We start from the raw sequence: 230,686 nt of genomic DNA, 5'->3' as shown, positions 1-230,686 counted from the left end.
AGAAGCAAACAGGATGAAACCTATAATTTATTTCTGAAGCACAAATTGCTACAACAGGGTAAGGCATTGCCAATTAGTGCTACTGCTTTCGTACAAGGTGCCTGGGTAACCAGGGAGGATAATAATAATGAATTTAAAAATACAGGGGACAGAAGCTCCTTCTTTTTCCAGGCATTAATTGCCAGGAAATTCTCTAATTTTCTATCCCTTCAACTTTCTCCTGGTTATCTTGTTCGGTCTGTCATAACTGATCCTGCAGATGAAAAAGGACTGTTTGTTGCAGGTATTGCCGGAAGACTAAAGCTTAACAAAAGGTTCTCGCTCATTGCCGATTATCAATGGTCGAATTTGTCGCGGTCAGATAAATTAACGAACACTTATTACAATCCCTTAGGCGTGGGTATAGAGATCGAGACAGGAGGACATGTCTTTGCTTTAAACTTCATGAATTCTCCTTTTATCCTTGAAAACAATTTCCTCGCTAACACTCAAAAATCATGGACCGACGGAGGGGTACGCTTTGGCTTTACAATGTCCAGAAACTTCGGCTTGCATAAATCAAAAAACCCAGACATAAACTCTAAAATCTATTAAACGACAAACTATGGAAAGAGACGAATTTTTAAAATCATTGGGGATCGGTCTTGCATTGGTATGTACAGGATCATGCTTTACTGCTTGTAAAAAGGGGGGAGCAGGTGAAGAAGAAGAGAGTAACAACGGCATTGGAAGCACTGCTTCAGTTGATATAAATACACTTACTTCTGTTGGTAGCTCCCGAGAAGTCAATGGTGTCCTTTTCTTTAGGATTGCAGCATCAAATGAAGAAAGTTCCTTTATTGCCACACAACCTACTTGCCCCCACCAAAACCTGAAGCAACTAATCTGGAATCAGAGCCAAAGCCGTGTTGTATGTACAGCGCATGGATCTTCCTTTAGCTCCACAGGAGCTCTGATTAATGGCCCTGCTACTTCCTCTTTGAAGATCTACGGTACAACACTTAGCGGCACAACGCTAACTGCAATTAAAAGTTAAATAAAGAAGGCTTAGTCCTTCTTTATTTTTATCTCGAATAGCTTATCCCATTTCTTGCCTGTAACGAAAAGTCTCCGACCTTTAGCATCCCAGGCGATGCCATTAAGAACAGCATCAGGGTTGATGTCATCAGCCTCCGGATATAAATTAGACATATCTAATTCCCCCTCAACAGCACCATTAGCAGGATTAATGATCACGATCCTATTCGTTGTCCAAACATTTGCGTAGATCATTCCATCAATAAATTCAAGCTCATTCAGATTGTTTACCCCACCTTTATTATCGTACACCTCAATAGTCTTTTCCTTTTGGTAAGTATCTTTATTCAGGAAATAAATGTTATTTGTACCATCAGTGTTAAGGATCTGTTTACCATCAAACGCTAGTCCCCAACCTTCTCTTCCAGCCTGGTAAGGGAACTCTCCGACCTTCTGCAAGGTATTTTTATCATATATAAATCCAACTCCCTCTCTATAGGTAATTTGAATTACCTTGTCTCCAATTACCGTAAGCCCTTCCCCGAAAAATTTAGGGTCCAAGTCTACTTTATTAATGACCTTTCCTGTTTTTAGGTCCGCGGTTCTAATGCTTGACTGGCCGTACTCTCCGTCGCTTTCAAAAATCTTCCCATCTATGTATTCCAGTCCTTCAGTAAACGACGCCGTATCGTGAGGAAAGGTATTAACAACCGTATAACTATATTTAGCAGGCGCTGTAGCGGGGAGTAGAACTATATTTGTTGTGATCTCTTCAGCCGTACCTCCCTTAAAAACTTTTGCTGTAATTAGATGAGTACCTAAAGTACTGTTGCCGGTAGCAAAGCTAGCAGCCGTGGTATCTTTCTTTGTTCCAGCACTGGTTGTATCAACAAAATATTGAATCGAGTCAAAGGCTCCCTCCTTGATATCAAGTTTCAGAGTTATTGTTTTCCCGAGCGAAACATTGCTTCCCTCCTCAGGAGATAAAAAGTAAACTGACTTGTTTTCTTTCTTTGAACAAGCTGTAAGAATTACAGCGCAAAGAAAAGCGATATATATATTTCTCATATTAATGTTCTTTACCAGAAAGCGTCCTCAATGTGACGAATTGTGTAGCCACCTTGTTTGTTAAAAACTATTGCAATAATATCGAAACGGATCTCTCCGTTAAAATTCCTCCAAAATATATATTGTTCAGCAGCTCGTTTCAAGTTTCGCTGCTTCGCATCACCAACAAATTCTTCCGGCTGTCCGTATCCTACCGATGTTCTCGCCTTAACTTCGACAAAAATGATCCTTTTGTCATAGTAAGCTATTAAGTCAACTTCTGCTCTCGCATACACCCAATTTTTCTCCAGGATTCGATACCCCTTATCTTCTAGATAAGTTCTGGCGAGTGCTTCGCCTTTAGTTCCTAGTTCGTTATGGGCAGCCATTTATTTCACCACTACAGAACCTAAAAAAGTTGAGATGCCTTTTTCTATCTCCTTCACTCTCACATACCGCTGCATTAGTATAATCTGGTTATCTTCATCCGTTTCTTTCTGTATCTCCTCTCTGATATTCTTCAATATCTTATCCACCTTCTTCTTTTTCAAATGAAAGATACCGCCCAGGATCGTGCTCCTCATGTTTTCCGACTCGTGCTTCACATAGATCTTTCTGCTATTTTTCCAGTTTTCACTGAGGGCATACGGAGATGAAACCAGGGAAATGGTCAGATCAGAGATTTCCTGATCGCTATGGTGAATGAAGTCCTGATCAGTAGGTAATTCACCTCTCTCCATGTAATTATTATACTCCTGGATTATTTTAGCACAAACAGGACTATCAAATGTAACGTCGGCAAGATTAGATATTACATAAGGAGCAATATAAGTATCAGTGATATCGTCCCACTTTACCAGTTCATGACCATAATTCAATAACAGCCTGATTATCTCTTTCTCTTGCCTTTCCTCCGTCTCTACTGCCTTCTCCGTGGCATACAGTATTTCATCAGGAGGAGGTAGTTCATCTGGAGGGGACTGATCAGAAGGAAACTGATCAGAAGGGTACTGAACTGGAGAATAAGCACCAGGAGAATATTGATTGGAGGGTGGGAAGCCCTGAGAAGGATTGCCATCTCTCTTCAGTTTGCCTAACCGCAACTTGTTAAGTTCAGCAATTAATACCCGCTCCTCTATCTGAAGTAAGAAGCTACATTCTCTTATAAAGACAGAGGCTTTAATATCATCTGGTATTTTCGCGATGCTTTCCACCACATCGTGAATTACTGCAGCTTTTTTTATAGGGTCATTAGCCGCATCTTTAAGCAGGATATTAGTCTTATAAAGAATAAAATCTTTTTGATTCTTCTCTATATACGACTTAAACTGAGAGCTCCCTACTTGGTGTACATACGAATCAGGGTCATGACCGTCGGGGAACAAAACCACTTTAACATCCAGACCTTCTTCAAGGATCATATCTAAACCCCGCAAAGAAGCTTTTATACCAGCAGCGTCCCCATCATAAAGAATCGTGACATTCTTTGTAAACCTGGAAATAAGGCGGATCTGTTCTGTGGTCAGAGAAGTACCAGAAGAAGCCACCACATTTTCTATTCCAGCCTGATGCACAGAAAGCACGTCTGCATATCCTTCTACAAGGTAACAGTTGTCAAGATCACGAATAGCCTTCTTTGCATGAAATAAGCCATAAAGAACATTCGACTTATGATAAATTTCGCTTTCAGGAGAGTTGACGTACTTCGGAACCTTTTTGTCGGTTACTAGGGTACGGCCCCCGAAACCAATGATCCTTCCGCTGATATTGTGGATCGGGAACATCACCCGGCCCCTGAAGCGGTCGTACAGTTTACCCTTATCATTCCTAATCGCTAAGCCGGTCGTTTCCAGGAACTCTTCATTAAAGCCCTCTCTTTTTGATTTCTCAATTAAAGCGTCCCAGCTATCAGGGGAAAACCCTAGTTCAAATTTCCGGATGATATCATCCCTGAATCCTCTTTCTTTAAAATAACCAAGACCTATCGTTTGACCTTCCGTAGTCTCCCACATAGTTTCAGCGAAAAACTTAGAAGCATATGAAGAAATGATGTATAAGCTTTCCCGGCGATTATCTGCTGCCTGCTGCTCAGGAGATGCTTCGATCTCCTCTATCTCGATATTGTATTTATTGGCAAGGAACTTTAACGCCTCCGGATAGGAGTACTTCTCGTGTTCCATGATGAAGCGAACAGAATCGCCCCCTTTTCCACACCCAAAGCACTTATAAATCCCTTTATTGACAGAGACATTAAAAGAAGGAGTTTTCTCATTATGGAACGGACAGTTGCCAATAAGACTTGTACCGCGTTTCTTCAGGTGTACAAACTCCCCAACCACATCTTCAATACGTACAGCCTGCAATATTTTATCAACGGTCTCCTTCGCAATCATTTAATCATTTTATATTTGGCGAGAATAAATCTCTTAGTAAACTTCCAAATGGCAAAAATACTGATAACCTTATTACTTAGTCTAAATTTTTTAATAGCCTTCGGTCAGAAGAAACAAAACTATTACGCACAGATCTATAATCCAAAATCAAAAGAATCACGCGGAGTTATCCTTGGGGTAACAGATAGTACGATAACCAGCAGGTGGAAAGGGAAAGAAAAAATCTGGAAAATATCCGAGATAAAAAGCATTAGGATTTATCGCCTTAAAAAGCATCCTTTTTTCTATTTTCCATCTTATCTGGGACTAGCATGTATAGCCGCAAGCCCATTTAGATCTAATCTCAGAGATGGTCTTGGTACAGCTGCTGCCGGGGTAGCCATACTTTTTGTTTCAGCATCGGCTGAAGTTGCTTTCAGAAAAACTTATGAAAGAATTACGGTAGCAAAAGAAAGCGATCTGAAAAAGAGATTGGAAAAATATATCTGGTCTGGTCCGGAGACAGTAGGAGCGCAATAAGCGTTTCCTACTTTTCCTTTTTGTATCCCTTATGCAAGATCAGGAAACTAGCCCGTTCCTGCTTTTTAAAAGCGATGTCCCAATTACCCTGGTAAGTGATCTTTGTAGGAAGAAGTGTCTCGCCATCCTCAAACGGCGCCATTTCAATATTCATTTGGACATCAAAGTCGAAAGCCAGGTTATCCCATTTCATATCAATGTAACGGCCTAAGATCCTTAAGTCCCTCTTATCAAAGATCGTCACCATCTCTTTGATCATGAGGTCGTCTTTCGTCCAGCCAGAGAGATCCGGTTTAACGCTAACCTTAAAGCGATAAACGGGAATAGTATCTAAATACATTGCACTTGAAAACGCGTAATCGTAATACTGACGCATATTAGGCGTAAATATGGCTGTCTTATTCCCAATAAACGGAATCCCTTTGATAGGATGTCCGGGACGGAAGATCAGCGTTTTTAATTTATCCTTATAAGATTCATTTGAACCTTTCCCCTTAACTGCAGGTGCCTCCATAGAAGCGATAAAATCGCTATTATAGGCATTCATAAAGATGTAATCAAACATCTCTACCGTATATAGCTGGTATTTACCGTTCTTCTTGAAGACTTTTCCACTATCCTGCTTTGTGAGGAATTGCATTTTGTAGGGGCCTTTATTGTTATGATAGATCTTGCGATAGATCTTTCCCTCTACCTTATTTTTCTTGTTGTAGGTAAAAATGCGATTTTCAGCAGTAAAGCTGTAATGCATCATATCGCGAAAAGCCTGGTAAAAACTTGTATCGTTTAGGATCTTATTGATGAAAGTCTGAGTGCTTAACCGAGCCGAGCGAATCACCACAGGGGAATCAAGAGTGATGGTAATAACTGTATCGGGATTAAATCGCTTGATCTGCTGAGCAGAGCCAGAAAACGCACAGATACAAAGTAAAAAGACAACAACTACAAATCTTACCATATCAAGGCTTCCAATTTAAGGTTTTGATCCCAGAACGATCAGAATCAAATTTTTGCGACAAGCCATTATTCGATTATTAAATCAGGGCCATGAAGCAGCCATTGCAGAGAATGCGGTAGCGTAAATATTATTAATTACCCAGCCGCTTAAGCGCAATGTATGCCATTAAGCCAGTACTGGTTGCCAGAGCTGACTCATCAATATCAAATGTAGGAGTATGAACAGAAGAGGTTATTCCCCTTGCTTCGTTCCTGATACCTAAACGGTAAAAGCAGGCATCAGCAGCCTGAGAATAATAAGCGAAGTCTTCTGCTGCCATCCAGATATCCAGATCTTCCACATTCTCTTTGCCCAGGTAATTTTCTGCAAAACCACGGACCTGAGCGGTTAAGGCCTCCTCGTTTACAAGAAATGGATACCCGTTAACAATCTTGAATTCACAGTTTGCACCCATACTTTCAGCAATTCCCTCTGCCATCTTCTTCATCTTTTTGTGGGCTTCAGCACGCCACTCTTCATTTAACGTGCGGAATGTTCCCTCAAGATAAACTTCATTAGGAATTACATTTGTTGCTCCATTGGCTATTATTTTCCCAAATGAAAGAACAGTAGGCAACTTAGGATCAGCAAAGCGGCTAACGATCTGCTGTAGAGCAATAATAATATGTGCGGTTATTACTACAGGGTCTATATTCTGCTGCGGCTGCGCGCCGTGACCACCTTTACCTGTTACAGTAACATAGAGCTCGTCTGTCGAGGCCATATATTTCCCCGAACGAATACCTATCTTTCCGGCATCTATTAAAGGCATTACATGTTGACCGATCACAGCCTGAGGCTTTGGATTTTCAAGAACCCCTTCCTTAATCATCAAACTTGCACCACCCGGAAGCTTTTCTTCTGCCGGTTGAAAGATTAGTTTGATAGTTCCTGCAAAGTCAGATTTCAGGTGTTGAAGGATCTTTGCTGTACCCAAAAGAGATGAGGTATGAACGTCATGTCCACAAGCGTGCATAACTCCTTCATTATTGGAACGATAAGGGACATCGTTTGCCTCTTTTATAGGCAGAGCGTCCATATCAGCACGTAAAGCAACCACCGCTTCCGAAGGGATGTCCCCTCTAATAACTCCAACTACCCCAGTGTTGGCCATCGCTGTCCATTCTATCCCCAACTCGTCAAGTGCAGATTTGACGTAGGCAGATGTTTGATATTCTTCAAAAGAAAGCTCTGGATTAGCATGGAGATGACGGCGATGTCTTACCACATCGCCGTGTATATCTTTGGCAAGTGCCTGGATTTTGTCTTTAAGCATCAATTCTTAAACTAAACCAGCACCATGACAATTCTTATATTTCTTACCACTACCGCATGGGCATGGATCATTACGACCGATCTTCTGCTCTACTCTTACAGGAGTTTGTTTCTCTAATTCTCTTGTATCTTCGAACTCATTCGAGAAATTGCCTGGCGCGTCTACGGCAGCAAGTTCGGGTTTGGAAACCTTCAACTTTGACAAGTCTTGCTGAAGTTCAGGTTGGGCTTCATGCACTTCTTCTGATTCCTGTACAGGAATTCCACCTCTGAACAAGAAGCTAACCACATCCTTGTTTACAGACACCAGCATTTGACGGAATAAATTAAACGCTTCCACCTTATAGATCACAAGGGGATCTTTTTGTTCGTAAACAGCGTTCTGAACTGACTGCTTTAACTCATCCATATCACGTAAATGCTCTTTCCAAGCATCATCGATTAAAGCAAGAACCACAGTTTTTTCGAACGCAGTAGTAATTTCCCTACCGCCATTTTCTACTGCCTTTCTTAGATTAGCCGCCACCTGTACTCCTCTTATCCCGTCTGTAAACGGAATAATGATATTCTCGATGTATTGGCCTCGCTCTTCATAAACCTGCGTAAGTACCGGCATTGCTTGCTGCCCGATTGCCTGATTTTTACGCTCGTAGAAATCAGCAACTTTAGTGAAAACAAGATCAGTAAGCTTTGCGATATTATTATCAGCGAAATCCCTATCAGAAATCTCAGCATCGAAAGAAAATACTCTTAGCATTTCCAACTGGAAGCCTTCGAAGTTATTCGTCTCTTTATATTCAGTTACAACGTCTTCTACAGTATCGTAAATAGTGTTATTAATATCAACAGAAAGTCGTTCACCAAATAACGCATTCTTACGTTTTGCATAAACAACTGTACGCTGAGAGTTCATAACGTCGTCGTATTCAAGCAAGCGTTTACGAATACCAAAGTTATTCTCTTCCACTTTCCTCTGCGCCCGCTCTATCGACTTCGTGATCATTGAATGCTGGATTACTTCACCTTCTTCAATGCCCATACGTAGCATGATGTTGGAAATCCTCTCTGAACCAAACAGACGCATTAAGTTATCCTCAAGCGATACGAAGAACTGAGAAGATCCAGGGTCACCCTGGCGACCGGCACGACCACGAAGCTGCCTGTCGACCCGACGAGACTCGTGACGTTCAGTACCTACGATTGCCAAACCTCCCGCTTCTTTAACTCCAGGACCTAATTTGATATCGGTACCACGACCAGCCATGTTGGTTGCAATAGTAACCGTACCCGCCTGACCCGCTTCAGCAACAATATCGGCTTCACGCTGGTGTAGTTTCGCATTCAATACATTGTGCTTGATCCCGCGGAGTTTCAGCATCCGGCTCAACAACTCTGAAATTTCAACAGAAGTTGTACCTACGAGCACCGGTCTTCCAGCCTGAGTTAAAGCTGTAATTTCTTCTACAACCGCGTTGTACTTCTCGCGCATGGTACGATAAACCTTATCCTCCATGTCCTTCCTTCTCTTCTCAACGTTAGTTGGAATCTCTACAACGTCTAATTTATAGATCTGCCATAACTCGCCGGCTTCAGTAGTAGCTGTACCGGTCATACCCGCAAGCTTGTGATACATCCTGAAGTAATTCTGAAGAGTGATGGTGGCGTAAGTTTGAGTAGCATCCTCAACCTTAACATTCTCTTTAGCCTCAATCGCCTGGTGCAAACCATCAGAGTAACGGCGGCCATCCATAATACGGCCCGTTTGCTCGTCTACGATTTTAACTTTACCCTCATCAATGATATATTCTACATCACGTTCAAATAAAGTGTAGGCCTTCAACAACTGGTTTACTGAGTGAATACGTTCAGATTTGATTGAAAAATCACGCATTAACTCATCTTTCCTTGCAATCTTTTCTTCGCCGGGAAGACTTGATTTCTCAATCTCGGCAATTTCAGAACCAACATCAGGCATTACAAAGAAATGTGGATCTTCTCCTGATGCTGTAATTAACTCGATACCTTTTTCTGTAAGTTCAACAGAGTTATGTTTCTCATCGATCACGAAGAAAAGCTCGGCATCAGCCTTTGGCATTTCTCTTCCATGATCCTGAATGTAATAATTTTCAGTCTTTGTAAGGATCTGTTTAACTCCCGGTTCACTTAAGAACTTTATTAAAGCCTTATTCTTTGGCAAACCACGAAATGCGCGGAATAAAGCTAAACCACCATCAGTTGGTGAAGTTTTCCCCTCGTTAATTTGCTTCTTTGCCTCGTTTAACACAGAGGTTATATAGTTCTTCTGAGCATTAACCAAACGCTCGATCCTCGGCTTTAAAAGATAAAATTCATGTTCGTCTCCACGTGGAACAGGACCGGAAATGATCAAAGGAGTACGGGCATCATCGATCAAAACCGAATCCACCTCATCCACCATGGCATAATGCAACTTACGCTGAACTAAACTTTCAGGCGTATTTGTCATATTATCGCGTAGATAATCGAAACCAAACTCGTTATTTGTACCGAAGGTGATATCCGCCAGATAAGCTTTACGACGCTGCTCCGAATTCGGTTGATGTTTGTCGATACAATCTACCGTCATACCGTGAAACTCAAATAATGGGCCGTTCCATTCCGAGTCACGACGAGCCAAATAGTCGTTCACTGTTACTATGTGTACTCCCTGTCCAGCAAGGGCATTAAGGTAAGCTGGAAGTGTTCCCACTAAAGTCTTACCTTCACCAGTAGCCATTTCAGAGATCTTACCCTGGTGCAACACGATACCACCAATCAACTGAACATCATAGTGGATCATATTCCAGGTAACTTCGTTACCTGCAGCCATCCAGGTATTATGATGAATAGCTTTGTCTCCTTCTATTTTAACGTTAGGTTTTCTTGCAGCAAGTTCACGATCAAAGTCTGTAGCAGTAACCTGGATAGTTTTATTTTCAGTAAAGCGACGAGCAGTTTCCTTTACAACAGCAAAAGCCTGAGGAAGTATTTCCATGAGGACCTTTTCAAGCTCCTTATCCCTTTCCTTTCCAAGACGGTCTACTTCGTCATATATTTCGGTTTTCTCATGAATATCTGCCGTTTCTTCAGCTTTAGCTTTTAGCTCTTCAACTTCTTTGTCTATTGAAGCTAAAGCACCGGCAATCCGTGCTTTAAATTCAACCGTTCTATTTCTCAGGTCATCATCGCTAATATTGGTGAGCTTTGCATATTCAGCTTTAATCTGTTCAACAATAGGTTGTATCTGCTTTATATCGCGTTCAGATTTACTTCCGAATATTTTATTTAAAAATCCTAACATGATTATTTTTGTAAAAATCCTTATTCTGCAACAACTAAGCCATCAGCACTTTTTAAGCCATTATGGCATGGTCTACAAAATTAGATTAATAAATGAATTATATGTATTTGGAGCCTAAAAATTAATTGCGCCAAATTATGTACTTTAACGTTAAAAAGTTATAAGAATTTTGCTTCTAAAAGAATAAGTTTCAGCGCTACATGCCTGGCAGCTTGATCTCCGCAGCCTTGATCTTATCGATCAGTTTTTCCTGTATTTTAAGTTTCATGTCGGTGAAACCGTGAGCAGGCACCCACACATTTAATAATACTTTATACCCATCTCCTTCTAAGGTCCCCACCCCTATTCGTGGTGCAGGAGAGGGCATAATATTTCCAAATTCCTTAATTGTGTCCTCAATCACGGGGTAGATCATCTTAAAGTCGGTACCATAGCCAACCTTTATTTCAACATCAAGTCTCCGTTTACCTTCGCGACTAGTATTTATAATGATCTCATTGGATAATTTACTATTAGGGATAATTACAGTCTTGTTATCAAAAGTGGTTACTACAGTATAGAATATCTCAATGGAATGAACTATTCCTTCCTGTCCCTGGGCAATAATATTATCTCCAACCCTGAAGGGCTTAAGAATAAGGATTAAAACACCACTAGCGAAATTTTGAAGAGTTCCGGATAAAGCCAAACCGGCTGCAACACCAAAAGCACCGATCACTGTAGTAAAGATCGTTAATTGCAAACCGGCGATCTGCATTACTCCAATTATTAACAGGACCTGGAACGAAATAATAATAATACTTTTTAAAAATGGCTGCAAAGAGGGATCCAGCTCGCGTTTGTCCATTGCTGTAGAGAGTAATCTGCGCGCTATTTTGATCAGCCACAAACCAACGACCAGTACTACTAATGCACTAAGGAAATCAGGGCCATGGTTGGTTATAAAATCTATTGCTTTCTGTTCTAAGGATCTATTATCTACAGGTACTTGTGCCATTAAGGATCTAATCTTTGTTCCGGAGGTATGAAATGACAAATTAACGAAAACAATGTTTGAATTCTGAAAACGAAAACCAAATGAAATGGCGGAAGCACGAAAAATACTGGTATTGCAAGGGTACCGCAGCTTCTAAGAGTCTATAGTGAGTCCATAATAAGTCTATAGTGACACCATAAATTTCGATGAAAGGATGGACTTACTATAGACTTATTACTAACTCAGTTTACTCCGAAAAAAGGAAAGGTACTGCTCTAACCGAAAATTTTTCCAATAAAAAAGCCCCGGAGCGTAGGCCGGGGCTTCATATATTATAAGCTTTATGATCTTACATCATGCCGCCCATGCCACCACCCATTGGAGGCATACCAGCACCACCTTTTTCTTCTTCAGGATCGTCAGCTAAAACGCACTCAGTTGTTAACAACATGGCAGCGATTGAAGCAGCGTTCTCTAAAGCAACACGTGATACCTTAGTTGGGTCGATAACACCTGCACCGATTAAGTTCTCGTAAACATCTGTACGAGCATTGTAACCGTAATCAGCTGTTCCTTCTTTAACTTTCTGAACTACGATAGAACCTTCGATACCTGCATTCTCACAGATTTGACGAAGAGGCTCTTCGATAGCACGACGGATGATCTGGATACCAGTGTTTTCATCTTCGTTAACTCCTTTAAGGTCTGCTAAAGCAGCAACTGCACGGATGAAAGCAACACCACCACCAGCAACGATACCTTCTTCAACTGCTGCGCGAGTTGCATGTAAAGCATCATCTACACGGTCTTTTTTCTCTTTCATCTCAACTTCAGTAGCAGCACCTACATAAAGAACTGCAACACCACCCGCGATCTTAGCTAAACGCTCTTGTAATTTCTCGCGATCGTAATCAGAAGTAGTAGTTTCGATCTGAGATTTAATTTGGTTAACGCGAGCTTTGATATCATCTGCATTACCAGCACCGTTGATGATAGTAGTATTATCTTTATCTACAACGATCTTCTCAGCCTGACCTAAGTAAGAAAGATCAGCATTTTCTAATTTATAACCTCTTTCTTCAGAAATAACAGTACCACCAGTTAAGATAGCGATGTCTTCTAACATTGCTTTACGACGGTCACCGAAACCTGGAGCTTTAACAGCAGCAACTTTCAGAGAACCACGGATCTTGTTAACTACTAATGTAGCTAAAGCTTCACCGTCTAAATCTTCAGCAATAATCAATAGAGGTTTACCAGTTTGAACTTGTTTCTCTAATACAGGAAGCAATTCTTTCATGCTGCTAATCTTCTTGTCGTAGATCAGGATGTAAGGATTGTCTAACTCTGCTTCCATTTTATCAGCGTTAGTTACGAAGTAAGGAGAAAGGTAACCACGGTCAAACTGCATACCTTCTACAGTTTTAACTTCAGTTTCAGTACCTTTTGCTTCTTCTACAGTAATAACACCATCTTTACCAACTTTGCCCATTGCTTCAGCAATTAACGAACCGATCACTTCGTCGTTATTTGCAGAAATAGATGCAACTTGTTTGATCTTATTGTTGTCTTCGCCAACAGTTTGTGATTGAGATTTTAGGTTCTCAACAACTTTTGCTACGGCTTTGTCAATACCACGCTTCAAATCCATTGGATTTGCACCCGCAGCAACGTTTTTAATACCAGCAGTTACGATAGCCTGTGCTAAAACAGTAGCAGTTGTAGTTCCATCACCTGCGATATCTGCAGTTTTAGAAGCTACTTCTTTCACCATTTGAGCGCCCATATTCTCGATAGAATCTTTTAATTCGATCTCTTTAGCTACTGTAACACCATCTTTAGTTACTGCCGGAGAACCGAATTTCTTATCGATAATTACATTACGACCTTTTGGTCCTAAAGTAACCTTAACTGCATTTGCTAAGGTATCAACACCTCTTTTCAGGGCGTCACGTGCGTCAACGTTGTATTTTACTTGCTTTGCCATTTTTTTGGATGAATGAATTAATGATTGATAAAATGATTGAACTTTAGGATTGCGAGAGATTTTATCATCCTCTCCTTCAATCCTTCTCTCATTAGATTAAAGAACCGCGTAAATATCAGCTTCACGCATGATTAAGTACTCTTTACCATCATAGGTAATTTCAGTACCGGCATACTTGCCATATAAAACCTGGTCACCAACTTTAACAGTTAAAGGCTCATCCTTTTTGCCATCACCAACGGCAACTACAGTTCCTCTTTGAGGTTTCTCTTTAGCTGTGTCAGGGATATAGATACCTGATGCTGTTTTTTCTTCTGCAGGAGCAGCTTCAACTACTACTCTGTCTGCGATTGGTTTAATATTTAATGCCATAGTTTAAATATGTATATTTTATTTTCTGATCGCTACCCGTCACTTATTATGCCAAAGGCACATTACTGCAATTTTTGCCGTGAACCTTGTCAATTTTTCATTTGGTTTAATAGTTGTTTAACCAGCGCTTAACCTCGAAGTGCCACGTTGTCAGTGGAATGTCAGACAACAAAAAAGGGCCTTCTTTTCAGAAGACCCTTCTATATACGGTAATTAGAATATCTAATATTAATTCCTGGTTGTATCCGTAGCTTTTGGTAACGCTGGAGCAATTGGCGCTGTAGTAGCAGGAGCTTTGATCTGGTTTTGTAATTCCTCAGATTCTGATCCGGCACCAGCTTTCGGAATAACTACATTAATCATTAAAACTACTACCATCAGAGAAATAACCAATATCCAGGTACCTTTTTCAAGGATATCAGAGGTCCGCTGAACCCCCATAATATTGTTTGAACCAGCAAACCCAGAAGATAAGCCTCCACCCTTTGGTTCCTGGATAAGAATAAACAGGCCCAGAATAACACAAATAACTATTGCTATAACGATAAGTACGTAAAACATATCTTCTGTATTTAATTGATTTTCTTTTCTAACTCAGAAATTTGAGCGGCAAAGTAAGTGCTTTTTTCTGGAAATTTCAAACTTAATTTTTTGTAAGTGTCTATAGCTTTGTGAAAAAGCATTTGATCGATATAGATTTTAGCTAAAGTTTCGGATACCAGATCCAGGTTATCTTCGGAACTTTTCTTTGCCTTATTTTCTGTGTCTAACTTATTAGCTGCGGGAGGTTTGATATGAGGTTCTTCGGTGATGAATCGCTCAATAAGTGCATCCTCCCTCTTTTTGTTCGATAGAGTGTAACTGATCTGCGGCTGTTCAGGGAATGTATTCAATTCGGGCTGAGCATGAAAAATACTTTCTATAATCTGCTGATTAAGCGCCACCTCGACGGGAGCGACAGTATTCATTTTTGGAGAAGATATATACGGCTGATAATTTGCATCATATTCTTTCCGTGTTTTGTGAAGCCACCAACGGAATGTGAACGGTAAAGTATCGTCATCATACTTTGAAACATCATCCTGCTCCTTCTCCGGCTCCACCAATTTATAATCACTCTGAGTAGCTACCGGGGGTATAACTTCAGCTACAGGCTCAGTGGGAACTGGTTCCTTAGGTTCCCGGCCTTCCTGTTTCAGGGGATCAGCAACCGAGCGGTCAAAAACGAAATAATCTTTAGCTGCTATACTGTCTACAATAAGCCTTTCCTGAGGAATTTCTTCGCTTGGAACACTTACTTCTTCCACAAGGGGTTGCTCCTCTTCATGTTCTACATGGAACGCCTTCTCCTCACTCTCGATTATAGGCTCATCTTTGTAGTCAGAAAAACCGGGAAGATCAAGGTCAGGGATGACGGTCTCAATGTCGGTTATGATGCCTGGCGAAATAAAAGGGGCAATAACAACCGGGGAAATTTCCAAAGAGATTGAAGTTGAACTATCATCTGGGTTTGATTGCTGCTCCCCTTCCTCTACTGGTGCATAAACCGTAAGTGGCTCTGGCTCCTGTTGAACTGTAAGGGTATCAAGTAAACTCACTTCTGAAATCTCTTCAAAGACCTCCTCATCCTGATCATCAGAATTCTGATCCTCGGCAAGAGAACTAACTTCTGCTGTATTATCTTCGGACGAACCGTTCAAACTGGTGAAAGCTTCGATTTGCTCAGGTTCCTCCAGCCTTAATTCTTCCGATTCTGGTCCGGCCTGAACCTTCTCCTCAAGAGGCGAATCATTCTCATCCAAGCCTTCCTCTTTGGTAGGCTCCTCATCTGCAATCTTCGTATCTTCTGTATCGAGCTCAAATGGTGAACCTTCTGAAAGTTCATTATCAGGAGGTATAGATTCAGACAATAGAGACAAGGTCCCTTCATCTGCAACAAATTCCTCGGACCCTGTCTGTTCATGGTCAGCGTCTAGTGGAGCGTGGCCAACATCTTCAATGCGGTCTTCAGAATCAGACTCACTTGAAGAACTATAAGCTGCCAATTCAGGGATAGAGGCCGGTTCTGACTCCTCAATAATTTCTTCCGGTAAGGGATTATAAAATAACCGTTGAAGCTCGTCAGATTTTTCTACGAATCTGAATAGTAGCTCTCTGTCACCGCTATAGGCTGAGGAAAGTTGCAAGCTTGCGTCGAGCTCCCCGGACCTTAACCTTTTTAAACCAGCAGCCTTAACATAGTGAAAGGCCTGGCAATAGGGATATCTGGCAATTAATCTTTCAATAGTCTGCAAATCAAGTGCGGAAAAACTATCCTGAGTGCTGATTAGTCTCGCAAATTCTTGTTCTCCGATAATACCAGGTTGTGCCACTATGTTCTAATTTAAATCGATGAATTGTTATTACCAGTTCGCAAATGCCCTGTTAAAAATATCTTCCGTAAGCTGACGGTTAATATCAGCAATTAATGCCTGTTCCACCGGCGCCAGATTACTCCCCTGAAAATCTTTGAAGCGACTAAAGGATTGCTCGAAGCTTTGTTCAACTACCAGCTTATTGGTATACTTTACGCTTACCGTAATGGTTAAACGGGTAGCTTCTGACCGGTCATTTCCCGTAATCGCCACAGGCTTAATATTATAATCGGTGATACGGCCTTCAAAAGTACCGTCCGCATCATTTCTGACTACTGTTAAATTTGATTGATTACGTATACGTGTCTTTAAAGCCTCGGTAAAAAGAGTACTAAGGTTGGGAACCACAATTGGCGCGTTATTTTCGAAAAAGACCACATTCACAGTTTTCATATTTAGCGGGATAGAAGCCCCTGAAAAACTGTAAATCCAGCAGCCTGAAAGGATGAGAGTTAGCGGCGCTATTACTAACAAAAGTTTCTTAAGATTTTTCATTCAGCTTACTAACTCAAGTTTAGTTCTTTTATTTTGCGATAAAGGGTCCTTTCGGAGATCCCAAGTTCCTGTGCAGCTAATTTACGTTTCCCTTTGTGCTTTTTAAGTGCTTTTTTGATAAGATCGGATTCTTTTTCAATCAAGGATAAAGACTCTTCAGCTTCTTCAGTATGATGAGCGATATCAAAATCACTTTTAGGAGCCTGATCCGGGTGGTGAATAGTTATAGTAGGTGCAGCCTGTTGCTGAACTTCAGGCATCACTAATTCCACATCACCGTAGAGCTGTTTAACCAAATTAGGATTGGCAGACAAGGCCGCTGTATTTCCTCCATTCTGGATGATATCCGCTACAAGCTTCTTTAACTCAACCATATCCCTTTTCATGTCAAACAGCACCTTATAAAGAATATCGCGTTCAGAGAAATCTTCTTTCTTGTCCTGGTTCACTCTCATCGGCAGATTCGATTGAGGGTTCTCATGAGGAATATAGTTAAGGATATTTTGAGCAGTAAGATTTCGATCTTTCTCCAAAACAGCAATTTGCTCAGCAATATTCTTTAGCTGCCTGACATTTCCTGGCCAGCTGTAATTCACGATCATTTGCTGGGCTTCTGAATCTAACTGGACAGAAGGGCTTCTATATTTATTAGTAAAGTCGGATATGAACTTTCTGAACAGAAGATAGATATCCTCTTTGCGCTCACGTAAAGCAGGAATTTTCAGCGGAACAGTATTCAAACGGTAATAAAGATCTTCCCTGAACTTTCCATTTTTCACAGCGTCGTAAACATCAACGTTCGTTGCTGCAATTACCCTGACATCTGTTTTCTGAACTTTAGAGGATCCGACACGAAGATACTCGCCGGTTTCAAGCACACGTAGAAGACGGGCTTGAGTACCAAGTGGAAGCTCTGCTACTTCATCAAGGAAGATCGTTCCACCATTTACTACTTCAAAATATCCCTTACGTGCCTCGTGAGCACCGGTAAAGGAACCTTTTTCGTGACCAAAAAGCTCTGAATCGATAGTTCCTTCGGGGATAGCCCCACAATTCACCGCTATAAAAGCGCCGTGTTTCCTTGCACTTAAGTGATGAATAATATGGGAAAAAACTTCTTTACCACTCCCGCTTTCTCCGGTAATTAGAACAGAAATATCTGTAGGAGCAACCTGCCGGGCAATATCTATGGCCCTGTTAAGCAGAGGTGAATTACCAATAATGCCGAAGCGGTTTTTAATATCTTGAATGTCCATTGTTAGATGCTAATACTTTTAACTATCGCTCCACCACCTAAACCAAAAATTTACTCTGCTATTCTTCCTATAAGAGTAGCGGTCGTACACCTTTCCACCAACACGTTAACGTATTGGCCTGGTTTGAATCGTTCATCGACGGGAAAAATAACAGTTGCATTTAAATCGTTTCTCCCTGCGTAGTCATTTTTGGATTTTTTGGAGAAGCCATCAATCAGCACCTTTTGAACTTTTCCTACCTGGGCAAGCATGTTCCGGTGTGAATGCTGTTGCTGCTTACCAACGATCTCGGTTAAGCGACGCTTCTTCACTTCCTCCGGGATGTCGTCTTCAAAGCGCTTCGCTGCAAGAGTTCCAGGACGTTCGGAGTACATGAACATGTAGGCATAATCGTAAACAACGTAGTCCATCATGCTCAACGTATCCTGATGTTCTTCCTCTGTCTCGGTACAGAACCCGGCAATTATGTCGGTAGAAATAGCACAACCTGGAAGTATCCGCCGGATAGCGTCGACCCTTCCTTTGTACCATTCCCTGTCGTAAGTCCGGTTCATAAGGTCCAGGATACGGGAGTTGCCGGATTGTACAGGCAGGTGAATGTATTTACAGATATTCTCGTACTTGCCCATAGTGTACAACACCTCATCTGTAATATCTTTTGGATGGGAGGTAGAAAAACGTACACGTAATTCAGGACTAACCAATGCTACCCTTTCAAGCAATTGGGCAAAGTTCACGGAATCAGAACCATCCTCGCTGCTCCATTTGTAGGAGTCAACATTCTGGCCCAATAAAGTTACTTCGCGGTAACCCTGATTGTACAGATCCTGTGCTTCTTTGACAATTGAATAAGCATCGCGGCTCCGCTCTCTTCCTCTGGTAAATGGCACCACGCAGAAAGAGCACATGTTGTCGCAACCTCTCATAATTGAAATGAAAGCACTTATTCCGTTTGAATTTAAACGAACAGGACTGACATCTGCGTAAGTTTCCTCGCGGGATAATAAAACGTTAACAGCCTTGCTTCCGTCGTCAACCTTATCAATCAAATTAGGAAGATCACGATAAGCATCGGGACCCACAACTACATCTACCAGCTTTTCCTCTTCAAGGAACTTTGCTTTTAGACGTTCTGCCATACATCCCAGCACACCTACAATAAGGCCTGGATTTTTGGCCTTTACACTTGTAAATTCTCTCAGACGATTCCGAACACGCTGTTCAGCATTTTCACGGATAGAACAGGTATTTATGAAAACAACATCTGCCTCTTTATAATCAGAAGTAGTTTGAAATCCCATATCCATCATGATAGAAGCAACGATCTCGCTATCAGAAAAATTCATGGCGCAACCATAGCTCTCGATATACAGCCTCCGTCCGTCATTCTTCTCTGTTTTATTCTCAAGCATCAACGCTTCACCCTGTCTAGCTTCATCGTGCTCTTTTTCACTTACCTGCGTATTGAACATCTTTAAAAAATTTTAGGATCCAAAAGTACGAAACATTTCATTAAATGACAGGTTGGCAGATTATGTATTTTTTGCAATAAAACGGGGTATTGCTTGTTCATTAAAAAGCTTCTTATATTGATCCGCAAATAAAAACTCTCAATAAAAAACGTATGTTTAGACGATCACAAGTGTGATTAAGAATGATAAGTACAGAAAAGAGGCAATTTAAATTTTCAAAACGTTTAAAAGCTGCACTGGGATTTGCCCTCGTATTCCTTTTCCTGGTGTTCTCTGCCTTACTTTACCTATCCTTTAAGCTCGAGCCTGTTGTAGCTATGCGATTAAAGGAAACTGTAAGAACTTCTACGAACGATTTGTATCGCATAAGCTTCTCTGACATTCACTTAAACCCTTTTGCGGGAAGTATTAGATTTGACAATATTGAATTTACACCTAACGATTCTACTTATCAGAATTTATTAAAACGAAATCTGCATCCAACCCATCTTTATTCCATCAGTATTGCAAGTCTTACTTTAAAAAAAGCGCACCCTATAAAAGTCTATTTTGACAAAGAACTTCATCTGAGGTCCTTACATATTGAACGACCTGTTGTAAAGGTGTATTATCAAAACCCCCGCAATGACAGCAACGAACCGGAAGATAAAAGAAGTACCTGGCAACGTCTCGCAAAGTATTTGAAGGTAATAAAGATTGAAGAGATATTTTTTGACAACATCGACTTTAAATACATTGATAGAAGTTCGGGTAAGCCCGAAATAGACGGAGTTAAAAATCTCTCGATAAACATAAAAGATCTCCTTATAGATTCATTAAGTGAACAAGATAAGTCGCGGTTTTATTTCACCAAAGAGATATTTGTTAAAGTTAAAAATCATGAGTATGTGAGCCGCGACAAACTCTACAACATAACTTTTGAGAATCTTTCCATTTCCTCATCAAACAAATTTGCCCTGGTGAAGGGTTTGAAAGTGATTCCAAGATATCCCGACATGGAGTTCTATAAATTTGTTAAAGAACGTAAAGCAAGGATGCATTTAAACCTTAATGGGGCGCGATTGCTAAATATTGACTTTAAGCGACTGGTAACTAAACGACAGCTTAGAGCGTCATCACTAACCTTGTTCAATGCCGACCTAAATGTCTTTCTTGATCTGCGAAATAAAAGGCCTGAATATGACCGAGGTCGGAATTTCCCTCAGATCGCCTTGGGGAGACTGGGGCTGAATACCACTATTGACACTGTGAGTATATTAAACTCGGCCTTAGACTATTCTGAGTATACACCAATAACTGCCCGTCGCGGTCGTGTTTTCTTCAATAAAATAAATGCATCTATTTATAATCTCAGCAATGACTCCATTAGCTTAAGAAAACATGCATGGACTAGAAGCAAGTTTACCATGCTTTTCTACGGAAAGAGCAAGCTTAATTTAAACCTCAACTTCAACTTACTTTCTCCCTCCCACCGCTACAATTATTCGGGTCATCTTTCTACGATGAATGCAAAAAACTTCAATCTATTAAGCCGCCCCTTGGCACTTCTACGGATTAATTCTGGTAAAATCAGTGAGGCCAGCTTCTCAGTGAACGCTGATTACAGGCAATCAAGAGGTAGGCTAATATTGAAATATAAAGATTTGAACATTGGTCTATTGAGGATTGACAGTAATAAAGTATTACATAAACAAATGCTGAGATCACTGGTAGCTAACAATGTCCTGCTAAAAGAGTCTAATCCTTCCTCTGATGGTGTGACGAGAATCGGGAAAATTTCATATTCCCGACCCGACTCAATAGCCTTCTTTGGCTATTTATGGCAAAGCATTTATACAGGTTTGAGAGAGACGATAGGGCTTAGTCAGGAAAGAGAGCAGGAATTGGTTGATCAATTCAGAAGCTTTAATCAGAAGACGGCAGATGAAAGAGATAGAATAAGAGATAAAAGGAAAGTTAGAAGAAAGGTTAGACGTACAACAAAAATGGCCCGATAAACAGGCCATTTTCTTATATTTTATAGTTCCAACCAAAGTCGTCAGGCACTAAGCCGTACCGCATATCTGTTAATGATTTAAGTGCCTTTGTCGAAAATTCAGCTTTAGCTGGATCTGGAAGATCGTACAGTTCTCCTTCATAACCGATTGTGGCAATAGATGTGACTGTAGCAGCAGTTCCTACTCCAAATGCTTCAGTTAACGAACCACTTTTCAACCCTTCAACCACTTCTTCTACAGAAACTCTTCTCTCTTCAACAGGGATTCCCCATTTGTTAGCGAGTTGAAGCACCGTATCGCGAGTAACACCCTTTAAGATAGTGTCGCGAGTTAAAGGAGTTACCAGTGTTCCATTAATCATAAACATTACATTGGCTGCCCCCAATTCTTCTATAAATGCATGATCTTTGGCATCAGTCCAGATCAACTGGTCAAAACCTTCTTTTAAAGCTTCCATAGCCGGATACAAAGAACCTGCATAATTACCAGCAGCTTTAGCGTAACCGAAGCCACCCTCGCTTGAACGTGAATATTTAGTCTCGATCTTGACTTTTAATGGTTTGGAAAAGTAAGCTCCTACCGGACAGGTAAGAACCATATATTTATATGTTTTAGATGGAGCTACACCCAGATAAGGATCGGTAGCAAACATAAATGGACGAATGTAAAGGGAAGTTTGTGGCGCGGTTGGTACCCACTCGCGATCTACATCAACAAGAGCAGCAATACTTTTAACAAAAATATCTTCTGGTAAAGCTGGCATGCACATCCGCTCGGCCGACCTATTAAAGCGTTCCGCATTTTTATAAGGCCTAAAAGTAACCACACTTCCATCTGCTTGCTTAAAAGCCTTTAACCCTTCAAAGAAAGCCTGACCATAATGCAAGCTGGAAATTGCAGGACTAAAACTTAAGTCTCCAAAAGGGACAATTTGAAAGTTCTTCCATTCTCCATCTTCATAGTCGGCTACAAACATATGGTCAGAGAATATTTTCCCGAAAGGCAAATCACTGAAATCAGTTTGTGATAAACGGGAAGCTGTAGTTTTGGTAATCTTTATATCAAGTGTATCAGTCACAACGATTTTTTGCTATTTGAGACAACAATCTGCAAATTAACGTTTTTTTCTTGAAAGTCTCATTGTTTTTTTAAAGCCAAGAAGAACCTTCAAGCTGCATTCATCCTCCGATTTTAAGTTTCTACTGAAGGAGTTTTTTGTGGCAATGTTGCTTCCCCAGCCATTTCTACAATTAAAAAGATAAACTTAATTCTGTCTTCCGCGAAGTATGGATTTGTGACTGGTATCATTTTTCAACGTCACCTAAGCATTCAATTTTGCAGTTGATATGCTATTATATAAAACATTCACATTCGACTCTGCTCACTACTTGCCGAGGGTACCAGCTGGCCATAAATGTGCCAATCTCCATGGTCATACATACACATTGAAAGTTTTCGTAGAGGGAAAACCTGATCCTCTGCTAGGATGGGTGATTGATTTCAATGATCTAAAAAAGGCTGTATGCCCTGTTATCGATGAGCTTGACCATAATTTGTTGAATCAAATTGAAGGATTGAATAACCCTACAAGTGAAATGCTGGCGATCTGGTTGTGGAACAAGATAATTACTAACCTTCCTGGATTGAAAAGGATTGAGCTAAATGAAACACCGGGTTCAGGAGTTATATATGAGGGTGACTAGTTCCGGCCTAAGTCATTAAGTCGTTTCCGCTTGTGTATCCCCCAAATCATGTGCTTTGGAGAACCGATAAGTTGAGATGAATAAATGCCGGTATGGCCAGAGAAAAGATATGCAACGAGGCAAGCTACAGCGAGGAATACAGCATGCTCACTGCCGAATAGTTCTATACCCATTAAAACACAAGCCAAGGGAGTGTTGGCTGCTGCTGCAAAAACGGCTACAAAACCCATTGCGGCTAAAAGGTCAACGGGTAAAGGAATAAAAAGGGCCATAGCACTGCCCAAAGTTGCTCCAACAAAGAATAATGGTGTTACTTCACCTCCCTTAAATCCAGAAGCCAGTGTTAAGGACGTTAGCAGAATCTTCAGAAGGAAAAAATAAAGTGGTTGCTGACGACTGAAGCTTTCTACAATTGTGCCTAGCCCCAAACCGGCGAAACGCGTTTCGTCGACGACTGTAAAAAGAAGTAACAGAACAATTCCACCAATTAAAGGTCGCATTGGAGGATAAGGAACTTTATTGAAGTAGTTTTTAAAAAAGGATATTGCAGTAGTAAACAGCCGGCCACCAAAAGCAAAAACAAGCCCCGCAGCTACGGCATACAAAAGGGGTAATGCATTAAGTTCAGTTGATGTGCCTATGTGATAATAAGTATGGTGAGCTCCCCAAAATCTGCAAATCAAATCACCAGCTAAAGCTGCAAATAAAGCAGGAATTAGAGCCTCGTATCTCATCCGTCCGATAATGTATACTTCAAGAGCGAAAACTGTACCAGCCAGTGGTGTACCAAAAACTGAAGCAAAACCAGCACTAACTCCACATATAAGCAAAGTTCTTCGATCGTCAGCACTAAAGGGAAAAAAATGAGTTAATTGATCGGTCAGGGAGCCACCCATTTGAACAGCCGTACCTTCCCTTCCCGCTGACCCACCTGCAAGATGTGTCAATAAGGTTCCTATGAGAACAAAAGGAGCCATTCGCCAGGAGATTTTTTCCCGCGGCTCAATAACTTCGTCGATAATCTGATTATTGCCTTTTTCCACCTCCTTACCAAAATGATGGTAGAGTAATCCAATCAGGAAACCGGCGACAGGAAGACAATAAAAAAGCCAGGGATTATCCTGGCGTATGTTTGTAACTTTTGCTAACGAAATTAAAAAAAGAGCAGAAGCGCTCCCTGCAAGTATCCCAGTTAATGTTGCCAGACCTAACCACTTTAAAGTAAAAAGTAATAAATCAGGCAGACCTTTGGGCAGCATAGGCTTCAATTAATACAGTACTCTAAACTTTATCGTGTGATCAATTTCCTTGAGTTCTTTTAAAACCTGGCTATCATATTGTGCGCTCACATCAGTGATGACATATCCAATCTGAGAATTGGTTCTCAGGAACTGACCAAGTATATTGATATTATGACGAGCATAAACCTGATTGATCTGCGCCATAATTCCGGGAACATTGCTGTGAATATGGATCAACCGGTGCGCATCTTTCACTTTCGGTAATTGCAAATTTGGAAAGTTCGCGCTTAAGTGAGTATCTCCATTGTTGATAAAATCAGCCATTCGCTTTGGAATGAACTTCACGTTTCTAGGGTTATTCTTATAGTCATCAAAGACAACAATGCCCATTTCTGTTGCAATATCATGCGATAATTGAGGACGACTATTTCCCAGATAACCCAAAGTTTTAAGCTTAACAGCTCTTTCTAAGACAGAATCGGGTACTGTTTCACCATCACCCAAAAGTAGCATCCCTACGTCAGCTACATATTTTTCTTCGAAGGTTTCTTTATGCCTGATTGAGAATCCATCCTTTTTAAGAACATTAATTGCTTCTTCAGGCACGCTTCCTACAATTAGGCAAAGGATACGGTTCTTAGGATAAGAAATAGCACTTGGCAATTTATTTAGGTACAGAAACTCGTCAAAGCTCGGAGTGATGTGGTCAGCCTTTTCTGTTACGCTTTTCCGTGATATGTTTTCGGTGTAGGCATAAAACTTCTGGATAAGACCTGATTCCTTCAACTGAAAATCCGAGTATCCATCACCAATTCCGTAAATATTTCCCTGGAGATTTAATTCACGCAACAGCTTAACCTTACCACCTTCCATGGAAAGAGGGTTTTCTTCATCATAACCAATGATATTTCCTTCTTCGTCGAACTGGAATGTATTAGCATAGATATTCTCCTGTTTAATTCCATAGGGAAGAACAACAGGAGTGATAAATTCCTTGAAGCCTCCTGATACGATCAGAACATCATCAGCATGTTTCTTAAAGAAGGCCCGGTTACGTGAGAAGGAAGCAGAAACTTTCTTCTTCAAACGACTAACCAGCAATTTTAAATGCTCTTGATTAGCATGAAGTAGCTTCACCCTTCCTGACAGGCTTTCGCGGAAAGACAAGCGTCCTTCCATTGCAGCATTCGTTAAATCTTCAATTTCTTTATAAATTTTTTCGCTTTCAGGGTGGTCCTTTAAGGAAATACGCACTAACTCATCCAACGCTTCAACCTGCGTAAAAGTGCTGTCGAAGTCTATGATGTAAAAATTTTTCATTATTTATATGGGACGGTTTGGTACCGAAATAAAATTTGCTGCAAATGTAACAATAGAATATTATCTATTTAATTTACTGGCAATTTCTTCCAAAGTTTTATTTAACGTTTTGTAAGTAAAGTCAGGAAAAGCTTTTAAGAGCTTTTGATTAGAATATTTTCTGAACTTGGTAGAACTCCGGGCACTTTCACGAGTAAGCGAGTAATTCTTACCCGTAAATAGAGAAAGAAGACTTGCACCCCTCCAGGCTAGTTCGAGCATCCATGGCCTTGCCTCTATAGTTGGCGCCTTCACAGACATACTTTTAGCAGCTTCTGTAAAAAGCTCCTGCGATGAGACATTTTGTGCATTAAGTATAAACCTCTCTCCTAAGATGTCACTATCCATCAGCCTGATCATGGCTTCAACAACATCCTCAACATCTACAATCCCCATCAGATTATTTGTATAGAACTTCATGCCTCGTTTGATCATCTGAAACAGTTGCCCGGTTCCCTTTGTGCCAGCGTTTGCTCCAACGATAAGCGAAGGGTTAACTATAACAGCATTTAAGCCCTCAGAAATAGCCCGCCAGACCTCCATTTCGCTTTCATATTTAGAAATAGAGTAACCATTTTGTGTACCGTCAAATTCCCATTGTGTACTTTCTGATATCAATTCTTCTTTTTTAGGATCTCCTAAAGCTGCAACAGAACTCACATGCACTAGCTTCTCTACTCCATAATCAAGCGCAAGATTTACTATATGAGCTGTACCCTCCTTATTAATTTTAAGAAGCTGTTTTTTATAAGCAGGATCAAAAGAAACAAGAGCGGCGCAATGATATACCTTACTTATACCCTGAAAGGCCTCTTCTAGGGAGAAATAATCTACGATATCAGCGTTGACCCACTCGATATTGGAATAGGGTTGTAATATCTCGGGAACCTGAGAGGAGTTACGTTTTATGGCACGAACAGCTTTACCACTATTAACAAGTTGTTTAACTAATTCTGAACCCAGGAAACCTGTTGCGCCCGTTACCAGTATCATCCGGCGTAAAATTTGAAAATGCTTTCAAAAGTATTTAATAAAGTTGATATTTGAGCTATTAAGGGAGATGCTTGTTAGAGCCTGTGAAGATTCCCCATTAAACTTAAAGTACTAATCCCTAAAAAAACAGATGTCTTTAGCAGATTTCTTTTCACCTGTTGACGTGAATAAATTTAATCCTGAAAACTTTTTTTCAGGTCAGTTGGGCAGTAAGGTGGAGATTTTCTCGAATGAATTCCCGGATCTAGAGGTAGAAAAATTTGACATCGCCATCATCGGTGTATTAGAAGACAGGAATGCTGTAAATAATCAGGGTACGTCCCTGTCTCCTGATTATATACGCGAGAAGCTTTACAGCCTGTATGAAGGTCCTTATTCTACACGTATAGTTGACCTTGGTAATATAAAAGCAGGCCACAGTATTACAGATACCTACATCGCTTTGAAAACATCTGTTTCAGAGTTGATAAAAAAAGATGTTCTTCCAGTAATAATTGGTGGTGGGCAGGATTTAACTTATGCCCAATATCTTGCCTACGAAGACCTGGAGCAGAAAGTAGACCTCGTTGTAGTAGATCCGAAGTTTGATCTGGATGACTCGCTGGAAAGCGAAAGCATTGAAACCAAATCAACTTCTTACCTCAACAAGATTTTCCTTCATCAACCCAATTACCTGTTTAACTTCAGTAATATAGGCTATCAAACCTATTTTGTGAATCAAGAGAGCTTAAGGGTGATGGAGAAACTTCTGTTTGACGTTCATCGCCTTGGAGAGTTCATGGGGAATATGCCCTTAGCAGAACCGATCATTAGAAATGCCAGCCTCATTAGTTTTGATATTTCAGCTATTCGGGCCTCAGATGCACCAGCAAATGCCAATGCTACTCCAAATGGTTTTTATGGGGAGGAAGCGTGCCAAATTTGCCGCTATGCAGGCATGAGTGACAAGCTAAGTTCCATCGGATTTTACGAGTTTAACCCCGCATATGATAAAAACGGGCAAACGGCTATGCTTGTAGCCCAAATGTTATGGTATTTTATCGACGGCTTCTATCACCGCAAAAAAGACTTCCCACTCCAGCCAAAATCCCAGTACCTTATATACAGGGCTTCTCTTAAAGATAACACACATGAGCTGGTATTCGTAAAAAGTAAAAAATCTGATCGCTGGTGGATGCAAGTACCATATCCTACTGGCGCTTCGGGCAACGAACGGTACCATTTGGTACCATGCCAGTACGAAGATTACCAAATGGCCGTTTCAGGAGAGATGCCTGACTTATGGTGGCGAACCTATCAGAAGCTGGTATAAACTTTTAATATTATTTCGAGATGAAGAAACTCATTTTTACCCTCTTGCTTAGTCCGCTATTGTTGCATGCTCAGCAGAACTTTAAAATACAGGGAAAGGTCGGCAACATCGGTTCTCCGGCAAAGATATTTCTAACTTATAGCAAAGAGGGAGCGCAAGTAGCTGACTCTGCTCTATTAAGGGACGGAGCATTTTCATTTTCAGGTACAACAGACCTCATCACCTATGCAACCCTCGTTCTTGATTACAAGGGGGTTGGGATTAGCAATCTTAACCGGAAAACAAAAATTGATGTACTGCCAATTTACCTGGTTGAGGGTACCACAATAATAAAGAGTGCAGATTCTTTATCAAACGCAGTGACTACTGGTACTAAAACAAATGAAGACGGTCAGCGCTATTCAAAGTTACTAAAGGGTATAAACGAAAAGATCGTTGCATTAAACCACGAGTACGAAACAGCTCCTCCCGAGAAAAAGACTTCTCAGGATTTTTTGCAGGGATTACAGTCGCGATACGACGTGTTTCAACAAGAGCGAAGTGAAATAAACAGAAAGTTTATCAAAGAGAACCCAGATAGTTTTATAAGCTTTATGGCGTTATATACAATCGCTGGCCAAAGTCCCGAAGGACCCGAAGTAGAAGCGATCTTTAATTCACTTTCATCATCGATTAGAGAAAGTCGTGAAGCTGCTGCGTTTAAAAAAGCTTTGGATAATAGCAAACGTACTTCCGTTGGTGCAATTGCTATGGACTTTACGCAGGCAGATCCTACAGGTAAGCTCGTTAAACTCTCAAACTTTAGAGGGAAATATGTGCTACTGGATTTTTGGGCCTCCTGGTGTGGCCCATGCCGTCAGGAAAATCCTAATGTAGTAAAGGCATTTAATAGTTATAAGGATAGGAATTTTACTATTTTAAGTGTCTCATTAGACAGAGAAAACGGAAAAGAAGCCTGGTTAAAGGCTATTGATAATGATAAGTTAACCTGGACTCATGTGTCTGATCTAAAGTTCTGGAATAATGAAGCAGCGGTTAAATATGGCATACGCTCTATACCTCAGAATTTCCTGATCGACCCTAATGGTAAAATAATAGCTAAAAATCTGCGGGGAGAAGAACTGCAAAGCTATTTGTCCGATCTTTTCAAGTCGAACTAAGTAGTAGTTAATTTATAAATAATAAAGGGGCAACCGTTTTTCGATTGCCCCTTTATTATTTATATCCGGTTTGTCTTATAATAGATCAAATCCTATATCCGTCCTGAAATAGCGTCCATCCCAATAAATCCTTCCAGCATCAGTAACGGCCTGCTGAACGGCACCAAACATTGTATCGCTCAAAGCTGTAACTGCAAGCACACGTCCTCCTGCTGTTTTTACCATACCGTCCTCCTGGATGGTACCAGCATGAAATACAGTAGAACCTCTTACGTTCTCTGTTCCGGTAATCACTTTTCCTTTTAAATATTCTCCAGGGTAGCCACTGGCAACCAGCATTACTGTTGCAGCAGTCTTAGCTGAAACTTTAAGTTCCTTCTCTTCCAGATTCCCGTTAGCCACACCTAATAGCAGATCAACGAAGTCACTTTCAATTCTTGGCATTACACTCTCAGTCTCCGGATCTCCCATCCTTACATTGTATTCAATTACGAAAGGATCTCCACCACAATTCATTAAACCGATAAAAATGAAACCCTGATAAGGAATAAGGTCCATTTTTAATCCGTGAACAGTAGGCTTGATGATCTGGTCCTCCACCTTTTTCATGAACTCAGCATCAGCAAAAGGCACAGGGGAAATAGATCCCATTCCGCCCGTATTTAACCCGGTATCACCTTCGCCAATCCTTTTATAATCTTTTGCCTCCGGTAAGATTTTATATGACTTACCGTCTGTTAAAACAAATACAGATAGTTCAATTCCTGAAAGGAACTGCTCAATAACAACGCTACTGCTGGCTTCACCAAATTTGGCGTCCTGCAACATGGCTACCAATTCCGTTTGAGCCTCCTCTACCGTCTGACATATCAAAACACCTTTACCTGCAGCGAGGCCGTCGGCTTTCAATACTACAGGCAATGGATGCGTTTCGAGATAAGACAAGCCTTCTGACAGGCTAGCTTTAGTAAACGTTGCAGATGCTGCGGTTGGAATATTATGACGACGCATAAAGGCCTTCGAGAAGTTTTTACTTCCTTCTAACCTTGCTCCTTCCTCGCGAGGACCAATAACCGGAATTGATTTCAATTCATCGTCGGCAAGAAAGAAATCGTGAATGCCTTTTACTAAGGGCTCTTCTGGTCCAACAAGTACTAGCTGAATGGAGTTTTTCAGCACAAAGTCTTTGACAGCATTAAAATCAGTAACCTTGATATTTACGTTCTTTCCGTAAACTCCAGTTCCTGCATTTCCTGGCGCTATATACAGTTGACTGAGTAAAGGACTTTGAGAAATCTTCCAGGCAAAAGCACTTTCTCTTCCGCCAGAACCGAGTAAAAGAATATTCATGACAGCAAAGATAGAATTATGTTCTTGCTGTTCAATGCTTATAATGAATAGTTAAACAGGAGCAGATGATTATATAGTTTGGCGATGATAGATGATTTCAGGATTGGGGGGCCGCTTTCTTAAAGAAACAGAAGATATATCGAAGCTAAAAATAATTCAGAAAAATGAGCCAGTATGGCTTGGGATTTCGATGATGAGGACTAAATTTGGATAAGATTCATTTCAAACAAATCGGCAATCTTATCTTTTAAAACAACCTTCACCTCTTCAATGTCAACTTTCCTGCCTAGCTCTCTTTCCATTGATGTTACATCCTTATCATCTATTCCGCAAGGAACTATATTTTGAAAGTATGACAAGTCAGCATTAACATTGAATGCAAAGCCGTGCATAGTTACCCACCGACTGCATCTAACGCCCATCGCACAAATTTTCCTTGCTTTTTCATTATCTGCATCCAGCCAAACCCCAGTATACCCCTCGTACCTCCCAGCCACGATACTATAGTGTGCCAATGTTTGAATAATAGCTTCTTCGAGGGTTCGCAGATAAAGATGGATATCAGTGAAGAAGTTCTCCAGGTCAAGTATAGGATAACCGACAATTTGTCCGGGACCATGATAGGTAATATCACCACCCCTGTTGATTTTATAGTAAGTAGCCTGCCTCTCTTCCAATCCTATCTCATCGAGCAATAAATTCTCTGGCTTACCGCTCTTTCCCAGGGTATACACATGAGGATGCTCTACAAAGAACAGATAATTATTTGTAGGGATCTCAGTACTGTTTACGCGATTCTCTGTTTTTTGCTTAACAATTGAGCTAAGTATCTCTTCCTGCTTTTCCCACGCATCCTTATAGTCTACGACATCCCAATCCTGAAAGAAAACGTTCCTATTTTGTTCCACTTATTCTAATTATGTTAATAAACCAGTTCTTTGCAACCCGTAACGTAGCCGATCATGTAATCCTTAAAGGCCTCGTAATGCACATCAAAACTTGTACACTCCTGATCTGCTTCTAAAATAGCAGTTAAACTGCCTTCCTCTTGACAGGCAAATTGCTGAAGGCGGATATTATCTCTGAAAGAAACTGTTTTCTTACCCTGCAGTTTATATACTGCTTCTTTTGCACACCAGCAGATGTAAAGATGCTCTATCTTTTTTTCCGGATTGATAAAATTAAGCTCTTCATCAACTAGGAACTTACCCGCTACCCGTTCAATTTTGGTTTTGACTAACTCAATATCGATACCAACAGGCTTATCTTCGCTGATAATTACTGCCGCATAATCGAAGGAATGACTCAAAGATATATGATGAGGAAAGTTAACAAGGTATGGCTTTCCATGTTCATCCACCTGGCAGTCAATGTATTTGTGCGTATTGAGCATTTTACGAAGCAATACCCGTGTGCTTAACCAATGGAGGTTCCTCTTACCGTTATTTAACGTTTCAATGTAAGCTTTCTCGTCTTCTTTGAGCTGAAGTTGAGAATAGAGCTCCTCGGCACTTTCTTCTATCTTCCACACCCCAAATGCCGAAGTGCCGTCTAAATGCTTGTAGTAAGCAAGGGCCATGATTTAATAATTTTTAATATTAAAGGCTTCAGAATAAACCAGCTAATTCCCTTTTCTGTTTCCTGGGAAAACTTTTTGCGAAAATACGGTTTTAAGCTGGAAATTCCCTCCTCATCCTATCCCTACATTCCTTCTAAAAAAAATACGTAGTTTTATCCCAAACATTCAATTGTTATGATTCTTTCAGATAAGCTTATTTTAGAAGAAATAGAAAAGGGGAATATTATTATTGAGCCATTTAAAAGGGAATGTTTAGGAACAAATTCTTATGATGTTCATCTGGGAAAATATCTTGCAACCTATAAAAACAGGGTTTTAGATGCAAAGCAACATAATGAAATAGATCATTTCGAAATTCCAAAAAGCGGATTCGTTCTTCAACCGGGGACGCTCTACCTTGGAGTGACAATGGAATATACCGAAACACATAAACATGTCCCCTTTCTTGAAGGGAAATCCAGCACAGGACGTTTAGGGATTGATATTCATGCCACTGCAGGTAAGGGGGACGTGGGCTTTTGTAATACATGGACGCTGGAGATTTCGGTAGCTCAACCGGTAAGGATATATGCAGGGATGCCCATCGGACAACTTATTTACTTTGATGTAGCAGGCGAAATAGAGATCCTTTACAACTCTAAGGGAAACGCGAAATACAACAACAAGACAACCCGGCCCGTGGAAAGTATGATGTGGAAAAACTCTTTTTAATATAGTAAGTTTAATTCAATAAGAGCCTCAATTTTAGTAAATTGAGGCTCTTGTAATTTATAAGCCACATGAACCGTCGAAATATATGGTTGCTGATGAGTCTTCTTGTCAGCACTTGTCTTTGCTTTAGCTTTATCCGGACGGAGGACGATCCTCTCAAAAACCTCATTACTAAACTTACTAAATATACATCTGAAAATGTTGTAGAAAAAGTCCACTTGCATATGGACCGTCCTTACTACACAGTAGGCGACACGATCTGGTTCAAAGCGTACGTGGTGATCGGCGAAAAAAACCAGCTATCTGCCTTGAGCAGATTCCTGTATGTGGACCTGATTAATGAAAAGGATTCTATTAAAAAGTCCCTTAGATTACTCCTTAGGAACGGAATGAGCAGCGGGGATTTCATTTTGGGAGATTCTTTGACTGAGGGTAATTACAGACTACGTGCCTACACAACATGGATGAGAAATCAGGGAGAGGACTTCTTCTTCGATAAAACATTTGCAGTAGGCAATGTTCTTACAAACCAGGTTGTAAGCACAGTAAAATATAGCTTCTCAAAAGTAGGGGTACGCGAAAATGTAGTAGCAGACATACAATATAAGGACATTAATGGGAAGCCTTTTGCGAATAAAGAGGTGAACTTCTCTGTTCAGCTTGACTTTAGGAATATAGCCACCGGAAAAGGCATAACAGATGCAGAGGGAAACCTGCAGGTAAAGTTCACCAATAATCAACCTTTTGTCCTTAAAGCAGGAAGGATAAATACTACTGTTAAACTTGACAGTAAAACCGCCGTTAATAAATCCTTCCCCGTAAAAAGCACATCAGCTGAGAGTGACGTCCAGTTTTTCCCTGAGGGAGGAACTATGGTTAATGGTATTAGAACGCGTATTGGGTTTAAAGCGGTTGGATCTGACGGACTTAGCCGTGAAGTTAGTGGTTATATAAGCGATAATAGCAACAACCGGATAACGGATTTTAAATCGGAGTACGGAGGTATGGGCTCGTTCTTATTTTTACCTGTCAGGGGCTCGTCATACAAAGCCTTCATAAAGTTTGCCGATGGATCAGAAAAACAAGTGGATTTGCCTAAAGCAGCAAATGAAGGGTATATTCTTTCGGCCAATAACAGTAATCCTGACAACCTTTATGTTAAAGTTACGGCAAGCGAGAATTTCATAAACAAGGGCGATCTAACTCTAATAGCTACAAGTAATGGTGTAGTTCAGTATGTCTCAAAAAACAAAATAGAGAATTCGGTTTTTTCAGGAACCATTCCAAAGAAACGATTTCAAAGGGGGATCCTGCAGCTTACACTATTTTCTGCCGACCATCAGCCGGTGGCCGAACGCCTGGTCTTTATTAATAAAAACGATCTTGACTTAAGTATCAAGGTTGATAAGGCCACCTATGGAAAAAGACAAAAAGTAACGATGGACCTCGCAGCGCTAGATTCAGGTAAAGCAACCAGAGCTGCATTATCAGTAGCAGTTACCAATGAAAGTGTTGTTCCTTTCGACGAAATAAATGAGACAACTATTCTTTCCAACCTACTTCTGACCTCGGACCTGAAAGGTTACATCGAAAAGCCCAACTATTACTTTAGCGAGCCCCGTACTCCTGAAAAAGAGGCTCATCTTGATAACCTCATGCTAACTCAGGGTTGGCGCAGATACTCCTGGAAAAGTATTATAAACAATTCCTACCCAAACATCACCTATAACGCAGAAAGAAATATAACACTAAGCGGCAGGGTAGTAAATGCTAATGGGAGTCCCGTAGTTGGCGGGAGTGTGATCCTACTTCCTGCAAAAGGAAATGTTGCTATTACGGATACTGTAACGAACAAAGAGGGACGCTTCTCATTCCCGGGATTGAGTTTTAACGACAGCACTACTTTTGTTCTTCAAGCCAGAAATCCTAAAGGCAAAAGGAATGTTTACATAGAAATTGATGAGTTACCGAGAGAATTGGTTACGAAAAACAAAAATGCTGCAAGTTTAGAAGTTAATGTAAACCAAAGCTTGATCGCCTACTTGAAGAAGAGAAAAGACGATTTTGATGAAATGAGAAGGAATGGATTACTGCGAAAAAGTATAATGTTGGCTGAAGTTAAAGTAGCGGAAAAAAAACCGGTGCTTACTAATTCGAGTAATCTTAATGGAGCAGGGAACGCAGATGCAATAATCAAGGCTGATAGGTTAATGAACTGCCTTAACCTTGCTCAATGCCTTCAGGGAATGGTAGCCGGAATAATTGTACAAAATGGTATTGCATACTCTGCCCGAAGTATGTACAGCTCATTCTCGGGGTTAGTTCCAATGCAATTGATAATTGATGGAATGTATGTAGACCCAACTTATCTTTCTATAATCCCTCCACAAGATGTAGAGAGCATAGAGGTCTTGAAAAGTGCAGGTAATGTAGCTATATATGGAATTCGTGGTGGAGGAGGCGTATTAATTATAAATACAAAACGAGGGGAACGGAACCTATCTTACAGAAGATTGTCTCCGGGAATTGCCTCTTTCAAACCTCAGGGGATATTCTCAGCACGTGAGTTTTACTCCCCGATTTATCCGGAGCCGAATACGGATCCAGTTATAGATCGTAGAAATACTATTTACTGGAACCCGGATATTATTACTGATGAGAAGGGCAAAGCATCGTTCAGTTTCTATACTGCAGACGAACCCGGAACCTATAAAGTAGTCGTAGAAGGATTGGACTCTAAAGGCACTCTGGTACGGAGGGTATTAAGATTTTCAGTGATGTGAGAATTATTAGCGGCAAAGCAGTCCTAAAAAGAAGATTTACTCTCCATTCTTTTTGCTAATTTTGCGCCTTATGAATATTCGTTTGGCTGATACTGATACACAGGTAGAAACTTTTACTCTTGAAGAAGTTTTAGCAGGATTAAAAGTTAATCATCGTCTTATTCTTTGGAATGATGAGATTAATACCTTCGATCATGTCATTTATTGCCTTACTAAATATCTTGATTATTCCGACCATCAGGCTGAAAAAATAGCGTGGACAGTGCATACAAAAGGAAAGTGCGAGGTACTTGAAGGCTCCTTTACAGAGCTCGAAGTTTATCGGAAAATACTCCAACAAGAAGGCTTGACGGTAAGTATCGACTAAAACCATAGTATTTAATCACATTCCCTAAATTCACCATTCATTCTACACCTCCTTCTCAAAAGGACTTAGTGTTTTAGCTTGCGGGAATCCATTACATTTACCGTTTCGAGTGGTGAAACTATAAGCGCAGGCATAATATCCCGCTTCATCAGTTTGATTAAACCGCCTTGTGAATTATAACGATTTTGCGACGAGGAAAACAACTCGGGGATTTGAAGATTTGATAATTTTGCTTTCAGCTCAAATCTTAATGACTATTGTAGTTTATTTAAATTCAACCATAAATAATTCAAACACGATGAACAACAATCACACTCGTTTGAAGATTACAACTCTTGGCCTTGCCCTGATCTGTAGCATAACAAAGGCTCAAACACCTAAGAGCGCAGGCCAATTCAAATTACCTCAGGGCTTTAGTATCTCTGTTGCGGCAGATGATGTTGGTAGAGCACGTCATATCGCAACTACAAAGGATGGCGCAATTTATATAAAGCTTGCTCGGCCCATAGATGGTAAAGGAATTATTCTTCTTGAAGACAAGGACGGAGACGGTAAGTTTAATCAGAGCGCAGGATTTGGAGATTTTGGAGGCACAGGGTTATACTTAAAGGATGACTATCTCTATGCTTCATCCAACAGCGAAGTTTTCAGATACAAACTGGATAAAAATCAACGGGTTATTGACCCCTCAAAGCCCGATAAAATTGTTACTGGTTTGATCAACCGTCGTCAGCATGAGACAAAGTCGATTACGCTGGACAATAATGGAAACCTTTATGTGAATATAGGAGCTTACTCAAACTCCTGCCAGGAGGTGGACAGAAAAGCTGGCTCCCCGGGCCGGCCCGATTGCCCAATCCTCGATTCTGCGGGCGGAATTTGGAGATTTAAAGCCGATCAATTGAATCAGAGCTATCAAAACGGGGTGCGTTACGCAACTGGTTTACGTAATGTGGTAGGGCTGGATTGGAACCAACAAGATAATGCCTTATATGTAATGCAACATGGGAGAGATCAACTCGATATGTTCCCACAGTTCTTTAATAGCAAGCAATCGGCCCAGTTGCCAGCAGAGTGCATGTACAAGTTGAAAGAAGGCGACAACGCGGGCTGGCCATACATGTATTATGATCCGTTTAAGAAGAAGAAGATGCTGTCTCCGGAATATGGGGGAGACGGAAATAAGGAGGCGGATAAAAAGTTTATAGACCCTGTTGTTGCTTTCCCTGCTCATCTGGCTCCTAATGGTCTTCTATTTTATACAGGTGGTCAATTCCCTGAAAAATATAAGAATGGGGCATTTATTGCATTTCATGGCTCATGGAATCGTACACCCGAGCCTCAGGAGGGATACTTTGTGGCTTTCGTTCCCTTTGCAAACGGAAAGCCCTCTGGAGAATGGGAGATCTTTGCCAACGGCTTTTCTGGCGTAGATGTTGTTAACAGTCCAAGGCAAGCCGAACACCGCCCTTGCGGTTTAGCTTTAGGAAATGATGGATCTCTTTATGTAACCGACGATACCAAGGGGACTATTTTCAAAATTACATACAATAAAAACTCAAAATAATACGGTGAAAAAAACAGTTTACTCAGGCCTGCTGCTACTAACCATGATAATTGCAATTACTGTAGGCGCCCAAACAAAAAAGCCTCAAACTAAACCCACGGCAACTACAAGCCTTAACGCATCTATACAAAGGGGTAAAGCGGTTTATGCAACTCTTTGTGTTGCTTGCCATCAGGCTGACGGAGGTGGAGTGCCTAATTTGAACCCGCCGTTGATAAAGACATCCTATGTGTTAGGCGACAAGAAACGCTTAATCAATATTCTCCTTAATGGAATGCAGGGAGAGGACATAGATGGAGAAAGCTATTCCAACGTGATGCCACCGGTTTCGCAATTCTCAAATCAGCAAATCGCCGACGTGTTAACTTATGTTAGAAATAGTTTCGGGAATAAAGCAAGTGCAGTTACTTTAGCCGATGTTAACGCATTAAGACCTAAAAAATAGTTATGAAATATAGAAAATTCAGAGAAATTGAGGTATCAGAAATTGGTCTGGGAACCTGGCAGCTCGGAAGCGCTGACTGGGGAGAAATTTCGGATGAAGATGCTTTTAAAATATTAAACAGCTTTGTCAATGCTGGTGGTAATTTCATAGACACAGCCGATGTTTATGGAATGGGAATCAGCGAAAGCATTATTGGACGTTTTTTAAAAACTACTGATAAAACCCTCTATGTAGCGACAAAGCTGGGACGCCGTGGAGACGAAGGAAATGGCTGGCCTCAAAACTTCAGCTACGATGTTATGAAAAAACATGTCGAATCTTCACTGAAAAACCTCGATGTCCCATCTCTTTTTCTTGAGCAACTACACTGTATTCCGCAGGAAGAGCTGGCCTCCGGAAAAGTATTCGATCATTTGCGCAGGCTAAAGGAAGAAAAACTAATTCAAAATTGGGGAGTAAGTGTTGAGACTGCTGAAGAAGCTTTATTATGCCTTGAACAAGAAGGCCTAGCTTCACTTCAAATTATTTTCAACATCTTCCGCCAACATTACGCCGAGGAGTTTTTTGCAAAAGCCAAAGAAAAAAATGTTGCTTTGATTGTAAGGGTACCACTGGCAAGCGGACTGCTATCAGGAAAATATAACGAGAGCAGCAAATTCGAGGCTAATGATCATAGAAGTTACAACGCTAATGGCGAGGCATTTAATGTAGGTGAAACTTTTTCAGGGATAGAATTTCAAACGGGGGTACAACTTGCTCAGAAAATAGCAGCAATGCTTCCCGATGAAAGAACTGCACAGTGGGCACTAAGATGGATTTTAGATCATCCGGAAGTAACAACAGTAATACCCGGAGCCACAAAGATCTCTCAGGTAGAAAATAATGTTGCATCCTCAGAACTGCCTTCTTTATCACCCGAGATACACGATTCGTTGAAAGATCTATATCAGAAGGATATTCTCAACTTAATCAGAGGCAGATTTTAGAATGTAATACTATATTCGCTCCAAGTGAATGAAAGGGTGTATAAACGCTACCCTTTCATTCACTTATCTACATTTATTTTCAACATTAATATATTCCTTACCGCACCTTAACTTTCTGCTAATCATTCTTATGTAGCTTAGCTTCCAGAATGGCAAACCACGATTTAATTTGTTATGGCATCTTACTATTGCTATTGATCTTACTCATCATTGTGCTAAACCATTTTGAATTAATCTTTACAGATGACGAAGATTAACGGCTTCCGCAATTGATTTTAAATGGCTAAGAGAGAAATAGAGGTAGTAGTAATATCAGATGTGCATCTGGGCACATATGGCTGTCATGCGAAGGAATTGTTAAAATACCTAAAAAGCATCAACCCTAAAACAGTAATCCTGAACGGAGATATAATTGACATATGGCAGTTCAGCAAAAACTACTGGCCTGAGGCTCATATGAAGGTAGTTCGGAAAATAATGAAATTCATTGCTGACGGAACTCCGGTATATTATCTAACAGGAAACCATGATGAGATGCTAAGAAAATTCACCGATATTTCTTTTGGAAGCTTCCATCTTGCGAACAAGCTTGTTCTAAACCTGGACAACCAAAAGGCATGGATCTTCCATGGAGATGTTTTCGATGTGACCATGCAGCACTCTAAATGGCTGGCGAAACTTGGTGCGATAGGTTATGATACCTTGATTCACATAAACAGTTTTGTCAATTGGATATTAACGCGCCTTGGCAAAGAGAAGATGAGTTTTTCTAAGAAAGTTAAAGCAAAATTCAAGGACGCAGTTAAATTTATTAATGATTTTGAAAACACTGCCGCCGACCTTGCCATTGATAAAGGATACAATTATGTAATTTGCGGTCATATTCATCAGGCAGAAATCCGGGAAATAGCTACTGAAAATGGAAAAACATTGTACCTTAACTCCGGGGATTGGGTGGAAAGTTTAACAGCACTGGAATATCAGAATGGTGGTTGGTCCATCTACAAATATTCCTCGCAGCATTTTTCAGAAGACAGGAACGAGGATGAAGCTCCCTTAGAGAACGATGAATTGCATGATAAATTGAACGTTAAGCGCTTACTTGAACAATTAAAAACGGAAACCTTTTAGTATAATACCTCCTGATTCTATATTTTCGCTAAATAGCGTTCAAACAACAGGAACCAATTAAATGTAAGGAATAAGAATGCGGATATTATTTGCAGTGCAAGGTACTGGCAATGGTCACATTAGCAGGGCCAGGGAAATTATCCCTGTATTGAAGACCTTTGGCCAGGTAGACATCCTGATAAGCGGAACACAGGCAGAAGTACTGCCTAATGCTCCCCTGCAATTCCGTTTTCACGGCTTCAGCTTTATTTTTGGAAAAAAAGGTGGTGTTGACTATTGGAGGACCTACAGGGCCATGAATTTACCGCGGCTATGGAAAGATATTCGTTCTCTTCCTCTGAAAAACTATGATCTGATCATTAATGATTTCGAGCCGGTGACAGCATGGGCCTGCAAGGTACAGGGACGACCCAGTGTTGCCTTAAGTCACCAGGCGGCATTCCTTTCAAAAAAAACACCCCGTCCATCAGATGGCTTCCATTGGGCAGAAACTCTATTTAAACATTATGCTCCCACGACACACAAAATAGGTTTTCACTTTGACAAGTATGACGATTTTATCCATACTCCAGTAATCAGGAGTGAGATAAGGAATCAGGAAATCCGAAATTTCGGACATGTTACGGTATACCTTCCTGCTTATCATGACAAATTTTTGGTGGATTACCTGAAGAAGATACCTGAAGTAAGATGGGAGATCTTTTCAAAGCATTCCAAGCAGATCTATACCGATAAGAATGTTTTTGTTCAACCTATCAATAACCAAAACTACAACCGTAGTCTAGCATGTTCAGCCGGACTACTTACAGGAGGGGGGTTTGAAAGCCCTTCAGAAGCTTTGTTCCTTGGAAAAAAAGTAATGGTGATTCCTATGAAAAACCAATATGAACAGCTTTGTAATGCTGCTGCAGCAAAACACCTTGGTGTTCCGGTAATCTATCAACTCCGGGAAAATAATATTCCTACTTTGAAACAGTGGTTAGCGACTGATAATTCTATTATGGTTAGTTATCCTGACGAGACAAGCAGCATTGTAGAAAAAGTCATAAAAGATTACAGTTCTAAATCCTGATCAATATTTTGCTTGTTTTGAGTAATATTGCACAGCAATAGAAGCAGCAAAAGGATGATCGATTTTTTCAGAAGACTTAACCCCATCAGCCTCCTAATAATCATTACTATCGCTGCCTTTCTGAGGATTGGCGTACTTTTGCAGTTGCCTGATCGGCTGGAATTTACTCTATTCGAAACCTATGCCGGAACTCTGTTCGCTATTCCATCAGATCAACTATTTAGTCCATCAGCAAATCTTTTTTTCGCAACGATTATTACCGTCAGCCAGGCAGTAATCTTTAACCGGATTATAAACAATTATAATTTATTGGGGAAACCGTCTTTTCTTCCTGCCCTGATGTACATAAGCGTTTCGAGCTTATTGGTTCCTTTTGTTGTCCTTAGTCCCGCTTTATTATGTAATTTCCTCATGCTTTGGCTATTCAGCAAGTTTCTTGCTATCTACCGTAAAGAAGAGGCACGGTCAGTTATGTACGATTCGGGTATGATAATAGGCATAGGAACGTTGATTTACTTTCCATTTATTGGTATGATGCCAATGCTTTGGATTGCACTTATTATTTTCCGCCCTTTTGAATGGCGGGAATGGATTTCTGGTATCCTTGGCTTTTTAACTATCTATTTCTTTTTAGCCGCTGCCTATTATTTGAATGACTCATTTCAACAATTTGCGCAACTCAAGGTTCCACTGGCAGCTGCTTTCCCTTCCCTGTTTAAGCTGAACTTATATGACTACATAGTACTTGCCCCTGTTTTAGTAGTACTGGTATTAAGTATATACACCCTCCAAACTAAGCTTAACAGAAGTAGCGTTCATATTAGAAAGTCTTTTCTAATTGTTTTTATTACAGCTATTTTCAGTATTCTCTCTTTTTACATAAAATCTGAGTACCATGCCTATCATTTTGTATTAACAGTTGCTCCGGTATCACTATTTATGGCTCATTATTTTATGTATGCAGGCAAAAAATGGATTTATGAAAGCCTATATCTTATTTTACTGGGCTTTATTGTTTACTTTCAACTGGTATAAAGCTTTTAAGCACCCGGCGTTTTACCCAAGCGCTTAACCTTTTTTAACAAATTAAAAGCTTCGCACCAACTACTTTTTAATAGTTTTGTAAGGCTTAGCTGTATTACCCATACTTCAAAAGTAAATACTTAATTCGCTGGCATTAATAAAATCTAAATGCATAACCTGGTAATTGATATAGGTAACTCCTTTGCAAAACTCGCGCTTTTTTATGGTTCGAGCATTGTAAAAACCTATTCATTCCGGGAGTTAGGACCACAACAAATCGAAGAGTTTTTAGAAGGTGAAAAAATAAGTCACTCCATTCTTTCTACAGTAAGATCAGAAGTTGAAGCAATCGAGGCTTACCTGTCATACATATCAACCTATCTAAGATTCTCTATAAATTTAAAACTGCCTGTAAAGGTGCATTATAAAACGCCAAGCACTTTGGGCCTGGACCGTCTTGCTGCAGTTATAGGGGCCAGCTGTGTCTTTAAGAACACGAATTGCCTGGTAATTGATTCGGGTACTTGCATAACTTATGATTTTGTTGACAAAGACAGAAATTATTATGGAGGAAGCATATCCCCAGGTATTAATATGCGTTATAGAGCAATGCACTCATTTACCGGAAAGTTACCTTTAGTCGAGTTCAAACCGGCTTTCAACGAAAAAAATGGATTCGACACCCAGTCTTCGATGATGAGCGGTGTACAAAACGGAGTTATTTACGAAGCTATTGGTTTTATAGAGGCGATTTCACGAGAATATACTGATCTAACAATAGCACTATGTGGCGGGGATTTCAATTTCTTTGATACGCAGCTGAAAAATAGCATCTTTGCCCAAAATATAAGAACCGTTCCGGATTTAGTTCTGATTGGTTTGAATGAAGTTATAAAACTGAGAAATGATTAAATTATATAAAAATATATTCCTGGCTGTTGGTCTGCTTGCAAGTATTAAAACTTTTGCACAATCCTCAACCAATTCACCTTATTCACAATATAACCTTGGGCAGTTAAGCGAATCTTTACTTCCTCAGAACCGTTCTTTAGGTGGCATCGCTGCCGGTTTACGTAAACCAGGCACTTATAATAATGTTAATCTTGCCAACCCTGCCTCTTACTCAGCAGTGCGCATAACAACGTTTGATATCGGTTTATATGCAAACGTGACATCTTTATCTAAAGGAGGGGCTACCGAGAATAGCTTTACAGGCGAATTAAATCACCTTGTATTTGCCGTCCCGGTTACAAAAACTTCTGCTTTAAGTTTCGGCCTTCTTCCATATAGTACAATGGGTTTTAAATCACGGGTATCTGGAAAGATACTAGATACGGTTGATATAGACAAAGTTCATAATGGTAAAGGCGGAATCTCAAAAGCTTATTTAGGTTACGCAGTTCAGATAGGAAAGCATTTCAGTATTGGAGCCAATGGTTCTTACCTATTCGGAAAGCTGGAGAGAAACAGGGATACTGAGTTTCCCAATGACCCAACTTTTATAAACTCCAGGAATCAGGTTAAACAGAGTATTGGAGGTTTAAGCTTTGATTACGGAATGCAATACTTTACCAATATCTCGAAAAAGCATAAATTGACCCTAGGCTACTCGGGTACTGCAGGTTCAAGCGTTAATTTGAATACTACCCTTGTTAGCGCAAGGTATACTATAGATGCAAGCGGGAACGAGAATATAGCTTTAGATTCTACTTATTTCAGCGAGAGAGCGAGTCAAAAATTAAAGCTTCCAACTACTCATCGTTTCGGATTTGTATTGGAAGAGACGAACAAGTGGCTGGTGGGTGCTGATCTAACAATGGGAAAATGGTCTGAATACCGTGAAGGCACAAGCAATCCAAACTTGCCGAACACTATAGGAGTAGCGGTGGGTGCGCAAATTACCCCAGACATTACCTCTGTAGGTAGCTATTTTAAATTAGTTGACTACAGGTTCGGTGTTAAGTACGACAAATTATATATCAATAACGAGATCAACAATAAAGATATAAATCAGTACGCTCTTTCATTAGGGTTAGGATTACCTCTCCCATCTAACCGTTCGACCTTCTATAAAATCAATTTAGGTGTGGAACTTGGACAGAGAGGTACAACTGAGAATAATCTTGTGAGAGACAGGTTCGCAAATATTTATCTTGGATTCACTCTTAATGATAGATGGTTCCAGCGTTATAAATTTGATTAAGCTTGAAATACTTTTCATTCATAGCGTGTATATTTTCATTGCTACTTTTTTCGGCGTGCGAGAATGACCTGAAAGATGTGGAAAGAATAGCAGGTAATAAGGCATCCACCCCCGTGGATAAATCAACTGGTGTGACCATTCTTTATAGCGACTCTGCTATTGTAAAAGGGAAACTAGTAACACCTGAGCTTAACCATTACACCGAGCAAAACAGGTATGAAATGCCCAAGGGCTTAACCATAATCTTTTACGACGAAAGGCAGGAAGAATCAAGCCGGGTGGTGGCCGACTATGGAATCCGTTATGAAAATGAGAAGCGGGTGGAGTTAAGGAAAAATGTAGTGGTTACAAATGTAAAAGGAGATGTATTTAAATCCGAAGAGCTTATTTGGGACGAAAGTAAAAGAATGTTCTACTCCAATCAGTTAGTAAATATTATAAAGCAAGACGGCACCAACATTTATGGTTCTGGCTTTAGAAGTGATGAGAATTTTGACAACCCCATTATTGACAAAGCTTACGGGAACCTAATGACGGGGGACAAGCTTAATTACTAGAAACTGCCATTACGTCGGGCAATTCATGCCTATTTAAATCACCAGATCTAACAAATTAACCAATAGTCGTTTAAGAAGAATTAATAAACAAACAAGCTTCCTATTTTGTATTAGGATTTTTTTGTAAAAATTGTATCTTGCGCCTCTTTTTTAAAGCATAGAATAAAGTTTATACTATATGGGAATAATGAGTTTTTTGCGAAACCGTGCTGGTATTATCCTGGTAGCGGTAATCGGTTTAGCAATTGTAGCTTTCTTGATCGGTGATGCTGTGCGCCTTGGTACGCCTTTCTGGCAGGCAAGCCAGAATGAAGTGGGAGAAGTTGCAGGCAAAACAATCAGTGCAGAAGAGTTCAGAGCGAAAGTAGAGCAGAATGAAGCTAATTTCAGGCAACAAATGGGGGGCAATCTAAACCCTCAGATGACATCGTATATCGTTGAGAATACATGGAACCAAACAGTATCTGAAATTTTATTAGAAAAAGAAGTTAAGCGTCTTGGTATTGAGGTGGGTAAGAATGAGCTAAATGATATGCTATTTGGAAAAAACCCTCACCCTCAGGTTGTACAAACTTTCGGAAATCCTCAGACAGGTGCGTTTGACAAAAGCCAGTTGACTACATTTCTGAGTAATCTTAATTCTCAACCTGGAAATACTGCTATTAAGCAACAATGGGAGAATTTCCTTCAAGGGCTTAAACGCGATCGTTTATACTCAAAATACAATAATCTTGTAAAGAACAGTATTTATGTGACATCATTAGAAGCTAGAGACGACTATAACAACCGTAATAAGCTTGCTAACTTTACTTATGTTACACTTCCTTATTCTTCAATAGCTGATAACAAAGTAACTCTTACTGACGGAGACTATCAGGAATACTACGAAGAAAACAAGAACCTGTTCAAAAACAGAGAAGAGACAAGAAACTTTGAATACATCACTTTTGATGCAAGACCTTCAAAGGCAGACTCGACAGCTATTCGTACTGGTATAACTAAATTAGCAGGCGACTTCAGAAGTACTACTAACGATTCATTGTTTGTTAGCGTTAATTCAGACTCAAAAGCTCCAATAAGCTATGCTAAAAAAGGCCAGTTAGATCCGGCACTAGACTCTATTGTATTCAAATCTCCAGTAGGTACTGTTGTAGGCCCTGTATTTAGCAACGGCGCTTTCAAAATTGCTAAAGTTATAGATGTTAAAACAAGTCCGGACTCTGTAAAAGCAAGCCATATTTTGCTTAACCCTGCTACTGAGGGTGGTGCTGATAAAGCTCGTGCTAAAGCAGATTCTCTTCTTGCTCTCATCAACAAAGGCACAAGCTTTGCTGAACTTGCAACTAAGTTCGGTACAGATGCAACAAAAGAAAAAGGTGGAGATTTAGGTACTTTTGGCAGGGGAGCTATGATACCAGCTTTTGAAGAAGCGGTGTTCAATGGAAAGCCTGGTGACCTTAAAATTGTGACCACTCAATTTGGAGTTCACGTTATCAGGATCGAAAAACAAGTTGGTTCCTCTTTGGTAGCTAAAGTCGCTATAGTTGATAAAAACGTGGCAGCAAGTAACCAAACTCAACAAGCAGCCTATGCAAAAGCTTCGTCTTTCCTTGGATCTGTTAACAATGCAAAGGCTTTCGACAAAGAAGCTACAAGCCAGAAACTAAACAAACAAGCAGCTGAGAATGTAACTGCTTCTCAGTCAGCAATTCCTGGCTTGGAGAATGCTCGTGACCTTATTAGATGGGCATATGAAGCAGAGGAAGGAGATGTAACAGAAAAAGTTTACGAACTTGGAAATAATTTTGTGGTGGCAAAACTTTCAGACGTACGTGAAAAAGGAATTTTACCACTTGATAAAGTTAAAAAGCAAATAGAGCCAGCGGTACGTAACCGGGTTAAAGGACGCATGCTTTCAGAGCAGTTAGCTAAAGCAGGAACATCGATCAACCAGGTATCGCAAAAAGTAGGTAAACCTGCAACTCCGGCACAAAATGTTGTTTTCGCCAATCCTATCATTCCAGGTATTGCACAGGAAAACAAAGTAGTTGGAACAGTATTTGGCTTACAACCAAACAAATTATCTAAACCAATTATTGGAGAACAAGGAGTATACGTGGTAGTGGTAAACAGCTTCTCAAATCCTGCTCCATTAACCAATACAGTTAATCAAAAACAACAAATTGCTCAATCGGTTAAACAAAGAGCTCAAGGACAAGTATTTGAAGTTCTTCGCGATAAAGCAGAGATTAAAGATAACCGCATCCGCTTCTACTAGGATCGGCAGATAAAAGATTGAAACCGGAAGGATACCTTCCGGTTTTTTTATTTATATAGATAATACAAGAAGTAGAATTTTACAAAAGCTTAACTCCTTCTAAGTCATTTGGTAATACCTTTGTAGTGACTTTACGAGATATGGAAATTCAGGAAAATATAATAAATAAAGTAGCTCAAAGTGGATTGATCAGCTTTGATCTTGCAGAAATTTATCCTTCGGGGGAAAGAATTGTTTATGACATAAAGGATAATCTTTTCCATGGTTTGATATTAAAGGAGAAAGACTTTAGGGAATTTATTAAGCAACATGACTGGACTCAGTATCAGGGTAAGCACGTGGCTATAACATGCTCTTCTGATGCGATCGTGCCAACATGGGCCTATATGCTTTTGGCTAACAGAATGTCATCATATGCTTCCACAATAGTATTTGGTTCATTGGAGACCTTAGAGACGGTTATTTTGGAAAAAGCTATAAATACTATTGATATCGAGAAGTATAAGGATGAACGCGTAGTTATAAAAGGCTGCGGAGAAATAAATATCCCGGTATCGGCGTATGTAGAACTGACTGCACGGTTAACTAAAGTTGCAAAAAGTATTATGTATGGTGAACCTTGCTCAACTGTCCCCATCTATAAAAGAAAAGATTAGGGGGATGCAACTTTAAACCAACCTCCTTTCGTCTTGTCAGTATAAAGATGGGACGGAGAATTAAAATATGAAGAGATTATTCGCACTAATAATATTTGGACTAGCAACTCAGTTTGTTTTTGCCCAAACTCTTGATAGCAAAAATGAGCCTGTTTTTAAACCAGGTGAAACGCTGAAATATCGCCTTAGATATGGGTTCATTACTGCAGCAGAAGCAACCTTGAAAGTGGAGGATTCTGATTTAAAGCTAAGTAATAGGCCTGTTTTTAATCTGATTGCTCAGGGAAAGACTTCCGGCACCTTTGATATTTTTTACAAAGTGAGGAACCGCTACGATTCGTTCATTGACAAGGAGACATTCCTTCCTCATCTGTACACAGAGAACATTCATGAGTCGAATTACAGAAGGAAAGATAAGGCACGTTTCTATCAGGAGCAACATAAAGTGGTTGCCAATAAAGGAACATTTAAAGCCAAAGACCAGACCTTTGATGTGGTTTCAGCTTATTACTTTGCCAGAAATTTGGATATGAAAGATGTGAAAGCAGGTGCACCTTTAAAAATGTATTATTTTCTTGATGATACTGTTGCATCGCTTGACATAACCTATATAGGCAAAGAAAGGGTGAAAACAGCCTTAGGGTATTTTAACTGCTTAAAGTTTAGTCCGACCATTCAACCTGGCAGGATCTTTAAAAAAGACAGTAAACTTTATTTATGGATCACAGACGATGGCAACAGGATTCCAGTTAAAGCTCAGGTAGACATTCTGGTCGGTTCAGTTACTATGGAACTTACCTCAGCAAATAATCTAAAATATCCCCTTAACGTAAGTAAATAATCATTATAGTAATTATTGAGCATGATAGAGATACAGCACACTTTAGTGCATGAGGATGTCTTCAGTGAGAATTTTGTGTGCAACTTGGAAAAATGCAAAGGAGCATGTTGTGTTGAGGGAGATTCAGGGGCGCCCTTAACTAAGCCGGAACTTAAAGTTTTGGAGGAGATATACCCACTTGTAAAGCCTTACATGACCGAAGAAGGAATTAAGACGGTTGAAGAGTACGGTACCTGGGTAGAGGATTTTGAAGGAGATTACACAACACCCTGTGTTGATGGCAATAAGGAATGTGCTTATGTAATGTGGGAGAATGGAATAAGCAAATGTGCAATTGAAAAAGCTTATCTAGAAGGAAAAATACATTGGAAAAAACCTGTTTCTTGTCATTTGTACCCTATCCGGATAACGTCTTATCCCGAATTTGAGGTTTTGAACTATGACCGCTGGCATATATGCAGTCCTGCTTGTTCATTTGGAAACTCCTTAAAAGTTCCGGTTTACAAGTTTTTAAAAGAGCCTCTGATTAGAAATTACGGAGAAGACTGGTATAACGAGGTAGAGGCAGCTGCTGAACTTCTAAAAGAACAGTAGCCTTATAAATGAAGAAGGTGGATTCGCTTTTAAATGCAAATCCACCTTCTTCATTATATATTGAACAGAAATAATTAGCTGGCAAGACTCTCTGTTTTTCGGCTAACAGCCATGTTTCTCACGGAGGCTGCGATTCCATTTGCATCAAATCCACACTCTGCCCATAGCTCGGCTTGTTCACCGTGCTCAATAATTGAATCTGGGATCCCGAGACGAGTTACTTTCGCTGTATATCCTTTATCCGCCATAAACTCAACCACAGCACTCCCAAACCCTCCAGGCAGGCATCCATCTTCAACCGTAATAACCTTATCAAATTTTCTAAACACTTCGTGTAGTAAATCTTCGTCCAGAGGCTTTACAAACCTCAAGTCATAATGAGCAGGATAAATTCCTTCCTCGTTGAGGCTAAGCGTAGCTTTTACTGCTTCGTTACCAATGTGCCCAACGGTTAGAATTGCGACATCCTCCCCATCACAAACCTTGCGTCCCTTACCCACAGGAATGGCATTCAGGGGTCTCCTCCAATCAGTTAATACGCCCTGTCCTCTCGGATAACGAATAGAAAACGGACCCATATTATCCAATTGAGCAGTGTACATGAGGTTTCGCAGCTCTTCTTCGTTCATAGGTGCAGAAACGATCATATTAGGAATACTACGCATATAAGCAAGGTCATATGCGCCATGATGGGTAGCTCCGTCCGCTCCTGCAAACCCGCCCCGGTCAAGGCAGAACACTACATTGAGCTTTTGCAGTGCAACATCATGGATCACCTGATCGTAGGCGCGCTGCATGAAGCTGGAGTAGATATTACAGAATGGCACTAGGCCTTGAGTTGCAAGCCCGGCCGAAAAAGTGACCGCGTGCTGCTCTGCGATACCAACATCAAATGCTCTCTTTGGCATTGCCTTCATCATAATATTCAAGGAACTACCTGAAGGCATAGCGGGAGTTATCCCCATGATCTTTGGATTTGCTTCTGCAAGTTCGACTATGGTATGACCGAACACATCCTGATATTTCGGTGGCTGCGGTTTCTCAGAAACAGTCTTTTTGATTTCTCCGGTGATCTTATCGAAAAGACCGGGAGCGTGCCATTTCGTTTGATCTTTTTCCGCAAGAGCAAAGCCCTTTCCTTTTACAGTAACACAGTGGAGTAGCTTGGGCCCCGGAATTTCGCGTAAATCCCGCAAAACCTTCACAAGATGCTTCACGTCGTGCCCGTCAATAGGACCAAAATAACGAAATTTAAGTGCTTCAAAGAAGTTACTCTTTTTGAGCAAGGTTCCCTTAATGCTTTTTTCTATTTTCTTAACGACAGTGTGTGCGTTAGGACCAAGCTCCGAAAGCTTGCCAAGAACGTGTGAAATATCGTCTCTAAACTTATTGTACTGTCTGGAGGTTGTAATGTCTGTTAAATACTCCTTTAGAGCACCTACATTAGGGTCGATAGACATACAGTTATCATTCAGGATCACCAGAAGGTTCGAGTTTTCTATACCTGCGTGATTAAGTGCTTCGAAAGCCATTCCTGCTGTCATCGCTCCGTCACCAATTACAGCAACATGTTGACGGTCCTTCTCTCCTTTATATTGGGAAGCTACAGCCATACCGAGGGCTGCCGAAATAGAAGTAGAAGAGTGTCCTACTCCAAATGTATCGTACTCACTCTCGGATCTTTTTGGAAAGCCGCTTATGCCTTTATAAATGCGATTTGTATGAAAAACAGAACGGCGTCCTGTCAATATTTTGTGCCCGTAGGCCTGGTGGCCGACATCCCAGACAAGTTGGTCATAGGGCGTATTAAGAATATAATGTAAAGCAACGGAAAGCTCGACAACCCCTAAACTTGCGCCAAAATGACCACCATTGACAGAAACTACATCAATAATATATTGACGCAACTCCTGACAAACTTTTTCTAAGTCATTGTCGCTAAATTTCTTTAGATCAGAAGGAAAGTTTATTTGCTCTAAAAGTTCTCCCGCCTTTACTTCCATGCTGGTAGGTTGTTAAAAATCAAACCACAAATTAACTCAATAAAATTGACAAAATGTGATTAGATTGCGTTTATTTACAAAAGCAAGAAGTCTCAATTAGGTCAACAGAGTGTTCTATTTAAACGTTTACGGGCAGTAATTGTTCTGAATTAACATTAGTCATTATTATTACAAAGTGGTTCAAAACCACCATCAATAAATCTTTTCGTCCACAATAAGAATATAACCCTCAATTTTTTTATTTTTGCCTCGCGGTGATACAGCAAGAAACTTTCGCAATAAAGCTGCCCCAGTTTGAAGGCCCCTTTGATCTTCTTTTGTTCTTCATTGAACGAGACGAACTGGATATTCACGACATTCCCATTGCAAAAATTACGGACGATTTTCTTGGCTATATTCAGCAGCTAAACGCCCTTAACATTGAAATTGCAAGTGAATTTATTTTCATTGCAGCTACCTTAATGCGAATTAAAGCAAAAATGCTTTTACCCAGGCCGGAGCTGGACGAGGTGGGGAACGAGATTGATCTGAAGAAAGACCTCGTTCAGAAACTTATTGAGTACAAGAAATTCAAACAAGTTGCTGAGGAATTGAGGGTGTACGAGGCTGAGAGGTTCAAGCAAGAGAAACGAGGAAATATTGCAGAAGATCTCAAACTGGCTGCTGAAACCTCTGAGGCTGGTGAGGAGCTATCGACGTTAGGCTTATATCGACTACTGCTTGTTTACGAAAGGATAATGAGCAGATACAGGAGTCGTAGCGTAGATGCCACCCACACTGTTGTTCAATATCCCTATACTATTGAGCAGCAAAAAAAGGTGATAGGCGAGTTGTTAAGCCTTAATGAGAAAATAGATTTCCAGCAGATGCTCAGGAATTCCGAGAATAAAGTTCACTTTGTATACAACTTTTTGGCGGTGTTAGAAATGTTGCAGCAGCAATTGATATCAATTCAAACAGGTCTGGGATTTAATGACTTCTCCGTTTGGAACAAAAGAACAGAATTAGAGTAGTTTATAAATAATTAAACATAAGTAATGAAGAAAGATAAAGTTATCTTTAAGCTGATTGAAGAAGAACTAGAGCGCCAGGAAAGCGGTCTGGAACTTATTGCTTCTGAAAACTTTGTAAGCAAACAGGTAATGGAAGCGGCAGGATCTGTTCTTACAAACAAATATGCAGAAGGACTTCCGGGAAAGCGTTATTACGGTGGCTGTGAAGTTGTAGATCAAATCGAGTCAATCGCAATTGAGCGCGCGAAGGAGCTTTTCAATGCAGCGTGGGTAAACGTACAGCCTCACTCAGGGGCACAAGCAAATGCCGCAGTAATGCTTGCTTTGCTTCAACCTGGTGATAAAATCTTAGGATTTGATCTTTCTCATGGAGGACACTTAACTCATGGTTCTCCTGTTAACTTCTCAGGTAAGCTTTACCAGCCATTCTTCTATGGAGTTGAAAAAGAAACAGGAAGAATCAACTACAAACAACTGGAAGAAACAGCGCTAAGGGAAAAACCAAAATTGATAGTTTGTGGAGCTTCCGCTTATTCTCGTGAGTGGGATTATAAATTTATCCGGGAAGTTGCCGATCAAATTGGAGCTCTAGTTTTAGCAGATATTTCTCACCCTGCTGGATTGATTGCTAAAGGACTTCTGGACAATCCACTACCTCATTGCCATGTTGTTACTACTACAACGCATAAAACCCTTAGAGGTCCCCGTGGTGGTATGATCATGTTAGGAAAAGACTTTGAAAATCCTTTTGGTTTAAAAACCCCTAAAGGTGAAATCAGGCCTATGTCTTCATTACTCGATATGGCTGTATTCCCTGGAACTCAAGGTGGTCCTTTAGAGCATGTTATCGCTGCTAAAGCAATTGCTTTTGGTGAAGCCTTAACAGACGACTACCTAAAATACGTAACACAAGTTAAGAAAAATGCAACTGCAATGGCGGATGCCTTTGTAAACCGTGGTTATGAGATTATTTCTGGGGGTACAGACAACCATTTAATGCTGATCGATCTTAGAAATAAGAACATTACTGGTAAAGTAGCTGAAGCGGCTTTACAGCAAGCTCATATTACCGTTAACAAAAACATGGTTCCATTTGATGACAAATCACCATTTGTTACTTCAGGAATTCGTGTAGGTTCAGCAGCAATCTCAAGCCGTGGCTTAAAAGAGAAGCACATGGATAAAATTGTTGATCTGATCGATACTGTTATTCAAAATTCTGATGACCAGGCTGCTCTTAAGAAAGTTCGTAAAAAAGTTGAAGAGTTAATGGAGGATTTCCCATTATACAAATAAGGATACCTGATCAGCATAGATTGAACTATATTAAATGAAAAAAGAGCGGCATCGCTCTTTTTTCATTTAATATAGTTTCTTTCGCAGTAGTAAGTTTGATAAATACATCTTATATAGCTTTTAAAAGAAAAGCCCGGAGGACATCCGGGCTTTTCTTTTATTGATAAAGGGCTACTTATCTTTTTGACAATGACTTAGCTGCTTTTGAAGGCGGCTGACGGAACTGAGGCTTTCCTTTTGGATTAATCTCCGCAGTACCAACCATATTCATTGCACACCTGAACCCTACTTCTGCACTTGATTCGTCTTGTTGCATAAATCTTCTTGTTGCCGGATTTAACCAATATGCCCGGTCGTTCCAGGATCCACCCTTATATACCTTTGATTGATCGTTGACCAAAGTAGTTGTGCCGTACAATTTTGCATCCACTGTATCTCTAAAACCGCGCATGTCAGGGTTAAATGGCTTACCCGCAATCGCTTCGTTCCTGCTGGAATCAACAGCACCATTAAGTTCTTTCCACGATTGTTTCTTCCTTGAAGGAGCCGCATCTTTAATTGGTTTACCGTATTTGTCTTTGGCATAAACCCCTGTATTTCTATCAGCAAGACGCTTATTCACATACTGGTTTCCGCGGAAAGGATTGAAATCTTCGAAATCCTCAAACGAGAGCTTTCTGTAAGTATCTCTCACCCATTCGTTAACGTTACCGGCCATATTGTATAAACCGAAATCGTTTGGAATGTAGCTCTTTACTGGTGCTGTAATATCTGCTTTATCATTCAAATATCCACCAGTACCCATGTTATCCCCCTGCCCTCTCTTAAAGTTGGCCATAATTAAGCCCCTTGTACTTTGCTTAGCTGAGCGAACCCCTAAACCATTCCAGGGATAGATCTTGCCGTCGTTGATATTCTCATACTCAGTATTTCCTGCTAAAGCTAAGGCTGCATATTCCCATTCAGCTTCACTTGGAAGCCTGTAAGGAGGAGTTAAAATACCGTCTTCCAGTCTCGCCGGACGCGTTGGAGCTCCCTTCTTTGCACCAGTTCCTGAAGCCTGTGCATTAGGGCTTAGATCCTTGATCATCCTTTTTCCATCAATGCCCTCACCTCTGATCTGACCATTTAAGTAAATATCCGTATTGAAAGGCTCTGCTGAAGCAGTTGATGCTCCTGCTGCCTGCCCATTACCTTTACCAGTTTTAGTTTTAAAGTCAGCTAGAATACCTCTTTCACGAAGGATACCCTCATTTACGTGATCGGTACGCCACTCAGAGTATGCCACAGCTTGCTCCCAAGTGACACCTACAACTGGATAGTCCTGATAAGCAGGGTGCCGTAGGTAGTTATCGACGTATGGTTCGTTATATGATAATGGGCGTCTCCAAACAAGAGTATCAGGAAGTGCATTATAATACAGCTCTCTGTCGTTTGGAAACTTTTGACGTAAGTCATAAAGATACTCCAGCCAGTCTACGTTTGAAACCTCAGTCTCATCCATATAGAACGATGCCACGGAAACTCTTCTTCTAACGTTATCAAATTCGTAGGATAGATCCTGATCAAGACTACCACCCATAACGAAAGTTCCTCCTTCGATAGCTATCAAACCTGGCCCTGCCCCCGGTTTAACTTTCTTTGCTACCTGGAAACCGCCGTTATATTTGTCATTGTATTTCCAGCCCGTTTTTGAAGAAGCTCCTCCACTTTTGCTTTTACATGCAGTCCCAAACAATCCCAGCACAAGCAACCCCGTTGTAAAAACTATAGATATTCTTTTCATTTTTTATTATGAGCATTAATTGCTAAAAGTAGCTATAAATCATTAACATAAAAAAATGATTTAAGCAGATGTGTTCTCTATTATTAAGCTCCTGATACGAAAACTTTATTTGATAGTTACGAATTTTATAAGAAAGGATCCTAGAAATAAGGACATTAAACAAACCTTTGTTTTTCGCCTTTAATACCCAAATAATTGTTGTTATAAACGTTTTTTTAATACTTTTAAAGCATGAAAGGTTATAACAAGATAATTAAGGCGTTGTCTTTATTTATCCTGACATCTACTTCACTTGATTCTATAGCTCAAAGTACGGTTGATGAAACTACGACAGACGGACGATCTGGAAGCAGATTAATACAAACAGGGGTGCCCTTTTTATTGATTGGTCCTGACTCCAGAGCTGGAGCTATGGGGGAAGCGGGAGTTGCGGTATCTTCAGATGCGAACTCAGTTCACTGGAATCCTTCTAAACTTGCTTTCACTCAGGGTAATGGATCGGTATCCTTATCTTATAGCCCATGGCTGCAACGACTAGTTCCGGATATAAATCTGGCATATCTTAGTGGCTATTACAGACTCGACGACAGGAATGTTGTTGGAGGAAGCCTACGTTACTTTTCACTCGGAGACATAGCCCTAACCAATGAATCTGGTCAGTCTACTGGAAGCTATAGCCCTAATGAATTCGCCATAGACGGAACCTTTGCCAGGAAATTTGGTGAAAACTTTTCACTTGGAACTGCCCTTAGATTTATTCGTTCCAGTTTGGGGTCGAACATGGTGACCGGAAATGGACAAGCAAAACCAGGTACAGCTCTGGCAGCGGATGTTTCAGCCTATCTTAAAAAAGAAACTGTATTCTTAGGTTACGATTCACGATTAGCCGCAGGATTACACATATCAAATATTGGAAACAAGATCGAATATGTTGAAGGAAGCAACAACAAAGTTTTCCTACCGACTAATTTTCGACTAGGCGGGGCAGCTACGTTTTTCCCCGACGCATTAAGTGAATTTACGTTTGCACTTGACATTAATAAGTTGTTAGTGCCCTCTCCTCCTATAACGAGAACAGAAGATAATGAAACAGTTATTGTATCTGGTCGTGATCCATCCACTCTATCTGTGCCATCAGCTATTTTTGGTTCATTTACGGATGCACCTGGAGGTTTTAAAGAGGAAATGCAGGAAATCAGCTTTTCAACAGGCCTAGAATATGTTTATAACAAGCAGTTTGCGTTAAGGGCCGGATATATTTACGAGAACCCTAATAAGGGCAACAGGAATTATTTAACCCTTGGTGCCGGACTTCAATACAATTATTTCAATCTTGACTTCGCTTATATTTTAGCTAATCAGCAAAAATCCCCACTTGCCAATACACTAAGATTTTCATTAGCGTTTACCTTTGCTGAAAAAAAATGAAAATAAGAGTAGGCTTTGGATTTGACGTTCATGAATTAAGAGAGGGACATCCCTTTGTTATGGGCGGAGTAGAATTAGAACATCATAGTGGCGCTTATGGTCATAGTGATGCAGATGTATTACTTCACGCGATTTGCGATGCTTTGCTTGGGGCGGCCAACTTAAGAGACATTGGCTATCATTTCTCAAATAAAGACGATCGCTGGAAAGGAATTAGCAGTTTAATATTGCTGAAGGAATGCATTAGGCTTATCGGAGAGAAAGGTTGGACGGTGGGGAATATAGACGCCATGATCTGTTTGGAAGCACCAAAAATAAACCCGCACGTGCCTGAGATGAAGAATCGCATTGCAGAGGCAATAGGAATTTCTGAGGAGGACATATCTATCAAAGCTACTACGAATGAGAAAATGGGCTTCATTGGCAGAGAAGAAGGCGTTGTTGCTTACGCTGTTTGTCTCATTGAAAAAAGTTTAGCCTGATAAAAGGGCCCTTACTTTATTTCTTCTCTATATTAGAAAAATCTATCCCACACTTGCAACTAGTCCCACAACCGCCTTGGGGCTTAGCATTTCTGTAAATAATTCTTCCTATATAGAATAAAGCAATAAGAAATAAAGCGACAACCAATAGTTCCTGAACTCCCATATTGCAAAGTTAAACTTTTGTTAATGCCTGATTGTCATTAGTTTTCAAGTTTACAATTACAAGGAAATACAAAATTAAAACGCTACCTTTGCGCAAATTTTGAGAAGCATTTTTCATGCAGAATATTAGAAACATTGCGATTATCGCACACGTTGACCACGGTAAAACTACTCTGGTTGATAAGATTTTACACTCATGTGCAATTTTTAGGGACAATCAGGAGACTGGCGAATTGATCCTTGACAATAATGATTTGGAGCGCGAACGTGGTATTACCATCGTTTCAAAGAACGTGTCTGTAAAATATAAAGACGTTAAAATTAACATCATAGATACTCCGGGTCACGCGGACTTTGGTGGCGAGGTAGAGCGTGTATTGAAAATGGCGGACGGTGTATTGTTGCTTTGCGACGCATTTGAAGGTGCAATGCCTCAAACGCGATTCGTAACGCAGAAAGCCTTATCTCTTGGTTTGAAGCCTATCGTGGTGGTGAACAAAGTAGATAAAGAAAACTGTCGTCCGGAAGAAGTTTACGAGCAAATCTTTGAACTGTTCTTTAACCTGGATGCAACGGAAGAGCAATTGGACTTCCCGGTGGTTTACGGATCATCAAAGCAAGGTTGGATGAACACAGATTGGAAAACTCCAACTGATAATATCTTCCCTCTGATGGATGCAATCCTGGCAAATATTCCGCCAGCTCCGGTCTTTGAAGGAACACTTCAAATGCAGATAACCTCTTTGGACTATTCTTCATTTGTGGGTCGTATTGCCATCGGTCGTGTTGCACGGGGAGTGGTCAAAGAAAATCAACCAGTTTCTTTGGTCAAAAGAGACGGAAAGATTGTAAAAAGCCGTATCAAAGAACTTTATACATTCGAAGGATTAGGAAAAGTAAGAGTTCAGGAAGTTGGTTCGGGGGATATTTGTGCTGTTGTAGGAATTGAAGGATTTGACATCGGTGATACAATTGCTGATTTCGAAAATCCAGAGCAATTAGAAGTTATCAAAATCGATGAGCCAACAATGAACATGTTGTTCACGATCAATAACTCGCCATTCTTTGGTAAAGAGGGTAAATTTGTTACTTCACAACGTTTACGTGAGCGTTTGTACAAAGAAACTGAGAAGAACCTTGCATTGAAGGTGGTTGAAACAGAATCTCCGGATGCATATCTGGTATACGGAAGAGGTATCCTGCATTTATCAGTTCTTATTGAAACTATGCGTCGTGAAGGATATGAGTTACAAGTAGGACAGCCACAGGTAATCGTTAAAGAAATTGACGGGGTAAAATGTGAGCCTGTTGAGACTTTAATTGTTGACGTACCGGGAGATGTTGCAGGTAAGGTAATTGAGCTTGTTACTCAACGTAAAGGTGAATTACTGATCATGGAACCAAAAGGAGATCTTCAGCATCTTGAATTTGAGATTCCATCACGTGGTATTATCGGACTAAGAAATAATGTTCTTACAGCAACTGCTGGAGAGGCTATTATGGCTCACCGTTTTAAGGCTTACGAACCATGGAAAGGTCCAATTCCGGGAAGATTGAACGGAGTACTTGTATCGATGGAAAAAGGTTCTTCTACCGCTTACTCGATTGATAAATTACAAGACCGCGGTCGTTTCTTTGTTGATCCGGGAGCGGAGGTTTACGAAGGACAGATTCTTGGAGAGCATATCCGTGACAACGACCTAGTAATTAACATCGTAAAGGGCAAACAGTTAACAAACATGCGTGCCTCAGGAACGGATGATAACACTCGTATTGCACCAGCGATCAAATTCTCTTTAGAGGAAGCAATGGAGTATATCCAAGCTGACGAGTATATCGAGGTTACACCTCAAAGCATGCGACTACGTAAGATCTATTTAACAGAGAACGAGCGTAAGATCAATGCTAAGAGATTTGCTCAGTAAGAATCCACAAAATACTTTTTAGAAGATAGGTCAAGCTGCAAAGTTTGACCTATTTTTTTTGCATGTAACGAAGAACCTTTGCTATTAGACTATCTGCAATGCTATTTATATCTTCAGATACGCGGGCAAAATAAACCCCAACAGCATACAAGAGGGATACCGCAGCTGTTTTAAGCATGGAATCAAAGTAAGGATTAGCTAGGTCTGGAATTAACAGGCAAATACTATATACTACTGCTCCTATGAAAAAAATTAAAGGAAAAACCTTTGTGTAAGGTTGCATCCCGAAGGCTTTATAAATAAATATCAGCCGGAATAAATTAAAAACGAAATAGGTACCCGCTACAGCCATTGCCGCACCGGTAATGCCAAAAGGAGGTATTAAAAGTAAGTTAAGTAGTATAGTAACTCCCACAAGTACCAGATAAAATAGCGAGTCGTACTTGAAATATTTCGAAGTGGCTAGAATCACTCCATTTATTCCAGTGGCCGAATCAATAACACTAGCCAGACCTATAAAAAACACTACGTATTTTCCGGCCCCATATTCGCTTGGAAGGACTTTGAAAATATTATCAACGTTGATCCAAATGAGGGTGAAAATAAAAACAGCAGCGATAGTTTGATTCGAACAGCTTTTCCTGTAAATCATCCGAATATTAGTCAAATCATTACTCTTCCAGGACTCTGATACAACTGTATAGGCTATGCTGTATAAGGAACGGGCAGGCAAGGTGATAACTGTACCAAAATATAATGCGATAGAATATATTCCGGTACTATCTAATCCGAACTTACCGTTGATCATGAACTTATCAATGTTCTCAACTATTAGTGGCGCGGACCCTGTCAGGATAGCGAAAAGGCTTATCGAAACTAGCTTGTTTCTCAGGTCACGGTCAATAAACTGGAAATCAGGCTTTAAAACTAACTGATTCCTTTTATATAGTTTTAGAGCTAGTAAAGCCGTTGGTATAAGGTTAGCAAGTAACCAAAGGGGCATAAAAACATGAAACTCAACAAACTTAAATGCCATGAATAATACAGCAAAAAGGATAAAAACCCTTTTAGCAAATTCTCTTAATACTCTTCCAGACACCGTATCGTACAATCGCTGAGCGTAAAGGTCAAAGACGTTAAAATATAAGGTAAAGAGAGTTAAGGGAATAAGATACCAATAATACTCCTTAAAGATGCCCGAATCCTGCGCCTCCTGATTTATGATCTCATCCTTAAGTATGATAGCAACGAATGTAAATATCAGAAAACCAATAAAACCAACCAGACAAAATAAGAAAAGATACCCATGATGATTACTTTTCTCATCTCTGAAATGAGGAAAATAACGAGTTGTTCCATTGAAGCCGAGAATTGCAAATTGAGCAAACATAAGCGACGTTGAAGTCAAGATACTTGTGAGTCCTACTTCTTCTGGCGATAAAACCCAGGGCTGCAGTATACTTGTTGTGAAAAAACCTATGAAAATGCCCAGATACGAATAAAACGTACCCTTAACAGTTTGCTGTTGAATAATACCCATTCAATAATTGAAAATCCTCGCCTTCAAAGTTTTATTTTATTTTTGGCGAAACATGGCAAAGATAGAATATAAAGTTTGCGTGGTGACTGTAACTTATGGTGACAGATGGAAATTTCTCAAACAAGTTCTGAAGAGGGTTTTAGAATTTAAGGTAGTTTCCGACATTATTGTAGTGGACAACGCCTCTTTATATCCAGTTGCCGAACAAATTAAAGAACTAGGGTCGGATAGAATAGTTACCATAACGCAGAAAGAGAATTTGGGATCGGCAGGGGGGTATAAAACAGGGCTCGAGTACGCCAGCTCTCTCGATTGTGATTTTGTTTTCCTCCTTGATGACGATAATTTGCCTGGGGATACTTGTCTGGAGAACCTGCTGGAGAAAAGACAATCGAACGAAAATATCGATAAGAATGATGCAGTATACTGCTTGCGTGAAGACCGCCAGAACCATGTAGCAATAGCTAAGGGAGAAGATCCATATCGCTTTTATTTAACCTCAGACAATTTTCTTGGCTTCAACGTCTTTAGGATCCCTTACAACCAGTACAAAAAGTTTTGCGATAGGAAGAAGAAGAAATTAAAAGGATCAGAAATGCCGCAGGAGGCTGTTAAAATTCCTTATGTTCCTTACGGGGGGCTTCTACTTCCAAAATCACTGTTGCTAAAGATTGGACTGCCAGACGAACGATATCACTTGTACGTTGATGATACTGAGTATACCTACAGGATTACGAGGAAGAGTAGTTCCATATGGCTGATTCCGTCTTGCAAAATTACAGATATTGATAGATCAGTTGGGATTGGCTATAAAGGAGCTTGGTACCGGTCTCCGTTGTTAGACCTTTATTCTTTTAGGACCTACTACCATGTTAGAAATATGATTTATTTTAATAAGCGATTCGCATTGAAAAATAAAATCGTCTATAGTATTAACAAGCAATTATATTTGAGCGCACTAGCGTTTTCGAGTATTCTGACGGGGAAAAGGGATGAATATAAGAGTATATTAGTAGCAGTTAGAGATGGGAGTACTGGACAATTAGGAAAAAAAATTTAAAATGAGCGATATAAAGAGATATGATATAATCCAAGCCTTTCTGGATAAGATTAAACAAAAAAAAGGTAAAGTTAACTATGTAGAAATAGGCGTCCAGACTGGCTTTTGCTTCTTTAAAATTAAAGCTGATAAAAAGGTAGCCGTTGATCCTAACTTTATTATCAAACCAACTAAAAAGATCAAAGCCTATCTAAATAACTTCTCGAATTTCAATAACGTTTTCTTTGAGTTAACCAGTGATGACTTCTTTGAAAAGAAAGCAGATTATCTAAGGCAAATTGGTGGCATTGATGTAATATTTGTCGACGGCTTGCATATGCACGAGCAAGTAGTAGTTGACGTAGAAAATTCACTGAAATTTTTGAACGACGGTGGGGTAATATTGATGCACGATTGCAATCCAGCATCTTTTGCCGCTTCAGTTCGGGGTTATTCCCCAATGGAAATCAGAAAGAACCCTCCTCCGGGCTGGACCGGCGAATGGAATGGTGATACCTGGAAAGCTTTGGTAGAGTTAAGATCGAGGAGAAAGGATTTGGAGATAGCTGTATTTGATTGTGACTATGGAATTGGGTACGTAGTCCCAGGTAAACCTGAGAATGCTTTGAACTTTACCATGGATGAAGTGAAAGCCTTGACCTATGAGAATTTAGAACAAAACCGTCAGCAATACCTTAACCTCAAAGAAGCTAAGAAGTACAAAGATTACGTCTCTGCTTTATAAGTTAAACCCTGATGATGTCTTTTGCCCCGATAGCCCTTTTCGTCTATAACAGACCTGATCATACCAGAAGGACGATTAAATTCCTTCAGCAGAATTTCCTGTCTGATGAGTCAAGACTTTTCGTGTTTTCGGATGCTGCAAAGCCAGGAGATGAGTTTAAGGTAACTGAAGTAAGGGAAATGCTAAGAGGAATTCAGGGTTTCAAATCTATCGAGATCATTGAGCGAGAAAGGAACTTCGGCCTTGCTGATTCAATTATTGACGGGGTAACAAGGCTAACCGAAGAATATGGAAGAGTAATTGTCTTTGAAGATGACCTCTTATCTTCTCCCTATACTTTGCAGTACTTCAACGAGGCTTTGCAAAAGTATGAACATGAAGAAAAGGTTATGCATGTTTGCGCCTATATGTATCCCTTAAAGAACGCCTCAATACTGCAGGAAACTTTTTTTTATCGCGCTGCCGGCAGTTGGGGTTGGGCAACATGGAAAAGAGCCTGGAAACATTTCGAACCCGACATTGATAAGATTATCAAGCAGTTTGATGAAAAGAAGATCAATGATTTCTCTATTGACCGCAGCATGAACTTCTGGAAACAAGTAAACGAGTTTAAACATGGCAAAAATAACTCCTGGGCAATCCGCTGGTATGCGTCCATCTTTCTTAATAATGGTCTTTGTTTGAACCCCGCCCATTCACTTATTGATAACATAGGGCACGATGGGACTGGAGTGCACTCCGGAAGGAACTCAATGTATGCTGTAAATATTAGCACTAAGCCTGTTAAGTACTTTCCTGAGAAGGTTGAAGAAAATCGGGAAGCTTACTTAGAAATACGAGAGTTTCTTAAACATCGCAAGGGAAATCTGTGGCAAAGGTTAGTTAGATTTGCCAGGGAAAAGTTTTAATCCTTCCAGTTGATGAAAATAGTTCACCTTAATACTTACGATGGAAATGGTGGAGCCGGAAGGGCTTGTTTAAGGTTAAATAAAGCACTAAACGAGCAGCAGGAAGTATCCTCAGAGGTTTGGGTTGGGTTTAAATTTGGGAGAGACCCTGATATTCAGGCATTCAGACATGGATCCATGGCAAAGGCCTTTGCTGCATTTGGTATCCTGCTTGAACGATTTGTTTCCTCTGCTTATACAAAAAAACTAAAAATCCCATTTTCCATTCCCATTTGGGGTACTGATCTTACAACACATCCGGCTTTGCTAAATGCTGACGTAATCCACCTTCACTGGGTTAATCATGCGTTCTTACGCCCGAAGGACTTGGAAAGGCTTGGGAAATTGAATAAACCTATTGTTTGGACATTTCACGATAGTAATGCTTTTACCGGAGGCTGCCATGTTCGGTATTCATGCGATCACTTTGAAAATGAATGCGGCAATTGTCCAATTTTAAAAACTTCAGCTACTAACGATCAATCTCATAAGATCTGGAAAGCAAAGGAGAAGGCTTATTCCACTTTGAATTTTGCAATAATAGCTCCGAGCTTATGGATGCAAGCATCTGTAAAACGAAGCAAACTTTTGCAAAGCCGACAAATACAAGTTATTCCAAATACCTTAGAAACAGAGGTATTTAAGGCTTATGATAAAGCCCATGCTAGAAAGCATCTTAATTTACCATCTGGCAAGTTTATTATGCTTAGCGGATTTATGCCGTCTCGTAAGGATCTTCATAAAGGAACACCTTATTTGCTAGAAGCGCTGGAAATTCTTATAAAGAACAAAACCTGTGGGCCCGAAGATGTGGAATTGATCGTATTTGGTAATCGTGACGAGAAGAACGTTCCTGCATTTCCGGTAAATACCACTTTTCTTGGCACTATCTCTAATGATGACAAGCTGGCTATTTGCTATAGTGCAGCAGACGTCTTCTTAACTCCATCCTTAGAGGATAATCTGCCAAATACGGTGATGGAAAGCCTTTCTTGCGGAACGCCCGTTGTCGCATTTACCACTGGTGGGATCCCTGATATGGTTAAACATCAATTGAATGGGTACCTGGCTGAGTATAAGTCGTCTGAAGATTTTGCTAAAGGTATTGAATGGGTCTATCAGCACCATAATAAAGAGAGTCTGAACGAGAGGGCCCGATTAACGGTGGAGGAAAACTTTTCAGAAGGAGTTATCGCAAAAAGCCATTTAAAGTTATATAAACAAATCCTGGGATTAGACATACCCTTCAAACCTATACTTTCGGTGATTACCGTTGTTTATAACAATGTGAGAGACATTGAGCGGACTATCCTTTCAGTTATTAGTCAGAGCTATTCTAACATAGAGTATATTATTGTTGACGGGGGCTCGACCGATGGAACCATTAATATTATTAATAGATACAGAGATAAAATAACAACTTTTATCTCAGAAAGCGATAATGGCATTTATGATGCCATGAATAAAGGGCTAAGTGTGGCGACAGGTGACTATGTCTTATTCATGAACTCCGGAGATGAACTATATGATGTTAATACGGTAGAGGAAGTGTTCTCCTCATCGCCTAACGCAGATATCTACTACGGGGAAACTGAAATGTTTGATGAATCATGGACAAGTTTGGGACAACGCCGGCACCAGACCCCTAACTATTTAACACTTAAAAGTTTTAAATACGGGATGAGTGTAAGCCATCAGGCTATTTATATCAAACGTTCCATTGCTTCAAGGTATGATACCTCCTATCAGCTTAGTTCAGATATAGATTGGATTTTAAACGCCCTTAGTAAAGCAAAGAAAGTAATAAACACAAAGAGATATGTTGCGAAGTACCTTGTAGGCGGTATGTCGAAGAAAAAACACAGACAGAGCCTTTTGGAAAGATTTCATATTTTCTCCAGGTATTACGGCCTTTTTCCAAATCTGCTTAACCATCTTGTTATTGCAAAAAATCTCCTGGTTTACTTTGTTAAAAACAAGAGGACAAACGATTGACCTACTACAATCAACAAAAAAGGGTAACCGAATGATTACCCTTATGCTAATAACTTTAAGCTAAACTAAGCTACCTCTTTCTTTTTTCTACCTTCTTTAAATCCTACCGCCCCTAAGCCAACTATCAGTAATATAGAAGCAGCTAACGATATGTTTTCCCCCGTATAATAGGAGGCCGGTTCAAACTTGAATTCAAGTTTATGATTACCTCCGGGTAGCTGGGCACCTCTTAGTATATAATTGGCTCTAAAGTAAGGGATCTTTGTACCATCGACATAAGCATTCCAGCCCTTTGTATACCATATTTCAGCGAAAACAGCAATAACATCATTAGGGGCAGTATATTCGTAAGTGAGATGATCAGGATGGTAGCTGGTTAACGAAATTGAAGCATTAGTAGTAGTGCCCAATTTCTTTTCATTTATCAAAGGCTTAAACTCCTCGCTAACGATAGCTTCCTTCCTCGGATCAAAGCTATTAATGGCAGTCATTTCCTGATCGGCATCTTTCACGTAAAGAACATTAGTGATAAACCAAGCGTTTCCGCAAGCACTGGCCCGATTAACCATTTTCTGAGACTGACCATCAGGACCAGTTGTGATCACATACTTAGTATTGAGCATATCCAGTACATCTTCATTAATTGCGTTATTAAACTGCTTTAAGATGACCTCCTGGTAGCGTTTTAATTTTGCAGCATGGTAACCTCCAACTGATTTATGAAAATAGGAAGTGTACGCGCTTGAGAATGGATCTGGTGTTGTTAGATCGAGAACTCGGTAATCCAATGTCTGATCCCTTGCTATCAGTTGATCCACTTCCCTCGGCTGAAATACCATATCCTGTTTTTCCACGAACTTATCGTTATTAAGATATCTCTTATCTACAGCCCAAAGGTCTACAAGAACGAGTGCTGACAATAAAATAAACGAAAGCTCGACCTTGATTTTCCTCTGAATTAATGCCCAAACTAGTCCAGCGGCAATAGCAACAAATACTAGCGATCTGATAGCATCCATTCTCGCCAGGCTTTCTCTATCAGAGATCAAAGCATTAGCAACGATATTTGCTATACCCTGGTCTCCAAACGCCTGCGTAAGTTGATCAACAAACGACTGATGAGTAGAGGTTTTGAAGCTTAGGAGTAAGCTCGGTATAACGATAATTATCAGTAAAACTCCTCCCGTGATGTATGAAGCAATCTTAAGATTCTTAAGTAAGTCTTTGGAATCGATTTTCCCCTCACTTAGATCACGAACTGCCAAAACAGCTAATATTGGAAATAATAAACCTGTAACAGCTAAGATAGATTCAACCGCTCTAAACTTATTGTAAAGCGGGAAATAGTGGAAAAACAGGTCTGAGACAAGTGGGAAGTTTTTGCCAAAAGACAAGAAAAGAGTTAACACCACTGCTCCTAAAACCCACCATTTTATTCTGTCCCTAACTATTAACAGCCCCAGTATAAATAAAAAACATATGGTTGCGCCGAAATAAAAGGGACCGGCAGTATAGCTTTTTTCTCCCCAATAAGTAGGCATCTGTTTCGCAATTCCAGCAGCTTGGTCAACTGGAACTCCTTTCCCTATAAGGGCCTTTGCAACCTCTGAATTTTCATCCAGGTTCCCTACTGAAGAACCTCCGTAGGCGTTAGGAACCAAAAATGTAATATTCTCCCCCACTCCCTGACTCCAGGCATAAGCATAATCCTTGTCTAATCCGTTGGATGGTTTATCACCTTCTGTTTTCAGGTTAGATTTACCTCTTATTGATTCTTGTCCATATTCGTAGGTTGTCCAAAGAAGGCTTGTATTTACAGCCACACCAATAATCACAGCGATTGCCAGAGACCCGACAGATTTGGCAAAAAGTGGGAGCGTTTTACTTTTAAAGGCGTGGTAAATCTCGATTCCAACAAGGATAAGCAACGCAATAAACAGATAATAAGACATCTGAATATGGTTACTTCTAATCTCCATGGCCATAAAAAACGAAGTTAAGGACCCGCCAAGAAGATAATGGCCCCTCAATGTTAAAATGATACTTGCAACAAGAGGTGCGAAAAATGCGATAGCCAACGCCTGGTTGGCATGTCCGGCTTCAATGATTGCAAAATTGTAAGAAGAGAAAGCGAAAGCAATTGCTCCAGCTGCAGCCAGCCAGGGCTTAGCCCTTAACACGCAGAATAGAAAATACGCGCCTACGAGATAGAGAAGAACTGTATCTATAGGACTAGGAAAAATAGCTTTGAGAGAGGAAATAACATAAGTAGTTACGTTCTTCGGAAACCTCATCCAAATTTGGTAGGCTGGCATTCCCCCAAACATAGAATTAGTCCAGAGAGGTGCTGTACCGTCTTTCTCACGAAAATCCATAATTTCCTTCTGCATCCCTTTTGCCTGAAGTACGTCGTGCTGATTAAGCACTTTACCTTGTATAGCAGGAAGGAAATAAACGAAACAAATTAATATAAACAGTCCGATAATGGCCAGATGAATACCATTTCTTTTAAACCAGGTCGTCATTATTCAAAAATTGTTGGATACCAAAAATAGAAAAAAGGATAGATGTACAATGGAATATTTTAGTAGCAAAGCAAATAAACGAAAGTCATTAACGAATTAGCTTAGGGTTATCTACTAGTTTATTGAATACTATTTAAAAATCAACAAAGGTAAATGCAATAAAAAAGGCCCTTAACTTAATTAAGAGCCCTCTTAAAATAACTTTATTTTATCTCCTCGAAATCAATAAAGTCTCCGGCTTTATCTGCAGCCCTGGCTTCCTTATCTTTCGGAGGGACATAATCAACTGATATCTTCCCTATCGGTTTTTGTTGCTGGTAATTCTGTTGTCTATGGTATTGAGACTGGACATTTTCCTGCGCTTTGTTTACCACTTTTTGAAATAGTATCGGTAAAAGCAGTTTGATAATCTGCTTTATAAGCCACATTACCAAGATGGATATAAATAAAAACTTAATTACTGCCATTTTTTAACGTATGCAAGTTTGACTATAAAATAGCTCAGAAGTTTCTGAAGTTATTTTAACGTTGCAATTCTATGATAATTATTTTTTATCAGCAAGATCGAGGCCAATCTCTTTACTCCTCTTCGACAATTTCTGCCACCCTGCCCACTTGCCCATCCTCTAATCTTACTTTGATGCCCCTTGAATGAAATGCAGAGCTAGTTAGTAAATCCTTTACAATTCCCCGGGTTAATTTCCCGCTCCTTTGGTCCTTCTTTAGTATAATATCGACTTCCAAACCCGGATAGATATCTTTTCTATTTTGTCCGTTCATTATTATTTATGATTACACCAATTATTGATGATTACACTGATTGAAATATGATTACACCGATTATTGATGATTACACTGATAAATTGTTAAAGTGCTTTTTTGGAAAACTTCTCCTCCATCATCTTTTCCAGAGCAAACATTTCGTCCCTTAACTTTGCGGCCAAAAGGAAATCCATATCTTTTGCCGCAGCCATCATCTCCTTCTTCGTCTTGTCGATCGCTTTCTGCAACTCAGGCTTGCTCATGTACTGAATTATAGGATCGGCTGCTATAGATTCCATGGTATCTGCACTATCGACATAAGCCTTTTGCACTCCACCCTTAAAATCGACGACCGATGTTTGTTCGATTATAGCCTCACGAGATTTACCAACGGTTCGAGGTGTTATTCCGTGTTCCTCATTATATTTCATCTGTTTCTCGCGCCTTCGGTTTGTTTCCTCGATTGTAATTCGCATACTTTCAGTGATAGAATCAGCGTACATAATTACCCGGCCCCGGTCATTACGGGCTGCACGGCCTATAGTTTGAATCAAAGAACGTTCAGAACGTAGGAAGCCCTCCTTATCTGCATCAAGAATTGCGACCAGTGATACTTCCGGTAAATCCAAGCCTTCTCGCAATAGGTTAATCCCAACCAGAACATCAAATTCCCCTAAACGTAAGCCCCTAAGTATCTCCACCCTTTCAAGTGTTTTAACTTCAGAGTGGATATACCTAACGCGAATACCCAGGCGATCCATATACTTTGTTAGCTCCTCAGCCATTCGTTTGGTGAGCGTTGTTACTAAAATTCGATCTCCTTGCTTAACTGTTAGCTCAACTTCCTCCAGCAAGTCATCTACCTGATTAATTACAGGCCTTACCTCAATTGGAGGATCTAGCAGTCCGGTGGGTCGAATTACCTGCTCTACCACGACCCCTCCTGTTTGTTGCAGTTCGTAGTCCCCGGGAGTTGCGCTTACATAAATAGTTTGAGGTGCAAGTCTTTCAAACTCCTCGAAATTAAGAGGCCTGTTATCTAAAGCCGCAGGCAACCTGAATCCATAATCCACAAGAGACATCTTCCGTGATCTGTCGCCCCCGTACATAGCCCGGATCTGAGGAACTGTAACATGGCTTTCATCTATAACCATCAAATAATCTTCCGGGAAATAATCCAGTAAGCAGAATGGCCGCATTCCGGGTTGCCTACCATCAAAAAATCTCGAATAATTTTCAATACCACTGCAATAACCCAATTCGCGTATCATTTCAAGATCGTAATTAACCCTCTCTTCCAATCGCTTAGCTTCCAAAAAGCGCTGCTCCTGCACGAATTGTTGCTTTCGAACTTCTAATTCTTCCTGAATAGCCCAGACCGACTGATTGAAGCGATCTTTCGGCGTCACGAAAAGGTTAGCTGGATAAATGGCCATATGCGACATCTTCTCCAGAGTCTTGCCTGTGGAAGGATCAATAGTCATCATCTCTTCTATGTCATCACCGAAGAAACAAACCCTGTAAGCAAAATCCATGTAAGGTGGATAAATATCCACCGTGTCTCCTTTTACTCTGAACGTACCCCTTCGAAAGTCTGCTGAAGTTCGAGAATATAAAATCTCTACAAGACGATGTAGGAACGCGTTCCTACTGATCCTGGTGCCAACTGCTATCTTGAACACAGAATTTGAGAAATCCTCCGGATTTCCCATACCATATATACAAGAGATGGACGATACAACAATGATATCGCGCCTGCCTGACATCAGCGAAGATGTTGTTCTTAATCGCAGCTTCTCGATCTCTTCATTGATCTGAAGATCCTTCTCTATATAGGTGTTTGTAGTGGATATATAGGCTTCGGGTTGGTAGTAATCATAGTAGGAAACAAAATAATTGACTGAATTCTCCGGAAAGAACTGCTTAAACTCGCCATATAACTGCGCGGCCAGCGTTTTATTATGACTTAAAATCAAAGTTGGTTTTTGAGTCTGCTGAATTACATTAGCCACGGTAAATGTTTTTCCTGACCCCGTTACTCCTAAAAGCGTTTGATAGTGCTCTTCGCTTTTCACTCCCTCAACCAGTTGCCTTATTGCCTCTGGCTGGTCTCCGGTTGGTTTGTAATCAGATATAAGTTTGAAATCCATGCAATATCAAAGATAAGCATTATAAGAAATTTGAAAGGTAATTAAAAAGGGACCAACTTGTGGCCCCCCGATAAACCTTATTTAACAATCATGAAAGCCTAGCTTTCGTGGTATGAACGTCAGGCATTAATAATAAGTTTCTGAAAAAAAATAATTGCTTAACTTCATAATTATTTCACCCTAAGCTCTCACTTTTGGAAAAGATATCTGTTCCTACAACAGGAAGTCCCTAATTTATATATCATGTTTGTACTAAGTAACACCTCTTCGATAGGAAATAATTTTATTGCCGAGCTACGGGATGCCAGTATTCAGGTTGACAGTATGAGATTTCGACGAAACCTGGAACGTATCGGTGAGATCTTTGCATATGAGATAAGCAAAACCCTTAGTTATATTGATACCGAATTTGAAACACCATTAGGAACAGCTATGGTATCTATTATTCAGGAGCAACCGGTCCTGGCAACTATCTTAAGAGCGGGCTTACCCTTGCATCAGGGACTACTGAATTTTTTTGATAAAGCCGACTCTGCCTTTATCGCAGCTTATCGCCAGGAAACGAAGGCAGGAGACTTTACAATTAACAAAGAATACGTTTCAAGCCCCGATTTGAGTGAAAGAGTCCTGATTATATCAGATCCTATGCTTGCGACTGGCCAGAGTATGGTACTAAGCTGTAAGGAATTATTACAACAATATGCTATTAAAGAGCTCCATATTGTTTCAGTTATTGCAAGTACAGAAGGAGTAACTCATGTACGGGCAAACTTACCTCAGGCAAGACTATGGCTTGGGGCGATTGATGATGAGATGACAACGAAAGCATATATAGTTCCTGGATTAGGAGACGCGGGCGACCTGGCCTACGGACAGAAAGACGGATAACATATTTTTTGCCCTTTTGCGTTGTAAATCTTTCAGATATTTGGACCAATGTATAAGCATATATTTTTCGACCTGGATCACACTATCTGGGATTTTGACCGGAATGCAGAAGAAACATTAACAGAATTATTTGAGGTTTATTCCCTTCAAAAGCTGGGTATTTCCTGCTCCAAAACTTTTATAAGCGTTTACACAAGGAATAATCATGCCCTTTGGGCCTCTTATCATCTTGGAAAGATAAGCAAACAGGAACTCCGGGAAACAAGGTTTAAAAAAACTTTTCTTGATTTAGGTCTTGTACCTGAAAGTATACCGACAGCTTTTGAAGACGATTATGTGCGGATCTGCCCAACCAAAACTAACTTATTCCCCGAAGCTCGTAAGACACTTGAATATTTAAGTTCGAAGTACAGTTTACATCTGATATCAAATGGATTTAAAGAATCCACAGAGATGAAAATTGAATTGAGTGATTTGGGAAGGTATTTTAAAAATATTATCATTTCTGAGGTCGTAGGCGCGAATAAGCCAGACAAAGCGATTTTTGAATTCGCTTTAAATAAAGCCATGGCTAAAAAGGAAGAAAGCCTTATGATAGGAGATAGTATTGAGGCAGATATTCGTGGTGCAATGAATTTTGGGATAGATGCTATTTACTTTAATCCAACAGGAAAGGAAACTCCCCTGGAAGTAAAAAGAGAAATATCACATTTAAATGAACTAATGGCACTTTTATAAAAACTACTTAACTTGAGACAAATTACCAGACTAGGAAATTTTTATAAACTGGATTATCAATAATCCTTTAATAGAAATAATTAAAACCCATTTATAGCTCTATGTTAAAATTAACCCGTTATCTTCTTGTAATGCTTTTTCTTTCGACTGCTTTTTCATCCTTTGCTACAGAGAAAGAGAGATATGACTTTGTGGTAGCAAAGGATGGAAGCGGAAACTTCAAAACAGTTCAGGAAGCCATAAACGCTGTTCCTGATATGAGAAAAAAGATCACAACTATTTTTATTAAAAAAGGGATCTATAAGGAAAAACTCGTATTAGCCGGTTCAAAACAGATGGTAAGGTTTATAGGAGAAGACGTTAATAAAACAATTCTAACCTATGATGATTGGGCTCAGAGAAAAAATCGTTTTGGTGAGGAAATAGGCACTTCCGGCTCGTCAAGTTTTTTCATGTACGGGGACAACTTTTCTGCTGAAAATATAACTTTTCAAAACTCTGCCGGTCCCGTTGGTCAAGCGGTGGCCGCTTGGGTTGCTGGAGATAGAATGTCTTTCAAAAACTGCCGTTTCCTCGGATTTCAGGACACTCTGTATACGTTTGGAAGAGGCAGCCGCCAATACTACAAGGATTGCTATATCGAAGGAACTGTAGATTATATTTTCGGATCTTCAACTGCCGTGTTTGAGGACTGTGAGCTTTTTTGTAAAAAATCTGGTTATGTAACAGCGGCATCAACACCCGACACTACGAAATATGGCTATGTGTTTCTGAACTGCAAAATAAGAGGAGATGCACCTGAAGGCTCTTTTTTTCTTGGCCGGCCATGGAGACCTTACGCAAAAGTTGTTTTTATTAATACTGATATGAGCAATATTATCAATGAGAAGGGCTGGAACAACTGGGGCAAGGAATCAAATGAGAAAACTGCTTATTATGCCGAGTACAAAAACAGGGGGGCGGGATTTAAACCTGACCAACGCGTTCAGTGGTCTCATCAGTTAACGGCAAACGAGCTTGAGGAATATACTCTAGAAAAGATCTTCAGAGACTGGATTCCTTTTCAGACAAAGAAATGAAATAGTATAAAGAAAAAAGGGCGCTCTATACCAGAACGCCCCTTTGTCTTTAGCACCTTTATAAATTTTAGCTTTGCACGATCTTTAAAACCATTCCCGGTTTAACAGAATAATGCTTTAGCTTGTTCAAGATCTTTATTTCTTCTTCAGTAGAATTAAATCTTTCTACGATAGACTCAAGGGTATCTCCCTCTTTCACTCTGTACATAACATAGATGTTGACGGCTTTGTATCTTAAACCAGCTGGTTTGCCAGATACGCTAGCTGCTACAGCCCTTGATTCTACCGGCACAGTATAATTGAGTTTAAGTTCGTACTGCAACTTCCCAGGCTTCTTACACTCATCAACTAATGCTGAGTAGATGTAGTCCTTGATAACAGGAATAACTAATTTTTTAGGGGTGGAAGTACAACCGTTCACAATTTGATTTTTGTAAGCGGCATTTAATACGCACAGGTCTGATAAACTCACATTAATTGCCTTGGCTACACTTTGCAAACTCAGAGGCCTGTTCACCGTCAATTCTTTAGTAAACACTCCAAAATTGGGCTCTGATGAATAAATACCGTGCTTCTTTGCATTATTCATCAAATATACTGTTGCAATAAAAGCAGGTACATAATTCTGAGTTTCAACTGGAAGATATTGACGAAGGGACCAATAGTCATTCAAGCCAGGATTATTTTCCATAGCCCAGCGAATATTATTTCTGCCGCAATTATAGGATGCTATTGCCAACAGCCAGTCTTTATACATTCCGTATGACTCAAGCAAATAATCCGCAGCAGCATTACATGCCAGCGCAGGATCTCTACGCTCGTCAATAGTATCATTTATTGCTAATCCGTACTTTTTTCCCACAGGCTCGAGGAACTGCCAAAGGCCGCCCGCCTGTGCTGTAGATGTAGCAAATGGATTTAGTGATGATTCTACAACAGAAAGGAACTTAATTTCTTCAGGGACCCCCTTAGCAGTAAAAACCTTTTCGTATATAGGGAAATAATACTGAGATAGACCCAGCATTCTTGAAAACCGGTCACGATGATTATTCAAATAATAATTGATCATCTTTCTAACAGGTTCATTATAGCTGAGAGGCACAGTCTTGCTGATGCTCTCCAAAGCTCTTCTGTATTCAGAAGGATCAATAGTCCTCCTTTCTGAATTACTAGATTTTACGGATACTACCTTCTCTTTCCCCGAGGCAGCCAGGGACAACAAAGTAAAACTTAATGCATAAAAAATTACTTTAATACTTCCTCTTCTCATCATTTTTCAAGTAAATGCTTTATAGCCAGATATATGACTACCTTTTACCCATTTAATGAGCTTTTGTTACATCTAAAAGATATTTAGAAAAAGCCAGTAATTCTGCTTCACCAAACCGTTTCCCGATAAACTGGACACCCAAAGGTAAATTATTATTTGTTTTTCCCAAAGGAAGTGAAATTGCAGGTATGCCTGCTAAGGAAGCCTGCACCGTAAATATATCTGCTAGATACATCGTAACAGGATCATCAGTTTTTTCCCCTATTCCAAAAGCCGGGCCTGGGGTAGTTGGAAGAAGGATGAAATCGTGATTCTCAAGGATTTCGTCGGTTTTTTCCCTTATCAATCTTCTTACTCGCTGTGCTTTTCCATAAAATGCATCGTAATGTCCAGCGCTTAATACAAAAGAACCCAGTAATATGCGACGCTTAACCTCGGCACCAAAAGCCTCCGACCGGGACTTCTTGTATGTAGTTTCTAAATCCACCGCATTAGGACTTCTATATCCATAATGAACTCCATCATACCTCGCAAGATTAGATGAAGCTTCGGCCATGGTTAAGATATAATAAGTTGGAACTACATAGTCAAGATATGGAAAAGATATCGGTTCAACTGAGTGGCCTTCATCCAGTAACCTCTGAATGGTTTGCTCTGTTAGAGCCTTAACTTCAGGGTCTAATCCCTCTGAAGAAAGTGTTTCAGGAAGATAGGCGATTCTTTTCTTTTCTGATAACGTCAGGCATTGAGAATATTCTGGAACAGGAAGCTGAGAAGCCGTACTATCGTAGTCATCAGGGCCAGCTATGACCTCCATCAACAAAGCTGCGTCTTCCACTGTGTGAGTAATCGGACCAACCTGATCAAAAGAAGAAGCATAGGCTATAATACCATGACGTGAAACACGACCGTAGGTTGGTTTTAGCCCTACCACCCCACAAAAGGCAGCTGGTTGTCTTACAGACCCGCCTGTATCAGTTCCTAGAGAGGCCAAACATAGTCCGGCTTGTACTGCCACAGCGGAGCCGCCCGAAGATCCTCCGGGAACTTTTGAATTATCCGCATCGTTCTTTACCGCACCGTAGTAAGAGTTTTCATTTGAACCGCCCATTGCAAACTCATCACAATTTTGGCGGCCTATGATAATAGCATCTTCAGCAAGAAGGCGCTCAACGACTGTTGAAGAAAAAATTGAAGTATAGTTTTCAATAATTTTAGATCCTGCTGAAACCTTATGTCCCTGGTAGCAGATAAGATCTTTTATTCCTACCACCATTCCCGCAAGCTTTCCACCGGAACCACTAAGTATTTTTTCATTTACAGTAACGGCTTGCTGTCTTGCTTCGGCAGCATAAACTTCCACAAAAGCATTCAAGTGCTTTTTATCTTCAATACGCTCTAAATATTTATTTACAAGCTCCACCAACTGAAGCTTGCCACTTTTAATATCTTTTTGTACGCTGCTTAACGAAGTGTACTGTTCCATGCCGTGAAGGTAAGAATTTCTACGCAATCATGCTAAACTGAGGCAGGATAGAGGTTTAAATTGGCATTAATTATCAAAAATCTGGGAGGTTAGAGCTGAAGGAAATAAAAAAACCTCATTTGCAATTGCAAATGAGGTTGAACCTTTATCTATCAGAGTTAGTATGATTTTCCGCTATCGTTAGCGTCGCCATCTTTAGCATCTTTAAATTCTTTAACTCCTTTTCCTAAACCTCTCATAAGTTCTGGAATTTTCTTACCGCCAAATAACAGCAGAATAGCTAGTATAATAAGGATAATCTCGGGAGCTCCTAATCCTACCAATAAAATTGAGTTTATCATAATTATGAATTTTTATTTGCCTCATCGGCAGGTTTACTTTTATTTACGTTATTATCCATATCCACATTAAGATCGTCATTAACAGCATTTATGTTCCTATGGATCTCTCTCTTAACACCTTCCGAAGCATCTTTGAACTCTCTAATCCCCTTTCCTAATCCCCTAGCAAGCTCGGGCATTTTCTTACCTCCAAATAGCAACAGAACAACTCCCAAAATCAGGATCAATTCGGGTGTTCCTATATTCAGGAACAATAAAACTGAATTCAACATCTTATCTTAGTTTTTACAAATATACGGATTAAATGACGCCGTGGATTTATTAATTTGCCAGCCAACTTTCAGGATTTAAAGGAGTTGAACCTTTCCATATTTTAAATTGCATTTCAGTCGTACCATCCTCTGAATCGGTAGCAACAACACCTAAAGTTTGTTTCAATGATACTTTTTGTCCACGCGAGACGCTAACAGACCTAAGACCGGAATAAACGGAAAAGTATTCTCCATGTCTAACCAGCACAAATTGAACATTGGTAGCTGGAATAGTTCCCACCTGAGCAACAGTTCCATCAAAAACTGCGCGAACCGCGGCTCCTTGAGGTGTCCTTATAGTAATACCATCATTATCAATCGTAACTCCCTCTCCTACCGTATGCCGTCCGAATTGCTCCGTTGTTGTTCCGGCAGCTACAGGCCAAGGCAAACGGCCCCGGTTACTTAAAAAATCAGAAGATAGTTTTGCAGCTTCGGGAGTTGCTGCAAGAACACTTGATCCTGAAGATGAACGGGTAGTAGTAGGAACTTCCCTATTTTCTGCACGTGCTTTAGCGGCGGCAGCTCTTGCAGCTTCCTCTTCTCTCCGCCTGGCTTCTGCGATTTCTCTAGCAATTGCAGCATTTAAAGCCCTCGTTAAGCTAGCCGCCTCTCTCTGTTTTCGTCTAAGCTCCTGCTTCAACTGGCTCTCCTGCTTGCTCAACTTACTCAATTGCTGAGCTTTATTACTTTTTTCTTTGCCGAGAGTTACCTTCTCATTCTCCTGATCATGAAGCAAATTATTTTTGCTACGCTTGTTCCTATCAAGCTCGACAATTTTTATTCCTAATTCGTGTGCGGTCTGTTCAATGTATTTTGCCTGCTTTTTCCGATAATCTCCAAACTGCTGCAGATACTTAAGTCGCTTATAACCCTGATTGAAATCACGTGAAGCAAAAATAAACATCAGCTTACTATAAGCGCTTTGATTCCTAAATGCAAAAAGCACCATCCCTGCATATTCTCGTTTAAGCTTATTCAGCTGCGCCTGTAAAGACCTTACCGTACTGGTATTCTCAGAAATCTCATTATCCAGGAGTCTTATTTCAGAATTGATAGTACCAATTTTCTCTTCCCGCAGGCGTATCTGAGCATTTAATGCATTTATTTGCTTCAATGACAACCTTTTATTACTTGATACTTCGCTTTGGGAGCGCCGCAACATTTCAATTTCCCGGGACAGTGCTTCTTTTCTACGCTTTAACTCTGCGCTGCTCTGAGCGAAAGAAGTTGCAGACAGCAGTATAAATCCCAAAAAAAGAAACAGCCTTTTAAAACTCATGAGGCAAATCTATCTATTTAATCTTTTACAGTAAACCTTTTAGGAACATTGAACGGAAAATCTACAGACTCGTCTATCGAAATGCTGTTATATCTTAATGCAATACTTATATTTTTATTATTTGCTACCGAATTAATATTTACGGTTTGAGGGAGTTCCTGATCCTTGATTGTTCCAAAATTATCGTAAGTCACATTCAAATTCTGGCTATTGGCATTATCGCTTAGCTGATTTTGAATCAGGTTTCTTCTACTATTAAAAAGCATTTTATACAACAAGCCTGATAATTCACCTTTAACCTGAAGCTGGCTGCCCTCATGTTCAAGGGTTGCAGATTCTGCTAGAGTACCAGAAATTACATTGGCAGTAAAAAGTCCTTGAATTGCGTTAAAATTGATCTGCCTGGATGTGAACTGATATATATAGCTGAAAGGCTTTCTGGTGTACTCATTCTGCAATCTGTTCATAATTTTTATACTATCAGGAGTAATTAACGCTCTCGCTACTTCTAATCCCGCGATTGCTGTTATCGATAGCCAGATAGTTTCATTATTTTTAATACGAATAGACATGCTCACGTCGTTGCTGCTATTATTTATCTTTAAATCAGCCTTCGCCTTTATCGAAAGAGTATTAAATGAAGGTTGCTTTGCCTTCAAACTGTCAATGAGACCAGAATTCCTTGCTGCAGGTTTGGATTCAATTGACGGAACTGAAGTAGCTGGAGGCAATACTGTTTTTCTCGCCTTACAAGAAGTAAAAGCAATGAACGCTAATAAAATTGCTGTTTTATTCAAAATATTTCTTTTCATTAATTTTCTTTTCAAGAAGATTATTTTTGACGCCTAATTCCTTCGCTTTCTGCCACTTCTCAAAAGCTATATCTTTTTGGCCTAAATTGTATAAGATATCTCCCCAATGTTCCTGAAGAACACCGCTTTTAGAGTTGTTACCGACTGCTTTTTCGACCCAAACCAGAGCCTGATCATACTTTTTTTGCTTGAACAACACCCATGCGTAAGTATCTTCAAAAGATGAATTATTAGGCTTTAATTCATTTGCTTTAAAGGCCATGTCTGCCGCTATCTGCAACTTTTCACCTCTTAACGACAAATAATAGGCATAATTATTTAGGACATATATATTTTCGGGATTGGCAGTGAGCGCTTTATTATAAGCTTCGTCTGATTCTTTGTATTGCTTTAAAGCGTTGAAGCCATCGCCAAGTGAAGCGTAAACCTGAGATAGAAACTCCTTATCCTCTATTTGTAACTGAACCGCATTCTTCAAATAGGATACCGCTTTGTCGATCTGACCAGTCTGTTGATATCCCAAGGCCGTCAGGTAATATAAAGGCGCCTGATTGGGGAACAAGGTAAGAGCTTCTTCCCCATCTTTAATCACAGCCTTATAGTCTGATCGCCCTATTTCTATTTTAATCAAATCCTCCCAAACCGAATACACCTGATTATTCAACTCGACCGATTTTCTAAGGTTCTGCTCAGCCTCTTTAAGTTTGTTAGACCTACTTAACAAATCAGCAAATACGGCAAAGGCCCTAGCTTCACCAGCATGGGTTTCCGTCAAAATTTTACCCAGCTCCAACGTCTGAATTTGAATTTCAGGTTGATCAAGTTTCGAAAACAGCGAAAGTAAAATTCCCATCTTAGGCTCAGCTTGTAACGAAGGGTTTGTGAACGCTGCTTTCAGCTCCGTAAAAGCTTCGTCTGATTTACCTTGTTTATTATACAGATCGGCCAGGGTTAGATTTAAAAAAGCATTGGCGCTACTTACTTGTTTTGCTTTCTCAAGCAGCTCCACTGCTTTTGCTATGTTTCCAGACTTCTCATATACCTCGCTCAAAGTAAGATAATTGCGAATATCCGTAGGGTTTGATTTTATCAGCTTCTCAGCCTCCGCGGCCGCCTTATTAACGTCTCCGGTTTGTTGAAAAACACGTTGGCGTCCGCTAATTAACTCATTCGATACACCAAATCTCTTCTCCACATCATTGTAAACTGCCTCCGCTTCCTTGCTTTTATTTAATAACACTAAAGTATTAGCCTTATCAAAGTAGTAATCAGGATTATTGGGATCTAGGTGGATTAAATCAGTAAAGACCAACGAAAGCTGCTCGTAATTCCTGTTTTTTTTATAAATGTCGGCTAAGAGTAACCAATACCACTTATTGTTGGATTTTACAGTTACTGCATCTCTTGCATACTTTTCGGCAATCTTCTCCTCTTCCTGTTCGTGATAAATGCTCGCAAGTTCGTAAAGGGCAGCATCGTTTTGAGGATCAATTTGAATCACTTCCTTAAAATATAGCTCCGACTCGCCGATCCTATCGATGGTTTTGGCCCGTAGTCCGTTAAAAAACTTCTCCCGTACTAATGCACTGTCTTCTTCAGTAAGCACCCGTCCAACCACAAACACGGCAGATTTCTTTTGCTGTGCAAAGCCTAATCCACATACAATACTTAATAAAAAAGTCAGTCTTTTTACCATACTATTTTCCGGTATGTCCGTAGCCCCCGGCCCCTCTCGATGTTTCGTTCAAAATCTCAACCTCTCCCCAATCAACTTGTTCGTGTCTGGCCACCACCATCTGCGCTACCCGTTCTCCATCATTTACAACAAATTCAATATCAGAAAGATTAATTAAAAGAATTTTAATTTCTCCACGATAATCGGCATCAATGGTACCTGGTGAATTCAAAACTGTTATACCGTGCTTTAACGCCAGTCCACTCCTCGGTCTGATCTGAGCTTCGAATCCCCTCGGAAGTTCAATAAATAATCCAGTAGGAATTAGTATCCTTTGCAAAGGTTTAATTACAACTGCGCCCTCTGGCAAGAAAGCCCTAAGGTCCATCCCGGCAGAAAGCTCTGTCTGATATTCGGGAAGTGTATGATTTGATCTGTTGATAATAGAAACTGTCATTGTGCTCTGAATTGTAATAGGCTCTACTGCTACTAATTAAATGTTATTTATAAAATTTTTCCTTGAAAGTTTAATCGTTTTTATTAGCTAAGAAGAAACGTCAAGCTGCTTTAACCTCCGTTGGTGAGCTTATGCTTATGAAGGTGTTTTCTGAAATATTGCTCTTAGATTACTTCGCTCGAAGTATACAGTTCCAGCGCCAAACACAAGGAGCAACAAATTACCAATTATTAGACTTCTATCAAACACAGTAAATGATAAAATTACAACTACAATCGAGGAAAGAAGATAGCCCAAGTTCTTTTTGAGGTTGTATGGTATAGGGTAATTCCTCTGCCCCATGATATATGAGAGGATCATCATCGTTGCGTAGGCTGTCAGGGAAATCCAGGCAGAGGCAACATAACTGTACTTTGGGATCAAAATAAAATTAAGAACGATGGTAATGATTGCACCAACTCCAGAGATATATAAACCGAAGCGGGTCTGGTCGGAGAGTTTATACCAGATCGAAAGGTTCATATAGATGCCCAAACAAACGTAGCCTAAAATAAGCACCGGTACAATATGAAGACCTGACCAGTAGAGCTCACGTTGAGAGGCCGAGCCACCTGGAATAAAGTATTTAAGTATTTCTATATTAGCAACGATACCGGCAAAAATAAAACAAACGACAATGACAAAATAGTTCATGATGGTAGCATAAGTTTCCCCTGAGTCTTTATTTTTCGCATGACTAAAAAAGAATGGTTCGGCGCCGAGGCGAAACCCTTGTATAAAAATGCTCAAGAAAATAGCCAGTTTACAAACTGCTCCGTATATCCCAACTTCCTGGTCTCCATAATCACCACCAAGTATTTGCTTGATTGCTATCTTATCCAGGTTTTCATTAACAATAAATGAAAGGTTAGCAATTAGAACAGGAAAACTATAGCTGAGCATTTGAATAATAAGCTTCCTATCATATTCCCATTTTAACTCCATGAGTTCAGGAAGTAAAAACAAAAATGTAATAAAGCTGGCTATCAGATTTGATATAAATACATAACCAACCCAATTAGGTCGAAACCATGCAAATTCCCAATGTCCATTCTTTATTCCCCAAGGTATTACATATAAGAAAAACAGGTTTAAACTAACGGTAAATAAAATGTTTACGATCTTGACAATCGAATATCTTCCGGGGCGCCCCTCCGCTCTGATTTTAGCAGCTGGTATCACGGCAAGGGCATCCAGAACAAGAATCCAGGTAAAAAGCCGTATAAAAGTTTTATAGTCCTCAATGCTGGCCACACCATCCGCATGCATCCAGTTAGCTATATCTTCAGTAAAAGCGAACGTTAAACTTAAAAATGCAATTGCAATTATGGCGACACTGAAAAAGGTCGTAGAGTATACTTTTTTCTTATTATCGACTTTATTAAGGTATCGAAAAAAGGTAGTTTCCATACCAAAAGCTAATAATGCGTTGAGTACAGAAGCCCAGGCGTACATTGTAGTAAATATTCCGTAGGTCTTTGCGGGGTAAAGATTTACGTAAATTGGTGTAAGAATGGAATTAAGCAATCTTGACACCACTGTTGTAAAGCCGTAAACAGCAGTTTGTCCTGCAAATTTTTTAAGAGTTGACAATTTCCAGTTAGTATGTGTTAGAATTTTGGATTACCACAAGAAGTTCTTTTTAACTACTTCAAAGTTAGAATAGTTTTTCACTTCAGCTTCAATAACATCTACACTTTCAACCACAGCTTTTTCTGGTCCCTCGTTGCACCATTCCACAAAACTTTCCAGAGCGAAATCATCTCCTTCAGCTTCGATCTGCACAGAGCCATCATCCATATTTTTAACATAGCCCCTTACCCCTAGCTGATCTGCCACTGCTTTTGTTGCAGCCCGGTAAAAGACCCCTTGTACTTTGCCTTTAACTTTTATAGTGTAATGTTTCATTTATCCAAAAATTATTACTTCAGCAGTCAATTTTCACCAAATTGACTGGCAAATCCTTTGTTTCTCTCTTTCAAACTCAAGTACGATGTCCTTTAATATTGCAGCAGCAGGTTTAATCTCTTTAATCAGGGCCGACACCTGGCCAATTTCCAACTCTCCCTCCTCCAGTTCCCCTTCAAACATTCCATTACGGGCTCTACCTTTTCCTAGAAGCGCCTCCAATATTTCCTTGCCAGCTCCGTTAAGTTCAGCTTGCTCTACCAAACCTGAAAATTTATTTCTGAGCAATCGTACCGGTGTAAGAGATTTAAGACTTAATCTGGTATCCCCTTCCCCTGCCTCAATTACTTTTTCTTTAAAATGTATGTGCGCTGAGGATTCTTCAGCAACTGCAAATGCCGATCCTATTTGGACCGCATCAGCCCCTAGGGCCATTGCTGCCAGCATTGCCTGTCCGCTGCTAATTCCTCCAGCTGCAATAACCGGCAGAGATACCTGCTCTTTGATCAAGGGAATAAGACACATGGTAGTAGTCTCCTCGCGCCCGTTGTGCCCACCTGCTTCAAAACCTTCGGCTACAACAGCATCAACGCCACTCGCTTGAGCTTTCCTTGCAAATTTACTATTAGCTACCACATGCACAACGATTATACCAGCGTCTTTGAGTTTAGATGTAAAAATTGATGGATTGCCCGCTGAAGTAAAAACGATTTTTACTCCTTGCTTTAAAACCACATCAATATGTTCTGCTGCATGCGAATAAAGCAAAGGGATATTTACTCCGAAGGGAAAAGGGGTTGCTGCTTTGCACTTTAGTATATGGTTGCTTAAGGTCTGCGGACCCATAGATCCAGCTCCTATTAAGCCAAGACCGCCGGCATTACTAACAGCAGAGGCCAGACGCCAACCGCTGCACCATACCATTCCAGCCTGAATAATAGGGTATTGAATTCCGAGGAGACTGCTTATTATGTTCATCGCTCTTATGGTGAGGTTTAAGCGATAATACTCAAAATACTAAATAAGTTTTTTAACTTCTGAATCTCGGGTGAGACGAAGATCTTCAACATTCGTAATGAGGTTGAGACCAGGTCTTTTACCTTTTTCAATACTCCCAAACCTATTATCTATTCCAAGGAACTTTGCTCCGTTAAGGGTAGCCCAGGCAATAGTGTCTGTGAAATTCAGGTTCGGAAAATGCTGATGAATTGTTTTTAATTCAGAAAGAATACAGAGACTTTTATTAGAGGCTAAACTGTCGGTACCCAGGGTTATGGTAACATTTTCGAATAAAAACATGTCAGCTTTTGGCAAGCGACCTTCAATATACAAATTAGCATTAGGACAAAAACACCAGGTAATATCTCTACCCGATCGCCTTGTGAAATAAATGTCCTTTATGCTAGTATAGGTGTTATGGACCAGCAGAATTTTTTGCTGGGCTGCAAGCAAAGGCACAAAACTTTGAATTGAATTACGGGCCTGCGGCTTGAAGAATTCCAAATCAACTCCCATGCCTTTATAAAAATCTAAAAACTCCCCTGTTTTATATCGATAAAACTTATTTTCCTCCTCTGTTTCCTGATTGTGAATACTTAACAACTCTCCGGCCTCTCCACAAAACTTGCTTATAAACTTAAAAAGTTCCTTACATACCGAATAGGGAGCATGAGGCGTAATAGAAGCCTTCAAAGGTTTGAATTCTTCGAGTAAAGCATTTCCTAATCTGAAAGCATCTTTAGCCCCCTCGGGCTCGAAGCAAATTAATTCTATGAAGGTATGATAATAGATCTTACTATTTAATTTAGCCTCTCTAGACTGGGTAGTATTTGAAATATCGGCAACAGCCACAATACCATTTTCGTACATCAAAGCATCGGCCTCAGTCATGGGGATGTGAACATCTTTAGTACCTTTACGTGCTTTAATTACTTCTTTGATAAATGGAATAAGGGTGAGTCCGGTAGGAATACGATCTTTAAGATAGGCAAGCTCAAGGTGACAGTGAGTATTAACGAAGCCCGGAACAATAATACCATCGTACCGCTGAATATTGGCATCAGAAGGTACTGCTGCTTTTCCCTCAAAGACATCGAGAATTTCCCCCTCTTCATCTACGACTACAACTCCATCTTTCAATGGCAGACTTCCGACTGGTAGAATATGATCTGCTGAATAGTAAGTCCTCATAACATGTTTTTCTGTAACTAATCAAGTCCCATAGCTACAGGAGAAGTAATGCTGTTACAACAACAATTATAGGAAAAATTTTTATTACCTCTTTTTTTATCAAAATTTTATCTTTAAATAAGTAAATTTGCATTGTGAATGAGGTACTTGCAAAAAAGGATATTCGAAATATATCATCTGCCGATCTGATTAAAATCCTTGGAGAAATAGGAGAACCCGCCTTTAGAGCAAAGCAGATTCTGGATTGGCTGTGGGCAAAGTCTGCTCATAGTTTCGATGATATGACAAATCTTTCGAAAGCTCTTCGAGAAAAACTTAAGGATCAGTTTACCATAAATGCTGTAAAAATCCACCAGTCTCAACATAGTTCTGATCAGACAATTAAAAACACGTTTAGCCTGTATGACAATAATATAATAGAAGGTGTATTAATCCCTACTACCGACAGAATGACGGCTTGCGTTAGTTCCCAGGTAGGCTGTAGCTTAACTTGTAAATTTTGTGCTACCGGCTATATGGAGCGTAAAAGAAACCTAGAGCCAGCTGAGATTTATGATCAGGTAGTGCTGATAGATAAGCAGGCGAAGGAAAAATATAACCAGCCCCTAACAAACATTGTTTATATGGGAATGGGCGAACCGCTTTTGAATTATGCAAATGTTTTGAAGTCCATTGAACGGATTACTGCAGAAGATGGTTTAAATATGGCTGCAAAGCGGATAACAGTTTCAACTGCAGGTATAGCTAAAATGATCAAAAAACTGGGTGATGATCAGGTGAAGTTCAATTTAGCTCTCTCGCTCCATGCAGCGAATGACAAAAAGCGTAACGAGATTATGCCCATTAATGAGCAAAACTCGCTGAAAGCATTAGCGGAAGCACTAAAGTATTACTTCCTAAAAACTAAGAACCCTGTAACTTATGAATATATAATATTTAATAACTTTAATGATAGCATTCAAGATGCTATGGAGCTAGCTAAGTTCTGTAAGCATTTGCCTTGCAAGGTTAATATTATTGAATATAATCCGATTTCTTTCGCGGACTTCGAGAACGCCGAAGACGATAAAACAGAGGCATTCGCCAATTATTTAAAAAAGCAGGGTATCATCACTAACATAAGAAGAAGCAGGGGCAAGGATATCGATGCTGCTTGCGGGCAATTAGCCGTTAAGCAACAATAATTTTAATAGCTAGAGATTTTAGTGTAAATTGTTGCATGAACCTGCTTTCCCAGCAAATTAGCGACTTTTTCTCACTTTTCTTTCCCGAGGTGTGCGCTGGTTGCGGATGTTCGCTTATCCATAATGAGGAAGAAATTTGTACGGGGTGTTTGGTGAATTTGCCCTATACAAACTTTCATTTAATGCCTGACAATAGTTTAGCCCGGCAATTTTGGGGGAGAGTTCCATTTACTTTCTGCGGTGCGTTCCTATACTTTTCAAAAGGGAGTCGCGTGCAAAGCCTGCTGCACCAATTAAAATATAATAACAGACCTGAAGTAGGGCTAAAACTGGGACATTTATATGGGAAACAGCTATCAAGCGCACTTTCGTCTTTTCTTCCAGATGTTATTGTTCCTGTTCCTTTACATCCCAAGAGGCAAAAAAAGAGAGGTTATAATCAGAGCGAGTACTTTGCTCGGGGATTATCTGAAACAATGCACATTCCCATTGACACTTCTACCCTTCAAAGAGGTGCCTTTACAAGCTCGCAAACAAAGAAATCTCGCTTTTTAAGATATGAAAACATGAAAGACGTCTTTTTTCTTTCCAAAGCAGAGGAGTTTGAAGGCAAACACATATTATTAGTGGACGATATAATAACAACAGGAGCTACAATCGAATCTTCTGCAATCCCTATCCATGAAGTTCCTGCAACCAAGATCAGCATCGCAGGAATTGCATATACCAACTAAATTATGGCGCGCTTCTTTCATTTATTCTCGGTGTTGTTTGGAATACTCTTCCTCCTGGCGTGCCGTAAAGAGGATAATTTCTACTACGGTCAGGGAAACCCGCTTGTCTTTTCTAATGATACCATTAAATTCGATACCGTTTTTACATCAATTGTTTCAACCACCCAACGGGTGAAGATAATTAATCCGTCAAAAAAAGATATTATAATATCGAATATAAGGCTGGGTGGCGGAGAGGAGTCACCTTATCAGGTTAATATCAATGGTATCGCAGTTACCAGCCTTGATAAATTCAAAATCAAAGGAAGAGACTCAGCTAACGTTTTTGTCCGCTTGAATATTTCTCCTAGCCAAAAGACAGCACCTTTTCTTATTTCTGATTCCATTAGTTTTACAACTGATGGAAAAATGCAAAGCATACATTTACAAGCCTTCGGGCAGAATGTGCGTTTAATCCGAGCAGCAACTATTTCTAGTTCTATAACTTGGGATAGAAAATTACCTTATGTGGTTTACGATTCAGTAAAGGTTCTCGAAGGGGTTACCCTTACAATTGAAGGAGGAAGCAGAGTGTATTTTCACAAGGGAGCGCGACTATCGGTTGCTGGTACCTTAATAATTGATGGTAATTCAGATGATTCTGTCACTTTAGCAAGTGATAGAAGAGAAAAACTTTATTCAGAAGTCCCGGGGCAGTGGGACGGGATATATTTTGAGCGATCGAGCTCAAAAAATTTGATTGAACATACCACTTTAAAGAATGCGCTTATAGGTTTGAATGTAATAGAAGGGGCCGGAGATTTAGCCCCAAGACTTACATTAGCAAACTCTATTGTAAAGAACATGGAAATTTCCGGGATTATTGGTCATAATACGTCTATTACTGCCTTCAATAACTTAATTATTAATTGTGGCAAAAATCTAATTCATTGTAGCAATGGAGGTAATTATAATTTTAAGCAAAACACCTTTGCCAACTATTATAGCTACGGAATTAGAAGTACTCCGTCGCTATTCTTCAATGACTACCGTCTAAACGGCCCTGGCAAAATCACGAATCTCACTTTAATCAACAATATTATCTGGGGAAACCAGACTGAAGAGTTAATTATAGAAGAGAAAGGGCAACAATTTACCCGGGTAATACGGTCAAACTTAATTAAATCCAGAGATAGAAATTTCGAAACGACAAATATCTTGAACCTAGATCCAGAGTTTAGAGACATAAACAGGAATAACTTTAACCTTAGAAATACTAGTAACGCTGCTAATAAGGGAGAAAACCTTAGCACCGATCCATACTTTGAGACGTGGTTGAGGCGAGACCAACAATCCAAAGAGAGATTATTCCCTTCAGACTTAGGCTGTTACGAAATATTTTAAGTTTTTTAAAAATATTGTAACCTTTCTGGTGTTATACAGTACAAGTAATTGAGAGCGTTAATTTAGATAGAAAGAGCTGGAAGTCACAAACGACCAGCTTTTTCTTTTTTACACTAGTTTGCTTCTTTAGACTTAGCCTTCTACGCTTAGCAAAACCGAGCTCTATTGAGTGAGTGCATATTGAACAAGATTAGCTCCCATCTTCAGTGCTCTTTGTCTTGTCTCTTCAGAGTCACCCTGATAAGTACCAGAATCCTCCCAGCCATTCCCAAGATCGCATTCAAATGTATAATAGCAAACAACCCGGCCTTTATAGATCAGTGCTAATCCCTGTGGCCTTTTTCCATCATGTTCGTGAATTTTTGGAAGGCCAAGAGGGAACTTAAACCTTTGATTATATATACTATGAGAGGTCGGTAACTCTACAAAATTTAATTCAGGAAAGACCTTTTTCATTTGCGGCCGTATGAATTTATCTAATCCATAGTTATCATCTATATGAAGAAAACCTCCTCCAGTCAGATACTTCCTTAAATTTCCGGCTTCCTGCTCAGAAAACTGAATATTTCCGTGACCCGTTAGGTAAATAAAAGGGTAGTTAAATATATCATCACTGCCCGCCTCTACAATACCTTCCTCAGTATTAAGGTTAGTACCTAGGGTTTTATTACAAAATTGGATCAGATTAGGAAGTGCTGTTCTATTCGCGTACCAATCACCACCGCCATTATACTTCAACTTCGCTAACTTATACGTTGGAGAAGAAAAAGATAAAAGGCTTAATGTGAACGCAAGAGAAGCAAATAATAGCTTTTTCATAAGGTTCCTTAATTACGTAACGAATAACTGGGCTATCTATTGAGGAAATTTACCTCGAAACAAGCTTCAAGGGCTGCTGTTTCGGTCCTCAACCTACTTGATCCTAACGAAATCGCTTTAAAATCATTGCTTTTTGCTAAAGCAATTTCCTCTGGACTAAAGTCGCCCTCAGGACCAATAAAAATAGTATAGTTTCCTCCTGGCTGCAAGGAAAAGCGGAGTTCATGCTTGTGTTCGTCCAAACAGTGCGCTATGAACTTATCATTTTTTACTGATCGAATAGCTTGATTATACTTAGAAAGAGGATTCAATTTCGGGTGATAAGCCTTTAGAGATTGCTTCATGGCAGAAGTTATTATTTTATTTAGTCTGTCCAGTTTAACCTCTTTACGCTCCGAACGCTCGCAAAGTATTGGCGTAATCTCATCAATACCAATTTCAGTTGCTTTTTCTAAAAACCATTCAACTCTCTCAATGTTCTTGGTCGGAGCTATCGCAATATGCAAGTAATGGTTCCTTTTCCCAAATTCTCTCTTAGCATCTATTACTTCAAGAGAAGTACGCTTAGGATTTGGGTCGGTAATTTGTGCACTAAATAACCCTCCTTTACCATCAATAAGTTGAACAATATCATTTCGATCAAGACGTAATACTCGGATACAGTGCTTGCTCTCCTCTTCATTTAAGGTATAAGTTCCTCCGGTGATATCAGGGGTATAAAAAAGATGCATAGGAGAAATCAATGCAGGTCAACAGCATCTTCTGGATTGATCTCCAGATCTAATTTTACAGATTCTATGTTCTGCTCTGTTTTCTTTAGCACGGTTATAGTATAGCCATAGAAATCCTTTCTTTCGCCAACTTCGGGAATTTTTCCGAAAATATCACTCACTAGCCCTCCAACGGTATCGTAATCCTCATCTTCTGGAAGATCATGGGGCAAATACTCGTTTACGTCATAGATTGTAGCCGATGCATTTACAATAAATTCATGCTCCGATACCTTTTCCACAATTGGTTTCTCCTCATCAAACTCATCCTGTATCTCACCAACTAATTCCTCAACAATATCTTCGAGCGTCACCATCCCTGCTGTTCCTCCAAATTCGTCGAGGACTATCGCGATTTGTATTCGTCTAAGCTGAAACTCACCAAGTAGATCATTGATCTTCTTAGTCTCAGGAATAAAATAAGGTTTTCTGATAAGGTCCTTAAGAACTAATTCTTTATTAACTGCAACTATAGGTAAAATATCTTTAGCATGTACAATACCCACAATCTTGTCTATGGTGTCATCGTACACAGGAATACGAGAGTATCCTTCTTTAATTATGGTTTGTAACAGCTCATCAGAGGGAGTGCTTATCTCGATACCCGATATCTTCGTTCGAGGCACCATGATATTCTTAACAACTCTCTCGTTGAAATCGAAGACGTTCTTGATAAGCTCGTGTTCGTTAACGTCCAGTGCACCCGTTTCCTTTCCCTGATCCAATAAATATTGAAGCTCTTCTGAACTATGGTTAGCCTCATGACCACTAATTGCATGAATGCCTATTGCACGAAGAATTAAATTCGCAAAGCCATTCAGCAATAAAATAAACGGTCTAAAAACTAGATAAAAGAAATGTAATGGGAGGGAAACTCCCATCGTTATGCCAATTGGCTTTTGGATTGCCAGCGATTTTGGAGCCAATTCTCCGAAAACAATATGCAGTATGGTGATAATTCCAAAAGCCACAATAGGGGATATTGTCTCAGAAAAAGAAGCTATTACAGCTGGACTTGCATTGAATGATATTAATATATTACTAATAATATGCTCCATCACTTCCTCCCCCACCCATCCGAGGCCTAGAGAAGCCAGAGTTATCCCTAGTTGTGTGGCAGCTAGATACCCGTCTAAATGCTGAAGGATATGCTTCGCCGTCTTAGCCACTCTATTGCCTGATTTTGCCGAAACTTCAATTTGCGAGGCACGCACTTTGACTATAGCAAATTCTGCCGCAACGAAAAAGCCGTTTAGGAAAACAAGAAAGAATGTAAGGAATATCTGAAAAGCCATTATTTAGACATTAGTAACAAAAGTACTATTATATAGTTCAATACTTTCCTGAATAATCTTATAGGCATATTCCCTGCCATGAAGCTGCTCAATAGTCACGTTCTTATGTTCCAGAGCTTTATAATCCTGGAAGAAACGAACAATTTCCTTCATAGTATGAGGAGGCAGATTTTCAAGATCTTCAATGTAGTTGACAGACATATCGTTCTTTGCAACAGCAATTATCTTATCGTCCTGCTCTCCATTATCAACCATGTGCATTACACCGATTACTTTCGCTTCGATCATAGACATAGGAAACACATCTACAGAGCAAAGCACAAGAATATCAAGAGGGTCTTTATCATCACAATAAGTTTGTGGGATGAATCCATAGTTTGCAGGATACATTACAGATGAAAATAGAATCCGGTCCAAACGTAATAGACCAAAGTCTTTATCAACTTCGTATTTTGCTTTCGAACCTTTCGGTATCTCTATAATTGCTGTTACATAGTTAGGCACATCCTCTCCGGGAGTTACTCTATGCCAAATGTGGTCTTTATCTTTAATTTCCATTTTATTTTAATTTATTTTTCTGTGATAGAATTCTGCTTCGAATATAAGTCCAGACAAGAGGGATCGCTGTGATAATAACAAACCCTGCTATAATGTACATAAGGTATTCATTAACCTGCCTCTCAAATTTCATCCCCAGAAAATACCCAAGCAACGTTAACGACACGATCCATAAAATTGCACCTATAACGTTATAAATAGCAAACTTCACAAAATTCACATTTATAAGGCCAGCAACGATAGGAGCAAAAGTCCTGACTATTGGGATGAATCGGCCCATAATTAAAGCGAAAGCTCCCTGCTTATTATAGTATTCTTGAGCTGAGATGAGATATGCCTTTTTAAAAAAGAAAGAATCGTCTTTTTTATACAAGACCGGCCCTGTCTTTTTACCGAACCAGTAACCAACGAAGTTCCCCAGAATTGCGGCCAAAAGAAGTCCTGAAATCAACAAGATTATAGACACATCGAGTTTGTCGGTTGCCACAAACATACCGGCCAAAAAAAGTAGATAATCTCCTGGCAAGAAGAATCCAAAAAACAGCCCGGTCTCGGCAAAAACTACAAAAAGGAGAACGTAAAATCCCCCTTCTTTTAGTAACATTTCCGGATCTATTAACGAATGGATCGAGTCCCAGAGTTCGTGCATAAGCGAATATCCGTAAATCTACGAATATTAATAATATTTTGTTTGAATAATCAAATGAGTCTTGAAATCAAGTCAGGATATACACCAAGAATTACTGTAACGATAGCAGAAATCCCCAGAACAAATTTGAACAGGGGAGATACTACAAGTTCGTTGCGTTCCGACGGCCTGAAATACATTGCTATAATTACCTTAAAATAGTAGAAAATACCAACTAAAGCATTCAAAACGGCAAAAATTACCAGGTAGATATGATAACCGGCTAAAGCACGATTAAACATCATAAGCTTTCCGATAAATCCAGCAGTTAAAGGAATACCAGCAAGAGATAGCATTGCGATGGTTAATGTGAATGCCAGAAAAGGATTTTTCCTGGATATTCCATTGAAGCTATCAAAGCTGTCATTTCCTACCTGACGCTGAAGAACTATTAAAACAGCGAAGGCGATGATCGATGCTACTGAATAGGCTGCAGCATAGACAAACACAGAACTATCCGATTCACTATTAAGCGAGATCATAGCGAAAAGCATGTAACCAACATGAGATATGCTTGAGTAAGCCAGCATCCTTTTAAAATGTTGCTGATACACCGCAGTTACGTTTCCAACTAGTAGAGACAAGGCTGCAAAAGTTACGAATATCGGAATCCAAAATGACTGAACCGGAGAAAAACAAAACATGAACAGACGGAGAAAAGCAGCAAAACCAGCGGTTTTTACAACTGTACTCATGAAGGCTGTGATCAAGGCAGGCGATCCTTCATATACGTCTGGTGCCCAGAAATGAAACGGTGCTGCTCCAACTTTGAAACTTAATCCTATGATCATCAGTAAAACCCCTGCATAAAAAATAGGAGATACATCTTGCGGATTCTGGATAATGTAGCTCCGCATCAACTCCAAATCAAATGACCCGGTGGCTCCATATAGTAACGCAATACCGAAAAGAAGAAAACCAGTTGAAAAAGCTCCCATCAAAAAATACTTAAGAGCCGCTTCGTTCGATGCAAAATCTTTCTTCTTGATACCAGCAAGAATATATAAACTTACAGACATAATCTCAATTCCAATAAATAGCATGGTAAGATTATGATAAGAAACCATTACAATAATCCCGGCAAGTGCGAATAAAATAACAGCGTAATACTCTGCAACGTTCTCACTTATGCGTTCGAAGTAATCCTTGGAAAGAAGAAAGATTAAGATCGTTGAGATGATAGTTATTGCAGAGAAGGCAACTGCATAGTTATCAAAAAGCATCATACCGCTGTAAATAGGTTCGGCGTAGCTGTTCCATTGAGATATAGCAAGAACCAGGGCTGCAATTAGACCAATCATGGTAACTGGAAGCAAAGCCTGCTTTGCCTTAAAAAGGCCAAGATAAAGAACAAGTATTGCTAATAAAGATATCGTAATTAATGCACTCATTTTTCTGTTTGTATCAATTGACCTTGTTTAAAAACTAGAAACGTTTCCAATCTTGCCGTTTACTAAATCAATAAGCGACTTTGCCGCGGGCTCTGAAATATTCAGTAAAGGTTTTGGATATACACCGATAAGAATAACTAAACTACAAATTATAAACAGAACCAATTTCTCACTTCCAGTAATATCTCGGAAGGACAAAGTAGCTTCGTTGGCGTCCCCCAACATTACTCTCTGATACATCCTTAGCATATAAACAGCGCCTAAAATAATAGTTAGACCAGCAATTGCAGAAGCATAAATGCTGTAATTGTACACTCCCATCAACAACAAAAACTCCCCGATAAAACCATTAGTCAATGGTAACGCAACAGTTCCCAGTAAGATTATTAGAAATGCGATGGCAAATGATGGCGCTGATTTCGCAATCCCTCCCATCCTATCACTATCGCGTGTGTCAAGTCTTCTAATGATAATATCAAGTACGAAGAACATTCCAACCACATTCACTCCGTGATTTATCATCTGGATCATAGCACCTTGTAAACCATTAAGATTCCAAACGAATATTCCAGCAGCAATTAGCCCCACGTGCCCTATGGAAGAGTACGCAACCAATCTTTTCACATCCTTTTGAGTAAAAGCAATGATTGAAGCATATACAATACCAATTATAGAGAGAACAAGAACTGTTGGCCCCCACTCCGCAAATCCTAGTGGTGCAACAGGAATGAGCCATCTAATTACACCGTAAATACCCATCTTCAACATAATTCCTGAAAGCAGCATAGTGCCCGTTGTCGGAGCTTCAGTATATGTATCTGGCTGCCAGGTATGGAAAGGAAATATCGGCATCTTAATAGCAAATGCTAAGAAAAAAGCAAGGAATACCCAGCTTTGAGCACCGGCACTTAAGGAAGTATGATAAAATGACTGAAGATCATAAGTTTTATCAGCTGTTTGTTGTGCCATGTAGATCATGCCGATCAACATGATCAAACTTCCCGCTACGGTGTAAATAAAGAACTTAATGTTTACCTTAATCCTGTTCGGACCTCCCCATATTGCGCAAATAAAGTAAATAGGAATAAGGGCAGCTTCCCAACCTACGTAAAATAGAAATGCGTCCAGAGCTGTAAATACCAATAGAAGCCCGCTTTGCATGAATAGTATCAGTCCGTAAAAAGCGCCCGGATTCTTATAGTCATGGTTAAAGCTCGCCAAAATAATCAAAGGTATCAGCCCATTCGTAAGCAATACCAGAATCATGCTTATCCCATCTATTCCTGCATTGAAACGAGACCCCATCGAGAGGAACCAGGGGTAATCAACAGTAAACTGAGTTCCTCCATCAGGGTTAAACTCAGATAAGAGATAAGCGGTTAAGCCAAGTGAAAACAAAGACCAGATAAGAGCTACAGTTTTAGCTAGTTCCAGTTTACCTAAAAGACCTACGATTGCTGCGCCGATGGTGGGCAGAAATATAAGGAGTAAAATAATTTCCATTTATTCTATTCTTATCCCTCTTGTTAAATATTTAAAAAGCCATAAGCGAGTAACGCAACAATGCCTGCTATCATCATAAAAATATAGAAACCAATATTTCCAGTTTGAAGCAATCTTAAGCCTTTACTTGCTTCCGATGCTATCCTGCCGAAACCATTAACGATACCATCAATGACTGTTTTATCCATTATACGGTAGAAAAAGCCAGAAAGCCAGTTTAGAGGCTTAGCTATAACAAAGTCATAAAGTTCGTCTATGTAGTACTTGTTATAAGAAAGACTAGCTAAAGCACCCCTGTCAGCAGTATCAGGAACAGGCACATGTCCATTTTTAGCATAACGAACGTAAGCAATAACAGCTGCTATTACCGCTCCTATAACAGAAACACTCATGAGTGCATATTCGGTATTATGATCAAGCGCTACTACTTCGTGTGCTTTGGTAGAAGATGCATAGAAAACAGGTTCGAGGAATTTTGCTAACCAGTGATTACCATGAAGCGCCTCAGGAACTCCAATAAAGCCCCCAAGAATAGACAATATTGCTAATGCTATCAGTGGAAAGGTCATGGAAGCCGGCGACTCGTGCAAATGATCTTCTTGCTCCTTTGTACCTCTGAATTTTCTCGAAAATGTTAGAAATAGCATTCTAAACATGTAGAAGGAGGTGAACATTGCTCCTATTACACCAAGTACCCATAAGACCTTGTTATGTTCGTAAGCGTGAGCTAATATTTCATCTTTCGAGAAGAAGCCGGCAAAGGGAGGAATTCCCGAAATAGCAATCGTGCCGATTAACATAGTAACATAGGTTATTTTAAGCTTAGAACTTAATCCACCCATATTTCTCATGTCCTGCTCATTACTAACGGCGTGAATAACCGACCCCGCACCTAGGAACAAAAGAGCCTTAAAGAATGCGTGAGTAATAACATGAAAGAAAGCTCCGGTATAAGCGCCAACGCCCAATCCTAAAAACATATATCCAAGCTGCGAAACAGTTGAATAGGCCAATACCTTTTTTATATCTGTTTGAGTAATCGCTATCGTTGCTGCAAGCAGAGCTGTTGCAATACCAATTATAGATATGATATTTAAGGTAAATGGAGCAAGAGTAAACAGGATATTCGAACGTGCAATCATATAGATACCTGCGGTAACCATCGTTGCAGCGTGAATCAAAGCAGACACTGGTGTAGGACCAGCCATCGCGTCAGGTAACCAAGTAAACAAAGGTATCTGCGCAGATTTTCCGGTGGCGCCTATAAATAGTAGGATTGTAATAAGAACTATGATATTATTGTTAGGTGCTAGATTTGCTGCTTGTGAAAAAACGGCACTAAACTCGAGACTTTTAAACATTGAAAAGATAAGGAAGATACCGATTAAAAAACCGAGGTCTCCTATCCGGTTCATCACAAAGGCTTTCTTAGCTGCGCTTGCGTATGACGGATTGCTGAACCAGAAGCCGATTAATAAGTAAGAACAAAGTCCCACGCCTTCCCAGCCAATAAACATTACCACATAGTTCGATCCCAGAACAAGCAATAACATGAAAAACACAAAGAGATTCAGATAAGCAAAGAACTTAGCGAAACCAACATCGTGATGCATATATCCTATTGAATATACATGGATAAGGAAGCCAATCCCTGTAACGATTAGCAGCATAATTGAACTCAGAGGATCAATCTGAAATGAGAAGGGAATCCTAAGATTTCCAACCTGGATCCAATCGAATAATGGGAATACAGTAGATTTTACTGTACTTTCATTGAGTTCGGTAAATATACCGATGCTAACTATAAACGAAAGCAAAACCACTGTGCTGCCAATAAAACCAACGGCTCCCTTTGGCAAAACATTCCGCCCTAAACCGTTTATTAGAAAACCGATTAAAGGTAATAAAGGAATTAACCAGACTAAATGTGTAAACATGAACGCTTTGTATTACGTTTATCTATAAGCTTTAACAAAAATTATTAAGAATTACCACTTCAATCTATTCAACACATTGATATCAGTAGAATTCGTATTACGATAGATCATTACAATGATCGCTAGTCCCACAGCAACCTCTGCGGCAGCAAGGGCCATAATGAAAAATACAAATACTTGACCCGATGCATCTCCTCTCTGGGCAGAAAAAGCCGTAAGAAGAAGGTTAACTGCATTCAACATCAACTCCACTGACATAAAGATCACAATAGCGTTTCTGCGAATAAGTACACCGATAACTCCAATCGTGAAAATAATAGCACTGAATAAAATATAATGATTAAGAGGAACTCCCTGAATAGATTGTATAACTGATTCCATTTGATTTATTTAGGGTCTTTTTTAGCTAATAGAACAGCTCCAACCATTGCGGAGAAAAGCAATATGGAGGAAACCTCAAAAGGTAAAAGAAATTCACTGAACAGAACTTTACCCAAGTTTTTAACTAAGCCAATACCTGGATTCTTTAATACTATAGGAGCAGAAGTATCAACTGCTTTCAAAGATCCTACTAATGTAACCAATAAGCAAAGTCCCGCTACTACGCCGGCTATTTTTATTAGATTAGACTTCATAGGTTCAGTATCCTTGTTAAGGTTCAAAAGCATTAATACGAAAAGGAAAAGAACCATTATTGCACCCATATAAACGATAAAATTAACTATCGCCAGAAACTGGGCATTTAATAGTATGTAGTGAATCGTAAAAGTAAAAAAGGTTACAATCAGATATAACACGCTATGAACCGGGTTCTTGGAAAAGATCACCAGTAGTGAAAAAAAGATTGAGAGAAATGCTACTAAATAGAATAGGTTCATTAATTCTATGATTATAAATTTAGCCCCCTCTTCGGGGGCTTTGTTATTTAAGATTTAAAAGGTGCTTCGACTAGCTTGTCTTTCCCAAAAATAAAATCCTTCCTTAAATAGTCTGCAGTAACTATAGGACCGTCAAGATAAATAGCTTCTTTCGGACAAGCCTCTTCACACAATCCACAGAATATGCAACGTAGCATATTAACCTCATAAACTGCTGCGTATTTCTCTTCCCTGTACAAATGTTCTTCCCCTTTCTGGCGCTCAGCAGCAGTCATTGTAATAGCCTCCGCTGGACATGCTAATGCACAAAGTCCGCAGGCTGTACAACGTTCCTTACCGTTCTCATCCCTTTTTAAAGAGTGCATGCCTCTCCAGTTCTCAGAAACAGGCCGGGTTTGTTCCGGATAAAAAACTGTTTCTTTCTTTTTGAACATATGACGAAAAGTAATAGCCAAACCTTTGAATATGGAAGGAAGATAAAGCCTTTCCATAAAGCTCATCGGCTTTTGCTCTAATACTTTTTTTCTGTTACTTAATGATTCCATCTATCCTCCTTCTCCCAACCGGGAAAATCACGCTGTATTTATAAATAGTTAATTATATTAATAACGATGCCCGTAATTACAATATTTGCAATTGCAAGCGGAATAAGAACTTTCCAGCCCAAATGCAATAATTGATCATAGCGAAAACGTGGAATTGTCCAACGGATCCACATGAAGAAGAAAATGAAGAAAAATATCTTCGCAAATAATACCAAAACACCGATCAAAGGACCAAAAGTAGTTCCTAACGCGGCATTTACTTCGTCCATAAATGGGTAGTTGTAACCTCCCCAGTAAAGGGTTGCCATTACTGCTGAAGATACAAACATGTTGATGTACTCAGAGAAAAGGTACGCTCCTAGCTTAAAACCAGAATACTCCGTGTGATAACCTGCCACTAGTTCGTTCTCACTTTCTGGTAGATCAAAGGGTGTTCTATTACACTCCGCAAAAGCGCAAATGATAAATAGGAGAAAGCCTAGTGGCTGTTTAAAAAAGTTCCACGTGAAATAGCCGTTTTCCCAAAAGCCATGTTGCTGTTCAGCTATATCCTTCAATGATAATGTTCCAGACATCATAAGCAATGCAATTAGAGAAAGTCCCATTGCAATCTCATAACTGATGTTTTGAGAGGCAGCACGAATTGCTCCCATTAAAGAGAACTTATTATTCGAAGCCCAGCCCCCAATCATAATACCATAAACACCAAGTGAAACAACACCAAAAATGTATAGCATTCCAACGTTAATATCAGTAACCTGAAGTTCGATTGTACGACCGGCAACCTCTATAGATTGACCCCATGGGATAACTGCGCTTCCGATGCAGGCCGTCAATAGAGCTAAAGAAGGACCGAGAATAAATAAAAATGCGCTTGATTCACTAGGGATAATTTCCTCTTTGAAAAACATTTTCCCTCCGTCCGCCAAAGGCTGCAAGGAGCCATGCCAACCAGCACGGTGGGGACCAACACGACCTTGAAGAAAAGCCGCAATTTTACGTTCGGCAAGAGTAGAATATGCAGCAACGCCTAATGATATAGCAAAAATTACTGTTACAAGAACTACCTTTTCAATTAAAAATGCTACTTCCATTAAAGTTTAGTTGACCTTTCAAATTGTTCCTTATTCGCCTCCAATAATGCTGGATTTTTCCTCACAACAGATGGGGGCATTAGCTGTGCATAGTGGTTAGCCGAGATGACAGAGTGCGGACTGATCTTTCTTGGACCCTCGATCACCCAATCACTGGTTTTCTTAGTATCAAAACGGCAGGTATTACAAATAAATTCTTCTACTTCTCCGTACTCATCTTTGCGTGCAGTAACTCGTATAACATCCTCTCCTTTATACCAAAGAGTAACTTTACCTGAACATGTCGGGCAATCCCTGTGAGCATCTACGGGCTTCGTAAACCAAACACGATTTTTAAAGCGGAAAGTCCTGTCAGTTAATGCACCAACTGGACATACATCGATTACGTTACCCGAAAAATCATTGTCGATTGCTTTCTCAATGTAAGTTGAAATCTCAGCTGCATCACCTCTACCTAAAACTCCGTGAACCCGTTGCTCTGTTATCTGATCTGCTGTATACACACAACGGTAGCATAATATACAACGTGTCATGTGCAGCTGGATCTTATCGCCAATATCAACCCGATCAAACGTCCTTCTTTCGAACTCGTAGCGGGTAGCTTCCGACCCATGCTCATAAGCAAGGTCCTGCAAGTGGCACTCTCCGGCCTGATCGCAAACAGGGCAATCAAGAGGGTGATTAATAAGTAATATTTCCACAACGCCCTTTCTTGCTTCTGTAACTTCAGGAGATGTGATGTTCTGCACTTCCATTCCGTCCATTACTGTTGTACGGCATGAAGCAACCAACTTAGGCATCGGACGAGGATCTTTCTCAGATCCCTTACTAACTTTTACTAAACAGGTACGGCATTTCCCACCACTACCCTGGAGCTTGGAATAATAACACATTGCAGGAGGTACTATATCGCCCCCGATTTGACGAGCCGCGTTAAGGATTGATGTCCCTGCTTCTACGTCAATTGTTATTCCATCTATCGTAACTTTAACTTTATCAGACATGTTAAAGATTTCCTCTCAAATTAATTTGCTGCAACATTTTCCAATTTTGGAAGAGGATCCGCATAATGGGCAAGACCGAAGTTCCTGCTTACGGCTTCCTGTGGATTTGTTACATGCCATTCAAACTCATCACGGAAATGGCGTATCGCACTTGCTACAGGCCATGCGGCTGCGTCTCCAAGCGGACATATCGTATTTCCTTCAATCTTCTTTGATACGTCAACCAAAAGATCAATGTCGCTCAATTTACCGTGACCGTATTCCAAACGGTGAAGTACCTTCTCCATCCATCCCGTTCCCTCGCGGCATGGCGAACACTGTCCACAACTCTCATGATGGTAAAACCGTGAGAAATTCCAGGTATTACGCACAATACATTGATCTTCATCGTAAGCAATGAAGCCACCAGAACCTAACATTGTACCAGTAGCAAATCCACCATCGGCAAGTGACTCATAGGTCATTAGCCGAGGCTCATTGTTTACTGTTTTCAGGATTAGATTAGCTGGTAGAATTGGTACAGAGGAACCTCCTGCTACCACTGCTTTCAGACGCTTCCCGTTGGCTATGCCTCCACAATATTCTTCAGAGTAAAGGAACTCCTCTACCGAAACACCCAATTCGATCTCATAAACACCAGGTTTATTAAGATTTCCAGAAGCAGAAATAAGTTTAGTACCAGTACTTCTTCCCAAACCAATCTTGGCGTACTCTTCTCCTCCGTCATTGATGATCGGTACAGTTGCTGCAATTGATTCAACGTTGTTAACTACGGTTGGACAATTGTACAGACCTGAAATGGCAGGAAATGGCGGCTTAATCCTCGGATTACCACGTTTCCCTTCCAAAGATTCTATTAACGCTGTCTCTTCTCCACAGATATAAGCGCCGCCTCCGGGCTGAACATATAACTCCAGATCATATCCAGATCCCAAAATATTCTTACCGAGGAACCCAGCATTTTTCGCCTCTGTAATAGCTTTTTCAAGAATGCGGATCTGAGGCATCATTTCTCCTCTTACATAAATGTAAGACGTATTAGCGCCCAAGGCAAAACTCGACACAATCATCCCCTCAATTAAAGCATGAGGAATATGCGTCATCAAATACCGGTCTTTAAATGTTCCTGGTTCAGATTCGTCACCATTACAAACCAAATAACGAGGTTTACCCTCCGGTTTCGCCAGGAAGCTCCACTTCATCCCAGTAGGGAAACCTGCGCCTCCCCGACCACGTAAGCCGGACTTCTTCACTTCTTCAACTACATCTTCAGGAGACATTGTTTTCAGCACCTTTTCAACAGCCCGATAACCGCCTTTCTGACGATAAACATCAAAAGTGTTTATGCCGGGAACGTTTATATGTTCTAATAATAATTTGCGTCCCATTTCTTAACTAATTTGAGGTTTTTCGACGGTTTTTAACCTTAAACTATCAATTAACTCATCAACTTTAGCTTCGTTAAGGTTCTCATAATAGGTATAATCAGGACCAATTTGAAGCACAGGAGCCATCCCACAAGCAGCCAAACACTCGACTCCCCTCCAACTAAACAACCCATCAGCCGTAACCTCACCTTCCTTAACGCCTAGCTTCTGCTCGATGTATTTCATTACCTTCTCGGCTCCTACAATACTGCATGGTCCGGTACGGCAAACTTCCAAAACATACTTCCCTTTCGGCTCTAGAAAAAACATAGTATAAAAAGTAGCCACCTCATAAACCTCAATAGGTTTAATATCAAGGTAGTCTGCAACCTTATTCATTGCAGGTGTACTTACCCACCCATACTCCGCCTGAACAAGGTGAAGAACAGGCAACAATGCCGACTTTTGTTTTCCTTCCGGATATCGGGCTACAATCTCATTGAACTTTGATATAAGTTCAGGACTAAAAACTATTTCTTCGGTATCAGATATCTTAAGCATCTAATTCTCCTGCAATTACATTTAAACTACTCATATTGATGATAGCATCAGAGAGAAGCATTCCGCGACTCATCGGAGCATACATCTGATAGTTTATAAAACTTGGACGACGGAAATGCAGTCGGTAAGGAGCACGTCCTCCATCGCTTATCAGATAAAAGCCTAGCTCTCCGTTTGCTCCTTCAACGCAATGATAAACCTCGGCCTTTGGTATATCAACTTCCCCCATCACTATCTTAAAGTGATAGATAAGCGCTTCCATGTTGTTATAAACCTCTTCTTTAGGAGGCAAGTAGATGTCGGGAACGTTTGCATGAAAAACACCTTTAGGTTCCTTTTCAATTTTCTCGAGGGCCTGCTCAATAATTCTCAAACTTTGCCACATCTCCTCATTCCTCAACATATAACGATCGTATACGTCACCTGTTGTTCCTACCGGTATGTCAAAATCAAAATCCTCATAGGAACTGTAGGGTTCATTTACACGAACGTCATAATCCAGACCAGTAGCCCTTAAAATAGGACCAGTCCAGCTATAATTTAATGCTGTTTCCGTAGTAACAGGAGCAACACCTATCGTACGGTCCATAAAAATCCTGTTCCTGTCAAACAGATTCTGGAATTCCTTCAAAGCAACAGCATAATCTTTGGTAAACTTGCGTATCTTTTGAAATGCTATATCGTTGAAATCACGCTCAAATCCTCCTATACGACCAATATTGGTAGTCAAACGAGCGCCGCAGATCTCTTCATAAATCTCATAAATATGCTCTCGCTGCTCCATAAGATACAAAAATCCTGTATAGGCACCAGTATCAACACCAAGGATACCGTTACAGATCAAGTGATCGGCAATACGGGCAAGCTCCATCACAATTACGCGCATATAATCCACGCGCTTTGGCATTTGAATACCGAGCATTTTCTCGACTGTCATATGCCAGCCCATGTTATTGATTGGAGAAGAACAATAGTTTAAACGGTCTGTTAGTGGGGTTATCTGATAGTAAGGGCGGTGTTCTGCTATTTTTTCAAATGCACGGTGAATATAACCGATAGTTGAAACTCCGCTTATGATCTTCTCACCATCCATCTCCAACACGTTTTGAAACACACCATGCGTTGCAGGATGCGTAGGACCAAGGTTTAACGTAGTAGTTTCCTTACGGTCCAGATTTTCTATAATAGCGGGTTGATTCATGTTATCTTCCGAAGAAAAAGTCTTTTTTATCTACACGATTAGGATCCTCTAGTGGAAATTCTTTCCTCATAGGGAACGCCGTCATATCATCTACATTTAGGATACGAACCAGGTTAGGATGACCTTCGAAATTGACCCCAAAGAAATCGTATGTTTCGCGCTCCATCCAATTTGCACCCTCCCATAAGTTTGATGCTGTAGGGATACTTGGATTAACGTCTGGCAAAGCAACTTTGATCCTAACCCGCACATTATTAACAAAGCTATGAAGATGGTAAACAACAACAATGGAGAGTTGGTCTTCCGGGTAATGAATAGCAGTAATATCAGTCAAAAAAATAAACTGAAGTTCCTTATCCTCCTTTAAAAACTTCAGGATATCCTGAATATATTCTTTTGTAGTCTCGAAAGTTAACAGGCCATAAGGTTCTGCTGGAACTGATACTTTATCTCCGAACGAATTGCTTAGTTTTTGAAGTACAGCCTGATTGCTTAGTTTACCCATTACTGGATTCCGTATTTATTTAAAAGTTCTTTGTATTCTGGAGAGTTACGACGTCGTAAAGGTTCATTCTTCACCAGATCCTGCAATCTCAATATTCCATCAAGAAAAGCTTCAGGTCTGGGGGGACACCCTGGAACATAGACATCCACAGGAATTATTTCATCTATACCCTGAAGAACTGAATATGTATCGAAAATACCACCACTTGAAGCACATGCTCCAATCGCAATAACCCATCTAGGTTCGGCCATTTGGATATAAACCTGCCTTAAAACAGGCGCCATCTTTTTCGCAATCGTTCCCATAACCAAAAGCATATCGGCTTGACGAGGTGAAAAAGAGGGCCTTTCAGAACCAAAACGGGAGATATCGTAGTGATTTCCCATGGTAGCCATAAATTCAATACCGCAACATGAAGTCGCAAACGGTAAAGGCCAAAGGGAGTTAGCACGTGCTAAACCAATAACTTTATCGAATGACGTTGCAAAAAACCCTGACCCCTCAATCCCTGCTGGCGCTTCTGCTAATTTAATATCACTCATAGTTAGTCATTATTATGGAATTCATTCCATTTAAAAAAAATGAATTCCAAAGTTACAAAATAGTGTAGTTTAATAGCTGAACAAGCAGTCTATTTAGAAACAATCTAGCTAATCCCAATCGAGAGCTTTTTTCTTGATAATATAGATGAAACCAAGAAGAAGAGTACCCATAAAGATGAACATCTCTATAAGACCTTCAAATCCAACTTTGCTAAAATCGCGGAAGTTTACAGCCCAAGGGTACATGAAGATTACTTCCACATCGAATAATACAAACAAAATTGCTACCAAAAAGTACTTGATAGAAAATGGCTGACGAGCATTCCCGACAACTTCTATCCCTGATTCAAAAGGAGTTAGTTTTTCCTTGGTTTTACGCTTGGGGCCAATAAGGTGGGTTAATACCATAGTAAAAACCACAAATCCTAAAGCTACAAGCATTTGTATAATTATTGGGACATAATTAACAGCAGTGCTTTGCGTTTCCATTAAATTAAATATCGTTGCTGCAAATATAAATTAAAAGAGCCAGAAATATCCGGCTCTTTTAGTTACTTATCTTAAATTTTACTTTGCACCCTAACCTAACGGTTTAGCTGCTTCATTACCTCAGCGGCATAGGTGTTTCCAGGATCCAAGCTTAAAGTCCTGCTCAAATATTCTTTAGCCTTACCAGGGTTAGACTGTAAATAAAAGCCTGCAATATTGTTATAAGCATCAGTCAAGTCCCTTTTATTTTTGGGGTCGGTCAAGTTTTCAGGCTTTTCTCCTAGTACCTGAATATATTTTTCGTAATGAGGGACGCTTAATCCTTTCGGGTTCTTTTCATCATCCAGATAACGATTAACTCTTGCACGATACAGGTAAGCTAAAGCGTAAGATGGTGCTAATGTATTCACTTTACTAAATGCTGAATCAGCTTTTACCAACACATCGGCGGAAGCTGCTTTTTCAGCAGGAGTTTTCCCTACGTAATCGAAATAGTTCGAGTACCCAACGTAAAAATAATCAGTTACAGTATGGCTTGTAGTCGGACCTTGAACAGCAAGAGCGTATAATTTTGCGGCGTCAGCATACTTCTTCTCTTTGAATGCTGCAGCACCTAGTGTACTAAACTCTTCGGCAAGAGTAGAATCCTTGTCGATAGCTTTAGACAAATTATTATAAGCTTCAGGGTCTCCAGTTTTTAACTGCGCTTTTCCCAGGTAAGCATAATCCCAGGCAATCGTTCTACGCGGTTCTACTTTCGACAGGAAGTCCTTTAAAGCCTGCACACTCGCAGGATAGTTTCCATTTTCGTACGCTGAGATACCGAGATAACGATAAATCTTCGGGTTCGAATTATCCTGTTTCACCATCTATCTCCTGAGCTTCTTGCTCAAGCGCTTTCCAGTCGCCTTTATAAACTAATAAATCCGCAAAACGTACCCTTGAGTCTACTGATCTATCTGTGTTATCAAGATACTTCTTATAGTTGTCGACAGCAGCTTGCAAACGGGCGTTCTTTTCGGCTTCAGGAGCGCCAAAGCTCCATCTTAAGTTTGTTTCAGCCAACTCCCTATAAGCAGGACCATAATTAGGATTAATAGCGAGAATACTATTAAATTGATCTGCAGACTCTTTGAAAGCCTTAGTCATGCGATTTAGAACTCCCAATTCAACTTTTGCTCTCAACAAATTCTTATCCAATTCGAAAGCTGTACGATAAGCCCCGTAAGCTTCTCCATGCTTCTGTTGACCACGATACAAGTCCCCCAAAGCGAGGTAAACTTCAGCATCCTTTTCATCCATGCTTTTTGCCTTTTCAAGATAGGTTTGAGCAGTAGCGAAATCAGGTTTCTCAGAGGCAATTAAAGCCTTGGCTGCATATATATAAGGATCATTATCCTTCTTTGGAGCAAGCGATACAGCCTTATCAAAATTGGCTTTAGCTGATGTAGCATTGTTGCCAATCAAATCTACTGCACCCAGTCCTATATAATTTAAAGCGTTTTGACCATTAGCTGAAACACCCCTAGTGAAAGTAGCCTTAGCAGAATCAGCGTAATCTGTTTTTAAATATACATCACCTAAAAAGAAGTAATTCTCAGGAGCAGCAGGTTGTGCTGCTATAAGCCTTTTTAAAATAGATTTAGCTTGCTGATATTGCTCCGCATCAATTGCTTTCTTTGCATCAGCAATATTTTGCGCAAAGGCTGATGTACTCACAACACCCGCTATCAGACCTGCTTGTAATGCCTTTTTAATTAATTCCATAAGTTCAATTATAATTTATTTAATGAAGATTTCTCTTGAAGGTAGACTGTCCGGCAGCAATCCTGATCTTAAAACAATTCTCTGGCCCCTTTCACTGGCCAGGAACGAAGCAAAACCCGTGCCTAATCCCGGCGTACCCTGGCAATTAATGATATACAAGTTACGGCTCAATGGATATAATCCTAATGCAAGATTACTTTGTGAAGGCTTATAAAAAGAGTCTCCTCCAGGCAAGCCTTGCAAATTCTTTACCTTTAAAATTTTTATGTCCTTCACCAAATCCCTCACTTCACTTCCAGGACTTTTGATCCAATTAACTCCTATAACACCTATAGCTCCTTTATTATTGTGCACATACTTAATTACTTCAGAATTTGAAGTTAAAGCGTATATACCTGCGGTTGGTAGTTGCTCTACTTTGGCGACCTCTTTCAAATATCTTACCGTGCTTGAATTTGCATTATCAAACACCAGTTTCACTCTTTTGCTTTTGCCTTGCATGGTAGCAATTAGCTCATCCACTGTTATCGTCGAATCTTCCGTGCCTCTATTTACGATAAGAGCAATTGCATCAACAGCAAAACGGTTCATCCGTATTTTGATCTTTTTTGATTCAAATACTTTAGCTTCTTGTGGTAACAGGGCTCTCGTCATTATAGCAATGTTTACCTGATTAGACAAGAACGTAGTCAAAAGTTTATTCTCAGGTTGAAAAATAAATTTTATCGTCGCACTCTGATAACTGTTGCTAAAGACATCATACTGGTCCTGCACTATTGGGACGAGACTTTCGTCAACCACAATCTGGGTTGAACCGGAAACAGCCGTTTCTTCAACACTCTTTTTATCAGACTTATTCTGACATGACATCAGGATAAAAACAAAAAGACCTATAAAAATCTTAATCTTCGTCGTCATTACTATCAGCTGAGTTTTTTAATTCCCAATATAACCTGAATAGAGCATAGACAATCAGTAGCGCTCCAAAAGCGATTTGATAGGGACGGTCTATGTTCAATGTAAAAAACTTTGTAAAGATGACCAGCAGCCCTAAGACAAGAAAAAACGCAATTCTGATAAACCTAAAAACAAACAGAAATCGCTTTTCGGGCGATTTCTGTTGACTTTGTCTGTATGACATGGTATTTTTTTATTGAGCTTCTAAGTTCAATACGATAGGGATAGTATAACTTACACGTACAGGACGGCCGTTCTGGATACCCGGATTCCACTTTTTAGATTTCTTAAGAACCCGAATAGCTTCATCTCCAGTTCCCATTCCAAGATCTCTTACAACTTTGATATCTGTAAGACTTCCGTCTTTCTCAACAACGAAGTTTAAGATTACTCTTCCTGACACTCCCTGCTCCTTAGCTGCAGCCGGATAGTTGTAAGATCTTCCCACATATTCGTAGAATTTATTCATACCTCCAGGAAATTCGGGTTGCACTTCTATGTTTGCTACCTCGTATACACCGTTATCCTCTACAACAGCTGCTTGTTGAGTTGGAGGAGCTTCACCCACAGGTTGATCAATACGAACTTCAGCATTTGGATCCCCTTCAATTGTTTTCTGACCAGGGTCTTTAACTGCAAGTTCTTCCTGACTCGGTGGTTCTTCCTCACGAACCTGCTCTGCCGGAACAACAACCGGAGGAGGGAACCTCACCTGGTCAACACGTGGCTTCGGAGGTTCTGCTGCTGGAGGCGGAGGCGGAGCAGCCTCGTCTACAGGAGGAGGTGTACTTAAAACTACCTCTGTCTCTATTATCCTCTCTTGTTCTTCTTCTTTCTCGCCCATCAAGCCTTTAATCTTGGCGGCAATCAAAGGAGAACTAACAAGCAAGATAAAGCATATAGCCCCTATTATAAGAGCCTTATTCGTGGTTTTGGCGTTCTCCTTACGAAGCACATACGCTCCGTAAGCCTGATTCCGTCCAGTGAAGACAACATCAAGCCAAACCGGATTAAAAATATCTAACTTTGCCATTTTCTTCTTATATGGTACAAATAACTAGTAAAGTCCGTCACGTTTTAATAAACCAATCTCGGGCTCGGAAATATCTACAATTGCATAAGTACCCCCGCCAACACCGATATTGGTAATTTTCATTTCATCCAGGATATCTACCAGGTTTTTGTAGTTAGCTTGATCGCTTGCTTTAATAAGCACAATTAAGCCCTTTCCTGTTTTAGATTTGATCTCCTTCGATTTCTCTAAAAGAGCTTTTCTTATTCCGTCTTTTCCGTAGTTGTCAACTTGTGGTGATGTTAATGGATTATCAACCAAACCTATATACCATTCTAAACGATCATTCTTTCCTAAGAGAATAGTCATGGTACGGTTATCAGCCACGTCAAACTTGTCGTCGGTTTTTTCATCTTTATCCGGCATTGCAAGGTCCATCGCTTGTGGCTTTGCAAGTGTTGTGGTAAGCATAAAGAATGTGATCAGAAGAAACATCAAGTCAACCATGGGAGTCATATCCACACGGGCATTCTGCTTTTTACTTCTAACCTTGCCACCCTTTTTCTTACCTCCACCACCGGAGCTGTCTAATTCTGCCATTTATAATATTTTTTAAGGACCAAACTAATCGAGCCCTTCTAGTGAAGTAATTAAACTGAACTTGTTTACCTCTTGCGACTGTAGAATATCAATGACCCTCTTAACTACTTTATAGTTTTCCTTAGAATCCCCTTTAATAGAGATCCTTAATTCTTTATCATTTAATTCTTTAGTTGCATAACGGGCGTTATATATCCACTCACGTAGTTCTGAAGGATTTCTACCAACAGAATCAGTAGGAATTCCTGCTTGAACACCCTCTTTATTTCTCTTGTCACCAGGTAAGGCAATTAATTGCTTTAACTGTGCAATTGGAACACCGAAGTTATCCATCAACGAGAAACGCTTTTTCTCTTGATCAGTAAATTGAATATTATAACGCTCACCCATTCTTTCAAGCATTCTTATACGAACAGGTTGGCCAGCAACACCGAAGAAAACTTTACCCTGACCAATAGTTAGGGTAGCTATATCAGTGGTTGGTAACTTAATTTTAACAGTCGACGAGGGAGTATCCACCGGCAGCGGCTCTGGTTGGCGAGCTGTTGCTGTTAAGATAAAGAATGTTAACAGCAGCGATGCCACGTCACACATCGCCGTCATGTCGATAACTGTGCTCTTTCTAGGAACTTTTACTTTAGGCATCTTTTTATTTTATAACTGATTCCTGTATGCTTTTATATAGTGATGAAAAAGTCCGGGAAATTCCATAAAGTCCCGGACAAAACTTTCACTAAATTTTATTTATGAGTACTTGCATAGGTTTGTACAATCGAAAATCCTGCTTCATCGATTGAATAAGTTAATTTATCAATTTTAGAAGTGAACACGTTGTACATAATGATCGCAACAGTTGAAGTAGCGATACCAGTTGCTGTATTGATCAAGGCCTCAGAGATACCATTCGCTAGAGCAGCCTGGTCAGGAGCACCTGCAGTCGCTAACGCCGCGAACGACTTGATCATACCTGTTACTGTACCTAGTAGACCTGTTAATGTACCTACTGATACCAAAGTCGCAATGATAGTAAGGTTTTGCTCCAACATTGGCATTTCAAGAGCCGTTGCCTCTTCAATGTCTTTCTGGATTGCTAATGAAGCTTGCTCGATATCTAAATTAGGATCAGCTTCCACCTCACGGTATTTTTTCAAACCTGATTTGATTACATTAGCTACAGATCCTTTTTGTTTATCGCATTCTGCTACTGCAGCTTCGATGTTTCCAGTTGATAGTAATCCTTGAATTCTTTTCACAAAAGTCTCTACGTTTCCAGTACCAGCTGCTTTGCTGATCACAAAAAACCGCTCTATCGAAAACACGATTACCATTAATAGCATACCGATTAGAATAGGAACGATGAATCCACCCTTGTAAACCATCGCAAAATAGTTGCCTGGTAGCGGGTGACCTTCTGGATTTCCACCTTCGAAGTTTGATGGGCTACCCATAACAAATTTCCAAAGGAGAACTCCAATTACAATGCAGAATACCATTGTAAGACTTGCAAAAATACTTGAACCTGAGCTTTCTTTCTTAGCTGTTGTTGGTTTTGGTGCGGTTGCCATTTTCTCTTAAAATTTAGTTTTTAGTTTTAGTTTTAATTATAGTATATAAAATTGATATGCTAAGCAATCTACGCAGCTAAATGCGCAAAAATAATATTCTTTCTCAATTATAGAATTCTAACTAATTTTCATCGTATTCAATCAGCGGTATCTTCCGACCTGGCAAAAACTGATGCTAATTACAACAGTTGCCACCTGCTCTTTATTATTTTACAATGAAAACTATTTTTTTCTTCAATTACAAGTCGCAATATAAACAGAATTCATTAAAAAAGTCAAAATTCGATTACAATCCAACACCAGAGGGCACTATCCTCCCACTTTCTTAACCTTGTATTCATTTTGTTTTAACAATTCAATAACCTTGTCCCTGAAATCCCCCTGGATAAGTATCTCACCATCTTTTGCCGAACCACCAACACCGCATTTTTGTTTCAAAAACTTACCCAGTGCCGCAATATCTTCTTCTTTTCCGACAAAACCAGTGACCAAAGTCACAGCTTTCCCTCCTCTTTGCTTTTTATCCAGCTGAACCCTTAAATCCTGCTGTTTTGGCGGTAAAGTTTCCAGCTCATCTTGCTGCTCATAATCATAGGCAAATTCCGGATTGGTAGAATAAACCACACCGGTGATGTTCTTGTTTTTCTTTGACATCATTATTTAATGTAAAACTTTTAAAGACAAAGGTTTTATGCTAGCTAGTATATCTCCGTTCACCCTGCGCGGTTCTCCGTCTAAATGAATCACTTCCGGAGCATCAACATTTGTAGTCTTTATACGTATATTTTTTCCTTTTATTATTTCTACATACCTCGATTTTTCAGAAGTTTTACTAAAAAGGTGGTATACCATAACAGGGAAATGATATAAAGGAAAAGGCTTGACGATACATAGATCTAACAATCCATCCTTTAATGATGCTGTAGGAGCTATATAAGCATTATTTCCATACTGTGAGGAATTAGCAATACTGATCATAAATGCATCCCGCTCCATCTTCTTTCCGTCTATCTCGATCAGGTATTTTTTCGCTTTATAATTCAAAATCTCATTGAAGGTTGTTTTTACATAACCTTGAAAACCGCGGTTGGGCAACATCGTAAACTGGTAACTAATGCGAGCGTCAAAGCCTACGCCGCCCATGTTGAAGAACTTGTAACCGGCGAGTTCTGCGGTATCGATCACCTCTATTCTAAACCGGTTCAAGGCCCTTAACGCTCTTTCTGCCTTTAAAGATACATTTAATGAACGCGCCAGTCCATTGCCTGATCCGAAAGGAATGATACCCATGATACTATTCGTTCCTTCTACTGCAGAGGCAACCTCATTGATAGTACCGTCCCCTCCTACTGCCACTATAACATCTACACCTTCACCTATCGCCTTTTCAGCTAACATATAGGCATGGCCCGCCCGCTCCGAAAACTCGAACTGTGGTTCGTACACCTCGCGATCAAGAATCTTATCAGCAAGGGACTGAAAATTCCTTTTGTTCTTCCCTCCCGATATCGGGTTAATAATAAACAGTATACTCTTCTTTAACACTATAGCGAAATAAGCTTTAATTTTTCATAAATTAAAAATTATTGTACTTTCGCAATTGCAAAAAAGGTGGATTGATTTGCTATGCCTAAATACTGGCTCTGATTGCAACCACGTAAAAAAAAGTGCTAATCTTTACTATTTTTTACTTCTCTGCAATCTGCCGTCCCCTTAATTAAACATTTTAACATAAGTTTTTATGCCTTATTTATTTACGTCCGAGTCTGTTTCAGAAGGGCATCCTGATAAAGTTGCGGATCAAATATCAGATGCATTGATCGACAACTTTCTAGCTTGGGATGCAGACTCAAAAGTGGCCTGTGAAACCCTAGTAACCACGGGTCAGGTAATTTTAGCTGGAGAAGTAAAGTCAAGCACTTACCTAGATGTACAGAAGATAGCCCGGGAAGTAATTAAGAAGATTGGTTACACCAAGTCGGAATACATGTTTGAAGCTAATTCCTGCGGAGTTCTATCTGCTATCCACGAGCAATCAGCAGATATAAACCAGGGCGTTGACCGTAAGGAAAAACAAGAACAAGGTGCAGGCGATCAGGGAATGATGTTCGGTTATGCAACAAATGAAACTGATAATTACATGCCTCTTGCCCTTGATCTTGCACACAATCTTCTGATTGAGTTAGCGGCTCTAAGAAGAGAAGGATCAGATATCAGTTATCTACGTCCAGATGCAAAATCTCAGGTTACTATCGAATACAGTGATGATCATAAACCCATTCGTATTGATTCTATAGTTGTCTCCACTCAGCACGACGAATTCGACAGCGAGGAAAACATGCAGAGAAAGATTCGCGAGGACATCATTAATATTTTGATTCCAAGGGTTAAAGCTAAGCTAGGCACCGAACTTCAAGCCCTGTTTACTGATCACATAAAATACCATATTAACCCTACAGGGAAATTTGTGATCGGTGGACCACACGGAGATACAGGTCTGACAGGTAGAAAGATCATTGTAGATACCTATGGAGGTAAAGGAGCACACGGAGGAGGAGCATTTTCAGGTAAAGATCCTTCGAAAGTTGATCGTTCCGCAGCTTACGCAACCCGTCATATCGCAAAAAACCTGGTCGCAGCAGGTATTGCCGACGAAGTTTTGGTTCAGGTATCATATGCTATTGGAGTTAAAGATCCAATGGGGATCTATGTGAACACCAACGGAACGTCTAAAGTAAGCCTTACCGATGGAGAGATTGCCCAGAAAGTAGGAGAGCTATTTGACATGACTCCTTTTGGAATAGAAAGCAGGTTAAAGCTAAGAAACCCAATTTACTCTGAAACTGCTGCTTATGGCCATATGGGAAGAAATCCGGAGACTGTTGTCAAAACATTCGAAGGTGCTAATGGAGAGAAACTAGAGGTTGAGGTAGAGCTTTTCACTTGGGAAAAGCTAGACTACGTTGACAAAGTAAAACAAGCATTTGGAAAATAATTTGAAAGCCTCCTGCCAAACAGGGGGCTTTTTCAATTTGTATGTCCTATAATTACTAAAAAACTCTACTTATCAGAAATGGTTGACGAAACAAAAAACCCCTGGACTACGCTCTCAGGAAGAGAAATTTATGACAATCCCTGGATTAACGTTACTGAGTACCAGGTCATTAATCCTTCTGGAGGAAAAGGAATTTATGGAAAAGTTCATTTTAAGAACTTCGCATTAGGAGTACTCCCTCTTGACGATGAAATGCATACTTACCTTGTAGGTCAATACCGTTACACCTTAAATCAATATTCATGGGAGATACCGGAAGGCGGAGGCCCTTTTGGGATCGAACCTCTAGAGTCTGCAAAAAGGGAACTATTGGAAGAAACCGGACTAACGGCCACTGAATGGACCCAGCTAATGCCTTTCCATCTTTCCAATTCTGTTTGCAACGAATTCGGATATATTTACCTGGCCAGAGGATTACAGCAAGGCGAAGCAGAACCAGAAGAAACCGAAGACCTGCAAATAAAACGACTTCCGTTTGATGAAGCGTACCAAATGGTTATTGACGGAAAAATAACGGACTCACTTAGTGTTGCTGCAATACTGAGGGTTAAAATTATGATCCTTGAAAATAAGTTATGATAAAAGGCTGGAGATGGTTTCTACTAGCTCCGGCTATCCTTTTTCATCAGGAAGATTACGCGCAGGGGATGGTTAGTGATCAACTATACTTTGAAGACTACTTCGAAACCTTCGATAAACAACATTGGACTAAAGCTTCGCATACATTCGAAAATAATCTGGCTTACTTTTCTGGAAGGAATCTTTTTGCCCGAGATGGAAGATTACATCTTAAGCTCACTTCTGTAGCGCGAAAAGGAAAACAGTATTCAGGAGCGGAAATACGGACTCGTAAAGGTTTCAAATATGGAAAGTTTGTTGCAAGACTGAAACCAGCTAAAGGGAGCGGCATAATTTCTGGTTTTTTCCTATATGATACGAAAGGCAGAGCACATGAAGAGATTGATATTGAGTTTACAGGAAAAGAAACAAACCTTATTCATTTTAACCACTGGGTAAACAAGACTGAAAGTCCGTTCTCCGTTCAATTAGATTTCGATGCCGCGAATAGTTATCACGAGTATTCTATTTTATGGTTACCTGATTATATTTGCTGGGAAATTGACGGAAAAGAGGTTTATAGAACAAACACCAATATTCCCCACTCGGAAATGAAACTGATGTTTAATATTTGGGCATCAAAAACTAACAGTTGGACGGGGGCTCTTGATGAATCAAGTTTGCCAGCAACAATAGAAATTGATTATATTAAAATATATTCATACAAGGAATGAATAAATTACTAGGCTACATCTTTACTCCATTACAATATCTGGTTTACGGACTTTCTTTAGTGATCTTCCATCCCTTGCAATGGCTTTGTCTGAAAGTTGGAGGCTACACCGCGCACAAGAAATGCGTAGATATCTTAAATTTTTTTTTAGTCAGCTCCTTTTATTTTGCGGGAACAAGAGTAAGCTTTAAAAACTCTTATGATCTGCCTGTTAACCGTTCCATCATTTTTGTTGCCAACCATCAAAGCATGCATGATATACCTCCACTAATCTGGTATTTGCGCAGGTATCATGCTAAATTTATTTCAAAGATTGAGCTTACCAAAGGTATTCCAAGTGTTTCCTTTAATCTCCTTCACGGCGGCGGTGCAAACATTGACCGAAAAGACGCAAAACAGTCTATTATGGAATTAATGAAATTGGGCCAAAGAATGAAGGAAAATACATGGTCGGCAGTAATTTTTCCAGAAGGCACCCGGTCTAAAACAGGAGAAGTGAAATCTTTCAATACAGGTGGAGTTGCTGCTCTTTTAAAGAAAGTTCCGGATGCATTAATAGTTCCTATTGCGATTGAAAATGCATGGAAATTTGTCCGGTATGGCAATTATCCATTGAGTTTTGGAGAACACCTTAAATTTACGGTACTTGAGCCGATCGAACCCAAAGGGAAATCGGTAGATGAAGTAGTTATAACAGCGGAGAACCTCATTAGGGGAAAGGTAAATGGTGCCTAGCCTAAATATTCTTATCCTCGATCTGCTTAAAAAAACTATCACGATAGGTGTCGCCAATCGGTATAACCTTTTCCGCGATCTGAATTCTGCTTCTTTCTATGCTTTCAATCTTGTCGATAGAAACAATATAGGATTTGTGAACACGAGCAAATCGGCCTGAGGGCAAAACCTCTTCCATTTTTTTCATGTGCTGTAATGTAATGATACGTTCAGCATGGGTAAAAATGGATATATAGTCTTTCAATCCCTCGATATATAAGATATCATTAATATATATCTTTTGAATCCTATGCTCAGTTTTTACAAATATAAAGTCCGGCGACTGACTCACCACTTTTTCAGCAACAGGTGGAGTGACTACAGGCTGCTGAACCAAAATCTGGGCCTGAACTTTACTAACAGCTTTGTAAAAGCGATCAAAGGCTATCGGCTTTAATAAATAATCGCAGATATCCAGCTCATATCCATCTAAGGCGTACTGTGAGTAAGCTGTCGTTAGGATCACTTTACATTTCCCGTTAAGGATCTTCAGAAACTGAATACCCGTAAGTTCTGGCATCTGAACATCGAGGAACACGAGATCCACCTGATCCTGCTGTACTATAGAAAGAGCTTCAAATGCGCTTGTGGTAGATCTAATAAGCTGAAGAAAAGGCACCTTATCGATATAATCTACAAGGATATCGAGAGCCAGAGGTTCATCATCAACGACAAGGCAGCGTATCATTTTATAAAACTAAAGATAATTCACTACAATAGGTAACTTCCCTATCCGTAATATTCAAATAATACCTTTCCGGGTAAAGAAGATCAAGACGCCTCTTAACATTACTCAAGCCAATACCACTGGTTAGATCTTTGTTATGCGAACTCTTCCGGTTCATTACACTAAAGTTCAATCTATCTTTAGCAATCTTTACTTCAATAATGATCGGATGGAGAGGATCTGAAGCTACTCCATGTTTAAAGGCATTTTCAACAAATGCTATCAGTATCAAAGGAGCGATCTTCTTATCCTGATCATCACCTTCAACAGTCACCTTTACATAAGCATCATTCTTAAATCTCAACTTCTGAAGCTCGATATAATTATCAAGGTATCTTAGCTCTCGTGACAAATCCACCCTCACCTCATTACTTTCTTGAAGCATATAACGCATAATCTCAGAAAGCTTCAAAACAGCTTCCGGCGTTTTCTCTGAGCGCTGATAAGCCAATGAATAAATATTATTTAAAGAATTAAAAAGGAAATGAGGATTTATCTGGGATTTTAGAAAGGCAAGCTCTGCTGCTAGCTTCTCTTTTTCAAGGCTTCGTTTAACCTTTTCATTTACAAACCAATCTGTACTGAACTTTAATGCGGTACTTGTAAAAATGAAAAAAGTACTTGTAAAAACGGAAGCTATATAATAATCCCTGAAACCGATAGCTCCACTTGTTTGACCTCTCACAAGTATTGTATCACTAAAAACGTTGGCCAGCCCGTACTTCAGAAGACCTGAAACAAGGATCAAGCCTATTATACTAGCGGCACAAGCAAGATATTCACGAGAATTAAGGTACCGGGGAAGCAGGTAAAGGTAGTTAACATAGAAAATGGCAATATTACAAAGGCCGAAATAGACGAAGATAACGAAAGCTTCGCTAACCGATCCAGACCTGCTACTTACAAACACGAAAAACAGCAGGAGCACTAGCCAGACTATTGCATGAAGGAAAATTTGCCTAATTCTACTCATCTTCACAAAAATAGTTCAATCGTGAAAGATTAAGAGTAGTATTAGACAAACTCTTCCTTTTTATCTGCCAATGCAACTTATATTGCCGATCAGGCTATAGTTTCCTTCGTCTCAATTAGCTCAAAGCATTCTTTGGCAATTTCCAACTCTTCATTGGTTGGAATAATTAATACTTTAACTTTTCCTTCAGGAAGATTGATTTCCCTGTTTTCTTTTGAGCGCACCTTGTTCTTCTCTACATCGATCGTGATCCCAAAGAAGCCCATATCTGTACACACCATTTCACGGAGTGCAGCGTCGTTTTCACCCACACCAGCCGTAAACACAATTGCATCAAGGCCATTTAATGCCGCGGCATAAGAGCCAATAAACTTCTTAATACGGTAAGCATACATATCATAGGCCAGCTTCGCGTTTTTATCACCTGCATCTATAGCCTTTAAAATATCCCGCATATCGCTAAACCCGGTCAAACCAAGCATTCCACTGCGTTTATTGAATAAAGTATTCACTTGTTCAATATCATATCCCAATTGAGATACCATATGAAATACTACTGAGGCATCAATTGAACCTGTACGTGTTCCCATTATCAAGCCATCAAGAGGAGTTAGTCCCATACTTGTATCAACACACACACCGGCATTGACCGCAGCCATACTGCAGCCATTCCCGAGATGGACAGTGATGATTTTTGCATTAGGATTATCGAGATAGCTTAATGCCTGGCCTGTCACATATTTATGACTGGTGCCATGGAAACCATAAACACGGATACTATTCTCTGTATAAAGAGATTCAGGAAGCGCATAACGGAAAGCCTTCTCAGGCATAGTTTGATGAAATGCCGTATCAAAAACAGCTATCTGGGTTGCTTTGGTAAAGATTTTTTCTGAAACTGTGATACCAATATAGTGCCCCGGATTGTGTAGCGGTGCTAACGTTGAAAGGCGTTTAATTTCCTCCTTTACACCTGGTGTAATCACCGTTGTTTTAGAAAAACTTTCTCCACCGTGAACAATACGATGTCCTACAGACTCTATCTCCTCTGGATTCTGAATTACTCCAATTCCCGGTTCAGTGAGTAACTTACCCACTTCCTTCATACCCATTTCGTGGTCAGCGTACTCCAACACACGTTCAATCACCTTCTCGGTTCCGTCCTGATACACCTTATGAGTAATAATTGAATTCTCAAGACCGATGCGTTCAACCAGGCCGCTACAAATAGGACTTTGATGTGGCCACTTGAAGAATTGATATTTTATAGAACTGCTGCCGCAGTTAACAACGAAAATGTTCATGTTTAAAATCGATATTTAAATTAAAAACTTACTCTTGTGCTTGTATAGCAGTAATGATCACAGTGTTGAAGATATCATCAACAGTACATCCGCGACTTAAATCGTTCACTGGTTTATTCAGTCCCTGAAGCATAGGACCAATGGCCAGAGCACCTGTTTCCCTTTGAACCGCTTTATAAGTATTATTACCAGTATTTAAGTCAGGGAATATAAGCACACTTGCTTGTCCGGCAACCTCAGAATTCGGAAGTTTCTGTTTACCTACAACAGGATCAACAGCGGCATCGTACTGAATAGGACCTTCAACTTTTAGATCAGGACGGGTCGCTTTGATAATTTCAGTGGCTTTGCGAACTTTATCTACGTCCTCTCCTACTCCAGAAGTACCTGAAGAGTATGAAAGCATGGCAATCCTTGGTTCTATTCCAAATTTTTGACTTGTTTCAGCCGATGATATCGCTATTTCTGCTAGTTGTTCTGCAGTAGGGTTAGGGTTAACTGCACAATCACCGAACACTGATACCCTATCAGGAAGACACATGAAAAATACAGAGGACACTGTAGAAATGCCCGGCTTGGTCTTCACAAATTGCAAAGCCGGGCGGATAGTATGTTGGGTAGTATTTACTGCACCCGAAACCATTCCGTCTGCAATTCCTTTGTAGACCATCATTGTACCGAAATATGAAACATCTGTCATCATATCCCTGGCCATTTCCATATTCACGTTTTTAGTTTTGCGGAGCTCATAAAGGGTTTCCACAAAATCGTCGTAATACTCTGAATTTGCGGGGTCTATAATGCTAATCTTATTGGGATCTATAGTAAGTCCTAAACGCTTAATGGAAGCTGCTATTTCAGCAGGTTTTCCAAGCAGGGTTATCTTACAAACTTCTTGAGCTACTAAACGAGCTGCAGCTTTCAAAACACGTTCATCATGCCCCTCAGGTAAGACAATGTGCCTCGACTGGCTCTTAGCCCACTTGGTAAGCTGATACTGGAACATATGAGGAGTTATTCCTTCAGGTTCAAAAGTGATGATCCTCTGGTTAAGTGCCTCTACATCCAGGTACTTATCGAAAATATCAAGTGCCAGCTGTATTTTCTTGGTATTATCCGGGGAGATCCGGGGTTTAATAGCGGCGATTTCAGTGATAGTTTGGAATGTACCGGTTGGAACAGAAATTATTGGTACTACTGTTTGAAGTCCTTCGATCAGTCGGATAATTGGTTCCTCTGGCATTGATCCGGCAGTAAGCACAATACCCGCCACCTTCGGATAACTGGTGGATAAGTTGGCCTGCAATGAACCAATAACAATATCTCCCCTGTCTCCGGGCGTTACAATCAGCACATTTTCTTTCAAGTGATTAAGAAAATTAGGGACATGCATTGCACCTGTAATAAAGTTATCTACCTGGTTGGGCAAATTCTCCTCACCAAATAAAAGCTTCCCGCCAAGACTGTCATGAATTTCCTTCATTGTAGGATTCTCAAGGCTTTTATTTTCAGGAATTACAGCCAGGATGGAACCCTCCTCCAACTGCGAATTCAAAAGCTCCTTTACGTCCTCCAGCTGTTCAGGTTTAACTTTGTTTACAATGGTAGCCAACACCTGCACCTCACGTGATTCGAAGTTTTTATGAAGCGTTAATGCTGAATTAATAATTTGTGCTGTAGTTTTTCCTTTACCTGTAACAACTACGATAACCGGAGCACTTAAGTTCTTAGCGATAGAAACGTTTGCTTCAAACTCAAAAGCCGCACCTTCCCCCACAAAATCGCTACCCTCAATAACGGTAAAATCATAGGTTTCTTCCAGCTGCTTGTATTTGCTGATAATCACGTCGATCATTTCACCCTGGGAGTCGTTCTCTATATGATGCAAAACTTCCGAACGGGTAAATGCATAAATATCCTCGTAGTTAACAGGAAGGCCAAAATGCTGGAGTACTGTTTGAACATGAACATCCTTCTTTTCCGTAGGATGGTAATTTATGATAGGCTTGAAATATCCAATTTTTCTTGCCTTACCCAATAACATATTAATAAGGCCTAATACAACGATCGATTTTCCACTATAAGGCTCGGCTGTTGCTACAAAAACGGTTTTAGTCATTTGCTTATTAAATTATGGTGCCAAATTAGTACCATTGGCAACTTTAAAGAATGATGTGTGTCATCGCAAAAAATAACAATCCTAATTTATACTTCTAAACGAGAGTTTAGTTTTAGATGAAAGGATTTTAGAATTTTTATAAAGAACAGACAAGGGCGAATTTTAAAGTAATCCTTCATATATCCAAGAATACTAAAGAATATTTAAGGTACTTTGGAGCTACCTTGTGCAGTCATTGTTCGAAAAAGTAAGCTTTTACAGCTATCAAACTCTCTTTATTCAAGCAGTATAGTTAACTTATTACTGAGGTATCCATGAGTGATGTATGAGCAAGGCATACAATATTATCGCTATAAGGTGGGTATAAACTCGCTGTAAGGCCACTACAAGGCCGGCGTAAATACTTTAGGATCTAGAAACAGGAGGTAGAATTACAAGAGATTTGCAATAAGCAAAAAAATATGAAGGGATAGCTCTCATCCCCTGGAACAAGAGCTTTTAAAATGATTTATCTAGAATAAGGGTTTACCTGTTTTCATATAAACAGCTGCATTTATTATAAACATCAGTATCTCTACCGGAATCCCAATGTTGTAAAGTAGCCTTCTTATACTATCCTTATGAATAATCTCGTATTGAGTATTAAGAACGCGGTTCACCACATCAACAGAAACTTCAAGAACAGCAAGTCCAAAAATCAGATTGAATAAAATTATTTTCATGTATCAAGTCGACAAATAGTTCAAAATTACCTTAAAGCTTCTGCACAGATCTAACCACGCCAAATAGCTTTGAATATGTCTTCCTCACCATCACTAAATGATTAAAAGGCTGAGGTTGTGAGCTAAAACACCGAACAAATCCAGCTCATCATACGGCTGCAAAAATAAAGAAAATCAGATAGATACGAAGAATTTTTGGAATAAAAACAAGAAAGCCCTGCAAATCTTGCAAGGCTTCAAATTTCTGCGGAATGGACGGGACTCGAACCCGCGACCCCATGCGTGACAGGCATGTATTCTAACCAGCTGAACTACCACTCCGTTCTCCCTTTCGGGTGTGCAAATATGAGTTTTTTAAATGATATGTCAAAACAGAAATTCAAGATTTTTACATCAAAGCACACAAGAAATTACAGATCAAGCAAATATGATCGTCCCCATTTTAATAATCATTGCAAAATGAACACAAAAGTTGTAAAATTGCTCCCAATTAAATCTGTGCGAATTTTAATCTTATTACAATTGTCATGATGAAGAAGATCTTAACCTATTCCTTGATCGCAACTACTGTATTTTCCATGAGTTGCGCGTCCATCGTCTCCAGAAGTAACTATCCTTTAACTGTAAACTCGACACCTACTAATGCGAGTATTACTATAACTGATAAATGGGGTAACTTAGTTTATAAAGGGCAAACACCAGCGGTTACAAACTTAAAATCAGGCGCAGGATTTTTTTCAAGAGCTCAATACCAGATCAAGTTTTCTGCTCCGGGATATTCGGAAAAAATAATACCGGTAAGCAGTAAACTAAACGGTTGGTATTGGGGAAACATTTTATTTGGAGGCCTGATTGGATTTTTAATAGTGGATCCTGCTACGGGAGCAATGTACAGGCTTGAAACAAAGGAATTGAACGAAACCCTTTCCGGAGCGGTGGTAGGAAATCCTCAAAGCGAATTGAGAATTCTGGGACTTAATGAAGTTCCGGTAAATTTGAAAGACAAACTAGTTAAAATTAATTAACAAGAAGTACTATTTTCAAAGAAGAGGGTTGGATAATAAATTCAACCCTTTTTTAGTGCCTCTAAATTTAGACCACAAAAAAAAACCCCTCAGATTTCTCTAAGAGGCTTTGCGGAATGGACGGGACTCGAACCCGCGACCCCATGCGTGACAGGCATGTATTCTAACCAGCTGAACTACCACTCCGTTCTCCCGTTTTGGGACTGCAAATATGAGGTTTTAATTTCTACTTGTCAAAAAAAAGTGAAAATTTTTAAAAAGTAAATTTCGTCCTCAGTTTGCCGGTCTATACTGTCTGACCTTCCTTCATTTTTTCAGCATTTTCTGCAAATTGAAGGGCGTCTATAATTTCTTGAATATCACCATCCATAATAGCAGGGAGGTTATACAAAGTCAATCCAATGCGGTGATCGGTGACACGTCCCTGAGGATAATTGTATGTTCGGATCTTTGCAGACCTATCACCAGTAGATACCATGCTTTTACGTTTTGCAGCAATATCTCCTGTTTGTTTTTGCACCTCCAAGTCATAAAGCCTGCTACGAAGCATTTCCATTGCTCTTTCGCGGTTACCCAGCTGAGAACGTTCAATCTGGCAGACAACTACCATTCCTGTTGGTTTGTGCGTCAGTTGAACTTTAGTTTCAACTTTATTTACGTTCTGACCACCGGCACCACCCGAACGGGAAGTCTGCATCTCAACATCTGCAGGATTTAGATAAAAGTCCACTTCCTCAACCTCCGGCAATACAGCAACAGAAGCAGCAGATGTATGCACACGGCCCTGCGTTTCAGTATCAGGAACACGTTGAACCCGGTGAACACCTGATTCATACTTTAAGGTACCATAAACATCTTCTCCAGAAACTTTTAAAATAACCTCTTTATAACCACCAGCAGTACCTTCAGTAACATCAACAACCTCAACTTTCCAACCTTTCTTTTCAAAGTAGCGGGTGTACATACGGTATAAGTCGCCAGCAAACAGTGCAGCCTCGTCTCCTCCAGTTCCACCACGAATCTCAAATACAGCATTTTTAGCGTCCTGAGGATCTTTAGGAATAAGCATTACCCGTATCTTCTCCTCGAGTTCTTCCTTTTGAGGAACAAGCTCATCCATCTCCATCTTGGCCATCTCACGAAGTTCCTCGTCTTTCTCGTTAGATAAGATCTCTCTGTTCGCCTCAATATTCGAAACAACATTTTTGTAGATTTTGTACTCATCTACGATCTTACCCAAGTCTTTATACTCTTTATTCAATTGGGTAAAGCGCTTCATATCGCTCATAGTAGCAGGATTGCTTAGATCCCTTTCTACTTCTTCCCAACGGAGTTTTATTGCCTCTAATTTATCTAACATGGTATTATTTGATAAGTAACAGTGCAGTCCCTACTTGCCGGATTGATACCCTAAGGCATAGACCGAGCCGCACCATTTCCAAAGGGCACAAAAGTACAGGTTTTTAGCCAATTTCAGAGCAGCTAATATTGATTCGGCTTTAGCGTTCAATTAGGTCCATTCCAGGTAGTCGAAACTCTATTTAATTCTTTTTAAACTTCTTATAGAGTAAGTCAATCTGACCATTACTTAGCTCATGACCGACAAGCAGCCCGTGCCGGAAAACTTTGCTCTCACCTTTCTTGAGGATCAAGTTCAACTTCTCCTTTCCATTGGTATAAAATTCAGCTCCGAGAGGGTTCAATGCGAATAGTCCATATCCTCTTGACATTAAAAAAGCTGGGTAATTCACGTTCTGGGGGTGGTCCATCAAGATCAGTGTAACTGCCTTGCTGTCAACTTTTCCCGATAGCTTTAACCATTCTGCTCGTGTTCCGAACACAGCTTCTCCTGATATTCCTCCGCTGCTCTCATAAAACCCGGTAGTAAAATTTTTCTCAACTACCTTAGCTCGCCTCCCTGCTGAATCCATTACCTCTACCGCCTTATCTGAAGGATGTTCAAGCTGCCGGGACACTCTCATTCCAAATAACCCCTCCTTGTTGTCCTTCAGCGAAACATCTACCAAAGCTGTTAGTTTCGTTTCTCTGCTGATTAACCTTGCTCCTGCCTCTTCAGAAAAAGCATATACTGTCTCTTCAGCCATAACGGGCTTTGCTCCGGGATTAAGCCATAATGCATTTACCTTTATTCCCGGGTTTCGGTTAGCGGTCTTAACCACAGAAACTTTGTTAACCCTGATAGTCCCGTACGCCTTCTTATTGGTATCTATCTTAGTTGAGTTGTTCCAATAGTCCGCACCGTTAACATCTCCATAATTGAACCATACCCCTATTTGATGAGGATGATCAACCTGATCGCCGACTTGAGGTTTCAGGGGATAACCGCGTGTGACAGTAATACCACCAGAAGCATTTACAGGGTAAAGAACATGCTTCCTCAAACTATCTGCATAAAGCAAAGAGGTAAAAAGGCTGTCGTTGATCAGCACATCCAAACGTTGCTTATCTTTTTCTTCCGTAATTCTAATCCTGCCTGCTTTTTGAGCAAAGGCAGATTGGATCAACATCACAAAGACTATGGATAACCACTTATTTTCCTTCTTCATTGTTCAGGATAGTATAGATTTTTACACCTTGGTTAGTTAATACAGCTAGTCGATTATTTCCCTCGCCTACCTGCAAAACGGTTTCATCAAAAATAAAAAGAGTATGCCTTTCGGCACTGTTCACTTTGTAACATTCCCATTGTTTATCCCTTAGAACAAAGATTAAATCACCTCTAACCTGGAAACTGCTAATGGTGCCGGTCTTAATAGTAGCTAAATAGTTACCAAAACGGTCAAACTTCATGATCCCTTGTTTGGAATCATAAATAAAAACATTTTGATCTGAAGCATGCATAATCGCAGGCTGAAGAGGAAAACCGGTCTGTTGGTATAAGTTCAGCGACTGCAGTTCATTCCCAAACTGATTTGTTAGTTTTCGTAACTGCTGGTTCAACTGATCATAAATCCAGAAGCCATTAGAATTTGCAGTAGCTATTAAAGAAATCAAACCTGAAGCATCCTCAGCAAAGCTAAACCGCGTTATTTCATTAAGGTTGTTGTTCAAAACAACCGCTTGCTGGATGGCCGGGTAGAACAGCAGTACCCGCATTGGGTCAGTCACATCTATATATCCTAGTTTACCGAAAGCCTTATTACTGTAGTTCCAAAGTAGCTTTCCCGCATTATTGTATTTTAAGATTTGATTTGCCGGGGTAACCAAATATACATCATTAAGGTTATCGATACAGACAGAAACGGCCGGGGTATCAATTTTAAAAGTGTATTGAAGCTTATACTGGGCTGTAACCAAGCTAGCCTTAGAGAAGCTCATCAGTAGAATCAGACCAGCAGCCAGTATAAATCTCATTGTTATCCTATAACATCATCACTTAAAACATGGTTAGCAGGAACACCTTCAGGATTTTCAAAAAAACGAAGGAACATTTCTCCATTTTCAAACACCCCATAAGAATTATACCCTAACCATTCTCCGAGATTTATATAACGCGAATTCGCAGGAAGACTTATGTCAATAGGAAGATGTCTATGTCCAAAAATAAAGTAATCATAGTGCTCTTTCTGCAAAACCTCTTTGCTATGAGTGATCAGCCATTCCTGCTGCTCGCCCATAAAACTTTCCTTTTTCAAACCTGTAGCTCTGCTGTGTGCCGACCAGGAAAGGGCTATTCCAATTCCCAGGTTCGGATGAAGTCGCGCAAAGAGCCATTGACACAGATCGCTTCTAAATATTTTCTTCAAAAATTTATACTTCGCGTCACCCGGTCCCAAACCGTCCCCATGATGAATATAAAACTTCTTTCCGCCTCGTTCAATCACAAGTTCGTTCGATATGATCTGTATGCCCAGTTCCTGTGTGAGGTATCCAAACATCCACATATCATGATTTCCTTTAAACATCGTGATCTTTACTCCTGCGTCAGAAAGTTCAGCCAGTTTTCCCAAAAACCGGATAAAACCTCTCGGAACAGCACGCTTATATTCAAACCAAAAATCAAAAACATCACCTACCAGGAATAGTTCTGCTGCGTCTTCTTTAATTGTATCAAGCCATCTCACCACTTTATCTTCACGATAGCGGCTTAGCTTATAATCAGCAACTCCCAGATGAAAGTCAGAAGCAAAATAAATTTTATTACGTTCGGGCATCGGAGGTAAAAGTACGAAGATGTCAGGAAAATTGTAATTTGCAACAAAACGATGCGTTTTTATGTATTTCTGAGGTGTTTTTTATAGTTCCCCTCACTACTTATGCTTGTTATTATAATTGCTCCAGATGGTTTTTATGAATAAACTTGGTATCCTATTTATTTTTTCCTGCGTTACTTTTAACGTAAGCGCACAATCAAACAAAAAGATGATCAGTTACCCAAACACAAAGAAAGACAATACAAAAGATACTTATTTCGGCAAAGAAGTTCAGGATCCGTATCGCTGGCTTGAGAACGATCAGGCGGAAGATACTAAAGCATGGGTAATAGAACAAAATAAAGTCACCCAGGGTTATCTCGCAAAGATACCTTACAGGGATAAGATCAAGCAACGGTTAGAAAAGCTCTGGAACTACGAGAAATACAGTGCTCCTTTCAAGGAGGGTAAATACATTTATTATTTTAAAAACAATGGTTTACAGAATCAGGCTGTACTTTATCGCCAGGAAGAAGGTAAGGAACCGGAAGTTTTTCTAGATCCAAACACTTTTTCTTCAGATGGTACAACATCTTTAGCAGGTATTGAATTTACGAAGGACGGAAGCCTTGCGGCGTACCAGATCTCCGAAGGAGGATCAGACTGGAGGAAGGTGATAGTAATAAAAACCGATGATAGAACACAAATAGGCCAAACGCTGATTGATGTAAAGTTCTCCGGCCTTGCATGGAAAGGAAACGATGGCTTTTATTATAGCAGTTATGATAAACCCAAGGCAGGAAGCGAACTTTCCGGATTAACCCAATACCATAAACTCTATTACCACAAGCTGGGCACCTCTCAAAGTGAAGACAAGCTGATCTTTGGAGGGGAAACTACCCCAAGAAGATATATTGGCGGATCTATAACTGAAGATGAGCGTTTTCTGGTTATTACAGCTGCCAATTCAACAACAGGGAACGAGCTGTACATTCAGGACCTCAGTAAGCCAGGAAGCAAGATCGTCAATGTTATCAATGACATGAAGAACGAACACGATGTGCTTGACAATCTTGGGAGTACATTATATATCACTACCAATCTCAACGCCCCCAACAATAAAGTAGTAACGGTAGATGCTGCAAGTCCTGCTACATCTAATTGGAAAGACTTTATTAGAGAAACCGGGAACGTTTTGAATGCAGGTACCGGTGGAGGCAAAATATTTGCTAATTACCTTAAAGATGCTACTTCCCTTGTACAACAATACGATATGCAGGGAAAGCTCGAAAGAACTATCACGCTTCCGGGAGTAGGAACAGCCTCAGGTTTTGGTGCTAAAAAAGAGGAAAAGGAGCTGTACTATACATTTACCTCATATGTGTACCCGCCAACCATCTTCAAATACACCATCGAAATCGGAAAATCAGAAGTCTATAAAAAATCTGGAGTTAAGTTCGACCCTGAGCAGTATGAATCCAAACAGGTGTTCTATACATCGAAGGATGGTACTAAGGTCCCAATGATCATTACGCATAAGAAGGGTTTAAAGCTAGACGGCAATAACCCTACGATATTATACGGGTACGGAGGCTTTAATGTCAGTCTTACTCCGAGCTTCAGCACCGCAAATATTATCCTCCTTGAGCAGGGGGGCATTTTTGCTGTTCCAAATCTTCGTGGTGGAGGTGAGTACGGAGAGAAATGGCATATTGCAGGTACTAAGCTTCAAAAGCAGAACGTATTCGACGACTTTATTGCGGCAGCTGAATACCTTATCAGTAACAAATATACTTCTAAAGATTACCTTGCCATCTCAGGCGGCTCAAATGGCGGATTACTTGTTGGAGCTTGTATGACGCAAAGGCCTGAACTATTTAAAGTTGCTTTACCGGCTGTAGGAGTTTTGGATATGCTGCGTTACAACAAATTCACAGCAGGTGCTGGTTGGGCTTACGACTATGGTACCGCGGAAGATTCGAAGGAGATGTTCGAGTATTTGAACCAGTACTCTCCATATCATGCTTTAAAAACAGGAGCAAATTACCCCGCAACCCTTGTTACCACGGCCGACCATGATGACCGGGTAGTACCCGCTCACTCTTTCAAATTTGCTGCACGATTACAGGAATATCACAAGGGTTCGAACCCCGTGCTGATCAGAATAGAAACAAAAGCAGGGCATGGGGCTGGAAAATCAACAGCGCAGATCATTGCAGAGCAAACCGATAAGTTTGCCTTCCTTTTCTATAATATGGGTGTTGAATATAAAGATTAAGACGATAAGCCTAAAGTTGGAATTAATAGATCTATTGATGCTTATGCTCTTAAATATTTTGCTACAAAAATATTCTGCTTTAACGAACTCCCCCTTTCGGGGAAGGAGGGGCGAGATATGAATCCTTACGAACAGAAGCGGCGATGGAAATTCCTCTTATTAGCCTTTGCCATTGTTATAGGTGCGGTTTCCATCTGGTATAGTAACTATCTTGTTAAAGGCATTTCCGCAGCAGAACGCACACGTGCAGAAGTTTGGGCAATTAGTAATAAGAAGATCTTTGAGATAACCGATATTAATGATGAGTACATCACCTTCGTCTACTCAATCCGTGACAGTCTTTCAGTACCTGCCATCGTAGTTGATGAACGCGATAGCATCATTTATTGGAAGGGCTTAGACAGTACAAAGACTAATTATACGCTCGAGGCCGAGAATAACCTTGAATCCCCTCTCTATACCCGCAAGACTTACGACCCGGCCTATTTTAAAGCTCAGCTGAATGAGATGAAATCACAACACCCTCCCATTATCATTTCCCTTCAGGACGGAACAAAGTGGGCGGTTTACTACAAAGACTCATCATTACTAACACAGCTGAGGGTGTTTCCCACCATCCAATTAACTGTGATTGGAATTTTCCTGATCATAGCTTACCTGGTATTTAGTTCCTCAAGGCGGTCAGAGCAGGATCTCGTATGGGTCGGATTAGCTAAAGAAACGGCTCACCAGCTGGGAACTCCAATTTCTTCATTAATGGCCTGGACGGAACTGATCAAGTCAAAGTTTGATGCCGAAGAGGATCCACTGGTGCTGGAAATGGAAAACGACATAAAACGGCTTGAAATGGTTGCCGACCGGTTTTCCAAAATCGGTTCCAAACCTATTCTCCAAAGTCATGTCGTATTCACCGTTATTGAGGATTATCTTAATTATTTCAAGGTCAGAGCAAGCGACAAGATCAGCTTTATCATCAGTGGAGACAAGCAGGTTGAAGCACTTTTAAATATACCTTTGTTCGACTGGGTGATCGAAAACTTACTTAAGAATGCGGTAAATGCCATTGAGGGAACTGGCAAAATAGAAATTCGCATTACAGAGAATTTAGCTAAAGGACAGGTTTTCATAGATGTGTCAGATACAGGGAAAGGCATTCCCAGGATGAAGTTTGAAACCGTATTTCAACCGGGTTATACCACACGTAAACGGGGCTGGGGTTTGGGACTTTCACTAACAAAACGTATTATTGAGAACTACCATAAAGGACAGATCTTTGTAAAAGACTCAGAATATGGTAAGGGAACAACATTCAGGATAATACTAAAAAGCAGTTAAATGACTAAACCAACAGCTGAGGAATATGGAGCATTCTTTCAAGGGTATATTGATACGGCAAGTGAAGATGTAATTTCAGAGATCAAAGAACAGGAAACTTCTTTTCCTACCCTTTTAAGGTCAAACCTGGCTAAAGCTGATTATGCTTATGCAGAAGGAAAATGGACCGTTAAAGAACTCTTAGGTCATATCATAGACACCGAAAGAATAATGGCTTATCGACTGTTAAGGATCTCGCGTAAGGATACTACCCCCCTTCCTGGATTTGACCAGGATGAATTCATGAAATATTCAGAGTTTGGTAAATTGGATATGGAGAACCTTATCCAGGAGTTTGAGGCAGTTCGAAGATCCACTCTTTTCCTTATTGATTCTCTATCAGAGCAACAATTGGCCTATATCGGCAATGCCAGCGGTAATCCTATGAGCGCAAAAGCACTGGTATACATAATCGCAGGCCACGCAAAACACCATATTCAAGTAATGAAGGAGAAATATTTGCAGTAACTTAACCTCACACTTTTTGTACTTTTGCCGCTATGGCGACCATTAAACCCTCTGTTCCAAAAGGCACTAGAGACTTTTCACCTTCAGAAATGGTGAAAAGGAATTACATTTTCGACACCATTAAGTCTGTTTTTAAGAAGTTCGGCTATCAAGAGATTCAAACTCCCTCCATGGAGAATCTGAATACCTTGACCGGAAAGTACGGAGACGAAGGCGATAAGCTGATATTTAAGATTCTAAACTCTGGTGATTACCTGGCTAAAGTAAAACCAGAGAAATTAACACCAGATAATTCAAACGCATTAATTTCTGACATATCAGAAAAAGCACTACGTTACGATCTGACAGTTCCCTTTGCCCGGTACGTTGTTATGCATCAGAACGATATCTCATTCCCATTCAAGCGCTTTCAGATCCAGCCCGTATGGCGTGCAGACCGCCCTCAAAGAGGCCGTTACCGGGAATTCTATCAATGCGATGCAGACGTTGTGGGTTCAGAAAGCCTATTGAACGAAGCCGAATTCGTGTTAATCTACAATGAGGCTTTAAGCAAATTCGGCTTGAAGGACTTTACCATCAAGATCAATAATCGCAAGATCCTTTCCGGAATTGCGGAGATCATTGGAAAACCAGAACTTATCGTCGACATGACAGTTGCTATCGACAAACTTGATAAAATAGGCTTAGATGGGGTTGTAAAGGAACTTATTGAGCGAGGCTTTACAGAAGCAGATATCGAAAAACTGAAACCGGTAATTCTTCTGGAAGGCAGCAACGAAGAAAAGCTCGAAAGTTTAAGAACAGTTTTGCAAGAGTCAGAAACAGGATTAAAAGGAATTGCAGAGATTGAATCTATTTTCAAATATATTTCCGCTCTTGATGCACAAATCCTTTCCTCAAACAAAAGACTTGAACTTGATATCACCCTTGCCCGAGGACTAAACTATTATACAGGCGCGATCTTCGAGGTAAAAACCAATGAAGTGGCCATGGGAAGTATTGGTGGCGGTGGCCGTTATGACGACCTTACCGGAATGTTCGGTTTAAAAAACCTTACCGGTGCCGGGATCTCCTTCGGTGCTGATCGGATCTACGACGTATTAGAAGAGCTGAAATTATTCCCTGAAAGTGCAGAAGAAACAACAAAAGTTCTAATCAGCAATTTCGACTCGGAAGCAGAGGCGTATGCATTACCTGTATTACAACAATTAAGATCAGCAGGAATAGCCGCAGAACTTTACCCTTCTTCAGCAAAACTGAAAAAACAAATGGGTTATGCAGATGGAAAAAACATCCCCTATGTGATCCTTATTGGTAGTGATGAGATGCAATCAGGCGAGTTGAGTTTAAAAGATATGAAGAGTGGGGAACAGCAGAAATTAAGGATTGAAGAGATAATAAAGAAAGTAAAACACTAATTACACGGATTAAGCGAATTTTCACGAATTCCTGACGTAGCGCTAAAGATATTTACAAACAGCACGAACGGAAAAAGCACGAATTACGCGAATTACACGAATCTGTAAAGCGGCCTAATACGAATAGCAGGAATCCAAATGCAGACCTATCATTCTGACTGACGCGCTAAGCTTTGTGTAATTCGTGTAATTCGTAAAACTAGTGACAACTTTTAAATTAGTGTTCTCTCTTTTTAGACGCTATGATTCGTGTAAATTCGTCTAATCCGTTCAATTCGTGACTTTAAAACTGATAAGGCTCATCCTCCTTAACCTCCCTCTTGGTCCCTTCATAAAGTTCATACTCCAGCAAGCGGCAATCCAGCTTACCATTATAAAACTCTATTCTTCTTGAAGCTTTAAGACCTATCTTTTTGGCAAGGTCAGGGTTTCCGGTAAAGATATAACCGTTGTAGCCTTTACAGTTCTGCTTCATATAATCGCCGATACGTTTATAGGTGGCTTCTAACTTAGAATGTACACCTAAACGCTCCCCATATTCAGGGTTAAACATTACTACACCTTTTTTATCTTCAGGTACCGGGGTATCTGCAAAATCGCAGACATGAAATTCTATTAAATGATCTACCCCTGCCGTTTTAGCGTTCCTTTGGGCAACGTCTACGGCATCAGGAGAGAGGTCGCTCGCAATGATCTTAAACTCGATCTGTTTCTTTGCCTGGTCTTTCAACTTACGTCGCTCAGTAAAGAACACCTGCTCATCATATCCGATAATATGCATAAAACCGTAATTCATACGGAAAAGACCGGGACTTTTATCAGTAGCCAGGAGTGCAGCTTCAATAGCAAGCGTTCCAGAACCACACATGGGATTAATGAAAGTGCTCTGTTTATCCCATTTAGTAGCCATTATGGTTGATGCTGCAAGGGCCTCAAGCATCGGCGCTTTTCCCGGAATTTTGCGGTAGCCATGCTTAGATAGTGTTTCTCCCGACGTATCCAAAAATACTTCTGCTCTATCTGCCTGCCAGTAAAGGTTTACAACCGTTTTATTTAGTTCCGGACCAGAATTAGGCCGCGCTCCCTTTTTAGCTTTGATCCTGTCTACAATAGCATCCTTCACTTTTACATTTGCAAAAAGTGGCGTGGTTATATGCTCATTGTTAACCACAGAGGTAACAGAGAAATAACCTGCAAAATCAATATATTCCTCCCACTCAACCTGTACAAGTTCCTCATAAAGTTCAGTTGGATTAGCAGCCTTGAACGTTTTTAAGGAATAAAGTACCTGGCTGGCTGTACGAAGGTTTAGATTGAGACTGATACAATCATTTACATTGCCTTCAATCTCTACCCCTGTGGTAAAACTTCGCTTTATAGCAAACCCTAATCCTTCAATTTCCTTTACAAGATAAGGCGATAAACGCTTATTGCACGTTATAATAATACGACTGTTAGTGTTGAAAACTTGCATAATATTGTGCGAAGTTAATCAATTAAAATTGGCAGATTTGGTTTTTGATTTTCGAAAAAAGACAAGACAATGGATATAAAAGGAAAAGTTCACGAAATTTCTCCAATTCAAAATGTGACGGAGACATTCAAAAAAAGGGAATTGATCATTGAGTACGCTGAAAATCCTCAGTACCCTGAATATATAAAATTCGAAGCTTTGCAGGATAAAGTAAACCTGTTTGATACTGTGAAAGTAGGTGATGATGTTGAAGTTTTCTTCAACCTTCGTGGTCGCCCATGGACAGACCGTAATGGTAAAACTGCTTACTTCAACTCCTTAATCGTTTGGAGACTTAACGTTCTTACAGGACAAGGTGCACAAGCTCCAATGCCTGATTACGCTCCTCCGGTTGATATTAATTCAGCACCGCAAGATGACGACCTTCCGTTTTAATTGATAATTTCACCGATTAGAGGTGATTACACCGATAATAAAGAGCCCTTTCTCCATCGCGGAGAAAGGGCTTCTTTGTTCCTCAGTTAATTTTTAACTATCCTTCTTACAAACCATTTACCGTTTTGGTTTACAGAAATGTAATAAAGACCATTTTTCGCCATATTTACTGGCTTAAGATAAGTTCCGCTAAACCCATTCACCTTATCGGTAAATAGCACTTTATGTTCTGCGTCGAGCACCTTTACCAGTGTTGTCCCCTTAGTTCCTAAGTGGAAGGACAAATTGATATCTCCCGAAGAAAAATTTGGAAATAATGCAAAGTCCTCAACGGCTAAATTAACATTTGCAGCTACCTGCCCCAAAACGACTTTTTGTTCCTCAGGATTTAAATCTTCTACAAAAAAGTTTAGTTCTGTACTAAATCCATCCTTATCAACATTACGAAAATGAAGGGTCTGAGTATTTTTTTTGTCTTTAAACTCCCGCCGGTCATCTAAAAGCATTAAGCGATCGTGCTTATGGACTTTTGGTCTAAACCCCAGGTTGCCTGCAGGAATCAACGCTAACATGTCGCTGTTTATTCGATGACGAAAACTCCATGTAATACTATCAGGACTTAATTTCCCACTATCCTCCCGGAATTTTAGAATATCTGCATTCTCCAGGCTTAAGGGGCCAGGAAACTTTCGTATCACAATATCAGCGCTTCCTTTCCTTTTTATCAATGCGTCTATCTCCTCTTCTATCTGTTGCTTCTCTCTCTCATTAAACTCCTTATTAAACCTTTCCCGCTCTTTCTTATCCATCTCTTTCAAACGCCTGCCATTAATTGTGGTGTCGCCATTTGCTACGACGATCGTTTTCTTTACAGTCTTTTGAGCTTGAGCTTCAACTGTTGGCATAACAAGAGCATAGCTTAAAGCGGCGGGAATGAACAGGTTAAGTAATGGTGCTTTCATGATTTGAAAATTTATAATCAAAAGTAGACCGCAACGTTTTTTTATTTTGTTAAGGCCTTGTTAAAAATTGTTAAAGGATAATTGAGAGGCAACCAGTTACGTATTTTTGTGTGAGATGAAAAAGAAAAGTATTAGCCTCATAATTGGTTTGATGAGCATTGCGCTCTTCGGGGTGATGGCTATGCAATATTACTTTATCAGGGAGTCGTACTTGCAGAAGGCGCAGTTGTTCGATCTTTCAGTAAACAGTGCTCTTAGTGAAGTTGCAAACAAACTAATAAAGCAAGATGCCAAGCGCTTCGTAAGTGAAAAGGCAAAAGCAGAGGAACGTTTTAAAAGAGACCAGCAATTAACCAGGGAACAGGAGGATGCTAGGAAACGTGAGGAGGAGCACCAGGGTCGCATTCGATTGATTAAAGGTAAGATCGACAAGGACTTTCAAACACGAGACAGCATCCTCCGTTCGCGCTTTCCGAGAATAATGACTATTGATAATGATTTCTATGAAACTTATTTCAGGGATCCAAATCAATTGAATAAAGTGAGGCTGCAAGTTAAGCTCAGACAATCAGTCGATACATATGGGCAGGTTTTTCAGGATGAAGTACATGAATTATATGTAGAAGATGAAGAACGCCTAAGGCCTCATCGCTTTGGTAAATCATTGAGAGACAGCGTTCATTACCTAGTAGAAGATCCTTATTCAGGGATAAGAGTTATCTCCCTTCCTAAGGTGAATGACAAGTATAAAGAGGAACTGAAAAAAGAGCGGGATCGGAGATCCAGAGAGAGAGCAATTGCATTAACAGAAGCAAAATCTCGCGAAATAAGGAAAATCAGAAGCTTCTTTGATTCTGCTAAAACCGTCAATCCCAAAACGAACATATTTATCGATATTGCTAACGAATACGAGCATTTTGACATTCCGCTACTAAAGAGGATTAGTCCGGTAGATACTCTATTAAGAACGGAACTTGCCAATAGAGGTATTCATATCCCCTATAATTATAAAATATCTCTTGCCAATACCGACTCAGTTATATTTCAACAGGTGGCGTGGAAAGAGAATCAAATACAGCCTGATAATTTATACAGTATTGCTCTTTTCCCGAAAGATATGATCAACGAAAGCGGCTTGCTGACGATCGATTTCCCCACCCGGAACGCCTATATGTTTCAGAATATGCATTCTGTACTTATTTCATCAGTGGGACTGTTGATCATGCTTTTAAGTTGCTTTGGCTATACCATCTATATAATCTTCCGTCAGAAGAAGATTTCGGAGATCAAGACAGACTTCATTAACAACATGACTCACGAGTTTAAAACTCCTGTGGCTACGATCATGATTGCGAGTGATGCTTTAAAAGATCCTGAAATACTGGAAGATAGACAAAGGGTCAATCGCCTTGCTAATATTATCTACGATGAAAATGTGCGTTTGGGTAATCACATAGAAAGAGTATTGAATATTGCCAAGATAGACAAAGGTGATCTTAAACTTAACTTTAAACCGGTTGAGATGAATGACCTTATCGCGGCTATTGCAGACAGTCTCACTTTACAATTCCAGAAGAAAGACGCTAAAGTTGAGCTGCAATTGGAAGCCGTCAGGGACATTGTTCAAGGTGATGAACTGCACCTCAGCAATATTATTTTCAATCTTATTGATAACGCCCTAAAGTATAGCAAGGAGCAGCCTGAAATAAAGATCAGCACGTTGAACGCCGGGAAAAACCTGTTAATAAGAGTAAAAGATAATGGCATTGGAATGAGCAAAGACCAGCTATCAAAAATCTTTGAACAATTTTACCGCATTCCTACAGGCAACTTGCACGATGTAAAAGGATTTGGTTTAGGTTTAAGCTATGTAGACAACATCGTTAAAAGACATAATGGAATTGTCCGTGTAAAAAGCGAGAAAGACAAGGGTTCAGAGTTCGAAATAAGTTTCCCGATAAATGCAAAGGATATTTAAATGTTTATGACAGCTACGCTCAGCAATACAGATGCGCTAAAAGGCAAAAAGATATTATTAGTAGAAGATGATCCTAACCTGGGTATGCTTTTGCAGGACTACCTGCAGCTAAAAGGCAAATACGATGTTGTGCTTGCACGAGATGGTGATGAGGGTTCGAAGTTATTTGCAAAAGATAAGTACGATCTCTGTATTCTTGATGTGATGATGCCCAAAAAAGACGGATTCTCTTTAGGGAAAGAGATACGCAAAGCCAATCCTCTTGTACCTATCATTTTTGCTACAGCAAAGACAATGATTGAAGATAAATCAGAGGCGTTTACTTTAGGCGGAGATGACTACATCACCAAACCATTCCGCATCGAAGAGCTGCTGCTCCGCATTAACGCATTGTTGAAAAGAGTTGGCAATCAGGAAAAAAAGGTTCAGGAAGCTGACCCAGACAAGTTCCAAATTGGAGATTATATTTTTGAATATACTTCTCAGACTATAAAGAAGGGAGACTTTCAGCAGAAGCTTTCAACAAAAGAAGCCGAGCTCCTGCGTTTGCTTTGCCTTAAAAAAAATCAGGTGTTGACAAGAGAAGAGGCATTACTTTCCATCTGGCATGATGACAATTACTTCAACGGACGAAGCATGGACGTTTTCCTCAGCAAATTACGTAAGTATCTGAAAGACGACCCGAAAGTTGAGATAATAAATGTGCACGGCAAGGGCTACAAACTTATTGTGAACTAACCTTATCTATTGGGTAGTCAACAGCGACTTGGTTTGAGCCCTTAGATCCGAATCCCTTTGCTCATGCTGTTTTTTTACCTACTTTTGTTACCAAAGTTCTATGACTAGAGGAAGGTTAATAAGGAGTATTTTATCATTGGTGTTACTGATATGTTTTTCAGTGGTAGCACTTCCTCTTGACCTTCTGCATAATCATCATGATGAAATACAGTGCTCGGATTACGGCCAAACAGGCAACTGTACTCATAAAGTTCACATTTCAAAAAAAGGTTCGTTTTGCTTTGCCTGTGCCTTTCATATTGACAAGGCTTTTTTCGCGCCTTCGGATGAGCAACAGACAGAAGACATCCCCTGGATTCGACTTTTCTCAAAAAACAAGGTTCTTTCCATTATTATTGAGCCTATTCTTATTTTACTGCGGGCTCCACCTGCTCGCTGATTAATTTTCGTTATCAACTCTGAAACCTGCCCTTTGCTGGTTCAAACACACCTTATAACTCACCATTTCGGTGACCTACTTGGCAGCTATGATCCATTATCATATAGCTACTACCTGATAATTCCACTTAGATGAAAACTCTTACAACATTTCTTTTCGTACTGCTCTTTGCAACAAGAATGTCTGCGGCTGCTCTCACCCTGAGCGGACAGGTGACCGATGCAATTTCACAACAAGCAGTAGCAGGTGCCATAGTATCAATTCCCGAGCTTAGAATTTCTGTAAATACTGATGAAAATGGCCGGTTCCTCTTTCAAAAGATTCCTACTAAGGGTCGATTTGTACTTGAAGTAAGGTTTCTGGGTTATAGCACCTTTACTCAAACAGTAGACTTGGGTGAAACTGCAAACCTTAATATCATATTATCAGAGAGTCTGATAGAAGTTCATGAAGTTGTTGTTACAGGAACGGTATCTGGTGCAGATAACCGGAGAAACAGCACAGCAGTAACCTCGATATCCAAAGAAGAAATGTTAAATCGTCCTTCCAACAATATTGTTGATGCAATATCCAGAGTTCCGGGAGTGTCTCAAATTACAACTGGAGCGGCGGTTTCAAAGCCTGTTATCAGAGGCCTGAGTTACAACCGGGTAATTACCTTGTCGGATGGAGTGAAACAGGAAGGTCAGCAATGGGGGGATGAACATGGAATAGAAATAGACCAATATAATACGGATCGCGTGGAAGTGCTTCGCGGAGCATCAAGTTTAATATATGGATCTGATGCCCTGGGTGGAGTGATAAATATCCTCGAGCCGCTGCCAGTTGCAGAGGGAAAAATAAAGGGTGAAGTTTTGTCGAATTATGGCAGCAATAACGGCTTATCCGGGAATTCGGCTATGCTTCAGGGCAATACAAAGGGCTTTATCTGGAGAGCTCGAGGAACTCATAAAAGCGCCTATGCCTATAAAACGCCTTTAGGGAGGGCATCAAACAGTGCCTTTAATGAAACTAATTATTCGGCTCAAATAGGCCTAAACAAAAGCTGGGGCTACACGCATCTTAACTTCTCAAGTTTTAACACTAAGCTAGGTATCCCTGGACATGGAGACCATGAGGAGGGGGAAGAAGAACATGAGGTATCTCATGCAAATGAGTTCCTGAGTGGAAATAAAAGCCGTAAGCTAAATCTACCTTTTCAAGATATCAACCATTACAAGTTGGCACTGAACAACCAGTTCGTTTTCAATAAGGGCCGGCTTAGATCCACTCTTGCCTTTCAGGATAACCAAAGGCGCGAGCTGGAGGAAAGCACTTCGGATCCATCCTTATTCTTTGACTTGAAAACGTATAGCTACGATTTTAAATACTACTTCAATAATACAGAGAAATGGGAACCCGTAATTGGAGTTTCAGGATCGTTCCAAAACAGTAAGAATAAGGCGGAAGAGATCCTTATTCCAGATTACGAAAGCCAGGATATTGGTGGATTTGCTTATATAAAAAGAAACTGGGCTAATACAAGTATTAACGCGGGATTGCGTTTCGATTACAGGCATTTTAAAGGTTTAGAGATGCCTGAAGACGATGAAGTCCTTTTTGGCGATTTTTCTAATGATTTCTCAAACTTAAGCGGAGCTATAGGGCTTACTCATAACTTCAATGAAAACATTACCTTCAAAGCAAACGCCGGGAGTGCCTTTAGGGCTCCAAATATTGCAGAACTAAGCTCAAATGGTGTTCACGAAGGCACTTTCAGGTACGAGGTCGGCAACACAAATCTGGATCCGGAAAGAAGTTATTATGCCGATGCAGGACTTGAGTTTCACAACAATAAAATAGATGCGCATTTGAATCTTTTCAATAACTACATCGATAATTATATCTATTATAGGCAAACAGCTAACGAAACTATCGAAGCAGAGGAACGCACCCTTCCCGTTTTCAGATATGTTCAGGATAATGCTAACCTTTACGGATTAGAAGCCGGCTTAACGCTACATCCAACCTCATTGATTCATTTTGAGAATACACTCTCATTTACCCGGGGTTTAAATCGTTTTACAAAAACCTCTCTTCCTTATATGCCGGCGCCAGTATTGAGAAATGAGTTACGCCTTGAGCCGAGGCTTAAATCAACTACTTTAAAAGACACTTATTTCTCAATTGGCATTGATAATTACCTCCGCCAAACTAAGGTTGATCCTAATTTTGAAACTCAAACCGCTGGCTATACCCTACTTAATGCCTCTATAGGTTCAAGGATCAGGATTAATAAGCAAGCGTTCAAAATTTATGTAACGGGTGATAACCTGTTGGATAAGGAATATGTGAATCACTTGAACAGGTTAAAAGCTGAAGGGATTTTGAATCAGGGAAGGAACATCACTTTTGGTGTTTATATCCCCTTAACGATTAGATAAGACGAGATTCGAAGGTCAGGCACTTAAAAGCCTGAATTTTTGCTTCCTGCTCATCACAAGGAATAGTATATTAGCCCGATCCAAAAGAAATAACCTGAATGAAAAAGCTTGCCTACTTGTTGATTACTACAATGAGTGCTCTTTATGCCTGCTCCTCTCCAAAAGCAGATAAAAATGTTTCATCATTAAAGAATAAGAAATATACGGTAGATAGTATGATCAATGCAGGTTCCCTGATAGTATACGTAAAAGTCAAGGAAAAGGCAGGCTTGATTTCGAGGGAGGAAGCGAGGAATCAAAAGAACCTGGAAGCTACTTATAATGTCTTTAAAGATAAAGAAGGGAAGATACTTTATGTCGCCGAGCTACCGTTTAGTCCGAAAGACGATTGGTTCATTGCCTACAAAAGCTATTTCGATAAAGATGGGAAACTATTTGCTTTCCAAAGAGAAAACAATTTTTTTGGAAGCGAATGTACAAAGGGGGCGGCAATGGAAAATCTCGTGAAGTTCTTCGATCAAAACTTCAATGTCGCAGATTCTTCCTATACCTTAACTGATACTAAGAAGATAACCTTGGATAAATCAACTTGCAAGTTTCCTTATAGTTTTCCTTATAAGATCAATAAAACTCTTGATGAGTTTAAAAAAGAAAGGGGAATTGAGCTGTAGATTAAAAAGCCATTCTACCAGGAAGAATGGCTTTTTAATCTACTTATACTATTCGTCGTCCTCGACACTTTTTTTGATATGCTTCAAAACTTTTGCTTCAAGATGGAATATGATTTCCTCGGCAATGTTGGTAATATGATCTCCTACCCTTTCAAGTTTCCTGATCACAGTTAACAGGTACAGTGCCTGGTAAACATTCTCAGGCCTTTTATTAATATATACAGCGATATTGTCGGTAGAGGCTTTGTTAATCTCATCAAGGATCATGTCCTGCTTGAAAACTGTTCGCGCCAGTTTAGCATCATTTCCTTCGTAAGCCCTACCAATAGAATCGAGCATTTCTTTAACAATATCTGCCATCTCATTGAAGCGACAGTCGTTCAAAAGTTCCTCATCGAAACACTTTCCCGATTGCAGGATATATTTAGCTATTCCTTCTGCGCTATCGCCAATACGTTCAAAATTAGTATTGATCTTTAGCGTAGCAAAAACGAAACGCATGTCGCTGGCAAATGGATTTAATAGGGCAAGGATATTTTCACAATCCTTATCTATAGACAATTCCATTGCATTAACACGCTTTTCGTTAAAAATGACTTCGCGGGCAAGATCAACGTCTTCGTCAATAAGAGCTGTAAGGCTCTTTTCTATTTGAGACCTGACCAGGTTGGCCATCTCAATCATCTCCCCGCGGAGCTTATTTAACTCTTCTTCTAAATGAGTCATAATTTAATTCCTTCCTTATTACCCAAAACGACCGGTTATGTAGTTCTGAGTTTGTTCTTTATCAGGGTTAGTAAACATTTTAGGTGTTTCGGTATACTCTATCAATTCTCCTAAATAGAAGAACGCAGTTTTATCGCTTATTCGTGCGGCTTGCTGCATATTATGAGTAACAATTACAATGGTATATTTGCTTTTAAGCTCATAAATCAGTTCCTCTATCTTTGACGTTGATATAGGGTCAAGTGCCGAAGCGGGCTCATCCATCAGGATCACCGAAGGTTCTACAGCCATAGCACGGGCGATACAAAGACGTTGTTGCTGTCCTCCTGACAAGGATAAAGCAGATTTTTTCAAATCATCCTTAACCTCATCCCATAATGCAGCCTGCTTTAACGAACGTTCCACACTTTCGTCGAGCAAAGTCTTGTCCTTGACGCCATTTATCCTCAAACCATAAATAACATTTTCATAGATACTTTTTGGAAAAGGATTAGGTTTTTGAAAAACCATTCCTATCTTTTTCCGGTGTTCATCAACGTCGATCTTACTTTTATATACGTTTCTTCCATCGATAAGAATATCCCCCGTTATCTTCACATTATCGATAAGGTCGTTCATCCGGTTGAAGCACCTTAAAAATGTAGATTTTCCACATCCAGAAGGACCAATAAAAGCTGTTACAGTGTTCGGCTCTATACCAATACCGATATTCTTTAATGCATGCTTTTCTCCGTAATAAAGATTTACATTCCTTGCTTCCAGCTTGTACATTATATTTCTTAAAACTTAGTTCTCTTGTTAAATCTATTTCTGACAATTACCGCAATACCATTCATAAAAAAGGTGAATGCTAAAAGTATAATGATAGCTGCCGCAGCATTAGTTACAAACCCTGCCTGAGGACGAGTAACCCAGTTAAAAATTTGTATTGGCAATACGGTAAATTCGTCCATTGGCCCTTCGGGAATAAATGGAACATACACTAATGCTCCAATTACTATCAAAGGAGCAGTTTCTCCAATTGCGCGTGAAACTGCAAGAATGAGACCAGTCATGATACCTCCAAAAGCCGAAGGCAAAACAACTCTGCTTATGGTTTGCCATTTGGTTGCACCAAGACCGTAACTTGCTTCTCTTAGTGATTTCGGCACTGCTTTAACAGCCTCCCTTGTCGAAACAATAATCAATGGCAGGACTAAAAGCGACAGTGTTAAGCTTCCGGTAAGAATGCTGTTTCCAAATCCAAGAAATCGTCCAAACAACTCTAGTCCAAGTATCCCGTAAATAATAGAAGGTACACCTGCTAAATTAGAAATATTTATTTCTATAAAACTAGTAAACGCGTTTCTCTTCCCATACTCCTGTAAATAAAGTCCCGCACCTACACCTATTGGAAATGCGATAAGGACCGTAAGCACAAGTATCCAAACCATTCCTGCCAAAGCGGTATAAATGCCCGCCCTTTCAGCACTTCTGGATGGCAGGTTGGTTAGGAAATCGTAATCGATCCTTGAGAAGCCTTCTGTGATGACCACATAGAGAAGTACAACCAGGACTATTAATCCAACCGATGTACAAAATATTGCGAAAAGCTTAAAAATAAGATTTTTAAGCCTGTTTAGTTGTGAATTACTCATACCTCTCCTGAAATTTTTTCTTGATCCAGAAACTGATGTTATTTAATAGAAAAGTGAAGATGAACAAAGCCATACCCGCTGAGAAAATCGTTCGGTACTCTAAAGAGTTCTGAGGGACATCACCCATGCTCACTTGAACGATATAAGTTGTGATCGTCTCAATTGAAGTAAGGGGATTGAAGGTAAACTTGGGTTCCTGACCAGCAGCAACGGCAACGATCATTGTCTCTCCAATCGCCCTTGATATTGCCAGGATTACGGATACTACAATACCAGATGATGCAGCAGGAACCATCACTCTAAATGCCGTTTGTAACTTCGTTGATCCCATCCCATAAGCAGCCTCACGAAGAGATTTCGGTACCGCTCTTAAAGCGTCCTCACTTAAGGATGATATGTAAGGAATAATCATCACCCCCATCACCAAGCCGGCAGACAATGCATTAAAGCCAGATAGATCAGGAATAAATGACTGAAGAAGAGGAGTTACAAAGGTTAATGCAAAAAATCCATACACCACGGTTGGAACGGCAGCCAGGATTTCTAACAAAGGCTTTACTACCGCTGTAAATTTCTGATGAGCATACTCGTTTAGATATATCGCGATTGTTAATCCCAGAGGCAAAGCCACAGAAATCGCAATAAGGGTTGTAAGCAAAGTTCCACAAACAAGGGGTAGAATACCAAACTTTTTATTTGCAAACAGAGGTGTCCACTCAGTGCCGGTAAAGAACTCGACAATAGATACCTCTTTAAAGAACGTTATGGTTTCCGAAGCTAGAACAATAATAATCCCAAGCGTTGTCAGAACTGTAATCAAGCTACATAAGATCAAAAAAGTCTCTATAGCTTTTTCTTTAACTTTTACCATTTGTTATTTCATAAGCAAGCTCCCTGAAGGAAAAACAACAGGAAGCTTGTGAAATTACTAATTATACTATCCGTAGAATAAATATTATTGTTCAGCCTTTAATAGCTCTGCCATACTTACACCAACAGTTTTCTTACCACCAGCGAAAACAGATCCTGCCTTTTTTGCTTCAAACTTCTTCTTAACTAAGGGATACACCTCAGCAGAAAGAGGGATTGTGCCTACTTCTTTTGATAATGATGAAGCATTATCTAGATAGAAATTAATGAAAGCTTTGACATCAGCCCGATCTGCAGCTTTAGTATTTACATATATAAACAGCGGACGTGAAAGTGGTTGATATGTTCCATTTGCTACAGTTTCAGGCGTTGGAAGGATACCGCCTTTACCATTTGAGTCGTCACCATCATTAATAGGGACAAGCTTTAGTTTATCAGCATTATTTGTATAATAGGCCAAACCGAAATAACCTAATGCGTTCTTATCAGAAGAAACTCCTTTTACTAAAACGTTGTCGTCTTCGCTAGCATTATAATCACCACGAGAAGACTTTGCTTTACCTACAATAGCCTCTGTAAAGTAGTCGTAAGTACCTGAAGCAGTTCCGGCACCGTATAAATTGATTGGTTGATTAGGGAAAGAAGCACGTATTTGATTCCAGGTTTTAATCTTGCCCTGTGCCGCCGGCTCCCAGATCTTTTTCAATTCTTCCACAGTAAGGAAGTCTACGAACGTATTTTCTTTACTTACCACTACTGCAAGACCATCGTAAGCAACTGGAAGTTCGATATAATCAACCCCGCCTTGTTTACACAATTCCACCTCTTCATCTTTAATAGGTCTTGAAGCATTGTTGATATCGATCTCTGCTCTGGAAAATTTCTTGAAACCTCCTCCGGTTCCAGACTCACCAACAGTAACCCGAATTCCGCCTTCAGCATTTCTGAATTCTTCTGCTACTGCTTCAGAAAGAGGATAAACAGTACTCGATCCGTCAATTTTAACCTCTCCTGATAGTCCCTCGCCTGAACCTTGATTTTTTTTGCCACCACCGCAAGATGCCAATGCTACGGTTAAGGAAAGCAATACAACTAATTTCTTCATTTAAGTTTCTTTAATTTTGCAAATTACCCTGACACTTGTTAGGTGCCCGTTATTACTGAGTTAAATCATTATTAACTTTCTATTTCCTAAGTTCACTTATGATTTATGCCATCAAAAGTATTAAGGTATTGTTAAGCAAAATGTTACGGAATATTAAGAAATTGTTAATTGTTAATATTGACTTAATCTTTTTTTGTACCGGTATTTATTATATTCCCTTTTTCACATTTAGAATTTGACCTATGAAATTATTGTACTAAAATTGGCCCGGAATTACATTAAACCTTTTGTATTGCTAACTGTCTTAAAGGTAACAAGCAAATAAATAGTACAAAATCCGGTTTTTTGGCATTTGCTTTGAATTATTAACAAACACACAAATACAAGATCATGAAAACTATGAAAATTAAAATAGCTACTTATTGCCTGGCTTTAGCTTCCGTTTCAATGTTCGCTACTGGTTGTAGCCAAATGACACGTACTCAAAAGGGAACAGTTATAGGTTCTGCTGCAGGTGGAACAATTGGAGCCCTTATTGGTAAAAAAGCAGGCAACACAGCTGTTGGAGCAGTAGTTGGTGGTGCAATTGGCGGTGTAGCCGGAGCATATATTGGGCGCAAAATGGACCGCCAGGCGGAAGAGATTAAAAGAAATGTTCCTGGAGCTGAGGTAATTCCTGCAGGTGAAGGTCTAATCGTTAAATTCAATTCAGGAATTCTTTTCGATACAGGTAAGTCCGACTTAAAAGATGCAGCAAGAACTAATATTCAAAACCTGGCTGCCTCAATGAAAAACAATCCTGAGACAAACATTATGATCATTGGTCATACTGATGCTGTTGGTAGCGATGATTTTAATATGGGTCTATCTCAACAACGCGCTAACTCTGTAAGAGATTTCGCATTGTCACAAGGTATCTCGAGCAGTCGTTTATCAACTGTGGGTAAAGGCGAGGCTGAGCCTATTGCTGATAATACTAGCGAATCAGGAAAAGCACAAAATCGCCGTGTTGAAATTGTTATCGTAGCCAACGATAAATTAAAAGCTGAGGCACGTCAGGCGTCGGGACAATAATTCAGATTTAATGATAAAAAGAAACCCTGAAGTGCTCACTTCAGGGTTTCTTTTTATATATACTTATCACTACCTTTGATCAATGCCAAGGTTATTTTCATACTGCCTGCTTGTTACATTGTTAGCTAGTACCTTGGTATATGCGGGGAATGGTAGGGAATGCCCATTTCACCATCTGTCCAATCTTTGTAATAAGGTTGAAAACTCCTCTTGTAAGTCAAAGACCCCTAAGGTTCCTGGCGGACAAAAAGTTAAAGATACCACGAAACGGCAGCAGCCAGAAGAGCAAAAAATTCCTTCGGCTGATACTTTTGAAAAATTCATCGCCCCTTTTATTGAAACCGTTGCTCCTCATTTCTATGATAAAATCATAAAAAAAGAAGAACGCAAAGACTTGAATCAACACAACAAGTTAGTACGCAACTGCTGATCGTTCTCTACCAACTCTGTAATTTCTTGGTTTGGAGGATCTGGTTCAAATGGTGCTTGCCATGCCATGCGTACATTCCCAAAGCCTCCTTTAGTAAAATCAATTTTCCATGCTCGGGATGAATAAATCCTTTCTCGAAATCTTCCGGGTTTAAGGAGCGTAGAAACAATACCCACCTGGAATGAAGGCTTTGCAGCAATGTGAGGGAAATTTCAACAGCCGCTTCCTTACCATCAGCAAACTCCGCCCATCTGTCTTCAAAATAGGGCTTTACAGTGGGCGAAGTTTCAGAAACTGCCAGTTTGAATCGAATATATGAATTCATGTGACTGTCGGCCACATGATGAACCACCTGTAATAGGGTCCAGCCATCGGGACGATACGGAGTATTCAACTGATCTGGCTTTAATAAATTTACGGCATCTTTAAAGTCCGCCGGCAACTGTTCCAGCTCATTAATCCATGTCGCTATATCATTAGAAGTTATATTATCTGGAGCCTTAAATTTTCCAATTGGAAAACGAAGTTGTTCTATTTCTGCTATCATACGTATAAATAAGGGCCTCAAAATAGAAAATAATTTTTTTGAAAACTGAAAAAGAGGAGCTATTTTTGTTTTAACCATCTGGTTAAATTACTTGGTGAATTGGAGACAGATAAATCGACAGAACAGAAGATACTTGATGCGGCTAAGAAGGTTTTTGTAGCGAAAGGAATGGCTGGTGCACGAATGCAGGATATAGCAGACGAGGCTGGAATTAATAAAGCGCTGTTGCACTACTACTTTAGAAGCAAAGAAAAACTTTTTGAAGTTATTTTCACTGGAACGGTAGGAAGGTTTATACCAAGGGTTAATGAAATATTCAGCTCAGATATGAGCTGGCAAGAGAAGATTGAAACCTTTTCTTCAGAATACATTGACAAAGTTCTCGAAAATCCCTTTCTACCATTGTTCGTGATGAATGAAATGCACAAACAGCCAGAGGAATTCCTGAAAAAGATGTGGGGCGGAGAGAAACCGAAAATTGGAAAGTTTCTGAAGCAGTTGGAGAAGGCGATTGAAGAGAAGGAAATTCGTCCTATTCACCCTGCACATCTAATAATGAATGTAATGTCATTGTGTATATTTCCCTTTATCGGTAAACCTATGTTACAAATGATAGCGGGAGTTAACGACCAGCAGTTTTTCCAGCTAATGCAAGAACGGAAATTGCTGGTGCCCCAGTTTATTATACAGGCACTTAAAATTTAAAAAAATTTGCGATGAAATTAACTATTTGGTTAAACAGATTGGTTAGATTAATAGCAGTACTCTCTCCTATCGTAAGTACGGGACAGCAGCTGAATCTCGAGACTATTCAGCAAAAAGCCAGGGAACATTATCCGATGTTAGAACAACAACGACTGATAGATGAAACCGAACATCTTACCCTGCAAAACTTGATTAAGGGATACCTTCCGCAAGTTTCCCTTAATGCACAGGCAACTTATCAATCAGACGTTACCAGTGTTAATATTCCCATTCCAGGAATCTTTGTCAATCCTCTGAGCAAAGATCAGTACAAAGCAGTTGTTGATTTGAATCAGACCGTATTTGACGGAAGAATGATCAGCAATCAAAAACAGCTACAAAAATTAAACTCGGAGGTGGAACGAGAAAAAGTGGAAGTTGAGTTACATAAACTAAAGGACAGGATTCAGCAGATCTACCTTAGTATTCTGTTATTGGATGAGCAAACGAAACAAGCAGATTTGATAAGGGCTGATATAAAAACAGGGTATAAAAAAACGGAAGCCCTTGTAAATAATGGCGTCGCATTCCGTTCCAACCTTAATTCTCTGGAGGCAGAACTATTGAAAGCCGATCAGCGCAAGATAGAATTAATGGCATCACGGAAAGGTTTGATACGCACCCTGGGCCTGTTTGTTGGTGAGGCATTACCAATAAATGTTCAGCTGGAGTGGCCAAATAAAATAGAGGTAGTTTCAAAAATAAAACGGCCGGAGCTCAAGCTCTATGATAAGCAGACATTATTGGCGGTTCAACAAAAAAAGCTTATTACATCTAGAAACTTACCAAAGGCCAGCCTGTTCGGACAGGGTGGTTACGGCAGACCCGGACTGAACATGTTGGAGAATCAATTCGACTGGTTTTATATAGGTGGGCTACGGTTGAACTGGAACATCAGCAACCTCTATACTTATAAAAAAGACAAACAGATTGCAGATATAAACGCTAAATCTGCTGACCTGCAAAAAGAGACATTTCTGCTAAATACAAACTCCCAATTGATTCAACAAAAAGCAGAAATTGAAAAACTTGAATTACTGGTTGATACGGATAAGCAGATCATAGCCTTAAGGGAAAAGGTAAAAACAGCAGCGAGTGCACAGTTAGAAAATCAGGTGATCACCACCTCCGACTATATCAGGGAAGTAAACGCGGCAGACCAGGCAAGGCAAATGCTCGTCACTCATCAACTTCAACTATTACAAGCTCAATTAAATTACAGCACGATAGCAGGTTATTAAAATGAAGAAAATACTACTTTTTACCATGGCAGCCTTTATTGCTGCATGCAACACAGACAATAATAAAGCTGATGCCACAGGGACTTTTGAGGCGGACGAAGTGATAGTCTCTTCAGAAGTAGCAGGAAAGATAATTTCACTCGATATAGAAGAAGGACAGGGGATTCCACGAAATAAGGTAGTCGGAAGTATTGATGCAGAAAACCTCGTCTTGCAGAAAGAACAAGTTGAGGCAAGCATCAGGGCGCTGCGTGAAAAAACCTCTGATGTCAATCCGCAGGTCATTCTACTACAAGACCAGCTTAAGGTACAGCAGTCCCAACTCTCAAATTTCATTCATGAACGTAAGCGGATCGAGAATCTTTTAAAGCAAGATGCTGCAACCGGGAAGCAGCTGGACGATATAAACTCACAAATCATTGTTCTTCAGAGACAAATGTCAGTAACCAGACAACAGATCAATGTTCAGCAAAGTAATGTTTCTACACAGAACAGAAGCGTTCTGAGCGAAGGTGAGCCTTTAAGTAAACGAGCGGAACAGATCAATGATCAGATAGAAAGGGCTAAGATCACAAATCCAGTTAATGGAACTGTCTTAACTAAATACGCCGAAGCAGGTGAAATAACATCACCGGGGAAAGCTCTTTATAAAATTGCAGATCTTTCCACAATTACCTTAAGAGCCTATATCAGCGGAAGTCAACTATCCGAAGTTAAATTGGGACAAAAGGTAGTTGTGCGTGTGGATAAAGGAGCAGACGATTACAAAGATTACCCTGGAACTTTAACTTGGATCTCAGACAAAGCAGAATTCACCCCTAAAACCATACAAACAAAAGATGAACGAGCCAATCTTGTTTATGCTGCAAAAGTTAAGGTTAAGAACGACGGCTTCCTGAAGATTGGCATGTACGGCGAAGTATTGTTAAGGCTATGAAAGCAGTTGTTACAGAAAAGCTGGTAAAGAAATACGGCGACAAAAAATCCGTAACAGAGGCGCTGAAAGAAGTCTCATTTGATGTAAACCGGGGAGAACTATTTGGCATTATAGGGCCAGACGGAGCAGGAAAAACAAGCCTCTCCCGTATCCTTACCACTTTGCTTGTCCCCGACGGAGGAATTGCCACCGTGGATGGCTATGATGTGGTAAAAGACTTCAAAAGCATTCGAAGACGAGTTGGCTATATGCCCGGACGCTTTTCTCTTTATCAGGACCTTACGGTAGCTGAAAACCTTGAATTCTTTGCAACCATTTTCGATACCTCCATACAGGAGAACTACGAATTGATTAAAGATATCTATTCACAGATTGAGCCGTTTAAGGATAGAAAAGCGGGTAAGCTTTCTGGCGGAATGAAACAAAAACTCGCTTTGAGCTGTGCCTTGATCCACCGTCCCTCTGTTCTCTTCCTTGACGAACCTACTACTGGTGTGGATGCTGTTTCCCGTAAAGAATTCTGGGATATGTTACAAGACCTTAAAAGGCAAGGCATTACCATTTTAGTATCCACACCTTATATGGACGAAGCTAGCCTCTGTGACCGGGTTGCGTTAATTCAAAGCGGTGATATCCTTTCAATTAATTCACCCAAAGGCATTATTAATGATTTCAAACGAAAGCTTATTGGAGTAAAGTCTGACAAGATGTTTGATTTGCTCAAAGACCTCAAGGATTTTGAAGGTACAGAGAATGCGTACGCCTTTGGAGAATACCATCACCTGGTGTTAAAAGAAAACGCTTCCCTGGCTGATGTCAAGGAATTTCTAAAATTTCGACATAAGAATCCGGTGACATCAGAAGTAACACCGGGAATTGAAGATTGCTTTATTGCATTAATGAAATCATGATGACCGAGAGCGTTATTATTACAGACAAACTTACTAAGCGATTCTCCAACTTTACTGCTGTAGATGCAATCTCCTTTGACGTAAAAAAGGGAGAAATATTCGGATTTCTTGGTGCTAATGGTGCTGGGAAAACCACAGCAATGAGAATGCTTTGTGGTTTATCAGTTCCGTCCTCAGGGAAAGCAAGTGTTGCTGGATTTGATGTCTATAAACAAGCAGAAGACATCAAGAGAAGCATCGGCTATATGAGTCAGAAGTTCTCTTTGTATGAAGACCTTACCGTTAAGGAAAATATGCAGTTCTATGGCGGGATCTATGGCATGAGCGATAAGGCTATTAAACAAAAAACCGCTTATGTGCTGAATACCTTGCATCTCCAAAATGAAGCAAAGAAACTGGTGAGGTCTCTTCCCTTGGGTTGGAAGCAGAAGCTTGCCTTTTCAGTTGCCATTTTCCATGAGCCAAGCATAGTGTTCCTTGACGAGCCAACGGGAGGCGTAGACCCGGTAACACGGAGAGAATTTTGGAACCTCATTTATGAAGCTGCTGAAAACGGTATCACTATTTTCGTTACGACCCACTATATGGACGAGGCGGAATATTGCAACAGGGTCTCAATCATGGTAGACGGCAAGATTGAAGCACTTGATTCTCCAAAAAGCCTTAAGCAAACCTTTCAGGCAGGATCAATGGATGAAGTGTTCCTGAAACTGGCCAGGAAAGCAGTAAGAAGTGAGTGAGGAATTTTTATATAAGAGATTGAACGAATGACAGAAGGAGGGAATGTTAAAATATGAATCAATTTATATCCTTTGTAAAAAAAGAATTTTACCATATCAGCAGGGACAAGCGAACACTGTTTATCCTTCTGGTGATGCCGATCGTGCAGATCATTATCTTTGGCTTCGCCCTGACTAACGAGGTAAAGGATTCATCTATTGCCATACTTGACCAGTCAAAGGACGCTGCTACCCAGTCTATCGCCACTGAACTTGATGCCAGCAACTATTTCACTATTCAGAAGAAGTTGAGATCTTACAAAGAAGTTGAAGCTGAGTTTAAGAAGGCGGAAATAAAAATGGTGATTGTATTTCCTCAAAACTTCGCCAGCGACTTAAAGCACTTCAATAAAGCACAGATACAACTTATTACGGATGCTTCCGACCCTAATCTTGCCAATACTATGAATTCTTACGCAAGTAACATAATAATGGATTACCAGAGCAGGATGAATGACGGTCTAAAACTTCCGTATAGTATTAGAACAGAATATAGAATGTTGTACAACCCACAGCTAAAGGGCGCATATAGCTTTGTACCTGGTGTAATGTCTATGGTATTAATGTTAATCTGTACAATGATGACAGCCATAACTATCGTAAAAGAGAAAGAGCTTGGAACTATGGAGATAATGCTGGTATCACCTGTTCAACCTTTAAAGATCGTAATCGCTAAAGCGGTTCCCTACCTGCTTTTATCTATTATAAATATAAGTACAATACTCCTGCTAAGTGTATTTGTACTCGACGTACCAATCAACGGCAGTATTATCCTTCTTGTTTCGGAAGCAATTCTATTTACCCTTACCTCCCTCGCACTTGGTTTGTTAATTTCTACCGCGACTGATTCGCAGCAAACGGCTATGTTTATCTCCCTTACCGGAATGTTCTTGCCAACCGTAATGTTAAGCGGTTTCATGTTTCCTATAGAGAACATGCCGCTGCCACTGCAAATAATTTCAAATATCGTTCCTGCAAAGTGGTTCTACTTTATAGTAAAGTCAGTAATGATCAAAGGTGTGGGTTTGGGATCGGTATGGAGGGAAACGCTGATCTTAGCTTTCATGACCAGCTTCTTCCTGCTGCTAAGTATTAAAAAATTTAAAATCCGACTGGCATGAGAACATTGAAATTCCTGCTCCAGAAAGAATTCAGGCAGATCTTCAGAGATCCCTCCATCCTTCGTATCATATTCATAATGCCTATGATGCAGCTAATACTGCTTCCCCAGGCAGCAGACTACGAGATGAAGAACATAAAGCTAACAGTAGTAGACCATGACCATTCTTCGTATTCGCAGCAACTTATTTCAAAAATAACAGCTTCTGGCTATTTCAGGCTTACCAATTATAGTGCTTCCTATAAAAGTGCTATAGAAGATATCGAACGAGAGAAATCAGACCTGATACTTACTATTCCTGCAAGGTTTGAAAAAGACCTCGTGAAAGAAAACGAGAGCAAAATTTTTATGGCTGTAAATGCGATCAATGGAGTTAAAGCTAATCTTGGTGGAGCATACCTGGGAATGATCATACAAGATTACAACAGAGAAGTTCGGTTGAAATGGATACAATTTCCGAGGCTAAATCCAGAACCTACCATTGATATAACCTATTCAAATTGGTTCAATCCTCTGATGAACTATAAGTTCTTTATGGTCCCTGGGATATTAGTAGTGCTTATAACAATGGTAGGCTCCTTCCTGGCTACCCTCAACATTGTTAAGGAAAAAGAAATGGGAACGATTGAGCAGATTAACGTTACGCCGATAAAAAGACACCATTTTATATTAGGGAAACTTATCCCCTTTTGGATCCTTGGAATGGCTATCCTCACTATCGGTCTTACCATCGCCAGGTTGTTCTACGGCATATTTCCGCTTGGACATTTTTATACTATTTATGCTTTTGCAGCTATTTATCTCTTCTCTATTCTTGGACTGGGTTTGCTAATTTCTAACTATACCAGCAATCAGCAGCAAGCTATGCTTATCTCTTTCTTTTTAATGATGATCTTTATTCTATTAAGCGGCCTTTATACTTCCATTGATAGCATGCCCGAATGGGCCAAAATGATCACCCGGCTAAATCCTGTTACTTACTTTGTTGAAGTAATGCGAATGGTAATTTTAAAAGGAAGCAGCTTAGCGGATATTTTGCCCCAGACACTTACAGTTCTGGGCTTCGGCATAATCCTGAACAGCTGGGCAATATTAAGTTACCATAAGCGCTCATAATGTTGTTAATTTTTGTTAATTTAAATGACAGAAAACCGACTAATCCTTTATATCGTTCATCTGTCGTATATCTTTGAAAAACTTTCCGAACAGGTGTTCCTAATTGGAATAAAATAATTTGAAGGTTTTTTCCCAATAAAAACAAATTAACAATTACAAAAATCAAAAGGACTAAATGAAGAGATACATTTTAGGATTATTATGTCTGTTAAGCTTGTCGTCATATGCACAAAAAACAGGTGTAGTGGTTTTCGGAGCCACACCCGCAGGGCTTGCAGCAGCAATACAATCCGCTCATTCAGGAGTTAAAACAATTTTAATAGATCAGAATGGCCTTGACCAGGTTATCCTAACACCTTCTGATAAAGCTTATAAGATTGGAGTTTACGCGGATTTTTTAAAGCGAGTAGATTCTTTGCAAAAAGGAAAGAACCTGAGCAATGATAATTTGCTGCCGGCTTATACGGCTACAGTATTCAAAGGATGGACAGACACTATCAAAAACCTCTCTGTTATTAGGAAAGGGCTCGTGAAGAAAATTGAGAAAGATGGAAAGAACTGGGAGATCGAGCTCACTGACAAACGGGAAATCAAAGCCGATGTGGTGGTTGATGCGACGAAGAACAGTGAAATAGCTAAGCTTGCTAAAGTTACTGTTGGTGGCCTAAAAACAACAACCGGTGTTTATCCTGATAAACTATACCGAACCTCTGTTGCCATAAGCGAAGTAAAGGGATACTACCCAGCTGGCATTCCTGTAACTGCCCTTTTGGCCCAAAATGCAGAAAACTTTCTGGTTATAGCCGAGAGCTTAAATCCCAATATGCTTGTTGGGCAGGGAGCAGGAACAGCGGCTGCTTACTGCGCTTTTTTCAAAGTTGCTAGTAAAGATCTGAACGTAAGAAAAACACAGGGAGAACTTGTAACATTTAATTCTCAATTTCTGAAGTTTGATGATGTTCCTGTAACTGATTCGCTAGCGGGGTCAATTCAGAAAATTGCAGTTACCGGAATTTTGAAGGGTAAATTGAAAAACGAGCAGTTTCTTTTCCTTCATGATTCGACTGTAACAATGGATGAAATCCGTCAGCCTATAAGAGAATATTACTCCAGAAGTCAAATTTGGTTTCTGGATCATAAGGCAGACCGTTTAACCGTTGAAGATGTACTAAGTCTGATAAAATTTGCAGGGAGTCGAGGAAATGAACTTGACAAAGAGGTAGAAAGAGGTTGGAACAGGACCTTAAAATTATCCGGCAAATTCGACCCTAAGAAATTTATTACCAGGAGAGAATTCGCGCGATTAGTGGATCTGTACTTAAAGCCCTTCGACCGTAATATCGATCTCGAAGGAAATTTAAAAAGCTAAAGAAGGGAGGGTCCTCAGATCCTCCTTTTTAATGTTAACAATACCACCTGTGTTTTCTTTTCTCCCTTAGGAAGTACGGTTAGCAAAACCCCTCTTTCAGGGCGCGATCTGAACAACTGATAGATCTCATCAATATTCCAGTCTTTGGCCCTTCGGAAATTAATATCTACTATTTCATCGTTTACCCCAAGGCCAATTAAATCTCCGGCAGAACCAGGTTCAACTCTTCCGATAAACAACCTTTCATAATCCGGAGAATGATAGATCAGCTCCAATCCGCTCATGTCGTGTTCAAAAGGCTTTTTGAAATCATGATTTGGCCGTAAGAATAACAAGCTCCTCTGGTAATCGAAAATCACTTCAAACTTCTTCAACACGGCATTTCCCATATTGCCGTTACGTTCCGCAGATACCTTTGACCCCACATCTTCGAAATCAGGAAAAGCAGCCACAACTTCTTTTAATTCAAACTTACCCAGTTTTAACGTACCAAGCCGTCCCATCGAACCATCGATCCTTCCGCTCAAACCGACTCCTAAATTCGCTCTTATATTTTGTTGAGGCAATTTGACAGCCTTTCCCTCAATACTCTCCAACCAAAGTGGATGACCAGCTCCCGTGTCGATGACCAACTTCACCCAGAATAACGTATCACCCAGAGATAGTTCAACATTAACATAAGGTTTACCGGCCACAATCATAATAGGAATAGCTTTTCCTCTCCTAAAAGCATAGCGGGCTTCCGGTCTGTAAACTTTAATAATCTTATTGGCATAATTCATCCTGACAGTAAAACTGTTAAAGAACTCATAACCAAGCAGACCATGAATTGGGATACCTGTATAGGAAGAAAGGTCGAAAGCATCTTCTTTTAGTATGGCGGCCGGCAGGCTTCCTGTTATCGCAGAGCTTACCGCAACGTCTAAATGACCAGTAACACTAGCCTCAAGTTCCTTCCCCTCTCCAAAGCCAACAACTTTTATTTTGCGAAGAGATCTAGGAAGTTTCAAAGAATCGACCAACCCAGGATCAGTTATCAGGAATACGCCCACACCGGTATCCAGGACAAAATTAAAGGGGCCCTTATTATTGATAATCAGTGGTATGATGATCAGGTTTTTGATGAACCGGAATTCAAAAGCTTCATTGTTTCGTAACTTTTCCAGCTTAAACTGAGCTCTTCCACTTTGCAACGCCAGCAGCATTAAGGTTGCAAATAACAAAAGCCGTTTAACGTATTTCAGGTTCAAAATCTTGATAGCTTTTTAAGATAACGGTTTATTGAAATAGGTAAGGCCAGTTGAACCCAAGCGATTTTCCTTTCTAAGATAAAACAGTTAATGACAGGTGTTGTTCTAAATTATGATCAGCATCATTCTCACAATTAAAAAAAAACCAATCTTTTGTAATAGTATCCAATCGCAAAAAACCATAATATGACTGATATATTAAATACTCAATTAATGCACCCTCGCGATCAGATTGCATTAGTGATGACAAGAATTTACAGAAGGGGACTTACAACAACATCAGGCGGAAACATTTCTGTTATGGATGAGAACGGTGATATCTGGATCTCGCCTTCCGCTGTTGACAAAGGCCGTTTACAACCATCCGATATTGTCTGTGTAAGAAAGGATGGAACTATCGAAGGCCTTCACAAGCCTTCTTCAGAATTTCCCTTTCATAAGGCCATTTATGAGATCAGACCTGATATAAAAGCCATTATTCACGCCCATCCTCCTGCATTGGTATCTTTTAGTATCGTTAGAGCAATACCCGATACAAATATTATCAGTCAGGCACAACACGTGGTAGGACATGTTGGATACGCCGAATACGAATTACCAGGAAGTGAAGCACTAGGAGCAAAAATTGCAAAAGAATTTACTAAGGGCTATAGAGCCGTGATCATGGAAAACCATGGAACTGTTGTTGGCGGAAGTAACCTGGTCGACACTTTCGAACGCTTCGAAACACTGGAGTTCTGTGCGAGGACAATCCTTTATGGAAAAGCAGTAGGCTCTCCTAGTTATTTAACAGATGAGCAAATCCAGGCTTTTGAAGATCAGGTTCCCGCTCCATTGCCAGAGATGGAAAAAGTTGAATATCCATCTGATGAAAGAGAAAAACGCCTGGAAATTTACAATATTGTAAAAAGAGCGTGTACACAGGGATTGATGATCAGTTCTTACGGTACAATATCCACACGCTGGAGAGGCAACGATTTTCTAATCACTCCCACCGGCATACCTCGTTGGGATATGCAAGTTGAAGACATAGTTCAGATTAGAGACGGAAAACGCGAGCCGGGAAAGAATCCCAGCCGGACCACTTACCTGCATCAGGAGATCTACAAAAAGCATCCAGAGATCAACTCTATCATTTTAACCCAATCTCCTTACCTGATGGCCTTTGCCGTGACAGGAACGAACTTCAACGTAAGGACAATCCCAGAAAGTTGGATCTTCCTTCAAGATGTCTCTTCGGTAGATTTTGGCTCTCATTTCCAGGATCAAACCACTATTCCTGATCTTGTTGCTAAAAACAATCCCGCGGTTATTATCAAAAATGATTGCGTTCTGGTGACTGGAAATAGTCTTCTGCAAACTTTCGATTATCTTGAAGTTGCAGAATTTAGCGCGAAATCATTAGTTTTGTGTGCATCCATAGGCAACCTGGTTCCAATAAGCAATGAACAAGTTGAAGAACTACGGGCTGCATTTATTAAATAAGCTCACAGCACGAACCAAAAATATGAAGGCTGAAATGGTAACCTTTCAGCCTTCTTTATTTTAATTCCTATATTTCTTCTGGTCTACTGCAACCATTGCTTCTGGATCATATAAAAGTGATATTTCCCCATCGCTTAATACAAAATCAGTCATTACTTTTTCTCTGGTAGGTCGAGCAAAAAACTGCAACGCCAGGCTTATTACTACAAGAGCAAGAAAAAGGAGATTTCCAGTAAGCAAAAAACAGACTATACTAAACAACGAGGGACCCTCTAATAGTGCACATTGGACAATAGTAGCCGTACGGAAATCGCCAAGCTTATCTCTCAATTCCTTTTTCTGAGCTTTTGCCAAAATGCTTCGTCTGAGAAAAAAACCGATAATAGCTCCACCAGCAAGGAGACTGGGGGCAATAAGCTTAAATACGTCATCATTTCCCTCAACTTCCCCATCCGAAACTACCTTTAAGGAAACAGCAAGAAACAATAGCTGCCCGATAATTAAGGCAGAATGAATAATAGTTAGTTGTCTAAAGTACTGCTTTGATGTTAATTGTGATTCTGACATAAGGCCTTGATTTGTTAAGGCAAAATAAAAGACTTACTTTGATAGATCAAATAAAAAGCTTATGATTTGATTCACATCATATTTTTTTCCGAAAGAAAAAGCCTTCTTTGTGTTAGTATAAAAATTGATTGAAAACTAAATGCAGCAGTATGGAGATTGTTCAACAAACAGGAATAGATGAAAGAATCGTAAGTTTCCTCAAATCTCAAACGGCCGTGAGTATTTGTACTTGCTTGGATAATGTGCCCTATAGCTGCATTTGTTTTTATGCCTACTCGACAGAGTTCAATACGCTGGCCTTTAAATCAGGTGAGAATACTTTACATATAAGGCAAGCATTATCCAACCCCCTTGTCTCCGGTTCAGTATTACCAGATAAACTTGAAAAGACGCGGGTGAGAGGCCTGCAATTATTAGGGAGATTTTTTAAACCTGAAGGAGAGATCCTCAGTAGTTTACAAAGAACCTATTATAAGAAATATCCTATCGCGCTAACAATGAAAGGAGATCTCTGGGCAATTGAGCTTTCAAACATTAAGCTTACAGACAACACATTGGGGTTCGGCAAAAAAATTATTTGGAAGAAAGAGGAAAATTAGAAAGGTAAAATAGATTTTGGGTATGACTCAAAATAAAAAAAGCGGATCTGAATTCAGACCCGCTTTTTTTATATCGAAGATTGATTAAACAAGCAATCTTACAGGCTCTTCTAATAGAGCTTTTAATGTTTGAAGGAAGGCCGCTACTGATGCGCCATCAAGAACACGGTGGTCGCCACTAACAGTTAACTTCATGATATTTCCAGGAACAACCGCTCCGTTCTTAACAACCGGAACCTGTTGAATTCCACTCACTGCAAGGATTGCAGAGTTAGGAGGATTGATGATCGCTGTAAACTCGTCAACACCAAACATACCTAAGTTAGAAATAGTGAAAGTTGAACCTTGCATATCTGTAGGAAGAAGCTTTTTAGATTTAGCCTTACCAGCGAAATCTTTTACTTCAAGAGAGATATGAGTTAATGATTTACCATCAGCAAACTTCACAACCGGAACAACCAACCCTTCGTCAACAGCAACAGCAACACCGATGTTAACATGTTCGTTAATCCGGATCTTGTCGCCTAACCATGAAGAGTTAAGAGCAGGGTGTTGTTTCAATGCGATTGCAGTAGCTTTAACTACAAGGTCGTTAAATGAAATTTTAACCGGTGCATATTCATTAATTTTAGCACGGGCAGCGATAGCATTATCCATATCGATGCTCATTGTAATGAAGATATGCGGAGCAGTGAACAAGCTATCAGAAAGCGAGCGGGCGATAGCCTTACGCATTTGAGTAACTGGTTTCTCTGTATATTTCTCCTCCCCGATAAACTGAGGAATAGTAATTGTTTTTTCAGCTTTCGCAGCTGGAGCAGGAGCCGCAGCAGCTTCAGGAGCGGCAGCAGAAGCAGCAGGTTTAGCAGACGGAGTAAAGTTTTCAACGTCAGCCTTAACAATGCGTCCACCCTCTGCACTACCTTTCACCTGAGAAAGATCGATACCTTTTTCCTGAGCGATCTTCTTAGCCAAAGGAGAAGCTTTTACCCTTGAATCAGATGAACTTACAGTTTGCGCTGCAGTTTCAGCTGGTTGAGGCGCAGCAGAAGTTTCCTGAGCTTTATTTCCTTCAGTTGGGTTGGTAGCTGCTTTTTTGCCTCCTTTTAGTAAAGGAGCAACATCAGTACCTGGTTTACCCACGATAGCAATAATATCATTTACTTTAGCAGCCTGGCCTTTTTCTACACCAACGTATAGTAGCGTGCCTTCTGCATAAGCTGTTACTTCCATTGTTGCTTTGTCGGTTTCAACATCAGCAAGTGTATCATCACTTTTTACAGTATCACCAACATTCTTGTGCCACTCTGCAATAACACCTTCAGTCATCGTATCACTTAATAAAGGCATACGAATAACTGTTGCACCTACAGACTCAGGGTCTATTCCAGCTTCTTCTTCTTCAGCCGGAGCAGCAGTTTCTGCAGGAGCAGACTCAGATTTAGCCTCTGCCTTAGGAGCAGATCCGCCTTCTAATAGCGGCTTGTAGTCTTCGCCGGGAGCTCCAAGAACAGCAATGACCTGATCAACAGGTACTGCAGATCCTTCCTCAGCTCCAATATATAATACAGTTCCTTCCTGGAATGATTCAAAGTCCATAGTGGCTTTATCGGTTTCCACCTCAGCGATCAGATCACCAGTGCTTACCTTGTCGCCAACTTTTTTGTGCCATTTTGCGATAACACCTTCTGTCATGGTATCGCTCATTTTAGGCATACGAACTACTTCAGCCATTTCTTTATGTAAGTTTTTTGTGAAAGTTATTTTGTTTTATTAAGGCCACAAAGAACCTGCAAAACACTTTTAAACCTTCGTTTTTGAACTACGTGCTTGCAGGTTATTTTATAGTTGAATTAATTAGTCTTTGATGAACGGATAGTCCGACTGAACATAAACATCGTCGTACAGTTCACTTGGCTCTGGCCATGGTGATTCCTCAGCAAATTTCACAGACTCCTCAACGATAGCTTTAACTTTAGCATCAATTTGATCGAACCAAGCCTCGTCAGCATAGTTATTTTCGACGATAGCTGCTTTAACAACACCAATAGGATCTTTTGCTTTATATCTCTCAAGCTCCTCTTTAGTACGGTATTTAGCGGGATCTGACATGGAGTGACCTTTATAGCGGTAAGTACGCATTTCAAGGAAAGTTGGACCTTCTCCACGACGTGCACGTTGAACAGCCTCATCCATTGCGTTGTGAACAGCAACCGGATCCATACCATCAACAGGAGCACATGGCATATCGAAACCTAAACCAATCTTATAGATATCGATCATGTTAGTGGTACGCTGAACTGAAGTACCCATAGCATAACCATTGTTCTCACAAACAAAGATCACAGGCAACTTCCACAACATAGCCATATTGAAAGTCTCATTCAAAGCACCTTGTCTAACCGCGCCATCACCCATGTAACACACGTTAACGTTAGTTGTTCCAAGATACTTTTCAGCGAAAGCTACACCTGCACCTAAAGGGATCTGGCCACCAACGATACCATGTCCGCCAAAGAACTTCTTCTCTTTGCTGAACATGTGCATTGAACCACCTTTACCTTTAGAGCAACCAGTTGCTTTTCCGTAAAGTTCAGCCATAATTTCGTTTGCAGTCATACCGCGCGCCATAGCATGTGCGTGGTCACGATAAGCAGTAATCATAGAGTCGCCAGGACCTAATACAGACATTGCTCCAGCCAAAACAGCTTCCTGACCAATGTATAGGTGACAGAAACCTCTGATCTTTTGCTGTCCATATAATTGTCCTGATTTTTCTTCAAACCGGCGCATTAAAAGCATTTGCTCGTACCAGTCTAGGTAAGTATCCTTAGTGATTGCAACTGAACTCATTAGTCAATATGTATTTTTGGGAAGGCAAATCTAATTATTACTTGCTAAAAAAAAGAAATTCAAAATGTTTTGTTTAGAAAGAGGCATCATAAAAAACTTTATTCAATTAAAACATTTAAAAAATTGCAGTAAACAGAATTAAATTTGGTTATCAAATAGCAATGCTGATTCAAAAACACCTAGGATTTGGCAATCTACCAATCCAAAAACTAAGCGTACAGCTCCGTATTTTACCTGCTACTGCTAAAAAGGACTGTAATTCCTTTTTATAAATGTCCACTGAGCAACAAGTCCGTTACAATAAGGTCCATTTTAATATTCACTAAGAAAAACTGCCCTGTTAGAGACAGGAAGGGTATAATATTTTACCCCCCTTCTTTTTGGCAGCCTTTGTATGATTGCGTGTTTCCTCTTACATAAATCCCTGATGAGTCCACCTTTTTCACGTGAATAGTGGACTGATTACAGGATTATTAGTCTAAAGCGTTACGGTCATATAAACTTTGGAGATAAGAAGAGGCAATTCCAACCGAAATCCAAATTGTGATCTGAAACATTTTTTCCTTTAACAATACCTTTTATATTGCTTTATCATTTTCAATCAAACTTTAGAACTTATGGCGAGAGTTGATAAAAAAGGTATTTTACACGGACCAGTTGATAATATTCTTTACCGGGAATATCGGGGAATGCAGATTGCTCAAATAAAGCCTGGCAAGGTGAAGCAATCTATTGCCAGTAAAGAAGCCAGCTTGGAGTTTGGCCTGGCAGCCAGCACCGCTGCAAACATTCGCGCCCTTTTTATTCCTGGTTATAAAGCAAATGATGGAGGTATGGCTAACCGCCTTACTGCTCTTACATTAAAATGTATTAAAACCGCCAGTCATAAACGAAGAGGCGAAAGGGATATTCACGATGGTGATCCGGATACCTTTTCCGGCTTCCAGTTTAATAAGAACTCTCTCCTGGAAGATTGCCTCCGTATAAAGCCACAGCTTACATCAACCGAAGAAGGAAAGGTAATTGTCCAAGTTCCTGCTTTTACTTCAAAAGATCTTCGAGCGCCAGCGGCAGATCATTATATAATCCGCTTTCTGGCTATCTCTTTCAATTTCAAAACCTCTATGGCCAGCTATTTAAGCAGTAAAGAGATCAAGATTAATATAGGCGCAAACTTTGAAGGAGCTGAAATTGAGATAATTGAATTACTTCCCCCAGGACGACTGGTTTTGCTGGGCATGTTTATTCATGCATATAAATATGATCATTACGACGGCTATACCCGAATCAATAATAAAACCTGGAGTCCGGGCGCAATCATAGGAGGATGGCAAGCTCCCCCTCAGGAAGAGCTCAAGGCAACAGACCTGCGTGAGGCAGAAAAAGCCATAGTTGGAGATGTTGAAATACATAAAATGCCTTATTCAGGTCTGGAGATTCTTAAGAAATTTCAAGATCTATGGGTCAGACAGGATAAGGCGATACAAAGTAAAGTAAAAGAAAAGCCGCCAATTCCGGATATCGGCGAAGAACTGCCCAAGGGAGATTTCCGCATGAAAAAATAAGTCAGGGAGCTCTTTCCAACTTATTATTCTTTAAGTTATTATTTGCACAGGCTGTAGCGTTCTGCTATACAATCTCGTTTTGCCTGTATGGCAAAAAATCTTAACCCTTTAACTATTGGTTTTTTACCCCTAACTTTAGTGATCAATCAAAAGCCGATAGCTATGAAAACCTTACGAACACTCGCAGCCTGCCTAATAGTGCTGGGCTTCCTTTCCCCTTCAGCAAAAGCTCAGGGACTTCTTAAAAAACTTAAAGACAAGGCAAATGAAGTTGCCGACAAAACAATCGACAAGAAAGCGGACGAATTACTGAACGGCAAAAAGAAGACTTCTGCAGGTTCAGAGGTAGCAGGTGGTGTTTCTGTCCCTGGAACAAACATGGGTGGTTCAGGCGGCAGCGGTTCAGGATCGTACTCCAGTTCGGTTAGAAATAAAGGCGGTGCTGGGCTAATCACAACACCTCCCGATGTGAAGGAGAACTTGAATCTAGCTGAAAGCTCTTTCAAAACTGCTAGATATGGAGAAGCGCGTTCAGCACTTCAGCAAGCTATCCTTGGTGTTGAGATGGAGATCGGTCAGGATCTTCTAAAATCACTTCCAGAGAGTGTAGCAAGCTTACCGAAGCAAACAGATAAAGACCAGGTAACCAGTAATGGTTGGGGCTGGGCTGGCTTAACTATCCATCGTGAATATTTGAAAGACGACAAGCAATTTAGCCTAACAATCGCCAACAATTCGGTAATGATGTCGGCAGTGAACCACTTTTTAACAAATAGTGGCTATGCACAAACCACCGGAGGAGAGCAGAAATGGAAACAAACACGTCTTAAAGGGAATAAAGCAGTTATAGAATATGATGAAAGTACTGGTTATAAACTTACCGTACCGTTAGGACAATCCTCCCTCCTTGTTTATGAGGGTATAAATTTCGCAAATGAACAAGACTTAATGACTGCGGCGGCTCAAGTTGATATTGATAAGATCAAGAAAACTCTGGGAGAAAAATAAGCAGCGGCACCATTTATTTTTATCATTTACTAAATCAATACTCATAACATGAAAACTTTACTTATTACCATATTTTCTATAGTTACCTTCTCCACTGTTCAGGCGCAAGATTTTAATAAACATCTTTCTACTGCAAAAACAGCTTATTCAGGAAAAAAACTGGAAGAGGCTAGATTTGCAATGCAACAAATGCTTCAGGAGTTAGATATTATGGCAGGGAAAGATATCCTGAAAATGCTGCCTCTAAAAATGGATGAGCTTAATTCAAATCCCAAACATGATGATGTAAGCGGAGGATCTGGTTTTGCAGGTATCATAATACATCGTGATTATGGAACAGGAGAAAAGTCAGCTGAAGTAGACATTATAGGTAATTCGCCTTTGATTAGTTCTATTAACGCCCTTCTTGCACTTCCGTTTATTGCCAACAATGCCAATCAGAAAGTAATAAAACTTGAAGGATATAAAGCATTACTAAACATCAACAAAGATTCTGAAACCAGTAAAGTTACTTACGAAATACAAGTGCCTTTAAACTCTTCTTTACTAACATTGAAAGCACCAAGTGCAACTGAAGACGAGATTAAAAAGTTTGCATCAACCATTCCTGTAGCTCAGTTGGCGAAAACACTACAGTAAACGTTTTCGAAGAGAGTGAAGCCTTCTATCATGGAGGCTTTTTTTATATCAACTTTTTTTATTTAAAATTATTCTAAATAATGTTTGGATTCACAAAGAAAAGCTTTTTACTTTGTCTTCGTTTAGAATCAATCCAAATAAAAGAAGAATGAAAATACCTTACTCTAATTTAAAGTTCTCATTTTCCGCTTTATTATTATTGTTGTGTTTTACAGCAATAGCCCAAACTCCCGGATCAATCCGGGGAAAAGTAACAACCTCTGACGGTAAAATTGCAGAGTACGTTTCTGTTCAACTTAAAGAACGTAAGCTAAGTACACTTACAAATACGAAAGGTGAATATAAATTAAATGGAGTTAAGCCTGGAAATTATACCATCAGAGTTTCTGCTATAGGTTTAAATAGCGACGAGAAAAATATTATTGTAACTTCAGGATCAATAGCTGTAGTTGACTTCGTATTAAATGAAAGTGCATCCCAATTAGAAGCGGTAACAATTAAGGGGAAACAAAACCGCTACAAAATAGACAAACCCTCAAACTCACTAAGATTAGACGCTCCTTTACAGGAAATTCCACAAAATATACAGGTGGTCAGTCAGGGTGCCCTTACTGACCAACAGATCATTAGTATGAGCGATGGGCTGGTAAGAAATGTTAGTGGAGCAGCAAGGGTAGAGCACTGGGGTGACCTATATACTAATATTACTATGCGAGGATCGCAAATTCAGGCATTTAGAAACGGATTTAACGTCGTGAACTCTTATTGGGGACCGCTAACAGAAGATATGAGCTTTGTTGATCATATAGAATTCGTGAAAGGTCCCGCAGGATTTATGCTTGCAAATGGAGATCCTAGCGGTTTATATAATGTAGTAACTAAAAAACCGACTGGAGTTAATAAAGGTGAAGCTACATTGACTCTAGGTAGCTTCGATATGTACCGGGCCACTACAGATCTGGACGGTAGACTCAGTAAAAATGGCAGGCTATTATATAGACTGAATATCGCTGGTCAAAATAAGAACTCCTTCCGGGCCAATGAGTACAACAATCGTTACACCATTGCCCCTGTTATTTCCTATCAGATTGACCCTAATACAAAAGTTACCGCTGAATACACACTACAACATGCAAAAATGTCTAATGTGGGGTCGTTTTACATCTTCTCACCAGATGGTTACGCCTCTTATGCCCGCAATTTTACCATGCTGGCACCAGGATTGGAGCCTACCAAAATCAACGATCATAGCCTGTTTGTGAATCTTGAGCACAAGATCAGTGATAATTGGAAGTTAAATGCTCAGGCATCTTACTTTAACTATCAGCAACGAGGAAGTTCCATGTGGCCAGATAGTGTAGCAACCAATGGTTTAGTAAGAAGAAGCGCAAGTATTTGGGATGCATTTAGTGAAATGACACTTGGACAAATGTTCTTGAATGGTTCCGCTAATACTGGCGGAATTCGGCACAGGATTTTGGCGGGACTTGATGTTGGCACCAAGAATTACTTTGCAGATTGGAATCAAAAGACTCCCTTAGATACTATCGGTGGTGAATTTAATCCGTCATCCCCTATTTACACTGTGGATAAAAGCTTCCCTCAATTCAACAGAAATTCAAGTGTAGAGGAAAGAGCCGTAAGAGGTGGAGGTTTAATGGACCAGCGCTATACAGGATTTTATGCTCAGGATGAACTTGGATTCCTAAATAACAAAATACGCTTGACGCTTGCAGGACGGTATACCTATGTGAGCCAATCAACATATGGAGGCGCTGCACAGACAGCGAAACATTTTACTCCACGTGTAGGTCTGAGTGTTTCGGTTAATAGCCAAACTTCCCTTTACGGTTTACATGACCAGGCATTTGTTCCTCAGAACGCCATACTTACTTCAGGCGAGTCGGCGGACCCGATCACCGGAAACAATACCGAATTTGGAGTAAAGAAGGACTGGCTCGGCGGCAAATGGAACACTACCTTATCATTCTATAAGATTACCAAGAATAATGAGGTTACCACGGATGCATTTAATCAGGGCAAAAGCATAGAAATTGGACAAAAGGTAGCTCAAGGTATCGAGTTCGATATCCGAGGTGAAATACTAAAAGGTTTAAACCTTACTGCAAACTATGCCTATACCGACGCTAAGGTAACTAAAGTGAACGAAGGAGTTAGTGAATTTGTTGCTGTAGAAGGCCAGAGGACCCCAGGTTCGAGCAAACACACTGTCAACAGCTGGTTGAATTACAAAGTTCAATCAGGAATACTGAAAGGTTCTGGACTATCAGGCGGATTCACCTACCTCGTTGATCGCGCTACAACTACCTTCAGCAAAACTAACCCGGAGCAAAATCTCCCGGATTACTTCAAGCTGGACGCTGGCGCTTTCTGGGAAAAGAATAACCTGAGATTAACCTTTAACGCGTTCAACCTTTTGGATAAATACTTATATAACGGAGGTTATTATTCCGCAGGTTATTATTTTACAAGCGCCGTTTATTACTGGCAAGCCGAGGCTCCACGAAACTTCCGCCTCAGCGCTTCATACAAATTTTAACTATGAGATTTAAAAAACTAATTGGGAAACTTCACTTGTGGCTCGGATTATCGTCCGGGCTACTTGTGCTTTTTTTAGGAATCACAGGGTGCATACTCGCATTTCAGCAGGAGATCGAAAATGCATCCCAATCCTACAGATATGTTTCAAAAGACAATAAAGCTCTTTTGACTCCTTCTCATATTAGAAGTATCGCGGAAGCTGAACTCCCGGGAAAACACGCCCATAGTGTAAAGTACCAAGATGGACGGAATGCTGTAGTTACTTTTTATAACAGTGAGCCAGCTTACTATTACCTTGTTTACGTAAATCCCTACAGCGGTAAGGTACTAAAGGTAAAAGACATGAGTACAGATTTCTTCAGGGTGGTGATAATGGGACACTATTACTTGTGGCTACCACCAAACATTGGTCAGCCAATAGTTGCATCAGGTACGCTGATTTTCGTTATTCTGCTGATATCGGGACTTGTTTTGTGGTGGCCGAAAAACGCCGCTGCAAGAAGAAAACGGTTCACGGTAAAATTAAATGCACAGTGGAGGAGGGTCAACTACGACTTGCATAATGTATTGGGCTTCTACATGACCTGGATAGCGATCTTTATCGCGATAAGCGGACTGGTAATGGGATTTCAGTGGTTTTCAAAATCTGTCTACTGGATATCTTCGGGCGGGAAAGCAATGGTTCAATATTATCCTGCTCTCTCTGACAGCACAATTACCAAGACCACATTTAAAGAAAAAGCAGAAGATATCTTATGGCTAAGAATGCAGGGCGATTGGAAACACAAAGGAGGTAGTTTTGAAGTGCATTTTCCGGAAAATCAAAAGGAGTCTATCGAATTAGCTTTTAACCCGGATACTGACACCTATTGGAAGACCGATTACAGATTTTTCGACCAGAAAACTTTAAAAGAGATCGAGGTAACTCACCTTTATGGAAAGCTATCAGAGGCATCAACCGCTGATAAAATAATGAGAATGAACTACGATATACATGTAGGGGCAATATGGGGTCTTCCTGGTAAAATCCTCGTCTTCTTTGCCAGTCTTCTTGCGGCAAGCATGCCTGTTACCGGATTCCTGATCTGGAGAGGCCGCCGAAAGAAATCAAAAGCTACAACAGGAGCAAAGCTCCTGCAAACGCGAAAAGCAAAACTGAAGATTTCTTCGTCAGTGGTTAATTGAGCAATAGAAAGGCCTGGAGTTAATTCTTCAGGCCTTCATTTTTTAGTTCCTCTTCAACAATTCTCCGGCATCCCTGCTCAATAAGCTGATAAACCGGATCGAACTGATCATCCTCATAGTATGGATCGGGAACAACTTCAGTATTTAATAGTAATCGAACCTTCTTCTTGTCATCATCATTCCTGGCATGATTTAAAACATCCCGCAAATTCATCTTGTCCATCACAAAAATCCGGTCAAATTCATCGAAGTCTGTAGATTGAAACTGACGACAAACTTGGGTCGATATGTCTAGTCCATAATTCTTAGCTATGGCAATTGAACGACGATCTGGAGGAGAACCAATATGCCAATCGCCGGTACCAGCAGAATCAACTTCCCAATCCAAACCCTTCTCTTTTACTATGGTCTCCATTATCCCATGCGCCAGCGGCGAACGACAGATGTTTCCGAGGCATACCATTAATATTTTCATATTGATATGATTACACTGATTTTAATATTATGTGATTACACCGATTATTATTGATTACACTGATATTATTGATTACACTGATATTATTGGGTGATTACACAAATTTTAGATGATTCACTGATAATAATAGGCCTGTGCTTCTTGCGGATAATTATTAAATACGACTATCACACCCTGCTTAGTATATCACCCTTTAATCGGCGAAATCACCATTACAACCTGTCGGATCACCCAAACAATCTTGCAATCCTTCCAAATATCAGTGTAATCCTCCCAAAATAATCGGTGTAATCATTCGATAATAATCGGTGTAATCCTACCTACTACCCAAAAATATTGTTTAGAACTTCTGCCAGCCTTACTCCGCCTTTTACCAACTGGTTATTTAAAGTGCCGATGTGCAAATAGTTATAACGATAGGAGAGCTTATCTCCTGTTTTAACGTCTTTGTACAGCGATTCGGTTATTTGAAATGAGTCCCACAGCCAGCTGACTAATCCCCCCTGCAGTATTGTTCTTCGTTCAGCCGGAGTAGTAAAATTAATAGCTTTAACATACTCCGTATAGCTTAACTGCTGAAACTCGATCAGTTTGGAGTCCCAAATGCTGTGCATGTTTGTATTCTCGTTAAACCAGGTAACTTTAATATCATTTCCTCCCCTGTCATCAGAATACCCTACGTGATACGGCTGATTGAGATCGCCTATAATATGGATGATTAACTTCAAATACATCACCTTTTTATCCTGAGGAAGGTCTTTCTTCTTCAACTCAGAAATAAGGAAGTTGAGTTTAGTGTATGCATTTGTGGTTGTATCTTTTGAGAGGATAGACTGCATTTGCGGGAAAGTTATTCCTCTGTCGAAGTCAACGTAATGCCAGGTATCCAGGTACTTATAGGATGGATCGGACTTAACGAAATCAGGCCAATTGCTAGCCATGGCAATCGATTCGTTTCCAAGGATCTTCCGTATCTCTTTTTTAGCTTTATTTGAGAGGTAAGACTCTGCAATCTCTCCTACAATCCGATGTCCAAGTTGTCCCCAGGCAAAGGAGGCTACTGGTACATATAATAGAACTGCGATTAATACTAAACTCTTTATGATCTTATTCATTACTTATAATGGTTGCGGTTTACAAACAATCTTTTCCTTCAATTTCAACGTCACTGGCAAATGCTGCTGCAAACTTTGTAACTCAATTTTATCTGAAGAAGTATTTTTTATTAAGAAAATAGGTATATACTGACCAATCCGATAACAATCGTGTAGTTTTTGTTTGTAGTTAGCCTTGGTGAAGGTTCCCAGGAGATATAATGTATCTTTACTAACAACATAAGTGCCCTTAGCGTACTCTTTCCAGTTCCCACCATTGAAACAGCTGTCTTCGTAATAGTTTTGTTTTGCTGTTGTTGAAAGAACAACATAGAACGAATCGCAGGTAAACTTGAAATGGTGGGAGGTATATTGGATCAGACTATCGCGAAATTCGTAGGGTTGCTCATCCCAAACTCCCTGCAGTACATCAGCTCCCCGGCCCTGCACATTTGGATTGAAGGTGCATGAGTATAGAAAAATACCGGCAATAAGAAAAAGCACTATTGAAGTTCCAACTGAATTTTTAAGCATATAGATTGTGGACCCCAGAGGGACGGTACAAAGCTATTTAAAATCTTTAATTGCAGTGTATAAGAAAAAAAATCCCTCTCTGATAAGGTCAAAGAGGGATTTTATTATTAGCTGAACGAATCTATTACTTCAAGCTTCCAATCATATCTTCAGGACGCACCCACTGATCAAATTGTTCATTCGTTAACAATCCAAGCTCAAGAGCAGCTTCACGAAGTGATTTATTTTCTTTGTGCGCTTTCTTAGCAATCTTTGCAGCATTTTCGTAACCAATATGGGGATTAAGAGCTGTTACTAGCATTAGGGAATTTTCCACGTGTTTCTTGATACCTTCGTAGTTCGGCTCAATACCTATAGCACAATGATCATTGAAGGACACACAAGCGTCTCCGATTAAGCGCGCAGATTGCAGAAAGTTAGCTGCAATAAGTGGTTTAAAGACATTCAACTCGTAATGCCCTGTAGCCCCGCCAATAGAGATGGCAACATCATTTCCCATTACCTGAGCAGCAACCATTGTAAGGGCTTCTGGTTGAGTTGGATTTACTTTGCCTGGCATAATTGAAGAACCTGGCTCGTTTTCCGGGATGAAAAGTTCACCGATACCTGCACGAGGACCTGAAGCTAATAAACGGATATCGTTAGCAATTTTCATTAAAGAAACAGCTAATTGTTTCAATGCTCCATGTGATTCAACCATTGCATCATGAGCAGCCAACGCCTCGAATTTATTTTCAGCAGTGCGGAATGGAAGATTAGTGAACTGAGCAATGTACTCTGCTACCTTCACATCGTAACCTTGTGGTGTGTTGATACCTGTACCAACAGCCGTTCCGCCTAATGCTAATTCAGCCAGGTGATCTAAAGTATTTCTCAGCGCCTTCAGGCCGTGATTCAACTGAGACACATATCCAGAAAACTCCTGACCTAAAGTTAGCGGCGTAGCATCCATTAGGTGGGTCCTGCCGATCTTTACTACATTTTTATATTCCTCAGATTTAGCTTGTAATGTATCACGGAGTTTCTCTACTCCCGGAATAGTAATTTCCATGATACTTTTATAAGCCGCAATGTGCATTGCCGTTGGATAAGTATCGTTTGATGATTGAGATTTGTTCACATCATCATTTGGGTGGATGAAAGTCTTTCCTTCACCTAATTTATTTCCCTGAAGTACGTGGGCTCTGTTTGCCACAACTTCGTTCACATTCATGTTTGATTGAGTACCTGAACCAGTTTGCCAGATAACAAGAGGAAATTCTGAATTTAATTTTCCTTCAAGGATCTCATCACAAACCTGCGCAATAAGATCGCGCTTCTCTGCAGGAAGTACACCTAAATCAGTATTTGTATATGCCGCAGCTTTTTTCAAATAAGCAAATGCCTCAATTATCTCCTGCGGCATTGATGCTTCCGGACCAATCTTGAAGTTATTTCTTGAGCGTTCAGTTTGAGCACCCCAATACTTATCTGCAGGAACCTGCACATCGCCCATAGTATCACGTTCTATTCTAAAAGTCATGATTTTAGTAGTTTTTGTGAATTAATCTGTTTTTTGACACACCAGCCTGCTAATAACTTCAAACCCAATCATCAGTTCTGTCCTGCAGGTTTTAGTCGCGCAAACTTAGTTACTTACATGAAAAATCAAAAGTTTAAATTGAAAAACAACTCCGAATTTCTGCAAAGCAAAACCAGAATAGAAAGTAGCGGTTGATAGCCTTTAAAATCGACGATTAGTTGAGTATGAACCTCTCCGGGAAAATATATGTTTGCAGGAATTAATTGCGCTCGAGGGTGTGGCGTCAATAAATCTTTATGTCAATACCAACGGAGATACTTCGGCCGTTTGATGTTCTACATAACTAAAATTTATTGTTTAAAACTCTTTAAGGGCTCTTAGTGTAATATTTTCTAATTTTCGTCCGGCAAAAGGACTTCAAGAAGTGTATGTTTAAAATTTTCCCAAGGCTATCGTTCCTCGTTCTCGCATCATTATTTTTAACCTCTTGTTCCTCCCGTGAGCAGAAGAGTTCTAAAGTCAGGACTCCGGAAGACGACAAATCAGACAGTTTACTACTGGTATATGACCACAAAAACGCTGATCCGCGTATCCATGCTTTTATGCAAAAGTTACATAAAACCAGAGGATTTAACGGGAACGTGCTGGTGGCTAAAAAAGGAAAAATCCTCTATGAAAATGCAATAGGATGGGCAGACTACCTGCATCGTGATAGCCTGACAACGAGTTCGAGGTTTGAACTGGCTTCAGTAACAAAACCTATGACCGGGATAGCAGTATTGCAACTTGTTGAGCAGGGAAAAATCAAACTAGACCAAGATGTAAAGGATTTTTTTCCCGATTTTCCCTATACAGGTATAACAGTCAGAATGCTCCTGTGCCACAGGTCGGGAATGATGAACTATGTTTACTTTGTGGATGGAATCTTTAGGAAGGAGCATAAAAATCAGAGCAAAGGAATCACAAACCAGGATGTAATGAAGATCATTGCAGAGCGGAAACCTAATCCCTACACAGAACCAAACAGGAAATTTCACTACAACAACTCGAACTACATGGTGCTGGCAGCTATTATTGAAAAAGTTACCGGTAAAAGCTATACGGAATACATGAAAGAAAATGTATTTGATCCGGCTGGTATGAAAAACACTGCGGTCTTGTCAAAAGCCGTTTATGATAAAATTCCAACTGATGTTGTTGGTCATGACAGGACCTGGAGATATTCTGTTGTTCAAAATTTTCTCGATGGCCCGGTTGGAGACAAAGGTATCTATAGTACTATTCAGGATCTCTTACTTTTAGATCACGCCTTAAAAAAAGAACGCCTTTTGAGCAAGGCGTGGCAAGATTCGGCCTATACAGGTCATAACCCAATGGTGAAGGGCCACTTTAATTACGGATATGGCTGGCGGATATTTGAGGGAGATGGGCATAAGGTAGTTTACCACACAGGTTGGTGGCATGGTTTTAGACATATTTATCTAAGGGATTTAACGGAAGACGTAACTATTGTTTTATTAAGTAATCTGACCAATGGAAGTCTTTTGCAACTAGATGAGTTATTTCAAATAGTTGGAATGCCGGTAGTACGAAAATCAGCATACACTGGTGCCGGTGAAACCTCTGAAGATTAAAAAGTGTAGAAATAGTTACTCTTTTTGAGTCATTTTGTTGATTTTTGCCCGCAATAAGACAATCGGCGAAAAAAAGTCAGTTTTTCAAATCCAAGGATAACAAGGTTTGTTGTCAAGACACTCAATTATAATTGAGCGCTAGTAATTGTAAAATAAAAGAGATATTTTAGGACCGCACAAAGGATAAAGGTTTCAACCGGCAATGAGCAAAGTTTTTATAATTGATGACGACCCCATACACCAGCGTATAGCTCAGATCATGATACAGAAACATCAGATCTATGAGGAATATAAGAGCTATACGGAAGCTGGAAAAGCCTTAGAATTTCTCCAGGAAAATGTGCAAAACACAGAGGCCTTGCCTGATGTGATTTTACTTGATTTAAATATGCCAGTTGTAGATGGCTGGGATTTCCTTGAAAAGTTCGACACTTTCAGATCTTCTTTAATAAAAACCATAAAAATTTATATTGTCAGCTCTTCAGTTGACGAGAAAGATATATTACGTTCGCAATCTTACGCGTACGTGCACGGTTTTATTTCAAAACCTCTTTCTCCAGATATTCTTCGTGGTACACGCTAAACTTTTTAAGTTTAGCTCTTGTTATAAAAAAGAAATCTCAATCTTTATGTTTGATAAATTACTCCAGGTACAACAACAGGCCGAGGAAATTAAAAAGCGTCTTGATACTGTTACAGTATCAGGAGAAGCCGAGGCTGGAAAAATAAAGGTAACCTCAACAGGCAACAAAAACATTACCTCTATTACCATCGACGAAAGCTTCCTTAAAGAAGCAGACAAAGAAGAACTTGAAGAACTTTTGGTGGTAGCTGTAAACAAAGCACTGGCACAAGCCGAAAGTGTACATCAATCCGAGATGCAGGCAGCAAGCCAAAATATGTTAGGTAATTTGGGTAATCTTTTTGGAGGATAGCAATTAATCTATGAGAATCACTTATTACGGTCAATCCTGCTTCTTATTCGAGACGGCAGGAAAAAAGGTATTGGTAGATCCTTTCATCACCCCTAACGAATTAGCTAAGCATATTGATGTCAATGCCATTCACCCTGATTTCATACTTGTGTCTCACGGGCATGCCGATCATACAGCTGACCTTGTTGATATAGCTACACGCACCGGAGCTCTTGTTATCTGCTCCTACGAGATAATGGTTTGGCTTAATGGAAAGGGAGTTACGAATGTCCATCCTATGAATTTAGGAGGACAAAGAACTTTTGACTTCGGCAAGTTAAAGATGGTCTTTGCAGCACACTCCAACTCCCTTCCTGATGGAACATACGGAGGAACTGCGGCAGGATTTATTATAGAGACTGAAGACAAAGTATTCTATTATGCAGGAGACACTGCATTGATGCAGGAAATGAAGCTTTTTGGAGACATGTACCGCTTTACAGCTGCATTTTTTCCTATTGGTGACAATTTTACAATGGGCCTTGAAGATGCGATCATAGCATCTAAGTTTATTAAATGCGACACTATCGTTGGGATGCATTACGATACATTTGGCTACATCAAGATAGACAAAGAAGAAGCCCGGACAAAATTTGCTAATGCCGGGCTTCAACTAAAACTTATAGATATTGGTGCTGAAATATCTCTTTAGATAACAGTACCATTTGGTAATACCGCCGATTTCTTGACTACGACAATTCCGCCGCTTACTGTGTACTTGTCGTAGTCTCCATCCTTAAGGTGGGCTCCGCCATTAATTCTTACATCATTTCCGATGTAACAATTTTTATCCAGGATAGCATTTTTGATATAACATCTCTCTCCAACTCCCATAATTGGTGTACCACTATTTTTCGCCGCCTCTAATTGCTCCAGCGTTTGATAATAGTCACTACCCATAATATAGCTGCATTCGATAGTAGTACCCCTGCCAATGCGTGTTCTAATACCTATTACTGAACGTTCAATTCTACTAGCCTGAATGATACAGCCGTCGGCAATAACCGTTTTTTCTAATGTAGTTCCTTGAATTTTAGAAGGAGGAAGCATTCTTGGACGAGAAAAAATGCTTCTTCTATCAAACATGTTAAAGGAAGGAATATCATCTGTAAGACCGAGATTGGCTTCAAAAAATGAAGGGATAGTACCAATATCTGTCCAGTAACCTTCGTACTGATAACTTGTTACTTTTCTTTTTTGAATTGCCTCTGGGATGATCTCTTTTCCAAAGTCCGTATGCGGATCATTTGTTAACGTATCATATATTGCATCTCTATTAAAAATATAGATACCCATTGATGCCTGATAAAGTCTTCCTGCTGCCCTCATCTCAGGACTAACTTCTGATGCCCAATCTTCAAAATCAGACTTAGGCTTTTCAATAAACGCCGTGATATTATCGTTCTCATCAGTCTTCATAATGCCAAATCCCGGAACATCGGCAGCTGTAACAGGAATAGTTGCTACAGATATTTCAGCACCCCTCTCCACGTGCTTCTGTATCATATCATTAAAATCCATCTGATAAAGCTGATCGCCGGATAAAATCAGAACGTGCTCGAACTCAAATGGCGTTAAGTGGTGTAAGCTCTGACGAACGGCATCTGCTGTTCCCTGGAACCAACCAGCATTTGTTGGAGTTTGCTCAGCAGCCAGAATGTCAACGAAGCCTGTACTAAATACGTTAAAATGATACGTATTCTTAATGTGTTTATTCAGAGAAGCTGAATTGAATTGAGTTAGTACAAAAATTCTATCGATTCCTGAATTTAAACAATTTGAGATCGGAATATCAACTAAGCGATATTTTCCTGCAATAGGAACGGCAGGTTTTGATCTTGTTGCAGTAAGCGGAGAAAGGCGTGTTCCCTGCCCTCCACCTAAAATTACGGCGATTACATTGGACATATATGTTATTTTTTAAGGCTATTGTAAAGTTCTATGTATTGGCTTGCCGACTGATGCCAAGAGTAGTCTAACTGCATCATACGCTTACGTAACAAATTCACGCGTTCTGTGTTTTGATATAATTCGATTGCGCGATAAAAAGCTGAATAAATATCTTCGACATCTGCATTGAGGAAACAAATGCCATAGCCGTTCGGCTGAGAGTGATCAATTACGGTATCCTTTAATCCTCCAGTACTTCTTACTATCGGAATTGTGCCGTAGCGTAGGGAGTATAGCTGATTTAAACCACAGGGCTCAACACGGGAAGGCATCACAAGAAAATCTGAACCGGCGTAAATCCTATGAGATAAAGCTTCATTATAACCGATAAAAACGCTGTACTGATTTGAAAAAGAATCTTTAAGTCCCGAGAGCTCATCCTCGATATGGTGCTCCCCTGATCCAAGGATCAAAATATTAACCTGATCCTTGTATGCGGTTAATATCTCTGTAATTGCTTTAGGTAATAAATCGGCCCCCTTTTCCCCTACTAATCGCCCAATAAAAGCAATTAAAGGTTTATTGGCAGCTAAGCCAAACTCCTCTACTATTAACTTTTTATTTTCCTGTTTTTTTGTTGCTACTGTTTCGACGCTGTAATTCACCTTAATCATGGGATCCGTCTCCGGATTCCAGACATCAGTATCAATACCATTTATAATACCTAACCCTTTTGCCTGCTCGGCAAGGAACAAAGGCTCCAACCCGTTCGAGTTCCAGGTTAATTCTTTAAGATAGGTAGGAGACACTGCGGTATAAGCCCAACAATTCTTTACAGCAGCAGCCAGAGGGTTTATACAATTGCTCCAATCTAATAATCCTGTTTTACCCGGTTCAATATCAGGAAGGTAATTAAACTTTTCCCAGCCGATCCAACCCTGATACTGCGCATTGTGAATAGTCAGTACAGTTGGAATATCAGCAAATTGATTATACCGGGTGGAATGTTTGATCAGAAAAGGAACCAGACCGGTATGATGATCGTGACAATGGATCACGTCAGGACGGATAGCAAAAAAGGTCAGCCATTCAAGAAAAGCAAGTTGGAAAGCTACAAATTGCTCTGTTTCATCCGGGTAGGAATATATTTCAGGCCTGTCTAAAAGCCCGGGTATCTTGATCAGATGGAGTGCAAAGCCGAGCTTATCAGTTTTCTCTTTAAGCACCTGAAAAGGCAAGGTTATGCCTGCCATTACAAAATCAGATTCAAGGATAACATCGAACTCGTTCTCCTGTACAAACTTCCTGTCATAGTAAGGCATCACCACGCTAGCATAAATTCCAGCTATTTGCTGATATTTAGGAAGGGCGCTAACCACATCACCTAATCCTCCGACTTTCGCTACAGGGTAACATTCTGCACTTAGATGTATTACGTTCATAATGCCGTTTTATTCGTTTGAAATTTAAGAAAATATATTTCGGGAAAACAAAAAAACCCGCCTTTTTTTGGCGGGTTTTATGTTTTTTGACACTAAATAAGTTACTCCCTCATTTACAAGCGAATAATTTAAAAATTCCTTTTCAATTAGTGGGCTTCGAGCCAGTTGCTGCCTTCTCCAATCTCTACAATGATTGGAACATCTGTCTCAATCGCGGTTTTCATTCGATATTCTATAATTTCTTTTATCTGTTTAACCTCAGATTTTATTACATCGAACACCAACTCATCATGCACCTGCATGGTCATTTTAGATTGGAGCTTCTGCTCACTAATGTCTCTATGAATATTGATCATTGCAATTTTGATCATATCGGCAGCCGATCCCTGAATAGGGGCATTGATTGCATTTCGTTCAGCAAAACCTCTGACTGTTGCGTTAGCCGAATTAATATCCCGTAAGTAACGTCTGCGCCCCATGAGGGTTTGAACGTAACCGTTTTCGCGCGCAAAATTCATCGTATCGCTCATATAAGCCTTGATACCCGAATATTGTCTAAAGTATTGTTCAATAATCTCAGCAGCTTCTTTCCGGGAGATCCCAAGGTTTTGAGATAAGCCAAAAGCAGATTGACCATAGATAATACCGAAGTTTACCGCCTTCGCATTTCTTCGCATTGTCGAATCAACTTCATCTAAAGATTTTCCGTACACCTTCGCTGCAGTAGCGGTATGGATATCCAGCCCTTTTTGAAAAGCCTCAAGCATGGCTTCGTCCCGGCTTATTTGAGCAATTAGTCGCAATTCTATTTGTGAGTAATCGGCTGACAACAATACATGATCTTCATCCCGTGGAATAAATGCACGTCTCACTTCTCTTCCCCTTTCAGTACGAATTGGAATATTCTGAAGGTTTGGATTATTAGAACTTAGTCTTCCGGTAGCAGCTACCGCCTGGTTATATGAGGTGTGGACCCTTCCGGTCTTAGGGTTGATCATTAAGGGCAGAGCATCTACGTAAGTCGACTTCAATTTCTGCATCTGACGAAAATCCAGGATATCTTTTGCAATATCACTTTTGCCAGCAAGTGCTGTTAAAATATCTTCGCCTGTTTGGTATTGCCCGGTTTTTGTCTTCTTTGCCTTAGGGTCTAGCTTCAATTTTTCAAAAAGGACTTCTCCCAGCTGTTTTGGAGAAGCAATATTAAAGCGCACCCCTGCCTTCTCATAAATAGTAAGTTCAAGCTCTTTAACCTCCTTTTCCAGTTGTTGTGAATATTCCCGCAACCCCTCCTTATCAATCCTTACACCTTCCCTCTCCATGTCGGCCAGAACATAGATTAAAGGATTTTCAACATCCTTAGCTAGCTTATCTGCATTAGCTTTAACTAGTGCCGGTTGAAAGACGTTATGAAGTTGCAGAGTTACGTCAGCATCTTCGGCAGCATAATCCTTTATTTTCTGGAGTTCTACATCTCGCATATTTCCCTGATTTTTGCCAGTACCAATAAGGGAGGTTATAGAAACTGGAGTATACCCAAGGAAATTTTCAGCAAGGATATCCATATTATGCCGCGTATCAGGATCAATTAGATAATGAGCAAGCATAGTGTCGAACAGCTCTCCCTGAACCTTAATATTATACCAGTTAAGTACCAGAATATCGTATTTTAGATTCTGACCTATTTTCTTTATTTCGGGATTCTCCAGGAGGGGCTTAAATTCATCTACGATTAAACAACACTCTTCCTGGACAATGGGCATTGGAACATAGTAGGCTTCGCCAGGTTTAATAGAGAAAGACATCCCTACCAATTCGCATGCATTTGCATCCATACAAGTAGTTTCTGTATCAAAGCAAAAAGCTTTTTCCTGCTCAAGCAATGCTATTAATTCCGCTCTTTTTTCTTTAGTATCTACCAAGTGGTACTCGTGCGGCGTATTTTGAATATTTTTAGAAGGAGTAACAGGTTCTATTATAACTTCTGTTTTTACTTCTATTCTTTCAACTGATTGGCCGAACAGATCGGTTTGCTGTCCGTAGCTACCTGTTTTAACTTCGGCAACATTGTATTCTTCTCCGAAAACACGCTTGCCTATTGTTCTGAATTCGAGCTCCGCAAAAAGAGGCTCCAGCTTTTCTCGGCTTGGCGGACTTACTTGTAATGATTCTTCATCTAATTCGACAGGAGCATCAAGAAGAATGGTAGCAAGCTTCTTAGAGATCAGGCCCTGTTCGGCATATTTCTCAACGTTCTCTTTCATCTTTCCCTTCAGCTCATGACTATTAGCGATGATGTTTTCTACGCTACCATATTGTTTTATAAGTGTCTTAGCTGTTTTTTCTCCAATACCCGGTATTCCTGGAATATTATCTACAGCATCACCCCATAGGCCTAAAATATCAATAACCTGTTCAACACGTTCTACCTCCCATTTCGCAAGCACTTCAGGCACCCCTAGTATCTCCATATCATTCCCCATTCGCGCAGGCTTGTATATAAAAATATTATCAGAGACAAGCTGGGCAAAGTCTTTATCTGGGGTCATGCAGAATACTGTAAAACCCACCTGTTCTGCCTTCTTTGCCAGGGTTCCAATAATATCGTCGGCTTCATATCCATCGGATGTTATTACTGGTATATTAAACCCTTCTATCACTTTAATCACATAAGGCATTGCTGCCGAAAGGTCTTCCGGCATTGCTTCCCGATGCGCTTTGTAATCGGTAAAATCAGTATGACGCTCGGTGGGAGCCTCTGTATCAAATACTACTGCTAAATGTGTAGGTTTCTCCTTTTTTAATATTTCCAGCAATGTATTAGTAAATCCCATCACAGCCGAAGTATTTAAACCGTTAGATGTAAACCGGGGGTTTTTACTTAATGCGAAATGTGCTCGGTACATTAAAGCCATTCCGTCGAGAAGAAACAGTTTTTTCTTTGTTTGTTCCACTATCTTTCTTGATTACACAGATTTGCTGTGGTGACACCGCCACTGGCGATTACATGTTGTCAAAGTTAGTAACATCTTTAAGGAAACGATGATGAAGAATAAAATGTATTACTTATTTGAAAGCGCAGGTAGAAATGTGGTCGTTTACCATCCCAACGGCTTGCATAAAGGCGTAACAAATGGTAGTACCAAAAAATTTGAATCCTCGTTTTTTCATGTCCTTGGCTATTCTATCCGATATCTCTGTTCTCGGAGGAACTGCTCCCTGCATTTCTATATTATTAACAAGGGGTTTACCTTCGGGCATGAACGAATATAAATAAGCATCAAAGGAGCCAAATTCCTTCTGTACCTCTAGAAATAACTTTGCATTATTGACTGCAGCGATGATCTTAAGTCTGTTTCTAATTATTCCTGTTTCTTGCATTAGCTGCTCAACATCTTTCTCGGTGAATTTAGAAACCCTTTCAATATCAAAATTGGCAAATGCATTACGATAGCCATCCCGGCGACGCAAAATTGTGATCCAACTTAGTCCTGCCTGAGCAGATTCCAGTATCAGAAACTCAAAAAGAACTTTGTCATCATGGACTTCCTTACCCCATTCCTCATCATGATATTTAACATAGAGAGGGTCTGTGCCACACCAGGAGCAGCGGCTTACCGATAGATTTTCTTGTGATAAATTCGTCATAATAGATTTTGATCGCTAAGATGTAAAACTAATATTTTTAGCAAAAAAGACAAAACCTAAACTTGCAGTTCCTGAGCAGGGTGCCAAAAAAGCTTCTTGAAATCAACAACCTGATCTTCTTCAACCGCCACTCCCTCACTTTCCAGCATTTGTTCCATTAGCTCGGGAGTGGGAAAATGATGCTTGCCACTTAACAATCCATTCCTGTTTACTACACGATGAGCAGGGACAGGGGGGGAAGCACTCCTACAAACATTCATTGCATATCCAACCATTCGAGCAGAACCTTTCATTCCCAAAAACTCTGCAATTGCCCCATATGACGTCACCCTTCCTGCAGGAACCTGCCTAACCACTTCGTAGACTTTATCGAAGAAGGTATCCTTATCCATTAATCGAATGTGAACTTCAAATAGTTGATATTTTTGTCATGGGCAAGGTACTTCTTCTCATAATAGGTTTTAATTGATAACACCTCGTCCACCAGATCTGATTTGTACAAATCTTCCGTTCTTACATGGAGCTTCAATCCCAATTCCTCAATCTTTTCCCGGGTATACTCATGCAAACCGTCATTATCTGTCTTCAGGTGCATAATGCCACCCCTTTCAAGAATGGTCTTATACTTTTGAAGGAAAGCGGGATAGGTTAACCTTTTCTTCTCACGACTCAACTGTGGCTGAGGATCTGGGAAAGTGATCCATATTTCAGAAACCTCTCCGGCTTCAAAGTAATCCAGTATATTTTCTATCTGTATTCGTAAGAATGCTACATTGGCAATATTCTCTTCTAATGCAGTCTTAGCGCCTCGCCAGATCCTGTTACCTTTATAATCAACACCGATGAAATTTTTATCAGGAAATAGTTTTGCGAGATTTACAGTATATTCTCCTTTTCCACATGCTAATTCTAATATTAAAGGTTTATTATTGTGAAAATGATTGATTTTCCAATTACCTTTAAAACTTTTACCTTCGTCTAGTTGTAACACATTAGGAAATGTGTCTACTTCAGCGAAACGCCTTAATTTATCTTTACCCATGATTTAATAAGGCGCAAAAATAAAACTTTAATTTTGGGGCATTAAATACATCACGTGGAAAAAAACGCAAAAATTTATGTAGCAGGTCATCGCGGTATGGTTGGCTCTGCAATTGTAAGAAAACTTGAAAGAGAAGGCTTTACAAATATTATAACCAGGGGCTCGAAAGAGCTGGACCTAAGAAGTCAACAAGCCGTTGCAGATTTTTTTGCGACAGAAAAACCCGATTATGTATTTCTTGCAGCAGCAAAAGTTGGAGGCATCATCGCTAATAACACCTACAGAGGAGAATTCTTGTATGATAATCTTATGATCCAGAACAATATTATTCACAATTCTTATTTGAATAATGTTAAAAAACTAATGTTTCTTGGATCTAGCTGTATTTATCCCAAAATGGCACCTCAGCCATTAAAAGAAGAATATTTGCTGACTGGTACCCTGGAACAAACTAACGAACCATACGCAATTGCAAAGATAGCTGGTATAAAGATGTGTGACGCTTACAGGGACCAGTATGGATGCAATTACGTCTCTGTTATGCCTACCAATCTTTATGGCTACAATGATAATTATCACCCTGAGAATTCTCATGTATTACCTGCCTTGATCCGCAAGTTCCATGAGGCTAAAGAAGAGGGACGCGATAAAGTAACTATCTGGGGAACCGGAAGCCCAATGCGGGAGTTCTTATTTGCGGACGATTTGGCTGATGCTTGCTTCTATTTGATGGAACACTATAATGAAGCAGGCCTGGTAAATATTGGGACAGGAGAGGATGTAACCATTAAAGAACTTGCATTAACTGTGAAAGAAGTAGTTGGCTTTGAAGGAGAACTTGAATTTGACACTTCTAAGCCAGATGGAACACCGAGAAAGCTAATGGATGTTTCTAAACTACATTCATTTGGATGGAAGCATAAAGTGGAATTGAAAGAAGGTATTCAGCTTGCCTATGAAGATTTCCTAACTGCTTTTGTAGAAAGATAATCTGCTGATTAAGGTAAGACTTAAATAAAAAACCGGATCCTCTCGAAAGATCCGGTTTTTTTGTACTTATATAAGGAACCCGTTACTTAAGGTCCTATTTAGATTTCTTTCTCTTGTACTAATAAGTTTCGCTATCTGGAGGAATTCCGTAATCTCTCACAACAACAGGCTTTCCGGCTTTCTGAGCATCTTTCTTCTTGAAAATCCCTGTGACCTTATCGACCAGTCCTGAGATAGTGTGTGAGTTTACCTGCGTAGCGGCCTTCTGTGAAATGAAGGTCATTAATGTTTTCACAATAAACCCCGACTTTTTAAATACCACTCCATTAAGTAGCAATGGAAGTATCACACGGGTTATATTTGTGATAATATCTTGATTCATCAGCTCAGAGGCAAAGGATTGTCTTTTTCCTGTGTCTGATTTAAATAGAGAAGTTACTGCTTTAAATATCTCCTTCGGGCTGCTAAGTTTCTCCTTTAACACCTCCTCCTGCTTGAACTGCTGAACCTTCAAATATTGAACTTCAGCCTGCAATTCTGCTAAACTAACAAAGGCCTTTTCCATTATTTTTTACGTTTAAAGATCCGCTTTATAAGGAAATCGTTTAGGAAGCCGTCTACAATCTTATCTTTTGTAAACAACACAATTAACGTTAAAGCAAGATAAATTAAAGTCATTATTCCAAAACCTGCCGCATAAGAACCTGTAAGCTCTCCCAACCATAAGGCCAGTGCAAATGAAGCAAAAAGAAATGTAAGTATACCAGTAAGAAATACGAAAGTATCAGTAATCAGGTTAGAAGCTACAACTGTTGCTCTTTCAATTGCTGTAAGCCTTATGAGTTCAACACGGGTTGCAATATATTCCTTAATTAGAACGAATATATCTGGCGATGCTTGTTCCTGTTTTTCTTCTGTGGTTTCTGCCATAAACAATTAGGGGTTTAATAAGCTCCGGCTAGTCACCGGAGCCCTGATTAAATTTGTTCTGCAACCGGAGCTTGCTGTTGCTCTGCAGTGCTAAAGCCTTCTTCTGAAGCTGAGTTAAATCTGGTCTTAACTTCATCAACCACTTTTTCTTTAAAAGCAGTTAAATTTTCAATTTCCTCAGCTGCTCTGTCTTTGATGGTGTCACCTAGATTTTTAAGGGCATCATTCAACCTGTCGCGGGTCTCCGATCCTTTGTCTGGTGCGAAAAGGATTCCTAAGGCAGCGCCTGCAGCTACTCCAGCCATTAAGGCTACCAATACTTTTGTATTATCGTTCATGGCGTAAAAATTTAATTGTTTTCTACTCGCGTAATTACCAATTCAATATGCTATAATACAATAAAATCATTTAAACGGTTTGAAGATTTTTTCTGAAAGTTTAATTTGTTTCTTAAAGGCCAGAAAGAATCTCTAAGTAACTTTTATCCTCCGTTTGTGTGTTTCTGCTCATGGAGGTGTTTCTTGGAAGTTTAATTTGTTCTTTAATGAACAAGAAGAACTTTCAAAATACTTTTATCCTGCGCCCGGGGATTTCTGCTTACGGAAGTTTTTCCTGAAAGTATAATTTCTTATCACTCTTCCTCTGCCGCCTTGAGTTTTTCCAACCGCTCAGAAGCCAGTTTACTGGTCTCATAAATTCGTACGGTCAGGATAAAATATGACAACAATAGAGGCCCGAAAACTAATCCCATAATACCAAACACTGGTATTCCAATTATTACCCCAACTACAGTTATAATAGGGTGGATATCACCTACTCTTTTAGCGATCAAAAACCTTATCACGTTGTCAATATTGATAACAAGTACGAAGCCCCAAATAAGCATTCCAATACCACCGCTATTATTGCCATTAGCAATCTCAATCAGCGCTGCCGGAACAAATACTAAGGGCGAACCTAAAACGGGCATAAATGATAGAAAGGTAGAAATTACCCCCCAAAAAATAGGGTCTCTTATTCCAAATATGAAAAAGCCCAGACTAACAAGGGCTCCCTGCACCACAGCAATTAGTCCTTGTCCCAGTACATTTGCATAAGTGGTATTTTTAAGCTCTTCTCCAAAACGGAGCGCATTTTGTTCACGGAACGGGGAATATTTGATAGCCTCTGCTTCAAATTTCTCATGATTGGTAAACATGAAATAAAGCAGGAAATACATAATAACGATACCTAATAATAGGTCAAATGCACTACCAACGATGGTAGGGAACAATTCACCCGCATAGGATGAAGCTCTTTTCATTAGATTGTCTACAAGGTCGGGCTGATGGAACCTCGAACTTATAAAACTATCGATCCTGTTGACCAATATCCTGATCTTTATCTGATCTCTTTCAAATTCAGAGATTTTATTTATGACAAGCAGGCTAAGAACAATAAAAGGTAATACTATTACCAAAAAAGAACTTAGCATAATACTTGAACATGCTACAACACGGTTCCATTTTAACTTCTCAGTGAGGTAAAGATATACCGGTCGAAGAATAGTATACGTAACAACCGTACTTAGCACAGCGCCGGCAATAAATCGGAGTGTATAGAGTATAAAACACCCCAAGACTATAAGGGTAATAAGTAAAATATTGTTGCGCTGCTTATAGTTGAAAACGGGCATTTAGAAAGAGTTAAGCAAAGGTGTAATTTGAAAACTTTTGCTATAACATCTATAGGCCCGTTTTGTTCAATGCAGAACTCGGTCAGGTTTAATAAAAAAGCAAGGCTTACTTAACCCAATTCTCTGAAATAGAATCTGTAATCGCTACCAGCTCAGTAAATGAAGATGGTTTACTAAAAAAGCCCGCGGCTCCCATTTTCAATGCGTTTTCTTCATCTTCCTTCGCCTTTGAAGTTGTTAACACAATCACAGGAATATCCCGAAATATATTTTGCGCCTTTAAATAACTTAAAACTTCAGTGCCATTAGTTTTAGGCATGTTCAGATCTAAAATAAACAGATCTGGAAGAATTGCTGCTTCTTCTTTTGAGAAGTCCTTTAAATAGTTCAAAAGTTCCTCTCCGTTCTCAAAGAAGATTAACATTGCGGCAGATCCACTTTCTGCAAAAGCTTCCTTGATCAAAAGCCTGTCATCTGCATCATCCTCTGCTATTAAAATAACCTTTTCTTTACTCATCTGTTATTACTCTGTAGGGAAAAAGATTCTAAATGTAGCTCCTCTGTTTTCCACTCCTTCTGCTTCTATTATTCCGTTATGATTTTCTACGATTTTCTTACAAATTGCCAGCCCTATCCCCGTTCCTTCATACACATGGCGTGGGTGAAGACGGTGAAAAAGTACAAATATCTTTTCTGAAAACTGGTTTTCGAAACCTATGCCGTTGTCCTTTACCTCAATCTTGCAGTACGTTTTCTTCTCATCTAAACTTTCGTAATCTTTTCCATTTACAAGTTGAGAACAGATCTCAATTTCTAAGGGAAATTCAGGTCGTGAAAATTTTAGTGAGTTTGATATTAAGTTTTGAAAAAGAAGCCTCAATAACGAGGGTGCAACTTTAATGTTATGCTCACATTTAAAGTTTACAACCGCTTGCTGCTTCTCAATTGAAAATTCAAGATCAACCAATACTTGATTTATAGTTTCATCAAGGCTTACTGGCTTAATCTCTTCCCCCGCTCTGCTAATCCGCGAGAAAGTTAATAAATCATCTATCAAAAGTTGCATCCTTTCGGAAGCAGAGTTCATCCTGTTGAGATAATCAACTCCATCCTCCTTCAAGTCTGCCTTGTATTTCATGTTTAACCGTTCACCGAAAGCCCTGATCTTTCTTAAAGGTTCCTGCAAATCATGCGACGCTATATAAGCGAATTGCTCTAAGTCCCGGTTGGAACGATTAAGCTCATTAACCTTAAGCTCAAGACTTTGTTGTGCCACCTTCAGATCGGTAATATCATTCATTACTACCATAATACCAAAAATTGCCCCTCCCGACAAGGATACTGGCGTAAAGGTTATTTTAAAGATCTTGTTATTTATCCTGTGTTCGAGGCTGTTTTCCTGGCCGTCTAAGGCCATATTAAAATATAGTAAGGGCTGTGAGTCTTTATTTTTGAAATATAAATAATGGAAGTTGTGCGCGTTGTGAACCAGATTGTCCGGGTCGATTACTTCTAACGCAGGGCCACCGCTCAGAACTATTTGCAGATCTTTATCAAAAAAGAAAATAGCACTATCAGGTACATTCTTTACAATAGTACGGTAAATACTTTCACTTTGTTCAAGCTTAATAGCTGCTATCTTGAGCGCAGTAATATCCTGTGTATTCCCTAAAACCTTATCTACATCACCAGAAAAGCCCTTTTTAAATTTCCCGTTCAAGGAAAGATATCTAACCTCATTATCAGGTCTTACGATACGATAATCAATGGAAAATTCATCCAAATGGCTTTGTGTATCTGCAAGAGTAGTAACAAATCGCTCCACGTCGCCCGGGTGGATTAAAGTTAGATAAAATCTCAAGTCCAATTCATCCTTCTGAGGTTCTAAGCCGTGAATACGATACATCTCATCTGACCAGAAAAAAGCATTTTTTTCCTGAGACCACTCCCAGCTCCCATTGTGGGAAAGAGCTTCTGCTTCTTTCAACAAGGCCTCGCTTTGCTCTATCTTATAACCAGCTTCTTTAACCTCAGTTAGGTCGAGCATAACCCCTATTAATTTTCTGTCTTCCTTTGAGTAATAGCCCTGACCGAGTATGTAGCGTATTCCCCCATCTGGCCTCACTATTGGAAACTCAACACTGTAGGAACCCTGATTTTCTATGGCAGCACTGATCCTATCCTGAACAAGGCACCTGTAGTCTTCAGAAATCCACTCCCTCCATTTATTGTATTCGGGCTTGAACGAGCCTACTTCAATGCCAAAGATTGCGTACATTTCATCCGACCAGTTAAGCTCGTTGGTTTGAGGATCAAAATTCCAGCTTCCTAAATGAGCAATCCTTTCAGCACTTGCTAACAGGGCTTCTCGTTGCTTAAGTATTTGTTGAGTATGCACACGCTCCCTTACTTGCGCCCTAAGCTGCTTTACTGTAAGCCTCTCCTTATTACTGCTTTCAATATAATTGAGGCCTATACCAAGAAGAGGCATCAGATATTGAACTACCCGCAGAAAATAAGCTGTGTTGAAGAGTATATCGAAATGGTTAACGTGCATAGCCATGACAAGGCTCGACAAAACGGCAGGAATCAAACTTAACCCAAGCAGGTTAGCGAAAAGCGAAGGGAATCTTTTCAGGAAGGTAGGTAAAATAAAAAGACCAAAAAAAAGATAGCTAGCTATTATGAGCAATTCAAAAGGATGCTCAAGTCCGAGGAATTTAAATTCCCATATAAAATTATCTTCCAGTAAATAGGTTGAGAAAATAGCCACAACTAGTCCTAAGACATTGCACACGTGAAATCCAACAAGCCTTGACTTTCGCTTATCAGGATTACGTAGGCCTTTAAGTTGAGAGAAGCTGAAATAAAATGTGGCTCCTAAAATTAGGATGAGATGCAAACAGCGACTTATAAACCATCGGGAATAGGTGGTTGCTTCTTCCGAAGAGGTTTGAAGCGACAGAAAGAAATAAAAAATTTCGTAAGTGCCGACTGCAAGGGACAAGCCTCCAATAACTGTAGTCGACAGCGATCGCTTTACAAAAAAATCTATAAATGATAGGGCTCCGGTGATAAACGCAACTGTTATACCCGAAATCAGCCAGATAGTGAAGAAGATCATCCCAAACCTTACGCCTTCTATTTTAGTGCTGGCGAGATAAGATGACGATCCTTCATTTATAAGAGCGAATGAAACTGCAGCTAAACAGACTGGAATCAATATCCAAAATACAAGAGAAGGTATACCTAGTTTTGATGTAGATACTTCGGATGACGCCGGTCTTACTTTCATTACTCCAGGTTAATAGCTTTCATCTTGTTATAAAGCGTTTTTCTGTCAATATTCAGAATCTTTGCTGCCTTTGTCTTGTTGAAATTCACTTCCTTAAGCACCTTGAGGATCGTTTCATACTCCGCTTCCAGTGCAGCGTCTTTCAAGCCCTTTTTTGGTGACGGCTTACTTTGTATGGTTTCAACTGCGCTTTCTATTGCGGAAGCACGTGCAAACGTAGACAACTCAAGTGGGAGCGCCTTTAATTGGATCTTATTTGTTTCAGTAAGCAGCGTAGCTCTTCTGATCACATTTTTAAGCTCCCGTATATTGCCCGGCCAGTTATAAGTAAGCAAGCATTCTTTTACTTCCTCTGAGAAACCTTCTATGTTTCGATTTAATTCCCTATTAGCTACCTTTAGAAAATTCTCTGCAAAAAGCATAATATCTTTTCCTCTTTGTCGCAGTCCAGGAAGATGAATATTAAACTCATTAAAACGGTGGTACAAGTCCTCCCTGAAACGGCCTTTTTGAATTGCATCAGTAAGATTTTCATTGGTAGCAACGATTATCCGTACATCAAGATCAATTTCCTTTGTACTTCCAATACGTTTTACCTTTCTTTCCTGAACTGTTCTTAAAAGAGCTGCTTGTATATCATAGGAAAGGTTCCCTACTTCGTCCAAAAACAGTGTACCTCCATTAGCCATTTCAAAATGACCTATCTTAGTATAAAGAGCTCCTGTAAACGATCCCTTCTCATGTCCGAAAAACTCACTTCCTGCCAGTTCCTTTGTTAAAGAACCACAGTCCATTGCAATAAAAGGTTTCTCCTTCCTGCTACTTTTCAGGTGAATAGCTTTAGCTACAGATTCCTTGCCGGTTCCACTTTCACCAGTAAGGATCACACTGTAATTTGTTGGAGCAATAACCTCAATCTGCTTTTGCAGCTCTCGGGAAGCAGAATCTTCACCAAGTACAAAATCCTCAGGTAAAGCACTAGAATTAGACACCTTCTCCTTTTTCGGGTTCAGGGCCTGTTCATTTTCATTAGCAAACTTCTTGGATAAAGCCTCCTGAGTTTCCAGGGCCTTGTTAATAGTGTTTAAAATCTCATCCGGATATAAAGGCTTGGTGATGTAGTCATAGGCTCCCATTTTAATAAGCTCTACCGCAAGTTTTATATCAGAATAACCAGTAATGATAATTACTCCGGTAGCCGGATAAGCGGCCTTAATTTTCTTCAGCATCTCCCGCCCATCGGTATCCTCAAGACGGAAATCGCAAAGCACAAGATGAAATTTCTCCTTGGCCAACAATTCGAGGGCTGCATAACCGTGGGTTGCCGTCGCCACTTCAAAACCATTCCGGGTTAAGAACTTCGACAGGAGCAATCCTATATTTATCTCATCATCAACTATTAATATCCTCTTCATATCCTGGGTAACTTGGCAGATAAAGATAGTGGTTATTGATGAGTTGGGAAATTATTTCTACAACTTATAAAAATTTTAATTAAAAGTATTTATAGAGAACTTCCTGCTCAACCCTTCTTTAGAGCTGCACACGTTTACATTGCACTTATACTTGATTTTTTGCGAAAAGTTATCACATAATAAACATTAGTATGCCAAAAATCATTTTATTACTTTTGTAGCCTTTTAAAACAGCTTATGAGCGAAGAAAGATCCTTAAATTTTATAGAAGAAATTATTGAAGAAGATATCAGAAATGGTAAAAACGGAGGCCATGTACTTACACGTTTCCCTCCTGAACCGAACGGCTATCTACATATAGGCCACGCTAAATCTATCTGCCTTAATTTCGGACTTGCTATAAAATACAATGGCAAAACGAACCTTCGCTTTGATGATACTAATCCAGAAACAGAGGAAACTGAATATGTAGAAAGTATCAGGGAAGATGTAAAATGGTTAGGTTTCGAGTGGGCAGAGGAACTTTATGCCTCTAACTACTTTGACCAGTTATATGAATTTGCAGTTAAGCTTATTCAAAAAGGACTTGCCTATGTAGACGACAGTACGCCAGATGAAATAGCTTCGCAAAAAGGCACACCTACCGAACCGGGTACTCCTTCTCCTTACCGCGATCGTTCCATTGAAGAAAACCTTCGTCTGTTTTCTGAAATGAAAGATGGCAAATACCAGGACGGAGAAAAGGTTTTGAGAGCGAAGATTGATCTTGCTTCTCCAAATATGCATATGCGTGATCCAATTATGTACCGTATCCGCCATGCTCATCACCACAGGACTGGAGATAAATGGTGCATTTATCCAATGTATGATTTTGCTCATGGACAGTCTGATTCAATCGAAAACATTACTCATTCAATATGTACGCTTGAATTTATTCCTCACCGTCCGCTATACGAATGGTTCCTTGACCACCTGGAAATATTCCCGTCAAGACAGTATGAGTTTGCGAGATTGAACATGACCTATACCGTGATGAGCAAGCGCAAGCTACTTCAATTGGTAAACGAAGGATTTGTAGACGGGTGGGATGATCCACGGATGCCTACTATCAGTGGTCTAAGAAGACGAGGCTTTACAGCTCATTCTATACGTGACTTTTGTGAGAGAATAGGTGTTGCTAAAAGAGAGAATATTATAGATGTAAGTCTTCTTGAATTTTGTGTTCGCGAAGATCTGAATAAAACAGCCTGGCGCCGGATGGTTGTCCTTGACCCTATTAAACTTGTGATCACAAATTATCCGGAGAGTCAGGAAGAAATGCTTCACGGTGAAAACAATCCTGAAGTTGAAGGCGGAGAAGGCTCCCGTGATATTCCTTTCAGCAAAGAGCTATGGATTGAACGGGAAGACTTTATGGAGAATGCTCCGAAGAAATTCTTCCGTCTGGCTCCTGGTTTAATGGTACGCCTCAAACATGCTTACATTGTTAAGTGTGAGGATTTTGTTAAAGACGAAAACGGCAATGTTACCGAGGTTCATTGTACCTATATTCCTGAGTCAAAATCAGGGCAAGATACTTCAGGCATTAACGTAAAAGGGACAATCCACTGGGTAAGTGTAAAACATGCTGCAAGTGCGGAAGTAAGGATTTACGATAGATTGTTTCGTGTGGAAGATCCTGCCGGAGAAGAACGGGATTTTAAAGAACTGATAAACCCTGAAAGTTTACAGATCATTCCAAACGTATTCATGGAACCTGATCTGGCAACAGCTCAACCAGGAAAGGGCTACCAGTTTATACGGAAAGGATATTTTACCTTAGACAATGAATCCACTTCTGACAACCTTGTATTTAATAGAACAGTGAGCTTGAAAGATACCTGGGCGAAGGAAGTTAAAAAAGGATAAAGGAATGGGTCGGATGCTTCCGACCTCAATTCCTATCAAAACATCATATAATGCCTACCATTCCTCCTTTAGCAGAACGAATGCGTCCAACTTCTTTGGATGAGTATGTTGGACAACAACATTTAGTAGGTCAAAATGCGATTCTAAGAAGAGCCATAGAGAGCGGGAATCTCCCCTCTCTTATTTTATGGGGCCCTCCCGGGGTTGGAAAAACAACGCTTGCTTTTATTATCTCGCAGCAATTAAAGCGACCTTTCTTTAGCTTAAGTGCAATAAATTCAGGAGTAAAAGATGTACGGGAGGTAATTGACAAAGCAGCCAGATTAAGAGAGTTTGAACAGAACTTACCGGTGCTTTTTATAGATGAGATTCATCGTTTCTCTAAATCTCAGCAAGATTCTTTGCTGGGGGCAGTGGAACGGGGATTGGTTACACTGATCGGGGCAACTACAGAAAATCCTTCTTTCGAAGTTATCTCGGCGTTACTATCGCGCTGTCAGGTTTACATACTTAAGCACCTGACCGAAGACGACCTCGTTCAACTTATAAGCAGAGCTTTAAAAGAAGACAAATATCTTTCCCAAAAACAGGTATCGATCAAAGAACATGAGGCATTATTACGGCTAAGTGGAGGGGATGCCCGTAAACTCCTTAATGTTCTTGAAATAGTAATAAACGCAATAGGGAAAGAATCTCTGGAGATCACTAATAAACTTGTACTTGATAATGTTCAGCAGAATCTTGCATTGTATGACAAAGCTGGAGAACAGCATTATGATATTATATCTGCCTTTATAAAATCTATTCGAGGAAGCGATCCGAATGCTGCTGTTTACTGGCTTGCAAGAATGATTGCAGGGGGAGAAGATCCTTTATTTATTGCAAGAAGGTTACTGATCCTGGCTTCAGAAGATATTGGTAATGCCAATCCTAATGCACTTTTATTAGCTAATAATTGTTTTCAGGCAGTTAATGTTATCGGGTGGCCCGAATCCCGGATAATCCTATCACAAGCAGTAGTGTATCTTGCTTCTTCTGTTAAGAGCAATGCGAGCTATGAAGCAATTAATAAAGCACAGGAATTGGTTGCAAGAACAGGAGATCTTCCGGTCCCTCTTCATATAAGAAATGCTCCGACTAAACTGATGAAGGATATAGGTTACGGTACTGAATATAAATATTCGCATGCCTATGATGGTAATTTTTCTGACCAGGAATACTTTCCAGATAAATTAACAGGCACCCGGCTCTATGAACCAGGCAATAATGCTGCTGAATTAAAACTTAGGGAGCAGTTGAAGCGTTTGTGGAAAGACAAATACGGCTATTAATATGAATTTGGATCTAACCGGAAAAAGAGCTTTAGTTTGCGGAAGCACTCAGGGAATAGGAAAAGCATCGGCAATGGAGCTAGCCCTATTAGGAGCAAGTGTTACCCTGGTGGCCCGTAATGAAGAAAAACTTAAAGAAGTAATCAAACAATTACCAGCTGATGATACGGAATCTCACCATTTTATCGTTGCAGACTTTACACAACCGGAAGACTTGAAAGCTAAAGTTGCTGATTACATAGAACGCAACCCAATAGATATTCTCGTAAACAATACTGGTGGGCCAGCCGGAGGCTTAGCCATCGAGGCTGAATTAGAAGAGTACACAAAAGCTTTTTCACAACACGTGATTTGCAATCAAATCCTGGCTCAGTTGCTAATTCCTAATATGAGACAAGCAGGCTGGGGAAGGATAATTAACATTATCTCAACATCTGTAAAAACGCCTCTGAAAGGCTTAGGCGTTTCAAACACTATAAGGGCTGCGGTAGCTAACTGGGCTAAAACACTATCATTTGAGTTGGGAGGATTGGGTATTACTGTGAACAATGTTCTACCCGGAAGTGCTATGACAGGTCGCCTTGAATCCCTTATTAACAGCCGGGCAGAAAAAGAAGGAAAAACTTCAGAGCAGGTAAAAGCGGAAATGATTAAAGAAATTCCAGCAGGAAAAATAGGGACCCCCGAGGATGTTGCTGCTGCAGTTGCCTTCCTTGCGAGCCCTGCAGCAAATTATATTAACGGCATTAACATCCCGGTTGATGGAGGTAGAACTGCTTCCCTTTAAATCCTTTGACCTTCAGAGTGACGAACTTACGGCAAGCTGAATAAAAGCCCGACAGGCACTATTTCAAATTCAGGATTCTTATACTTCTGGTTAACGATGAAAACACTACTAGCTCTTCTATTTTCACTTACAGGCTTTTTCACTCAAGCTCAAGAGGATACACTTTCAATCACTCTTGAGAATGTTAAATATCCATATCCGGTTAGGTTTATGAATATAAACACCGAGGGACAAGATCTTAGGATGGCTTATATGGACATCAAGCCTGGTAACCCTAACGGAAAGTCGGTAATGCTTTTTCACGGTAAGAACTTTGCCGGATACTACTGGACAGATGTGATAAAAGCTCTTACAAGCAAAGGTTACAGAGTGATCGTGCCTGACCAGATCGGTTTTGGAAAATCATCAAAAGCTTTCATCCATTATAGTTTTCATTCTCTAGCCAGATTTAACAAGCAGCTTCTTGACACTCTAGGAATACAAAAGACAGCTATACTTGGCCATTCTATGGGAGGTATGCTTGCTACACGATTTGCTTTACTATTCCCTGATAGAACAACTCAGCTTCTCCTTGAAAACCCAATAGGCCTTGAGGACTACCGCAGCTTTGTTCCCTATATAAGCACCGAGGAACAGTACAAGACCGAACTGAAGTCGACAGCTGAAAGCGTGAAGAAATATTATGAAACCTCTTACTTTCCAAGTTGGAAAAGCGAATACGACTACCTTGTTAAAATAGGTGGAGGTGTATCTAGGAGCGCCGATTTTCCGAGATATGCTAAAGTATCAGCGATGACCTTTACCATGATATATGAACAGCCTGTGGTTCACGAATTTAAAAACATTAAAGTTCCTACTGTCCTTTTTATCGGTAAAGAAGACAAAACCATTGTTGGGAAAGGCTTATTGTCAAAAGAAGAACAGGAAAAGCACGGGCAATATAAGGTTCTTGGAAAAGAGACTGCTAAAAAAATACCAGGAGCGAAATTGATTGAGTTTGAAGGAGTGGGACATATTCCTCATGTTCAAATTCCGCAAGAGTTCGTCACTTCTTTACTGTCTAATCTTTAGCTCTTTGTTTTTAAACAATAATACTTATTTGTGAATTTTATCTTAGATTTTCATCTTAAACCAGAGCTATGCTTTTTCCCATAGGAGACGACCATGTTAAAGGACAGCATCGACCAGTATTTACCTACCTGCTTATAATTATCAATTGCTATTTTTTCTGGCAGGAGATACAGCTGAACGAAGAGCAATTGCAGAATTTGTTTTTCACCTATGGCGCTACACCTTCCCGGGTAATGCACGGACAGCAATTGTACACTCTTTTCACCAGTATGTTCTTACATGGTGGTTGGATGCATCTTATTGGCAATATGCTATTTCTTTGGATCTTTGGTGACAATATCGAGATATCAATTGGGAACCTTCGTTTCCTGCTATTTTATGTTGCAGGAGGTGTTGCAGCAGCCCTTGTTCATTGTATTGTTTTAAGTGGTAGTAACATACCGTGCATTGGTGCTTCGGGTGCTATCGCAGCTACGCTAGGAGCATACCTGGTAATGTTCCCATCATCGAAGATTAAAGTCTTTTTCTTCTTCTTTTTTTTCAGGGTATCTGCATTTGTTTTCCTCCTTATATGGATCGTTCAGCAATTAATGGGAGGATGGGATTCGTTGGGTGCTCAGGCTTCAGATACGTCAGGAGTAGGATACTGGGCTCACATCGGCGGGTTCGCATATGGAATTATTAGGGGATTTAATTTCAGAGCACGTAGGAAGCACGGAAAGGAAAGTTATAAATATTATTAAGAACTAGGAACAATACTGGCATAACAAAATTGGAGATGAGTTTTATAGACCAAACAGAGACATTTGTTAAGGAATCGCTTGGAGGAGCAGAAGGAGGACACGATTGGTGGCACATTTATCGAGTTTGGCAAACAGCAAAAACTATCGGGATCGAAGAGGGCGCTGACTTGTTAGTGGTTGAGTTAGCAGCTCTGCTGCATGATATTGCGGATTCTAAATTTCATGATGGAGATGAGGAAATTGGCCCGGCGAAAGCTCAGGAATTTCTGGAAAGCATTGGGGTTGAGGAAGCGACTATCGAACATGTCAAAGACATCATAAGGTACATGTCGTTTAAAGCTAGTTTTGGAGAAATTAAGTTTAGTTCAAAAGAACTTGAAGTTGTTCAAGACGCAGACCGCCTTGATGCCATTGGAGCGATAGGAATTGCGAGGGCTTTTAGTTACGGAGGATACAAGCAACGTGAATTCTACAATCCTGAAATTCCACCTAAGTTGAATATGACCAAAGAGGAGTATAAAAAAAGCGCAACTCCAACTATTAACCATTTTTACGAAAAGCTACTGCTGCTAAAGGACAAGATGAACACCTCTACAGGAAAGCGCCTGGCACAGGAACGCCACGAATTCATGGAGTTGTACCTGGAACAATTTTACGGGGAATGGGATGGTGTGAAGTAAGGGTCTGAGTATTAGATATTTAGGAAAGAACGGAAGTAGACTGTAAGGAAATAAAGCAACATTGAGGCTCCACTGGTGAGTGTCATTCTGCTCATATACTTAAAATTCGCATTAGTCTTATCTTTAAAAACCTTTGCAAACCAAGAAAAGAAAACATACCCTACCGGTAGTGTAAAAAGTAAAAAGAGCCAAAAGTTTGCAATACTTCCTCGGAACTCCCAGTAAAAGAAAACAAGTATCACCCCAACAAGGAATAGCATCCCCGAGAACATAAAGGATCCTCTAATCCCCAACAAAAGACTTAATGTTCTATCGCCGCGCCGGGTGTCTTCTTCATGCTGGTATACCTGAGTAAGTGGATAGGAGGCCCCGATTAAACAAGAACATATAAGTCCCCCTATAAGTACCTCTTTACTCCACATCTCAGCAATGCTAGTTCCTGAAAGAGCAGCAAGGCTTGCCCAATACACGAAGGCCCCTTGAAAAATGAAGACCACAAGAAAACTTGTTACCGGATTCTTCTTCAGCCTGACTGAGGGATGACTATACATTTTTGACAATAATCCATAGAGTACTGTACAAAAAGCAAATTCCAGACTAACTAAAAGTCCTAATACAAATCCGATAAGGTCAAATAGTAGAGAGAACCAGTAGAGGCTTTTGTCTACAGCAGGAGGCTTTTCCAACAGCGCTATACTGCCTTCATCCTTATCAAAATAACTGTTGTAACCATTACTTGCTGGGTAAACAAACAAGTGCCATGCGATAAAAACAAGTATTGCCGAAAATGGCCGCACTGTAACTGCTTGACTCAAGGCAAAAACAAATACAGGTAATAGAAAGAACGAAAACAGGAAGCGCATATGAAGCAATGCTGATTTCGAAGGCAGAATTGGCATGGGAAAAACCTTAAGAGTTTAAAAACGTTCTTGAAATTACAGAAATTGAAATGGGCAGCACGATAACCGCTATAGGAACAGCAAATCCTCAATACCGTTTTCCTCAGATGAAAATTCTTGAGTTTATGACGACTGCTCATAATCTCGACGAGCAAAACTCCTCTCGTCTGCGAAAACTTTACGAAGCTTCGGGTATTCATTTCAGGCATTCTGTTATTCCTGACTTTGGTGTTTCACGTGGCACTTATACATTTTTTGGAAATGAACCTAATTTAGACCCTTTTCCTGGCACTAAAGAAAGAAGTAATTACTATGAAAAAACGGCGAAAGATTTAGCAATTAAGGCACTTGATGACCTGAGTAATAACCTTCATTTCGACCTTATCGATGCCACTCACCTAATTACTGTCAGTTGTACCGGCATGTATGCACCAGGCCTCGATATAGATATTGTACAGGAATTGAAACTTGCAGAAAGTATTGAAAGAACTTGTATAAACTTTATGGGCTGCTATGGCGCGTTCAATGCCTTAAAAACTGCCGACTATATTTGCAGGGCCAATCCGGACGCTAAAGTTCTGATTGTAGATGTGGAACTTTGCACACTTCATTTTCAGCGAGAAAACACGATGGAGAACTGGGTAGCTAATTCATTGTTTGCAGATGGAGCGGCAGCAGTAATGGTTGAAAATGTCAAGACTAACAAAAAAGGTCTCGCCTTAAAAACCTTCTACAACCTGCTAGTAACAGACGCGAAAGATGAGATGGCATGGCGTATTGGTGATTACGGTTATGAGATGCGCCTTTCTTCTGGTATAGCGAAAAATATCGGGAAGAAAATAAATACAGTAGCAGACGACCTTTCGGCCAGGGCTGGAATATCACGAACTTCTATTAACCACACTGCCGTGCATCCCGGTGGCAGGCGAATTTTGGAGGTATGTGAAGAAATGCTTGGCCTACCGGAGGAAGCTTTGGATATTTCTTACGAAACTTTAAGGCAAAATGGAAACATGTCTTCTGTCACCATCCTCTTTATTCTGAAACGCTTTTTAGAGGAGACTGCTAAAGGAGAAAACATAATGACCTTTGCATTTGGTCCAGGATTAACTGTTGAAAGTATGATCCTTCAATCTATCTAAAATGCCTGATTTTACCCAACGAAGTAATCTCCCGGAAATGATGGACGACTTCCAACTTGGCAGTGACACTATTCACCCAATTATGGACGAGCTGGAGGTAATAAACAAATTGTTAGGGGGATATGCAGTTTTTTTTGACGCCTTAAAGAAGATTGGTGTTCGGGATAAGATGACGATAAGTGATTGGGGTTGCGGAGGCGGCGATTCATTAAGGGTTCTGGCAAAATGGGGAAGAAAAAAGGCTTCAAGCCTGAAATTTGTAGGTGTTGATGCTACTGCAACTGCGGTAGAATACGCTCGGCTTCATTCTTCACAATATTCGGAAATAGAGTACATACATGCTGACGTAATGTCTAACGATCTTAAACCAGATCAATTTGACATTGTTCTTTCAAGCCTGTTCACTCATCACTTTGACAATTCCGCTTGGATAAATCTGATCAGAAAAATGTTAGAGTGTTGCAAGAAAGCCGTTATCGTAAATGATCTGCACCGACACTGGTTTGCTTATCATTCTATCGGTATTTTAACTCATGCATTCTCAAAATCTCCCATGGTAAAGAACGATTCCAAGCTTTCTGTATTGAAAGGATTTCGAAGAGAAGAAATTGAAGAGCTGCTGTCAATAGCAGGCATTAGGAATTACGAGTTAAAATGGATGTGGGCGTTTCGCTGGCAACTGATAATTTATAAAAATGGCAATACTAACGCGTGATAAGCCAACTGTTACTATTATTGGCGGAGGTTTAGCTGGGCTCATTTGTTCTATTGTTCTAAGCCGAAACGGATTTCCGGTAATTCTTATTGAAAAAAAACAATATCCCTTTCATAGAGTGTGCGGGGAGTATATTTCTAATGAGGTTGTCTCCTTTTTGAAAAGGATTGATATCGACCTGTATCAGTTGAACCCCTCGAATATCACTCAGCTGGCAATAAGCTCTGTATCTGGTCAAATTTTTAAAACTAATCTGGATTTGGGAGGAGTAGGACTAAGCCGCTTCGTACTCGATGATTATCTCTACCGCACGGCTCAAGGTTTAGGAGTTGAAGTTGTTCTTGGGCTAAAAGCAACGGATATTACGTTTCATGGAAACGGTTTTGATGTACTGCTGGAGGATAGCCGGGTAATTACTTCAAACTTCGTCATCTGCTCTCATGGAAAGCGTTCCAATCTAGACAGGTCCAGGTCGTTTTTTTCACGCCGGAGCCCATTCATTGGAGTTAAATATCATATCAGGACTGACTTCCCAGCCAACCTTGTACAACTGGACAATTTTGAGAAAGGTTACTGCGGGACTGTTAAAATAGAAGATGAAAAGTATTGCCTTTGTTACCTATCCCATAATAATAATATTAAAAACTATGGCAACCTTAAGGAAATGGAAAAGGCTGTGCTCTTTAAAAACCCGATCCTTAAATCGCTGTTCGAAAGTTCCGAATTCCTGTATGAGAAACCGGAGGTGATCAATGAGATCAGCTTTGAACGGAAAACCCTGGTTGAAAATCATATACTTTTTTGCGGGGATGCAGCCGGCATGATAAGTCCTTTATGTGGGAATGGGATGGCTATGGCGATACATTCTGCTAAGATTTTGTGTGACACACTAAATGAAAACTATCTGCAGGAAAGAGCTGTCATAGAACAGATTTATCGCAGGAAATGGCAGCATCATTTTGCAAATCGCCTGGCAATTGGTCGTTTAACGCAGAAACTGTTTGGAGGTAAGGTAACCTCTGAGTTAGCTATTAGGAGCTTACGCACTATTAAGCCTTTATCAAATTTCATTATCAGGCGGACACATGGAGCTCCTTTTTAGTATACTTGTATCAGGATGAATATAAGCTTATCGCTTAGGTCAATATATCCTAAACTGCAAAAGAGATGAAGTTGTCTTGGTTAAAAAAAGAAATATTTGAGAAATGAAACTTAGGGTACTTGTATTTATTAATGCTTTTGTTGTTGCCCTTTCGCTTGGTTTAGTTAATTACTACTTTCAACATAGCCTAACTGATCTTGTCATCACTTTTATCATCACCCTTATCACTTGCTTTGTCGTATTTTATTATTTGATAGAACGCTACGTATATAGCAAGATCAAGTTGATTTACAAGCTGATACACAACCTTAAACTGGGAAAGGACCTGAAGGATGCTATAGGAGAATATGTAAGTAACGATCCTATTAACGATGTGGAACAGGAAGTAAAAGAATGGGCTAGGGTAAAAAAGATTGAAATTGAAGCATTAAAGCAGCAGGAGCAATACAGACGTGAATTCCTTGGAAATATCTCTCACGAACTTAAAACACCGCTATTTGCCATCCAGGGTTACATAGATGCATTGTTAGACGAGGAGGGACTTGAGGATCATGACCAGGTTGAGCATTTTCTAAGAAAGGCGGCAAAGAATGTTGACCGTTTAAGCTACCTGATCAAAGACATCGATATCATATCAAAATTGGAAAGCGGCGAAGTGCCGATCAACTTCGAAAAATTTGACATTTCTGTTTTAATAAATGAAGTTACCGAGCAGATGGAGGGGAAGGCTAATAAACATAAAATCAGTCTTATTTTCAAAGACAAATATGACTCGCCGACCTGGGTGAATGCCGACCGGGACAAAATTTGCCAAGTGTTGGTGAACTTAATTGATAATTCGATAAAATACGGAAAAGAGGGAGGCACAACATCCCTGAAACTATTCGAACTTCATGATCAAATCTTGGTAGAGGTTACTGATAACGGCGCAGGAATCGAAGAAAAAGCACTACCCAGGTTATTTGAACGATTTTTCAGGACTGACAAAAGCAGGTCGCGGCAAATTGGTGGTTCAGGACTAGGCCTTGCTATTGTGAAACACATATTAGAAGCCCATCAGCAAACGATAACTGTAAGAAGCACAGAGGGAGTGGGATCAACTTTTGCATTTACCCTAGAGAAAGCGAAACAAAATTTTATTCCAGTATAATGGCATCCTTAACATTAACTTAACATTGCTGTAATACCTTTGTAATGATTTATTAACATTATGGGTTTAAACGGCATATTCCAGTATTTCATTCCGAAGGATCGTAAATTTTTCCCTCTATTTGAGCAAGCAAGTGGTAATCTTATAAAGATTGGCGAGGCTCTAAATGATTTTGTTAACGCTACAGATGAAGACCGCAGACAGGAGATAGGGAAGATCATTGAAGATCTTGAACACAAGGGCGATGAAATCACTCACCAAATATTTTTAGAACTAGGCAAAAACTTCATTACCCCATTTGATCGCGAGGATATTCACGCCTTGGCTTCAGCTATTGACGACATAGCTGACTTTATCCATGGTTCAGCCAGCCGTATTCAATTGTATAAGGTAAAAGTAATGACTCCCCCTATTAAAAAACTTGCTGAACTTGTTTTGCAAGGTTGCCAGGACGTAGATAAAGCTGTAGTGGAACTCAAAAACCTAAAAAACATCCGTGTAATTACAGATTCCTGTGTCCGAATTAATAGCATGGAAAATCAGGCAGACTACATTTTTGATACCGCAGTAGGTGAACTGTTCGAATATGAGAAAGATGCAGTAGCGCTGATAAAATACAAAGAAATACTTTCGGCATTAGAAACTGCTACCGATAAGTGTGAAGACGCTGCTAATGTTATGGAGTCTATCCTTGTAAAGAACGCTTAAAACGAACATAATGGTAACTACCCTTTTAGTAGTTGTTATTATTATGGCCGTGGCGTTCGATTATATTAACGGATTCCACGATGCCGCAAATTCAATAGCAACTATCGTTTCAACAAAAGTCCTCTCGCCTTTCCAGGCAGTATTATGGGCTGCTATATTTAATTTCGCTGCTTATTTTTATTTCGATGACCATAAGGTTGCGAACACAATTGCCAAAACAGTTTTAGAACAATATATAACGCTACATGTGATTTTTGCCGGTTTACTTGCGGCGATTGCATGGAACCTGTTAACCTGGTACTACGGTATTCCTTCAAGTTCATCTCATACACTTATTGGCGGGTTCGGAGGAGCAGGTATGGCAAAAGCACTCACTATGGGTGATGCCGCACTCCAGGCCATTAACGTAAGTAAGATTCTAACCACCATTTCATTTATTGTACTCGCCCCTATCATTGGTATGATAATCTCGGTGATTATAACACTGGTAATCATTAATGTATGCCGGCATGCCAAGCCGGCAACTGCTGAGAAATGGTTCAAGAGACTGCAACTCCTTTCATCAGCAGCTTTAAGTTTTACCCATGGCGGAAATGATGCTCAGAAAGTAATGGGTATTATTTATGTGTCTATGGTAGCTGCCAACGTTATTACAAATGATGCTTCTATGCCCGAATGGATCCCTGTAGTATGTTATGGTGCTATCGCTTTGGGTACAATGAGTGGCGGCTGGAGAATTGTAAAGACAATGGGATCCAGGATTACGAAAGTAACTTCGCTCGAAGGAGTTGGAGCCGAATCTGCGGGCGCTGTAACCCTTGGTATTACCGAGCACTTTGGAATCCCTGTTTCAACTACACATACCATTACTGGTTCAATTATTGGTGTGGGTTTAACTAAACGTGTTTCTGCTGTTAGATGGGGAGTTACGATCAACCTGATCTGGGCGTGGATTCTAACTATACCAGTTTCAGCTACTTTGGCCGCCTTAACTTATTTTGTAATTAATTTTTTTCAATAAAGTTTATACGTTGAAGAACACGAATTACGCGAATTACACAAGTCATAACTTATTAGTAATTCGTGTAATTCGTTTATTTTTTAATCCGGCAAGCTAATCTTACCCATCGTTACTGCTGGGCCGGCTCCAGTATCTACTTTAGATCCACATACTGTTTCATTGGCTAATACTGCAAATAAAACAGCTTCTTTTGCGTCTGCACTAACTCCTAAAGATTCAAACCTATCTATTTTACATTGCGGCAGCAACTGCCGTAAACTGTTTATAAGATATTGATTATGACTTCCCCCACCGCTTGCATAAATTGCAAGTGACGGTGCATTACAACCCTCTTTTATCCCTTTTGCTATGGCCTCCGCTGTAAATTGAGTTACAGTGGTGATAAGATCCTCAGCCGCCAGGCCGGTACTTCCTGAATTTATTATGGCCGCTTCAAGGTAGTTGGTATTAAATAATTCCGGGCCTGTTGTTTTGGGAAGTGGTTCGTGAAAAAATGGATGTGCAATTAGTTCAGCTAATAGCTTTCTGCATACTTTTCCCCTGGCTGCAATCTGTCCTCCATCATCAAAAGGAATATTGAAATATTTTTTTGTTAAAAGATCAATCATCGTGTTTCCGGGACCGATATCGCTGCAAATTATCCCTCCACTCTGCAAAGCCGGCAGATAAGTAAAATTAGATATACCACCGATGTTTAACAAAACCCGGTTCTCCGAGGACGATGAAAAGAGAATATAATCACCGTACAAGGCCAAAGGTGCACCTTCTGCCCCTGCTGCAAGATGCTTTTGTCTGAAATCGCTGATCGTTATGATTCCCGTTTTGAATGCAATGTGATCCCCATCCCCTATTTGAAGAGTAGCATTAGGATAAGTGGTTAAACCATGGAATCGCTTCGGTGCATGGTAAATCGTTTGACCATGACTAGCTATAAAATTAACCGCAGAAGGATCAACTCCCCAATCTTTTAAGGCACGAAGTATCTGGTCTCCATGAACCTCTCCTATTTTTGCATTTAACAGTGTCACCTTCTCAAGGTCTACCTCACGCTTCGAAAATACAGATCGTAGGTCTTGCTTAAAATCCTCTGAATAGGGAAATGTAGCAGCATGAAGTACCTCAACACAAGTAGCCAAGCCACATCCAGTAAATCTGCAAAGAGCTATATCTAGTCCATCAAGGGAGGTTCCTGACATTAGTCCGACCACCAACCTCGCATCTGCCTGTGATAACTCGAAAAGGCGCTTCAAAAATCTGTTCATATTCAAATTAACAACATGTAGATTAGTAAAATAAGCTTGTTCTAACCAAACTAATTGTAGTTTTAATAATATTTATAAAATAAACATCATGCTTCTGTGCCAAACAGTACCTTGATTAACCTTTACTCTAGTTTGACTTTTATTTTTAAGCTGGATATATTATAGGAAAAACTTAATAAAAATTTAAATTCACGCGAATTCGATATCAATATAACTATGATAACACCATATTTAAGAAACCTTATTCCCATTTCTGTGAGCGCCTGGCTGTTAATTGGGAGCTGTACATCAGTAAGGCCAACGGGAAATACAACCAACACAGCCGCAGCCATTTCCAATGACACAATTCCGCTTGACTCTGCAGTAATAATGGGAAAGCTTCCGAATGGCTTCACCTATTACATTCGCAGAAACACAGAACCCAAAGATCGTGCTCAACTTTATTTGGCCATTAAGGCGGGTTCTGTACTTGAGAATGATGATCAGCGAGGCTTGGCCCACTTTACAGAGCATATGAGCTTTAACGGGACAAAGAACTATCCTAAGAATGCTTTGGTGAACTATCTGCAAAAATCTGGAATAAGATTCGGTGCTGATCTAAATGCTTATACCAGCTTTGATGAAACAGTATACCAGCTCCCTGTACCAACCGACGATTCTGTATTATTCAGGAATAGCATACAAATAATGAGGGATTGGGCTCAAGATGCAAGCTTCGATCCCGCAGAAATTGAAAAGGAACGAGGTGTGATACTTGAGGAAAAGCGATTGGGTAAAGGAGCAGCTGAAAGAATGCAGAATAAATGGCTGCCTCTTCTATTCAACAACTCCAGATATGCAGACAGGTTACCTATAGGAACCGAAGAAGTACTTAAGACATTCAAGCGGGAAACTATTCTGGATTTCTATAAAACCTGGTACAGACCTGACCTGGAAGCTTTGATTGTAGTGGGAGATATCGATGTGGCAAAAGTAGAACAGATGATCAAAGATAAATTCTCCGATCTCACAACGCCTCCTAATGCTAAACCAAGGAAAGAGTACAATATCCCTCTTCATAATAAAAACCAATTTATTGCTGTTACGGATCCAGAATTTCCCTATACCGTTGCTCAGGTTTATGTAAAACATCCCGAGATGCACTTGAAAACAAAAACGGACTATAGAAATAGTATTGTTCGTTCGTTATACAACCAAATGCTCGGAGCACGTTTTGCCGAGCTGATGAAGCAAGCCAATCCTCCATTTTTACAAGGGGGAAGCAGTATTGGTGGTTTTTTAGCGAACCTTGATGTGGCATCATCTGTGGTTGTTTCTAAACCAGGGCAGGGCGAGCTTGAAAAAGGTTTCAAAGCGGTATTTACAGAAACAGAAAGGGTTAAGAAATTCGGATTTACTCAGACGGAGCTAGACAGGGCAAAACAATCCTACCTTACCTCAATGGAAGCAGCCTTTAGAGAAAAGGATAAAACCAATTCTCAGAGCTATGTGCAGGAATATGTAAGATTATTCCTCGAAGGTGAAGCAAGCCCAGGTATTGCTTATGAGTATGCTATCGCACAAGCCAGCGTGCCAGGAATAGGTCTGAATGAAGTAAATGAGCTAGCAAAAAAATATTTGACTGAAACGAACAGGGATGTAATTATTATGGCTCCTGAAAAAGAGGCCGCAGCGTTGCCTGATGAAGCTAAAGTGAATTCATGGATGCAAGAGGTTCAAAAATCAGAAATAGTTGCTTACATAGATCAGGTTTCAAACAAGCCCCTCTTAGCTAACAAACCTACTCCAGGAAAAATAAGTACAGAAAAGAAAATAGCAGAACTTGGAGTTACAGAACTAACGTTAAGTAATGGAGTAAAAGTTGTTTTAAAACCTACGGATTTCAAGAATGATGAAATACAGTTCGCCGCTTTCAGTCCCGGAGGAACCTCGCTATATCCTGATAAAGATTTTCAGTCGGCAGCTAATGCTTCAGCAATAATTTCGCGGAGTGGGATTGGAGAGTTCAATTCAATCCAATTGCCAAAAATGCTGACAGGCAAAAGAGTATCGGTAAATCCTTATATCGCAGAAAGGACTGAAGGATTAAACGGATTTGCTGCCCCTAAAGATCTTGAAACAGCCTTACAGCTAACGTACATGTATTTCACTCAGCCAAGAAAAGATGCAGAGATATTCCAGGCATTTGTATCGCAGCAGAAAGGGGCACTGGCAAACCGAAATAATGACCCTGGCAGTGTTTTTTCCGACACTATCTCTGCCGTTTTGGGAAGATACAATCCTCGGAGAACAGGACCAAGTGCAGCAAAATTGGCTCAAATTAACCTAGATAGGGCCTTTGACATCTACAGGGAACGATTTGCGGATGCAAGCGACTTCACGTTCACTTTCGTTGGAAACTTTAACGTCGAGGAAATGAAGCCTCTGCTTGAACAATATCTGGGCGGCCTGCCATCGACTCAACGGAAAGAAGTAGCTAAAGACCTGGGTATCTATCCCCCTGCAGGAAAAATTAGTAAAACTGTTTGGAAAGGTCAGGAAGATAAGGCTAACGTAAGGCTAATTATGAATGGAGATTATGTTTATAATGAAGAAACTAACAATCAACTGGACGCCCTTGCGGAAGTACTTCAAATAAAATTAACCGAGCGTTTAAGAGAAGAAGAGAGCGGAGTTTATAGTCCTGGAGCCTTTGTTTCTTATAATAAGTTCCCTCGCAACCGCTTCGCTTTTACATTTGTATTTGGATGTGCGCCTGCTAATGTTGACAAGCTGATAACTGCAACCATAGATGAGATAAATAAGGTTAAGCAAAAAGGCCCTGAAAAAGATGATATCGAGAAATTTGTTGCAGAAGAGAGAAGGAGTACAGAAGTTCAATTAAAAGATAACGGCTTTTGGCTGGCTTACCTGAGCGGACAGTACCAGAACAAAGATGACGTAAAACAGGTACTAACCTACCTTGATAATCTCAAAAAGATTAGTCCAGAGAGTCTGAAAGTCACAGCAAACAAGTATCTAAGTGGTAATAACTTGATAAAGTTTGTTTTGCTTCCTGAAAAGAAATAGCAATATAAGCCGGACCTAAGTGTCCGGCTTATATATTTACTTTTATTATTAGGGAACCAAAAACGCCGCATTACCAAACATCAGCTTTCCATTCTCCCAAAAACCCCGAAATAAAACATCATCTGCAAGGTAAACGATTGATCCATCCCCCACTTCCTGAACCCCAAATACCAGGCCTTCAACTAATTTCTTTCGGGTTGATGCCCCAACAAATCCTGTGACGTAACTCTGCTTATTAAACAACCCGACATTCCAGCCTCCATTCATATAGTTATACAATTTGTCGCTGAGTTTTAACGTGAAATAGTAATCAGGATAACCAAAAGCAAGAGGATGAGTATTATCAATTCGAAGCTTGAAAACAGCTCCGGGAATATTGCTCTTTACCGACACACGCTCCCTGTCGGCGTAGGGAATAATTTCTATATTAGAGAGCTCTTTCTTCTCATCTTCCTTAAGTGTGATATTAAAACCCTTTTTACCGGCAACTTGCATAATTGCATCTTCCATTACAATAAGTTTACCACCAGCAGTAACCCAACTCAACAATTTATCGGCTGGAAAGGACTTCGTGTAATTTCCGTCCGGAAAGATCAAAACATTAAATTCAAAAAGATTTAGGTTAGACACATCATTTGTGTTGATCACCGAAACAGGAAACCCTATTTCCTGCTCAAAAAAATGCCATATTTCGCCAAAAGCCTGGGGAGAAGTCTCTTCTCCTCCAATAACTGCAATTCTAGGTTTTTTAACTAATCTAAACCGACCAGAGCCCAAATCAGGACCCTTATCTGCAAATCCGGAATGAATGCTACGAAGGTTTATGTTGTGTTTCTTGGCTATGATTTGGATCAAGCTATCAAATGCAACGCCAAGGCCATCGTTCCCAGACCTTATCACAACTAACGACCCCGAGTTAAAATTAACTCCGCTAGATGTAAAGGGAACTTCTGAATAACGGACTTTAACGTTCTTTCTGAGAAGATCTGCCAAAAACCTTACATCGTTAACAGAATTCCAATTTATCGCATAGGCAATTGGAGGTGGCGCTTTTTGATTCAATAAGTTGTCTTCTCTAAGAGACTTTACTACAGGCTTTATAATGTCTGTTAATGCATAAGTCTGCATTCCATAAGCATAAGGGACCGCCCAGGCCGTTATGTCATAGGTTACAGAGTCTGAAACAAAAGTTCGAGGTTCAAATAATACCTTCAGCAATACAGATTTAGGCTGATAGGCACTGATCACCAGGTCACCAGGAGTAACTTCCAACCTTTCGTTTTTCCCGGTTAAATAGTTAAATCCGCGGGCATTAGCCTTAGCTCCATATCCGAACTCAATTCCATTTCTCTCAAGTAAGCGGCCCAAACTTTTTAGTTTTTCAGTGTTCCCTCCTTTAACTACATATGTTTTATACATTCCGGATGGCCTATACTTACTATTACGGAAATAACTTTGGAATTCTGAAACTACCTTGATGGCATTAGCCGAAGCTACTTCAATTGTAGATAAGCCAGTTGTGAAATGATGCTCTATTCTTTCAGCAAGCGTAAGCGTATCCCCTTGTCTGTTCAATACCGCAACTCCCGCTCTTCCAGAGCCTCCCTGTTCGTAGGTCATACCAATAGAGCCACTATAGGTTGGATAAGTATCTCCATAAGAAGGATAAAGGAGGTCGAATCGCTCTTTTGTAAAGTACAACCAACCTTTGTCATCGAAATATTTTGCATTGTTTCTTCCTATCAGCGTTTGAAACTCCCGCTGCCAGGGAGTGATGTCCTGATGAAAAGGCTCGGCCGCGGGCGCGAAGTAATAGGGTTCGTTATAGCTTTGCTCATGAAAATCTACATGGATTTGAGGCAACCACTTATTATATACTCCAATTCTTTGTTTAGTCTCTAATTGCGACTGCCAGGCCCAATCACGATTAAGATCAAAATAGTAATGATTTGTTCTTCCTCCCGGCCAGGGCTCAATATGCTCCCTTGTAAAAGGCAGCGGATCGGGTACCAGGTTTCTAACCGAATTAAAAAAGTTTACATACCTTTCCCTACCGTCAGGGTTTATACAAGGATCAATAATGACAATGGTATTCTTTAACCAACTCCTCGCATTTGCATTTGACGTATTAACAAGGTAGTACAGGGTGCTCATAGACGCTTCCGTTGACACAGCCTCGTTCCCATGAACATTATAACTAAGCCATACTATAACTGGTTGCCTGGGAATTGCTTCACCAGGAAGAAGGCCACTTAAACGAAGGTTATTTTCTCTTAAACTTTCAAGCTTAGTCAGATTTTCCTCACTTCCTACGATAGCTAACACTAAGTCACGTCCCTCGTAGCTTTTCCCATATTTTTGGAGCCTCATGTTAGAGGAGATCGAGGCGATATAATTATAATAGTCAAGCACCCGATAATAAGGCGTAAACTTATCTCCGAGGGAATATCCTAGAAATTCAGAAGGAGATTTTATTTGCGCGGACAGGGAGGTCGAGATTAGAATAAAAAAGAGGAATAAGGAATATTTATTCATATTACTAATCTATCACTTATTGATAGCATTTAGGAAGAACATTCTTTATTTAAAATAGATTTAGATGTATTATTGCAACAATTGGAAAGCCATGACAACAGAAGAACTTTACAACATTTACCTTCAGTATCCAACCGTATGCACCGATACAAGAAAAATTGTAAAAGGATGTTTATTCTTTGCCTTAAAAGGCGATAATTTCGATGGTAATGCATTTGCAGAAATGGCAATAAATGAAGGAGCTGAGTATGCCGTTATAGACGATCCTAAAGTTAAAAAAGACGATAGATACTTGGTGGTGGAAGACGTTCTCGTCGCGCTGCAAGAGCTTGCAAGGTACCATAGAAAACAGTTAACAATTCCGTTCATTGGGATAACTGGAACTAATGGAAAAACTACCACAAAAGAACTCTTAAATTCAGTGCTTTCGCAAAAGTATAAGACCTACGCTACGCAGGGAAACCTTAATAATCACATTGGTGTCCCACTTACACTTTTAGCAATTGGTAAGGATATTGAATTGGCAATTATTGAGATGGGTGCTAATCATCAGAAAGAAATTGGTTTTCTTTCCTCAATAGCTCAACCAACTCATGGGCTTATTACTAATGTAGGAAAGGCTCATTTGGAAGGTTTTGGAGGATTTGAGGGAGTAAAAAAGGGGAAAGGCGAACTATATGATTTTTTAAAGTCTAGCGGTGGAACCATATTTACAAACAAGACAAATCCTCACTTGCTGGAAATGTCGGAAAACAAAAACCTCCAGAACATTATATTTTATGGTAATGCTGAAGGTAGCGAAGTTAGCGGAGAGATAACAGAAAACGATCCATATCTAAAGGTTACCTGGAAGAATAAAGACTCAGCTTATTCTGTAAAAACCAATTTGACAGGAGCTTACAATCTCGAAAATATTCTTGCTGCAGCCACGTTAGGATTACATTTCAATCTTAGTCCCTCAGCTATTAATGAGGGAATTATGTCTTATGTTCCTGGTAATAACCGCTCTCAGGTTACAAAAACAGACAGGAACACTTTGATCTGCGACTACTATAACGCAAATCCAAGTAGCATGGCGGTTGCTTTAGAGAACTTTGAAAGCTTACAGTCGGATAACAAAGTGATTATTTTGGGTGATATGTTTGAGCTCGGTGATGAATCTGCACAGGAACACATCGCTATACTAAGTAAAGCAAGTTCAACAAATGCCACTGACCGCATTTTCATCGGTAAGGAGTTCTATAAAGGTAAAAATAATTTTCCCGGTAACTTTTTCGAATCGACAACCGACGCCATGGAATATCTGAAGTTAAATCCATTGATAAATGCCACAGTACTAATTAAAGGATCGAGAGGAATGCGGTTGGAAAATCTGGCAAACTTACTTTAAACCCTTAGCTAGCTAAGTAACAGGAGAACCCTTTGATAACTTTATTAAATATCAAAAAGTACATGTTGCAAATTACCCTCTTATATGGGCAGGGAAAGTACCCGACGTTTATAAAATCAAAGGAACAAAAAGGCTTTTGAAATAGAATTGGTAAATATTTTTATCAATAAAAAAACCGGCTGAGAACATCTTAGCCGGTTTTTTTATATTTCTTCTTTAATTACTTACCTCTTACCCATCGGCATTTTCGGCATACCCTTCATCATTTTAGCCATCTGTGCAGGGTTACTGAATTGCTTCATTACCTTTCGCATATCCTCAAACTGTTTAATTAGCTTGTTTACTTCCTGAAGATCTCTACCTGCTCCTTTAGCAATACGATTACGGCGACTCGGATTGATAGAATCTGGATTTTCACGTTCAAAAGGTGTCATTGATTGAATGATTGCCTCGATAGGTTTGAAAGCATTATCATCTATATCAACGTCTTTAATCGCCTTTCCAACTCCCGGGATCATGCCCATCAGATCCTTCATATTACCCATCTTTTTGATTTGCTGGATTTGACCAAGGAAATCGTTGAAGTCGAATTTGTTCTTGCGAATCTTCTTCTGAAGTTCAGCAGCCTGTTTCTCATCAAACTGCTGCTGAGCACGCTCTACAAGTGAAACAACATCACCCATACCCAGGATCCTGGAAGCCATGCGATCCGGATAAAAAACATCCAGGGCTTCCATCTTCTCACCAGTACCAATGAATTTAATAGGCTTGTTTACAACAGACTTAATCGAAAGAGCGGCACCACCACGAGTATCACCGTCTAATTTAGTTAGTACAACACCTGAGAAGTCAAGACGATCATTAAATGCCTTCGCTGTATTTACAGCATCCTGTCCGGTCATTGCATCCACAACAAAAAGGATTTCATGAGGATTAGTGCGAGATTTTACCGCAGCTATCTCATTCATCATTTCCTCGTCAATAGCTAAACGCCCAGCAGTATCCAGAATTACTACGGTTGCACCGATACGCTTTGCTTCAGCAATACCTTCTTCTGCAATCGCAATCGGATCCTTTGATCCAAGGTTCGCATATACTGGTACATCGATCTGTTGCCCCAAAACCTGCAATTGATCGATCGCCGCAGGACGATAAACGTCTCCTGCTACCAGAAGGACCTTCTTACCTTTTTTAGTTTTTAAGAAGTTTGCTAACTTTCCTGAGAAGGTAGTTTTACCAGCACCGTTCAATCCGGCGATTAAAATAACTGTGGGATTGGAAGGAAAACTGATTTCAGAAACGGAGCCTCCCATCAAAGCGGTAAGCTCATCATTCATTATTTTAGTTAGCAACTGACCAGGAGAAATCGAAGTGAGAACATTTTCTCCAAGTGCTTTTTGCTTTACTTCATCTGTAAAGGCTTTTGCTGTTTTATAGTTTACGTCGGCGTCCAAAAGAGCTTTTCTAATCTCTTTCATGGTTTCAGCCACGTTGATTTCTGTAATAGAACCTTGTCCCTTCAGAACCTTAAATGCTCTGTCGAGTTTATCCTGTAAATTTTCAAACATATTACTTATGCTTTAAAGAGGTGCAAACTTACGCAATTTTTGCTTTTGCATAATTAGCAAATACAAATCTATTTCGTCTGCAGACGCTGTTTTACAACTAAATAGATACAGAACGTAAAGTTATCCTGCGGGTTTTATTAGCGCGGAAATTTATAAATAAGACCAAGGGCCAGAGTTTGGCTCGATTGTATTTTGTCACTTTGGTCGTCATCATAGATAGCAATTCCAGTTACTGTTACGTTAACAAGACGATTTACCCTTGCAGCAACGGTGGCATCCAACCTGCTATCCATATTACTGAGCCTATGATAATTAGCGAACATGCTATATCTTGCTTTTAAATTTATATTTTCAAAGACCTCCTTCTCATAATTAGTTACGAGTTGAAAGGCCAACTCATTCCTCATTCGTCTGCCAATAGGAACCCCAAAATTCTTAGAATTATTACGATAGAGCGTAGTATCTAAAACAAACGTTTGCCGCGCTGTTCCAGTACCTATACGTAAGGAGAAGGATTTTCCAGGTTTATACTCGAAACCTAACGACTCGGTTAGGTAACCGGGAGACATGAATTTAGAGATCAAGGTTCTGATTTCCTCCCCTGTTTTACCTTTACTATAGTTGTAGCCCTGGTCGAATTGAGATTCAAAGTTAAGTGAGCCAAAAAAGTTCCAATTAGTAGAAAGCTTCAGACCAACTTTATTATCCCAAAAGATCCTGTCATTTGTTTTCCGCTGCATCTGATCCCGGTTTTTCAATTTCCCGTATTGCAAGATCAGCTCAGACACATAATTCTTATAGTCGCGTGTATAGTCAGTCTTATAATTAAATTGTGTGCCTACGGCAATAGAATTTACTCCTCCCCCACTCCAATTATCACTAAACGCGGCCTGGTTGACATTTATCCCAAAGGTGACCCAGTTTCTCCAATAGTTTACTTTCAATTTAAGATCTGCTTCAGGGATTTGTACTGCTTGTAATTGCAAAACTGGCCTGCGCGCCGGCAGTGGATTTTTTTTAGGATAAAGTTTTAGACTTGAAATATCAATGGAATCGGCTTTCTTCTGCGCATAACACACAGAAACAATCATCATTAGCATTAAACAGTTCAGCAATCGCAGCATCGGTACAAAGAAAAGAAATTTATGCCAGTTAAAACCGGCAGTTAATTAAAGTAATTTATCCAGGACCAGAGCTTTCTCTTCTTCAAATAATCGGCTTCCCCCTCCCTCTGATATGCTTCCTTTTCAAAAACTATATTCATGTAGGCTTTATTGTGTTCGCGGTATTTTATAAGATTAATAAAGTAATGGAAGAAGTATATAAGATAGAATGGCAGAACCAATAGCTCTAATTGCTGAATCAAATGTATCTTTTCATGCCTTAACAACAATTCATCCTTTTTATAATGCTTGATTTTAACCAGGATAAACGGAAAGACTGCCATTCCGGCTGCAGGCAAGAACGGAATATGTACTACCGGAAACTTCATTCAGTACCACTGAATTTTAGCGGAGGAAGTCGATTCGCTCTTGGATTTTGTTTATACCGAGCATAGGATTCTTTGATATAAGCTATAAGACTATAATCGTTAGCATCAAGAACGAAGTAGTAAGAGGGACGGTACTGTTGCATGAAGTCCTGCAAATCCTTTTCTTGCAAACCTGTAATTGAAGAGACCAGCCTTTTAGTAAATCGATAGTCTATGATCATTTCATGATAATCACGCTCAAGGATCTTCTGTAAATAACGGGCATTCTTCCCCTCACGGCTCAACAAGCTCCACAAGGCGTCTACACTTAAGCCCACACCTGCTCCATTTGCCCCACCGATCCTTAAAAAGTCTCCCGGATTACCCTTACGATAAATGTCTTTGTAAGCTTCCTGATTATCTTTATACCGCTCTCGAGGACCTTTTATAGTATCCCTGATAACGACATCTCTTAATAGGATACTAAGACGCCTTAAGTGAAAAATAGCAGTATTTGATTGCACCCTTACAGTATCGACAGTGTAGCCCTGTAATGCAGCAATTAAGGTATCGCCATTAGCAACGGCATTAGTGTAAAATTCGCCTTTGCCGTTATTATAGAATCCTTTATGCGTTCTAAGATTATATATATATACTCTTGATAGGCGCTGTTTGCTATCCTTATCAAAAACCACCCCCTGCACCTGTCCGGTTTGAGCGAACATTTCAACAGCCAGAAAAATCAGGAAAAAAAATAGTGTTGCTTTTTTCAAGTTATCGTAAAATTAATGCTTATGCATTTAATAAAATGCAATTTAACATTCATTAACCTACTTAGAAACAAGAAGCAATTGACCTGGTTTGATCTCAGAACCTTGAATAGAGTTTAATATTTTTATATCATCAACTGAAAGGCTAAACTTTCTACTGATCGAATAAATGGTATCTCCAACTTTTACTTCATAAACCTTCATTGCCACTGGTGCCTTTTCCACTTGCGGCGGCAATGAGGCCTCCGAAGAAATCTCCTTCAAAACCTTCTCCTCCCGTTTTACTTGCGCAATTAAGCTCCGTTCTTCTTTATCGTACTGATCTAGCCCGTAACGTTCAATGATCCCGATAAGTAACTCAGCATAGCGAGGGTTAGTTGCATAACCGGCTTTCTTAAGCCCATATGCCCAGCCTTTATAATCATTCCTATCCAATTCAAAAAGGGGTGCATAACGCTTTCTCTTTAAAAACTCAGAATGGTCTCTATACGATTCCTCTGGCGAATTATAGACACGAAAACACTCATCAGGAGCATCATCGTCTTTCAACATAGTCGGCCCTGTCCAATCAGTATTACATTTGATACCAAAATGATTGTTTGCTTGCAAAGCCAAAATGCCATTTCCATTACCTGATTCTAATAAACCTTGAGCTAGGGTTATACTGGCAGGAATCCCGTTTCTGGTCATCTCATCGATAGCAATATCACGGAAACGAAGGATATAATCGTCAGCTGATGTTCTCTTTTCTAACTTATTTTCTTTAAAAACCACTGTTTTCTGTGGTTCTTTCTTACTCGCAGGTGGCGTCTTTGCTACAATTCGGGTAGTAGTGCAAGAAACCGATAGTCCTGCACATAATAACAGAATTAATCTTTTCATTAAGTATTACAACTGTAAAACCTGACCAATACTCAGGCTAGATGTTTTTAAACTATTTTTTTCAAGGATTGCTTTTACGGTAGTGTTGAATTTCTTTGCTATCGCGCCCAACGTATCCCCATGCCTTACCTCATACGTAAACTTCTGACCAGAGGTTTCTTCTGATTGCATCTCTGAACCAGCTTCGACGCTTTGTACAGGTCTAAGACTTTCTGGAATAGGATTATCATACTCATACAACTTGTACTTCTTAATAATGCCCATCACTTGGTAGGCCCAAGTACGACTGGCTGCGTATCCACCTTTTTGAATTCCTAATGCCCACCTTTTATAGTCGCCACCAGGACAGTGGATAAATAAGGTATTAAAGCGCTTTTTTAGAAAGGATACAAAATCGCCATAGCATTGCTCCACGCTCTCATAACCCTTATAGGAAGATGCAATAGGCTTAGGGCCACCTTTACCTTTCAAGCCGAAGTGATTGTTCAGGTATTTCGCAATTTTACTTGTTCCACTTGCAGATTCATGAATAGCAATCCCAAGAATGATGCTAGCAGGCACTCCATGTTGATTCATTGTTTGTATTGCTGCCTCTTTATAAGAATCTACATACTTATCTGCAGCTGTCTGTCCTAATGCTGTACCTGCTAAAAAAGTAACTAACAGGCCTAATAACAATAAATTTTTTGGCATAGTTTACAGTTTACGAATTATGAATACTCCATCGCGTACAGGTAGTATCAACTTTTCTGTACGAGAATCATTAGTTACGGTGTCATTAAAACGGCGTATGTTTTCGGTATCCTTGTCATTTGCACCTTGGGTAATCTTTCCACTCCACAGCACATTATCGACAATTATAAGCCCACCGCTTCTTACCTTCTCAAATACAAGGTCATAATAAGTCTGATTATTTTTTTTATCAGCATCGATAAAAACGATATCAAATAACTCATCCAATCGGGGAATCACTTCAACGGCATTCCCGATAATATATTCTATTTTGTCATGAAATTCTGATTTATGGAAGAAGCTCCTAACCCTGTCTTCCAACTCTGCATTAACATCAATGGTGAAAATTCTCCCTCTTTCTGTCAGCCCTTCAGCAAGACACAAAGTAGCATAGCCAGTAAAAGTTCCGATTTCTAGAATTCTGTTAGGAGAAGCTAGTTTGCTTAGAAAAGAAAGGACACGACCCTGGTAATGCCCTGAAAGCATTCGGGGCATTGGCACCTTCAAATGCGTCTCACGGTTTATATACCTAAGCAATTCCGACTCTTGTTCGCAGTGTTGCTCAAGGTAGGTCTGCAGTCCCTCAGTAAGCAGTTCCATGGCTGCAAATATAGAAATTTTAATTTTGCCGCCAAGTTTTTGAAAATAATGCAAAGATTATCAACTAATTGACTAGTTCCTCCCGCTCGATTACAGCCAGAGCAAGACGAATTTTGTGATAGGGGATTTCTTCATGCAAGTACTCATAGAGCGGTTTAAGAGCTGTTTTTTCATTAAGTATTCTAGATGCCTCACGTACTGTTTCCACCTCTTCAGAACTTACGAGTGCGTTGATACTTTTAATTTTATTATTCACATATAGGTTAGCAATATGTGAGTAAATAGTCATTTCATGAAGCTTTCTTTTCGCGGCTACCTGCGAAACAGTTAGACCTTCTTTCAGCAGGGTTAGCGTTTCTAGATAGGTATCTCCTTTTTGTTTTAAATTTCCAGTGCTTCCCATAAAGCCAGAGATAGTATCAAGGAAAACCTGGCCATACTTCTCAAACTTAAACTCTCCTACCCCTGAAATTTCAAGCATCTCAGATGGGGACAGAGGCCTTTCCTTCGCCATCTGCTGCAAGGTTGCATCACTAAAAATTACATAAGCAGGCACATCTTCTTCCAGTGAAAACTGTCTTCTAACCTGCCGTAAACGATTAAACAATTCTTCTTCCTGATTGTACCTTTCGGCTTTAGGTGCAGCCACTGATTTTTCCTTTTTAACAAGGGGTTGTAGAACAGTTAATTCTGCCTTTGATTTACCAAAAAGTATATCGCGGCCATATGCGGTAATTTTCAGAGCAAAGTCCTCATCATAGGCCATCTCAATAATTCCCAGATTAAGCATTTGCATAATATATCGCTGCCAATCTATCGCTCCAATCTCCGAGCCGACTCCATGAGTCTTCAACTTATCATATCCAGCCTCTATAACCTCAGCCTTTCTTGACCCTCTTAAAACGTCGATTAACATAGATGCACCCTCCTTCTCACCCATTCTTGCAATAGCTGATAAAGCTTTTTGCACTAGTACTGTTCCGTTGAAATGCTTACGCGGATTTTTACACACATCGCAATTACCACAGTTCTGCTCTAAATTTTCGGAGAAGTAGTTTAGCAAGATCTTCCTTCGGCAAATATCCGCCTCTGCGTAATGCTGTATCCGGTTTAGCTTTTCTAAATTGATTTCCGACTGGCCACTTTCAGCAGCAAACTTATTCAGCATTAATAAGTCGGCATAATTATAATAAAGGATAGTTTCGGAGGGTAACCCATCTCGGCCGGCTCTTCCAATTTCCTGGTAATAGCCTTCCATGTTTTTAGGGAGGTTGTAATGGATCACCCAGCGCACGTTTGATTTATCAATACCCATTCCAAAAGCAACTGTTGCACACACAACCTGCAGCTCGTCTTTTAAAAACTCCTCTTGTACCTTCGACCGCGCCTCAGCTGGCATTCCCGCATGATAAAAAGCAGCGTTTATTCCATAATTCTTCAAAGCCTGCGCTACATCTTCGCAGGTATTTCTGCTAAGGCAATAAATAATGCCACTGCTATCTCTTCTTACATCAATAAACTCGGCTATCTCCTGAAGCTTCTGCTTTGTTTTTACTCCTACCCGCACATCAAGACTAAGATTTTTTCGATCGAAAGATGAAATGAAGATTTCAGGATTACGAAGATTAAGCTGTTTCACAATGTCTTTTCGAGTAACCTTATCTGCTGTTGCAGTCAGGGCGACAAAAGGGACATTACTAAACTTCTCCCTTAAAAGTCCCAATTGAGTATACTCGGGCCGGAAATCATGTCCCCATGCAGAAATACAATGAGCCTCATCGATGGCAAACATTGAAGGCCGGGCCATTTGGGTGATCATCGTGAGCTCGCCTATCAATTTCTCTGGAGAAACATAAAGAAGAGCAATCTCTTTTTTATAGCAGGATTCTAGAATAGCTTGCTGTTCCTGAAAACTTTGAGAACTATTAAGAAATGCAGCTGCAATACCATTTGATCGCAAGGCGTCTACCTGGTCCTTCATTAATGAAATCAGGGGAGAAATAACAATACAAACTCCGTCCCGAATCAGCGCGGGAACCTGATAGCAAATTGATTTCCCTCCACCCGTCGGCATTAGCACCAATACATCGTTTCCGGATACTATTTGGTTTACAATGTCCTCCTGCTGAGGACGAAAATTATCGTATCCGAAATACTTTTTTAGTATCTCCCGGGCTGATGAAGGCATATTATTAAGGTTAAAAGTTCTTCTTTTCCAAATACGACTGCAATATTATAGTAGCAGATACGGTATCAACCAATTCCTTCCTTTGTCGATCCTGCTTCTTCAGCCCACTCTGAGCTATAACTGCAGAGGCCATTTTAGAGGTGAATCGTTCATCCAATGTTTCAATTGGAATTGCAGGAAAGTTCTTTTTCAGGATTGTCATAAAACCCTTAACATGAGGCGCTGATTGAGATGCAGTGCCGTCCATTTGTTTCGGTTCTCCTACAATAAATTTTTCCACCTGTTCTGTCAAAAGGTACTTCTTCAAAAACTCAACAATGTCTTTTGGATGGATGGTAGTTAAACCGGTAGCAATAATCTGCAGAGGATCGGTGACTGCGATACCAACCCGTTTAGTACCATAATCAAAAGCCATTACGCGCATATGTCAGGAAATAGGAATTGAAATTATCCTCAAAAGTAACAAACAGAAATTAGAACTAAAATTTTTAGTATTCTTTTAATCAGCTTATTCCTTGCTCAATCTCATATATGACATCTCCTATCTCAATTCCAAATCTATTTACTATTTTGCACCTCATGCAGTTTAGTGATATTGTTGGACAGCAAGCTGTAAAGGAACAGTTGATACGGGGAGTTCAGGAGAACAGAATCAGTCACGCCCAATTATTTCTTGGGCCGGAAGGCTCTGGAAGTTTAGCCCTTGCTTTCGCGTATGCACAATATATATGCTGTGAAAATCGTTCTGAACAGGATAGTTGCGGCGGTTGTAGTTCGTGCAGAAAGTACTCCAGGCTAATTCACCCTGACTTGCATTTCTCCTATCCGTTTTTCGCTAAGCATAAAGAGGATACTGCTTTAAACTTTATCGAGGAATGGAGAAGAACTTTTCTGGCTAACCCATACCTTAGCCTGGACGAATGGAGGAATCAGCTGGAGGCAGAGAACAAACAAGCAAACATCAATATTGCGGAATGTCATCAGATTATTCGTAAACTGAGTTTAAAGGCATTTGAATCAGAATACAAGGTCCTGGTTATGTGGCTACCGGAATACCTTGACAAGGAGGGGAACACCCTTCTGAAAATTATTGAAGAGCCGCCTCAAAAAACTTTATTCTTGCTTGTGGCTCAAAATCAGGATCAAATTTTAAATACGATCCTTTCCCGGACACAGCTAGTTAAAGTTCACCGTTTGAGAGATGAAGATGTAGCAAAGTATCTGGTACGTAAATTTCATTTAGATGAGGAGCAGGCAATGAGGATTTCCTATTTAAGCGAGGGAAATATTCAGACCGCTGTCAATTTAAGCAAGGAAGAAAGCAATAATAATTTTGGGATGTTCTCTGATTGGTTACGTTTATGCTTTACAAACAGGGGACTTCTCGCTATAGAATTTTCTGATAATATTGCTAAAATAGGGAGAGAAAATCAGAAGAACTTTCTGCGGTACGGAATGAAAATAATGCGGGAAGTATTGATGGTTCTAGCAGGAGCAGAATATCTTGTACATCTTCCCGGTAATGAAAAAGAATTTGTTGTCAACTTTAGCAAGGTGCTGAACTCAGCAAAGGCTGAAGCGATTATTAACGAGCTAGAAAAAGCTCATTACCATATAGAAAGAAATGCAAACGGTAAAATCCTATTTTTAGATGTATCTTTGCAGTTTATCAAAATTTTAAAGTTTAATACGCTCCCTGCGGGGACTCAATATATACTAAATTAAATGGGATGTGGATCATGCTCGACGGGAGGTTGTGCACCTGCCGGCTGCAAAAGTAACGGCTCTTGCCTTACAAATGGCTGCAGCAAATTAGATGTTTACGACTGGCTTTCTGATATGGATATGCCGGCAAATTATAGACCATTCAATATCATCGAAGTAAAGTTTAAAGGTTCTCGAAAGGACTTTTACATCAACCAGGAAAACTTATACCTTGAACTGGGAGAGTTGGTTGTAGTTGAAACTCCAACTGGTGGATATGACATAGGTCACGTTTCCATTACTGGAGAACTGGTTAGGATGCAACTTAAGAAGAAGCATCTTAAAGAAGAAGACGTTGTAAAGAAAATTATCCGTCGAGCATCACCTGCCGACGTAGATAAATGGAAAGCAGCAAAGGACTTGGAATGGGAAACAATGCATAAAGCACGAACCCTCGCTCTGAACCTTGGTCTTTCCATGAAACTTAGCGATGTAGATTATCAGGGCGATAAAACCAAAGCAACTTTCTATTACACCGCCGAAGGTCGTGTAGATTTCCGCGAACTTATTAAGAAGATGGCGGAATCATTTCGCATACGCATTGAAATGCGCCAAATTGGAATGAGGCAGGAGGCCAGCCGCCTTGGAGGCTTAGGCTCTTGCGGAAGAGAGCTTTGTTGTTCTACCTGGTTAACAGACTTCAAAACGGTATCAACCTCTGCCGCCCGTTATCAGAATCTTTCTTTAAATACACTAAAGCTTGCTGGACAATGTGGCAAGTTGAAATGTTGTTTAAATTACGAGCTCGACACGTATATGGACGCGTTGAAGGATATCCCTGATGATGTAGACAGGTTGGAAACTCAAATTGGAACAGCCCGTTTGCAAAAGACCGACATCTTTAAAAAATTAATGTGGTTTAGTTATCCTAATGAAGAAACCTGGTTCCCTTTAGAGATCGATAGGGTAAAGGAGATTCAACAGATGAATAAGGAGGGGATCAAGCCTGAGGACCTGAAAGAAGAGGCTGTTGAACTTGAGCCAGCACCAGCCACAAAAATCCTCGATTACGAGAACGTAGTTGGTCAGGATAGCATCACCCGTCTTGACGAGAGAACTAAAAAGAAAAAGAAGAAGAACAACAAACACAAAAAACCAGGAGAGGCTGTTAAAGCATCTGAACCTGTTGCTAAAGAAACAAAAGTTCAGCCTTCTAATGCTGCTGGCAGAGTAGTACAACCTCCAAAACATCACAACAACAACCAGCAGCAACAGAATAAAAACAGGAATAATAACAGACCAGAAGGACAGAACCAGCAGCAGCGCCCTCAGAACAATGAACAACAACAGCAGGCAGCTGTTGGAGTGGACGGTCAGAACAATAACAAAAAGCAAAATAACAGGCATCAAAGAAGGCCTAAGAATAACAACAACAACAAGCCAAAAGCAAATGAATAAAGCTGTTCTTGCTATTCAACAACTCGTTGTCATTATTGTACTTGCTGCATTATCAGCATGTACAGACAATGCAGTTATAGATACAAGTCAGGAAATAGGTGCCCGGAACTGGGGGTATGACAATAAGGTTAATTTTCAGGTTAAAATTGAGGACGCCAGTAAACCCTACAACATCTATTTCAACCTTCGGCACACTGCGGAATATAGATATTCAAACATATTTGTTTTGGTACATCAAACAGGCGGGAGAATAAAGCCGGTTACAGAACGAAAGGAATTTCAACTAGCTTATCCCGATGGAGAATGGCTTGGCAGTGGGTCGGGTAACCTCTACTCCTACCAGCTTAAATTTCGCGAGAATTATAAATTCCCGGAGCCTGGCATTTATAACTTCAGCTTTGAGCAGAATATGCGGGATAACCCGCTAAGAGAGATCAGCGATGTTGGGATAAGGGTTGAGCCAGGACAATAAATAGTAAACAAAAGAAGGCGATCTTTGAGAAGATCGCCTTCTTTTGTTTTAATGGTTTCTTGAGACCCCGGATCTATCCTCAAAGATTCATTAGCTCACTCTGCTTGTTTCTTAAGCCTGGAAAGACAATCAAAATACTTTCATTTCTCCTTGCGAATTCTGATCATGAAGGCTTATTCTTCGATTTCAATCTACTCCGTTTATATTTTCTTAAATCAACCTTTCTCAAAAATTAATTTTCCCTTATCTTCGAAAAACCCTTATTGCAGATGCCAGTAAAAACCTTTGGTAGCGCCGTTTACGGAATTGAAGCAATCACTATTACTATTGAAGTTAATATAAGTGGAGGAACAAAATATCATATTGTTGGATTGCCAGACAAAGCAGTAAGCGAAAGCTTACTCCGGATAGAGAGCGCTATAACCAATTCGGGTTATAGAATGCCGCGACAAAAAATTGTTGTGAACCTCGCTCCTGCAGATATCCGCAAGGAAGGCTCCTCCTATGATCTCGCTATTGCGATAGGTATCCTTGCAGAGTCAGAGCAAATTGAAAGCAGCTTCCTTCATAAATATCTAATTCTCGGTGAAATTTCCCTTTCAGGGAATATTTTGCCAATTAAAGGAGCTTTACCCATTGCAATTCAAGCAAGGAAAGAACAGTTTAAAGGGATTATTATTCCAAAAGCGAATGCCAGGGAAGCAGCAATCGTAAATGATCTTGAGATTTATGGAGTAGAGAGCCTTTCAGAAGTCATTGAATTTTTTAACGGGCAGAAAACACCAAAAAGAGTTATTGTTGACACACGTGACGAGTTCTACCACAATATCAACAATTACGAATCAAACTTTTCTGATGTAAAAGGACAGGAGAATATAAAGCGCGCACTTGAAATTGCAGCCGCGGGAGGACATAATGTTGTACTTATCGGTCCTCCTGGAGCAGGTAAAACAATGCTGGCTAAGCGACTACCGAGCATTCTTCCACCACTAAATCTTCACGAAGCTTTAGAAACAACAAAAATACACTCTGTTGCCGGTAAACTCGCTGCCTCTGATTCTTTGCTAACAGTTCGTCCCTTTAGAAGTCCCCACCATACAATTTCAGATGTCGCACTAGTTGGCGGTGGGGGAAACCCACAACCAGGAGAAATATCACTTGCTCATAACGGTGTGCTTTTCCTTGACGAGCTACCTGAATTCAAGCGAACTGTACTAGAAGTAATGCGTCAGCCCCTGGAAGAGCGAAGAGTAACGATATCAAGGGCAAGGTTTACCATCGACTATCCTGCCAGCTTCATGCTTATCGCATCAATGAACCCTTGTCCCTGCGGTTTCTACAATCATCCCGAACGGGAATGCGTTTGCGCCCCGGGGGTAGTTCAGAAATACCTGAGTAAGGTATCGGGGCCCCTATTGGATCGTATTGATCTTCATGTAGAAGTAACTCCTGTAAATTTTTCAGAACTCGCCTCAGATCGGAAAGCTGAAGCGAGTGAAGTAATACGTGAACGGGTGATAAAGGCACGCCAGGTTCAGGCTGAGAGGTTCGCTGAAAGTCACGACGTTTACTGCAACGCGCAAATGACATCGACCTCTGTAAGGGAAATTTGCAAGATAAATGCAGCTGGTCAGGTGCTTTTAAAAAAGGCAATGGAGAGACTTGGACTGTCTGCCCGTGCTTATGATCGTATTCTAAAAGTTGCTAGAACTATTGCAGATCTTGACTCATCCGAAGATATTAAGATAGAACACCTTGCAGAAGCAATTCACTACCGTAGCCTTGACAGAGATGGATGGGCCGGCTAATATCTCACATTTGTCAAAATCCTTTTAGTCAATAATTTCGTATCTATAATCATGTTTATTTTAATACGATGACAAACAAAGGGAAATTTTTGACAATACTTATCGGGTTCTTTGCCTTAATAGCCTGCAACTCCTCAGGACAACAAAAAACAAAGGAGATCAAAGTACAGGCTGCAACAGAAAAAAAAGCTATAGCCGCCTTTGCCGAGGGTTGCTTCTGGTGCTCAGAGGAAATTTTTGAACATATAGCTGGTGTTGACTCAGCTGTATCAGGTTATGCAGGAGGACATGTCAAAAATCCTACTTATGAGCAGGTCTGCACCGAAACAACAGGTCACGCAGAAACTGTATTAGTATACTATAATCCGGGGGAAGTAAGTTATGACCAGCTATTAGAAGCATTTTTCACATCTCATGATCCTACCACAAAGGACAGACAGGGGCCAGATGTCGGTTCATCCTATCGGTCTGCAATATTTTACCTTGATGAAGCACAAAAAGAAGCGGCAACCAAAGCGATAATGAAATGGCAACCAGCGTTCAAAAACCCGATTGTGACAGAACTTACTCCGCTCAATAAATTCTATCGAGCAGAGGAATATCATCAGAATTACGCCCAGGAAAACCCCAACCAGTCGTACATTGTCGGAGTTTCTCAACCACGTTTTCAAAACTTTAAACGTCAATGCAAATTAAAGCTTAAAGAATAATAAAAGCTTACCTTTGCAGGCTTAATGGAATATCAGGTCTTTACATTACCCAATGGGATCAGGTTGCTTTATAAACCTGTTATATCCTCAGTCACACACTCCTGTATAATTATAAATGCAGGATCCAGAGATGAAGCGAAAGGAAAAGATGGCCTTGCTCATTTCATTGAACACCTATTATTTAAGAAAACTGAAAAAAGGAATACAAGGCAAATTTTGAATTATCTCGAATCTGTCGGAGGTGATTTGAACGCGTACACCACAAAGGAATATACCTGTATTCATGCCTCCATACTAAATCCTTATTTAAACAGGGCTTTTGATCTTTTTGAAGATCTTGTTTTCCATTCCACATTTCCAGAAGATGAAATGGAGAAGGAAAAAGGTGTGATTTTGGATGAGATTGCTTCCTATCAGGACCAACCTGAAGAAGCGATACAGGATGATTTCGAGGATTTGATTTACTCAGGCCATGAACTTGGCAGAAATATCCTGGGCACTACAGAAACTGTACAGAGTCTCCAAAAGCAAGATCTGCTGGACTTCCTGGCCAACAACTATAACACAGAAGAAATAGCTATAGGGGTTATGGGAAACTATAACTTCAAAAAATTGTGCAATACGTTCGAACTGGTGTTTGGCCAAGTGAAACACAATACTGGCAATAGGAAACGAAATCCCCTTCCCATATACAGTCCTGTTTTAAAAAAAGAAGCTAAACCCATCAACCAGAGCCATTATGTTATAGGAAATTTGGCTTACTCAATTCACGATGGAAAGAGAACTGGCCTATCCTTACTTAATAATATCTTAGGAGGCAACAGTATGAGCTCGAGGCTGAATCTTGAGATTAGAGAGAAGTATGGTATAGCCTATACTATAGAATCCAACTATTTGGCCTTTACAGACACTGGGTTCTTTTCAATATACTTTGGAACTGATCCGGAAAAGGCAAACAAGGCTGTAGCGCTGGTAAATAAAGAATTGAAAAAACTTCGGGAAGTGAAGCTTTCAGAAAGCACTTTGGCAAAAGCTAAAAAGAAATTCACAGGGCAA

Annotated in this window: 213 protein-coding genes and 2 tRNA genes (2 of these 215 cut by a window edge); 94 read left to right on the top strand and 121 right to left on the bottom strand. The window is 40.0% G+C overall.

Annotated elements, in window-relative coordinates; translation table 11 throughout:
- A protein-coding gene (locus J4N25_RS09930; protein ID WP_207422036.1) for a DUF5777 family beta-barrel protein crosses the window boundary here: on the top strand, window positions 1-594 show its 3' portion. The gene continues 330 nt to the left of window position 1, outside the view; the window shows 594 of its 924 coding nt (coding positions 331-924); its start codon lies beyond the left edge, outside the window; it ends in the stop codon at window positions 592-594.
- A gap of 10 nt (window positions 595-604) precedes the next feature.
- Window positions 605-1,036 (top strand): Rieske 2Fe-2S domain-containing protein, encoded by a 432-nt coding sequence (locus tag J4N25_RS09925; protein WP_207422035.1) that lies wholly within the window; start codon window positions 605-607, stop codon window positions 1,034-1,036.
- An 11-nt stretch (window positions 1,037-1,047) separates the two neighbouring features.
- Here J4N25_RS09925 and J4N25_RS09920 read toward each other — a convergent pair whose 3' ends face one another.
- Genes J4N25_RS09920 through dnaG form a run of 3 tightly spaced genes read right to left on the bottom strand, consistent with a single transcriptional unit; the run spans window position 1,048 to window position 4,457 of the window.
- The gene (locus tag J4N25_RS09920; protein ID WP_207422034.1) at window positions 1,048-2,085 is read right to left on the bottom strand and encodes a glutaminyl-peptide cyclotransferase; all 1,038 of its coding nucleotides are present in this window, start codon (window positions 2,083-2,085) and stop codon (window positions 1,048-1,050) included.
- An 11-nt stretch (window positions 2,086-2,096) separates the two neighbouring features.
- Entirely contained in the window at window positions 2,097-2,453 is a 357-nt protein-coding gene (locus J4N25_RS09915; protein WP_207422033.1) for a YraN family protein, read from the bottom strand.
- Complete coding sequence (dnaG, locus tag J4N25_RS09910; RefSeq protein WP_207422032.1) at window positions 2,454-4,457, bottom strand: DNA primase; 2,004 nt, start codon at window positions 4,455-4,457, stop codon at window positions 2,454-2,456.
- 48 nt (window positions 4,458-4,505) lie between these two features.
- Here dnaG and J4N25_RS09905 point away from each other — a divergent pair, with 48 nt between their 5' ends.
- Window positions 4,506-4,976: a hypothetical protein gene (locus J4N25_RS09905; protein WP_207422031.1), complete on the top strand. Its 471-nt coding sequence runs from the start codon at window positions 4,506-4,508 to the stop codon at window positions 4,974-4,976.
- Between the two features lie 7 nt (window positions 4,977-4,983).
- Here the strand turns inward: J4N25_RS09905 and J4N25_RS09900 are convergent, their stop codons facing one another.
- From J4N25_RS09900 to miaB, 11 genes are all read right to left on the bottom strand, one after another.
- Window positions 4,984-5,934, bottom strand: coding sequence for a hypothetical protein (locus tag J4N25_RS09900; protein ID WP_207422030.1), 951 nt, complete (start codon window positions 5,932-5,934; stop codon window positions 4,984-4,986).
- Between the two features lie 130 nt (window positions 5,935-6,064).
- Entirely contained in the window at window positions 6,065-7,249 is a 1,185-nt protein-coding gene (locus J4N25_RS09895; protein ID WP_207422029.1) for a M20 metallopeptidase family protein, read from the bottom strand.
- 6 nt (window positions 7,250-7,255) lie between these two features.
- Entirely contained in the window at window positions 7,256-10,567 is a 3,312-nt protein-coding gene (gene secA, locus J4N25_RS09890; protein WP_207422028.1) for a preprotein translocase subunit SecA, read from the bottom strand.
- Between the two features lie 196 nt (window positions 10,568-10,763).
- A complete protein-coding gene (locus J4N25_RS09885) occupies window positions 10,764-11,564 on the bottom strand; it encodes a mechanosensitive ion channel family protein (RefSeq protein ID WP_207422027.1) in 801 nt (266 codons plus the stop codon).
- 328 nt (window positions 11,565-11,892) lie between these two features.
- Window positions 11,893-13,530, bottom strand: a complete 1,638-nt coding sequence (gene groL, locus J4N25_RS09880; RefSeq protein WP_207422026.1) for a chaperonin GroEL — start codon at window positions 13,528-13,530, stop codon at window positions 11,893-11,895.
- Window positions 13,531-13,626: 96 nt separating this feature from the next.
- On the bottom strand, window positions 13,627-13,902 hold the full coding sequence (locus tag J4N25_RS09875; protein WP_207422025.1) for a co-chaperone GroES: 276 nt from the start codon (window positions 13,900-13,902) through the stop codon (window positions 13,627-13,629).
- Between the two features lie 228 nt (window positions 13,903-14,130).
- Window positions 14,131-14,463 (bottom strand): preprotein translocase subunit SecG, encoded by a 333-nt coding sequence (gene secG / locus J4N25_RS09870; protein WP_207422024.1) that lies wholly within the window; start codon window positions 14,461-14,463, stop codon window positions 14,131-14,133.
- 11 nt (window positions 14,464-14,474) lie between these two features.
- Complete coding sequence (locus J4N25_RS09865) at window positions 14,475-16,274, bottom strand: DUF8458 domain-containing protein (RefSeq protein ID WP_207422023.1); 1,800 nt, start codon at window positions 16,272-16,274, stop codon at window positions 14,475-14,477.
- 30 nt (window positions 16,275-16,304) lie between these two features.
- Window positions 16,305-16,709 carry an LptE family protein gene (locus tag J4N25_RS09860; RefSeq protein ID WP_369410849.1) on the bottom strand — a complete coding sequence of 135 codons (405 nt, stop codon included), beginning with the start codon at window positions 16,707-16,709 and terminating at the stop codon, window positions 16,305-16,307.
- Window positions 16,710-16,819: 110 nt separating this feature from the next.
- Complete coding sequence (locus tag J4N25_RS09855) at window positions 16,820-18,067, bottom strand: sigma-54 interaction domain-containing protein (RefSeq protein WP_207422021.1); 1,248 nt, start codon at window positions 18,065-18,067, stop codon at window positions 16,820-16,822.
- 50 nt (window positions 18,068-18,117) lie between these two features.
- Complete coding sequence (gene miaB / locus J4N25_RS09850) at window positions 18,118-19,539, bottom strand: tRNA (N6-isopentenyl adenosine(37)-C2)-methylthiotransferase MiaB (protein ID WP_207422020.1); 1,422 nt, start codon at window positions 19,537-19,539, stop codon at window positions 18,118-18,120.
- 182 nt (window positions 19,540-19,721) lie between these two features.
- Here miaB and J4N25_RS09845 point away from each other — a divergent pair, with 182 nt between their 5' ends.
- Complete coding sequence (locus J4N25_RS09845) at window positions 19,722-21,536, top strand: hypothetical protein (RefSeq protein ID WP_207422019.1); 1,815 nt, start codon at window positions 19,722-19,724, stop codon at window positions 21,534-21,536.
- Between the two features lie 13 nt (window positions 21,537-21,549).
- Here J4N25_RS09845 and J4N25_RS09840 read toward each other — a convergent pair whose 3' ends face one another.
- Complete coding sequence (locus J4N25_RS09840) at window positions 21,550-22,614, bottom strand: branched-chain amino acid aminotransferase (protein WP_207422018.1); 1,065 nt, start codon at window positions 22,612-22,614, stop codon at window positions 21,550-21,552.
- 268 nt (window positions 22,615-22,882) lie between these two features.
- On the opposite strand from J4N25_RS09840, the gene queD reads away from it, so the two are divergent.
- A complete protein-coding gene (queD, locus tag J4N25_RS09835) occupies window positions 22,883-23,239 on the top strand; it encodes a 6-carboxytetrahydropterin synthase QueD (RefSeq protein ID WP_207422017.1) in 357 nt (118 codons plus the stop codon).
- Here queD and J4N25_RS09830 read toward each other — a convergent pair.
- The 3 genes from J4N25_RS09830 to J4N25_RS09820 are packed head-to-tail and all read right to left on the bottom strand — an operon-like array spanning window position 23,236 to window position 26,832.
- On the bottom strand, window positions 23,236-24,498 hold the full coding sequence (locus tag J4N25_RS09830) for a chloride channel protein (protein ID WP_207422016.1): 1,263 nt from the start codon (window positions 24,496-24,498) through the stop codon (window positions 23,236-23,238). The two genes, queD and J4N25_RS09830, sit on opposite strands and share 4 nt — an antisense overlap.
- Before the next feature lie 9 nt (window positions 24,499-24,507).
- Entirely contained in the window at window positions 24,508-25,800 is a 1,293-nt protein-coding gene (locus J4N25_RS09825; protein WP_207422015.1) for an HAD-IB family phosphatase, read from the bottom strand.
- A 60-nt stretch (window positions 25,801-25,860) separates the two neighbouring features.
- Window positions 25,861-26,832: an NAD-dependent epimerase/dehydratase family protein gene (locus J4N25_RS09820; protein ID WP_207422014.1), complete on the bottom strand. Its 972-nt coding sequence runs from the start codon at window positions 26,830-26,832 to the stop codon at window positions 25,861-25,863.
- Window positions 26,833-26,962: 130 nt separating this feature from the next.
- Between J4N25_RS09820 and J4N25_RS09815 the strand changes: the two genes are divergently transcribed.
- Entirely contained in the window at window positions 26,963-28,144 is a 1,182-nt protein-coding gene (locus tag J4N25_RS09815) for a formimidoylglutamase (RefSeq protein WP_207422013.1), read from the top strand.
- A gap of 20 nt (window positions 28,145-28,164) precedes the next feature.
- Window positions 28,165-29,304: a TlpA disulfide reductase family protein gene (locus J4N25_RS09810; protein WP_207422012.1), complete on the top strand. Its 1,140-nt coding sequence runs from the start codon at window positions 28,165-28,167 to the stop codon at window positions 29,302-29,304.
- Between the two features lie 75 nt (window positions 29,305-29,379).
- Here the strand turns inward: J4N25_RS09810 and purD are convergent, their stop codons facing one another.
- The 3 genes from purD to J4N25_RS09795 form a co-directional block, all read right to left on the bottom strand.
- Window positions 29,380-30,654 carry a phosphoribosylamine--glycine ligase gene (purD, locus tag J4N25_RS09805; protein ID WP_207422011.1) on the bottom strand — a complete coding sequence of 425 codons (1,275 nt, stop codon included), beginning with the start codon at window positions 30,652-30,654 and terminating at the stop codon, window positions 29,380-29,382.
- Between the two features lie 200 nt (window positions 30,655-30,854).
- Window positions 30,855-31,562 carry a lipoyl(octanoyl) transferase LipB gene (gene lipB, locus J4N25_RS09800; RefSeq protein WP_207422010.1) on the bottom strand — a complete coding sequence of 236 codons (708 nt, stop codon included), beginning with the start codon at window positions 31,560-31,562 and terminating at the stop codon, window positions 30,855-30,857.
- 14 nt (window positions 31,563-31,576) lie between these two features.
- Window positions 31,577-32,233 carry a 4'-phosphopantetheinyl transferase family protein gene (locus tag J4N25_RS09795; RefSeq protein ID WP_207422009.1) on the bottom strand — a complete coding sequence of 219 codons (657 nt, stop codon included), beginning with the start codon at window positions 32,231-32,233 and terminating at the stop codon, window positions 31,577-31,579.
- 174 nt (window positions 32,234-32,407) lie between these two features.
- Here J4N25_RS09795 and dcd point away from each other — a divergent pair, with 174 nt between their 5' ends.
- The 16 genes from dcd (at window position 32,408) to J4N25_RS09715 (ending at window position 49,447) form a co-directional block, all read left to right on the top strand.
- A complete protein-coding gene (gene dcd / locus J4N25_RS09790; protein WP_207422008.1) occupies window positions 32,408-32,944 on the top strand; it encodes a dCTP deaminase in 537 nt (178 codons plus the stop codon).
- Window positions 32,945-33,012: 68 nt separating this feature from the next.
- Window positions 33,013-35,727, top strand: coding sequence for an Ig-like domain-containing protein (locus tag J4N25_RS09785; protein ID WP_207422007.1), 2,715 nt, complete (start codon window positions 33,013-33,015; stop codon window positions 35,725-35,727).
- Window positions 35,728-35,797: 70 nt separating this feature from the next.
- A complete protein-coding gene (locus J4N25_RS09780; RefSeq protein WP_207422006.1) occupies window positions 35,798-36,094 on the top strand; it encodes an ATP-dependent Clp protease adaptor ClpS in 297 nt (98 codons plus the stop codon).
- 250 nt (window positions 36,095-36,344) lie between these two features.
- Entirely contained in the window at window positions 36,345-37,661 is a 1,317-nt protein-coding gene (locus J4N25_RS09775; protein WP_242695846.1) for a PQQ-dependent sugar dehydrogenase, read from the top strand.
- Window positions 37,662-37,665: 4 nt separating this feature from the next.
- Window positions 37,666-38,106, top strand: coding sequence for a c-type cytochrome (locus J4N25_RS09770; RefSeq protein WP_369410848.1), 441 nt, complete (start codon window positions 37,666-37,668; stop codon window positions 38,104-38,106).
- Between the two features lie 2 nt (window positions 38,107-38,108).
- Window positions 38,109-39,092: an aldo/keto reductase gene (locus J4N25_RS09765; protein WP_207422005.1), complete on the top strand. Its 984-nt coding sequence runs from the start codon at window positions 38,109-38,111 to the stop codon at window positions 39,090-39,092.
- A gap of 279 nt (window positions 39,093-39,371) precedes the next feature.
- Entirely contained in the window at window positions 39,372-40,223 is an 852-nt protein-coding gene (locus tag J4N25_RS09760) for a UDP-2,3-diacylglucosamine diphosphatase (protein ID WP_207422004.1), read from the top strand.
- 76 nt (window positions 40,224-40,299) lie between these two features.
- A complete protein-coding gene (locus J4N25_RS09755) occupies window positions 40,300-41,295 on the top strand; it encodes a glycosyltransferase family protein (protein ID WP_207422003.1) in 996 nt (331 codons plus the stop codon).
- Between the two features lie 54 nt (window positions 41,296-41,349).
- The gene (locus J4N25_RS09750; RefSeq protein WP_207422002.1) at window positions 41,350-42,330 is read left to right on the top strand and encodes a DUF6427 family protein; all 981 of its coding nucleotides are present in this window, start codon (window positions 41,350-41,352) and stop codon (window positions 42,328-42,330) included.
- Window positions 42,331-42,486: 156 nt separating this feature from the next.
- Window positions 42,487-43,230 carry a type III pantothenate kinase gene (locus J4N25_RS09745; protein ID WP_207422001.1) on the top strand — a complete coding sequence of 248 codons (744 nt, stop codon included), beginning with the start codon at window positions 42,487-42,489 and terminating at the stop codon, window positions 43,228-43,230.
- Window positions 43,223-44,521 carry a BamG family beta-barrel-assembly machinery protein gene (gene bamG, locus J4N25_RS09740; protein WP_207422000.1) on the top strand — a complete coding sequence of 433 codons (1,299 nt, stop codon included), beginning with the start codon at window positions 43,223-43,225 and terminating at the stop codon, window positions 44,519-44,521. The genes J4N25_RS09745 and bamG overlap by 8 nt, the downstream gene beginning before the upstream one ends.
- A 2-nt stretch (window positions 44,522-44,523) precedes the next feature.
- Window positions 44,524-45,078 (top strand): LPS export ABC transporter periplasmic protein LptC, encoded by a 555-nt coding sequence (gene lptC / locus J4N25_RS09735; protein WP_207421999.1) that lies wholly within the window; start codon window positions 44,524-44,526, stop codon window positions 45,076-45,078.
- 187 nt (window positions 45,079-45,265) lie between these two features.
- Window positions 45,266-47,356: a SurA N-terminal domain-containing protein gene (locus J4N25_RS09730; RefSeq protein ID WP_369410847.1), complete on the top strand. Its 2,091-nt coding sequence runs from the start codon at window positions 45,266-45,268 to the stop codon at window positions 47,354-47,356.
- Window positions 47,357-47,496: 140 nt separating this feature from the next.
- Complete coding sequence (locus tag J4N25_RS09725; protein WP_207421997.1) at window positions 47,497-48,012, top strand: DUF2480 family protein; 516 nt, start codon at window positions 47,497-47,499, stop codon at window positions 48,010-48,012.
- A gap of 67 nt (window positions 48,013-48,079) precedes the next feature.
- On the top strand, window positions 48,080-48,853 hold the full coding sequence (locus tag J4N25_RS09720; RefSeq protein WP_207421996.1) for a DUF3108 domain-containing protein: 774 nt from the start codon (window positions 48,080-48,082) through the stop codon (window positions 48,851-48,853).
- Between the two features lie 21 nt (window positions 48,854-48,874).
- Window positions 48,875-49,447 (top strand): DUF3109 family protein, encoded by a 573-nt coding sequence (locus tag J4N25_RS09715; RefSeq protein WP_207421995.1) that lies wholly within the window; start codon window positions 48,875-48,877, stop codon window positions 49,445-49,447.
- Between the two features lie 74 nt (window positions 49,448-49,521).
- Here J4N25_RS09715 and dxs read toward each other — a convergent pair whose 3' ends face one another.
- Window positions 49,522-51,450 carry a 1-deoxy-D-xylulose-5-phosphate synthase gene (gene dxs / locus J4N25_RS09710; protein ID WP_207421994.1) on the bottom strand — a complete coding sequence of 643 codons (1,929 nt, stop codon included), beginning with the start codon at window positions 51,448-51,450 and terminating at the stop codon, window positions 49,522-49,524.
- A 254-nt stretch (window positions 51,451-51,704) separates the two neighbouring features.
- On the opposite strand from dxs, the gene J4N25_RS09705 reads away from it, so the two are divergent.
- Together J4N25_RS09705 and glyA are read left to right on the top strand one after the other, a co-directional pair.
- On the top strand, window positions 51,705-52,463 hold the full coding sequence (locus tag J4N25_RS09705) for a segregation and condensation protein A (RefSeq protein ID WP_439648752.1): 759 nt from the start codon (window positions 51,705-51,707) through the stop codon (window positions 52,461-52,463).
- Window positions 52,464-52,487: 24 nt separating this feature from the next.
- A complete protein-coding gene (gene glyA, locus J4N25_RS09700; protein ID WP_207421993.1) occupies window positions 52,488-53,759 on the top strand; it encodes a serine hydroxymethyltransferase in 1,272 nt (423 codons plus the stop codon).
- A gap of 175 nt (window positions 53,760-53,934) precedes the next feature.
- Here the strand turns inward: glyA and J4N25_RS09695 are convergent, their stop codons facing one another.
- Entirely contained in the window at window positions 53,935-55,545 is a 1,611-nt protein-coding gene (locus J4N25_RS09695) for an SUMF1/EgtB/PvdO family nonheme iron enzyme (RefSeq protein ID WP_207421992.1), read from the bottom strand.
- Between the two features lie 231 nt (window positions 55,546-55,776).
- Here J4N25_RS09695 and porV point away from each other — a divergent pair, with 231 nt between their 5' ends.
- Both porV and ispF read left to right on the top strand, forming a co-directional pair.
- Window positions 55,777-56,973 (top strand): type IX secretion system outer membrane channel protein PorV, encoded by a 1,197-nt coding sequence (gene porV / locus J4N25_RS09690; protein ID WP_207421991.1) that lies wholly within the window; start codon window positions 55,777-55,779, stop codon window positions 56,971-56,973.
- Window positions 56,970-57,455 carry a 2-C-methyl-D-erythritol 2,4-cyclodiphosphate synthase gene (gene ispF, locus J4N25_RS09685; RefSeq protein WP_207421990.1) on the top strand — a complete coding sequence of 162 codons (486 nt, stop codon included), beginning with the start codon at window positions 56,970-56,972 and terminating at the stop codon, window positions 57,453-57,455. Before porV ends, ispF begins: the two co-directional genes overlap by 4 nt.
- A gap of 16 nt (window positions 57,456-57,471) precedes the next feature.
- Here ispF and J4N25_RS27240 read toward each other — a convergent pair whose 3' ends face one another.
- Window positions 57,472-57,621, bottom strand: a complete 150-nt coding sequence (locus J4N25_RS27240) for a FeoB-associated Cys-rich membrane protein (protein ID WP_207421989.1) — start codon at window positions 57,619-57,621, stop codon at window positions 57,472-57,474.
- 115 nt (window positions 57,622-57,736) lie between these two features.
- On the opposite strand from J4N25_RS27240, the gene typA reads away from it, so the two are divergent.
- On the top strand, window positions 57,737-59,545 hold the full coding sequence (typA, locus tag J4N25_RS09675; RefSeq protein ID WP_207421988.1) for a translational GTPase TypA: 1,809 nt from the start codon (window positions 57,737-57,739) through the stop codon (window positions 59,543-59,545).
- 49 nt (window positions 59,546-59,594) lie between these two features.
- Here the strand turns inward: typA and J4N25_RS09670 are convergent, their stop codons facing one another.
- Window positions 59,595-61,085: a lipopolysaccharide biosynthesis protein gene (locus J4N25_RS09670; RefSeq protein WP_207421987.1), complete on the bottom strand. Its 1,491-nt coding sequence runs from the start codon at window positions 61,083-61,085 to the stop codon at window positions 59,595-59,597.
- A gap of 52 nt (window positions 61,086-61,137) precedes the next feature.
- Here J4N25_RS09670 and J4N25_RS09665 point away from each other — a divergent pair, with 52 nt between their 5' ends.
- From J4N25_RS09665 to J4N25_RS27130, 4 genes are read left to right on the top strand one after another with little or no spacing between them, the layout of a single operon-like run.
- Entirely contained in the window at window positions 61,138-62,145 is a 1,008-nt protein-coding gene (locus tag J4N25_RS09665) for a glycosyltransferase (protein WP_207421986.1), read from the top strand.
- 1 nt (window position 62,146) lies between these two features.
- A complete protein-coding gene (locus J4N25_RS09660; protein ID WP_207421985.1) occupies window positions 62,147-62,869 on the top strand; it encodes a class I SAM-dependent methyltransferase in 723 nt (240 codons plus the stop codon).
- 11 nt (window positions 62,870-62,880) lie between these two features.
- A complete protein-coding gene (locus J4N25_RS09655) occupies window positions 62,881-63,777 on the top strand; it encodes a glycosyltransferase (RefSeq protein ID WP_207421984.1) in 897 nt (298 codons plus the stop codon).
- A gap of 12 nt (window positions 63,778-63,789) precedes the next feature.
- Window positions 63,790-65,811, top strand: coding sequence for a glycosyltransferase (locus J4N25_RS27130; RefSeq protein ID WP_369410846.1), 2,022 nt, complete (start codon window positions 63,790-63,792; stop codon window positions 65,809-65,811).
- A 65-nt stretch (window positions 65,812-65,876) separates the two neighbouring features.
- Here the strand turns inward: J4N25_RS27130 and J4N25_RS09640 are convergent, their stop codons facing one another.
- The 4 genes from J4N25_RS09640 to uvrB form a co-directional block, all read right to left on the bottom strand.
- The gene (locus J4N25_RS09640; protein ID WP_207421983.1) at window positions 65,877-68,336 is read right to left on the bottom strand and encodes a YfhO family protein; all 2,460 of its coding nucleotides are present in this window, start codon (window positions 68,334-68,336) and stop codon (window positions 65,877-65,879) included.
- A 203-nt stretch (window positions 68,337-68,539) separates the two neighbouring features.
- On the bottom strand, window positions 68,540-68,803 hold the full coding sequence (locus tag J4N25_RS09635) for a DUF4834 family protein (protein ID WP_207421982.1): 264 nt from the start codon (window positions 68,801-68,803) through the stop codon (window positions 68,540-68,542).
- A gap of 112 nt (window positions 68,804-68,915) precedes the next feature.
- The gene (locus J4N25_RS09630; RefSeq protein WP_207421981.1) at window positions 68,916-69,116 is read right to left on the bottom strand and encodes a YwbE family protein; all 201 of its coding nucleotides are present in this window, start codon (window positions 69,114-69,116) and stop codon (window positions 68,916-68,918) included.
- An 86-nt stretch (window positions 69,117-69,202) separates the two neighbouring features.
- On the bottom strand, window positions 69,203-71,248 hold the full coding sequence (gene uvrB, locus J4N25_RS09625; protein ID WP_207421980.1) for an excinuclease ABC subunit UvrB: 2,046 nt from the start codon (window positions 71,246-71,248) through the stop codon (window positions 69,203-69,205).
- Window positions 71,249-71,491: 243 nt separating this feature from the next.
- On the opposite strand from uvrB, the gene upp reads away from it, so the two are divergent.
- The 3 genes from upp (at window position 71,492) to J4N25_RS09610 (ending at window position 73,953) form a co-directional block, all read left to right on the top strand.
- Window positions 71,492-72,136, top strand: a complete 645-nt coding sequence (gene upp, locus J4N25_RS09620) for a uracil phosphoribosyltransferase (protein WP_242695845.1) — start codon at window positions 71,492-71,494, stop codon at window positions 72,134-72,136.
- A gap of 48 nt (window positions 72,137-72,184) precedes the next feature.
- A complete protein-coding gene (locus J4N25_RS09615) occupies window positions 72,185-72,874 on the top strand; it encodes a YjjG family noncanonical pyrimidine nucleotidase (protein ID WP_207421979.1) in 690 nt (229 codons plus the stop codon).
- Window positions 72,875-72,975: 101 nt separating this feature from the next.
- The gene (locus J4N25_RS09610; protein ID WP_242695844.1) at window positions 72,976-73,953 is read left to right on the top strand and encodes a pectinesterase family protein; all 978 of its coding nucleotides are present in this window, start codon (window positions 72,976-72,978) and stop codon (window positions 73,951-73,953) included.
- A 67-nt stretch (window positions 73,954-74,020) separates the two neighbouring features.
- Here the strand turns inward: J4N25_RS09610 and J4N25_RS09605 are convergent, their stop codons facing one another.
- From J4N25_RS09605 to J4N25_RS09550, 12 genes are all read right to left on the bottom strand, one after another.
- Window positions 74,021-75,226: a lytic transglycosylase domain-containing protein gene (locus J4N25_RS09605; protein ID WP_207421978.1), complete on the bottom strand. Its 1,206-nt coding sequence runs from the start codon at window positions 75,224-75,226 to the stop codon at window positions 74,021-74,023.
- A 49-nt stretch (window positions 75,227-75,275) separates the two neighbouring features.
- A complete protein-coding gene (gene gatA / locus J4N25_RS09600) occupies window positions 75,276-76,709 on the bottom strand; it encodes an Asp-tRNA(Asn)/Glu-tRNA(Gln) amidotransferase subunit GatA (protein WP_207421977.1) in 1,434 nt (477 codons plus the stop codon).
- A gap of 158 nt (window positions 76,710-76,867) precedes the next feature.
- Window positions 76,868-77,050, bottom strand: coding sequence for a Sec-independent protein translocase subunit TatA/TatB (locus tag J4N25_RS09595; protein WP_207421976.1), 183 nt, complete (start codon window positions 77,048-77,050; stop codon window positions 76,868-76,870).
- Between the two features lie 2 nt (window positions 77,051-77,052).
- Window positions 77,053-77,322, bottom strand: a complete 270-nt coding sequence (gene tatA, locus J4N25_RS09590; protein ID WP_207421975.1) for a twin-arginine translocase TatA/TatE family subunit — start codon at window positions 77,320-77,322, stop codon at window positions 77,053-77,055.
- Between the two features lie 49 nt (window positions 77,323-77,371).
- On the bottom strand, window positions 77,372-78,616 hold the full coding sequence (locus J4N25_RS09585; RefSeq protein WP_369410845.1) for a murein hydrolase activator EnvC family protein: 1,245 nt from the start codon (window positions 78,614-78,616) through the stop codon (window positions 77,372-77,374).
- Between the two features lie 44 nt (window positions 78,617-78,660).
- Window positions 78,661-79,455: a lipoprotein insertase outer membrane protein LolB1 gene (gene lolB1, locus J4N25_RS09580; protein WP_207421973.1), complete on the bottom strand. Its 795-nt coding sequence runs from the start codon at window positions 79,453-79,455 to the stop codon at window positions 78,661-78,663.
- On the bottom strand, window positions 79,433-81,151 hold the full coding sequence (locus J4N25_RS09575; protein WP_207421972.1) for a tetratricopeptide repeat protein: 1,719 nt from the start codon (window positions 81,149-81,151) through the stop codon (window positions 79,433-79,435). Before J4N25_RS09575 ends, lolB1 begins: the two co-directional genes overlap by 23 nt.
- Before the next feature lies 1 nt (window position 81,152).
- Window positions 81,153-81,587 carry a dUTP diphosphatase gene (gene dut / locus J4N25_RS09570; protein WP_207421971.1) on the bottom strand — a complete coding sequence of 145 codons (435 nt, stop codon included), beginning with the start codon at window positions 81,585-81,587 and terminating at the stop codon, window positions 81,153-81,155.
- 135 nt (window positions 81,588-81,722) lie between these two features.
- Window positions 81,723-83,219 carry a lipopolysaccharide biosynthesis protein gene (locus tag J4N25_RS09565; protein WP_207421970.1) on the bottom strand — a complete coding sequence of 499 codons (1,497 nt, stop codon included), beginning with the start codon at window positions 83,217-83,219 and terminating at the stop codon, window positions 81,723-81,725.
- Between the two features lie 30 nt (window positions 83,220-83,249).
- Entirely contained in the window at window positions 83,250-83,534 is a 285-nt protein-coding gene (locus J4N25_RS09560) for an acylphosphatase (RefSeq protein ID WP_207421969.1), read from the bottom strand.
- A 33-nt stretch (window positions 83,535-83,567) separates the two neighbouring features.
- Window positions 83,568-84,512, bottom strand: coding sequence for an NAD(P)H-dependent flavin oxidoreductase (locus J4N25_RS09555; protein WP_207421968.1), 945 nt, complete (start codon window positions 84,510-84,512; stop codon window positions 83,568-83,570).
- 39 nt (window positions 84,513-84,551) lie between these two features.
- Window positions 84,552-85,724: an amidohydrolase family protein gene (locus J4N25_RS09550; RefSeq protein ID WP_207421967.1), complete on the bottom strand. Its 1,173-nt coding sequence runs from the start codon at window positions 85,722-85,724 to the stop codon at window positions 84,552-84,554.
- A 134-nt stretch (window positions 85,725-85,858) separates the two neighbouring features.
- On the opposite strand from J4N25_RS09550, the gene rlmN reads away from it, so the two are divergent.
- The 3 genes from rlmN (at window position 85,859) to J4N25_RS09535 (ending at window position 89,025) form a co-directional block, all read left to right on the top strand.
- On the top strand, window positions 85,859-86,908 hold the full coding sequence (rlmN, locus tag J4N25_RS09545; protein WP_207421966.1) for a dual-specificity RNA methyltransferase RlmN: 1,050 nt from the start codon (window positions 85,859-85,861) through the stop codon (window positions 86,906-86,908).
- A gap of 182 nt (window positions 86,909-87,090) precedes the next feature.
- Window positions 87,091-87,642, top strand: a complete 552-nt coding sequence (locus J4N25_RS09540; RefSeq protein ID WP_242695843.1) for a ComF family protein — start codon at window positions 87,091-87,093, stop codon at window positions 87,640-87,642.
- A gap of 3 nt (window positions 87,643-87,645) precedes the next feature.
- Window positions 87,646-89,025: a hypothetical protein gene (locus J4N25_RS09535; protein ID WP_207421964.1), complete on the top strand. Its 1,380-nt coding sequence runs from the start codon at window positions 87,646-87,648 to the stop codon at window positions 89,023-89,025.
- Window positions 89,026-89,187: 162 nt separating this feature from the next.
- On the opposite strand, the gene J4N25_RS09530 is transcribed toward J4N25_RS09535, so the two are convergent.
- From J4N25_RS09530 to J4N25_RS09395, 28 genes are all read right to left on the bottom strand, one after another.
- The gene (locus J4N25_RS09530; RefSeq protein WP_207421963.1) at window positions 89,188-89,844 is read right to left on the bottom strand and encodes a DUF4159 domain-containing protein; all 657 of its coding nucleotides are present in this window, start codon (window positions 89,842-89,844) and stop codon (window positions 89,188-89,190) included.
- Window positions 89,845-89,876: 32 nt separating this feature from the next.
- Window positions 89,877-90,575 (bottom strand): 16S rRNA (uracil(1498)-N(3))-methyltransferase, encoded by a 699-nt coding sequence (locus J4N25_RS09525; RefSeq protein WP_207421962.1) that lies wholly within the window; start codon window positions 90,573-90,575, stop codon window positions 89,877-89,879.
- Window positions 90,576-90,583: 8 nt separating this feature from the next.
- The gene (locus J4N25_RS09520) at window positions 90,584-91,909 is read right to left on the bottom strand and encodes a hemolysin family protein (protein ID WP_207421961.1); all 1,326 of its coding nucleotides are present in this window, start codon (window positions 91,907-91,909) and stop codon (window positions 90,584-90,586) included.
- Between the two features lie 3 nt (window positions 91,910-91,912).
- Window positions 91,913-92,467, bottom strand: a complete 555-nt coding sequence (locus J4N25_RS09515; protein ID WP_207421960.1) for an inorganic diphosphatase — start codon at window positions 92,465-92,467, stop codon at window positions 91,913-91,915.
- A 1-nt stretch (window position 92,468) separates the two neighbouring features.
- Entirely contained in the window at window positions 92,469-93,116 is a 648-nt protein-coding gene (locus tag J4N25_RS09510) for a DedA family protein (protein ID WP_207421959.1), read from the bottom strand.
- A gap of 50 nt (window positions 93,117-93,166) precedes the next feature.
- Window positions 93,167-94,546 (bottom strand): NADH-quinone oxidoreductase subunit N, encoded by a 1,380-nt coding sequence (locus J4N25_RS09505; RefSeq protein WP_207421958.1) that lies wholly within the window; start codon window positions 94,544-94,546, stop codon window positions 93,167-93,169.
- A 27-nt stretch (window positions 94,547-94,573) separates the two neighbouring features.
- On the bottom strand, window positions 94,574-96,049 hold the full coding sequence (locus tag J4N25_RS09500; protein WP_207421957.1) for a complex I subunit 4 family protein: 1,476 nt from the start codon (window positions 96,047-96,049) through the stop codon (window positions 94,574-94,576).
- 23 nt (window positions 96,050-96,072) lie between these two features.
- Window positions 96,073-97,986: an NADH-quinone oxidoreductase subunit L gene (gene nuoL, locus J4N25_RS09495; RefSeq protein WP_207421956.1), complete on the bottom strand. Its 1,914-nt coding sequence runs from the start codon at window positions 97,984-97,986 to the stop codon at window positions 96,073-96,075.
- Between the two features lie 51 nt (window positions 97,987-98,037).
- Window positions 98,038-98,367: an NADH-quinone oxidoreductase subunit NuoK gene (gene nuoK, locus J4N25_RS09490; protein ID WP_207421955.1), complete on the bottom strand. Its 330-nt coding sequence runs from the start codon at window positions 98,365-98,367 to the stop codon at window positions 98,038-98,040.
- Window positions 98,368-98,372: 5 nt separating this feature from the next.
- Entirely contained in the window at window positions 98,373-98,864 is a 492-nt protein-coding gene (locus J4N25_RS09485; RefSeq protein ID WP_207421954.1) for an NADH-quinone oxidoreductase subunit J family protein, read from the bottom strand.
- 47 nt (window positions 98,865-98,911) lie between these two features.
- Window positions 98,912-99,409 (bottom strand): NuoI/complex I 23 kDa subunit family protein, encoded by a 498-nt coding sequence (locus J4N25_RS09480; protein WP_207421953.1) that lies wholly within the window; start codon window positions 99,407-99,409, stop codon window positions 98,912-98,914.
- A gap of 38 nt (window positions 99,410-99,447) precedes the next feature.
- Complete coding sequence (gene nuoH, locus J4N25_RS09475; RefSeq protein WP_207421952.1) at window positions 99,448-100,503, bottom strand: NADH-quinone oxidoreductase subunit NuoH; 1,056 nt, start codon at window positions 100,501-100,503, stop codon at window positions 99,448-99,450.
- Entirely contained in the window at window positions 100,503-101,507 is a 1,005-nt protein-coding gene (locus J4N25_RS09470) for an NADH-quinone oxidoreductase subunit G (protein WP_207421951.1), read from the bottom strand. The genes nuoH and J4N25_RS09470 overlap by 1 nt, the downstream gene beginning before the upstream one ends.
- 20 nt (window positions 101,508-101,527) lie before the next feature.
- Complete coding sequence (gene nuoF, locus J4N25_RS09465; protein ID WP_207421950.1) at window positions 101,528-102,895, bottom strand: NADH-quinone oxidoreductase subunit NuoF; 1,368 nt, start codon at window positions 102,893-102,895, stop codon at window positions 101,528-101,530.
- Between the two features lie 3 nt (window positions 102,896-102,898).
- Window positions 102,899-103,435: an NADH-quinone oxidoreductase subunit NuoE family protein gene (locus J4N25_RS09460; RefSeq protein ID WP_207421949.1), complete on the bottom strand. Its 537-nt coding sequence runs from the start codon at window positions 103,433-103,435 to the stop codon at window positions 102,899-102,901.
- The gene (locus J4N25_RS09455) at window positions 103,428-104,636 is read right to left on the bottom strand and encodes an NADH-quinone oxidoreductase subunit D (RefSeq protein WP_207421948.1); all 1,209 of its coding nucleotides are present in this window, start codon (window positions 104,634-104,636) and stop codon (window positions 103,428-103,430) included. Before J4N25_RS09455 ends, J4N25_RS09460 begins: the two co-directional genes overlap by 8 nt.
- 1 nt (window position 104,637) lies before the next feature.
- The gene (locus J4N25_RS09450) at window positions 104,638-105,141 is read right to left on the bottom strand and encodes an NADH-quinone oxidoreductase subunit C (RefSeq protein ID WP_207421947.1); all 504 of its coding nucleotides are present in this window, start codon (window positions 105,139-105,141) and stop codon (window positions 104,638-104,640) included.
- Window positions 105,141-105,683: an NADH-quinone oxidoreductase subunit B gene (locus J4N25_RS09445; protein ID WP_207421946.1), complete on the bottom strand. Its 543-nt coding sequence runs from the start codon at window positions 105,681-105,683 to the stop codon at window positions 105,141-105,143. The genes J4N25_RS09450 and J4N25_RS09445 overlap by 1 nt, the downstream gene beginning before the upstream one ends.
- Window positions 105,684-105,791: 108 nt before the next feature.
- A complete protein-coding gene (locus J4N25_RS09440; RefSeq protein ID WP_207421945.1) occupies window positions 105,792-106,172 on the bottom strand; it encodes an NADH-quinone oxidoreductase subunit A in 381 nt (126 codons plus the stop codon).
- Window positions 106,173-106,267: 95 nt separating this feature from the next.
- Window positions 106,268-107,041 carry a tetratricopeptide repeat protein gene (locus tag J4N25_RS09435; protein WP_207421944.1) on the bottom strand — a complete coding sequence of 258 codons (774 nt, stop codon included), beginning with the start codon at window positions 107,039-107,041 and terminating at the stop codon, window positions 106,268-106,270.
- Window positions 107,025-107,939 (bottom strand): tetratricopeptide repeat protein, encoded by a 915-nt coding sequence (locus J4N25_RS09430; protein WP_207421943.1) that lies wholly within the window; start codon window positions 107,937-107,939, stop codon window positions 107,025-107,027. The genes J4N25_RS09435 and J4N25_RS09430 overlap by 17 nt, the downstream gene beginning before the upstream one ends.
- A 15-nt stretch (window positions 107,940-107,954) precedes the next feature.
- A complete protein-coding gene (locus J4N25_RS09425; RefSeq protein WP_207421942.1) occupies window positions 107,955-108,857 on the bottom strand; it encodes a PstS family phosphate ABC transporter substrate-binding protein in 903 nt (300 codons plus the stop codon).
- Between the two features lie 232 nt (window positions 108,858-109,089).
- Window positions 109,090-109,929 carry an energy transducer TonB gene (locus J4N25_RS09420; protein ID WP_207421941.1) on the bottom strand — a complete coding sequence of 280 codons (840 nt, stop codon included), beginning with the start codon at window positions 109,927-109,929 and terminating at the stop codon, window positions 109,090-109,092.
- A 24-nt stretch (window positions 109,930-109,953) separates the two neighbouring features.
- Complete coding sequence (locus tag J4N25_RS09415) at window positions 109,954-110,508, bottom strand: ExbD/TolR family protein (protein ID WP_207421940.1); 555 nt, start codon at window positions 110,506-110,508, stop codon at window positions 109,954-109,956.
- A 24-nt stretch (window positions 110,509-110,532) separates the two neighbouring features.
- Complete coding sequence (locus J4N25_RS09410; RefSeq protein WP_207421939.1) at window positions 110,533-111,153, bottom strand: ExbD/TolR family protein; 621 nt, start codon at window positions 111,151-111,153, stop codon at window positions 110,533-110,535.
- 95 nt (window positions 111,154-111,248) lie between these two features.
- Entirely contained in the window at window positions 111,249-112,073 is an 825-nt protein-coding gene (locus tag J4N25_RS09405; RefSeq protein WP_207421938.1) for a MotA/TolQ/ExbB proton channel family protein, read from the bottom strand.
- Between the two features lie 309 nt (window positions 112,074-112,382).
- Window positions 112,383-112,730 carry a translation initiation factor gene (locus J4N25_RS09400; protein WP_207421937.1) on the bottom strand — a complete coding sequence of 116 codons (348 nt, stop codon included), beginning with the start codon at window positions 112,728-112,730 and terminating at the stop codon, window positions 112,383-112,385.
- Window positions 112,731-112,733: 3 nt separating this feature from the next.
- Entirely contained in the window at window positions 112,734-113,618 is an 885-nt protein-coding gene (locus tag J4N25_RS09395; RefSeq protein WP_207421936.1) for a diacylglycerol/lipid kinase family protein, read from the bottom strand.
- A gap of 196 nt (window positions 113,619-113,814) precedes the next feature.
- Here J4N25_RS09395 and metK point away from each other — a divergent pair, with 196 nt between their 5' ends.
- From metK to J4N25_RS09375, 4 genes are all read left to right on the top strand, one after another.
- A complete protein-coding gene (gene metK, locus J4N25_RS09390; RefSeq protein WP_207421935.1) occupies window positions 113,815-115,068 on the top strand; it encodes a methionine adenosyltransferase in 1,254 nt (417 codons plus the stop codon).
- A 78-nt stretch (window positions 115,069-115,146) separates the two neighbouring features.
- Window positions 115,147-115,707 carry an NUDIX domain-containing protein gene (locus J4N25_RS09385; protein ID WP_207421934.1) on the top strand — a complete coding sequence of 187 codons (561 nt, stop codon included), beginning with the start codon at window positions 115,147-115,149 and terminating at the stop codon, window positions 115,705-115,707.
- Entirely contained in the window at window positions 115,704-116,420 is a 717-nt protein-coding gene (locus J4N25_RS09380) for a family 16 glycosylhydrolase (protein WP_207421933.1), read from the top strand. Before J4N25_RS09385 ends, J4N25_RS09380 begins: the two co-directional genes overlap by 4 nt.
- Window positions 116,417-117,154: a lysophospholipid acyltransferase family protein gene (locus J4N25_RS09375; protein WP_207421932.1), complete on the top strand. Its 738-nt coding sequence runs from the start codon at window positions 116,417-116,419 to the stop codon at window positions 117,152-117,154. Before J4N25_RS09380 ends, J4N25_RS09375 begins: the two co-directional genes overlap by 4 nt.
- A gap of 1 nt (window position 117,155) precedes the next feature.
- On the opposite strand, the gene J4N25_RS09370 is transcribed toward J4N25_RS09375, so the two are convergent.
- From J4N25_RS09370 to J4N25_RS09345, 6 genes are all read right to left on the bottom strand, one after another.
- Window positions 117,156-117,881 (bottom strand): LytR/AlgR family response regulator transcription factor, encoded by a 726-nt coding sequence (locus tag J4N25_RS09370; protein WP_207421931.1) that lies wholly within the window; start codon window positions 117,879-117,881, stop codon window positions 117,156-117,158.
- A 1-nt stretch (window position 117,882) separates the two neighbouring features.
- Window positions 117,883-118,893 carry a sensor histidine kinase gene (locus tag J4N25_RS09365; protein ID WP_207421930.1) on the bottom strand — a complete coding sequence of 337 codons (1,011 nt, stop codon included), beginning with the start codon at window positions 118,891-118,893 and terminating at the stop codon, window positions 117,883-117,885.
- An 89-nt stretch (window positions 118,894-118,982) separates the two neighbouring features.
- Entirely contained in the window at window positions 118,983-120,197 is a 1,215-nt protein-coding gene (locus tag J4N25_RS09360) for an acetate/propionate family kinase (RefSeq protein WP_207421929.1), read from the bottom strand.
- 28 nt (window positions 120,198-120,225) lie between these two features.
- A complete protein-coding gene (gene pta / locus J4N25_RS09355; RefSeq protein WP_207421928.1) occupies window positions 120,226-122,316 on the bottom strand; it encodes a phosphate acetyltransferase in 2,091 nt (696 codons plus the stop codon).
- A gap of 512 nt (window positions 122,317-122,828) precedes the next feature.
- The gene (locus J4N25_RS09350; RefSeq protein WP_207421927.1) at window positions 122,829-123,038 is read right to left on the bottom strand and encodes a hypothetical protein; all 210 of its coding nucleotides are present in this window, start codon (window positions 123,036-123,038) and stop codon (window positions 122,829-122,831) included.
- A 247-nt stretch (window positions 123,039-123,285) separates the two neighbouring features.
- Window positions 123,286-123,359: transfer RNA gene (locus J4N25_RS09345), tRNA-Asp, on the bottom strand.
- A 206-nt stretch (window positions 123,360-123,565) separates the two neighbouring features.
- On the opposite strand from J4N25_RS09345, the gene J4N25_RS09340 reads away from it, so the two are divergent.
- Window positions 123,566-124,063 (top strand): peptidase associated/transthyretin-like domain-containing protein, encoded by a 498-nt coding sequence (locus tag J4N25_RS09340; RefSeq protein ID WP_207421926.1) that lies wholly within the window; start codon window positions 123,566-123,568, stop codon window positions 124,061-124,063.
- 112 nt (window positions 124,064-124,175) lie between these two features.
- Here the strand turns inward: J4N25_RS09340 and J4N25_RS09335 are convergent.
- The 5 genes from J4N25_RS09335 to J4N25_RS09315 form a co-directional block, all read right to left on the bottom strand.
- Window positions 124,176-124,249: transfer RNA gene (locus J4N25_RS09335), tRNA-Asp, on the bottom strand.
- Between the two features lie 100 nt (window positions 124,250-124,349).
- Window positions 124,350-125,423, bottom strand: coding sequence for a peptide chain release factor 1 (gene prfA / locus J4N25_RS09330; RefSeq protein ID WP_207421925.1), 1,074 nt, complete (start codon window positions 125,421-125,423; stop codon window positions 124,350-124,352).
- Window positions 125,424-125,604: 181 nt separating this feature from the next.
- On the bottom strand, window positions 125,605-126,630 hold the full coding sequence (locus J4N25_RS09325; protein ID WP_207421924.1) for a DUF6807 domain-containing protein: 1,026 nt from the start codon (window positions 126,628-126,630) through the stop codon (window positions 125,605-125,607).
- Window positions 126,614-127,438 carry a hypothetical protein gene (locus tag J4N25_RS09320; RefSeq protein ID WP_207421923.1) on the bottom strand — a complete coding sequence of 275 codons (825 nt, stop codon included), beginning with the start codon at window positions 127,436-127,438 and terminating at the stop codon, window positions 126,614-126,616. The genes J4N25_RS09325 and J4N25_RS09320 overlap by 17 nt, the downstream gene beginning before the upstream one ends.
- Window positions 127,439-127,440: 2 nt before the next feature.
- Window positions 127,441-128,238, bottom strand: a complete 798-nt coding sequence (locus J4N25_RS09315) for a UDP-2,3-diacylglucosamine diphosphatase (RefSeq protein WP_207421922.1) — start codon at window positions 128,236-128,238, stop codon at window positions 127,441-127,443.
- A gap of 208 nt (window positions 128,239-128,446) precedes the next feature.
- Here J4N25_RS09315 and J4N25_RS09310 point away from each other — a divergent pair, with 208 nt between their 5' ends.
- From J4N25_RS09310 to hisS, 4 genes are all read left to right on the top strand, one after another.
- A complete protein-coding gene (locus J4N25_RS09310; RefSeq protein ID WP_242695842.1) occupies window positions 128,447-130,495 on the top strand; it encodes a prolyl oligopeptidase family serine peptidase in 2,049 nt (682 codons plus the stop codon).
- 117 nt (window positions 130,496-130,612) lie between these two features.
- Complete coding sequence (locus J4N25_RS09305) at window positions 130,613-131,830, top strand: sensor histidine kinase (protein WP_207421920.1); 1,218 nt, start codon at window positions 130,613-130,615, stop codon at window positions 131,828-131,830.
- Window positions 131,831-132,337, top strand: coding sequence for a DinB family protein (locus tag J4N25_RS09300; RefSeq protein WP_207421919.1), 507 nt, complete (start codon window positions 131,831-131,833; stop codon window positions 132,335-132,337). It abuts the gene before it with no gap.
- A gap of 32 nt (window positions 132,338-132,369) precedes the next feature.
- Window positions 132,370-133,755, top strand: a complete 1,386-nt coding sequence (gene hisS / locus J4N25_RS09295) for a histidine--tRNA ligase (protein WP_207421918.1) — start codon at window positions 132,370-132,372, stop codon at window positions 133,753-133,755.
- 283 nt (window positions 133,756-134,038) lie between these two features.
- Here the strand turns inward: hisS and J4N25_RS09290 are convergent, their stop codons facing one another.
- Window positions 134,039-135,229, bottom strand: a complete 1,191-nt coding sequence (locus tag J4N25_RS09290; RefSeq protein ID WP_207421917.1) for a THUMP domain-containing class I SAM-dependent RNA methyltransferase — start codon at window positions 135,227-135,229, stop codon at window positions 134,039-134,041.
- Between the two features lie 69 nt (window positions 135,230-135,298).
- On the opposite strand from J4N25_RS09290, the gene J4N25_RS09285 reads away from it, so the two are divergent.
- Window positions 135,299-135,664: a DUF3127 domain-containing protein gene (locus J4N25_RS09285; protein WP_207421916.1), complete on the top strand. Its 366-nt coding sequence runs from the start codon at window positions 135,299-135,301 to the stop codon at window positions 135,662-135,664.
- Window positions 135,665-135,750: 86 nt separating this feature from the next.
- Here J4N25_RS09285 and J4N25_RS09280 read toward each other — a convergent pair whose 3' ends face one another.
- Window positions 135,751-136,626 carry a T9SS type A sorting domain-containing protein gene (locus J4N25_RS09280; protein ID WP_207421915.1) on the bottom strand — a complete coding sequence of 292 codons (876 nt, stop codon included), beginning with the start codon at window positions 136,624-136,626 and terminating at the stop codon, window positions 135,751-135,753.
- Between the two features lie 115 nt (window positions 136,627-136,741).
- Here J4N25_RS09280 and J4N25_RS09275 point away from each other — a divergent pair, with 115 nt between their 5' ends.
- From J4N25_RS09275 to J4N25_RS09260, 4 genes are all read left to right on the top strand, one after another.
- Window positions 136,742-138,604 carry a sensor histidine kinase gene (locus J4N25_RS09275; protein WP_242695841.1) on the top strand — a complete coding sequence of 621 codons (1,863 nt, stop codon included), beginning with the start codon at window positions 136,742-136,744 and terminating at the stop codon, window positions 138,602-138,604.
- Between the two features lie 6 nt (window positions 138,605-138,610).
- Window positions 138,611-139,342, top strand: coding sequence for a response regulator transcription factor (locus tag J4N25_RS09270; RefSeq protein ID WP_207421914.1), 732 nt, complete (start codon window positions 138,611-138,613; stop codon window positions 139,340-139,342).
- A 570-nt stretch (window positions 139,343-139,912) separates the two neighbouring features.
- Window positions 139,913-142,204 (top strand): TonB-dependent receptor, encoded by a 2,292-nt coding sequence (locus J4N25_RS09265; protein ID WP_207421913.1) that lies wholly within the window; start codon window positions 139,913-139,915, stop codon window positions 142,202-142,204.
- Between the two features lie 98 nt (window positions 142,205-142,302).
- Window positions 142,303-142,875, top strand: coding sequence for a hypothetical protein (locus J4N25_RS09260; RefSeq protein ID WP_207421912.1), 573 nt, complete (start codon window positions 142,303-142,305; stop codon window positions 142,873-142,875).
- Between the two features lie 48 nt (window positions 142,876-142,923).
- Here J4N25_RS09260 and phoU read toward each other — a convergent pair whose 3' ends face one another.
- From phoU to J4N25_RS09235, 5 genes are all read right to left on the bottom strand, one after another.
- Window positions 142,924-143,601: a phosphate signaling complex protein PhoU gene (phoU, locus tag J4N25_RS09255; protein ID WP_207421911.1), complete on the bottom strand. Its 678-nt coding sequence runs from the start codon at window positions 143,599-143,601 to the stop codon at window positions 142,924-142,926.
- Window positions 143,602-143,619: 18 nt separating this feature from the next.
- Entirely contained in the window at window positions 143,620-144,372 is a 753-nt protein-coding gene (pstB, locus tag J4N25_RS09250; RefSeq protein ID WP_207421910.1) for a phosphate ABC transporter ATP-binding protein PstB, read from the bottom strand.
- Window positions 144,373-144,380: 8 nt separating this feature from the next.
- Window positions 144,381-145,238, bottom strand: coding sequence for a phosphate ABC transporter permease PstA (gene pstA / locus J4N25_RS09245; RefSeq protein WP_207421909.1), 858 nt, complete (start codon window positions 145,236-145,238; stop codon window positions 144,381-144,383).
- Window positions 145,231-146,109 carry a phosphate ABC transporter permease subunit PstC gene (gene pstC / locus J4N25_RS09240; protein WP_207421908.1) on the bottom strand — a complete coding sequence of 293 codons (879 nt, stop codon included), beginning with the start codon at window positions 146,107-146,109 and terminating at the stop codon, window positions 145,231-145,233. The genes pstA and pstC overlap by 8 nt, the downstream gene beginning before the upstream one ends.
- 84 nt (window positions 146,110-146,193) lie before the next feature.
- Entirely contained in the window at window positions 146,194-147,213 is a 1,020-nt protein-coding gene (locus tag J4N25_RS09235) for a PstS family phosphate ABC transporter substrate-binding protein (protein WP_207421907.1), read from the bottom strand.
- Window positions 147,214-147,603: 390 nt separating this feature from the next.
- Here J4N25_RS09235 and J4N25_RS09230 point away from each other — a divergent pair, with 390 nt between their 5' ends.
- A complete protein-coding gene (locus tag J4N25_RS09230) occupies window positions 147,604-148,287 on the top strand; it encodes a YiaD family glycine zipper/OmpA-like lipoprotein (protein ID WP_207421906.1) in 684 nt (227 codons plus the stop codon).
- Between the two features lie 82 nt (window positions 148,288-148,369).
- On the top strand, window positions 148,370-148,717 hold the full coding sequence (locus tag J4N25_RS09225) for a hypothetical protein (protein ID WP_207421905.1): 348 nt from the start codon (window positions 148,370-148,372) through the stop codon (window positions 148,715-148,717).
- A gap of 7 nt (window positions 148,718-148,724) precedes the next feature.
- Here J4N25_RS09225 and J4N25_RS09220 read toward each other — a convergent pair whose 3' ends face one another.
- Window positions 148,725-149,264 carry a YfiT family bacillithiol transferase gene (locus J4N25_RS09220; RefSeq protein ID WP_207421904.1) on the bottom strand — a complete coding sequence of 180 codons (540 nt, stop codon included), beginning with the start codon at window positions 149,262-149,264 and terminating at the stop codon, window positions 148,725-148,727.
- 99 nt (window positions 149,265-149,363) lie between these two features.
- On the opposite strand from J4N25_RS09220, the gene J4N25_RS09215 reads away from it, so the two are divergent.
- The 8 genes from J4N25_RS09215 to J4N25_RS09180 all read left to right on the top strand — a co-directional run bounded on the left by J4N25_RS09215 (window position 149,364) and on the right by J4N25_RS09180 (window position 157,481).
- On the top strand, window positions 149,364-149,969 hold the full coding sequence (locus J4N25_RS09215) for a TetR/AcrR family transcriptional regulator (protein WP_207421903.1): 606 nt from the start codon (window positions 149,364-149,366) through the stop codon (window positions 149,967-149,969).
- 11 nt (window positions 149,970-149,980) lie between these two features.
- Entirely contained in the window at window positions 149,981-151,249 is a 1,269-nt protein-coding gene (locus tag J4N25_RS09210; protein WP_207421902.1) for a TolC family protein, read from the top strand.
- A 1-nt stretch (window position 151,250) separates the two neighbouring features.
- Window positions 151,251-152,186 (top strand): HlyD family secretion protein, encoded by a 936-nt coding sequence (locus J4N25_RS09205; RefSeq protein ID WP_207421901.1) that lies wholly within the window; start codon window positions 151,251-151,253, stop codon window positions 152,184-152,186.
- On the top strand, window positions 152,183-153,097 hold the full coding sequence (locus J4N25_RS09200) for an ABC transporter ATP-binding protein (protein WP_207421900.1): 915 nt from the start codon (window positions 152,183-152,185) through the stop codon (window positions 153,095-153,097). Before J4N25_RS09205 ends, J4N25_RS09200 begins: the two co-directional genes overlap by 4 nt.
- A complete protein-coding gene (locus J4N25_RS09195) occupies window positions 153,094-153,837 on the top strand; it encodes an ABC transporter ATP-binding protein (protein ID WP_207421899.1) in 744 nt (247 codons plus the stop codon). The genes J4N25_RS09200 and J4N25_RS09195 overlap by 4 nt, the downstream gene beginning before the upstream one ends.
- A 53-nt stretch (window positions 153,838-153,890) precedes the next feature.
- Window positions 153,891-154,997 carry an ABC transporter permease gene (locus J4N25_RS09190; RefSeq protein ID WP_207421898.1) on the top strand — a complete coding sequence of 369 codons (1,107 nt, stop codon included), beginning with the start codon at window positions 153,891-153,893 and terminating at the stop codon, window positions 154,995-154,997.
- Window positions 154,994-156,112, top strand: coding sequence for an ABC transporter permease (locus tag J4N25_RS09185; RefSeq protein ID WP_207421897.1), 1,119 nt, complete (start codon window positions 154,994-154,996; stop codon window positions 156,110-156,112). The genes J4N25_RS09190 and J4N25_RS09185 overlap by 4 nt, the downstream gene beginning before the upstream one ends.
- A gap of 175 nt (window positions 156,113-156,287) precedes the next feature.
- Window positions 156,288-157,481: an FAD-dependent oxidoreductase gene (locus tag J4N25_RS09180; protein WP_207421896.1), complete on the top strand. Its 1,194-nt coding sequence runs from the start codon at window positions 156,288-156,290 to the stop codon at window positions 157,479-157,481.
- Between the two features lie 14 nt (window positions 157,482-157,495).
- Here the strand turns inward: J4N25_RS09180 and J4N25_RS09175 are convergent, their stop codons facing one another.
- Entirely contained in the window at window positions 157,496-158,731 is a 1,236-nt protein-coding gene (locus J4N25_RS09175; RefSeq protein WP_207421895.1) for an aspartyl protease family protein, read from the bottom strand.
- Window positions 158,732-158,917: 186 nt separating this feature from the next.
- Here J4N25_RS09175 and J4N25_RS09170 point away from each other — a divergent pair, with 186 nt between their 5' ends.
- On the top strand, window positions 158,918-160,216 hold the full coding sequence (locus tag J4N25_RS09170) for a class II aldolase/adducin family protein (RefSeq protein ID WP_207421894.1): 1,299 nt from the start codon (window positions 158,918-158,920) through the stop codon (window positions 160,214-160,216).
- Between the two features lie 60 nt (window positions 160,217-160,276).
- Here J4N25_RS09170 and J4N25_RS09165 read toward each other — a convergent pair whose 3' ends face one another.
- Window positions 160,277-160,783 carry a hypothetical protein gene (locus J4N25_RS09165; protein WP_207421893.1) on the bottom strand — a complete coding sequence of 169 codons (507 nt, stop codon included), beginning with the start codon at window positions 160,781-160,783 and terminating at the stop codon, window positions 160,277-160,279.
- A 149-nt stretch (window positions 160,784-160,932) separates the two neighbouring features.
- On the opposite strand from J4N25_RS09165, the gene J4N25_RS09160 reads away from it, so the two are divergent.
- Window positions 160,933-161,382, top strand: a complete 450-nt coding sequence (locus J4N25_RS09160) for a pyridoxamine 5'-phosphate oxidase family protein (RefSeq protein WP_207421892.1) — start codon at window positions 160,933-160,935, stop codon at window positions 161,380-161,382.
- Window positions 161,383-161,466: 84 nt separating this feature from the next.
- Here J4N25_RS09160 and J4N25_RS09155 read toward each other — a convergent pair whose 3' ends face one another.
- Window positions 161,467-163,116 carry a dihydrolipoyl dehydrogenase family protein gene (locus tag J4N25_RS09155; RefSeq protein ID WP_207421891.1) on the bottom strand — a complete coding sequence of 550 codons (1,650 nt, stop codon included), beginning with the start codon at window positions 163,114-163,116 and terminating at the stop codon, window positions 161,467-161,469.
- 123 nt (window positions 163,117-163,239) lie between these two features.
- Window positions 163,240-164,235 carry a pyruvate dehydrogenase (acetyl-transferring) E1 component subunit alpha gene (gene pdhA, locus J4N25_RS09150; protein WP_207421890.1) on the bottom strand — a complete coding sequence of 332 codons (996 nt, stop codon included), beginning with the start codon at window positions 164,233-164,235 and terminating at the stop codon, window positions 163,240-163,242.
- A 617-nt stretch (window positions 164,236-164,852) separates the two neighbouring features.
- On the opposite strand from pdhA, the gene J4N25_RS09145 reads away from it, so the two are divergent.
- From J4N25_RS09145 to J4N25_RS09125, 5 genes are all read left to right on the top strand, one after another.
- Window positions 164,853-165,800 carry a hypothetical protein gene (locus J4N25_RS09145; RefSeq protein ID WP_207421889.1) on the top strand — a complete coding sequence of 316 codons (948 nt, stop codon included), beginning with the start codon at window positions 164,853-164,855 and terminating at the stop codon, window positions 165,798-165,800.
- 162 nt (window positions 165,801-165,962) lie between these two features.
- A complete protein-coding gene (locus tag J4N25_RS09140; protein WP_207421888.1) occupies window positions 165,963-166,808 on the top strand; it encodes a hypothetical protein in 846 nt (281 codons plus the stop codon).
- Window positions 166,809-166,856: 48 nt separating this feature from the next.
- Entirely contained in the window at window positions 166,857-167,447 is a 591-nt protein-coding gene (locus J4N25_RS09135) for a hypothetical protein (RefSeq protein ID WP_207421887.1), read from the top strand.
- A gap of 148 nt (window positions 167,448-167,595) precedes the next feature.
- Complete coding sequence (locus J4N25_RS09130) at window positions 167,596-170,007, top strand: TonB-dependent receptor (protein WP_207421886.1); 2,412 nt, start codon at window positions 167,596-167,598, stop codon at window positions 170,005-170,007.
- Between the two features lie 2 nt (window positions 170,008-170,009).
- Entirely contained in the window at window positions 170,010-171,194 is a 1,185-nt protein-coding gene (locus J4N25_RS09125) for a PepSY-associated TM helix domain-containing protein (protein WP_207421885.1), read from the top strand.
- Between the two features lie 19 nt (window positions 171,195-171,213).
- Here the strand turns inward: J4N25_RS09125 and J4N25_RS09120 are convergent, their stop codons facing one another.
- From J4N25_RS09120 to fumC, 4 genes are all read right to left on the bottom strand, one after another.
- On the bottom strand, window positions 171,214-171,669 hold the full coding sequence (locus J4N25_RS09120; RefSeq protein ID WP_207421884.1) for a low molecular weight protein-tyrosine-phosphatase: 456 nt from the start codon (window positions 171,667-171,669) through the stop codon (window positions 171,214-171,216).
- A 323-nt stretch (window positions 171,670-171,992) separates the two neighbouring features.
- The gene (locus tag J4N25_RS09115) at window positions 171,993-172,784 is read right to left on the bottom strand and encodes a S1/P1 nuclease (RefSeq protein ID WP_207421883.1); all 792 of its coding nucleotides are present in this window, start codon (window positions 172,782-172,784) and stop codon (window positions 171,993-171,995) included.
- 3 nt (window positions 172,785-172,787) lie between these two features.
- Entirely contained in the window at window positions 172,788-173,297 is a 510-nt protein-coding gene (locus J4N25_RS09110; protein WP_242695840.1) for a fumarate hydratase, read from the bottom strand.
- 124 nt (window positions 173,298-173,421) lie between these two features.
- On the bottom strand, window positions 173,422-174,819 hold the full coding sequence (fumC, locus tag J4N25_RS09105; RefSeq protein ID WP_207421882.1) for a class II fumarate hydratase: 1,398 nt from the start codon (window positions 174,817-174,819) through the stop codon (window positions 173,422-173,424).
- 428 nt (window positions 174,820-175,247) lie between these two features.
- Between fumC and J4N25_RS09100 the strand changes: the two genes are divergently transcribed.
- The 4 genes from J4N25_RS09100 (at window position 175,248) to J4N25_RS09085 (ending at window position 178,079) form a co-directional block, all read left to right on the top strand.
- Window positions 175,248-176,453, top strand: coding sequence for a serine hydrolase domain-containing protein (locus J4N25_RS09100; RefSeq protein WP_207421881.1), 1,206 nt, complete (start codon window positions 175,248-175,250; stop codon window positions 176,451-176,453).
- Between the two features lie 202 nt (window positions 176,454-176,655).
- Window positions 176,656-177,036 carry a response regulator gene (locus J4N25_RS09095; protein WP_207421880.1) on the top strand — a complete coding sequence of 127 codons (381 nt, stop codon included), beginning with the start codon at window positions 176,656-176,658 and terminating at the stop codon, window positions 177,034-177,036.
- 46 nt (window positions 177,037-177,082) lie between these two features.
- Complete coding sequence (locus tag J4N25_RS09090) at window positions 177,083-177,388, top strand: YbaB/EbfC family nucleoid-associated protein (RefSeq protein ID WP_207421879.1); 306 nt, start codon at window positions 177,083-177,085, stop codon at window positions 177,386-177,388.
- A 10-nt stretch (window positions 177,389-177,398) separates the two neighbouring features.
- Complete coding sequence (locus J4N25_RS09085) at window positions 177,399-178,079, top strand: metal-dependent hydrolase (RefSeq protein WP_207421878.1); 681 nt, start codon at window positions 177,399-177,401, stop codon at window positions 178,077-178,079.
- Here the strand turns inward: J4N25_RS09085 and J4N25_RS09080 are convergent.
- The 6 genes from J4N25_RS09080 to trmB all read right to left on the bottom strand — a co-directional run bounded on the left by J4N25_RS09080 (window position 178,076) and on the right by trmB (window position 185,449).
- Window positions 178,076-179,335, bottom strand: coding sequence for a glucose-1-phosphate adenylyltransferase (locus tag J4N25_RS09080; protein WP_207421877.1), 1,260 nt, complete (start codon window positions 179,333-179,335; stop codon window positions 178,076-178,078). The two genes, J4N25_RS09085 and J4N25_RS09080, sit on opposite strands and share 4 nt — an antisense overlap.
- A gap of 5 nt (window positions 179,336-179,340) precedes the next feature.
- The gene (locus J4N25_RS09075) at window positions 179,341-180,759 is read right to left on the bottom strand and encodes a glycogen synthase (protein ID WP_207421876.1); all 1,419 of its coding nucleotides are present in this window, start codon (window positions 180,757-180,759) and stop codon (window positions 179,341-179,343) included.
- Window positions 180,760-180,905: 146 nt separating this feature from the next.
- Window positions 180,906-183,674, bottom strand: coding sequence for a DNA polymerase I (polA, locus tag J4N25_RS09070; protein WP_207422136.1), 2,769 nt, complete (start codon window positions 183,672-183,674; stop codon window positions 180,906-180,908).
- Window positions 183,675-183,825: 151 nt separating this feature from the next.
- Window positions 183,826-184,407: a DNA-3-methyladenine glycosylase I gene (locus J4N25_RS09065; RefSeq protein WP_207421875.1), complete on the bottom strand. Its 582-nt coding sequence runs from the start codon at window positions 184,405-184,407 to the stop codon at window positions 183,826-183,828.
- A 56-nt stretch (window positions 184,408-184,463) separates the two neighbouring features.
- Window positions 184,464-184,799 (bottom strand): MGMT family protein, encoded by a 336-nt coding sequence (locus tag J4N25_RS09060; protein ID WP_207421874.1) that lies wholly within the window; start codon window positions 184,797-184,799, stop codon window positions 184,464-184,466.
- Window positions 184,799-185,449 carry a tRNA (guanosine(46)-N7)-methyltransferase TrmB gene (gene trmB, locus J4N25_RS09055; protein WP_207421873.1) on the bottom strand — a complete coding sequence of 217 codons (651 nt, stop codon included), beginning with the start codon at window positions 185,447-185,449 and terminating at the stop codon, window positions 184,799-184,801. The genes J4N25_RS09060 and trmB overlap by 1 nt, the downstream gene beginning before the upstream one ends.
- A gap of 54 nt (window positions 185,450-185,503) precedes the next feature.
- Here trmB and fcl point away from each other — a divergent pair, with 54 nt between their 5' ends.
- Window positions 185,504-186,439, top strand: coding sequence for a GDP-L-fucose synthase (gene fcl / locus J4N25_RS09050; RefSeq protein ID WP_207421872.1), 936 nt, complete (start codon window positions 185,504-185,506; stop codon window positions 186,437-186,439).
- Between the two features lie 118 nt (window positions 186,440-186,557).
- On the opposite strand, the gene J4N25_RS09045 is transcribed toward fcl, so the two are convergent.
- From J4N25_RS09045 to J4N25_RS09015, 7 genes are all read right to left on the bottom strand, one after another.
- On the bottom strand, window positions 186,558-187,004 hold the full coding sequence (locus J4N25_RS09045; RefSeq protein ID WP_207421871.1) for a hypothetical protein: 447 nt from the start codon (window positions 187,002-187,004) through the stop codon (window positions 186,558-186,560).
- Window positions 187,004-187,369 carry a phage holin family protein gene (locus tag J4N25_RS09040; RefSeq protein WP_207421870.1) on the bottom strand — a complete coding sequence of 122 codons (366 nt, stop codon included), beginning with the start codon at window positions 187,367-187,369 and terminating at the stop codon, window positions 187,004-187,006. Before J4N25_RS09040 ends, J4N25_RS09045 begins: the two co-directional genes overlap by 1 nt.
- A 47-nt stretch (window positions 187,370-187,416) precedes the next feature.
- Window positions 187,417-187,707: a YtxH domain-containing protein gene (locus J4N25_RS09035; RefSeq protein ID WP_207421869.1), complete on the bottom strand. Its 291-nt coding sequence runs from the start codon at window positions 187,705-187,707 to the stop codon at window positions 187,417-187,419.
- 293 nt (window positions 187,708-188,000) lie between these two features.
- Entirely contained in the window at window positions 188,001-189,044 is a 1,044-nt protein-coding gene (locus J4N25_RS09030; RefSeq protein ID WP_207421868.1) for an AI-2E family transporter, read from the bottom strand.
- Between the two features lie 106 nt (window positions 189,045-189,150).
- Window positions 189,151-189,561: a response regulator gene (locus J4N25_RS09025; protein WP_207421867.1), complete on the bottom strand. Its 411-nt coding sequence runs from the start codon at window positions 189,559-189,561 to the stop codon at window positions 189,151-189,153.
- Window positions 189,562-189,567: 6 nt separating this feature from the next.
- On the bottom strand, window positions 189,568-192,339 hold the full coding sequence (locus tag J4N25_RS09020) for a sensor histidine kinase (protein ID WP_207421866.1): 2,772 nt from the start codon (window positions 192,337-192,339) through the stop codon (window positions 189,568-189,570).
- Window positions 192,339-193,754, bottom strand: coding sequence for a sigma-54-dependent transcriptional regulator (locus J4N25_RS09015; protein WP_207421865.1), 1,416 nt, complete (start codon window positions 193,752-193,754; stop codon window positions 192,339-192,341). Before J4N25_RS09015 ends, J4N25_RS09020 begins: the two co-directional genes overlap by 1 nt.
- A 237-nt stretch (window positions 193,755-193,991) precedes the next feature.
- Between J4N25_RS09015 and J4N25_RS09010 the strand changes: the two genes are divergently transcribed.
- The 6 genes from J4N25_RS09010 (at window position 193,992) to J4N25_RS08985 (ending at window position 200,274) form a co-directional block, all read left to right on the top strand.
- Window positions 193,992-195,662, top strand: coding sequence for a glutamine--tRNA ligase/YqeY domain fusion protein (locus J4N25_RS09010; protein WP_207421864.1), 1,671 nt, complete (start codon window positions 193,992-193,994; stop codon window positions 195,660-195,662).
- Window positions 195,663-195,712: 50 nt separating this feature from the next.
- Window positions 195,713-196,993 (top strand): replication-associated recombination protein A, encoded by a 1,281-nt coding sequence (locus J4N25_RS09005; RefSeq protein WP_207421863.1) that lies wholly within the window; start codon window positions 195,713-195,715, stop codon window positions 196,991-196,993.
- A 1-nt stretch (window position 196,994) separates the two neighbouring features.
- Window positions 196,995-197,780 (top strand): SDR family oxidoreductase, encoded by a 786-nt coding sequence (locus J4N25_RS09000; protein WP_207421862.1) that lies wholly within the window; start codon window positions 196,995-196,997, stop codon window positions 197,778-197,780.
- A gap of 96 nt (window positions 197,781-197,876) precedes the next feature.
- On the top strand, window positions 197,877-198,851 hold the full coding sequence (locus tag J4N25_RS08995) for an alpha/beta fold hydrolase (protein WP_207421861.1): 975 nt from the start codon (window positions 197,877-197,879) through the stop codon (window positions 198,849-198,851).
- Window positions 198,852-198,919: 68 nt separating this feature from the next.
- Window positions 198,920-199,594, top strand: coding sequence for a rhomboid family intramembrane serine protease (locus J4N25_RS08990; protein ID WP_207421860.1), 675 nt, complete (start codon window positions 198,920-198,922; stop codon window positions 199,592-199,594).
- Between the two features lie 35 nt (window positions 199,595-199,629).
- Complete coding sequence (locus J4N25_RS08985) at window positions 199,630-200,274, top strand: HD domain-containing protein (RefSeq protein ID WP_207421859.1); 645 nt, start codon at window positions 199,630-199,632, stop codon at window positions 200,272-200,274.
- An 11-nt stretch (window positions 200,275-200,285) separates the two neighbouring features.
- On the opposite strand, the gene J4N25_RS08980 is transcribed toward J4N25_RS08985, so the two are convergent.
- On the bottom strand, window positions 200,286-201,173 hold the full coding sequence (locus J4N25_RS08980) for a UbiA family prenyltransferase (RefSeq protein WP_207421858.1): 888 nt from the start codon (window positions 201,171-201,173) through the stop codon (window positions 200,286-200,288).
- A 50-nt stretch (window positions 201,174-201,223) separates the two neighbouring features.
- On the opposite strand from J4N25_RS08980, the gene J4N25_RS08975 reads away from it, so the two are divergent.
- The 6 genes from J4N25_RS08975 to J4N25_RS08950 all read left to right on the top strand — a co-directional run bounded on the left by J4N25_RS08975 (window position 201,224) and on the right by J4N25_RS08950 (window position 207,011).
- Window positions 201,224-202,315, top strand: a complete 1,092-nt coding sequence (locus J4N25_RS08975) for a type III polyketide synthase (protein WP_207421857.1) — start codon at window positions 201,224-201,226, stop codon at window positions 202,313-202,315.
- 1 nt (window position 202,316) lies between these two features.
- Window positions 202,317-203,030, top strand: a complete 714-nt coding sequence (locus J4N25_RS08970; RefSeq protein ID WP_207421856.1) for a methyltransferase domain-containing protein — start codon at window positions 202,317-202,319, stop codon at window positions 203,028-203,030.
- A complete protein-coding gene (locus tag J4N25_RS08965) occupies window positions 203,011-204,132 on the top strand; it encodes an NAD(P)/FAD-dependent oxidoreductase (protein WP_207421855.1) in 1,122 nt (373 codons plus the stop codon). Before J4N25_RS08970 ends, J4N25_RS08965 begins: the two co-directional genes overlap by 20 nt.
- Window positions 204,133-204,235: 103 nt before the next feature.
- The gene (locus J4N25_RS08960) at window positions 204,236-205,282 is read left to right on the top strand and encodes a sensor histidine kinase (RefSeq protein ID WP_207421854.1); all 1,047 of its coding nucleotides are present in this window, start codon (window positions 204,236-204,238) and stop codon (window positions 205,280-205,282) included.
- Window positions 205,283-205,342: 60 nt separating this feature from the next.
- Entirely contained in the window at window positions 205,343-205,990 is a 648-nt protein-coding gene (locus J4N25_RS08955) for a DUF47 domain-containing protein (protein WP_207421853.1), read from the top strand.
- 10 nt (window positions 205,991-206,000) lie between these two features.
- Entirely contained in the window at window positions 206,001-207,011 is a 1,011-nt protein-coding gene (locus tag J4N25_RS08950) for an inorganic phosphate transporter (RefSeq protein WP_207421852.1), read from the top strand.
- An 80-nt stretch (window positions 207,012-207,091) separates the two neighbouring features.
- On the opposite strand, the gene J4N25_RS08945 is transcribed toward J4N25_RS08950, so the two are convergent.
- A complete protein-coding gene (locus J4N25_RS08945; RefSeq protein WP_207421851.1) occupies window positions 207,092-208,273 on the bottom strand; it encodes an anhydro-N-acetylmuramic acid kinase in 1,182 nt (393 codons plus the stop codon).
- A gap of 216 nt (window positions 208,274-208,489) precedes the next feature.
- On the opposite strand from J4N25_RS08945, the gene J4N25_RS08940 reads away from it, so the two are divergent.
- Entirely contained in the window at window positions 208,490-211,342 is a 2,853-nt protein-coding gene (locus J4N25_RS08940) for a M16 family metallopeptidase (protein ID WP_207421850.1), read from the top strand.
- A gap of 48 nt (window positions 211,343-211,390) precedes the next feature.
- On the opposite strand, the gene J4N25_RS08935 is transcribed toward J4N25_RS08940, so the two are convergent.
- Window positions 211,391-213,877: a M14 family zinc carboxypeptidase gene (locus J4N25_RS08935; protein WP_207421849.1), complete on the bottom strand. Its 2,487-nt coding sequence runs from the start codon at window positions 213,875-213,877 to the stop codon at window positions 211,391-211,393.
- Between the two features lie 91 nt (window positions 213,878-213,968).
- Between J4N25_RS08935 and J4N25_RS08930 the strand changes: the two genes are divergently transcribed.
- The gene (locus J4N25_RS08930; RefSeq protein ID WP_207421848.1) at window positions 213,969-215,267 is read left to right on the top strand and encodes a UDP-N-acetylmuramoyl-tripeptide--D-alanyl-D-alanine ligase; all 1,299 of its coding nucleotides are present in this window, start codon (window positions 213,969-213,971) and stop codon (window positions 215,265-215,267) included.
- 224 nt (window positions 215,268-215,491) lie between these two features.
- Here J4N25_RS08930 and ffh read toward each other — a convergent pair whose 3' ends face one another.
- The 9 genes from ffh to ruvX all read right to left on the bottom strand — a co-directional run bounded on the left by ffh (window position 215,492) and on the right by ruvX (window position 223,902).
- Entirely contained in the window at window positions 215,492-216,835 is a 1,344-nt protein-coding gene (gene ffh, locus J4N25_RS08925; protein ID WP_207421847.1) for a signal recognition particle protein, read from the bottom strand.
- Window positions 216,836-216,972: 137 nt separating this feature from the next.
- On the bottom strand, window positions 216,973-217,929 hold the full coding sequence (locus tag J4N25_RS08920) for a DUF3078 domain-containing protein (RefSeq protein ID WP_242695839.1): 957 nt from the start codon (window positions 217,927-217,929) through the stop codon (window positions 216,973-216,975).
- 71 nt (window positions 217,930-218,000) lie between these two features.
- Window positions 218,001-218,327, bottom strand: coding sequence for a hypothetical protein (locus J4N25_RS08915; RefSeq protein ID WP_207421845.1), 327 nt, complete (start codon window positions 218,325-218,327; stop codon window positions 218,001-218,003).
- Window positions 218,324-219,079: a peptidase associated/transthyretin-like domain-containing protein gene (locus tag J4N25_RS08910; RefSeq protein ID WP_242695838.1), complete on the bottom strand. Its 756-nt coding sequence runs from the start codon at window positions 219,077-219,079 to the stop codon at window positions 218,324-218,326. The genes J4N25_RS08915 and J4N25_RS08910 overlap by 4 nt, the downstream gene beginning before the upstream one ends.
- A gap of 57 nt (window positions 219,080-219,136) precedes the next feature.
- The gene (locus tag J4N25_RS08905; protein ID WP_207421844.1) at window positions 219,137-219,958 is read right to left on the bottom strand and encodes a glucosaminidase domain-containing protein; all 822 of its coding nucleotides are present in this window, start codon (window positions 219,956-219,958) and stop codon (window positions 219,137-219,139) included.
- Window positions 219,959-219,964: 6 nt separating this feature from the next.
- Window positions 219,965-220,651, bottom strand: coding sequence for a glucosaminidase domain and LysM peptidoglycan-binding domain-containing protein (locus J4N25_RS08900; RefSeq protein WP_207421843.1), 687 nt, complete (start codon window positions 220,649-220,651; stop codon window positions 219,965-219,967).
- A 3-nt stretch (window positions 220,652-220,654) separates the two neighbouring features.
- Window positions 220,655-221,290: an O-methyltransferase gene (locus J4N25_RS08895; RefSeq protein WP_207421842.1), complete on the bottom strand. Its 636-nt coding sequence runs from the start codon at window positions 221,288-221,290 to the stop codon at window positions 220,655-220,657.
- 64 nt (window positions 221,291-221,354) lie between these two features.
- Window positions 221,355-223,478 (bottom strand): DNA helicase RecQ, encoded by a 2,124-nt coding sequence (recQ, locus tag J4N25_RS08890; protein ID WP_207421841.1) that lies wholly within the window; start codon window positions 223,476-223,478, stop codon window positions 221,355-221,357.
- Window positions 223,479-223,488: 10 nt separating this feature from the next.
- Window positions 223,489-223,902, bottom strand: a complete 414-nt coding sequence (ruvX, locus tag J4N25_RS08885; RefSeq protein WP_207421840.1) for a Holliday junction resolvase RuvX — start codon at window positions 223,900-223,902, stop codon at window positions 223,489-223,491.
- 107 nt (window positions 223,903-224,009) lie between these two features.
- Between ruvX and J4N25_RS08880 the strand changes: the two genes are divergently transcribed.
- The 6 genes from J4N25_RS08880 to J4N25_RS08855 form a co-directional block, all read left to right on the top strand.
- Entirely contained in the window at window positions 224,010-225,203 is a 1,194-nt protein-coding gene (locus J4N25_RS08880; protein WP_439648750.1) for a DNA polymerase III subunit, read from the top strand.
- Complete coding sequence (locus J4N25_RS08875; RefSeq protein WP_207421839.1) at window positions 225,204-226,640, top strand: PSP1 domain-containing protein; 1,437 nt, start codon at window positions 225,204-225,206, stop codon at window positions 226,638-226,640.
- Window positions 226,633-227,112, top strand: a complete 480-nt coding sequence (locus tag J4N25_RS08870; protein WP_207421838.1) for a gliding motility lipoprotein GldH — start codon at window positions 226,633-226,635, stop codon at window positions 227,110-227,112. Before J4N25_RS08875 ends, J4N25_RS08870 begins: the two co-directional genes overlap by 8 nt.
- 269 nt (window positions 227,113-227,381) lie before the next feature.
- Window positions 227,382-228,920 carry a YifB family Mg chelatase-like AAA ATPase gene (locus J4N25_RS08865; protein WP_207421837.1) on the top strand — a complete coding sequence of 513 codons (1,539 nt, stop codon included), beginning with the start codon at window positions 227,382-227,384 and terminating at the stop codon, window positions 228,918-228,920.
- Between the two features lie 68 nt (window positions 228,921-228,988).
- Window positions 228,989-229,630, top strand: a complete 642-nt coding sequence (msrA, locus tag J4N25_RS08860) for a peptide-methionine (S)-S-oxide reductase MsrA (RefSeq protein ID WP_207421836.1) — start codon at window positions 228,989-228,991, stop codon at window positions 229,628-229,630.
- A 24-nt stretch (window positions 229,631-229,654) separates the two neighbouring features.
- Window positions 229,655-230,686, top strand: the 5' portion of a protein-coding gene (locus tag J4N25_RS08855; RefSeq protein WP_207421835.1) for a M16 family metallopeptidase. It continues 204 nt past the right edge of the window; only the first 1,032 of its 1,236 coding nucleotides appear in the window; the start codon lies at window positions 229,655-229,657; the stop codon falls past the right edge of the window.

Source organism: Desertivirga brevis, from assembly GCF_017355835.1.
This window is presented reverse-complemented; position numbering and strand designations above follow the sequence as displayed.

Bases quoted from the DNA above. Each gene is read 5' to 3' on its own strand.
- J4N25_RS09925 (WP_207422035.1), top strand. From the start codon at position 605: ATGGAAAGAGACGAATTTTTAAAATCATTGGGGATCGGTCTTGCATTG.
- J4N25_RS09920 (WP_207422034.1), bottom strand. From the start codon at position 2,085: ATGAGAAATATATATATCGCTTTTCTTTGCGCTGTAATTCTTACAGCT.
- J4N25_RS09915 (WP_207422033.1), bottom strand. From the start codon at position 2,453: ATGGCTGCCCATAACGAACTAGGAACTAAAGGCGAAGCACTCGCCAGA.
- dnaG (WP_207422032.1), bottom strand. From the start codon at position 4,457: ATGATTGCGAAGGAGACCGTTGATAAAATATTGCAGGCTGTACGTATT.
- J4N25_RS09905 (WP_207422031.1), top strand. From the start codon at position 4,506: ATGGCAAAAATACTGATAACCTTATTACTTAGTCTAAATTTTTTAATA.
- J4N25_RS09900 (WP_207422030.1), bottom strand. From the start codon at position 5,934: ATGGTAAGATTTGTAGTTGTTGTCTTTTTACTTTGTATCTGTGCGTTT.
- J4N25_RS09895 (WP_207422029.1), bottom strand. From the start codon at position 7,249: ATGCTTAAAGACAAAATCCAGGCACTTGCCAAAGATATACACGGCGAT.
- secA (WP_207422028.1), bottom strand. From the start codon at position 10,567: ATGTTAGGATTTTTAAATAAAATATTCGGAAGTAAATCTGAACGCGAT.
- J4N25_RS09885 (WP_207422027.1), bottom strand. From the start codon at position 11,564: ATGGCACAAGTACCTGTAGATAATAGATCCTTAGAACAGAAAGCAATA.
- groL (WP_207422026.1), bottom strand. From the start codon at position 13,530: ATGGCAAAGCAAGTAAAATACAACGTTGACGCACGTGACGCCCTGAAA.
- J4N25_RS09875 (WP_207422025.1), bottom strand. From the start codon at position 13,902: ATGGCATTAAATATTAAACCAATCGCAGACAGAGTAGTAGTTGAAGCT.
- secG (WP_207422024.1), bottom strand. From the start codon at position 14,463: ATGTTTTACGTACTTATCGTTATAGCAATAGTTATTTGTGTTATTCTG.
- J4N25_RS09860 (WP_369410849.1), bottom strand. From the start codon at position 16,709: ATGAAAACTGTGAATGTGGTCTTTTTCGAAAATAACGCGCCAATTGTG.
- J4N25_RS09855 (WP_207422021.1), bottom strand. From the start codon at position 18,067: ATGGACATTCAAGATATTAAAAACCGCTTCGGCATTATTGGTAATTCA.
- miaB (WP_207422020.1), bottom strand. From the start codon at position 19,539: ATGTTCAATACGCAGGTAAGTGAAAAAGAGCACGATGAAGCTAGACAG.
- J4N25_RS09845 (WP_207422019.1), top strand. From the start codon at position 19,722: ATGATAAGTACAGAAAAGAGGCAATTTAAATTTTCAAAACGTTTAAAA.
- queD (WP_207422017.1), top strand. From the start codon at position 22,883: ATGCTATTATATAAAACATTCACATTCGACTCTGCTCACTACTTGCCG.
- J4N25_RS09830 (WP_207422016.1), bottom strand. From the start codon at position 24,498: ATGCTGCCCAAAGGTCTGCCTGATTTATTACTTTTTACTTTAAAGTGG.
- J4N25_RS09825 (WP_207422015.1), bottom strand. From the start codon at position 25,800: ATGAAAAATTTTTACATCATAGACTTCGACAGCACTTTTACGCAGGTT.
- J4N25_RS09820 (WP_207422014.1), bottom strand. From the start codon at position 26,832: ATGATACTGGTAACGGGCGCAACAGGTTTCCTGGGTTCAGAATTAGTT.
- J4N25_RS09815 (WP_207422013.1), top strand. From the start codon at position 26,963: ATGTCTTTAGCAGATTTCTTTTCACCTGTTGACGTGAATAAATTTAAT.
- J4N25_RS09810 (WP_207422012.1), top strand. From the start codon at position 28,165: ATGAAGAAACTCATTTTTACCCTCTTGCTTAGTCCGCTATTGTTGCAT.
- purD (WP_207422011.1), bottom strand. From the start codon at position 30,654: ATGAATATTCTTTTACTCGGTTCTGGCGGAAGAGAAAGTGCTTTTGCC.
- J4N25_RS09795 (WP_207422009.1), bottom strand. From the start codon at position 32,233: ATGGCCCTTGCTTACTACAAGCATTTAGACGGCACTTCGGCATTTGGG.
- dcd (WP_207422008.1), top strand. From the start codon at position 32,408: ATGATTCTTTCAGATAAGCTTATTTTAGAAGAAATAGAAAAGGGGAAT.
- J4N25_RS09785 (WP_207422007.1), top strand. From the start codon at position 33,013: ATGAACCGTCGAAATATATGGTTGCTGATGAGTCTTCTTGTCAGCACT.
- J4N25_RS09780 (WP_207422006.1), top strand. From the start codon at position 35,798: ATGAATATTCGTTTGGCTGATACTGATACACAGGTAGAAACTTTTACT.
- J4N25_RS09775 (WP_242695846.1), top strand. From the start codon at position 36,345: ATGACTATTGTAGTTTATTTAAATTCAACCATAAATAATTCAAACACG.
- J4N25_RS09765 (WP_207422005.1), top strand. From the start codon at position 38,109: ATGAAATATAGAAAATTCAGAGAAATTGAGGTATCAGAAATTGGTCTG.
- J4N25_RS09760 (WP_207422004.1), top strand. From the start codon at position 39,372: ATGGCTAAGAGAGAAATAGAGGTAGTAGTAATATCAGATGTGCATCTG.
- J4N25_RS09755 (WP_207422003.1), top strand. From the start codon at position 40,300: ATGCGGATATTATTTGCAGTGCAAGGTACTGGCAATGGTCACATTAGC.
- J4N25_RS09750 (WP_207422002.1), top strand. From the start codon at position 41,350: ATGATCGATTTTTTCAGAAGACTTAACCCCATCAGCCTCCTAATAATC.
- J4N25_RS09745 (WP_207422001.1), top strand. From the start codon at position 42,487: ATGCATAACCTGGTAATTGATATAGGTAACTCCTTTGCAAAACTCGCG.
- bamG (WP_207422000.1), top strand. From the start codon at position 43,223: ATGATTAAATTATATAAAAATATATTCCTGGCTGTTGGTCTGCTTGCA.
- J4N25_RS09730 (WP_369410847.1), top strand. From the start codon at position 45,266: ATGAGTTTTTTGCGAAACCGTGCTGGTATTATCCTGGTAGCGGTAATC.
- J4N25_RS09725 (WP_207421997.1), top strand. From the start codon at position 47,497: ATGGAAATTCAGGAAAATATAATAAATAAAGTAGCTCAAAGTGGATTG.
- J4N25_RS09720 (WP_207421996.1), top strand. From the start codon at position 48,080: ATGAAGAGATTATTCGCACTAATAATATTTGGACTAGCAACTCAGTTT.
- J4N25_RS09715 (WP_207421995.1), top strand. From the start codon at position 48,875: ATGATAGAGATACAGCACACTTTAGTGCATGAGGATGTCTTCAGTGAG.
- dxs (WP_207421994.1), bottom strand. From the start codon at position 51,450: ATGGAAGTAAAGGCGGGAGAACTTTTAGAGCAAATAAACTTTCCTTCT.
- glyA (WP_207421993.1), top strand. From the start codon at position 52,488: ATGAAGAAAGATAAAGTTATCTTTAAGCTGATTGAAGAAGAACTAGAG.
- J4N25_RS09695 (WP_207421992.1), bottom strand. From the start codon at position 55,545: ATGAAAAGAATATCTATAGTTTTTACAACGGGGTTGCTTGTGCTGGGA.
- porV (WP_207421991.1), top strand. From the start codon at position 55,777: ATGAAAGGTTATAACAAGATAATTAAGGCGTTGTCTTTATTTATCCTG.
- ispF (WP_207421990.1), top strand. From the start codon at position 56,970: ATGAAAATAAGAGTAGGCTTTGGATTTGACGTTCATGAATTAAGAGAG.
- J4N25_RS27240 (WP_207421989.1), bottom strand. From the start codon at position 57,621: ATGGGAGTTCAGGAACTATTGGTTGTCGCTTTATTTCTTATTGCTTTA.
- typA (WP_207421988.1), top strand. From the start codon at position 57,737: ATGCAGAATATTAGAAACATTGCGATTATCGCACACGTTGACCACGGT.
- J4N25_RS09670 (WP_207421987.1), bottom strand. From the start codon at position 61,085: ATGGGTATTATTCAACAGCAAACTGTTAAGGGTACGTTTTATTCGTAT.
- J4N25_RS09665 (WP_207421986.1), top strand. From the start codon at position 61,138: ATGGCAAAGATAGAATATAAAGTTTGCGTGGTGACTGTAACTTATGGT.
- J4N25_RS09660 (WP_207421985.1), top strand. From the start codon at position 62,147: ATGAGCGATATAAAGAGATATGATATAATCCAAGCCTTTCTGGATAAG.
- J4N25_RS09655 (WP_207421984.1), top strand. From the start codon at position 62,881: ATGATGTCTTTTGCCCCGATAGCCCTTTTCGTCTATAACAGACCTGAT.
- J4N25_RS27130 (WP_369410846.1), top strand. From the start codon at position 63,790: ATGAAAATAGTTCACCTTAATACTTACGATGGAAATGGTGGAGCCGGA.
- J4N25_RS09640 (WP_207421983.1), bottom strand. From the start codon at position 68,336: ATGACGACCTGGTTTAAAAGAAATGGTATTCATCTGGCCATTATCGGA.
- J4N25_RS09635 (WP_207421982.1), bottom strand. From the start codon at position 68,803: ATGGCAGTAATTAAGTTTTTATTTATATCCATCTTGGTAATGTGGCTT.
- J4N25_RS09630 (WP_207421981.1), bottom strand. From the start codon at position 69,116: ATGAACGGACAAAATAGAAAAGATATCTATCCGGGTTTGGAAGTCGAT.
- uvrB (WP_207421980.1), bottom strand. From the start codon at position 71,248: ATGGATTTCAAACTTATATCTGATTACAAACCAACCGGAGACCAGCCA.
- upp (WP_242695845.1), top strand. From the start codon at position 71,492: ATGTTTGTACTAAGTAACACCTCTTCGATAGGAAATAATTTTATTGCC.
- J4N25_RS09615 (WP_207421979.1), top strand. From the start codon at position 72,185: ATGTATAAGCATATATTTTTCGACCTGGATCACACTATCTGGGATTTT.
- J4N25_RS09610 (WP_242695844.1), top strand. From the start codon at position 72,976: ATGTTAAAATTAACCCGTTATCTTCTTGTAATGCTTTTTCTTTCGACT.
- J4N25_RS09605 (WP_207421978.1), bottom strand. From the start codon at position 75,226: ATGATGAGAAGAGGAAGTATTAAAGTAATTTTTTATGCATTAAGTTTT.
- gatA (WP_207421977.1), bottom strand. From the start codon at position 76,709: ATGGAACAGTACACTTCGTTAAGCAGCGTACAAAAAGATATTAAAAGT.
- J4N25_RS09595 (WP_207421976.1), bottom strand. From the start codon at position 77,050: ATGATAAACTCAATTTTATTGGTAGGATTAGGAGCTCCCGAGATTATC.
- tatA (WP_207421975.1), bottom strand. From the start codon at position 77,322: ATGTTGAATTCAGTTTTATTGTTCCTGAATATAGGAACACCCGAATTG.
- lolB1 (WP_207421973.1), bottom strand. From the start codon at position 79,455: ATGAAAAGAAATATTTTGAATAAAACAGCAATTTTATTAGCGTTCATT.
- J4N25_RS09575 (WP_207421972.1), bottom strand. From the start codon at position 81,151: ATGGTAAAAAGACTGACTTTTTTATTAAGTATTGTATGTGGATTAGGC.
- dut (WP_207421971.1), bottom strand. From the start codon at position 81,587: ATGACAGTTTCTATTATCAACAGATCAAATCATACACTTCCCGAATAT.
- J4N25_RS09560 (WP_207421969.1), bottom strand. From the start codon at position 83,534: ATGAAACATTACACTATAAAAGTTAAAGGCAAAGTACAAGGGGTCTTT.
- J4N25_RS09555 (WP_207421968.1), bottom strand. From the start codon at position 84,512: ATGAACATAATAAGCAGTCTCCTCGGAATTCAATACCCTATTATTCAG.
- J4N25_RS09550 (WP_207421967.1), bottom strand. From the start codon at position 85,724: ATGAGGACTTACTATTCAGCAGATCATATTCTACCAGTCGGAAGTCTG.
- J4N25_RS09540 (WP_242695843.1), top strand. From the start codon at position 87,091: ATGCCTGACAATAGTTTAGCCCGGCAATTTTGGGGGAGAGTTCCATTT.
- J4N25_RS09535 (WP_207421964.1), top strand. From the start codon at position 87,646: ATGGCGCGCTTCTTTCATTTATTCTCGGTGTTGTTTGGAATACTCTTC.
- J4N25_RS09530 (WP_207421963.1), bottom strand. From the start codon at position 89,844: ATGAAAAAGCTATTATTTGCTTCTCTTGCGTTCACATTAAGCCTTTTA.
- J4N25_RS09525 (WP_207421962.1), bottom strand. From the start codon at position 90,575: ATGCATCTTTTTTATACCCCTGATATCACCGGAGGAACTTATACCTTA.
- J4N25_RS09520 (WP_207421961.1), bottom strand. From the start codon at position 91,909: ATGGCTTTTCAGATATTCCTTACATTCTTTCTTGTTTTCCTAAACGGC.
- J4N25_RS09515 (WP_207421960.1), bottom strand. From the start codon at position 92,467: ATGGAAATTAAAGATAAAGACCACATTTGGCATAGAGTAACTCCCGGA.
- J4N25_RS09510 (WP_207421959.1), bottom strand. From the start codon at position 93,116: ATGCACGAACTCTGGGACTCGATCCATTCGTTAATAGATCCGGAAATG.
- J4N25_RS09505 (WP_207421958.1), bottom strand. From the start codon at position 94,546: ATGAGTGCATTAATTACGATATCTTTATTAGCAATACTTGTTCTTTAT.
- J4N25_RS09500 (WP_207421957.1), bottom strand. From the start codon at position 96,049: ATGGAAATTATTTTACTCCTTATATTTCTGCCCACCATCGGCGCAGCA.
- nuoL (WP_207421956.1), bottom strand. From the start codon at position 97,986: ATGTTTACACATTTAGTCTGGTTAATTCCTTTATTACCTTTAATCGGT.
- nuoK (WP_207421955.1), bottom strand. From the start codon at position 98,367: ATGGAATCAGTTATACAATCTATTCAGGGAGTTCCTCTTAATCATTAT.
- J4N25_RS09485 (WP_207421954.1), bottom strand. From the start codon at position 98,864: ATGAACCTATTCTATTTAGTAGCATTTCTCTCAATCTTTTTTTCACTA.
- J4N25_RS09480 (WP_207421953.1), bottom strand. From the start codon at position 99,409: ATGGAATCATTAAGTAACAGAAAAAAAGTATTAGAGCAAAAGCCGATG.
- nuoH (WP_207421952.1), bottom strand. From the start codon at position 100,503: ATGGAAGTAGCATTTTTAATTGAAAAGGTAGTTCTTGTAACAGTAATT.
- J4N25_RS09470 (WP_207421951.1), bottom strand. From the start codon at position 101,507: ATGTCTGATAAAGTTAAAGTTACGATAGATGGAATAACAATTGACGTA.
- nuoF (WP_207421950.1), bottom strand. From the start codon at position 102,895: ATGGGACGCAAATTATTATTAGAACATATAAACGTTCCCGGCATAAAC.
- J4N25_RS09460 (WP_207421949.1), bottom strand. From the start codon at position 103,435: ATGCTTAAGATATCTGATACCGAAGAAATAGTTTTTAGTCCTGAACTT.
- J4N25_RS09455 (WP_207421948.1), bottom strand. From the start codon at position 104,636: ATGAATCAACCCGCTATTATAGAAAATCTGGACCGTAAGGAAACTACT.
- J4N25_RS09450 (WP_207421947.1), bottom strand. From the start codon at position 105,141: ATGGGTAAACTAAGCAATCAGGCTGTACTTCAAAAACTAAGCAATTCG.
- J4N25_RS09445 (WP_207421946.1), bottom strand. From the start codon at position 105,683: ATGAGTGATATTAAATTAGCAGAAGCGCCAGCAGGGATTGAGGGGTCA.
- J4N25_RS09440 (WP_207421945.1), bottom strand. From the start codon at position 106,172: ATGGAAACGCAAAGCACTGCTGTTAATTATGTCCCAATAATTATACAA.
- J4N25_RS09435 (WP_207421944.1), bottom strand. From the start codon at position 107,041: ATGGTGAAACAGGATAATTCGAACCCGAAGATTTATCGTTATCTCGGT.
- J4N25_RS09430 (WP_207421943.1), bottom strand. From the start codon at position 107,939: ATGGAATTAATTAAAAAGGCATTACAAGCAGGTCTGATAGCGGGTGTT.
- J4N25_RS09425 (WP_207421942.1), bottom strand. From the start codon at position 108,857: ATGACGACGAAGATTAAGATTTTTATAGGTCTTTTTGTTTTTATCCTG.
- J4N25_RS09420 (WP_207421941.1), bottom strand. From the start codon at position 109,929: ATGGCAAAGTTAGATATTTTTAATCCGGTTTGGCTTGATGTTGTCTTC.
- J4N25_RS09415 (WP_207421940.1), bottom strand. From the start codon at position 110,508: ATGGCAGAATTAGACAGCTCCGGTGGTGGAGGTAAGAAAAAGGGTGGC.
- J4N25_RS09410 (WP_207421939.1), bottom strand. From the start codon at position 111,153: ATGCCTAAAGTAAAAGTTCCTAGAAAGAGCACAGTTATCGACATGACG.
- J4N25_RS09405 (WP_207421938.1), bottom strand. From the start codon at position 112,073: ATGGCAACCGCACCAAAACCAACAACAGCTAAGAAAGAAAGCTCAGGT.
- J4N25_RS09400 (WP_207421937.1), bottom strand. From the start codon at position 112,730: ATGATGTCAAAGAAAAACAAGAACATCACCGGTGTGGTTTATTCTACC.
- metK (WP_207421935.1), top strand. From the start codon at position 113,815: ATGCCTTATTTATTTACGTCCGAGTCTGTTTCAGAAGGGCATCCTGAT.
- J4N25_RS09385 (WP_207421934.1), top strand. From the start codon at position 115,147: ATGGTTGACGAAACAAAAAACCCCTGGACTACGCTCTCAGGAAGAGAA.
- J4N25_RS09380 (WP_207421933.1), top strand. From the start codon at position 115,704: ATGATAAAAGGCTGGAGATGGTTTCTACTAGCTCCGGCTATCCTTTTT.
- J4N25_RS09375 (WP_207421932.1), top strand. From the start codon at position 116,417: ATGAATAAATTACTAGGCTACATCTTTACTCCATTACAATATCTGGTT.
- J4N25_RS09370 (WP_207421931.1), bottom strand. From the start codon at position 117,881: ATGATACGCTGCCTTGTCGTTGATGATGAACCTCTGGCTCTCGATATC.
- J4N25_RS09365 (WP_207421930.1), bottom strand. From the start codon at position 118,893: ATGAGTAGAATTAGGCAAATTTTCCTTCATGCAATAGTCTGGCTAGTG.
- J4N25_RS09360 (WP_207421929.1), bottom strand. From the start codon at position 120,197: ATGAACATTTTCGTTGTTAACTGCGGCAGCAGTTCTATAAAATATCAA.
- pta (WP_207421928.1), bottom strand. From the start codon at position 122,316: ATGACTAAAACCGTTTTTGTAGCAACAGCCGAGCCTTATAGTGGAAAA.
- J4N25_RS09350 (WP_207421927.1), bottom strand. From the start codon at position 123,038: ATGAAAATAATTTTATTCAATCTGATTTTTGGACTTGCTGTTCTTGAA.
- J4N25_RS09340 (WP_207421926.1), top strand. From the start codon at position 123,566: ATGATGAAGAAGATCTTAACCTATTCCTTGATCGCAACTACTGTATTT.
- prfA (WP_207421925.1), bottom strand. From the start codon at position 125,423: ATGTTAGATAAATTAGAGGCAATAAAACTCCGTTGGGAAGAAGTAGAA.
- J4N25_RS09325 (WP_207421924.1), bottom strand. From the start codon at position 126,630: ATGAAGAAGGAAAATAAGTGGTTATCCATAGTCTTTGTGATGTTGATC.
- J4N25_RS09320 (WP_207421923.1), bottom strand. From the start codon at position 127,438: ATGAGATTTATACTGGCTGCTGGTCTGATTCTACTGATGAGCTTCTCT.
- J4N25_RS09315 (WP_207421922.1), bottom strand. From the start codon at position 128,238: ATGCCCGAACGTAATAAAATTTATTTTGCTTCTGACTTTCATCTGGGA.
- J4N25_RS09310 (WP_242695842.1), top strand. From the start codon at position 128,447: ATGATCAGTTACCCAAACACAAAGAAAGACAATACAAAAGATACTTAT.
- J4N25_RS09305 (WP_207421920.1), top strand. From the start codon at position 130,613: ATGAATCCTTACGAACAGAAGCGGCGATGGAAATTCCTCTTATTAGCC.
- J4N25_RS09300 (WP_207421919.1), top strand. From the start codon at position 131,831: ATGACTAAACCAACAGCTGAGGAATATGGAGCATTCTTTCAAGGGTAT.
- hisS (WP_207421918.1), top strand. From the start codon at position 132,370: ATGGCGACCATTAAACCCTCTGTTCCAAAAGGCACTAGAGACTTTTCA.
- J4N25_RS09290 (WP_207421917.1), bottom strand. From the start codon at position 135,229: ATGCAAGTTTTCAACACTAACAGTCGTATTATTATAACGTGCAATAAG.
- J4N25_RS09285 (WP_207421916.1), top strand. From the start codon at position 135,299: ATGGATATAAAAGGAAAAGTTCACGAAATTTCTCCAATTCAAAATGTG.
- J4N25_RS09280 (WP_207421915.1), bottom strand. From the start codon at position 136,626: ATGAAAGCACCATTACTTAACCTGTTCATTCCCGCCGCTTTAAGCTAT.
- J4N25_RS09275 (WP_242695841.1), top strand. From the start codon at position 136,742: ATGAAAAAGAAAAGTATTAGCCTCATAATTGGTTTGATGAGCATTGCG.
- J4N25_RS09270 (WP_207421914.1), top strand. From the start codon at position 138,611: ATGACAGCTACGCTCAGCAATACAGATGCGCTAAAAGGCAAAAAGATA.
- J4N25_RS09265 (WP_207421913.1), top strand. From the start codon at position 139,913: ATGAAAACTCTTACAACATTTCTTTTCGTACTGCTCTTTGCAACAAGA.
- J4N25_RS09260 (WP_207421912.1), top strand. From the start codon at position 142,303: ATGAAAAAGCTTGCCTACTTGTTGATTACTACAATGAGTGCTCTTTAT.
- phoU (WP_207421911.1), bottom strand. From the start codon at position 143,601: ATGACTCATTTAGAAGAAGAGTTAAATAAGCTCCGCGGGGAGATGATT.
- pstB (WP_207421910.1), bottom strand. From the start codon at position 144,372: ATGTACAAGCTGGAAGCAAGGAATGTAAATCTTTATTACGGAGAAAAG.
- pstA (WP_207421909.1), bottom strand. From the start codon at position 145,238: ATGAGTAATTCACAACTAAACAGGCTTAAAAATCTTATTTTTAAGCTT.
- pstC (WP_207421908.1), bottom strand. From the start codon at position 146,109: ATGGTAAAAGTTAAAGAAAAAGCTATAGAGACTTTTTTGATCTTATGT.
- J4N25_RS09235 (WP_207421907.1), bottom strand. From the start codon at position 147,213: ATGAAGAAATTAGTTGTATTGCTTTCCTTAACCGTAGCATTGGCATCT.
- J4N25_RS09230 (WP_207421906.1), top strand. From the start codon at position 147,604: ATGAAAACTATGAAAATTAAAATAGCTACTTATTGCCTGGCTTTAGCT.
- J4N25_RS09225 (WP_207421905.1), top strand. From the start codon at position 148,370: ATGCCAAGGTTATTTTCATACTGCCTGCTTGTTACATTGTTAGCTAGT.
- J4N25_RS09220 (WP_207421904.1), bottom strand. From the start codon at position 149,264: ATGATAGCAGAAATAGAACAACTTCGTTTTCCAATTGGAAAATTTAAG.
- J4N25_RS09210 (WP_207421902.1), top strand. From the start codon at position 149,981: ATGAAATTAACTATTTGGTTAAACAGATTGGTTAGATTAATAGCAGTA.
- J4N25_RS09205 (WP_207421901.1), top strand. From the start codon at position 151,251: ATGAAGAAAATACTACTTTTTACCATGGCAGCCTTTATTGCTGCATGC.
- J4N25_RS09200 (WP_207421900.1), top strand. From the start codon at position 152,183: ATGAAAGCAGTTGTTACAGAAAAGCTGGTAAAGAAATACGGCGACAAA.
- J4N25_RS09195 (WP_207421899.1), top strand. From the start codon at position 153,094: ATGATGACCGAGAGCGTTATTATTACAGACAAACTTACTAAGCGATTC.
- J4N25_RS09190 (WP_207421898.1), top strand. From the start codon at position 153,891: ATGAATCAATTTATATCCTTTGTAAAAAAAGAATTTTACCATATCAGC.
- J4N25_RS09185 (WP_207421897.1), top strand. From the start codon at position 154,994: ATGAGAACATTGAAATTCCTGCTCCAGAAAGAATTCAGGCAGATCTTC.
- J4N25_RS09180 (WP_207421896.1), top strand. From the start codon at position 156,288: ATGAAGAGATACATTTTAGGATTATTATGTCTGTTAAGCTTGTCGTCA.
- J4N25_RS09170 (WP_207421894.1), top strand. From the start codon at position 158,918: ATGACTGATATATTAAATACTCAATTAATGCACCCTCGCGATCAGATT.
- J4N25_RS09165 (WP_207421893.1), bottom strand. From the start codon at position 160,783: ATGTCAGAATCACAATTAACATCAAAGCAGTACTTTAGACAACTAACT.
- J4N25_RS09160 (WP_207421892.1), top strand. From the start codon at position 160,933: ATGGAGATTGTTCAACAAACAGGAATAGATGAAAGAATCGTAAGTTTC.
- J4N25_RS09155 (WP_207421891.1), bottom strand. From the start codon at position 163,116: ATGGCTGAAGTAGTTCGTATGCCTAAAATGAGCGATACCATGACAGAA.
- pdhA (WP_207421890.1), bottom strand. From the start codon at position 164,235: ATGAGTTCAGTTGCAATCACTAAGGATACTTACCTAGACTGGTACGAG.
- J4N25_RS09145 (WP_207421889.1), top strand. From the start codon at position 164,853: ATGGCGAGAGTTGATAAAAAAGGTATTTTACACGGACCAGTTGATAAT.
- J4N25_RS09140 (WP_207421888.1), top strand. From the start codon at position 165,963: ATGAAAACCTTACGAACACTCGCAGCCTGCCTAATAGTGCTGGGCTTC.
- J4N25_RS09135 (WP_207421887.1), top strand. From the start codon at position 166,857: ATGAAAACTTTACTTATTACCATATTTTCTATAGTTACCTTCTCCACT.
- J4N25_RS09130 (WP_207421886.1), top strand. From the start codon at position 167,596: ATGAAAATACCTTACTCTAATTTAAAGTTCTCATTTTCCGCTTTATTA.
- J4N25_RS09125 (WP_207421885.1), top strand. From the start codon at position 170,010: ATGAGATTTAAAAAACTAATTGGGAAACTTCACTTGTGGCTCGGATTA.
- J4N25_RS09120 (WP_207421884.1), bottom strand. From the start codon at position 171,669: ATGAAAATATTAATGGTATGCCTCGGAAACATCTGTCGTTCGCCGCTG.
- J4N25_RS09115 (WP_207421883.1), bottom strand. From the start codon at position 172,784: ATGAATAAGATCATAAAGAGTTTAGTATTAATCGCAGTTCTATTATAT.
- J4N25_RS09110 (WP_242695840.1), bottom strand. From the start codon at position 173,297: ATGCTTAAAAATTCAGTTGGAACTTCAATAGTGCTTTTTCTTATTGCC.
- fumC (WP_207421882.1), bottom strand. From the start codon at position 174,819: ATGACTTTTAGAATAGAACGTGATACTATGGGCGATGTGCAGGTTCCT.
- J4N25_RS09100 (WP_207421881.1), top strand. From the start codon at position 175,248: ATGTTTAAAATTTTCCCAAGGCTATCGTTCCTCGTTCTCGCATCATTA.
- J4N25_RS09095 (WP_207421880.1), top strand. From the start codon at position 176,656: ATGAGCAAAGTTTTTATAATTGATGACGACCCCATACACCAGCGTATA.
- J4N25_RS09090 (WP_207421879.1), top strand. From the start codon at position 177,083: ATGTTTGATAAATTACTCCAGGTACAACAACAGGCCGAGGAAATTAAA.
- J4N25_RS09085 (WP_207421878.1), top strand. From the start codon at position 177,399: ATGAGAATCACTTATTACGGTCAATCCTGCTTCTTATTCGAGACGGCA.
- J4N25_RS09080 (WP_207421877.1), bottom strand. From the start codon at position 179,335: ATGTCCAATGTAATCGCCGTAATTTTAGGTGGAGGGCAGGGAACACGC.
- J4N25_RS09075 (WP_207421876.1), bottom strand. From the start codon at position 180,759: ATGAACGTAATACATCTAAGTGCAGAATGTTACCCTGTAGCGAAAGTC.
- polA (WP_207422136.1), bottom strand. From the start codon at position 183,674: ATGGCTTTAATGTACCGAGCACATTTCGCATTAAGTAAAAACCCCCGG.
- J4N25_RS09065 (WP_207421875.1), bottom strand. From the start codon at position 184,407: ATGACGAATTTATCACAAGAAAATCTATCGGTAAGCCGCTGCTCCTGG.
- J4N25_RS09060 (WP_207421874.1), bottom strand. From the start codon at position 184,799: ATGGATAAGGATACCTTCTTCGATAAAGTCTACGAAGTGGTTAGGCAG.
- trmB (WP_207421873.1), bottom strand. From the start codon at position 185,449: ATGGGTAAAGATAAATTAAGGCGTTTCGCTGAAGTAGACACATTTCCT.
- J4N25_RS09045 (WP_207421871.1), bottom strand. From the start codon at position 187,004: ATGGAAAAGGCCTTTGTTAGTTTAGCAGAATTGCAGGCTGAAGTTCAA.
- J4N25_RS09040 (WP_207421870.1), bottom strand. From the start codon at position 187,369: ATGGCAGAAACCACAGAAGAAAAACAGGAACAAGCATCGCCAGATATA.
- J4N25_RS09035 (WP_207421869.1), bottom strand. From the start codon at position 187,707: ATGAACGATAATACAAAAGTATTGGTAGCCTTAATGGCTGGAGTAGCT.
- J4N25_RS09030 (WP_207421868.1), bottom strand. From the start codon at position 189,044: ATGCCCGTTTTCAACTATAAGCAGCGCAACAATATTTTACTTATTACC.
- J4N25_RS09025 (WP_207421867.1), bottom strand. From the start codon at position 189,561: ATGAGTAAAGAAAAGGTTATTTTAATAGCAGAGGATGATGCAGATGAC.
- J4N25_RS09020 (WP_207421866.1), bottom strand. From the start codon at position 192,339: ATGAAAGTAAGACCGGCGTCATCCGAAGTATCTACATCAAAACTAGGT.
- J4N25_RS09015 (WP_207421865.1), bottom strand. From the start codon at position 193,754: ATGAAGAGGATATTAATAGTTGATGATGAGATAAATATAGGATTGCTC.
- J4N25_RS09010 (WP_207421864.1), top strand. From the start codon at position 193,992: ATGAGCGAAGAAAGATCCTTAAATTTTATAGAAGAAATTATTGAAGAA.
- J4N25_RS09005 (WP_207421863.1), top strand. From the start codon at position 195,713: ATGCCTACCATTCCTCCTTTAGCAGAACGAATGCGTCCAACTTCTTTG.
- J4N25_RS09000 (WP_207421862.1), top strand. From the start codon at position 196,995: ATGAATTTGGATCTAACCGGAAAAAGAGCTTTAGTTTGCGGAAGCACT.
- J4N25_RS08995 (WP_207421861.1), top strand. From the start codon at position 197,877: ATGAAAACACTACTAGCTCTTCTATTTTCACTTACAGGCTTTTTCACT.
- J4N25_RS08990 (WP_207421860.1), top strand. From the start codon at position 198,920: ATGCTTTTTCCCATAGGAGACGACCATGTTAAAGGACAGCATCGACCA.
- J4N25_RS08985 (WP_207421859.1), top strand. From the start codon at position 199,630: ATGAGTTTTATAGACCAAACAGAGACATTTGTTAAGGAATCGCTTGGA.
- J4N25_RS08980 (WP_207421858.1), bottom strand. From the start codon at position 201,173: ATGCCAATTCTGCCTTCGAAATCAGCATTGCTTCATATGCGCTTCCTG.
- J4N25_RS08975 (WP_207421857.1), top strand. From the start codon at position 201,224: ATGGGCAGCACGATAACCGCTATAGGAACAGCAAATCCTCAATACCGT.
- J4N25_RS08970 (WP_207421856.1), top strand. From the start codon at position 202,317: ATGCCTGATTTTACCCAACGAAGTAATCTCCCGGAAATGATGGACGAC.
- J4N25_RS08965 (WP_207421855.1), top strand. From the start codon at position 203,011: ATGGCAATACTAACGCGTGATAAGCCAACTGTTACTATTATTGGCGGA.
- J4N25_RS08960 (WP_207421854.1), top strand. From the start codon at position 204,236: ATGAAACTTAGGGTACTTGTATTTATTAATGCTTTTGTTGTTGCCCTT.
- J4N25_RS08955 (WP_207421853.1), top strand. From the start codon at position 205,343: ATGGGTTTAAACGGCATATTCCAGTATTTCATTCCGAAGGATCGTAAA.
- J4N25_RS08950 (WP_207421852.1), top strand. From the start codon at position 206,001: ATGGTAACTACCCTTTTAGTAGTTGTTATTATTATGGCCGTGGCGTTC.
- J4N25_RS08945 (WP_207421851.1), bottom strand. From the start codon at position 208,273: ATGAACAGATTTTTGAAGCGCCTTTTCGAGTTATCACAGGCAGATGCG.
- J4N25_RS08940 (WP_207421850.1), top strand. From the start codon at position 208,490: ATGATAACACCATATTTAAGAAACCTTATTCCCATTTCTGTGAGCGCC.
- J4N25_RS08935 (WP_207421849.1), bottom strand. From the start codon at position 213,877: ATGAATAAATATTCCTTATTCCTCTTTTTTATTCTAATCTCGACCTCC.
- J4N25_RS08930 (WP_207421848.1), top strand. From the start codon at position 213,969: ATGACAACAGAAGAACTTTACAACATTTACCTTCAGTATCCAACCGTA.
- ffh (WP_207421847.1), bottom strand. From the start codon at position 216,835: ATGTTTGAAAATTTACAGGATAAACTCGACAGAGCATTTAAGGTTCTG.
- J4N25_RS08920 (WP_242695839.1), bottom strand. From the start codon at position 217,929: ATGATGATTGTTTCTGTGTGTTATGCGCAGAAGAAAGCCGATTCCATT.
- J4N25_RS08915 (WP_207421845.1), bottom strand. From the start codon at position 218,327: ATGAAGTTTCCGGTAGTACATATTCCGTTCTTGCCTGCAGCCGGAATG.
- J4N25_RS08905 (WP_207421844.1), bottom strand. From the start codon at position 219,958: ATGAAAAGATTAATTCTGTTATTATGTGCAGGACTATCGGTTTCTTGC.
- J4N25_RS08900 (WP_207421843.1), bottom strand. From the start codon at position 220,651: ATGCCAAAAAATTTATTGTTATTAGGCCTGTTAGTTACTTTTTTAGCA.
- J4N25_RS08895 (WP_207421842.1), bottom strand. From the start codon at position 221,290: ATGGAACTGCTTACTGAGGGACTGCAGACCTACCTTGAGCAACACTGC.
- recQ (WP_207421841.1), bottom strand. From the start codon at position 223,478: ATGCCTTCATCAGCCCGGGAGATACTAAAAAAGTATTTCGGATACGAT.
- ruvX (WP_207421840.1), bottom strand. From the start codon at position 223,902: ATGCGCGTAATGGCTTTTGATTATGGTACTAAACGGGTTGGTATCGCA.
- J4N25_RS08880 (WP_439648750.1), top strand. From the start codon at position 224,010: ATGACATCTCCTATCTCAATTCCAAATCTATTTACTATTTTGCACCTC.
- J4N25_RS08875 (WP_207421839.1), top strand. From the start codon at position 225,204: ATGGGATGTGGATCATGCTCGACGGGAGGTTGTGCACCTGCCGGCTGC.
- J4N25_RS08870 (WP_207421838.1), top strand. From the start codon at position 226,633: ATGAATAAAGCTGTTCTTGCTATTCAACAACTCGTTGTCATTATTGTA.
- J4N25_RS08865 (WP_207421837.1), top strand. From the start codon at position 227,382: ATGCCAGTAAAAACCTTTGGTAGCGCCGTTTACGGAATTGAAGCAATC.
- msrA (WP_207421836.1), top strand. From the start codon at position 228,989: ATGACAAACAAAGGGAAATTTTTGACAATACTTATCGGGTTCTTTGCC.